Raw genomic sequence first — 228,409 nt, 5'->3', positions numbered from 1 at the left:
TCCACCGTGGCGCAACAGTTTTCCTGTCTGGTCTTGATCGCCGCGGGTCTCGAACTTCACAATCTCCACATCGAGTTCGGGAGCAGCCGCGATCAGCCGCCGGGCGATCTCTTCAGTTTGGGCAAGAGCCATTGTACTCTTGCGTGTCCCGATCCGCATTGAAACTGTCGCCACTTCCACTCCGTTCGACACCCGCGCGAGAGGATCGCAGCCGGCAGTTGCCCAGAGATTATGTCCAGTGCAGACCCGAATGCAAACTGACGTCTCGCAGTGCACGCAAAAAACTGACCTCTCCTTGCCTGAAGTGTCCCGAAAAACCTTTACGCGCCCATGAGTTCGCTGGCTAAATACAAAGGGAGAGCGGGAACGAGATCGATGGGTAGCGGTGTTTCGATCGGCAACGGTGATACGGAACTGGCACCGCATCCATTGCGGGCCGTCATTCTGGGCGAAGTTCATGCCAGGCCGTTTACTCCGATTTCCGTTCCCTGCCGAATTATTCACTTTGCCTTTGAAACGTCGGGCACTCGCGCCCAGCAGGATCGAGCGAATCTTGTAAAACTCTGCCTGGAGCGTGGATTGAATCCGCCCTCGGCGACAGAGAAGCATCATCGCGCTCCGTTCGGCACGACAACGCTACGCTGGGAGCAGCATTCGGAGTTTACGACATATACATGGGAAATTCCGGGACCTGGCCTGGCTCCGTTTCATCCCGACGCATCGTCCGTTACCTGTGCGATGCAAGCTCTACCCCAGCCCGGTCTCCTGCTTGTCGCGATTGATCTTCACCTGCTTGCCGACGATCCTGACCAAACCGCTCCGGAAAAGCTGTTTGACAAAAGTAGTCTCGCGGTCGCTGAAAACTCCGATGGCATGGCCTTGTATGCCACTGATTTTCAGATCAGCGAATCCGGCTTTGTTCGAATTCTTGTGGCGGACCGGGGAATGCCTGCGGAACGTGCTGGCGCGCTGGTTCAGAGGCTAATCGAGATCGAAACGTATCGTACTCTTGCCTTGCTTGGTCTTCCCGAAGCACAGAAGCTGGCACCGTCGATCAGCGCCAGCGAAAAGCGGCTTGTTGCGGTGACAGCCCAGATGCAACAGTCCAGCGACCTCGACAGCAACCACAAGCTCCTCGAGGAGCTCACAGCGCTCGCTGCGGAGGTCGAGGCCGGCGCCGCGGCCAGTGTCTTCCGTTTCGGCGCAACACGCGCCTACGAAGAAATCGTCGAACAACGGCTCCAGACGATCGGTGAGCGCAAGGTTGGAGGATGGCCGACATGGTCCTCATTTCTGACCCGTCGTATGAAACCGGCGCTGAGGACCTGCGTCACAATTGAGCAGCGACAGTCCAACCTTTCGTTAAAACTAGCACGCGCTGCCAACCTCCTCCGGACTCGCGTGGACGTAGAGCTTGAACAGCAAAATCAGTCCCTGTTGCGGTCCATGAACGCTCGCACGCGGCTTCAGCTTCGTCTGCAATCGACCGTCGAAGGCTTATCGGTCGCAGCTATCACCTACTACGTCGTGGGGCTCTTCGGGTATGTCGTGAAGGCGGCCCATGACAGCGGCACGATGCATATCGAACCGAGCATTATCACAGCCGCCTTCGTTCCCGTCGCGGCACTAACGATCTGGTGGATTATCGGCCATGTCCGCAGAAAACACATCGCGGAAGAGGATTAGGGAATGCGGAACGTTTTAACCGCCAACGCCACCTGATGCCCCGCTTTGCCATCGCGTCCAGATTTGCGATCGCATGTTCTGCAATCATTTGCCTTACGGTCGGGCTCTTTCACCTGAGCCTGACGACCTCCGGACTGAGCATCACGCACGCGTCTGTCGGCTCGACACCGGTTACAATCTACCGTCCCGAGAAACAGCAAACCGGGCCTGCCGTCGCGATCGCGCACGGGTTCGCCGGGTCCCAGCAACTCATGCAACCATTTGCGGTAACGCTGGCGCGCAATGGTTACACGGCTGTGACCTTCGATTTTCTCGGTCATGGCCGCAATCCAATTCCGATGCGCGGCGACATTACGCAAGGCGAGGCGATCACAACGGCGCTTATGAATGAACTTGCTCAGGTCACGGCCTATGCGGAGCAGTTAACAGGCGTCGATGGACGAGTGGCGGTGCTCGGACATTCGATGGCCTCGGACATTGTGGTGAGATTCGCGCAGGCCCACCCCCATGTGCAGGCCACCGTCGCCGTGTCCGCTTTCGCGCCCGTCGCCACCGCGACTACCCCGCGCAATCTGCTGGTGATCGTCGGTGCCATGGAGCCCGCGATGCTGATCGACGAAGCGATGCGGATCGTGAATCTGGCCGCCGGAGGAAAAGCGGTCGAGCGCACGACGTATGGCCGGTTTGAAGACAGCACGGCTCGGCGTCTTGCGCTGGCCAAAGGCGTCGAACATATCGGCGTTCTCTACAGCCCCGACAGCATGGTGGAAGCTTTAAACTGGATGAATGCCGTGTTCGGGCGCACGCAATCAGATTATATCGATCAGCGCGGTTTCTATCTGGGACTGGTCTTTCTGGGACTTGTTGCCTTGGCATGGCCGCTGTCCAGCCTGCTCCCGATCACGACAGCAATCCCGACCGGCGCGAGCCTCGGCAGGAAACCTCTGCTGATTGCAGCGTTGGCACCGGCGGTTTTGACCCCGCTCATCCTCTGGAAGCTGCCTACCGATTTTCTGCCGATCCTGCTGGGTGACTATCTGGCGCTGCATTTTGCGGCGTATGGACTTCTTACTGCGCTTACGCTGATCTTGCTGCGTCGTTGGCTCGGGTCTGCAAATGAAAGCATCGGCGCTGCGATATCATATCAAGGTATCATCATTGCGGCGGCGGCAGTTGCCTTCTACGAGATTGCGGGCTTCGGCATCCCGACGAACGCGTACGTCTTTTCGTTTATTCCCATACCGGGACGGATTGTGCTGATCGCCGCCATCGCGTGCGGAACGGTTCCCTATTTCATGGCCGACGAGTGGTTGACCCGCGGATACGCCGCAAGCCGCGGGGCGTATCCGCTGACCAAACTCTGTTTTCTGCTCTCCCTGGTGATCGCGATCCTGCTCAATCCGCAGAAGCTGTTCTTTCTCGCGATCATCGCGCCCGTCATCCTGCTGCTTTTTCTGGCTTTCGGATTGATCAGTTGGTGGAGCTATCGTCGAACCAATCACCCATTTGCAGGCGCGCTCGCGAATGCAGCATTTTTTGCCTGGGCGATCGCCGTAACCTTTCCCATGATCGTGCGGTAATCGGCACCGCGACAACGCCATTGCAGATACGACCGTTTCTTGATGTGATCGCAGGACTTTTCTTTTGAGAACAGGCGAGCTGACCATGCTCAGACGCGACCGCCCATCACAAGAACAGGAATCGGTTTGGGATTATCCCCGCCCGCCGAGACTTGAAGTCGTTTCGGCGCGATTGAGGGTGGTTTTCAATCAGACCACGATCGCCGACACTATCAACGGCTACCGGGTTCTCGAAACCAGTCATCCGCCGGTATATTACATTGCGCCCGGTGATGTTGATCAAGCGGCTTTGGTGCAGGTTGAAGGGTCGTCATGGTGCGAGTTTAAGGGCCTGGCGCGATATTGGTCTCTCGACGTCAATGGGCGTAGGTCGGAACGTGCTGCGTGGAGCTATGACACACCCTCAGAAAAGTTCCAAACCATCGCGGGGTATCTTGCCTTCTACGCGTCTCGCGTCGACGAATGCTGGGTAGATGACGAGCGAGTGATCGCGCAGCAAGGCGATTTTTATGGAGGCTGGATTACGTCGCGCATTTCCGGCCCTTTCAAAGGCGGCCCGGGAACGCGCGGATGGTAGCCTCCGGCGAACGGGCGTCACCAGTCTGGGCGCCGCCTGTTGCGCAGGCGCAATCGCGCGATCTGTGTACGGACTGCGGCATATCGAGATCGAGTGAACCCAAGCGCTGCGGCAACGCTTGCCAGTTCATCAAGCCGGATTATCCCGCGCTGGAAACCAAAGTGCATGGCAGGGCGCGGGATCCGCAACGCACCGATGAAGTTTTTTTCGGGCCTTTTCGCCGGATGGTTCGTGCGGCCCTGCAAAATCCGAGCAAAGGCGCGCAATGGACCGGCATCGCAACCCGCATCGGTGAACGCCTGCTTCAAACCTGTGCCGTCGACGCCGTGCTCACAATGGCGCCGGATCCCGAAGACAAATGGAAGCCCGTCCCGGTTCTGGTCACGTCTGCCGAAGGCATGGCGGAATGCCGGGGAATGAGGATGGGATATGCGCCATTGCTGGCATTGCTCGAACCGGCAAAAGCAAAAGGATACACACGGATCGCGCTTATCGGCATTCCGTGTCAGGTCTACGCGCTGCGGTCGATCGAAGAGGAACTAGGCTTTGAGCGCATCTATGTTGTCGGCACGCCATGCTCCGACAATACCACTACAGCCAACTTTCATGATTTTCTGGATCTGCTGTCTGACAAGCCAGAGACGATTACGTATCTCGAATTCCGAGCAGACTACCGGGTCGAGTTGCGGTTCAATGACGGCAAGGTGAGAGAGATTCCATTTTTGCAGCTTCCCATCTCGAAATTGCCGCCCGATTTCTTTCCTATCACATGCCGGACCTGTGTCGACTATACCAACGTTCTCGCCGACATCACGGTGGGCTATATGGGCGGCGAAGGCGAACAATGGCTTCTTGTACGCAACGAGCGTGGAGACGAACTGGTTGAGCTTCTCGGCGATGAGTTGCGCACGTCGCAAACCAGGAGTGCCGGCAAGCGAGCGGGCGCCGTTCGCGGATTTCTCAAGAACGTCGAGCTCGCAGCGGGAGGTCTTCCGCTTCGCGCAATCCCGAACTGGCTACGTCCCGTCGTCAGCTGGCTGATGCCGAAAATCGGTCCGCGCGGCCTGGAGTTCGCCCGCGCCCGAGTCGAGATGAAGGCTGTCGAGACGGTGCTCCATCTGCGCAGGCAACATCCGCGCCGCATGAAGAATATGATTCCGCAGCATGTGTGGGATCTGGTCAAACCCTACGGACTAACTCCCGGAGCCGATGAAACGCCGTAGCGGCCGCGTCGATGGCGAGAGATGCCGAAACACGTTTCCGGCATCTTCCTCAATCCAGATTATTTGTTGGTCCCAGTCGATCCGTTCTCCGGTCCTACACCGGTATCTGACGAGGTCGGCGCAGCACGAAGGTCGGGTGAAGGATTTGCAGGCTGATAAGGCTTGGGCTTGTCTGCCGTGCCGGGCGCCTGGGTCATGCCGGTTGTGCCCACCGGCGTTGTCGCTTGCGCCGTTTCAAAGCTGGATCTGTTTTTGTAACCGGCGGTCAGCAATCCCATCGCAATTAATCCGATCGCTGCGGCACCGACGAGTTCGGGAAGCGCACCAGCAGGCATGGAACCCGAGGCCTTTGAATCATCGCCGGTGAGTGCGTCCGCAGCGATGTCTCTATTCCGTTGTGATCGCAGGAAGTAGAGGAAGCCGCCAGCGGCCACGGCAATAGCAGCGACCAAGGTGAAAAACATCAGCCAGGTTATTGGTTGATCGCCATTCATGTGAGCTCTCCGTTCTCGGCTGGAAAGAACGAAAATGCTGCGCCACGTATATTGTTCCTGCGCCGCAAGTTGTTCCTCTCCGGGCGAACGGGACGCCCACTGCGGCCAAGGCGCACTCACTGCCTCGAAACTATGGGCCGTTATATAAAGATAAGCGAATCTCGATACTTAGCGGACTGACGAGAAAAACCGCAGTCCCAGCATCAGAGCAAAATTCATCTCCCCGCTCCGGACTGCGCCGTCCGCGGGCTCAGATTTTTTTCCGCGTCATGTGATCCACGAGAACCGCGCCATCGTAACAAAGATGCATGGAAAGCACCCCTGCCCAGTCCGTGCAACGTAAGTGCCCCGGTCGATGAGCCCCCTCTCGGCCGGGCGCGCTTGCGCAAGCCAGGCCGCATTGTTTCTGATTGAACCCGACGGACGGTTTGGCGTGACAGGAGACGGAAAAGTTGACCATTCACTCGAAACCTCCAGCCAAAGAGACCAACGCGACGTCGCGAGAAGAAGTGGAAGCCGCTTTCCGCACGATCATCCGCTGGGCGGGTGATGATCCCGGCCGCCCGGGATTGATTGAAACCCCTGCACGGGCGGCAAAGGCTTTCCGGGAATACTTTGCGGGTTACGGCCAGGATCCCATCCAAATTCTGAACAAGACGTTCGACGAAACGGGCGGCTACGAGGAGATGGTGGTGCTCCGCGGCATTTCGTTCGAAAGCCATTGCGAGCATCATCTTGCACCGATCATCGGGCAAGCGTGGGTCGCATACGTTCCGAACGGCCGTGTGGTCGGCCTGTCCAAGCTGGCGCGCGTGGTCGACGCCTATGCCAAGCGTCTTCAAATCCAGGAGAGGATGACCTCCGAAATCGCGGGAGCGGTTCAGGAAGTGCTGCAGCCACAAGGCGTCGGAGTTGTGATCAAGGCGACGCATCATTGCATGACAAGCCGTGGGGTACATAAAGTCGGCTCGGAAATGATCACCAGTTGCATGATCGGCTGCTTTCGCGACAATGCGATTACCCGGCAAGAATTCCTTGCCATGGTGGACAAATGATCGCACACCCTGCCTCGGACAGTGTGCCCTCAGCACTTTTGCGTTTCCACCATGCGTGTGCGAAACGAGCACGCGATAATCTCCCGCACCTGCCTGTATTCGGGAGTCCTGCATCAGCCAGATTGCTCAAGCTAACATCCGCTGCCGATGGGGATGTAAGAGAGATCGAGAATAGAATGGTCGCAATTGAACGATTGCAGAGCGACCCGACAGCTGCTGCGGCGTTGCTCTCAGAGAGTGTTGTTCTTGTCGCGCAAAGCAGAGACGAAGCAGCGTTTGAAGTCATTTTTCGATACTTTGCACCCCGTCTTAAATCATACTTTTTGCGGTTTGGAGCCGACGCGTCGCTGGCGGAGGAAATCACCCAGGAAGCCCTCGTGCTTGTGTGGCGGAACGCAAACCAGTTCGACCCCTTAAAAGCATCGGCATCTACCTGGATTTTCACGATCGCTCGAAACTTGAGTATCGATCGATTCCGCAGGGCCCGCAGGCCGACATTTGATCCGACGGACCCTGCTTTCGTCCAGGAAGGCGAGCCGCCGCCAGATCGCCAATTGGAGCGAGCCGAGACCGAAAAGCGCGTTCGCGAAGTCATGAACTCATTGTCGGTGAATGAGAAGGATGTCTTGATGCTCTCGTTCTATGAAAATTCTTCTCACAGCGAAATTGCTAAACGGCTCGGCCTTCCCATCGGCACTGTTAAATCCCGCATCCGGCTTGCTTTCGGAAAAATTCGCGAAGCACTCGACGCTCAGAAAGGAGGCGTCGAATGACCATACAATATCATATCAGCGACGATCTCTTGCTTGGCTATTCCAGCGGAAATCTGGATGAAGCATCGAGCCTGCTGGTTGCCACTCATTTGGCTCTTTGCCCTCACTGCCGCACGCGCGCCGGTTCTGCGGATTCATTGGGCGGATACATGCTCGACGTCGTCCCAGAAACTGCCGTTTCTCCGTCCATGTTGGATACATTGCTCGCCCGCGTGCGGAGCGATGGCGATCTGCATCAACCGGCGTCGGCATCTCGGTTTTCATCGGACGCCGTCATTCCGGAACCGCTGCGTGGTTACGTTGGCGGCGACCTCAAAGATCTGAAGTGGGTGCGTTTGGCCCCCCGTGTCCAACAGATCATGATCGATACGCCGGATTGTCCATCTCAGGCGCGTCTTTTACGCTTTCAAAGCGGCATGAGCGTGCCTGAGCATGGTCACAGAGGCCGAGAACTGACACTCGTGTTGACCGGAAGTCTGTGCGATCGGGAGACGATCCTGCGCCGCGGCGACATCTCGGAAACGGACGAGCGCACAGAACATCAGCCTTACGCCGGGCCTGATGAAGACTGCGTCTGTCTCGCTGTCACGGACGCCCCGTTGCGCTTCAAAGGTATGCTCGCCCGTTTGTTGCAGCCACTGTTCGGAATTTAGGAACAGGTCATGATCCGATATACGGTTGCCTATATTGTCACGGCAGTAATTTTTCTCGGCATCGATTTTATTTGGTTGAGCCGTACGATGAGCTTCTACAAACAGGAGCTTGGCGGCCTTCTCGCTGAAAAGCCAGATCTGTCAGTCGCGGCGCTTTTCTACACAATTTATGTTGCCGGTATTTTGATGTTTGCAATCGTGCCGGCGGAGCGAAATGGCTCATGGATTTGGGCGCTGCTGCTTGGAGCCGCGTTAGGGCTTGTGGCCTACGCCACATACGACCTTACCAATCTTGCCACGCTGAAGGACTGGTCTGCGAAGGTGGCAATCGCCGATATTGTCTGGGGCACTTTCTTGACTGCTGTATCAGCATTGGCAGGCTATGCGGCCATGTCGCTGATTTCGCGGAACACGTAACGTGTATCGTATCTCTTCGGTTCAACACGTCTGACAATGCAGATTGAGTCCTCCATCTTAGCACCGGAAAGTCGAGAGCCGATGATACACTCAGACAGCACCAAACTCGATGGGTTACTGCTACAAGAGCTTCTGGCAGCGAGCGCGAGTGGGGACCGAATTGCCTTCTCACAATTCTATGACATGACTCGCCGCAAACTGTTTGGGATTGCGCTTTCCGTGACGAAGCGTTCCGATCTTGCAGAAGAGGTGCTTCAGGACGCCTATATCAAAATCTGGCGACGGTCGGGCGACTATGATCCGGCCAAAAGCTCCCCCATCACATGGTCTGTAACCATCGTTCGCAACCAGGCCATTGATGTTGTGAGACGAAGGGACGTTGCTTCCGAATGCGATGGCACCGATATCCTCCACGTGCCGGATGATCAGGAATCGGCCCTCGAAAGTCTCCAGATGTCCGATAATCGCGGGCATGCGCTGATCGCGCTCCGCGGCCTGAATCCGCTCCAACGCAGTCTTATTGTTGCAGCATACGTCCATGGCGAAAGTAGAGAACAGCTTGCTTTGCGATTCGGCAGGCCGGTCAGCACGATAAAGACATGGCTGCGTCGTGCGATATTGCAGGCTCGAACGTCCATGGAAGCGAGCGCCGGAGAACAAACCGCAGCGTAAAACTGTTTATCGGGTTTCTCGGCTTTTCAGCCACCTGCGATTCAAGCTGCCGACATAATCCATGCGGCGGCCGATGCGCCGATTTCGGACGGCTATATCTCGATCGAAGGAGGCTCGATCTCCCCGGAGTTCAATTTATAGATTGCCATCGAACAAACCGTCGGCCAGCGCCGCGATCGATCATTTCGCGGATGAGCACCAGCGCTCAGTCGCATTGATAGCGGCTGCCCATAAGGACGTCGATGGTTGCCCGCGATGCAGCGCCTTGGCAATTTCACAGATCGCGAGAAACGCACTCGAACGCAACTCATCCGTTTCAATTGATTCATGCCCGTTAGCGCTCTGAACGAGCCCGGCTAACCCGTTCAGGATTGAAAGCGCTTCTGGCCCTTCAGCAAGTTCTGCCCGCTTCAGGCTTGAAAGCACCTGTTGCGCTTTGTGCAGTTCATCAGTCACAAAATTCAACCTGTCCGGCGTTGCTGATACGAATCCGCTCACCGCCATAAACATATATCCGATGGGCGCTTGAGGACTGAACGGCCTCGGATGAAGGCAATGATCGCGAGCATAGAGCCAACCCGAAACGCCAGCAAGCAGCGATGCAACGACGAAAGCTCCCCCTTTGCGGGCTTGTTAATCGAAGTTCCGGCGGAGCGATTCTGAGTGCAGCTACTAGAACGATAAAAGAGAGCCCTTGCGCATTCGTAGATCGCCCGCACCGCGCGCGACAGCTCGATCATCTTTTCCCGAGAGAACTGATGCAGCGGAAACCAGGAGGGCTTATGGAGGTGTCGATGGCCTGATCGAGATATCGGGCGGCTGACGATAGCAACGGCAATAGGCAAGTTCTATCTTACTTCATCACAGAACTTCCTCTTATTACGCATGGTTCGGAACCAGCGTTAATGCCGATCCGCTGTTCGTTTTCCCAGACGCATAAACATCTGAAATAAAAAAGGATTTTCAAACGGTCCCTCGTGTTGAATATTTTTACCGTAAATTTTCCCGGGCTCGATTTTTTTAGACTCCCCCTCTTGAAACTTTTTTCGCGTTTTTTTATTTCGATTTTCGTCGGGTGCTCATGAGAGGCCCGACGCGGACGCCAGCGGTCTCTGGTGGGCTGCTTGTAACCACCTTGCTTCTAGGAGGATGTGGCTATGAGGACGTTTGATTTTACCCCGTTTACCCGTTCGGCTATCGGCTTCGACCACCTGTTCGAGCTTCTGAACAGCCAGGCAAGCGAAAGCACCGAAAACTATCCCCCCTATGACATCGTTCGTACCGGTGAAGATACTTTCCGCATCAATCTTGCGGTCGCGGGTTTTGCGCCATCCGACATTAACATCATGGCGCAGCAGAACCTGCTCGTCGTCTCGGGCCGGAAAACCGAGCAGGAGAAGACCGAGTATCTCTACCAAGGGATTTCGGCCCGCGCGTTCGAGCGGCGCTTCAACCTTGCTGACTATGTAGAGGTTGAAAATGCCGCATTTGAGAATGGCCTGCTTCAGTTGAACCTTGCCCGCAAGGTGCCGGAAGCCATGAAGCCGCGCCGGATCGAGATCAATGCGGCAATTCCCCTCAACGAAAAGCGTTTGGGCAGCATCAAGGCCGCCTGACGACATTCGCCGGGAGGTGGCCTGACACCGGCCACCTCTTTATTCGAAAGGAGGGACCAATGATGGATAAAATCAGGGATACTGATTTCGATCTGAATGAAATGCTGCATCCAGCTGATGCATTCGAGCATCCGCTTGAGGTTTTGCATGATCCGGATCTCACGCTGAATGAAAAGCGGGCGATATTGTCGTCTTGGGCCTCGGATGCCTGCGCGCTCGAAGCCGCGCCAGCGCTCCGCACCCTGCCACGCGGTAAGGCCGTGCTGTTCGATGACATTATGGATGCATTGCGATCGCTGGATACGGGTGATGGGCAACCGATTAAAAAATATCAGAAACTTGTTCGTCGTCGCCGGCTACTTGGGCAGTCTCGCAATGAAGGAACTGGCTCATCTATACAGTAAGCAAAGCTGCGCCGACCGGTAAAACCAACAGTCGGCGCCGCCAAACGCACGCCGCCATTTTTCGAAATGCCGTTATGCCGCGCCAGTCAATTCGTGAATGGCGCTTATAATTTGTTCTGGCTGATACGGCTTGGGTAAAAACCTGGCGTCTTTCGGAAGGTCGCCATCATGTATTTTGAAATGTCCTGAAGTCGCAATAATTTTAATCGGTGGCCACCTATCTCTGACGGCGGCAGCCAGCTTCAAACCGCTCATTGAACCCGGCATATCGATATCGGTAAATACCAGCCGAATGTCCGAATTGCGCTCGAGCATCTGAATGGCTTCGTCCGCGTTAGCCGACTCTAAAACGTCGAATCCTGCAATCTGCAGCGACTTGACGATGTCGGCGCGAATGAGTGTTTCATCTTCAACAACAAGAACGCGTATGGGCGACGTGATTAGAGGCATATAGTATTTCCCGACAATCTTGCAGCTACATGGCACCCTCGACAAGGTCTCAACACGCGTATCAAGATTTCGTTCATGACGGATCAATAGGGAACTTGGGATCGATGGGAAACTTGATTGTAAATAACGCTCCTCGCGGCATGTTTTTTGAAATTTTAAGTTCCCCCATCAACTGCCGGACCAGACCGCTGATCACCCGAAACCCGAGACTCTTGCGCGGCTGATTGATATCAAACCCGTCGGGCAACCCTGCCCCTTCGTCGGAAATCTCCACAAGCAAGTTCCCGTCGATCTCTCGCGCGTCTACCCGGATGACGCCAGGGCCATCGACATAGGCGTACTTGACGGCATTGGTGACAAGTTCGTTCACCAGCAAGCCCAGTGGAATGGCCTTATCGGCGGAAATGACAATCGGGTCAGAATACCATTGAAGATTATGTTCAGGCGACGAACTCTGAAGATTTTCGCAAAGATGACCAATAAAATCGGAGAGATCGACAAATCCAACCTTGCTGCCTCGCCACAGATGGTCATGCACTTCCGCGATTGACGCCACGCGCATAGCCGCATTTTCTAAGGCGTGCTTCACGTCCAAGGATTCTGAACTCCGCCCTTGGACGCGTAACAGACCTACAACTGACGTAAGGCTGTTTTTAACGCGATGGCTCATTTCGCGTGTCAGCAAATCAGCGTGATCAAGGGCTTTCTGAAGTTTCGCGTCTGCGTGCTGGCGCTCAATCGCTATGCCGAGCAGTCCGGCAAACCCTGCGAGAAAATCCGCGTCTGCTTCATCGAATTGTCCGGGATCCGCACTGTCAGCTTCGAGAACGCCGAAGGGAGTATCGCCGTCACCTCCCCGTCGGATGAGTACATTGATCGCGCGTCTTATGCCGTGGTCAGCAAGCAGCTGAGGCGTTCGAAAGCGTGTCTCTTTCTGCAAATGGTTTGAGACGACGGATTGCCCAGTCTGGAAGGCAAAGCCAGCAGGCGATTCAATATCGGCGCCGAGCGACACAATATCTACTGTTCCTGACGGCCAGCCCGTGCCGGCACGCACAATCAACCGCTTTTCATCTGGAAGATATTCTAAAACTTTGGCGTATGAACACTGCAGACCACGGGCGCTGAGTTCAGCAGCTTGCTGAAGAATGTGCCGAAAATCTCGTGACTGGAGAGCTGCACTGCCAAATTCTCGCAGGATTGCTTGCTGTCGACGACGATAGGGAAGTTCGTCTTGAATACGGAGAAAATCATCAGTTTCATTCCGCGAGACAGTGCTCGGTTCGGAGGGCATAAAATGTCGATTCTGAGTAGTGTCATTTCACGGGGGGACAAACCGGCTTGCTTCAATAAGCGCCGTACCAACTTATCCGAATGACCGTAATTGAAACGCGAACACCTACGATTGGTTCCCCGGCGGAGACGAGAGCTCTTTTTCCCCGGTTTTCCCTGCACGCAGATCGTAAGTAGCGGAATTGAAGATGCCGAAGCTTTAGAAAATCAAAGCCTACAGTGACAGGGGTGGCCGCTTGGGTCTCATTCCGCGAATGATGCACGCGATGTACGACAGCCTCTCGTCAAGGCTTCTTGCCTGCGCAGAGGTTACTCGCACGTCAAACTCTCGGGTTTAATCCACACGAAATGATTGGCTGGCGATGCAGTTCTGATCGCACCCGTCTCCGCGCCAATTCCCTGCTAACAGGGAATTTTACAGGGAAATTCTCGAAATCAACCCCTCGGGACGCCACCAGGTTCCGAGAAACCCATATGCTCCAGCGACTTCTTGCGGAATTCCCTACCACAGATATCAGGGAAACTCTCCTTGAGAACAGCGATTCTACCTCGCGGATCAGGGAAACGCCGACGTAGCCACAATCGGCCCAAAGCGGCGTTCCCTTGTCCTCCCCCGGCTGGCTATGTCGCGCCAATCCCGCTCCTCACTATCCCAGTGAAAGGCATAGATTCACAGGTAGCGGACGTTCGGATTAGCGCCTTTGCGAGCCGTCATCCCAAATCCGTTATCGCTGATTCTGACGGCCCGGCTGCACCCCCCGTCCTGCAGCCTCGCATTCGCCGTGCTCCCATTCCCACTCGACCTCCCCGTTCATCCAGATACGGTCAGGAAACCGCCAATATCCTCAAGCCGGTCCAAACGTCGTCGACGCGCCGGTTGACGACTGTCAATGCGGTCAGCGGACCCAATGGAGATGCTGCATCCTTGCCTTTGGGGGCGGAGCGGCCGGCTGAGGGAAGCAAACAATGAATATTGAAAAATACACCGAGCGGGCGCGCGGCTTTATCCAGTCGGCGCAGTCGCTTGCCATGCGCGATGGACACCAGCAGTTCTCGCCGTTGCACCTTTTGAAAGTCCTGCTCGATGACAGCGAGGGGCTGGCCGGCGGTCTGATCGATCGCGCCGGGGGCAACTCCCGCGCCATCCTGACGGCCACTGAAGAGGCGCTGAACAAGCTGCCGAAGGTTTCCGGAAATGGCGCCGGGCAGGTCTATCTCGCGCCGGAACTGGCGCGCGCCTTCGATGCCGCCGAGAAGGCCGCCGAAAAGGCTGGCGACAGCTTTGTCACCGTTGAGCGCCTGCTGCTTGGGCTCGCCATGGACAAGAACAGCGAGGCCGGCGCCATCCTGAGCAAGGGCGGCGTGACCGCGCAAAATCTCAACGCCGCGATCGAAGCGCTGCGCAAGGGTCGCACCGCGGATTCCGCGACAGCCGAGAATGCCTATGACGCACTAAAGAAATATGCCCGAGACCTGACCCAGGCCGCGCACGACGGCAAGCTCGATCCGGTGATCGGCCGGGATGAAGAAATCCGCCGCACCATCCAGGTGCTCTCCCGCCGCACCAAGAACAATCCCCTGCTGATCGGCGAGCCTGGCGTCGGCAAGACCGCCATCGTCGAAGGCCTCGCGCTGCGCATCGTCAATGGCGACGTGCCGGAGAGCCTGAAGGATAAGAAGCTGCTGTCGCTCGACATGGGCGCGCTGATTGCCGGGGCGAAATACCGCGGCGAGTTCGAGGAGCGGCTGAAGGCCGTGCTGCAGGAGGTCACTTCCGCAGAGGGTGGCATCATCCTGTTCATCGACGAGATGCACACGCTGATCGGGGCCGGCAAAGCCGATGGCGCGATGGACGCGTCCAACCTGCTGAAGCCCGCGCTGGCGCGCGGCGAGTTGCACTGTATCGGCGCGACCACCCTCGACGAGTACCAGAAGCATGTCGAAAAGGATCCGGCGCTGGCTCGGCGTTTCCAGCCGATCTATGTCGGCGAACCCACGGTCGAGGATACCATCTCGATCCTGCGCGGCCTGAAGGACAAGTACGAGCAGCATCACGGCGTGCGCATCACCGATTCCGCATTGGTGGCCGCGACCACGCTGTCGAACCGCTACATCACCGACCGCTTCCTGCCCGACAAGGCCATCGACCTGATGGACGAGGCCGCGGCGCGGCTAAAGATGCAGGTTGATTCCAAGCCGGAAGAACTCGATCTGCTGGACCGCGAAATTATTCGCCTGAAGATCGAGCAGGAAGCGCTGAAGAAGGAGAGCGATCCGGGCTCGAAGAGCCGGCTACAGGCGCTGGAAAAGGAACTTGCCGATCTCGAGGAGAAGTCTGCCGCACTCACTGCGCGCTGGAGCAAGGAAAAGAATAAGCTATCCGACGCCGCCAAGCTGAAGAGCGAGCTCGACGCCCTGCGCATCGAACTTGCCAACGCGCAGCGCCGCGGTGAATTCCAGCGCGCGGGCGAGCTCGCCTATGGCAGGATTCCCGAACTGGAAAAGAAGCTCGCCTCCATCGAAGAAAACGAGGCCCCGGGCGAAATGATGGAGGAGGCGGTCACCGCCAACCACATCGCGCAAGTGGTGTCGCGTTGGACCGGCGTTCCCGTCGACAAGATGCTGGAAGGCGAAAAGGACAAGCTCCTGAAGATGGAGGAGGCGCTCGGCAAGCGCGTCGTCGGCCAGGCCGAAGCCGTGCGAGCGGTGGCAACCGCCGTGCGACGTTCGCGCGCCGGCCTGCAGGATCCGAACCGGCCGATCGGCTCGTTCATGTTCCTCGGCCCCACCGGTGTCGGCAAGACCGAGCTGACCAAGGCGCTCGCGGAATACCTGTTCAACGACGAGACCGCGATGGTCCGCCTCGACATGTCCGAATACATGGAGAAGCACTCGGTCTCCCGTCTGATCGGCGCGCCGCCGGGCTATGTCGGCTATGACGAGGGCGGTGCGCTCACCGAAGCCGTGCGGCGGCGGCCCTATCAGGTCGTGCTGTTCGACGAGATCGAGAAGGCGCATCCCGATGTGTTCAACGTGCTGCTGCAGGTGCTCGACGACGGCCGCCTGACCGATGGTCAGGGCCGCACCGTCGACTTCCGCAACACGCTGATCATCATGACCTCGAACCTCGGTTCGGAATTCCTGGTGAACCAGCCGGAGGGTGAGGATACCTCAGCCGTGCGCGAACAGGTGATGGGATTGGTGCGGGCGCACTTTCGTCCCGAATTCCTCAATCGCATCGACGAGATCATCCTGTTCCATCGCCTGCAGAAGAGCGAGATGGGCCGGATCGTCGAGATCCAGTTCACGCGGCTGCAAAAGCTGCTCGAAGAGCGCAAGATCGCGCTGACGCTCGATGCCGCCGCACGCGACTGGCTGGCCGACAAGGGCTGGGACCCCGCCTATGGCGCCCGCCCGCTGAAGCGGGTGATCCAGCGCAGCGTGCAGGATCCGCTCGCCGAAATGATCCTGGCCGGCGAAGTCTCCGACGGCGACAAGGTCAAGATCTCGGTCAAGGGCAATGTGCTGACCTTCAACGGCAAGCCCGCCCAGACCGCCGAGATCGCGCAGTTCGAAACGCCAATGCCGAAGCGCAAGTTGAACTGAATTGGTCATGCGTCTTCCTCTCCCTTCTTGGAGAGCGGGGAAAATCGGAGATGCATCGTGAGTATAGCCAGCTACGAAGTGGTTGGTTCGGGCGGTATCTGGCGTCTCAAGCACGACGGTGAACCGATAGGCAGATACCAAAGCAAGGAAGCCGCTTTCGAAGCAGCTGTTACTGCTGTTTCATTGGCCGTTCGGGAAGGATACCAGGTCCAGCTTTCAGTGCCCGGTGCTCGAATCGAACCTTGAAGGGCCCGACTGTCGCGACCTCCATGCTGGCGGAGCCAAGGGAGACGTCTCATCTTCATCGAGTTCACGCTCAAGCTCGCTACGCCGGCGGCGATGAAGTTGACGCGCGACGCTCCACAATCGCGATCAATTCTGAGCGGTTTGTCGTAGGTGACGCAGCGATTCCCAGCAATTATCGATGCGGAATTTGACACCCATCAGCGCGATGATGAATTGGCATGAGACGGTAAGCGCGAGGCGCTCCGGAGCTGCGCATGGCCGACGTCCCGTTGATCAAGACGCTAGTCGTTATCCTTGCCTCCGCCGGCTGCATCAGCTTGGTCGCGCGCGCGGGGCTTCCAGCGGCTGGCGGTTACCTATTGGCTGGCTTGATCATCGGGCCGCACGGGCTAAACCTCATCGTCACGAGCGATGAAACGAGATTCCTAGCGGAACTCGGCATCATTTTTCTTATGTTCATGGTCGGTCTTGAGTTTTCATTATCGGCAATGATTGCCGCACGCCGCGATGTTTTCGTCGCCGGCAGCCTGCAAGTCGGCTTGACCGCTTTGATCGTCGCAGGAATTGCCACGCTGTGGGGCGTTGGGTTACCCACCGCTGTGCTGCTCGGCGGTGCGGTTGCCATGTCGTCGACCGCCATCACGCTCAAGCAATTGGTCGACCAAGGCGACGTCGATAGTCAGCAAGGCCGTCTCGTGCTGGCCATCCTGCTGTTCCAGGACCTTGCGACCCTTCCATTTCTCGTTGTACTCGGCGGCTGGAAGCAGACCGGCGGACCCGATCAGTTGGAAGCGCTCCGTCAGCTTGGAATAGCGGCGGGCGCACTCGGCATCGCCGCTTTCGTCTGCAAGCCGGTTTTTCGCATGTGGCTCACCTGGGTCGCCAGGACAAAGTCGGCAGATCTCTTTCTGCTCACTGTTCTGTTGCTTGCGCTAGGTACGGCATACGCCGGACACTTGGCCGGCCTTTCCGCGCCGATCGGAGCTTTCCTTGCCGGCATGGTAGTGGGCGAAAGCGATTTCCGTCATCAGGTAGAGGATGACATAAGACCCTTCCGCGACGTCCTGCTAGGCGTTTTCTTCGTTACCACCGGCATGGAGGTTGATCCATCCACCCTCACCGCAGCACCCATGGCCGTCTTCGCCTGGATTATTGCGTGCCTGGCGGGAAAGGCCCTTGTCGTGTTTCTGGTCGGCGCGATTATGCGTTGGCCTGCCCCGGTTAATACGCGAGCGGCTCTGATTCTGGCACACGGCGGAGAAAGCGGTTTGCTGCTGCTCACCCTGGCGATGAACGTGGGCGCCATAGAGCCGAACGTTGGGCAGCCTGCTCTTTTGGCGTTGGCCGCAACCATGGCGCTCGGCCCAATACTGATTCTGCGGAGTGCTCGGTTTGCGGAATTCATTAGCGGCGCATCACATCGCGCCAAGGAGAACGCCGAGGAGGCCGCCATCCGCGCGGAAAGTCAAAATCTCGGGGGTCACGTAATCCTGTGCGGTTGCGGACGCGTGGGTCGGCTGGTGTCCCTCGTGCTGGAGGCCGCAAACGTGCCTTACATCGCGGTCGAGTCCGATCTGATACGCTTTCGAAGAGCAAAGCAATCGGGACACAAGGTGGTGTTTGGTGACGCAGGCCGGAAACGGGTCTTGGAAGCCGCTGGCTTCACCCGTGCACGCCTTGTGGTACTAACGTTTGATCGACGCCATGCAGTCGAGCGCATTTTTCACTTTGCCCGTGGGCACGATCCAGCCGTATCCTCGATTGTGAGTGTCGCCGACGATCAGGAAATCATATCGTTTGTGCGGGCCGGAGCCGGCACCGTATTTCCGGAGAATGTCGCGGCGGGCTTGGCGCTGGCCGATCAGGTCCTCCTCGTTTGCGGTTTCTCCCAGGACGCGGCCGCAAATGTCGTTACGACGGTTCGCGCTGAGATCAATCCCGAACTGCGCGGGCGCGTAGGACGTTGAGTCGGTATACGCCAGTCGTGATGCGCTAAAGGCGCTTTCCCGCGGATAGCTGTTGGGGGGCGCTGTATTCTCCTGAGCTTCGTGCCTCGCGCGCAAAGCCAGCCTTGCCATTCGCAAGAACAACATGAAGCTCTGCCCCAACCGCAGCCCCTTCACCAATCGCGGCGCCGACCCGCTTGACTGATCCCGACCTCACGTCGCCGGCGGCGAAAACGCCGCGAACGCTGGTTTCCAGCCGCAGCGGGCGAGTAGCCCCGTTGTTTGAGCCGTGGCCGTCGGAAACGACGTCCGATCCCGTCAGAATGAAGTTCTTTTCGTCGAGCACGATCCCGCTGCCGTTAAGCCAAGTCGTTGCCGGCTCGGCGCCAATGAAAAGAAAGACGTGACGGATAGGCTTCTCGGTCTTTGCGCCGGTCACATTGTTGTGCCAGCTTACGCGTTCGAGTTGCCCTTCCCGGCTGCCGTAGAGCGCAACAACCTCGGTCTGGGTCAGCACCTCAATATTCTCGATACCCGCGATGCGATCGATGAGATAGCGGGACATGCTCTCTTCGAGACTGGGCCCGCGCACCAGCATCCAGATCTTTGCGGCGAAGTTGCGCAGGAACACAGCCGCCTGACCCGCAGAGTTGCCGCCTCCGACCAGAACGATCTCCTCGTTCCGGCACAGCCGCGCCTCGATCGGGGAAGCCCAGTACCAGACGCCGCGTCCTTCGAAATCAGCAAGGTTCGGAACGTTGAGCCGCCGGTAACGGGCACCCGTCGCGACGACCACCGTCGTGGCCTTCACTCGCCGGCGATCCTCCAGTTGAAGCGTGACCGAAGTTTCAGTCGAATCGAGACGCGACACGCTGGCGGGTATCAGCATTCGGGCTCCGAACTTCTGCGCCTGAACATAGGCCCGACCGGTGAGCGCCTGGCCTGAAATGCCGGCCGGGAAGCCGAGATAATTCTCGATGCGCGCGCTTGCGCCAGCCTGACCGCCGAACGCGCGCGCGTCGAGAACGATAACCGACAGGCCTTCCGATGCTGCGTAGACCGCGGTCGAGAGGCCCGCCGGTCCTGCCCCGACGATCGCGACATCATAGGTCTGGTTCGCTTCGTCGACCGGCACCATGCCGAGGGCGGAGGCCAGTTCAGCCTCGCTCGGGTTTTTCAAGACGGTGCCTTTCGGACACACGGCCAGCGGCAGGTCCGCCGGAGCGGGGGCGTATTGCTGAACCAGCCTCGCCGCATCGTCGTCCTTTGCCGGGTCTAGCAATTGGTGCGGATAGGCGTTGCGGGCGAGAAAGCCCTGCAGGCGCACCACATCCGGACTTGACTCGGGGCCGATCAGGACCGGACCACCGCTACCGGCCTCGATCAGCACGACGCGGCGCAAGATGAGCGCATGCATGATCCGTTCGCCGAGTTCAGGCTCCTCGATCATCAAGGCGCGAAGCTTCTCCGGCGGGATCAATAGTGCTTCCACCTCACTGATGGCGTGAACATCGACGAAGGCCGGCTGGCCTGACAACTGTCCGACTTCTGCGACGAACTCGCCGGGCCCCTGCTCCACGATCGGGGCTTTGTGCCCCAGCGGATCGCACCTTACAACGCGCACGGCGCCTTTGATCAGCACATACATTCCGGGAGCGATTTCTCCGGTGGTGAATAGCGCTTCACCAACGGCGTAGCGACGAATTCTCCCAAATCGACGAATGCGATCGATTTCCTGCGGCGTAAGCGTGGGGAAAATCTGCTCGCGGCGGCTATCGATCGTAGACATCTCAGGCCTCGCTTTATCGGCTATGTGGTGATGCATGTTTCTATCGCAGCGGTACAGACGCTTCATGCATGAGGCTGCAGGTCACCCTGCCAGCAGCCGCTCGTTCAGGCGAAGACGGCGATTTCCGCCATACGATCAGTATCCGTGGCACTATGTTGTCGCGCTTGGCATTGGCTCCCATTGACGGTCGTCAGATTCTCCCGAGATTTCTCGTCACACCTTCACGCCCTCAGCATGCTCACGGGTCCATGCCAGTAACCGCTGCAGCGGCATGGCGCCGGATTGGCGGGCGATCTCCCGGCCGTGATGTACCAGCATCAAGGTCGGTATGCTCTGTATACCGTAACGCTGCAGCAGTTCCGGCACCGCATCGCTGTCCACCTTGATCAGCCGTACTTCGGGCTCAAGTTCCGCTGCTGCCCGTTCGAAGACCGGCGCCATCACCCGGCACGGACCACACCATGTGGCCCAGAAGTCAACGAGCAGCGGGATGTCGCTGTGCCCGGCATGCTTGTCGAAGCGAGCGGCATTGTCGAGCGCTGCCGGCTGCCGCTCGTAAAGCGGGCGATGGCACGACCCGCACTTGGCACGATCACGCAATCGCTCGCGCGGCACGCGGTTGACGGAGTCGCAGTGCGGGCAGACGATGTGCAGCGGACTGGTCATGTGGCCTCCCGGCAAGCTCAGTTCCTACAGGATGACCTGCCGGGGCAGCGATCACCTTGACTGGCGTCAACTTATCGAACCCGCGCTGATAAATGTTGTCGCCGCCTTGACGGCATCATTGTCTCAGCACGGCGATGACGCCCAACATCGTCGCCCGCCACTCCGCACGTTCATGCAGCCGATTTAACTCTGCGCCATCTTGACCGCGGTCAATGCCGTCGCGTCCCACAATGTCTATCAAGGCCAATAAGCCACACGGCCGGCGCGATGCGTCGCCCAGGCAGCGCAATTGGTTCAGATCGGCAAGGCAGTATCATGAACAGGTTCCGCCTATCGTGGTCAACCGCGGTCGTTGTTGCAATCATCACTCCTATTCCGTGGACGGATCGCGCCGCGGCACAGGAAATCGCCCTGACCCCCCTTGAAACGAACGAGGTCGCAAGAGGCTACCGCGCCGAAATCATCAAGCTGAAAACTGTCGTCAACGACAAAAACGAGACGATCGGGCGCATCAACGATTTCGTCTTCGGCAAGGACGGCAGCATCTACGCCATTCTCGCTGTCGGCAATCTCACCGGCCTTGGCGGCCACCTGATTGCGGTCCCTTTCCGCAACCTCAGGCTGGACGATCCGTCCGGCTACGTCGTGCTGCCCGGAGCCAGCCGTAGCGTGCTCGAGAAACTGCCGGTTTTTGTCAACAACAATCGATAGCGCCGCACACGTCACGCCTTGTCGCCTTTCCGGTCGCGCACACCGGTCAACCAGTAGACGAGGCCGAGCGCGAGGATCGCGGCTGCCAGCGCCAGAATGTGCAGCGCATCGGTTTCCGTGAGATCGAGGATGATGACCTTGCGGCAGATTGCCAGCAACGCGATCATCACAACCGATCGAATCTGGACCACGATGTTGCGGCCCTCGGCCCCCACCAGGAGCGATTTCTTGAATTCGAGCGCAATGATTACAGTAAGAATCATGCCGAATACGGCCTGAAACGCCGAGTAATCGGATGGGTCAAGACCTCCGGAGAGCACCAGGCCGAACAATATCTTAAGCGTCAGAGTCCACAGCGCGGCCACGACGATCACCGCGATCAACGCGGAGAGGAACAAGACGACGAAGTATTCGAAGCGCTGATAAAGCGACAATATCCTGAATTTTTCCCTCGTCTCGCTAAACTCTTGCTTGATCGACATCAGAGCCTCCGGTGCTTCCTTGCCGGGCGATCGGCGCGGATCAGCAGCGGCCGGCGCGCTTTGCTTGCCGCGTGCCTAATCGGATCCGGAAGATTTCCCGATCCTCCTGGGCGAACGCCGGGAGGTTACCAACGCGGCGCCCGGTTTGAGGGCTCCCGAACCAGAACCCCAAGCCGCCATTGCATGACGTCTGCGTCGCCCCGGTTCCCATTGATGCACCAGACGAACGATCAATACCTTGACGATTGTCAGTGCGCTTCGACCCGGCCCATGAACGACACGCGGCCTGCTGCAAAATTCCGAGACTGAAAATTGAGCGTCGTCAATGCGGGCGGTTTTTCGAAATGCGAGATAGAGGCTGTAATACTCCCATGTCGCTCCCCTCCCCCGGGGGTTCCTCCCCAGACTTGGACCGCCGACGCAAGCCGCGCGGTCCATTTTTTTCGACTGCAGAAGCGCGGAGCGGCAGGACGCAGGCGCACCAATGTCAGTTACCGACGCCGATCCATTCACAGGATGCGTCGCGCATCGCCCACACGTGATGACCATCAACTTACGGGATTGTCGCACGTTACGCGTCTGGCCCTGCAATTAACCCAGAACCGATTTGACAGTCGTCATGGTGTTGTCCTGCCCCTTCGGCTTCGCTGCGTCAGACACATCTTGGATCGCACCATGGAAACCTTGTCCGAGTTGACTAAACTCTCCGACCTCAATCGCATCCTGCTTCATCTTGCCCGCTCCAGGGAATTCCCCGATGGCTCCTCCGGCATGGATATGATTTCATCGCCCCGCTGGATGCCCAAGGCCATATCGATCCGGTGTTGTGGAAGAAGTATCGAGACTATTGCCGCGTTCGCAGATTTTGGGATGGCGAAGAGGACGAGGTCGGCCGCCTCGTCCATAGACCTGACGGCGCCAACCGCGCGCGTTGGGTCTTCGACTACCGTGACGACGAGGATGGCGACGATGAGGCAGGCTACAGATTTGAATCGCATGCCTTCTGGCCGGGTGAATACGTCTCGATAACCGGGCAGGACCGGAAGCTCCACACGTTTCGCGTTGTCACAGTCGATCCGGTCGTGCTGTCCATGGCCTTGATCAAATTGTTTGAAATACAAATCAAGGTATGAAGGCCACCATGATCAAGGACGTGATGGTTCGGCTCGATGGAGGCTCCGGAGACGACGCGCGTTTGGCCGCCGCAACACAGATCGCCGAGATTTTCCAGAGCCATATTACCGGACTGTTCTTCAATGTTGTGCCTGACGAATTCGGTGGCGCCAACGTCAATCAAGCCGCCCGGGCTCCGGACGCCGGAGACGCTGTTGAGACATTGCTGTTTCAGCGGCTGACCCGGTTACATCAGCCGACCAATCTGCGGCGGTTTGACGTGGCCGGCGTTCTCGATATTGCCGAGACCGCGCTACCTGTCGTGCGCACCGCCGATACCTTCGTCGCGCTCCGGCCAAATGATCGGTCGAACGAACCGGAAGAGCTGATTAGAGACCTGCTGTTCGGCACCGGGCGCCATCTGTTTCTGGTTCCCGATGACTGGATAGGTTTCGCGCCCCTGGACAACATTGTCGTGGCGTGGAACGGGAGCCGGGAATCGGCACGCGCGCTCGCCGAATCCCTCCCCTTCCTGCATCAGGCGAGCAAGGTTGGTGTTCTTGTCGTGGAAAGAGAGCACCAGAACAAGAACGACAATCTGAAGGCCAACGATGCCGTTCTGCACCTTCGCCATCACGGCATCAACGCCGTCAAATACCGTGCTGTCGGCGAGGAGGACGAGACGGCCGACGTGCTGATCGCGGAGTGCCGCAGCCTCGGCGCAAGCCTTCTGGTGATGGGCAGCTACGGCCACTCTCAACTGCACGATTTGCTTCCGGGATCGACGACCAGCCGGATACTGCGTCGTTCACCGGTCCCCCTGCTCATCGCGCACTGACTGCGGTTCTCTGGATCCCTTGCCCGGTGATTGACAGTCGTCAAGGCGACGCCGTGCATCGCATCGTAGGCTCGTTCAGTGCTTTCGCACCAGCTCGGGGACTTGTCTCATGGCCGCGATCGATCCAGAAACGCTCATGTGGGCCAGGGCTTGCGAGTTGATTGATCGCGCCGAGCGATTGCACCGGCAGTTCTTCCAGCCGAGGGCTGTGCCGGTCCGCGACCTCTGCTGGGAACCACCAGTCGACGTTATCGAAACCGACTCGGATTTCTTGATCAGTGTCGCGCTCCCCGGAGTCGACAGCAACGCGGTGAAAGTGACTGTCGAGAACGGCACAGTCATGGTGACCGGCTTCCGCCGGACTAACACGCTCCCGCGCAGCAGTCGGATTCATCGGCTGGAGATTCCATACGGAAGATTCGAACGCCGGATCACCTTTCCGGCAAGCAGTCTCGAGCTAGCGCAGGCAGAATTTGCCGACGGCTGCCTGATGCTGAAATTCACCAAACAGCCTTTGACCGAAGAGCAGATCAATGTCTGATGCGGCTGACAATCCGGGCACAGTACCCGATCAAAGCCATCCCCCCATTCCTTCGGATGCGACGATCATCCTGCCGGTTCGAAACACGTTGTTGTTTCCGGGCATGGTACTGCCATTGACGATCGGCCCGCCGGCCTCGATCGCAGCGGCCCAGGAGGCGACCCGAGGCGGCCGCAAGATCGGCCTGTTGTTGCAGGACGATCCCGCCGTCGAACAGCCAGGACCCGAGCATCTGCGCCGCGTCGGCACCATTGCCGAAGTACTGCGCTATGTGACCTCAGGAGAAACTCATTACGTTATTTGCCGGGGGGTGCGGCGCTTCCGGATCGACGAATTTCTCACCGGCTTTCCCTATCTCGTCGCGCGCATCACCGAGATCGGCGTATCTGAAGTGATGACGCCCGACATCGAGGCGCGGGTGCATCTGCTCAAGATGCGTGCACGCGACGCGATCGGGCTGCTGCCAAGCGCACCCGCGGAGATCGGGCCCGCCATCGATAGCCTGGACTCGCCGACGATGCTTGCCGACTTCATTGCCGGAATTATCGATGTTCCGGCCAGCGAAAAGCAGGATTTGCTCGAGACGTTTGACGTCACGCTGCTGCTTGACAAGTTGCTAGGATTGCTCGCTAAGCGGATCCAGGTGCTGCAACTCTCGAAGGAAATCGGCGAACAGACGCAGCAAACCTTATCGTCGCAGCAGCGCGAGCACATCCTTCGCGAACAGCTCCGTCAGATCCAGAAGGAGCTTGGGGACGACGACGTCAAGTCCACTGAGCTGAAGGAACTTGCTGAAAAGATCGATAAAGCCGGCATGCCCAAGGATGCCGAGGAACAGGCCAGGCGCGAACTACGACGGCTTGAGCGCCTGCCGGAAACGGCGGCCGAATACGGGATGGTGCGGAGCTATCTCGACTGGCTCGTCGAACTGCCATGGTCGAAGCTCGATCCGGAGCGCATCGATATCGCCGAGGCGCGGCGCATCCTTGATGAGGATCACTATGGCCTCGAGAAAGTAAAGCGCCGGATTGTCGAGTATCTTGCGGTCCGCAAGCTCAACCCCGATGGCAAGAGCCCGATCCTCTGCTTCGTCGGCCCGCCCGGCGTCGGCAAAACCTCGCTTGGCCAAAGTATCGCGCGCGCGACCGGTCGAAAATTCGTCCGGCTGAGTCTCGGCGGCGTCCACGACGAGAGCGAGATCCGTGGACACCGGCGGACCTACATCGGCGCGCTTCCCGGCAATATCATCCAGTCGATCCACAAGGCCGGCACCCGCAATCCCGTGATGATGCTGGACGAGATGGACAAGCTGGGTGCCGGATTTCACGGCGATCCCGCGGCAGCGTTGCTGGAGGTTCTCGATCCCGAACAAAATGCCACGTTCCGCGACAACTACGTCGCCGTTCCCTTCGATCTCACAAAAGTCTTGTTCATCGGTACCGCAAACGTCATCGATAATATCCCGGTTGCGGTTCGCGACCGGATGGAAATGATCGAGATGCCCGGCTACATCGAGGACGAGAAGCTCGCGATCGCCCGGCGGTATCTGGTCAAGCGACAATTGGCGGCGGCAGGGTTAACCGAGCAGCAATGCCAGACCAGTGACGAGGTCCTGCGCGCCATCATCCGCGATTACACCCGTGAAGCCGGGGTCAGAAATCTCGAACGCCGGATCGGAGCGATTTGCCGCCACGCCGCGATGCGGATCGCCGAGGGCAACGCGACGCGCGTCATCATCACGGTGGCGGACCTTGAGACCATACTGGGCCCGAAGCTCTTCGAGCAGGAGATCGCCATGCGCACCAGCGTGCCGGGCGTTGCGACCGGTCTCGCCTGGACGCCTGCGGGCGGCGACATTCTATTCGTCGAGGCGACCAGCATTCCCGGCCGAGGCAAGCTGATCCTCACCGGCCAGTTGGGCGACGTAATGAAGGAAAGCGCGCAAGCCGCCCTGACGCTGGTCAAGTCGCGCGCCGCCGAATTCGGCATCGACCCAGCCGAATCGCAGAAGTCGGACGTCCATGTCCATGTCCCGGCCGGGGCCATCCCCAAGGACGGTCCGAGCGCAGGAGTTGCGATGTTCCTAGCGCTGACCTCTCTTTTCACCGGGCGCACGATACGCAGCGATACCGCCATGACCGGCGAAATCTCGCTGCGCGGACTGGTGCTTCCGATCGGAGGCGTGAAGGAAAAGGTGCTGGCCGCGATCCAGGCCGGGATCACCACGGTCATGCTTCCGGCGCGCAACCGCAAGGACATCGAGGACATACCAGAAAACGCCCGCGACCGGATTCGTTTCGTCTGGCTTGAGCGCGTCGATGACGCGATTGCGGCCGCACTCAATCCACCGAACTTCAGCGAGCCTGGCCTTTCTCATACGACGCACACGGCCACGACGGAAAAACGCGCAGCGCGATCCGGATAGCCGACGGCGTTAACCACCCGTCTGACGCATTTGATCCGCAAGATTAACCGACGTCAGGGCCGCAGCCGGTAATCTCGTTCCGGCCGACAAGGTCGCACGATTCCGAGGCGGCCCGATTTGCGGCACGCCGGCGTGACCGCCGATCTCGTCCATAAGATGCTCAAAAATATTAGTCTGCCGCTCATGATCTGCAAACGTTTTGACGGGCGTCAATGCGTACCGTCCCGCACGCGCTAAACACAGGCGTCAACCGACTATCCGGCTGCGGAGCATCTCATGGCCAGCACCACCTTTAACAACGCCTCCGACATTCAAACCGATTCTGCGACAGCGACGCTCGCGCAGAACTGGTGGCTGTTCACGCTGCGAGGCCTTTTTGCAATTGTCTTCGGATGTCTCGCACTGGCCTTCCCCGGCCCGACAATGTTGTCGCTGGTGCTGCTGTTCTCCGCCTACATGCTGGTCGACGGAATCGCCGAGATCATCTCTGCCGTGTGGGCGATACATCGAAAGACCCGCTGGGGATTTCTGATCTTTGCAGGCCTGCTCAATATCGCCGTGGGCATCGGTGCTTTTTTCTGGCCGGGCCTTACCGTGCTTGCGTTCGTGTTGCTTGTTGCTTCCTGGGCAATTGTCACAGGCGTGTCGATGACGGCCGCGGCTTTCCGCCTGAACATAGAGCATGGCCGATGGTGGCTGGTGCTGGGCGGGCTGCTGTCGCTCGCGTACGGCGCGCTGCTGATTCTTACGCCCCTGATCGGTGCGATCGTGCTGACCTGGTGGATGGGCGCCTATGCCCTTGCCTTTGGCATCGCGCTGGTCATCTTCTCGTTCCGGCTTCGGTCACGTCAGCATCAGAGCGCTGGCCCCACGCCCGTCGGGACTGCCGCTTGAGGCGGCAGCGAGAACACGCCAGCGCGCGGAATTCATCCGCCTTGGGGAGACGGCGAAGCTGAGCATCCCATCAAGCAAATAATGGCAGCTCAAACGCTCGCCACCGTCGAACTTTCGCCAATGCGGTCTTCCAGAGCTCTCCGGTTCAGGATCTTGATAGTCCGTTTGCCCGCCAGACGAATGACACCCCGCTGCTTGAGATGGGTCAGCGCGCGACAAACCGTTTCGACCGAAACCGCGAGATAATCGGCAATGTCATATCGCGAGACCGGCAGCACAACCTGCCCGCTTGCATTGGATACGCGCGCGTCAATGGAGAGCAGGAAGGAGCCGACCTTCTCCAGCGCGGTGAACCGGCCAATGATCAGAAGCTGGGCCTGTGAGCGGGTGAGAGACTGGAACGCGACATCCCGAAGCTCGCGTGCAAACTCGACATCGCTTTCCGCGACCAATTCAACCCGCCGGCCGGGAAAGCTCGCAAGCACCGTATCGTCGGCTATCGCTTCGATCGTCGCCTCATTCTGACGGTCCGAAACAAAGAAGAAATCCCGCGGCAGCATAAGATCTACGATTTGTCGCCTTCCGTCCGAACGCATGGCGCATCGCCGGACAGCGCCGGTGATGACGTAGTACCAGTGCCCTGCAGGTCCAGGGCTATTTGGTATTTCCTGGCCGCGGTTGCAGGCCATGATCTTGGCAAACGCTTCGAGGCGTTTCAGTGCATGGGGCTGCATCGCAAGCATCCGCCGATAGTAGTCGGCTGGGTGGATTTCCTTTTTCATGGTCGCACCCTTCATTGTTGGCAAGCCGAACCCAGAATGAACTATCGCACCGCAGGAACGTTCGAATGAATTCGGCAAAAGTGCGTATCGTAAAAATACGTAACTCGGCTGCGTGTGTCACAGCGATGCAGCAACGGATGGCCGGAAGATGAAGGTCCAGGAAATTGACTGCAGTCAACGCCGCGAAGGCGCGCCAATTGTAGCGTTGCAGTTGCAAACGCCCCATCCTCTCGACGCGTGAGGCACGAAATGTCATCTGTTCTCGCTGCCGGGACCGCTGCGCCGGATTTCACGTTGCGGGTCACCCCCGATCAAAACCTCACGCTTTCGAACCTTCGAGGAAGGCCCGTAATACTGGCCTTCTACCCGGCCGACTGGAGCCCGGTTTGTGGCGACCAGGTGACGCTGTACAACGAGATCCTTCCGGAGTTCCACAAGCACAAGGCCGAGTTGCTGGGTATCTCCGTCGACGGTGCCTGGTGCCATGCCGCCTTCGCCCGCGACCGCCGCCTGCACTTTCCCTTGCTGGCCGATTTTGAACCCAAAGGTGACGTGGCGCGCAAATACGGCGCCTATCGTGCCCAGGAAGGGGTCTGCGAACGCGCACTGTTCGTGCTCGATCGGCAGGGGATCATTGCGTGGAGTTATTGCTCTCCGATCGCGGTCAATCCCGGCGCCGATGGCATTCTCGACGCCCTTGAAAAACTCACAGATCAGGACACTGGCCATGGCAACCTTGAAAACGCCCATCACGACAAGTGATCATGTTCGCGGACAAGAATCGGCGCCGATCACGTTTGTGGAATACGGCGACTATGAATGCCCCCATTGCGCGCTGGCCCATCCAACCGTCGACCGGGTGCAGCTACATTTCGGCAGGCGCATGCGATTCGTGTTCCGCCACTTCCCATTGACCGAAATTCATCCGCACGCCGGGATAGCCGCCGAAAGCGCGGAATTCGCAGGCGCCATGGGGCTATTCTGGGATATGCACGACGCCTTATTTGCGAACCAGAGCAGTTTGAGTCTGCCAACGATCTTCGTGATCGCCGAACAACTCGGACTATCCGAAATAGCACTGCGGAACGCTCTGGAAACGGGGCAATACAGAAACAAGGTGCGCAGCGATTTCATGGGTGGAATCCGAAGCGGCGTGAACGGTACGCCGACCTTCTTCATCAATGGCGTGCGGCATGACGGCGGTTACGATTATGCCTCCCTGGTGGCAGGAATCCAGATGCGCCTCGCCGCTGACACGAGCGCATAGCGGCGGCGGGCGCGATTGGTGACGATTTGTGATTCAAAAAGTCTTTCATGAAATTGATGATGATCAGTGCCGCATCGAGGCTTCCAGAGTATTCCTGCAACCCTGCTCAAAAGCTCAGGAGAGAGCCATGGTTGCCTTCGCAGGACTTCAGACGCTGTGCCAATCGCATGCTGATGCGTCTCCGTTGCCGCAGAGCCCGAGGCGTATCGCGCGACGCCCTTCAGGCTGGATAATCTGGACCGCGCTTGCGGTCGTCCTTGCCGCCGGTCCGGCATTGCCGCAGGCAGGAGTGCAATTCATCAAGGTCGATCTTTCGATCGTGGCGAAGGGCTATCGGATGAGCAAGCTGATCGGCACCACCGTGATCAACGACAAGAACGAAAAGATCGGCACCCTCGACGATGTGGTCGCGGACAAGGACAAGAAAGAGCTTAGTTTCGCGGTGCTCCAGGTCGGCGGTTTCCTTGGGCTCGGCCGGCATCTTGTCGTCGTACCGTATGACAGCCTTGTCATCGATGAGGCCGGCCAGAAGATCACCCTGCCCGGCGCGTCCAAGGACGAACTGAAGAAGCTCTCGGCATTCAACTATCCGGCGTGATCGCTACCGGTGCTCGGAAATACATCCATGCGCGCGTCACCAGACGATACCTTGGACCGGATGCGCACCCGCGAAGTGACGGGCGTCTTCCACGCACGCAAGGCGCTCGTCGCCGCCGCTGAGGAACTGCTTGTTGCGGGATTCGATCGCGCCGACATCGATGTCAGCGCTCCCGCCGACGAACTGCAACAGCGCTTGAACTACGCGTCGATTCCAGCAGTTGATCTCGCCGATATCCCGATCGCGCCGAGGCGGCCTTTCATCGGCGGCGATGATATGGCCGTCACGATGGCCGTCGTCGGCAGCATTTCCGGGTGCGCTGTTGCGGTGGCAACAGGGTACTTTCTCGTGATGAAAGATGTGAGGCCCCTCGTCATCGGAATTCTATCAATGCTGTGCGGGCTTGTTGTGGCCGGTATCTCGGTGCTCGTGGTACGTCGCCGATTCGACCAGGAGCGGAGGCGGGGACTGGATAAGTTGTCCGAATGGGACGGCATATTGATCTGGATACGGGTCCACTCGCCGGAGAAGGAAACGCTGGCTCAGGAGATCCTGGTGCGGCATGGCGGCGACGCCGTCCACGTCCATGAAATCGAGTTGGTGCGACGAACGGACGATCTTCCGCTCCATTCGCTACGCCCGGATCCATGGCTAGGTGACGAACGGCTGGGACAGCCTTAGCGCGACCTGCTCCAGGATGCCGTCGCTGGCGATCCAGCGCGAACCTTATCGCCTGCCGAGAGCAAGGCGACATCCGCGACTCCCGGCGAACTGAGGTTTATGCGGGCCGCGATAAGCACGGTCAGCACGATCAGCGTCCATAGCACCTCAGGCCGGCGGTCAACCGCGATAAACTTGGGGCGGAAGTTGACCATCGTCATGGCCGCGCGCGCGATCACTCATAAGATCGATCACAATCGGTAACGTCATCGCACCGAGCGCGCAACTTGCACACCAGGAGTCGAGCATGAAATCCGATAGTGAAATCGAGAGCGATGTCCGTGAAGAGTTGAAATGGCATCCCGAACTCGATGCCGAAGACATCGCCGTTTCCGTCAAGAACGGCGTCGTTACGCTGGCGGGCTTCACCCACAGCTATAGCGACCGGCTGGAGGCCGAACTCGCCGTGAAGCGCATCGCCGGCGTTCACGCGGTCGCCAATGATATCGAGGTCCGTCTACCAGCGATCGATCAGCGCCCCGATCCGGACATCGCGAGGGATGCGGTTGCCGCTCTGAAATCGGAACTGCCGATTTCGCACGACAAGATCAAGATCATTGTGAAAGACGGCTGGCTCACTCTGGAGGGGGCGGCGGAGTGGCAATATCAGAAGACCGCTGCCGAGACCGCCATGCGAAAGGTGAAAGGCGTCAAGGGCGTGACCAACGTCATTACGGTCAAGCCCAAGGTCGAACCCACCGACATCCAGCGCAAGATCCAGGAAGCGTTCAAGCGCAACGCCGAGGTGGACGCCAATCGAATCACTGTCGAAGCTAACGGCGGCAAGGTGATCCTGAAGGGTACCGTTCGCTCCTGGATCGAACGCGAGGAAGCAGAGCGCGTCGCGTGGTCGGCGCCGGGCATTACCCACGTCGAAGACCGGATCGTAGTCAGTCCGTAGCACGGCAAGCCGCAGCGTTCGGGAGAGATAGTCTCATCCAAGACAAAGGAGAATCCCATGAGGTTACGATCGCTGGTTCCGTTCCATGAAGGCGGCGCCCTAATGCGGCCGGACTTTGGATTGTTCGGCCTGCACCGGGAGATTGACCGCTTATTCAGCGAATTCGCGCAAGGCATCAGCCCGGGCGGCGTACAGTCCATCATCCCCAGCATCGAGATAACCGAAGGAACATGATCATGGCGAAAGCAATTGGCATCGACCTCGGAACCACCAACTCTTGCGTTGCCGTGATGGAAGGAAGCAAGGCCAAGGTCATTGAAAATGCCGAGGGAGCACGCACAACGCCATCGATGGTCGCCTTCACCGACGATGGCGAAGTGCTGGTCGGGCAGCCGTCCAAGCGCCAGAGCATCACCAATCCGGAAAACACGATCTACGCCATCAAGCGGCTTATCGGACGGCGCTATGACGATCCGATCACCGAAAAAGACAAGGCGATGGTACCGTACCACATCGTGTCCGGCGACAATGGTGACGCCTGGGTCGAGGTCAAGGGCAAGAAATACAGCCCAAGTCAGATCAGCGCCTTTATCCTCACCAAGATGAAGGAGACCGCGGAAGCCAATCTCGGCAGCAAGGTGACGCAGGCCGTGATCACCGTGCCGGCCTATTTCAACGACGCACAGCGCCAGGCGACGAAGGATGCCGGCCGTATCGCCGGACTTGAAGTGCTGCGCATCATCAACGAGCCGACTGCGGCCGCCCTCGCCTACGGGTTGGACAAGAAAGGCAGCGGCAAGATCGCGGTCTACGATCTGGGCGGCGGTACCTTCGACGTCTCCATCCTCGAGATCGGCGACGGTGTGTTCGAGGTCAAGGCGACCAACGGCGACACCTTCCTCGGCGGCGAGGATTTCGACAAGCGGATCATGGATTATCTGGCCGACGAATTTCGCAAGGAACAAGGCATCGACCTGCGCAAGGACCGCTTGGCGCTGCAGCGGCTCAAGGACGCCGCCGAAAAGGCCAAGATAGAACTTTCCAGCGCCACCCAGACCGACGTCAATCTGCCGTTTATTACAGCAGATCAGAACGGCCCGAAGCACCTCAACATCAAGCTGTCGCGCGCGAAGCTGGAAGCACTGGTCGACGACCTGATCCAGCGGACGATCGAACCGTGCAAGGCTGCGCTGAAGGACGCTGGCTTGCAAGCGTCGGATATCAGCGAGGTCGTGCTGGTCGGCGGGCAAACCCGCATGCCGAAGGTCCAGGAGACCGTGCAGAAGCTGTTCGGGCGCGAGCCGCACAAGGGCGTCAACCCCGATGAAGTTGTGGCCATCGGCGCTGCGATCCAGGCCGGTGTGCTGCAAGGCGATGTCAAGGACGTGCTGCTGCTCGACGTCACCCCGCTGTCGCTCGGCCTTGAGACGCTCGGCGGCGTCATGACCAAATTGATCGAGCGCAACACCACCATCCCGACCAGGAAGAGCCAGGTGTTCTCGACGGCAGAAGATAACCAGACCGCAGTCACCATCCGGGTCTTCCAGGGCGAACGGGAGATGGCGGCCGACAACAAGCTGCTTGGCCAGTTCGATCTGGTCGGAATCCCGCCTGCGCCGCGCGGCGTCCCGCAAATCGAAGTCACGTTCGATATCGATGCCAATGGAATCGTCAATGTGTCGGCCAAGGACAGGGCAAGCGGCAAGGAGCAGAGTATCCGGATCCAGGCGTCGGGAGGGCTGACCGAGGCTGACATCCAGAAGATGGTCAAGGAGGCCGAAGCCCACGCCGACGAGGACAAGCGCCGTAAGGAACTGGTCGAGGCGCGCAACCAGACCGATGCGGCGATCTACAGCGCCGAAAAGGCGCTAAATGAATCGGAGTCGAAGATTCCCGCCGACCTCAAGAAGCAGGTCGAGCAGGCGATCGCCGACGCCAAGCAGAGCCTGACGGCGGACAATCCCCAAACCATCCGTCAGGCGGCGGAACGCCTGCAGCAAGCGGCGTCAAAGATCGGCGAAGCCCTTAGCCAAGCAGCCTCGCAGGGATCCGGCGGCGCAGGCGGGCAAGCGAGCGGCAGCAGCAGCTCTTCCGGCGACGACGTCGTCGACGCCGAATTCGAAGAGGTAGATCCACGCGACCGCAGGGCCTCCTGAGCCCCCTGAGACCTCAAGTTGCTCGACGCGGTGAGACGCGGGAGAACGGCATGACGACGAATACAATGGATAAGGACGCCGGCGCGTCAGTCGCCGGCGAAGCCCAAAACAACGACACCGCGTCCGAAATCGCATCGTTGCGCGAGCGGTTGATGCGGGCGCTGGCCGAGACCGAAAATACCAGGCGGCAAGGCGAACGGCGCGCGCAGGACGCCGGGCAATACGCAATCACGAACTTTGCCCGTGAGTTACTGCAGGTTGTCGACAATCTCCGCCGCGCCATCGAGGCCGGCGCGGCGGACCGGAAGGGGAGCGGAATCGACGGGCTGATCGAAGGCGTTACCGCCACCGACCGCATCCTGACTCAGATTCTCAATCGCTTCGGCGTCGAGCAGATCAAGGCCCTCCACCAACCGTTCGATCCCAAGAAGCACGAAGCGGTGATGACGACGGATCAAACAGACCAGCCGCCCGGCAGCGTGTCCCAGGTTTTGGAGACGGGCTACATGCTTCATGACCGTCTGCTGCGGCCGGCGCGTGTGGTTGTGGCCAAGCCCCGGCAACCATCGTCGCAAGCGGAACAACCATGACACCGCATTCGCTTGCCATGACAAAGGCGCAAACAGGAGTGGGCATTGGCCGCAGATCCCTACATAACGCTTGGCGTGAAAAAGGACGCTAAGTCAGACGACATTCAGAAGGCCTATCGCCGCCTGGCGAAGAAGCTGCACCCCGATTTGAACCCCGGCAACAAGACAGCGGAAGATAAGTTCAAGGAAGTTTCGGCCGCCTATGATCTGCTGAGCGATCCGGAAAAGCGCGCGCGCTTTGACCGCGGCGAAATTGACGCTTCGGGAACGGAACGGCCTCACCAGCAATATTATCGCGATTTCGCCGATCAAGGTGGTTGGTCGGCCTACACCAACAACGCCGGCTTTTCCGATTTCGGCGATTATGCCGGCGCCGACGATATTCTCTCCAAAATCTTCGGCCGCGGCGACCGCGCAGGGCGCCCCCGGCGCGGCCAGGACGTGCACTACCATCTCGATCTTGAGTTCGTGGATGCCATCAATGGTGGCAAGCAATCTCTCGTGCTGCCCGATGGCTCCGCGCTTGACGTCAGCATCCCGCCGGGCACGCGGAACGGTCAGGTTCTGCGTTTGAAGGGCAAAGGTCGCTCGGGAGTGGGAGACGGCGCGCCCGGCGACGCACTGATCGAGATCAGCGTGCTGCCGCATCCCTATTTCACCCGCAAGGGAGACGACATCTATCTGGATTTGCCGATCTCCTTGAAGGAGGCGGTGCTGGGCGCCAAAATCAAGGTGCCGACGGCGAGCGGGATGGTCACGGCGGCAGTACCGAAATGGTCGAACAGCGGGCGGATTCTTCGGCTGAAGGGCCGCGGCGTGCCGCGCGCCGACGGCAACAAAGGCGATCAATACGTCACACTGAAGCTGGTCCTTCCGCAAAAGCCAGATTCCGAGCTTGAGAAGTTCGTCACGCAGTGGCAGCCGGTCGCGGACAGTCCACGGCAATCGATGGGAGTGTGACCGTGGAAATCCAGGAATTCATTACCCGATCGCATCTTGACGCCGCGACATTGAACGTCTGGATTGATGAGGAATGGCTGATACCTCTCGCCGGCGGCATCGCTCCTCAATTCTCTGAAGCCGATCTCGCGCGGGCCCGGCTGATCCGGGATCTCAAGCTGGATCTTGGCGTCAACGATGAAGGGATAGCGATTATTCTGCATCTCCTCGACCAACTCCACGGGCTGCGTTCCCTGTTGAGAGATATCCACGCGACCGAAACCGACCGGGCCAAGAACTCCGGTTGAGGATTCCGGCCGGCCGGTGACGTGGGAATATGTCGTGCTCTTCAGTGAAACGCACCGCCGCCGCTGCGACGCGGCCGTCACTGGCAGGAACGGCAGCGACAGGACCACGACCGCGACCATCAGGATTCCGAGTCCCAACTGCTCAAGGATGATTGCCACCTGCAACGGCCTTGACAGACGTCAACGCCCGGCGGGCCCGTCAGTGAGCATGCAGCGCGCGTTCGCTGCGAACCTGATCGGCGGTATAGGCCTTGGCCGACGGATCGAACGCGTGCCATCCGGATTTGCGGTAGAGATCGCAGCGCTCCCCAAGCTTCACCGCGGATTGGTTCATCATGGCTTCTATTCGCGGCACGTCGGTCGGCGATACTCGAGCGGCAACCAAAGTTCCGCCGCGACGCACGCCCTCGACAAACACATGTGCATCTTCCTCGCTGATGCCGGCATTAGTCAGCGCACCAAGCAGCCCGCCAGTTGCGCCGCCGATCGCCATGCTGCCCAACAGCGCCGCAAGCCATCCTGCGCCGACGACCGCGCCGACGCCCGGAAGCACCAGCATGGTGACAAGGCTGGCGGCGGTCGCCGCTGTCGCGCCAATCGCGACCCCGACCGCTGCGCCCTCGAATTTGCCGATGGCCGCAGTATCTTCGCTCGTACCCTGCTTCCGCAGAGTCACCGTGTTGGCGGCATGCCCGGTCCGGTACCAGCTGTCGGAATTATTCGAGACGACGCTGGTTTCGGTAGGCGCTATGCCTGCGGCCTGGAGCCCGATAACAACACTGTTCGCGTCGGCATATGAATCGTAGAGACGACAGATAGTGATCAACATGATGCGTTCTCATGGCGTTAGCCGGGACCGGAGCAGCAAATTGAAATGTTGATTTTCTTCCTCGTCCGGTTCCATTACCTTGACGGGTATCAAGGCCACGTCGAAGATTTCGCCGTGATGTCAGGACAGTCTTTTGCCAATCACGGCGGGCGATTGTCTGCGCATCGCGCAAGGAGGTTACGAATTCGCTGACTCCAGCCGGATCATGAGGATATGATTCGCATGCCCACTCTTGTTTCAATGCTCCAGGATGCCGCGGCTTCGCCGGAGGCGTGGCCCGATGCGCTCAAGGCGCTAATGGAGGCGGCCGGCGTCGCAGGCGCCGCCCTCATTATTTCGAACAAGAACACGGGCACCGTGGAAGATGCCTGTTTTGTCGGCCTGAGCGCCGAATTCAAATCCGATTATATCAAGCACTACGCCGCTCTCGACCCATACTCGCCGTTGCTCGATGGAAGCTGGAAAAAGCTCTCCGAATGCTTTTCGGATCAGGTCTTGCGCAGAAGCGAATGGTACAACGATTTTGTACTGGCATGCGGCGTGCGCGACATTCTTGGCGCGCGGCTTGTCGAGACGCCCGACTATCACTTCATCTTCGGTATTCATCAGCAGATCGGCCGGAGCTTTTCCGCGAGGCTCGATTCCCTCATCGAGTTGGTGACGGATCCCTTGCGGCGAGCAGCCGAGCGCAATGTCGAGCTTTTGCGGCCGACAATTGATGCACGCCAACAATCCGTCACCGAGCCTCTGCCCGATAGCAGCCGGTTTTATTTCCATATCGACAATGGCATGCGGTATGCGGACGAAACAGGATCTCTCCATTCAACGCCGGATCAGGCCGCGGCACATGCGCTTGCGATCGCCCAGGAGCTGGCGCAAGACGGCAGCTGGCATGGATCATCGGTTGTCGTGACGGACGCCCGCGGACGCCTGATTGCGCGCGTGCGAATTGGCCGATGACGCCTGTTGCGCACTGGATTGCGCGATCCAACCGGGACGGCAGCACGAGCTGGTCCGGACACAATCTATCATTTGCTGGAAATCTGATGGGTCCGACCGACGCAAGCGATTTGCACGGCCGCCAGCCACGCTTCCCACATCGTCGGATCGACCGGCGCTCCATCGGCCCATTTCAAGCCCGCCATAATGAGAGCGATCTCCTCGTCCGCCTTGCCAAGCCGCCGCAAAGCCATTTCGAGAAAGATTCGTATCGCGTCGTAGCCCTCAATCAGGGTGATGGAGTCGATCGCGGTCATTTTGGTCACATCTTCGCTCACACCCGCCCGCGCAAACGAACCTTACGAGTGTCGCCTATTAGGGAAATTCTAATCCTGCTCGGCATTGACGGCAGTCAATTGAAGCGGAGTGCTTTGCTCCTACTATTTTCACGTGGACGGACCAAGAAAGCCGCCGATGTCCTCCGCTGCAGGAGCGAACATGAACGAGACAACGACGATTTCGCGGACAGCCCGTGCCGCTCAGGCGACGGACACGGACGTGCTGTTCGCGCCGTACCGACTCGGCCCCTACACCCTGCGGCATCGCATCGTCATGGCGCCGCTGACGCGCTCGCGGGCACGCCAGCCGGGCAACGTGCCGAGCTCCCTTGCCGCCTGCTACTACGCACAGCGCGCATCTGCAGCATTGATCGTGAGCGAAGCGACGCAGGTTTCGATGCAGGGCCAGGGTTACGCCTGGACGCCGGGCATCCACAGCCGTGAACAGGTCGAAGCATGGCAGCGGATCATCCAAGCGGTGCATCAGGCCGACGGATTGATCTTCAATCAGCTTTGGCATGTCGGGCGCATTTCGCACCCGGCCCTGCAGCCCGACAATATGCTCCCGGTCGCCCCCTCCGCCATCATTCCGGAGGGCAAAGCCTTCATCGAGAACGAGCGCGGCGAAGGCGAGCTCGTGCCGTTCGTACGGCCCCGTGCGCTCAACATTGAAGAGATGCCCTACATCGTGGCGCAATATGAACGGGCGGCGATAAACGCCCGGGCCGCCGATTTCGACGGCGTCGAGATCCACGCCGCCAACGGCTATCTGCTCGATCAGTTCATCGAGACCGGCACCAATTGGCGCACCGACACCTATGGCGGTCCGGTCGAGAACCGGACGCGATTATTATTCGAGGTCGCCGAGGCCCTGATACGCATCTGGGGGCCCGATCGCATCGGCGTGCGGTTGTCGCCGATGGGCAAGATGAACGACATCCACGATGACCAACCGGAAGCGACCTTTGGCTATATCGCCGAGCGTCTCAGCGACTACCGCTTTGCCTATCTTCATATCGTCAACCCCGCGATAGAGCAGATGCAAAGCGGAAAAGAGCCAGATCCGCGGGCACTCCGCATGGTCGAGACGATGCGGAAGAAATTCAAGGGAACCCTGATAGTCGCGGGCGGCTTCGAGGCCGACACGGCGGCGCGGTGGCTTCGCGAGGGAAAGGCGGACCTGATCGCTTTCGGCCGCAAGTTCATCGCCAATCCCGATCTGCCCGAGCGGTTGCGCATCGGCTCGCCATTCAATGCCGACGATCCGACGACATATTACGGCGGCGGCGAGAAGGGATACACAGACTATCCGTCTCTGGCACAGGATCGCGGCGAACAACCCAAGGCCTGTGTCGATCAGCGCTGGCGATGAGCCGCGACAGCGGCAGCTCGCGCCAGTGCACCCTCAAACGGCGCTCACTGTACAGGGATTGGAAAGGAGCCGGATCATGGCAAAAGACACCCTTAAAGGACTCAATGTGGCCATCCTGGTCACCGACGGTTTCGAGCAGGTCGAACTCACCGGGCCACGTCAAGCTCTGGACGAAGCCGGCGCCACGACCAGGATCGTATCGCCCAAACATCGACGCGTACGGGCGTGGAATTTCACGGACTGGAGCATGGAGTTGCCGGTCGACGTGGAGCTCGGTCAGGCCAAGCCGGAAGATTTCGACGCGCTGCTGTTGCCGGGCGGCGTCATCAATCCGGACTCGCTCCGCATTCAGCCAGATGCGGTTGCTTTCGTGAAGGCATTCTTCGATGCCGGTAAACCGGTTGCAGCGATCTGCCATGGTCCCTGGACCGTGATCGAGACCGGCTCGGCGCGCGGCCGACGCATGACTTCATGGCCCTCTCTCAAAACCGATCTCAAGAACGCCGGCGCGGACTGGGTGGACCAGGAAGCGGTCGTGGACAAGGGCTTGGTCACGAGCCGCAGCCCCGATGATATCCCGGCATTCAACCGGGAAACGATCAAGCTGTTCAGCGAAGCACGGGGGCGACGTCATGCGGCGTAGTGTCGTCGCCGTTTCGCTCATCGGATATCAGCTGAAAGTATCCAATGCTTGCCGGCGCGGGTTGGAACCATTTCATAAGTGCTTTTGTTCTCCCTGCTGCAGCCGGTACCCGCCCCCCCAATCTGCGGAGATTTTGATGGTGCAAGACGTCGTGGCTGAGCAGAGCGCCAGCCCTATTGCGTTGCCGAAAAAGATCGAGGTGACACTCAGGGTCAACGGCGAAGACCGCCGGCTTTCCTTTGCGCCATGGGTGTCGCTGTTGGACGCGCTCCGCGACCATCTCGACCTCACTGGTACCAAGAAGGGCTGCGACCACGGGCAATGTGGCGCCTGCACCGTGCTAGTCAACGACCGTCGCATCAATTCCTGCATGACGCTTGCGGTAATGCAGGACGGCGCCGAGATCACCACGGTCGAGGGTCTCGTCCATAACGACGCGCTGCACCCGCTGCAGCAGGCCTTCATCGATCATGATGCGTTCCAGTGCGGCTATTGCACGTCCGGGCAGATCTGCTCGGGCGTCGGACTGCTCAAGGAAGGCAAGGCCCACAGCGTCGACGTGATCAAGGAATTGATGAGCGGCAATCTCTGCCGCTGCGGTGCCTATCCCAACATCGTCTTGGCGATCCAGCAAGCCATGGGGACAGACGGAGGCACGCGATGATCCCGTTCCAATATGCGCGCGCAGACAATGTCGCCGACGCGTTGCGATTGGTCGCTGCCCAGCAAGGGGCGAAGTTCATCGCGGGCGGCACCAACTTGCTTGACCTGATGAAGAACAATGTCGAGGCCCCTACTTGGCTGGTCGACATCTCGCGATTGCCGCTGACGACGGTCGAGGAGACCACGAGCGGCGGCCTAAAGATCGGCGCGCTGGTTCCGAATTCCGATCTCGCCTGGCATCCACTGATCGAACAGCGCTATCCCATGATCGGCAGCGCGATCCTAGCCGGCGCCTCGGCGCAACTGCGCAACATGGCGTCGACCGGCGGCAATTTGCTGCAGCGAACGCGCTGCAACTATTTCTATGACACCGCAACGCCCTGCAACAAGCGCCAGCCGGGCTCCGGCTGCTCGGCGATCAAGGGGTTCAACCGCAACCACGCCATCCTCGGCGCGAGCGATGCCTGCATCGCCACCCATCCCTCCGACATGTGCGTGGCGCTGCTCGCACTCGATGCCACGGTACATGTGATGGGACAAAACGGCACGCGCACTATTCCGATGGCGGAGTTCCATCGTTTGCCAGAAGACAAGCCGGAGCAGGACACCAATCTGCAACCGAACGAGATGATCACGGCAATCGAGCTTCCGCCAGCGCCGTTCACGCGGAATTATACCTACATCAAGATCCGCGACCGGATGTCGTACGCCTTCGCGCTTGTCTCCGTCGCCGCCGCACTGGAGCTCGAGGGCGGCGTCATCAAAGAGGCACGGCTTGCGCTAGGCGGCGTCGCACACAAGCCGTGGCGCGACAAGACCGCCGAAGACGCGCTGAAGGAACAGAAGCCGGAACAGGCCAACTTTGTCCGCGTCGCTGACGTGCTGCTGCGTGATGCCAAGCCGCAAAAGGACAACGGCTTCAAGGTCGAACTGGCACGCCGCGTGATTGCCCGCGCGCTGACGCAGGCCGCGCGCGGCACACCGCAAGTGCAATCGGACAAGAATATCCAATGACCCAAACCAGCCCCGCTTCCTCCTATACCGGTCGCCCTATCTCGCGCGTCGACGGCCGCGCCAAGGTCACGGGATCGGCCAAATATGCCGGCGATTTCAACGCTGATAACATGGCTTACGGTTTCGTGGTGGAATCCACTGTCACACGCGGCCGCATCAAGCAGATAGTAGTCAGCGAAGCGCTCCGTGTGCCGGGCGTGCTCGCGGTCATTACACATGAGAACCGGCCCCAAGTCGCTGATAATCCCGAGGCGTGGAAGGACGAGGTGGCGCCGGAGGAAGGCCGGCCGTTCCGGCCGCTCTATGACGACCAGATCTGGTTCAACGGCCAGCCGATCGCACTGGTGCTGGCGGAGGAATGGGAGATCGCGCGCTACGCCGCTTCGCTGATCAGGGTGAACTATGAGGCGCGCTCCTTCGCGACCGATCTGCGGGTGAAGCTGGATGCCGCCACGACGGTAGACAGGCCAGCCAAGCCGCGCGGCGACGCTGCCAAGGCGTTTGCAGCCGCCGAGGTGCGCCACCAGGCCGACTATTATATCCCGACCGAGCACCACAATCCAATCGAGCTATTCGCCACCACGGTGGTGTGGGACGGCGATGGCAAGCTCACGGTGCATGACAAGACGCAGGGCGTGCAGAACGTAGGCAACTTTCTCGCCAGCGCATTCAAGAAGAACAAGGACGATTTCCGCGTCGTCTCACCGTTTGTCGGCGGCGCGTTCGGTTCGGGCCTACGGCCCCAATACCAAGTGGTGCTGGCGGTGATGGGCACGCTGAAGCTTGAGCGCTCGGTGCGGCTGGTCCTGACGCGCCAGCAGATGTATGGGCTTGGCTATCGCCCGCCTACGATTGAGCGATTGGCGCTCGGCGCAAAGAAGGACGGCACGCTGGACGCCGTCACGCATGAGGCGATCGGCGCCACCTCGGAGTTCGAGGATTTTTCGCGCAACGACGCCGGCTGGTCGGCGCAGCTCTATAAATCCCCGAATGCCAGGTACGTGCAACGAATCGTCCATCTCGACCGCCCGACCTCGTGCGACATGCGCGCTCCCGGCGCGGCGACCGGCGTTTACGGGCTGGAAAGCGCGATGGATGAACTCGCGGTGGCGCTAAAGATTGATCCGGTCGAACTGCGCCTGCGCTGCTATTCGGACCGCGACCAAAACGAGGATGTTCCCTTCACTAGCAAGGCTTTGCGTGACTGCTACCGCCAGGCTGCGGAAGCATTCGGCTGGAGCAAGCGCAGTCCGGAACCGCGTTCGATGCGCGACGGCAACAATCTGGTCGGCTGGGGCATGGCGAGCGGCATATGGGAGGCCCTGCAGATGCCGATGGCCGTGCGGATCGTGATGACCGCGAACGGCTACGCCGAAGTGTCCTGCGCGGCTTCCGACATCGGCCCAGGCACTTACACTGTGATGTCACAGGTAGCGGCGGACAGCCTCGGCCTGCCGATCGAGAATGTCACCATAAAGCTCGGCGACTCCACTTTGCCGAAGGCGCCGGTCGAAGGCGGCTCGTGGATGGCCGCCTCCTCCTGCCACGCCGTGCTCGCGACGGCCGACGAGGTGCGCAAGGAACTGCTTGAGGCCGCAAAAAAGATGCCTGATACACCGCTCGCCGGCGTGCCGCCGGAAGATGTCGCGCTTTTTGAAGGCAAGCTGGTCAGCCGCAAGGATGCAGCCCGTGTCGTGTCCGTGGCGGACATCATGCAGCATGGTGGGCTCGAGCGGATCGAGAAGGAGAAGACCAACGAATTCAAGGAAGACGGCAAGTATAGCAAGAACACCCATTCCGCTGTCTTCGTGGAGGTGAAGGTCGACGAGCAGTTAGGCGTCATCAGAGTGACGCGGGTAGTCAGCGCGATCGCGGCCGGTCGGGTGATCAACCCGAAGACCGGGGGTAGCCAGATAATGGGGGCGATCGTCGGTGGCATCGGGATGGCCCTGCAGGAGGAGACCGTCTACGACCACGGCATCGGCCGCATCATCAACGCCAACCTCGCCGAGTACCACGTGCCCGTAAATGCTGACATCAACGACATCCAGGTGATCTTCGTCGATGAGAAGGACACGCTGATCAATCGGCTGGGCATGAAAGGTCTTGGGGAGATCGGCATCGTCGGGGTCGCAGCGGCCGTGGCCAATGCGGTCTATCACGCCACCGGCGTCAGGGTGCGCGACCTGCCTATCACGCTGGACAAGGTCCTGGCCCGGGGTGGCGCGCCCGCAGCGGCGTAACAGACCGATTAGGTTGAGCGGACCTACCTCCCGCTCTCGGAGCGGGTCGCGGCCGCGCTGATGTCGGATGAAGCCCTGTTGCTGCTCGCAGAGCCGCGGCGGAGCCGATCGCGGACTCATGGCCATCATGGTTTTCTGACTCCGATCGGCTGTCATACGTTTTTCCCCGGCGGGGGTCGTGTAGAAATCAGCGCTCGAGGATGGCGAGCAGGACGATGTGCTGGAGAGGGCATCTCCAGCACAGCAAATATCCGCTCACCCCCGCTCTGCAAAGCTCGCGAAGACCAAAAGACGGACAGCCTCGGCGAACTGATGCACGCCCAACCGATCCATCATACGTGCGCGGTGAACCTCGACCGTGCGCACACTGATGCCAAGCTCGAAGGCAATGACCTTGTTTGGCTGCCCGGCCACGAGCGCCTCAAGAACCTGCCGCTCGCGTGGACTGAGCGTATCGATCAGCGCCGCCGCCGCAGCAATTTCATCGGTCCGGCCCTTCGCCGCGCCGGTCTTCAGCGCGGACTCAATCGCCGCTATCAAGGTGTCGTCGCTGTAGGGCTTTTCAATGAAGTCCACAGCTCCCGCCTTCATCGCACGGACTGCGGTCTGCACGTCGCCTTGAGCCGTCACCACAATGACCGGCAAGTCCGGGTTTATCAGCCGAAGGCGAGCATGAACCTCAAAGCCGTCCATCTCCGGCATACGAAGATCCAGCAGGGCGCAGCCCCAGGGTAAGCTGCCCGCGACGTCGAGGAACGCTTTTGGCGTTGCATACGACGCCACCTGGAAACCGACCGCGTCCAGCAGCCGCTCCAACGATCGGCGGATCGCCGGGTCGTCATCAATAACGTAAATGAACCGTTCGGCGGCCATCGGTAGACTCATCGCTCCGGCGGGACGGGCAGCGTCACACGAAAGATTGCTCCGCCGCCGCTATTGGGTTCATACCCCAGCTTTCCGCGATGGGCCTCGACGATCGTGCGGCAGATCGAAAGGCCGAGTCCCATGCCATCGACTTTTGTGGTGTGGAATGGCTCGAAGAGGTGTTCGACAATATCGTCCGGCAGGCCCGAGCCACGATCTGCTACAGCGATCTCAATCGACTCGTCATCGAGACGCGCTGTGACCACTTCCAACTCGCGCCGCTCGCTCTGCGCCATCGCCTCGTGCGCATTGCGTATCAGGTTAACCATGACCTGCTGCAGTTGAATTCGGTTTGCAAACACTGCCTCAGCGCGGGGATCGAAGCTCAGCCGGACCTGCACGCCGTGCGGTCCGGTTCCCGCCGAGGCAAAATGACTGGCTTCACGGATCAGGTCAGGGAGGTTTTCGATCCGCATTTCCGTCTCACCGCGCGTGACGAACTCCCGCAGCCTCCGAATGATCTCGCCGGCGCGGAGCGCCTGATCGGCGGCTTCGCCAAGGACATCGCGTACAGTAGCGACCCTGTGGGGAGCGGGAGACCCGTTGGCCATCATCCGGTGCACAGCGTTGATCGAATTGGTGAACGCGGTTAGCGGTTGGTTCAATTCATGCGCCAACGCGCCGGCCATCTGACCTGCGGCGCTCAGCCGCGATGCATGATGGAGCTCCGCTTGTAACTGCTGCGCGCGGACATCCGCGCGCAGCCGCTCCTCAGCTTCGAGCGTCAGTCGCTCGAGCGCTTCCGCCAATTCCGATGTCCGTTCCGCCACCCGCTGCTCCAACGACTCGTTGAGGCCTCGAAGATCACCCTCGAGCTTTTTCTGATGCCTCAGATCGCGGCCGACGGTCGCCATGTTCGTAGGACGGCCCGTGCGCGGGTCGTCGATGCGGAACCAATCCACCAAAAAGGGGATGATTTCTCCAGTTTTGAAGTGGCGGAGGTTGAGCTCGCCGAGCCAGCGTCCGGTTCCCATCACCATCGGAAGCAACTCGCGATGCGCCCGAGCTCGCTCATCGGGAGCCATGAGATCGAAGATGTTACGCTGCTGCACTTCCTCAGTGCCGGAAAGCCCGAGGAGGTCGAAGGCCGCCTTATTGAGATATTGCGGTGTGCCGTCTAGATCGGCGAAACCAATGAACTCGGACGACCGCTCGATTACGGTCGTCAGACGCCGTTGCTCCGCCTCCGCGCGCCAGCGTTGGATAGCGAGCGTTGCGTGGTTCGCCGCAATTCCGAGAAGGAGCCGGTGCCTCTCGCTCGGAAATTGCGGATTAACGGAACCTGCGACGATCAAGTCGTCGCCGCCAAAGCCCATCGGCGCCGCCGCGATCCGTAACGTTCCCTTCCCGAGTGGGTTGTCGATCGCGGATATCTGCTCGCGCCTTCCGCGCCACGCACCGCGGAGGATGCGTTCAATGTGACCAGACGATCCGACGGATACCGCTTGGCTCGTGCGCATCACGTCGGCCGCAGGTTCGTCGCGCAGCCCCGGCACAGACACGTAAATGACGTCGGCATTGAGCATCGAAAGCAATGCGGCCGCCGCGCTGTCGGCGATCTGCCGCGAATTGTAGTCTTTCCAGATGGCCGGCAGCGTCGAAAGCGCAACGAGATCGCGGATGCAGCGCCTGAGCTCCTGCGGCTGGGAAAGCTCATCGACCCAAGGCATGTCGCCTGATCCAATCCACAACGCAAATCGGAACTTCGGCGACTGTCACTAAGCCGAAGCAAAACGGCAGAAATTCACCTTTGGATTGTCGGCTGGCGATGGACCATCCGCGGTCGCGATGCTTTATGGGTTCGCACCGGTCAGAGTTGCATCCACGTCCTGGGTGGAACCATACACCATCCAAGCCAATTGCCTAGTGTTCGTCCGACGCCGTGGAGCATATCAGGCACCGGACACGTTGCCGGTTGAAGATATCACGACCTTACATTGACTGATTACTTCGCCTGAGTCCCTGGTAGGTGAGGCGATCGCAACATGCCAAAGTGCATCAGTGTCGGAATGAACGTCAGGATCATCGACTGGTCGCCGTCTGCGTGGCGGTCGATGTGAAAGCCGAACCGAGCTCGCGGCCAATTTATCCTGCGCCCAAGCCCGTCGGCCTGGTCCGGGAAATTTCACATCTGCCGCGATCGAAGCGAGCTGGTCGAGCCTGAATCCGGATTGCCTAGCGATCTCGAGCGGACATCACGAATGTATTCCGACGGCGAGAACCAATTCGGGCGACGTTTGACGACCACTTCTCCACCGCGGTCTGGACACCTTCGGCTTCTTCTTCACATGCCATGGTTTCGACGTGGCCATGGAAAGAATAGTGCAGAATCAACACCTTCGTCGGTTAGGCTCCTTGCGGAAGCACAGCACAGCCAAGGTCGCGCAACCGCGGATTTACTATTGTCAGATTTCGCTGGCTGGAATGACGAAAATGGCAATTACGCAAAATTGCTTAATCCGCCTGGCAGTGATCCTCCATTACATTTCCGGCATCGCGCGGCCGCGGCAATGTTCGCGCGTCACGGCCGCTGAGGCAAGCCAATGGCAAAACTCACGGAGCCGCTCGAGGCGGCAACTGAGCAACAAATCGACGCCGTCCTCAAGCGGCTGAGCAATTCCAACGATGTCGGTGCGGACCTGCTGCGGGTCCTCGATATAGCGATCGGCATAACGGGCGCCGACATGGGCACGCTCCAGCGCTTCGACGAGAGAGCCGACTGCCTGACAATTGTTGCCAGCCGCGGATTATCGAGCGAAGCCCTTTCCTTTTTCGGCGCCGTACGCCGCGACACTAACACTTCATGTGCTGCCGCGCTCATGCGGCGCATGCGTGTGTTTGTCGAGAATGTCTCAACGAGTTACCTTTTTGTGGGCACGCGCGAGCTCGATATGCTGCGTGCCTGCGGAATTGCTGCCGCACAGTCCACACCGCTCATCAGCAGCAACGGCCGCCTCTGGGGCGTGTTCACAACGCACTTTCGCGAACCGCGGAAAGAGAGCGAGTTCGACCCTGCTCCGCTGGATCGGCTCGCCGTCCAGGTTGCAGACTGCATGGAGCAAATAGAGGGCCTGATGCCGAACCAGCACTTTCACGGCAAGCAGGTCCCAGAAAAACCTCAACCGGGAGGCTGACATGAATTCAACCGCCGCGCCCATTCCTTTTGGACGATCCATGCTGCGCGAGCACCGGCATGTCTGCGCGTTCTTCAGTTCGGCAGTGGAGGAATACGACGCGCTGCTGCCGTTCATTTGCGACGGCATCAACTGCGGCCAGCGCGCTTTTCATGTCCTTCCTACTCAGCACCGGGAGGATCATCTCAAGCGGTTGCGCAACGCCGGCATCGATGTCGAGAACACGATGAAAAGCCGACAGCTCGAAGTCGCGCTGCCGGAGGATACCTATCTCAAGGCAGGACGCTTCAACCAGGACGCCATGCTCGCCCTCGTCCAGGAAACGTTGAAAGACGGCACAGCACTCGGATTTCCGTTGACGCGAATGATCGCGCACGCCGAAGTGGTGTTGGACGACTGGAAGAGCGGCAATGAATTTGTTGAATACGAGATGCGCCTCAATGAATTTTTGCCAAACTACGACGATCCCGTGATCTGCACTTACGACGCCAATTTGCTGACCGCGCCGTTTGCAGTCGATATTTTGCGAACGCATCCGGTGGTCATCGTCGGTAACATCTTGATCGAGAACTCGTTCTTCACGAGCCCGCAGGACTTTATCCGCGAGGTGCGGTCGCGAACCGGACCAAGCCAATCTTATCGGGCATAGCCGGACGAAGCCGTCAAAACCATGTTTGTCGCAGACCTGCCGGCGCTTCTTGACCATCGTCAATGACAAAAGGGCTCGCCGGATCAACCCTCCTTTGCATTTCTGGCGGCACAAGGAGGCGATGATGATCAAGAACGTGATGGGACGTCTGGACGGCCCGCGAGCCGACGGTACGTGCCTCGTCACCACAGATCGCGAACATCTGGTCGAGCGATCCCGTTTGGGACGGAACTGTACGCAGCGATCAAGCGTTTCCCTCGGATGCTAGAAACCAACAAAGCTCGTTTTCAAGAAGTTGCGGGCGAGGATCTGCGGGGTTTCGTCCGCGTGCGCGGCGCACGCGAGCATAATTTGAAGAGTGTCGATCTCGCCATTCCCCGCGATGCCCTGGTGGTGTTTACGGGCGTTTCCGGCTCGGGCAAATCGTCGCTGGCGTTCGGCACGCTCTATGCGGAGGCGCAGCGGCGGTATCTCGAATCCGTCTCGCCCTATGCGCGGCGGTTGTTTCATCAGATGGCGGTTCCCGAGGTTGACGAAATCGACGGCCTGCCGCCGGCCGTGGCGCTGCAGCAGCAGCGCGGGGCGCCCACCACGCGCTCTTCCGTCGGCAGCGTCACGACGCTTTCCAACCTGCTTCGAATGCTGTACTCGCGCGCCGGCGACTATCCAAGGCACCAGCCGCATCTCGATGCCGAGGCCTTTTCGCCCAACACGCCGGCGGGAGCCTGTCCCCGATGCCATGGACTCGGTCGGGTCTACGAGGTGACCGAACGCTCGATGGTGCCGGATGATTCCAAAAGCATTCGCGAACGCGCGATTGCAGCCTGGCCGCCCGCCTGGCATGGCGGCAACCTGCGCGACATGCTGATTACGCTCGGCTACGACGTCGATCGTCCGTGGCGCGAATTGCCGAAAAAAGCCCGCGACTGGATCTTGTACACCGACGAGCAACCGGTGGTCCCGGTTTACATCGGGTATGACGCAAATGAGGTGCAAAAGGCGATCAGACGCAAGGAGGAGCCCAGTTACCGCGGCAATTTCTCCAGCGCCAGGAGATATGTGCTGAACACCTTTGCCACCACAGAAAGCGCCTCGATCAAGAAGCGGGTATCGCGCTACATGGTGAGTACCGAATGCCCACTCTGCCACGGCAAGCGGCTTGGCCGCGAAGCGCTGTCGGTCAAGTTTGCTGGCTTCGATATCGCCGACATCTCCAGAATTCCGCTGGCCAGGCTCGCCGACCTCTTGCGTCCCCATGCGGAGGCCACTGCTCCTACCCTCACCAGGCTTAAGGCGCAGCATCCGGAAAAGGCGCTGGTGGTGCAGAGAATCGCCGACGACCTCGGCGGCCGGCTCACGGTTCTGCTTGACCTAGGGCTAGGTTATCTTTCCTTGGAGCGGAGTACTCCGACGCTTTCTCCGGGCGAACTGCAGCGCCTGCGACTGGCAACCCAGGTGCGTTCCAATCTGTTTGGCGTCGTCTACGTGCTCGACGAACCCTCCGCCGGACTTCATCCCGCGGACACCGAGGCGCTGTTGGCGGCGCTCGACCGATTGAAAGCCTCTGGCAATTCGCTGTTCGTGGTCGAACATGATATCGATGTGATCCGGCATGCGGATTGGGTTGTCGACGTCGGGCCAGGCGCCGGCGAACTCGGTGGCCACGTGCTCTACAGCGGTCCGCTGCAAGGGTTTGAACAGGTAGAGCAATCGCAAACCCGCCGCTACCTGTTCGGCGACTACACCGGACCAAACCGAACCCCGCGCTCGCCCAAGGGCTGGTTGCGGCTGCGTGGCGTCAGTCGCAACAATCTCCATGAGCTCGATGTCGATTTTCCGTTGGGAGTATTCGCCACCGTGACTGGCGTTTCCGGCTCGGGCAAGTCGAGTCTGGTGAGCCAGGTTCTGGTGGAATTGGTTGCAAAACAGCTCGGCCATCCCACCCCCTCCATCGACGATGAAGGCGACGAACTCGAGCGGACGGTCGTGACCACACTCGGCGGCCGCATCGCGAGCGGAATGGAGGGCGTCAAGCGATTGGTGGTCGTCGACCAGAAGGCGATCGGACGCACACCGCGGTCCAACCTGGCAACGTACACAGGGCTCTTCGATTACGTTCGCAGGATCTTCGCGGCCACCAAGTCGGCGCGCGCCCGTCACTACGACGCCGGACGCTTTTCCTTCAATGTTGCCAAAGGCCGTTGCGAGACCTGCGAGGGCGAAGGCTTTGTTTGCGTCGAATTGCTATTCCTGCCCAGTGTATATGCTCCGTGCCCAAGCTGTCATGGCGCTCGCTACAACGCCAAAACCCTTGAAGTAAAATACCGCGACAAGAATATCGCCGACGTACTGGGAATGACGGTCGACGCCGCCTTCGCGTTCTTTGCGGAAGAGGCGCAGGTGCGCCGGTCCCTCGATGCGCTGCGGCAAGTTGGCCTCGGCTATCTGCGGCTTGGCCAGCCGGCAACGGAGCTTTCCGGCGGCGAGGCCCAGCGCATCAAGCTTGCCACCGAACTGCAGCGGACGCAGCGCGGCCACACGCTCTACATCCTTGACGAACCCACCACCGGACTACACCCGGCTGACGTCGAGAAGCTCATCGCGCAACTCGACGGGTTGGTCGAATCCGGCAATACCGTCATCGTGGTGGAGCATGACATGCGCGTCGCGGCCGGCAGCGACTGGGTCATGGATATTGGCCCTGGTGCAGGTAACGAAGGCGGTCATGTGGTGGGGTTTGGCACGCCCGCCGAGATCGCTGGATTGTCCATCAGCCGCACCGCGCCATACCTGTCACGGTTCAGGGCCCGGCTGGCGATCGACGCGTCAGCGTCCTATCATCTCGCGTCACCTCAGTAAGATTTTTGAACGAAACATCGCCGGCACCAAAGCAGCAGACGTCTCCGTAAACTAAGAAAAGCCCAGCACTGGCGAGCTTCTCATCAGATCTCCCAAAACTTAAACCTGAAAATTGGATGGCTGGCGACGCAGTGCCGATCGCGCCCGTCTCTGCCTATATTCCCTGCTAACAGGGAATTTTACAGGGAAACCGCGGGAATTTGGTCTTGCAGGCCCTACCTAGCGACAAAAATCACCGCTTTTCGGGAGCTTTCAGACCAATTCCCTACGCGGAATAACAGGAAAATATTCGCTCCGATCAGGGAATTCATTCGCTTGAACAGCGAATGGCTCGCAGAAGATTGCATCAGCAATCGTCGACCCACAGAGGTCCACATTAACCCGCTTGGCCGGAATGCACGCAACCCTGCAATGCCCCTTCATTCACAATCCTGAGTTCCTGGTGTCCAACGAAGAGCGCCTACCAATACCACTGCAAGTCTAGCTGCTTTCTTGTCACGAATTTCTTCGCGCGAACAAATTTACTGCTTTGAAACTGCAGACGACCAGATCACTCTGATTAAGTGCTTCAACAAGCGAAATGATAACACCTCGATCCGGCTTCGTACGCGAAACCTTGGCGTGCAGAACAGACACACGAAGCAGCAGACGATCCCCCGGTCGGACAGGCTGAAACCAGCGTATCTCGTCGACGCCGGGAGACGCGTGACTTGCTATAGCCGACAGATAATTTTGGACGAACAGACGCATCATGAGAGACACGGTGTGCCAGCCGCTCGCGATCAGCCCGCCATAACGGCCGTCCTTTGCCTTTACCGGATCGAGATGCATCGTTTGAGGGTCGAAACGCTTTGCGAAGGAGATGATCTCCTGCTCTTCGGCCTCAATGGGGCCGAACTCGTAATTCGCACCGACGATGTAATCTTCGAAATACCGCTCATCGATTGGCGGTAAAAATGCCGAAGCGGTCATCGCATGCTCCCGAAATAAGTGCCCGTTACGACTACCGCCCGAGGGGGACGGTTCCTCCGGTGGTGCCCCGTGAACACGCTATCATCAGATCACGGCCAAGACCGGATCAGTTTGAGAATCCGCTTTGACCAGAATCCGGCAGCGGGTTCCGTTACTGCGAAGATGGCGTATCCAGCGCCTGCGCTCTTTTGGCGGCAGCCTCCACGGATACCGGCGGAGAAGCTGCGTGATCGGTGCCTTGTCCGACTTTCAAATCGCGCAAAGCACGGCGGTCGATTTTCATCAACGTGGTGCGTGGCAGCGTCGATGGATAGATTATCGATTGCGGAACCTTGTATCCGCCAATATTCCGTTTGATTTTGGCTTGAAGCTCTGCAGTGAGATCCTCCGAAGCCTTGTGGCCCGGCTTGAGTACGACGAACGCCCGGGATTCGGTCAGACCGTCCGCACTCTCGTGAGGAATCACCGCAGCTTCATAGACCGCTGGATGGGACGTGATCTCGGCTTCAACTTCGATGGGAGATACCCAAAGGCCTTTCACCTTGAACAGGTCGTTGGCGCGCCCTGAAAACCAGTAGAATCCATCTTCATCGAACCAGAGCTCATCGCCGGTACGCGTCCACCCGCCGTTGAAAGTCGCAAGACTCTGCTTCTGCTTGCGCCAGTAAAACGGGGCTGCCGTCACGCTATGAACATAGGCTTCGCCAGCCGTGTTGGGATTCGTGATCGTCTGACCATCTCGCCCGACAAGCTTGATCGTGACACCGTATGTCGGCCGGCCGAGGCTGCCGCGCTTGAAGTTAGAAGGTGTGTTGCACAGCCACGAATACGTCACTTCCGAGTTCCCGATCGCATCGAGCAACTCAATGCCGAAAATAGCGTGGAAACGCTCGAAAATTTCTGGCGGTATTTTCTCGGATGCAGTCACTGCAAGCTTGATCGAAGAAAAATCGAACGTGCGGCCGTTCGCCTCTACATAGGACAGCAGATTCTTGATTACCGTCGGAACTGTGATCAGGCCGCTCGGCTTTTCTGTTTCGATCAGATTAATGAGATGCTCTGGCGTCGGTGGCTTGCGCGTGAGCACCGCGCGTCCGCCCGTGTACAGCGGAATGAGCAAACCTGGCCAAATCCCGTGCGAGAAGAATTTCTTGGATGTCGCGTGAGTAACGTCTTTCGCGGTCGTCTTCCAGACCGCGGCCTGACGCTCCGGCACAATATGAAAGTCCTGCGCAAGATGCGGAATGCCCTTGGCTGTTCCGGTCGTGCCCCCGGAGTAAAACATATATGCGACGTCGTGCTTGTGAACCTGGACAGGTTCAAACCGGTCGGATGAATCGGCGAGCAAGTTCAGGACATTTTTTCGTGGCGGACCAGCCTGTCCAATTCGCGTCTCAGCATCCCCGGAGTCCTCGGCCGGCCTGATCAGCACCAGACTGAGGCTTGATGGAAGTTCGGCTGCAATCTCGTTGAACTTGGCGAGTTGCTCGCCGTCGATGGCGAGAATGCGAGCACCCGTGTCCTCGATAAAATATCGTAGATTCTGGGCACGGTAAGCGTCGGCCACCGCGACAGGCACGGCGCCGAGGCGCAGGGCACCGAGCCAGATCGATACATATTCAAGGCTGTCGATGCCAAACAGAAGGACCCGCTCGCCCGGACGCAAACCGGACGCATTGAGCGCATTCGCCCCCCGGTTCACGTGACCAAGGAGTTCAGCGTAGGTATAATGAATTCCATCGATGGATAGAGCAATGCTGTCTGCGTTCTGCGCGATATGGCGATCAAGAAGGAGTTCCGTCGGATTGAAAAACTCCACGACATCCGGATCCTTCCATGCGACCCAGGCAGGATCTACCACCGGATGACTCAATTCGCTCATGATCGTACTCTCTTTCGCCAGTCTCAGATGCCGAGGTAAGTCTTGCGGATGTCGTCAGCTCGCTCGAGGTCGGCGACGCTGCCCTCGAACTGGATGCTCCCCTTGCCGAGCACGTGCACCCGGTCGGCAAGCGACGCCACCATGTCGTAATTCTGTTCAACCAGCAGGATCGACGTGCCGCCGGATCGGATCTTCCGCAAAACGTCGGTGACCTGCTCGACAATCAGAGGTGCAAGACCCTGGCTCGGCTCGTCCAGCAGGATGAGATCGGGCCGCCCGACCAGAGAGCGCGCAATCGCGAGCATCTGCTGCTCCCCGCCGGATAGGTGTCCGCCGAAACTACCGGAACGCTTGGCCAGAATTGGGAACAACTCGTTGACGTATTCAAAATCGGCTTTGGGAATTCGCTTGTGGTCCGCGCGTCGGCTAAGCGCGAGATGTTCGCGAACCGTCAGATTGGCGAATATGCCACGATTGTCCGGAACGTAGGCCAATCCCAAACGCGCGATCTTGTAGGTCGGCTGCCGCTCGATCGAACGCCCGCCGATCCTGATCTGCCCCCGGCGCAGGTTGTTGTAGCCGAGGATCGTCCGCAGCAAAGTAGTCTTTCCTGCGCCGTTACGTCCGAGGACGGCGACGCACTGCCCCGGCTTGACCCGAAGATTGACGCCATCGAGCACATCCCGGTCACCATATCCCGCAACGATGTCTGACACATCAAGCATGGGCGCGACCGAGGTAGGCATTCTGAACACGTTCGCTGCGTCTGACATCATCGACGAGGCCCTGCTCGACAACGCGGCCCTGGCTCATGACTGTGATGGTGCCGCACAAGTTGAAAACAATATCGAGATCGTGCTCGATAAGAAGGATCGATAGGGACGCCGGAAACGAGCGGATGATCTCGATCAGAAGCTCCCGATCGGCCGGAGTCGTGCCCGCCGCCGGCTCGTCCAGCAGGATAAGTCGCGGAGACCCCGCAAGCGCGAGAGCAACCTCGAGGCGGCGCGCTTCGCCGAAGGCGAGCTCGGCTGCCTTTCGCCGCAAGAGGTTCTGCAAACTCATCTGCTCGGCAATCCGCTCGATTTCCTGCTTGATGGCGGGCGAGCGGCTACGACCCCACCAGCGCATGACACCGGGCGCATGCGCTTGAGACGCAAGAAAGAGATTCTGCGCCACGTCCAGCGCCGGAAAAACGCGCGTACGCTGGAATGAACGCGCGGCCCCCGCCCGTGCAATGGCGTGGGGGCTGTGCCCTGTGATATCCTTGCCATCGAGAAGCACGCGCCCGCGATCCGGCGATACCCAGCCCGTTACAAGATCCATCAGCGTGCTCTTACCGGCGCCGTTCGGCCCGATGACGGCACGCCTTTCGCCGCGCTCCACCTTTAGATCAACGCCATCGACCGCATCAACGGCACCGTAGGATTTCCCGAGTCCAATCACTTCAAGCACGGTCATGATGACTTCGTCCCCCAGAGCCGCGCGAGGCTGCCGCCTATGCCGCCACGGAAGAATATGACCGTGAACACAAAGAACAGTCCGAAGAGCAGAATGTGCTCACGAAAGACGTTACTCAGCCCGTCCTTCAGAACAACAAAAAGGAAAGAGCCCAATATTGGCCCAAGCAACACTTGCGCACCTCCGATGATCACCATCAGCAGGCCCTCGCCACTCACCAGCCAATTGGAAAATTCGGGATTGACGAGTTGCAGATGCTGCGTGGCAAGTGTTCCTGCAAGCCCCGCAATTGCACCAGAGAGTGCGAACGCCGCCAGCTTATATCGCCAGACGACGTAACCTAGCGACGACATCCGTCTTTCGTTCTCACGGATACCCCGGAGGATAGCACCGAAGGGTGAGATCGAAACACCATGAAGAAGAACGACGACAAGGATCAGGAAAAATCCGGTGAACAGCGAGAATCCTATTGGACTATCAGTATTGATGCCGAGCCAGCGGATATCCGGCCGCGAGATTCCGATGATACCGTCGTCGCCCCCAAACAGCTTTATCTTCACCGAGACGGCATAGAACATTTCACCGAACGCGAGAGTAAGCAGCAGGAAATGCATCCCTGTCGCGCGTGTTGCGACCGCGCCAATCACCAGCGCCACCAGAAGTGCCAGTGCGATGCTGGCCGCCATAGCCGTCGCCGGAGACAAGCCGAGCATGGTGCTGAACACCGCCGTGCCATAAGCGCCGAGTGCATAGAACAACGAGTGTCCAAGCGATACGAGCCCTGTCCAGCCCAATAGAACGTTAAGAGCTAGGGCGAAGATTCCAAAAATCATCGCGTCGGTAACCAGCGTAATCACATGCGGCGTGACCCGTCCGCCGCTTATCAGAAAGTATGCGGTGCCGAGGACCGCAGCGGCGGCAAGCGCTGAAAGCGCGATTCGTGGAACTGAAACGGCGGCGCTCATCGTACGATCACCGGCGTGCTCGAAAGCCCCTGGGGACGCACAATCATGATCGCGGCCAAAAGAACATAGACAGACACCATCGAAAATTCCGGCAGGAATATCGAGGTGACGGTTTCGACAATACCGACGACAAAAGCGCCGATGATGGAACCGCGAACGCTTCCCAGTCCACCGATCAGCACGACGAGCAGTGTCGAGATGAGAATTCCGACTCCCATCCTCGGATGAATGCTCAAAATCGGCGCAGCGACGACGCCCGCAAAACCTGCCAGTCCACAGCCGGCTCCGAAGACCGCGGCGAAAATCTTGTCGATGTCGAATCCCATCGCCGAAACCATATCCCTGTCCGAGATGCCAGCGCGCACCAGCGCACCGACCATGGTCCGGTCGAGCACGACCCACACCAGCAAGCCGACAAGCGCTCCGACAAGAATGATGAAAAGGCGATAAGTCGGATAAACGATACCGATAAACTCGGTCTGGCCCTGCAAAATCTTTGGAAGCGGGATTGTCGAGAATGTGGAGCCGAACAAAAAATCGGTCACGCCGATGGTGACGAACAGCATCCCGAACGTGATCAGCGCCAGATCGAGATGGCTCGATCGGCCACGCGCCACCAATGGTCGAAACACGAGATATTGCAGCAACGCGCCCAGAATACCCGGCACGATAGGCGCGAGAACCAGTGCGACCCAGAACGATCCGGTCGCACCGTAAATCAGCCAGCCAGCGTAAGCCCCGATCGTATAGAAAGCGCCGTGACCGAGGTTAAGCGTATCCATCAGACCGAAGATCACCGTCAGGCCGAGCGCAAGAATGAGCACCAGCATGCTCAGTTGCAAGGCGTTCAGAATTTGCACGATCAGCATGACGGCAACCTCGCGCGCGGCTTACTTCAGGTCACAACCAGGCAGATCGTCACCCAGCGGGGTCTGCGTGATCCGCTTTTCCTTGAATGCGCCGTTCTCCTTGACGAGCTCGACCACGAACACCGCCGGAACGCGCGCATTATGAGAGCTGTTGAAGCTCAAGGTCCCACGCGGCGAGTCGAACTTACTCTCGGTCAGTGTCTTGATGAATGCCTTGCCGTCTGAGAGGTCAGCAGCGCGCTTCGCGGCAGTATCAAGCACCGCCACGGCGTTGTCGTAGCCGAGCACAGAGTTGACGTTCGGATCGCGCCCGAACTTCTCTCGGTAAGCTTTGATGAACGCGACACTGGCAGCATTATCATCACGCGGAGTCCAGATCGTGATATAACGCGCGCCAAGAGCGTCGTCGCCGAGCACCGACCACTGCGCGGTATCGTAGAGCCAGAAGTCACCCCGCAGCGGCAGCGACGTCTTGAGTCCAAATGCAGCATGTTGCTTGACGGACTGCGACGCCTCAGCACCTGCGTACCATGAATAAATGATCTGGGCGTCGGTGCCGCGAATATTGGTCAGATATGATCCCCAGTCCTTGGTGCGCTGAAATGGTGTCCATTCCTGCTTCACGACATTTCCGCCATCCGCCTCAAACGCTTTCTTAAAGCTTTCCATCATGCTGCGGCCGGCGGCGTTGTCCGGCGCGATGGTCGCCGCCCGCTTAACACCTGTCGACGCCCAATACTTTCCTGACGCCGCATGCAGACTGTTCGCGCTGAAGGACGTACGTGCGACATACTCGTTGCAGTATTTTCCGGTGATCTCATCAGCGACTGCAAAAGTGAAGACGAAAGGCTTTTGGTTCTTCTTCGCGACGTCAGTCAGCGCGATCGCAGCACTGGAATTAAAGATTCCGGCCAAAATATCGACGTTATCGGACTGAATCAGCTTGTTCGCCTTCTGCACGGCGAGCGAGACATTCAGTTCATTGTCTTCTTTGATGATCTGAACAGGACGGCCGCCGACCTTGCCACCGCGTTGCGCCAGAGCCAATTCCCAACCCGTCAGAACTTCCTGTGCCTGCACGGCAAAGATTCCCGTGAACGGCAATACCAATCCGATCTTGACAGGCGCTTTCGATTCATCCTGCGCGTGAGTCGCGCCGGCGAAGGCAACAGTAAGCGCGGCGACTGCCGAGATGGCTGATGATTTGAACGACACGGACTTTCCTTTCGATAACAAAAAGAGCGAGGCTCAGGAATTGGCGCGATCATCGCGCGGATGGGGAGGAAGAGCACCGCGCCACTTGATCCAATGGAAGTAGCTGCGGCACGGCTGGCAGTACATCAACGACTCGCCTGCATTGCCTCCAAACATCGACACAACGCGCGTATCGAGGCCTTCGCAAAACGGGCAGGCAATCCCGGAAAAATCGGTATCCTCGTCCGACCGGGCAATGGAGCCGTTCATTCGGGTGCAGCCTCGGAATCTCGAAAGCGAACGACCTCGAACAACTTGGCAGGTAGCGGGCTCTGGCGCAGGCCAGGCCGGGTTTCGCGGGTTGCAACACTGGATTGCATCGGAAGAGAAGCCGAGGGGGCAGCCAGATGGAGAAGTTTTGCGACCTCGTCCGTGAGAGACCGGCGAATTTCCTCAAAGCCGGTCTGTCGAACGCCTTGCGAGTGCAAGACATCGATATCGGACGTGCCGAACCAGCCGATTGCATCAGCATAGCGCGAAATCAATGCATCGATGAACGGCCCGGCATCGCCGGCACCAAAGACGCGCGCCCATCCGCTGGCATACTTGAGATGAAAATAGCTCTCTTCACCTATGCGCTTTGCAATACCTGCGAGCGCACGGTCCGGATGAGAGAGAAAACCGGATGCGAGAAGCCATGTCGCCTGCTCCGCCAGAAACGTGCCCGCAATGAAATCAGGCCAGGATTTCGGCGCTTGATCCAGCAGATGCATCGAGCGGATACCCTCGGCTGTGCGACCACGCTCGAGGAAACTGTACCCAAGGCCGAAGCTGCCGAGATACTGGTATAGTGCGCGGGCGTGCCCGAAGCTCGCGGCCCCAATCGCCAGCAGCGCTGCGTAGTCGGGTATCGACTTCCCATTGTGAGTACTGACAGCGTACCAGTTGCCCAGAACCAGCTTAGTGTCGGCGATTGCGAGGAGATCATCGATCAATAGCCGCCCGAGTTCCGAGTCAGAGTCATGCAAAGGCGCATTCATCTCAAAACTCCTTCACCTTGATGACGCGATTGCGCTCGCTGATTGCGATAAAGCAGTTCGTCGGTGCGAGACAGATTTCCTTCCATTCATGCTGGTCGCAAACGTACCAGGCCTGAACTTCCGCGAGATCGTCATTTGGCGCGCGAACGCTACCGACATGAGTCAGCGCTTCATCGGAATTTCTCCGCGCGAAAACCTCGTAGAGCTGATCCTTGGCTCTCGCGATCGAAAGCGGCTTTGCTGTGTTGCTCATATCTGAAGACCGAACTGTCGCATGAAGGGTTTAGCGGACGCGTCAACTTGATCCCGCGACCATGTCCCGGTCCCACTGTGGTCGATGATCACCTTGCCAATGTTCTCTATGGAGCCGACTGCTCCGCGAATCTGATCCTGCATCAGGGATACGGCGGGGCATGCGAGACACGGAATAGCCATTCGGATGGTCACGTCACGTTCGTCGGATATTTCCACCTGCTGGACCATTCCCATCTTGCGCAGGCTGACGGGAATGTGAGCATCGTTAATCGCTTCGAGACGATCCCAGACTTCGCTTTCGCTTACCAAAGGTCGTCTCCCCAGACTTCGTCCTGAAGCCGGCGGAATGTCTCGGTCTTGATGGGGCCGCCCTTCTTCCACTGGGCAAACTGTTCTTCCCAGGTCACCGTCCGGAAATCCCACTTCCCGGTCTCTTCGTTCAGCAGGATGGGCATCTCGTAATCGAGAACGTATTGACCTTTCTCCCGGTCGAAGTGAGCCGGTATCTTGATCCCTACCCGCTCGCAGAACGGCACGACCTGAGCTAGCCAGCGCTGCCGGAGCGCATCATTGCTCTGCGCCCTCACCTTGTACTGCAGCTGATCCGGGCGCGTTTTCATGTGATCCGGGAGTCCGAACCAAGTTGCGCCGAGCGGAAAATAGAAATCGACCGCATCCTGAATACGCTTCCGCGTCTTCGGCCCCTTGTTCCAGAAATATTCGGTCCACTTTTCTCCATAGGCGACATGAAACTTCTCTTCGAAGTTTACTTTTCTCAACGAGCGAGAATACGGACCGTAAGAGCACGACTCCTCAATATCGAGCGTAGTGGTGTAACCGGCACGATCCCCAATCAACATCGAGATGACGGCAGTGACATAATCATTTACCGGATGCTGCACCAGATAGAATGTCCGGAAGAATTTGGGATCGCGACGGAAGAGCAGCTCCTCGGTGTCGTAGCCAAAATCCTCGAGAAGCCGGTACGTTACCTGAGCGTGGCCGAGTTCATCCTGAACCGCCGACATAATCGATATTTTGGCATCCAACGTCGGAGCGTTCAAAATCGCCGGATAATTAAATCCTAAAGTTGACATCTCGAGATCGGCAGCAATCAACATCGTTTGCTCGAGAACTTCGCGATATCGCGGAGTCATTTCGGAGATGTCTTCGACCTTTCCACCGGCTTGCAGCCTGATCTGCAATGCACGTTCACGCGCTTCGATGCTCTGATTACCATTAAGCTCACGCTCAGCGAGCACCGCACGACCACTAGCTATATGCATCATCCACCCTGCTTCATACGCGATAGCGAATCTGTTCGCAGAGCGAAAATCTAACGCCATCACCGCCATTACATGACACGCGTACTTCTAAGGAAAACAGAGCTCAGGTCAAAAGCACTGAAAACCTTTTTTGGGCAGCGTTGTGAAAAATTAGCCTCTCAGAGGGGATGCGACGTGCGTTATGACGAACAAGTAAAGACTGAAAAATCCCTGTTCGGGGACGCTAACAGTCGGCGTTGCAGAAGAAATAACTTCTGCATGTTCGCCTCACCACACGGACATGCCTGACTTCAATTCACGACAGCCGCTTCGTCCTACAATGCGATAACGAAATACCACATTCAGTACATCGGCAACTAATTGCGAGAGAGCCGTTTTTTATGTGCGACTCTCGGTGAGTGAATTGCATCACTATAGTTTGTCGGCGAGATCAGAATGATCAAAACGATTGTAAGAATTTCTTTCGTTCACGAAAACCCCACCGGAAAATGGCAGGCGACAAGATGTTCTGAATCACCGATGCTTGTCAGGGTGGGACTGACGCTCCGACATTTGTCCTGAGCAACCGGGCAGCGGGTATGAAACCGGCAGCCGGGTGGTGGCGCAAAGGGACTTGGCAAGTCTCCCCGGAGAGTTTTCCGCGAGTGACGCTCACGGCCCCTCTCCATCCGAGGCACTGACCCCAAAAGCGCGCGCGTATAAGGATGAGCCGGCCGCGACCACAGTTCATCGCGCGAGGCGAACTCCACAATCCGGCCGAGATACATCACCGCGACGCGGTTACTGATGTACTCGACCACTGAAAGATCATGGCTGATGAAAAGGAAGGCGACGCCTGATTGCTTTTGAAGATCGACCAGCAGGTTGAGAATTTGCGCCTGAACCGAAACGTCAAGCGCCGAGACCGGCTCGTCAAGGATGATCAGTTTCGGATCAAGTGCTAGAGCCCGCGCAATACCGATCCGCTGACGTTGCCCGCCTGAGAATTGATGCGGATACTTCTCGGCTGCATCCGCAGGTAGCCCGACTTTTCTGAGCAGTTCAGCAACCCGCGTCTGGCGATCCCGCCTGCTGCCGATCCGATGGATGTTGAGCGGCTCAGCGATGAGCGATCCGACAGTCCAGCGCGGATCGAGCGAAGCGAGAGGGTCCTGGAACACCATCTGAACGTCGCGCCGATGTGATCGCAAATTGCTGCGGGAGAGCCGCGTGAGTTCGATCCCGTTTAGACGCACCTTTCCATCATGTGGATCGATCAACCGCGCGATCGTGCGTCCAAGTGTCGACTTTCCGCATCCGGATTCGCCGACCAGACCCAATGTCTCGCCGGGACGAATCGACAGCGAGACGCCGTCGACCGCCTGAACCGTCCCGCGCACGGCCTCGAACCGGACGGCTAGGTGATCGACCGACAGCAGCGGCTCAGTATGCGCTGGAATAATCGGCTGGGGGCTTTGAAACACGGGAATCCTCAATTCTCAGACAGGCCACAGAACCGCCTGCGCCGACCGGGATCAGCGGAGGCGGCGCCAGACGACAAGCCTCAGTCGCGATAGGGCAGCGAGGGGCGAAGCGGCATCCCGCCGGCATGTCTCGCAAAGACGGCACAATTCCGGGTATTTCCGTCAACCGCTCGCGGAATCCGGCGCGCGTCCCGATCCGTGGCCGCGCAGCAATCAAACCCCGAGTGTATGGATGGAGAGGCGCCTCAAGCAGATCATGCGTGGTTCGCTCCTCGACCTTGCGCCCCGCATACATCACAAGGACACGATCGGCATATCCTGCCACGACGCCAAGATCGTGCGTAATAAGAACGACAGCCGTACCGGTTTCTCGCTTCAATTCATCGATCAACTCGAGAATCTGAGCCTGAATAGTGACGTCCAGAGCCGTGGTCGGCTCATCCGCCACAAGAACGGCGGGCGAGCAGGCAAGAGCGATTGCGATCATCGCGCGTTGCCGCATTCCACCGGATAGCCGGTGCGGGTAATCGTCGAAACGCCGCCGCGGGTCAGGTATCCGCACGCGATCGAGCAATCCAATGGCCCGCTTCCGCGCATCAACGGAGGAGACGTCTTCGTGCTCGCGTATGGCCTCAACGATCTGTTCTCCGATCGTTAAAACCGGATTCAGCGCCGTCATCGGCTCCTGAAAAATCATCGCGATGCGGTTTCCCCGCAAACGACGCATCGCCTCGCCCTGAAGACCGAGGATGTCCCGGCCCTCAAGCCGGATTGCCCGTCCCTCAATCCTGCCCGGTGTTGGGATCAGTCCTAAAAGCGCAAGAGCTGTGAGAGATTTGCCGCAACCGGATTCCCCGACGATAGCCAGCGTTTCCCCTCGTGCGAGTTCGAAATCGATTTCACTGACAGCCGTGAGCGGCCTGTCGCTGTGTGAGAACTTGACGCTGAGTCCCTCGACCGAGAGCACTGTTTGACCGGGCATTAGCGCTGCTCCCGCTTGGGATCGACAGCATCGTTCAATCCATCGCCAAGAAGGTTCAGGGCCAACACAGCAACCACGATCGCGATGCCCGGAAAGGTCGCGATATACCAATCGGACCGCAGGACCTCGCGCCCTGCTCCAACCATGCCGCCCCAACTGACGACATTCGGATCGCCAAGTCCGAGAAACGCCAGGCTGGATTCTGTCAGGATCGCTGAGGCAACCATCACAGAAGCCGACACGATAATGGGAGCAAGCGTATTCGGCAGAAGATGCAGAAAGATAATCCGGACATCGGACGCCCCCAGCGCGATGACGGCCTGAACCATATCGCCATTCCGCAATCGCAGTATTTCCGCGCGCACAAGGCGAGCCAGACTCGGCCACGATGTCACGCCGATTGCGCCAACGATGGTCAGAATGGTGGGCTGAAGAATTGCGACAATTGTCAGCGCGAACAGAAATGGCGGGATGGTCTGAAAGAATTCAGTCAGGCGCATCAACGCAGCATCGATCCTGCCGCCATAATACCCGGCAAACGCACCGACCCCGGTGCCGATGATCAGGGATACAGCGGTCGCAACAGCGCCGATCAGCAGCGAAACGCGGGCGCCATGAACAATTCCCGACGCCAGATCACGCCCCAGCATATCGGTGCCAAGTGGAAAGGCCGGATCGGCGCCGGGCCTCAGAAAGGGTTGCCCGACAAAATCCAGCGGATCGCCAGGAAATATCTGGCTCGCGAAAAGAGCCGCTATACCAATGGCGCCAAGTAACAGAATGCCGATGACAGCAGATGGCTGCCGCATGGCGCGATAGAAGAAATTCATCCGCGCGATGCGCGCAGGCGGAATATGCGAAACGATATCGACGAGCGCCATCGTCAAACAAGCTCAATGCGTGGATCGAGAACAGTGTACAAAAAGTCGATCAGGGTGTTGGCGACGACCACGACAACCGAACTGCAGAGCAGAATGCCCAGAAGTAAATTCAGATCACGCTGGAACAATGCTTCAAAGGCCAACCGTCCCAGACCAGGCCAGGAGAAAACCGTCTCGACAAGGATCGCACCGCCAAGAACGGAACCGACCTGCACACCCAGCATGGTGACAACCGGCAACAACGCGTTGCGGAGCACATGGCGGCGGGCAATACGTCCGGGCCGCACGCCCTTCGCGATCGCTGTCCGCACGAAATCCTGTCTTTGCACCTCGATCATCGAAGCGCGCATCAACCGCGCATAGATCGCGAGAAAGAACGATCCGAGGGTTGCCGCGGGCAGGATCAGGTGCAGACCGACATCCTTTATATAGGCTAGCCCCGTGTAGTCCCTTCCAATGCTCGCCATCCCTCCGACAGGCAGCCAGTCCAGCCAGACCGAAAATACCACGACCAGCATGATCCCGGTCCAGAACACAGGCGTCGCATAGAAAACCAGCGCAATTGCAGAAATCAGGGTATCGGCCGGACGACCTGCATTGCGTGCCGCCGCAATACCGAGCGCCGAACCGGCGATCAGCGCGAAACCAATGGACGTTCCCATCAACAGCAGCGTCGCCGGCAATCGCTGCACAATCAACTCCGCAACGGGCATGCCCTGCCGGAACGAAAAGCCGAGATTCAACGAGAGCAGGTTACGCAAATAGACCGCGAATTGAACCGGAAGGGATTGATCGAGGCCGAATTGCTTTCGCAGAGCCGCGAGATATTCGGGCGTCGCCGATCCAGCCTCTCCCGCCAGCACCTGTATCGCGTCACCGGGCGCAAGATGAAGCAGAAAAAAGTTGATGACGGCGATGCCGAACACGACAAGCAGAAGCTGAAACAGCCGCCGCCCCAAAAAACTTGCCGTTGTCGCCGTCATCCGACCACCCGGCGCGTCAGTTCTGCGCCGGCGGCGTATCGAACCAGACGTTCTTCAACGAGCCATAGGATTGGTCCGCTTGCTGCGCACCCGCCCGGAGAGAGGCCGAATACAATGTGAAGAACCGCAATTCCAGCAACGGCAGCGTCGGTACGTCGCGCTGAACAATCTGCTGGAAGCGTTTAAATCCTTCCACCCGTTTTGCCGGATTGCCCTCGATTGCGGCCGCCTGAATCAGACCGTCCACCTCGGCATTGCGATAGCCGGAGCCATTGGTCCACGGCGTCTTGGTCCCCAGCCAGCCCGACCAGTATTCGCGAACAATGCCGATCTGCGGGTCTGGAAACGCGCCGTTCCACGAACTGGAAATATCGAAATCACGATCGGCATAGACACGCTTGATGAAAGCGGCCGTATCCTGCGATCGGATATTGACCTCAATGCCGACCCGCTTGAGCGCCTGCTTCAGGTATTCGCCGGTGCGCTTATAGTCATCCCCATAAGGCAGGAAATCGTGATTGAGCGTGAAACGCACTCCATCTGCGCCGCGTTTAAACCCGGCCTCATCCAGCAAGGCTTCAGCTTTCTTCAGGTCGAACGGGTACTTTGGAACCGTGGCATCGTGAAACGATGTTAGCGTGGATGGCACCGCACTCGCGGCCGGCTTGCCGTAGCCATACCAGACGACCTTCGCGAGAGCGTCCTTATCGACTGCATGGGCAATGGCCTGCCTGACGCGGACATCCTTCAGGTATGTGTTCTCGACATTCAGGTCGAAATAAAGCACCGGTGATAGCCAATCGTAACCGCCGGTCTCGACCTTGATCGCCGGCAGTTTCGCCAGCCGCTCAACATCTCGGAACGGCACAGGATTGAACGCTGCGTACTGCACCTCTCCCTTTTCGATCGCCGCCGCCCGCGCCGCAGCGTCCGGGATCACCTTGAAGACGATCTTGTCGAGATAGGGTTTCTTCGGTTCCCAGTAATCCGGGTTCCGCTCAAGCAGGACGTATTCGCCCTTCTTCCATTCCTTGAAAACAAACGCGCCGGTCCCGACGGGCTTGTTGTTGTAAGGATTGTTCAGAATGTCGGTGCCTTCATAGAGATGTTTTGGAAGGATCGGCGCGCCGACACCGTTGATGACACTCAGGATTGGCAACGACGGTTTCGAAAGACGCAGGATGACGGTCGCCTCATCTGGTGTATCGACATTGGCAACATTCTCGAAGATCGCCCGGTTGCGCGGATGGATCGTCTTCCAGACATTCTCCAGGCTCCACTTCACATCGGCCGAAGAGAACGGCTTTCCGTCATGCCATTTCACGCCCTTGCGAAGATTGAACGTGATGGTGAGACCGTCCGGCGCCACCGTCCAGCTTTGCGCCAGCGATGGCTGCGGCTTCAGGTCGAGATCGTAATAAACAAGGCCGTCGAAGATATTGGCCGCGACATATTGCGTCGGCTGCGCCGTATTGGCCGCCGGCGTTAGCGTCACCGGTTCAGGCTGCACGATGGTCGTCAGCGTACCGCCCTGCTTAGGCGCGTCCCCAGCCGAAGCAGAAACCACCGCTGTTGCAAACATAGCGGTAACAACTGAGATCAGGATAGGCTTTATCTGAATCATGTCCGGAATCCATCACTGCCGGCCATCAGGCCGAGGACCACAAGAATCAATGCAAGATCACTGATAACGTGCATGGCCTAGTTCTGCTTCGGAGGCTCAAACCAGAAATCACGGAAGCTGCCATAGACCTGGTCGCCACGGATCGTCAGCGTCTTCAGATTGGCAGCCTGCACCGTGAAGAACTTGAGTTCGACAAGCGGCAATGTGGGCAAATCGTTCAACACGATCTTCTGGAAATCCTTGAACAGGGCGACCCGTTTGGAGGCATCGGCTTCTCCCTGAACGCGGGAAATAATCTGATCGACTTCGGGACTGCGATAGCCCGACCCATTGGTCCAAGGAATGTTCTTGCCGATGGATGCAGACCAATAGGCACGGGTCACACCGATCTGGGGATCCGAAAAGGCCGCAAACCATGTGATCTGAAGATCGAAGTCGCGATCACCGTAAATCCGCTTGGTGAACGCCGCCGTATCCTGCGTGCGGATCGTCACATCGACGCCGACTCGCTTCAGCGCCTGTTTGATGTATTCGGCCGTACGCTTGTAATCGTCGCCATACGGAATGTAGTCGATGAAGAGCGTGAAGCGCGTCCCGTCCGCTCCCTTCTTGAAGCCAGCATCGTCCAGCAGCGCGTCCGCCGACTTCACATCGAAAGGATCGCTCGCAGCATTCGCATCATGAAACGCCGCGAGTGAGGACGGGACCGGACTCGTGGCCGGCTTTGCAAAGCCGTACCATACCACATTTGAAATCGCCTTGCGATCGATTGCGCGCGCCAGTGCATGGCGGACGCGAGGGTCCTTCAGCGGGCCGCGCTCGACATTGAAGTCGAGAAACAGCCAGGGAGACAGCCATTCATAGCCGCTCGTTTCCACTTTCAGGTTCGGCAGCTTGGCAAGCCGTTCGGCGTCTTTCAAAGGAACCGGGCTGAGCGCGCCGTACTGGATTTCACCCTTCTCAAAGCCGGCGGAACGGGCCGCGGCATCCGGGACAACCTTGTAGATAACCTTGTCGAGATACGGCTTTCCCTTATCCCAGTAATTCGGGTTGCGCTCCAGAACGATGTATTCGCCCTTCTTCCATTCCTTGAAAACGAAGGGACCAGTACCGACCGGCTTGTTGTTGTACGGATTGTTGAGGACGTCAGTGCCCTCGTAGAGATGCTTTGGCAGCACCTGCGCACCGTTGCTGTTGAGCGAGCTGAGAATCGCGAGAGACGGCTCGCTCAGGCGCAGAATAACCGTCACATCGTCCGGAGTATCGACCTGCTTGACCTTCGCAAAGGTCGCCTGGTTACGCGGATGAATTGTCTTCCAGACATTCTCAAGCGTCCATTTGACATCGGCCGCGGTAAACGGCTTGCCATCGTGCCAGAGTACACCTTTGCGCAAATGGAGTGTGATCGACAGGCCATCGGGAGATGTCTCCCATTTTTCAGCTAAAGCGGGCTTCGGCGTGAGGCTGGTGTCATAATCCACGAGGCCGTCGAATATGTTTCCAGTGACCGTTCCCGTCGGAGCAGCCGTGTTCAACGCCGCCGTCAGAATAACCGGCTCAGGTTGTATGATTGCAGTCAATGTCCCGCCCTGCTGGGGTGTTTCAGCATGAGCGATCGGTGAGGAAATCAGCACTGACGAAATAGCGACGGCAGATGCCAGCCGAAGGAATTGAATTCCACAAAAGCCGCGCTTCGCAATTCCAGGACGCTGCATTGCCAACATCGCGTAATGCATTTCATTCCTCACTTGAGTGATCTCCGAAAGATATTTCCAAAGCGATCAGGCATGGTTGCCTGATCCGAAAAACTGTTCCTATATCGGCGCGCGTCGACAAAATGGTCAATTCCAAAGAGATGCGTGTGATGAGAACGATTGAACTTCGAACGCGACACCGTGCAGACAGTTTCTACTTCATCGACTCTACAGAGCGCGGCGTGGCGCACTGAACTGCCAGTCAATCGCCAGCTCGCTTCGCGCCTCACATCTCGGAAATTAGATCATGACAAAAGAAATTCGGTTCAATGCCTTCGCCATGAATTGCGTCGCGCATCAATCTCCGGGGCTCTGGGCCCATCCACGCGATCAATCCAGCGATTACAATCGCTTGTCGTACTGGACTCATCTTGCGCGCACGCTGGAGCGCGGAAGATTTGACGGGCTGTTTCTCGCAGACGTGCTGGGCGTGTATGACGTTTTCGGCGGCAGCCCGGATGCAGCGCTGCGTAACGCGGCACAGGTGCCTGTCAATGATCCGCTGTTGCTTGTCTCGGCGATGGCCGCCGTGACCGAAAACCTCGGCTTCGGCGTCACCTGTACGCTGTCCTATGAGCCGCCCTACCCGTTCGCCCGCCGGATGTCGACGCTGGATCATCTGACCGATGGACGCATCGGCTGGAACGTGGTGACCGGCTATCTCGACAGTGCTGCGCGAGGAATGGGCAAGGATCGTCAAACTGCGCATGACGATCGCTACGACGTGGCCGACGAATATATGCAGGTCGTCTACAAGCTATGGGAAGGCAGCTGGCAGGACGACGCTGTGCTGCGGGATCGCGCCCGCGGCATCTTCACGGACCCCGCGCGGGTACATCGCGTCAAGCACGATGGAGAGAATTACCAGCTCGATGCCATTCATCTCAGCGAGCCATCACCCCAGCGGACGCCGGTCCTCTATCAGGCCGGAACGTCACCGCGCGGCCGTCAATTCGCTGCTCAGCATGCCGAATGCGTATTCATGTCAGGCCCTTCGGCCAAGGTGATCGCGCCGCGAGTGGCAGCCATCCGCAAGCTGGCGGCTGAAACCGGCCGCAATCCCGCAGAGATTCTCATGTTCAGCATGATGACTGTTATCCTCGGACGAACCGAGGAAGAAGCTGCAGCCAAATACGCGGACTATCGCCGCTACATCAACCATGAAGGCGCTCTCACCCTGATGTCCGGCTGGACCGGCGTTGATTTTTCGACCTACGATCTCGACCAGGAAGTCCGGCATGTTCACAATGAAGCCGGGCGGACTGCCATGGATAACATCACACGCGCCGATCCCGATCGGGTGTGGACAGTGCGCGAGGTGGCGGAGCATGTCGGCATTGGCGGCATCGGACCTGTCGTGGTCGGAACTCCCGCAAAGGTGGCCGACGAGATCGAGGCGTGGGTCGAACAGACCGACGTCGACGGATTGAACCTGGCTTTCGCGCTTTCTCCAGAAAGCTTTGAAGATATTGCCGACCTTCTTGTGCCGGAGCTGACGCGCCGAGGACGTTACAAGGATGCTTACCAGCCAGGGACATTGCGGGAAAAGCTGTTTGGTAAGGGCCGCAAGCGCCTCCACGCCCCCCATCCCGCAGTCAGCTATCGATACAGAGCAGCCGAAGCCGCCGAGTAACCAGTCATGGTGCGAGGGCCAGCAAGACGCACTGGCCCCTGCTGATCGGCTATTCCGCAGCCTCGGATGCGACAACGCCGTCTTCGATATCGAATTGCAGAATGTCGTTGAAGCGATTGAAGGCGCCGCACAGCGCAATACGCCAGGTGAGTTCGACAATCTGGGCCTCGGTGAAATGGCTCCGCAGCCGATCGAATAGTTCGTCGCGCGTCCGGTTCCAGTTGTTGGTCACCGCAATCGTGTATTCCACGACGAGTTTGTCGAGATCGTTAAGCTCTGGGTGATCGTGATAGTCCAGCAGGCGAGCAGCTCCGGCCTCGGACACGCCCTGAACCGCCAGCTTGGGTGCATGATGCGATACGCAGTATGTGCACTCGTTCAGCAAAGACACCGACACGAGGGCCAGCTCAAGATGGCGCTTTGATAGAGCCCCCTCTTCCGCCAGATCGACCAGCAGCGACCACATATGCTTGAAAATCGGCAATCGATGCGCCATGGCGCCAGCCTGATTTTCGAATGCACCGTAGGTTGTCATCTTGTCCCACAGCGGATGAAGCTCCCTTGGGAGATCGGCTTTCGTCTTGATGGAAATACGTGACATGACTTCTCCTTGATTCAAATTGCCGATCGGGATCTGCTGGCTGAATTGATGTTGTGGCCGCTCCGCACACGAGGAATGATCTCCTCGGCAAATCGCTGCATTTCAGCTTCGAATGGCTGGAACTGCAGCATGAAGAGTTCGATACCGACGTCGTAAAACTCGCGAATACGCGCCGCGACCGTGTCGTAACTTCCGACCAGACCGGCAGCAGTGCCGCCATTGCTCCCGACGCGCGGTGATTTTTGCATGGTCTGCATCATCACGACCTTGGGGTCGGTGTTAGCTTTCTGGATCTCTCGCATGGGCGCGTCCTTGGCCGCCAGCGCCAATAGCCGCTGATGTGCGACTTCAGCCTCAGAATCGGTCTCACGGGCGACAACAAACGCGGACAATCCGAAGCGCAGCGGCGGCCCGATTTTGGGTCGCGCCGCCACATCCGCGATCAGCGCGGAAACATCCGCCAGCGGCTGACCGTTGATGAACCACACATCGCCATGCTCGGCGACGAGATCGCGTGCGGGTGCGGATTCACCCCCGACATAAATCGCCGGACGGGCGCGATAAAGATCCTTGGGGCGCAACGCGTAGTCGCGCACATCGAAGTGCTCACCCTTGTGGGTAAGACGCTCGCCGCTCACCAATCTGGAAACCACCGATATCCATTCCCGGCCATAGGCGTAACGGTCATCGTGATCCGCAAATCCGATCCCGGCCTTCTCCAGTTCCGGCTTGTTCCATGCATTGACCAGATTGATGCCGAAACGCCCACCGCTGATATTTTCGATCTGCAAGGCCATCTTTGCGAGAACAACGGGATGGAACAGATATGGCTTGATCGCGGTGATGATCTCGATCCGGCTTGTGAGCGCCGCAAGCGCCGCTGCCGACGTCCACGCCTCCAATTGATCAAGATCTTCCTGGTGCGGATTGATCGTATGCTGGGCAATCAGGGTTGAATCGTATCCCAGCGCCTCTGCCTGGAGCACAAGTCTTCTGTTTCGTTCCCACGATGCATCATATGGCTCCTCTGGATCCTGATGCGCTGCGCGTGAGCCATGGACAAGCGCCCACACTCCAAACCGGATCGGCCTAGTCGTCATCGAAATTCTCTTACTGATCTCTTCATCAAGCAGCTGCGCGATTGCAGACTGGCAGATGATCGACCTACTTTCCGGCGACAACTCGAAATGAATTGTCTCCGCATCCGTTTTCGCAGAAATTGCGCAGTTTGATCTTCCAAAGTTTTCGACTGAAGCGGGCCGAACATTTCTTCAACGTCGCAAAGTGCAAATCGAACATCCTTATTTTTGAATTCGAACTCGTTTCGCTCACACCGATGCGCCCGTTGATCTATGGTTTGGTTCATTGAGCGACCACACCGAGCGCAAAGCAGGACAGAAGCAGGATGATTCTTTCGTGAGCAGCGCTGAACAAACGATCGAAACGCAGTTTGTTCGCGCGTCCGCACAACAGAGCAACCCTGTTGCCGCGCCTTCGGCAGAAAGCGCGCAACGCATTCGTCGTCATCGATTGTTGCTGGCGCTATCCTGGATCGCACCACTTGTCTTGCTAGTGACGTGGGAATGGCTTGCGCAAGCGGGCTGGCTTTCGCCCCAGGTGCTTCCCGCGCCAAGCAAAGTCGTCAGAACGGCATTCAAACTTGCGGTCTCTGGGACACTGTTGAACGATCTTGGCGTCAGCATGCTGCGTGCGGCGACCGGCTTTGCGATCGGCGGCGGAATCGGTTTTGCGTTAGGCACGCTGGTCGGCTTCTCGCGCATTGCCGAAGCCCTTATTGACCGCAGCGTTCAGATGATCCGGGCCATCCCCTTCCTCGCCCTGCTACCGTTGGTCATCGTGTGGTTCGGTGTCGGCGAAGGCCAGAAGATTTTTCTGGTCTCTCTCGGCGTCGCTTTCCCGATCTATATCAACACGACGCTTGGCATTCGGCAGGTCGATCCCAAGCTGCTTGAGTTGGGCCGCGTGCAAGGTCTCAGCACCTGGCAGCTCATCCGCCGCATTATCCTTCCCGGCGCATTGCCGTCGATTCTCACCGGCATCCGCTATTCGCTCGCTACGGCTTGGCTGGCTCTTGTGGTCGCCGAAACCATCGGCGCCCAGTCAGGGCTTGGCTTCCTGGCCATGGACGCGCGCGAATTCCTGCGCACCGACGTCATCGTGCTCACCATTGTGATCTACGCGCTGATCGGCGTGGCGGCCGATTCGATTGCAAAGCTTCTGGAACGTCGGCTTCTCGCCTGGCACCCGAACTATGGGAGCGGACGATGACGCTTCATACCCTCTCTCCTGTCGAGCCTGCACCGGCGGTGGTTGTGACCGGCCTGCAGCGCGCCTTTGGCGACCGCATCGTCATCCAAAACCTGAATTTGCGTATCGCTCGCGGCGAGTTCGTGGCGTTGTTGGGCGAAAGCGGATGCGGAAAGACGACGCTGCTGCGCGCATTGGCCGGGCTGGATCCTATTCAAGGCGGTCGCATCGACGCGCCGCGCCGGCCTGCAGTTGTATTTCAGGAACATCGGCTGCTGCCATGGGACACTCTGTGGCGCAATGTTTCACTGGGGCTGGAGGTCAGCGACGCGCGGGAGCGCGCCGCGGCGGCTCTGGTCGAGGTCGGCCTCGGCAACAGGCTTGATGACTGGCCACGCAATCTTTCCGGCGGCCAGGCGCAACGCGTTGCACTCGCCCGCGCCCTTGTTCAGGAACCGGAGCTTCTGCTTCTCGATGAGCCATTCGCCGCGCTCGATGCATTGACGCGCATCCGCATGCACGCGCTCGTTAAGGAGCTGGTATCGCGTCATCAGCCCGGCGTGTTGCTTGTGACCCATGATGTGGACGAGGCGATCGCCCTGGCCGATCGTATTCTCGTGATGCGCGATGGCGCGATTGCCTTCGAGCATCCTGCGGCAGCCTGGGGCGCTGCCGCAGCCACCCGCGCCACCCTGCTCTCGGAACTTGGCGTCAGTGCCGATCTCAAGACCGCTTGAATTCATTCGCGTACTCAACAGGAACACACAATGTCAGATTCATTCCTCACCCAATCGCGCCGCCGCTTTCTGCAATCCTCGCTCGCGGGCATCGGTGCCCTGTCGGGTGGGAGCGCTTTTCTCGGCTCCGATGTTCTGGCAGCTGAAGGGCGCAAAACCGATACGGTTCGTCTGACATGGGGCTTTTTCGGACTCACGCTGATCGCCAAGGAACGCGGCGAACTCGAGAAGACGCTGAACAAGGACGGCATCAAGGTGGAATGGCTCGGTCCGTTCCCCAACCATGCGCCGACCTTGCAGGCCGTCACCGGCGGGAGTGCTGATTTTGGCTTCGGTGGCAGCACGACGCCAGCGCTGGCCGCGATCATCGCCGGCTCGCCGCTGGTGTTCAGCCAGTTCGTACTCTACGAACCGCGCTCCACAGCCATCATTGCCAAGGATTCGTCCGGCATCAACAAGGTGGAAGACCTCGTCGGCAAGTCGGTTGCCGTGAACCGCTCGGGTCTTGGCGAGTTCCTGCTCATTGCCGCTCTGGAAAAGCACAACATCGACCGCTCGAAGGTCAATTTCGTCTACCTCAATCCGCCCGACGCTGCGCCCGCGCTGGCCTCCGGCAAGGTCGATGCATGGTCGATGTGGAGCCCTGGCGTCGATATCGCGCGATTAGAATACAAGGCGCACGATGTCTTTCTTGAAGGCCGCGATCTTCCCTTCCAGATCGACTATTCGTCCTATGTTACGTCGCGCAAGTTTGCCACCGACAATCCGGCCATCGTCCGCGCCGTCAACGCCGCTTTCGTCACGGAGGCTGCATGGGCCAGCCAGAATGTCAGCGAGGCCGAGCACATCGTCCAGAAACGCACCAATTACAGCGATACGATCCGCGACCAGTTCATCCAGCTCAAGCGCAAGTACCAGGTGATTCCGGTGTCCAACAAGAAGTTCGTCGCCGAGCTTCAAAGCGCAGCCGACTGGCTGACGGCCCGGAAGGTATTGCCGGAGTCAATCACCGTCAGCGATCACCTGATCCCGGACCAATTGGCCTCGCTCTGATCGCAGTTCGTACAGTCGCGCTTACCAACGGGTGACCCATCATGAATAAACCTGTTTCCGATATCTCGCTTCGTCTCTCCACGCCGTTGAAATACGGGTCACCGAATCTGCAGAAGCTGTTCGATCATATCGCCGAGGGCTCTTCTGAGCGGGAACGGGACCGCGTGCTTCCCTTCGGGCAGATCGATCTCATTCGTCAGTCCCGGCTTGGCGCTCTCAGAATTCCGGCGGCGCAAGGGGGCGGCGGAAGCTCGATCCGCGAGCTGTTCAAGGTCGTTATCGGCCTGGCCGAAGCCGATGCCAACGTCGCGCACATTCTGCGTAACCATTTCAGCGTTGTCGAACGCCTGATCCGCTCGCCTCGCGACGAACAGAGCCACAAATGGCAAAAAGATGTAGTTGAGGGCGCCATCATTGGTCTTGCGACAACCGAACTCGAAAGTGCCAAGGTTGGCGACACCATCCCGGCAACTGTCATCAGTCCTGATGGCGATGGATACCGGCTGAACGGGACGAAGTACTACAGCACCGGCACCCTGTTCTCGGATTACGTTCTGGTTCGAATTGCCGATACGAAGGGTGCGCTTGCCGCCACCGTCATCCCGGTCAAGCGTGAAGGGATTGAACTGCTGGACGATTGGGACGGCTCCGGGCAACGGCTGACGGGAAGCGGCACGACAAATTTCAAGAACGTGCGCGTCGAGAGCAGCGAAGTGATCTTTGACGCACCGGACGTTGGCTATGGCGTGGCCTATCAGAATACGTTCGCGCAGCTGTTCCTCACCGGGATCAATGCCGGGATCATCGCTGCGACTCTGAAAGACGCGGCTGCGCTGGTTCGCCGTCGCGGCCGCAGCTTCTATTATGCCCCCACCGAGCGTCCGGTGGATGATCCCCTGCTGCAGCAGACTATCGGTCAGATTTCCAGCAATGCGTTTGCAGCGGAAACGATTGTACTTGCAGCGGCGGATGCACTGGATCTTGCAAATGATGCCTGGAGCAATGATCCGTCGAATTCGGAGCCTGCTCTTCAAGCAGCGCTCCTGTCGGCCAAAGCGAAGATCGTGGTGGATGAGCTTGCCATCCGCAGCGGCGGGTTGCTGTTCGATGTCGGCGGCGCTTCAGCGACGAAGCGCTCGGACAATCTGGATCGCCACTGGCGCAACGCACGCACGCTCGCCTCTCACAACCCGGATAGCTACAAGGCGCGTGCCATTGGTGATTACGAAGTCAATGGAACTCCTCTTCCAGCGAAGGGCTTCTTCTAAGACAGATCGGGATCAAGAACCTCACAAGAGATCGATACCGGGAGACTTTGCAGATGAGCTTCGTTCCCACATATCCGCTCTGGATCCTACGCGGCCTCACCGGCAGCCTCGCGATCGCCGCACTTCTTTTTCTCAGCCAAGCGCCCGCAACCGCAGCCGATGTCATCACGTTGCGTGTCGGCGACCAGAAAGGCGGAAACCGGTCACTGCTCGAAATATCCGGGCTCGCAACGGATCTGCCTTACAAGATCGAGTGGTCGGAATTTCCCGCTGCGGCGCCTATCCTAGAGGCGATCAATACCGGCGCGCTCGACGTCGGCTATACCGGTGACCTGTCTTTTCTGACAGTCTACGCGGCGGGCGCTCCGATCAAGGCCATCGGCGGCACGCGCTCGGATGCACGTACGCAAGCGATTGTGGTGCGCAATGATTCTCCGATCAAAACAGCCGTAGATCTCAAGGGCAAGAAGCTCGGAGGGACTCGGGCCGGATGGGGACAGTTCCTGATCGCGGCGACACTTGAGAAGGCAGGCTACAAGATCGAGGACGCCACCTTCTCCGCACTCGGTCCGGTCGACGCCAAGATTGCCCTGCTCGCAGGCTCGATCGACGCGTGGGCGGTCTGGGAGCCATACATATCTTACGCAACCCTGAAGGATAACGCGCGGGTGGTGGCGGATGGCGAAGGCCTTACGCCTACGATCACTTTTGTCGTTGCGTCGGATCAGGCCATTGCGACCAAGCGCGCCGCGGTTTCAGATTTTCTGCAACGGCTAAACAAGGCGCGGCTGTGGTCGCTCGATCATATTCCCGAATACGCCAAAAACACCTCCGAACTGACCAAGCTTCCGGCAGATGTTCTTGCGCGTGCCTACGCTGCGCAACGGAGCAGTCCAATCGTCATCGACGAGAGTATCGTTCGAGAATTCCAGACCGCCGCGGATCGCGCCACTCGTTACGGCATCATTGCCAAGCAGGTTGATGTAAGCAAATCCGTCGATCGTAACTTCACGGCGGCCGCTTCAGGATCGAATTGACGCAAGGAAATTCCCGATGACAGATCGCAAGCTGCATCTGAACGTCAACCTGCTGCACTCCGGCGTTTACGCGTCCGCATGGCGTCTTCCGGATAGCAATCCCGGCGCGTTCTTCGACGTCGGCCATTATGTCCAAGTCGCGCAAATTGCCGAGCGCGGGAAACTTGATGCGATTTTTCTGGCCGATACGCCAGCCGTCACCGATCGGATCGATCTGCGGCCATTTCTTTCAATGGAGCCGACCATCGTGCTGGCAAGTGTTGCTGCGGCCACCACGCATATCGGACTGATCGCAACCGCTTCGACCACATATAATGAGCCGTATAATATCGCACGGCGCTTCGCGACGCTGGATCATGCCAGCGGCGGGCGCGTCGGTTGGAATGCGGTGACCACCGCCGACGCGGCGGCGAGCCGCAACTTCGGCTTGCCGGGCGTACTGGAACACAAGGCTCGTTACGACCGAGCGAAGGAGTTTGCCGAAGTCGTTCACGCGTTGTGGGATAGCTGGGAGGACGATGCCTTTGTCGGCGACAAGGCCACGGCCCGATTTGTCGATACGACCAAAGTTCATCCGATCGCCCATCGCGGCACCTATTATACGGTTGAAGGTCCGCTCAACGTGCCGCGCTCACCGCAGGGCCGTCCGGTGACTGTGCAGGCCGGCGGCTCCAGCGATGGACGTGATCTTGCGGCCGCGCAGGCCGAGGCCGTCTTCACCCTCGCGCAGACCATCGAAGAAGGCGTCGCCTACGCCCGTGACCTTCGCACCCGTGCGGTGGCTTACGGTCGCCCGGCGAACGCAATTGTCATCCTGCCCGGCCTTGCAACTGTGATTGGAAGCACGGAAGCCGAGGCAAAGCGCCGTCAGGATGAGCTATGGGATCTTGTGCCCATCGAATACAGCCTCGCGCGCCTCGCCAACACGCTCCAGATCGCGCCCGAGAAACTCGAACTCGACAAACCCCTGCCCGATCCGCTTCCGCTCCCGGCCAATGCAAACCACACGATGTTTCAGGGCACCGTCAATCTCGCACGCCGGGGAAATCTGACAGTGCGCCAGCTGTTAAAGGCGCTGGGCGGCGGTGTCGGACACCGCATCATTGTCGGGACCCCCGAAGCCATCGCAGACGATATTGAAGCGTGGTTCAAGGCTGGTGCAGCAGATGGTTTCAACCTCATGCCCGACGTGCTGCCGACAGGCCTTGAAGTCTTTGTCGATGAGGTTGTGCCACTCCTGCAGAGACGCGGCCTATTCCGGACGGATTATGAAGGCAAAACCCTGCGCAACCATTTCGCCCTGGAGCGGCCGCCGAGCCGCTTCAGCAAGCCCAAGCCGGAGGCGGTTCCCGCCTAAATGATGCGTCGTAGGATGTGAGAATTCTCCGATTGCACAAACAGCGACCTTTTCGGACACACTACTTAAGCAAAGCAGAAAACAATTTCCGATTGTCCGCACTTCATAGAACTTTGAACTCGCATTCGGGTTTTTTCCGCAATTGCCACATGGCGGCTCTTCCATCCAAATAGAGCAATCTCTGAACGCTGGCTAAAACCGGGCATCGCTTTTGCTCGTGCATCAGACAGCCGACACGCTCATCGCTGAAGGAGACCGCTGTGGCTTTGCAAAGCGCAAACCGCGTTCCGCCGAACATGTTCTGGTTTATTCCCACCCATGGGGATGGCGCTTATTTCGGGTCAAACCGGCAACAGCGGCCACCAGACTTCCGCTACTTCAAGGAAATCGCCACGGCCGTCGATCGCCTCGGCTATGGCGGCGTGCTATTGCCGACCGGCCAGAGCTGCGAAGACTCATGGATCGTCGCCACGGGCCTGGCAACCGTCACAGAACGATTGAAATATCTCGTCGCGCTGCGTCCTGGCGTGACCTCTCCGGCTTTTGCCGCCCGGCAAACCGCCGCACTCGACCGCCTCAGCGAGGGCAGACTGCTGTTGAACGTTGTCGTGGGTGGCGACCCGGTCGAACTCGCCGGTGACGGTGTCTTCATCCCGCATGACGAGCGCTACGCGCAGGCCGACGAATTTCTCCAGATCTGGTCTCGCCTGCTTGGCGGAGAAACTGTCAACTTCGACGGACGTTATTATAAAGTGGAAGGCGGCCGGCTGGATTTCTCACCGGTCCAACTGCCGCGTCCCCCGCTCTACTTCGGTGGCTCGTCGGACGCCGGACAGGACCTTGCCGCTGACCAGGTCGACCTTTATCTGACATGGGGCGAACGCCCTGCCGACGTTGCGGAGAAAATCGAAGCGGTGCGAAAAAAAGCCGCCGCACGGAGCCGCAAAATGCGCTTTGGCTTGCGCATTCACATTATCGTTCGCGAAACCGAAGATGAGGCCTGGGCCGCCGCCAATCGCCTCATCAGCGAAGTCTCTGATGCAGCGATCGACGCCGCACAGAAGCGCTTTGCGGCAATGGATTCCGTGGGCCAGCGCCGCATGGCCGAACTTCATGGCGGGCGCCGCGACAAACTTGTGATCGCCCCCAATCTCTGGGCTGGTGTTGGGCTTGTTCGCAAAGGCGCCGGCACTGCACTGGTCGGTGATCCGAAGACCGTAGCAGCCCGTCTGCGCGAATATCAGGATCTCGGCATCGATACCTTTATCTGCTCCGGCTATCCGCATCTTGAGGAAGCTTACCGCGTGTCCGAGCTTGTATTTCCCGAGCTTGGCATCGAACCGGCGCAGCTGCGCGCACGCAACAACATCATCGGCGAGTTCTCGACCCGGCACGCTGCCGTGTCCTGACGCGCGCTCTCATGGTCTCGACATCGCCCAATTTCACAGAGGCATCTATGCATATCCCATTAAAAGCACGGGCCAAGGCCCGCATTCTTTTCGCCGGCCTTCTGGCCCTGATTGTCACGGCTCATGGCGTTCAGAATGCATTAGCCGAAACTGACCGTCTTCGCATCGCTCAGCAATTCGGCATTGCCTATCTGCCGCTGATTGTCGCGAACGAGAAAGGGTTTGTCGAAGAGGAAGCGCGCAAGCTCGAGATCAAGCCACCGGTCATTGAATGGCTGCGGCTTTCGGGCGCTGCTGCAATGAACGAAGCACTTATTTCCGGCGGACTCGATTTTGCGACCGCTGGAATCACACCCATGATCCTGACATGGGACAAGACGCGCAGCACCGCCAAAATTGTTGGAATCGCAGCCCTTGGCTCGATGGCTAACGTCCTGACAACCAACAACCCGAACATCAAGAGCCTGGCGGACTTCACGCCGCGCGACCGTATCGCCCTTCCCTCCGTCAAGGTCGGGTTTCAGCCGATCCTGCTGCAGATGGCCGCGGACAAGGCCTTCGGCCAGTTCGACAAGCTCGATGATTTGACGGTCAGCATGCCGCATCCTGACGCCACGGCAGCTTTGCTGTCCGGAAAATCGGAGATCACGGCGCACTTCACCTCGCCACCCTTCGTTCAACAGCAACTGGCAACCGGCAAGGTCAAGGCCATCCTGAACAGCTTTGATATTCTGGGGGGGCCGCACACGTTCAATGTGGTCTACGCCACGACCAAATTCGCAACGGAAAATCCGAAGACCGTCGAGGCATTCGTACATGCGCTGGATCGCGCCAATACCTGGATCACGGAAAATCCAAAAGCCGCAGCGGAACTCTATATCAAAGCAGAGAACTCCAAGCTGTCGACAGAGTTCGTCGAAGCCATCATTCGTGATCCCAATGTCCGGTTTACGACGGCCCCGGAAGGCGCGAAGAAATTCGCGGACTTCGAAGCCAAGGTCGGTCTGATCAAGCAGGCCCCCGCGCAATGGCAGGACATGTTCTGGTCCGGCCTCAAAGAAAAGCCGGGAACCTGATGCGCTTGCCAGCAGCGTCCATTAAGTCATGACGGCTCCCCTCCTGCAGGCCAATCGCGTCAGCATCGCATATCCGACGCGTGACGGCCTGCTGACTGCTGTGGAGGATATCTCGTTCTCGCTGACCGCTGGCGAACGGTTGGTCCTGATCGGTCCTTCGGGCTCGGGAAAATCAACATTGCTTCGGGCTATCGGCGGGTTTCTGTCGCCGACAGCCGGCGACATTTTGATCGACGGCTCCGCGATCACGCGTCCCGGTCCCGATCGCATGACGGTATTTCAGGAATTCGACCAGCTTCTGCCCTGGTATTCCGTGCTGGGAAATGTTCGCTATGCCCTGCGGCGCGGCAAACATCTTTCAGACGATGAATCCGGGCGTGTCGCCAGGAATTGGCTGGTGCGGGTCGGTCTCGGCAAATTTCTTGACGCCTACCCGCACACACTATCCGGCGGCATGAAACAACGTGTCGCAATTGCACGCGCCTTTGCCCTGCAGCCGCGCCTCCTGCTGATGGACGAGCCTTTCGCAGCGCTCGACGCTCTGACGCGGCGGCACATGCAGGATGAATTGCTTTCCCTTTGCGAGGAAGCCGGAAGCACCGTTGTTTTCGTCACCCATGGCATTGATGAAGCGATAGTAGTCGGCACGCGCGTTCTGGCGCTCACACCGCATCCCGGTCGGCTCGCGGCCAGCTTCTCAGTGACCTCTAAAAGCCGGGTACGAGGCTCACCAGATTTCGTCGGCCTTGAGCGCGAGATCCAGCACACGATCCTTTCCCCTGCTGAGGCCTTCGCATGAGCAAAGCAGAAGCGCAGTCGCGTGCCGGATCGCTTGCCGAATCCGGCACAGCCCGGCGTCTGATCATTCTGGCCGCGATCGCCATCATTTGGGAGGTTTATGCGCGCTGGCTGGACAATGCCCTGCTGATGCCGTCCATGACGGCAACATTCAAAGCCCTGTTCGAAGCCACACTGTCTGGGGAGCTTCCAGACCGGGCGCTGACGTCGCTTCGCGTCCTGACGACCGGCTATGTCCTTGCAGTCGGTATTGCGATTTTATTTACAGCGCTCGCCATGGCTTCCCGCTGGGGAAGCGATGCACTCGGCCTGCTCACGTCGATGTTCAATCCCCTGCCCGCGATTGCGCTATTGCCTGTTGCGTTGCTTTGGTTTGGAATCGGCGTCCCCAGCCTGCTGTTCGTCACGGTTCACTCCGTGCTCTGGCCGGTCGCTCTCGCTTGCCATAGCGGGTTTCTGTCTGTCTCCCCCACACTTCGCATGGTTGGGCGCAACCTCGGGCTATCGCATTCTCGATTCATGCTCGAAATCCTGATCCCGGCCGCTTTCCCGCAAATTCTATCCGGGCTTCGGATCGGCTGGGCTTTTGCATGGCGCACGCTGATTGCGGCGGAACTCGTCTTCGGTGTCAGCGCGCGCTCGGGTGGCCTCGGCTGGTTTATCTACACAAATCGCGCGCAGCTGGAAACCGACAATGTGTTTGCGGGCCTGTTGGCCGTAATCCTGATCGGGCTCGTGGTCGAAGAATTGATCTTCAAAACAATCAGCCGCCTGACCGTTGAACGGTGGGGACAGCAACTGTCTTGAGGCTTGCTCAGACTTCCCAAAGCGCGCGCGACTTCGGCAGGCTAACATCAGCCCAATGCAAGGCCTCTTCCTTGTCGTCAACCGGAACATATCGCCCGTTCCAATAGACCAGACCCGCGCTTTTGTTCGGCGATATACGCAGATCAAGCACCTGCCCGATCAGCAAGACATGGGAGTGACGCTCCAGAATGTGATCGACCTCGCAATCGAACACAGCCAATGAATCGCTGAGCAACGGTGTTTCGGAGGCTAGCCTGGATAAATTCGCGCCTTGAAAACGCTCAATACCCTTCAGTCCACTGCGGCCTGTAAAACTCTCCGCAACGGAAGCCTGATCGGACGCGAGTACGTTCGCGCCAAAGGCTCCATAACGCTTAATGAGAGATAATGACGAAGATTCCTTATTCAGACTGACAACGACACACGGCGGATCGGCTGCGAAGGATGTGAAAGATGTGACGGTCATCCCAGAAACATCGGAATCACGGCCGGCAGTAATGACGGTTACGCCTCCGGCCAACTGCCGCATCGCGGACTTGAAAACCACCGTGGCGACATCTTCATTCGAACTGACGTTTCGAACCAATGAAACCATTTTCACCTCAGCAGGCTAGGCCTGTTTCGCGTTCGCCTGGAAGCAACATGAGAGAATGATGGTGCTCCGTTCCGGTCGTGTCGAGAGTTGTCGGGAAAAAGCAACGTCAGTGTCGTTCACGTCTAAAAGACGCAAAGTCTATTCTTTAGAAAACGTCCGTAAGGAGCTTTCGTCCTGTGATCTGCAAGAGGACGGCCTGTCCATTATTGCGCGCTGATTTTACTGCGCACCGTCGCCTGTGTGACGAAGCTGTTCGGCGGAACATCTTCCGTCAGCCAGACGTTTCCGCCGATCGTCGATCCGCGCCCGACGATGATTCTCCCGAGAATTGTAGCGCCCGCGTAAATGACGACGTCATCCTCGACAATCGGATGCCTAGAAGCCCCCTTAATCAACGTCCCGTCCTTATCGGTTGGAAAATGACGCGCGCCGAGTGTCACCGCCTGATAGATACGAACTCGGTCGCCAATGACCGCTGTTTCACCAATCACAACACCAGTTCCATGATCGATGAAAAAGCTCGCGCCAATGGCGGCGCCGGGATGAATGTCGATACCTGTTTTTGTGTGCGCTATTTCGGCCACCAATCTCGCCAGCAACTTGGCATCTAGTTCATGAAGAACGTGAGCAAGGCGGTGATGAATGATCGCGGTCATTCCCGGATAGCCGATCAGTATTTCCGGGAAATTCGTCGCTGCCGGATCGCCGATATAGGCTGCGCGAAGATCGTCCACGAGCCTGCCGCGAGTTTGAGGAAGTGTCGATGCGAAAGCGCGCGTGAGCTCTATGGCATCGCGAAAATGCCTATCGGACGGCGTTTCGTCGGTCGTAAACAAGGCACCGCGATGCACCTGCTCAAGAAGCCCGTTGAGAGCAATGTTCAGGGTATTGCCCACGAAATAGTCGATGTTTTCAGCATCAAGGTCAGACTTCCCGTAATGCCGCGGAAACAGCGCCTCGATCAGCCCGTTCAGGATCTTTTCCAGTGCATCGCGCGAAGGCGCGCGGCGAGCCGGTCCGTCATGGCGAATGCTATGGCTGATCTCGCGAGAGACACGCAACTCCGACACGATGGAATCGAGACGCCATCGCGTGTCGATGTTATCGCCTCGCGTCGCGGCAACAGTTCGGCGAGCTTTTCGCAAGGAATCGGCCGTCATGCACATCTTCCAAAACTGATGATCCAATCAGCATGTCGCACTTGTCCGAAATACTGAATTCCAAAGCTACCGGTACGCGGAGATGCATGTTCCCTGGCAACTGGCCTTCATGGAATGAAGTCATCGTAAGGTGCATCCTGGCTGGATACATGCTCGATAGACTGAGATTCGAACGACGTCCAAACCTCCTCATGCAGCGCTTGCGAATGGAGCGGCCTCTCCAATCTTATCCGTTATATTGGAGACACTTCCGCGATAACACCGGAAACGTCTGCTGTGTTGGAGGGCCGGACGACTTGTTGGAGAAAAGCGGACGCGAGATTCATTCTGATATTGAGCCGATTCCTGAAAACTCCTACTCCTGACAGCGACAGACGAAACAGCTTTCGTCTCCGAAAATGGAGTTTCCGATGAACACCGCGATGCAAATGATGCCGATGATGACCAACATGATGGGCGGCATGAACCCGATGATGATGAACGGCATGATGCCCATGATGGGGACGATGATGGGCGCTCCGAGCATGGGAATGCCGATGCCCATGATGATGTGCAAGATGACCTGCACCATGACGCCGAACGGCATGACCTGCGAAATGACCCCAATGGATGCCTCCATGAAGGACATGTTTATGCAGTGCTGCCAGAACATGATGAGCATGATGAATGCCGGCATGCCGATGATGATGAACTGCGGCGGCATGATGATGATGTGTATGATGCCGGCAAAAATGGCGAAGTAAGCCGCCGCCGGATTAAAAGAAGGTCGGCGCCATGCCGGCCTTCTTTATTGGACGCTGCTGTCCTTAGCCGATCGTCTCGACATAGGTCATGACGAGAAACAGAATCGCTTCCTCTGTCGCCAGATTTCGATAGCTGTGCGGTACATCCGCCTCGAATAAAATGGCGTCACCCTCACTCAGCGTTACCGGCCGTCCCGATCCTGGTATGATTTCAACGGTCCCCCGCGCAACCACCAGGTTCTCGCGCGTTCCTGGCGCATGGGCGTCGGCATTCTCACGGTGCAGAGGCGCGAGCCGCAACTCGTAAAATTCCACCTTACGCTCGCTATCGAAGGGGAACAGGGCGCGCGAGGTAAATTGCCCCTGATTTGACGACAGCAGCTTCGCGTTCGCCCGCCGCAGCACAAGGGTGCCACCGGCGTCCTCAGCCGCAATCAGGCTTGCAAACGGCACTCCCAGCGCAACAGCGATCTTCCAGAGCAAGCCGATCGTCGGCACGCTCTTGCCGGTTTCGATCTGCCCGAGCATCGCCCGGCTGACCCCGGATTGCTTGGCAAGCCTTTCGAGAGAATGTCCCTGCCGCACTCTCAGGCGGCGTAGATTGCGGCCAACGATCAAGGGAAGATCGGCCAAGGGATCGATTGGCCCGGAGCCCGCCGTTTCATTCACAAGGCGAGCCCCTGCTCCACTCATGCCACGCCGCTTCCGCCACTGTTCAAGGCAGGCACATGCGGTACGACAAACCATGCCGGCCAGAAAACAAAGAAGGCAATGGGCATGGCGAAGGCCACTAGTGGCGTTTGCCCGTAATGAAAATGGTCGGCAAAAGCATCCGGCGTCGTGGCTGCAAGAGTCTGCGCTATCTTTCGATCACGATATGTCTTGAGGTCGATGACCTCGGCAACTTGGTTCGGCACAGCAGTCTCGTTCGTCAGGATTCGATTGTCGCATCAAGCAGGTATAGAATGCTGACCGAGACGCGGCTTCTTTTCAATGCATCCCGAAAGAAAAGCATGGATGCAACGGCCTGCGCCAACCACACAGCAAAAATGATTGCAAAATCGGCTTGGGCTTAGCGAAATCATCTGGCGGTAACGATATGGGCAACCGCCGCGAGGGCCCTAGCGGAAACGTCACCCGCAAGCCGGCTTTCCAGACCCTCCGCGCTTGAGTGCACTTCAACTGGCTGGAAAACTGTAAACTTGCGCCATCTGTTACGCTGCAGCGTGTCCGATGAGTTCGTCCTGTGCGGCAATGAGCTTTCGTGTTGCGGGGATCAATTCTCGTCCATATTCGACCGCATCGATCAGGGGATCAAAGCCGCGGATCAGGAAGTGACTGACACCAAGCTGGTAGTAATCGCGGAAGACTTCGGCAACCTGCTCGGGAGTTCCGACCAAAGCGGTTGTATTGCTGTTGGCCCCCGTGAGCTTGGCAATTTCCGTCCAGAGCCGCTTGTCGATGCGCGTGCCTTTCTCGGCCAATGACAAGAGCCGACGTGCGCCGGCTGTGGCGTGACCATCGGCTGGCTTACGGTATCCGGTTTGATCCTGCAGCGCCGTCGCCTGCGCCAGGATCGCCCCGGCCTTTTCCCACGCCTTCTCTTCGGTCTCGGCAAGGATTGGACGAACCGAAAGGCTGAAACGGGGCGCTGGCCGGCCATATCTTGCCGCCGCTGCCCGGACACGCGTCGTCACATCCCGAACCTGATCGTAGGACTCGCCCCACAAGGCGAATGTATCCGCATGCCTGGCAGCCGCTTCAATAGCGCCTTCCGAAGCGCCGCCGACAAATACGGGAATCCCGCTCTCGCGGTATGGCTTGACTTGGGAAAAGGCGTTTGTGACTTCGTAAAATTTGCCACGATAATCGAACGGCTTATCGCTGCTCCATTCGAGTTTGAGAATATCTAGAAATTCTATGGTCCGCGCGTAGCGGTGGTTCTTGTCATCCAGCAAGTTGCCGTCCTGGCGGAGTTCGGCGGCGTTGCCGCCGGTAATGACGTGGAGCGAGACCCGGCCACGCCACAATTGATCGATGGTTGCGAGCTGACGCGCCAGCAATGTCGGCGCCGTAAACCCCGGCCGCTGCGCAATCATGACATGAAGCCGCTCTGTCACGGCCAGCACGTGCTGCGCGACCTGAAGCCCATCCGGACTTGTCGAATGAAATGCCAATAGCGCCCTGTCAAACCCGGCATTCTCATGCACCTTTGCGACGGTCTCGATATGGTCTCGGTTGAGAACCGGACCGCTGCGCACGATTGTCTCGGACGAATTGTTGTTCGTGATGAAGCCAATGAATTCGATCGGCATCGCCGTCTCCTTTGAAGATTAGTTGAGAGCGGATAATCCGAGAGCGACCCGCGTACTATCATCCTGAGGTGCATGAATCCGGCCGCATAGAACATCACGGTGATGGCGCTCCAGAGGATTACGCCGCGAAAGACCATGATTTCCGGTGAGTAACAGCGCCTGTTCAACCGTAGCGATTGCGTTACTGGTGACCGCAAGTTTCACCGAACCGGCCGCCAATGGGTCAGCTGTTCGGCGCGCATCGAACTCCTGAGCGAAGCTCCGGATCAGCCGATCATTGGTCGCAAGCTTGATTTCGATGTCCCCTACCGCTTCTTGAACCCTGCTCAGCGTGGAGAGAGGCACACCGAGGCTCGACGGAGAGCGGGTTTTGAGAAACTGCACCAGCCAGTTCCGCGCCGCTTGTGCGATACCATCATAGATCACGCCGATCAGAAGCGGATAAAGGCTTCCAGCCACCAGCTCGGGGCGGCGCCAGTCTTCCGGACGGCGCAGGTCAATGGCATGGTCATGAGGAATGCGGACATCCTCGAAAATGATATCGTGACTGCCGCTCGCTCGCAGTCCCAGATGATCCCAGGTTTCCACGATCTTTGTCCCGGGTAAGCCCGCCTGCACGAGAAACGCACCAACTCTGACGTCATCTTCGTCGGTTCTGGCCCAAACCAAATACCAGTCCAGCACAGTTGAACCTGTCGAATAAATCTTGTGGCCCGTCAGGCGCCATCCGTCTTTATCACGCCTCGCAATTGTCTGCGGTAGCCCGCCGCGCGACGGAGATCCCAACTCGGGCTCGACGCGGAGCGCATTAATCCATCCCTTTCCAGCAAGCGCATCGTCGGTGAGCTTGCCCGCCAGATATTTCGGCCATCCCGGCGTCCGATCGATAATCAGATGCTGGATGAAATGCATCGACAGGATGAGCGCAGCCGAGGGATCGGCTCGTCCAAGACGGCGCAGCACATCCACGGTCTGCTCAACATTAGCGCCTGCCCCGCCCGCGACCCGTGGCACCGTCAGCGCCAGAATGCCCGAAGATGCGATGTCATCCAGCTGCTCACGGGGAATACGGCCAACACGGTCATTGCGGGCCGCATTTGCTTCGAGGCTGGATGTCAGGATGTTTATGCGGTCGAACAGATTTGTCTTGGCATCCATGCGCGCCTCCTTATGCGCTCACCGGCGTGACAGTCACCAGGTCGCGTCGAGGCCCAGCAGGCCAAGGATTTCCTTACGTAGTCCTGCAAGATAGTGATCACCGCGATGCCGCGGATAAGGACGTTCCACGCGGATGTCGGCTTTGATGCGCGCAGGACGTTCGCTGAAGACCAGAACACGATTTGCCAGAAAGACCGCCTCTTCCACATCGTGGGTTACCAGCAGCGCAGTGAAACCGCTTCGCTGCCAAAGCGAGAGAATCTCGGCTTGCATCGAAATGCGTGTCAGTGAGTCGAGCTTTCCCAAAGGCTCATCTAGAATCAGAACCTCCGGCTCATTGACCAAAGCCCGCGCCAGCGAGACGCGCTGTGCCATCCCGCCCGAGAGCTGGTGCGGATAAGCGCCGGCGAAACCGGACAGACCGACGAGATCAATCGCCTCGTCCACACGGCCTCGTTCCTGACGCAATATCCCACGGGCCTCCAGACCAAGCGCGACATTCTTCCAGACGGTCCGCCATGGATACAGAGTTGGATCCTGAAAGACCACGACCCGCGACGGCTCAGGTCCACGGATTTCCTGTCCGTTCTCGCGCAACTCGCCTATGCTGGGCGGATCAAGCCCTGCGATCAGGCGAAGCAGCGTGGACTTCCCGCACCCCGAAGGACCGAGGAGAGCCACAAACTCGCCCGCCTCGGCGCGAAAGCTGACGTGATCCAGAACCGCAAGCGGCTCGCCATCAATATCGAATTGATGGCTGACATCCTTTACTTCAAGAATGGCACCGGCGACTTTGGAGGCGTCTTGCTTGAGCGCAGCAGCTACCATTTCACGACGCCCTTCTGCCATACCAGCAGACGATCACGCACGTTAAAGAGAAGTGTGATGGCTCCCGAGCATAGCAAGGACATCACGACAAGGGCTGCGTACATATTCGCGTAAGCAGCCCACCCCTGAGCCCATTGCAGATACCAGCCGAGCCCAGCCTTGACGCCGACCATTTCTGCAACGACGAGGACGGCAAATGACGCACCGAGCCCCATGAACAGTCCGACAAACACATGCGGGAGCGCGGCCGGAATTGCTACTTTCAAGATCAGGAATGAGGATTTCGCTCCGAGCGTCCGAGCAACATCGTAATAAGCATTGCTGACGCTCGCGACGCCGGACCATGTCAGCACCGTGACGGGAAATCCTGTCGCAAGCGCGATCAGGAACGTGCTCGCACTCCAGCTCGACGGGAAGGTAAAGAATGCAATGGGCAGCCAGGCAGTCGCTGGCAACGGTCCGATAAAGCGCAGCAACGGATGAACCCAGTATCCGATCGACCGGGACCAGCCAATCGATACGCCGGTAAGAAACCCGACGATGGCGCCGATCACATATCCGCTGAGCTGCAGCTTGACAGAGGCAATGACACTCGCAGCCAACTTCGGCAGATCATCGGTATATACCTCAATGATTGCCTGCGGCGGCGGAAAGAAAGGCTGCGGCAGCCACCCCCATTTCGCTGTCGTTACTTCCCAGGCAGTCAAAAAGAGGCCCAAGGCCAGAAGCCAAGGAGCTCTGCGCCGGTAGGCTTCGCCGATACGCCCGACTCTTTTGTTCGCGACGCCAAGGATGACGATGAGTCCTGCCACAACGATCGCGACATGAGCCATGATTTCCGTTCGCACCCAGTCTCCGGTGTCGGGCCATCGTAAAGCCGACAAGCCAAAGGCGAGCCACGAAATCCCTGCAGCGATGCCAACCACGCCCGGACCAAGCTGCGGGAAAGATAACGGCTGGCCTGAAAATGCCGCCCCTTCCTCGGCAGATAGAGGCGCACCAATCGTCTCACGCACTGAAGACATCGGCGTAAATCCGCTCGGCGAATTTCGTGGTATCCGTGCTCGGCTTGAAAACGGATACCAGCTTCAAGTCGTCTGCATAGGCTTTCAGCTCGCGCTTCAGCGACGCACCGGTCGGATGATGGTGGTGCGTATGGTAGCGAATAAGCGCTAGGATATCTTCTTCGGTTGCCGCTTTCGGCGCATATGGCAGGAAAGACTTGGCCGCTACGTCCGGGTTTTGGGCAGTAAACATCGCCGCATCGAGCAGCGCCTGCGTGACCGCCCGCGCAACCAAAGGCTCTTCCCGGATCAGGCTGCCGCGCAATCCGACAATGCAGCAGCTCACATCTTTGTACGGGCCGTCGAGATTGGATCCCACCTCGCGGAACTGGCCATCCTTCAGCCAAAGATAGGCAATCGGATCAGATGCCAGCAAGGCTCGAACCTCACCCTTCTCCGCCGCAAGACGCAGAAGATTGCCGGGATACGGGCGCCAATCCACGTCCGTATTCGGATCGATGCCCGCCTTGGCGAGCTGGATTGAGAAGAAGTTCTTGTCCGGGCCGGCCATGTCGCCAACGGCAACAACCTTTCCTTTAAGATCGTTGACTGTCTTGATGCTGGACCCCACCGGTACGATCGCACGCAGGCATCCGCCATGCGCGCCGGCGGTAATCTTGACGTCAAACCCCTGCTCAAGCGGCTTCAGCCATCGGAGCGCCATGCCAAAACCGGCATCTGATTTCCCCGTCGCGATGGCTTCGAGAAGCTGGTCAGTTGAGCCACTGAAGTTGATGAGCTCGACGTCGAGGTTCTGCTTTTTGAAGAAACCGTGATCGATTCCCACCGGGAGCTGCACCGAACAGACAGCATTAGCATTCCAGGATATCCGCAACTTGCGCGGTGGGCCGCTCAACGCAGGTCCGGCTTCCGATGCGGTCTTGCAGATCGGGAAATCCGAAAAATCGATTGCCGGACCGACGCGTCCCGGAAACGCTTTTGCGCCAATGACGCCGAGAGGCGCCGCAGCCAATGCGGCGGCGCCGCCGCGCAGTATCGTTCGGCGGTCGAGAACAGCAGGCGGCTTCTTTGACGACACAGGATTCTCCTCGCTGAATGCACATCAAACGACAACTTTTCGTTTTCGATGATGAGCGCGAGATCTCAATCGGGTCAATGAAACGAGATTTTCAATGTTGGCGGCAAGCGGACGTTTCCATCTTTTAAACCACGGAAAGCCAGCGAGCCTATTCCATCAAGAAAACTTCTTCTGCAGACAGCCCTTGAAAGATAATGATGCACTAGTTCATTTCGGGCTTGTCGGGAGCTTCCCAAGCGAGCTGGCTAGCAGGGATGCGCTTGCAACGAGCAAAGCGTGCGGAACATGTCCGGGCGCTTTGGTTTCACAATCGCCAGATGACGTTATTCCGGATGAAACACCAGCGTGCGCAGCTCGATGCTCTCTCGTGGCACAGCATCGGCTGATGTTGTCGGATCGACAAAAGCAGTGTGTGGCGCAAAGCGAGCTCGCCCGTCGGTCTTGCTGTCGAAGCACTTGAGCAGCAGGATTTCGTCAACTGTCATTTCCGGAACGTACAGCCAGCGATGCTCGGGGTTGAACTTGACAGAATAGGTCTCGCCGATCCGATGCTGATAGATCAGATCTGTCGGGACAAGCTCATCGAACTTCACCGTGCGCGCGTCACAGACGGCGAGCGGTGAATCGCGCAACGGCCCCCTGATTGGCCGCCACAGATTGATGATCTGCACGCGCCCCTTGAGCAATTCCTCGGCATCATCGGGAATTAAATCGCGCACCCGTTGCGGGCCGGACCTCGCGGTGTGATCCACGTGCACCCGGCCCACCGGTTGACGCACGACACTGATTCCGTCAGCCGATCCGGCAACACGCTTGCGCACAGTGTGGTCAAAAATGAAGACTCGGCTCGCGCCGGTGATATCTTTCAACAGAAGTTCCGCTTCGGGATAGTAGACGCGCTTAACCTCTTCGTCGTCGTAGAAGTCCAACACGGTGCTCTTTTGCCGGACCAGATCGAAGCCCTCCACGTCCAGCGACAGCGCTTCGGCGATCGCCCGGGCGTTGTGAACCGAAAGGGTATGCGGCTCAGGAACAATGTTGGTCTTCGCTTCACCGTTTGGCGGCTCATAGGCATAAGTCCGCGGACGTTCATGGAGAGGCGGCAGATAGTTCAGATCCGCCTTGACGAAGGCCAGCGCTTCAATCTTCTCATTCTGCAGTCCATGCTTCTCTCCGTTTTATTGCTACAGTTTGATCTAGAAAGACTCCTTAAATGGGCGAAGGTCGAGTTCCTGAGTCCAGGCCGATGGATGCTGCCGATGCAGATTCCAGTAGGCATCGGCGATAGCGTCGATGTTCAACAATCCGTCCACGCCCTGCTGAAGCTTGCGCTGGGGTGCCGACGTGTTGAGCCGTTCACCATCTATGCCGCCGTCGATCACCACATGCGCGACGTGAATACCCAACGGTCCAAACTCCCGCGCGAGCGATTGTGCAAGCGAACGCAGGCCTGCCTTGGCGGCGGCAAACGCGGTGAACGGCGGCTTCCCGCGCAGGCTCGCGGTCGCCCCGGTGAACAGGATTGTGCCACGCCCTTGCGGTGTCAGGCGCCGCGCGGCCTCGCGTCCGACAAGAAAGCCGGCAAATGTAGCGACCCGCCACGTCTGCTCGAAGAACTCCGCCGGCATGGTGCGAAAGTCATGACGCGCATTGTTGCCCACGTTAAAGACAACGAGATCAAGCGCTGCCGGATCGCCGGCGACAGCCTGATCGAACAGCGCTATCACATCCGCCTCAACGGATGCATCGGCGACAAAGAACTCGGCGCGGCCGCCCCGATCCGTGATGGCGCGAACGACCTGCGCCAGTTTCGCTTCCGTGCGGCCCGACACCACTACGCGATAACCTTCTGCGGCGAAACGCCGGGCGAGAGCCGCACCAAGACCCTGTTCTGCTCCTACGCCGACAACGATCGCCGTCCGCTGAGATTCTGTCATGTGAAGCCAGTTCAAATTCTGAAGGATGTTCGTCGTCATCAACTTGGCTCGGTGGAGCTGCATCGCCAAGAGATCCCCGAAAATAAGTCGGGTTTGGCTTCATGCGCGCCAACGCTGCAAAATTCTTTCACAGACACGCGCGGATACACTCCATTTATTGCGCCCGGTCAAACGAAGCGAGCGCTACGTCGATGGCAAAACCGCACGGAAACACATTCTCTGTCAGCCAAATATTTTTCTCCATGCTTCACAAAGCAGGCAGGGCGCAGACGAATGCCGTTTAAATCCACCGCAATGGAAGAAAGAACCACCCATGGAACGGAAATCTTTGAAATTCCAACCCGGGCGGAGATCGCTATTTAATGCGGAGACGTCATTCAAACGGCCTGGACCCACACAGATGTCGCCTATTCGCAGCCTCGTGCTTTTTTCAGTGACGGCCATGACGGCTGTCACCCTCAGCGTGCTTCCGCTATCGGCGCAGCAACCGCAACCTACTCGCGTCCGCGGAACGATCGAGAAATTCAATGGCGGCCTGCTCTCTGTCAAATCAAGGGACGGCAATGATGTCCTGATCCAGACAGGCGAGAAGACCGGAGTGATTGGGCTGAAGAAAATCACTCTTGCCGACATCGAGTCCAACGCTTTCGTCGGTGTCGCCGCGGTACCCCAGGCCGATGGAACGCTGAAAGCGGTCTCTATACATATTTTTCCTGAATCCTCGCGGGGCCTCAACGAAGGCTCTCGTCCTTACGACGTCCGTCCCAACAGCTCGATGACGAATGGCGCAGTGGCGAACCGCGTAAAGAACACCGACGGTGACATCCTGACAGTGACCTACAAAGACGGTGAGAAGAAAATCGTAGTGACACCCGACACGGCAATCGTGCGCTTCGAGCCTGGGAGTTTCACGGAATTGATCCAGGGCGCAAAGATCGTCGCGACGGTGCTCGAGCGTCCCGACGGGACCAAGGAGGCGGTCCGGATCAATGTTGGCCGCGACGGGATTACCCCGGCCATGTGAATCAGGAGCAAGATTTTGAAACGCTCAGTGTATCCCGCAATCCTGATTGCTCTCGTCCTCGGCCACGCGGCATTTCTCACCGCGTTTGTCTGGCTGTTTGGGTCGCTTTCCTGAGATAACCGGAGCGGCACACGGCCGCGATGACTGAGGACATCGACGGCCCTGGTTAACGCGCTATTGCGCATCCAGAGTGGCCGCGGCCATCGGAAATTTCAGTAAGTCAATCCGGAGATCAGGCCTTGATCTAAAGCCTGATCCCGATACTCCGATGAAGACCGACGCATTCACGAAATTTCACCGCTTGCCGGCGAGAAAGCGTTCACGCGTCTGCAACACGCCAGACATTTTTCACTGCGAGGGAATCAATCTCCATCAAATTGAGATTGAGATTGAATTTTTTCTCTCTCACACCATGAAAACGGATGATCTGCACACTTCACGAAAGGCGGCTTCCCGTAATATGATTATTATAATCTTATGCTGATCGAGTTGGACTTTCGGCATATTCAACAGCATCGCTATCGTGGATCAGTGAATGAGTACCGTTACCAGTCTTCGCCAGCCTGAAGTAAGATCACTTGACGATGACGTTCTTGTCCATCTTCGAGAGACTTTCTCCGTCCGCGCACCTCACTATGACGCCACGACGACCTTTCCTCACGAAAATTTCGCGGAACTCGGCAAGTTGGGCCTTCTGGCGCTGGTAGTCCCCAGATCGCTTGGCGGCCGCGGCGCCGGTCTGTCCGAGACATCTCGCTTGATCCACGCGGTCGCCGGAGGCGATGCATCGACCGCCCTGTTGCTAGCAATGCATTCGTTGATGCATGCGATCCTTCGTGACCGCAATCCGCCGATCTATGAAACAGTTGCGCGGGCTGCGGTCGAAGGCGGAGGCCTCCTCAATGCGTTACGCGCAGAACCGGAGTTGGGATCGGTCAACCGAGGCGGATCGCTGGCGACGACCGTGACGCCGCTGAAAGATGGTGGTTGGCGCATCAATGGCCGGAAATCCTACGCTACCGGCAGCCCGATCGTGAGTTGGTGGCTGCTCTACGCCCGGACAGACGAGCCAAAGAGCCGAATCGGAAGCTGGTTGCTTCCCGCACGCGCCCAGGGCGTGACATATCGACCGACATGGAATCATCTCGGCATGCGCGCGACCGCGAGCAACGAGACGCATATTGTCGACGTGGATGTCCCGGCGGATCATTTGCTGAACCTGACGGATGCAACCGAAATCGCCGCGCCGCCTGCGATTCTCAACTCATGGAACGGAATCCTGCTTGCCGCGCTCTACGACGGCATAGCAAATGCCGCTCGTGACTGGGCACGGAGGTTCCTGCTCGATCGCAAGCCGAGCAACCTCGGCGCGCCGCTTGCGACCGTGCCGCGCCTGCAATCCGTGCTTGGTGAAATCGAGTCGCTGCTGCTCATCAACCGGACACTGATCCGCGATACAGCGCATGATATCGACACCAACGGCGCAGATGCGTCACCACGGCCAAATCTGGTCAAGCAGATCGTTACTGAAAACGCCATTCGCGTTGTCGATCTGGCGCTATCGATCTCCGGCAACCACGGCCTCGATCGCGCCAATCCGCTTGAGCGCTATCACCGCGACGTGCTCTGCGGCCGCGTTCATGCTCCGCAAGGCGATTCAATTTTTACGTCCGCTGGCCGTGCCAGCCTGGGTGTCTGATACTCTCCGCGTTTGCAGCCGCCGCTGATCTGTCCATATCAAGGATAAACGATGTTTCATTTCGGACGCCATACATGGATAACCGCTGGCGCCCTGGTCGCCGCTGCCCTGCAAGCCACGCCTCTCCGCGCCGACGAGACAACGGTCAAGGGCGGCATTCTGGTCGCCGCGATTTCGCCAACCGAGCCGGTTCAGCTGGCGATCACAACCGACACCGCGGGCCCCACCGTGATCGTGTCCACCAAGATCTTCGACGGCTTGATCGAACTCGGCCCGCAGGGAGAGCCGCTGCCCGGGCTCGCCACGAGTTGGGCAATTGAGCGCGACGGGAAGGAAGTCACGTTCAAGCTGCGCGATGGTGTGAGATGGCATGACGGTCATCCGTTCACATCTGCGGATGTCAAGTTCTCCTTCGATGAGATCTGGAGGAAGATATCTCCGCGCGGCCGCTCCAGCTTCGCCAACGTGGATTCGGTGGAAACGCCTGACCGTCTGACGGCTGTATTCAAGCTGAGCCATCCATCACCGGTGATTTTCAAGGTGCTCAATGCTGGTGAATCCCAGGTTCTGCCAAAACACCTTTACGAAGGCACTGATATAGGTCGTAATCCGTACAATCAAAAACCCATCGGCACAGGCCCTTTCCGGTTCAAGGAATGGGTTCGCGGCGATCGCATCGTCCTGGAAAGCAATCCTGATTACTGGCAGCCGAACCGGCCTTATTTAGACGGCATCGTCTTCCGCATCATCCCCGATATAGCCGCTCGCGCAGCGTCGTTCGAGACCGGCGAAGTCCAATACGCCGCGCTGTCACCGGTGTCGGTAAGCGACCTCGAACGAATCCGAGGCAATCCAAACCTGCATGTCGAATTCGGCGGCTATGAGTGGCTCAGTCCTCGCATCGGCATGGAGTTCAACTTGCGACGTACTGTCCTCCAGAACGTCAAAGTAAGGCGTGCAATCGCACATGCCATTGATCGCGCGGCACTCGCGCGAGTGGTGACCCGGAACACGGCAAAGCCGGCTGTCGGTCTGTTCGCGGCATCCCAGTCGCAGTACTACACTCCGGAAACGCCCTCCTATCCGTTCGATCCGAAGCTTGCAGACAAGCTGCTCGACGATGCCGGCTACCCGCGCCGGGATGACGGAACCCGCTTTGCGTTGAAACTGGACTGGCTGCCCTTCAGCGACGCTTTCATGCGCTATGGTGAGTTTGTCCGTCAGTCGCTGAAAAAGGTCGGCATCGATGTCGAATTGCGCGGACAAGACCTGCCACGTTTCTTCAAGCAGATTTATACCGACAACGACTTTGATCTCTCGATTACCAACATGATGTCGTTCGGTGATCCGCAGATCGGAACCACGCGACTGTTCTGGTCCAAGACCATCATCAAGGGAACGCCCTGGACCAACGCTTCCGGTTACAGCGATCCGGACACTGATCGGTTGATCGAAGCCATCCATCAGGAAGGCGATGCGGACAAACGGACGAAGCTGATCCAGCAGTTCCAGAATCGGGTGCAGTCCGACCTGCCACTACTGATCCTGACCGAGTCCAACATCTTCACGCTGTCTTCGAAACGCCTGCGCGGTCTGAAGACAACGCCGGACGGCTCCTACGAGTCCCTAAAGGATGCCTGGCTCGCACAGCAACGCTAGGTCCGACATGACAGAGATTTCGACAGCGATGGCGGTGTCAGCGACGCTCAACGCAGCGAGCACATCCTCGCCGGACGGCTCCCCAGTGCAGACCAAACCGCAATCCACGATTGCGGCGCGGGCCTCGCAACGCCGGTTGGCGCTGGCCCGCTACGGGGGGCGGCGGGCCTTGCAAACGCTGCCGACCATTGTTCTGATCGTGCTGACGACTTTCATTCTTCTTCGCCTCGCGCCCGGCGACATGGTGCAGGTGTTGGCCGGAGAATCTGGAGGCGGCAATCCGGAATATCTAGAACAATTGCGATCCAGCTTCGGGCTTGATCAGCCCATACCGGTGCAGTTCGCGAAATATGTCTATCAGCTTCTCCACCTGAACCTCGGATACTCCTTCCGTTTTCAGGTGCCAGTCTCCGAACTAATCGGCACACGACTGATCGCCACGCTTATGCTGATGACGCTGGGTCTGATCCTCGCGGTTCTGATCGGTGTCCCCGCAGGCATCATTGCCGCGCGCAGTGCGGGACGGCTTCCGGACAAGATCATCTCGGCACTGTCGCTCGTGATCTATGCCACACCGAATTTCCTGCTCGGAATCGCACTGATCGTGCTGTTCGCCGTTGAGCTGCGATGGTTGCCGATCAGCGGCATGGTCGATCCCTATGGCGTGAACGATCTGGCCGGTTACGTCTGGAGCGTCGCGCGCCATCTGGTGCTTCCCACGTTAACGCTCGGCCTGTTTTACGGCGCGATTTATACGCGCCTCACCCGCAGCGCGATGCTGGAGGTTGGCGATCAGGACTTTGTCCTCACCGCGCGCTCCAAGGGCTTGAGCCAGTCGCGGATCGTCAGACGCCATGTTCTGCGCAACGCGATGCTGCCGCTTCTCACCATGATCGGCATGCAGATGGCGGGGATGGTCGGCGGCTCGGTGCTTATCGAGACGATCTTCGCCTGGCCGGGGATCGGCCGCCTTGCCTTCGAAGCCGTTTTCCAACGCGACTACAACCTGCTCTGCGGCATCGTGCTTTGCAGCTCGATCATGGTCGTCACCATCAACCTTCTGGTCGATCTACTTTACACCGTGCTCGACCCCCGGGTGAATATCCGATGACCGCGCCCCTCTCCATCCGGAAATGGCCGCTGTCGCTCACCATCGGGTTGACTATCCTGCTGGCCGAGATCGCGATCGCGCTTCTCGCCGGTGTATTGCATCCGGGGGATCCGCAGGAACTTGTGGGACAGCCCTATCTTGCGCCCGGCGCGGATGCCGAGTTTCCACTCGGCACCGATCTGCTGGGCCGCGACATTGCCGCCGGCCTTTTATACGGAACGCGCGTCTCGATCATCGTCGGGTTCGCTGCAACCGCAATCGCACTCATCATCGGCGTTCTAGCGGGGCTTGCCTCGGGTTATTTCGGCGGCTGGATCGACCACGCGCTGATGCGGCTCACCGAATTGTTTCAGGCAATCCCGCATTTCCTGTTCGCGATTATTCTGGTGGCGATCCTTGGCGCCACCGTCGAACACACGATTTTCGCCATCGGCGTCACATCCTGGCCCATGGTGGCGCGGCTGGTGCGCGCCGAAACCCTGACGTTGCGCGAACTCGATTTCGTCAAGGCCTCGACTGCAATGGGCGCGGGGCACCTTCGCGTGCTTGCCACACATATCCTGCCGAACGCCCTGCCGCCCGTTGTGACCATCCTTTCGGTACTGTCGGCGATGGCGATTCTCACAGAGGTTGGCCTCGCGTTTCTCGGCCTCGGCGACAACAACCGGATCAGTTGGGGCAGCATGATCGGCGCGGGACGCGAAAGCCTGCGCGAAGCGCCCTATATCAGCCTGATCCCCGGTGCCGCTGTCGTCATCACCGTACTGTCGCTCAGCCTTCTCGGCGATGGGATCGCCAAAGTCATCAATCCGCGAGCGGCACGATGACCCAGCACCCTGATATCGCACTTGCGGTCTCAAACCTGTGCGTTTCGTTCAAAACGGCGCATGGCTGGGCGGATGTGGTACGCGGCATCGATCTGCAGATCCGGCGCGGTGAGACCCTCGCCCTCGTCGGCGAGTCCGGCTCGGGAAAATCCATGACCGCGCTGGCCCTGATGGGATTACAGCCATCGTCGGCGAGATCCTCCGGCAGGATCACGGTCGGCAGTCGATCCGTAACAGGATTAAACGAGCGGCAATGGAATAAATTGCGCGGCAAGCATATCGGGATGATCTTCCAGAACCCAATGAGTTCGCTCAACCCGGTGCTCACCATCGGCGAGCAGTTGGCGGAAACCATCAATCGCCATCAGCGAATCCCTCGCACTGAAGCCAACCGGATCGCGATCGCTTTGCTCGACCGCATGAAGCTGCCCGAAGCGGCATTGCAACTCGGGCGTTTCCCACATGAATTGTCGGGCGGCATGCGGCAGCGTGTGATGATCGCAATCGCAATTGCCAACAGGCCGGACGTGCTGATCGCGGATGAGCCGACCACCGCGCTCGATGCTTCGGTGCAGAAGGACATTCTCGATCTTCTCGACGAAATCCGGAAAGAAAACGGCACGGCAATCATGCTGATCACGCACGATCTCAGCCTTGTCGCCCATCGTGCCGACCGTGTCGCCGTCATGTATGCCGGCAGCCTCGTCGAGGAACAGCCGGCGGATGATCTGATCCGCGCCGCCCGGCATCCCTATGCGAAAGCGCTGATCGGAGCGCGCCCGCTGCGCAGGCCACGCCTCGGTCCACGCCCGCGGCTGACGGATATTCCCGGCCAGGTCCCTTCGCCCGCGGATGTTGCATCGAACGGGTGCAGCTTCGCACCGCGATGCGCGGTGGCCGTCGGTCTCTGCACGCAGCAACGTCCGAACCTCCATCGCTTTGGTCCCGATCAAGCGGCCTCGTGCCACCTAGTTTCCGATAACCCGGCCGTACCGGCGGAGACGGCGGCATGAGTGCGCTGATCGAGATCAGGAACCTGACCGTCGCCTATGACGGAATCCCGACCGTTACCGACGCCAGCCTGGATCTCAATTACGGGGAAGTGCTGGCGATTGTCGGCGAATCCGGCTCGGGAAAGTCGACGCTGGCGCGCGCGCTGCTCGGTATCGCTCCTGTTCAGGACGGCCGCATCACATTCGATGGCCAGCCGCTTCCCGTTCATGCACGTGATCGTTCGTCGGCGACGCGAAGGCGGTTCGGAATGGTGTTCCAGGACAGCGGCAGCGCATTCAATCCGCGCTTCACCATCGGGAAGATTCTAGAGGAGCCGCTGGTACTGGCCGGTATGTCCCGCCGTTCAGTTCGCCGCAAGATCATCTTCTCGCTGTTAAACGACGTCGGACTTGGGCCCGACTATCTGACCCGCTATCCGAATGAATTGTCCGGCGGCCAGCGTCAGCGGGTCGGCATCGTGCGTGCGTTGGCGTGCGATCCGGACGTTCTGATCTGCGATGAAGCGGTATCAGCGCTCGACGTTTCCGTGCAGGCACAGATCCTCAATCTGCTTGTCGATATTCAGGACCGGAGAAAGCTCGCCCTGGTCTTCATCACTCACGATCTGTCCGTGGTGGAATATCTGGCTGATCGTATCGCCGTAATGAAGCAAGGGCGAATTGTCGAGCAGAACCTTGCCGATGTTTTCCTCGATGGGCCTGAGCACCCCTATTCGCAAGCACTTCTTGCCGCGCAATCACCGTTCAAGCTCGATCCGCCGGCAAACGCTCAATCCTTCAACCACGCAATGATGTGAGACGACGATGGCTATGTTCAAACCCCTTCAGGTCGGCCCTTTCACGCTCAAGAACCGTTTCGTACTCGCGCCCCTGGTTCGCGCTCGCTGCGATGATGAGCGGGCGCCGACGCCGCTGGTTGCCGAATATTATGTCCAGCGCGCGTCCGCCGGCTTGCTGATCTCCGAAGGCACGCACATCTCGGACATGAGCGTCACCCGCTCCGGTTCGTCTGCCAACTATCGCGAGAAACAGAAAAAAGCGTGGGCGCAGGTCGTGAACGCCGTTCACGCCGCCGATGGTGTCATCTTCCAGCAACTCTATCATGTCGGACGCAAGGCGATTGCGGCGGTCATGCCGGGAGGAGTCGCGCCGATCGCCCCTTCACCGATCCCCGCCGTCGGCGGCGTGTTGACAGAGGAAGGATTGCAGCCCTTCACACTGCCGCGAAAAATCGAGTTGTCCGAAATCCCGGGACTGATCGACGAATTCCGCAATTCTGCGCAGCACGCGTGGGACGCAGGTTTCGATGGCATCGAGATCCAGGGCGGCAACGGCTTCCTGATTGATCAATTTCTGCGCGACGGTGCCAACAAGCGCACCGACGACTACGGCGGCCCAATTCAGAACCGGGCGCGCTTCCTACTTGAAGTGATCGATGCCGTATCCGGAATCTTCGGCGCAAACCGGGTCGGCGTGCGGCTGTCACCGCATTTCCGCGCCGACGGCTTTGGCGATTCCAATGCCGTCGATACCTTCCATTATGTGGCGGAGGAGTTGAACAAGCGCGGTATCGCTTATCTGCACCTGCTTGAGGGTATTGAGCGGCAAACAGGACCGGCCGTGCCGCTCTACAAGCGGTTGTTTGACCTCAACGCACCCGCCGGCCCGGTCGGCAATGATGCGTATTTCGCGCCGCTTCTCCGCCGCGCTTTCAAGGGACCGCTAATCCTCAACGGCAGCTACACACGCGAGACGGCCTTCAGCACAGTGGCAACTGGCAATGCCGATGCGATTTCGTTCGGCCGACTATACATCGCAAATCCGGATCTGCCGGAACGATTCCGCATCGATGCGCCGCTCAATCAAGTAGATGTCAGCACATTTTATACTGCTGGAGCCAAGGGCTACACGGACTATCCGAGCCTCCCGGACAAAGCAAAAGGCGATGTGGACGGGCAATCATCAACGCTTCCCGTTCCATAATCGCTCATTCCGCGAATTACGCCCTCGCCACGAAAGCACGACATCGTCAGTTCCCCGCTGACGATGAGATCACGCTCTATGGAGACATATGCCCGTATCTAACACTGCCTCAGTTGCCATTAGATTTACGATATCAAAAAGCTCGGTCGTGATGAGTTGCGGTTTCCGCAGTCGCCGTTACTTGCCGACGAATGCCCCTACGCCTCAGCTGTGCCAGGGAGTATTGCGTATGCGAGTGCACGCGTTTGGCTTGCGAAATGTAGGATCGTGATCTTCGATGTAATCGAAATTGACAGTCCCAAACGTCGTCTGCGGCTTCTTCAAGGCCGAGCAAGTCTGTATCTCAAGGAATTCTGTTTTAAAATCACCGCGCGGAAATGCGGTGATCACCTGTTCGCGTTGCTCTGGCGTGTACTCGTCATATCCAACTCCCACGACGTCCACTAAAACCCCTGCGTTCGTGAGAGCGATTTCTGGTCGCATGTATTGTGGGATTCCGGGCGTAGTATGTAACGCAATCGCTTCCCACACCAGATCAGCTTTTGGCTGAGTAATGCCGTGCCCTTTGAGAAATTCGCGAGCCGCGTCAGCACCGTCGACTTCAAATCGCTTTGTCTCAGTGTGGAAATGATCGACAAGGCCGAGATCGTGAAACAGCGCCGCGATATAGAGCAGTTCAGGATCGAATTTTAGCTTCTGGCGAATTCCTTTTATCGCACCGAACGCAAAGACGCGAACTGAATGATTGAACAACATCTCATTTTCGTACTGGCGCACCAGCTCAGCTGCCTCTCGCGCCATCTTACTGTCGGGAATTTTAACACCAGAGATCAAGCTGGTCATTTTTACGCTCCTATCCTTGTATCATCGATGTTTTAGGAGACACCGTTCGCGACGAAGACGCTGCACTTCGTCCTGGTGAATGGTGGCGACTCAGTCAAATCATGCTCGTGCAACTACCGTTAAAGCACGTCGTCTAGCGCGAGCCCCGGGACGTTCAGGTCCGTCAAGCCGCCGTCTCGATCGCAGCTTGCGGCGTATTGCGGAAACTGATCGCCATGCGATTGTAGACATTCATCAAGCTGATCGCGATCGTAAGATCGACGAGTTCGCGCTCCTCGAAGACCGCGCGTGCAGCCTGGTACGCTTCATCCGGGACACCGGTCTCGGCGACACGCGTCACAGTTTCTGCCCATGCGAGGGCGGCGCGCTCGCGCTCGTCAAAGAGATTGCCGCCTTCAGCCCACGCCTGTACCAGCGCCAGCTTCTCAATCTTCTGTCCTTTCTTGAGAAGGTCGCGGGTGTGCATGTCGAGGCAATAGGCGCAGTTATTGATCTGCGAGATTCGCAGATAGACCAGATCGACCAACACAGCGGAAAGGTTGCTCTGCGTGACGTAGCCGTAGACGCCGCCCAACGCCTTCACGCCTGCCGGTGCGATCTGGTTGTAATCGAGACGCTTACTCATTTTCTTTCTCCTTGAAGGTTGGACTATTTGACGGGAGTGGTCAGTTCTTTGTCGTCACTATCGACGACGAACACCGCGAGGAGCTTTGCAGGTTTGGCCCTGCTCGCATTGCGGCTCACGGGATGGCGGGAGCCCGGAGTTTCGTAGAAACTTTCACCGGCACGAAAGACCCTCTTGGGTCCGTCATTCACCTGCGATTCGATTTCTCCCGACAAGACATAGCCAAAGATGAAAGCCGATTTCGCGTGGATGTGCGGAGGCGATGCTCCGCCCGGTGCATAGTCGACGACCACCGCGATCAGCGACTTGCCGGGAATGTTGGGTATCGCCTGTTCAAAGTGCGGCGTGGCCTTTTCGCCGACACCGTGTGCCGCGGCAGGTGTTGCAGTGGCGATAGCGACAGCGGCCGCGCCGATAATGGATCGTATCCTCATGATGGCGATCTCCTTTGCCCCGTACAGATGCCCTTCGCTGGTCTATATAAAAGTACCAAGAAGTGACAAAAATCGTGTACCACTAGATCATGGCCAAGCCGCTGAACCTGAAGCTCGACCGGTCTGCGAGGACGCCGCTGACCGAACAAATCCGCAAAGGCATCACGTCCGCCATCGAGAGCGGCGTGCTCGCGCCGGGAGCGCGTCTTCCATCCTGGCTGGACCTGGCGGCCCAACTTGGTGTCGCCCGGGGCACCGTTCGTTCAGCCTACGAAAAACTGTCCGCAGCTCAACTCATCGTCGCTTCACGCGCGACTGGCACCCATGTTGCGCATCGCCCTTCCATCCCGGCTCGACAGGAAGAAGCCCCCGACCCCGGCTCATTCATGGAGATGTATCAAGAGCTCACTGCTGGGCCGGCGATCTTCCAAATGGGCGTACCGGCGCATGAAACCTTTCCTGCCAAACTATTCGCGAGAATTCGCACGCGGTCGTTTCGCAGGGAAATGAGCGCGCCACCCATGTATCCCGATGCGCGTGGCGAGCTGGAATTGCGGCGCGAGATCGCGGCGTACCTTGCGCTGACGCGCGGGATCGAGTGTACGCCTTCCCAAATCATCATTACGGGCGGCTTCAGCAGCGGCCTCGGATTAGCGCTCCGGGTTTTGGGTCTTGAGCAGAAAAAGGTCTGGATGGAAGATCCAGGTTTCCCCTTCACTCGGCACGGTCTTGAGCTTGCAAAATTGTCGATCGTACCGATTCCGGTTGACGCGGATGGCATCGATGTCAGTTACGGAATAAAACATGCTCCTGACGCGGCGTTGGTTGTCGTAACTCCAGGGCAGCAGGCACCGCTCGGGTCTACATTATCGCTGGCAAGACGTTCACACCTTCTCGACTGGGCTGCCCAGGAAAAGGCATGGGTGATCGAAGATGATTATCTAAGCGAGCTTCAGCTAAAGGGTCGGGCCACGCCAGCGCTTGCCTCTCTGGATCGCGTGGGACGCGTCATTCATATCGGGTCATTCAGTAAGACCCTGACTCCTGCTTTACGGCTGGGCTTTGTCGTTGCACCCGCGTCTCTAGCACCCCGGTTTGCCGAGGTTGCGGCATGCCTCGCGCCACCGCCTGGGCCCTCGGTGCAGCTCGCGACGGCCGAATTCATGCGCGACGGCCATTATATGCGGCATCTTCGACGCACGAAGCGAGTCTATGCAGCGCAAGGCGACGCATTGCTAAAATGCCTCCGCCCACGTGCCAAGGACATTGTGATTGCTGGATTGGCCGTGCTGTTGCGATTGCCGGACGGCGCTCCCGACCTCTCGCTCGCCAGGGAAACGCTGTCGTTCGGATTGTCGCCTACGCCGCTATCGCTCTGGTATGCGTCGGCGGCTTCGGCGCGGCCCGGTCTGTTGCTAGGCATCGCCACATCTCCACAAAGGCGAATCGAGGCGTCCTGCGACCGGCTCTTTGGGATTATTGACCGCCTTACGTGACGAGCGCAGCTGACACTCTTGCGAATGTCCGCAATGGGTCATGAAGTGATCACAACCGATGTCCGTGCCGAGTCCGTTTTGCCCTCGTCAGCGGACACGCATTCGACGGGATGGTACGTCAGTTTCGTGCCACGAACGGTCATAGCTAGGGTAAAGGCGCGAAAGCTCTAACTGACGAAAACAACGCGGGCTTCCAGGGAAACGCGGCGATACAATTCCTCAACGTCGTCATTCACAAGACGAATGCAGCCGGATGCTACGAGGTATCCGACGGTTTTTGGCGAGTTCGTTCCGTGAATGAGAAGACTTGCCGACCCATAAGGAGTGCTCGGGCGCCAATCGGATTTCCAGGACCGCCCGCCATCGGACCGATTGCCGCGGCTTTTGCATCATCGGCATCCGCCTGCGCGCTCGAAGCCGCGCCAGCGCTCCGCACCCTGCCACGCGGTAAGGCCGTGCTGTTCGATGACATTATGGATGCATTGCGATCGCTGGATACGGGTGATGGGCAACCGATTAAAAAATATCAGAAACTTGTTCGTCGTCGCCGGCTACTTGGGCAGTCTCGCAATGAAGCAACTGGCTCATCTATACAGTAAGCAAAGCTGCGCCGACCGGTAAAACCAACAGTCGGCGCCGCCAAACGCACGCCGCCATTTTTCGAAATGCCGTTATGCCGCGCCAGTCAATTCGTGAATGGCGCTTATAATTTGTTCTGGCTGATACGGCTTGGGTAAAAACCTAGCGTCTTTCGGAAGGTCGCCATCATGTATTTTGAAATGTCCTGAAGTCGCAATAATTTTAATCGGTGGCCACCTATCTCTGACGGCGGCAGCCAGCTTCAAACCGCTCATTGAACCCGGCATATCGATATCGGTAAATACAAGCCGAATGTCCGAATTGCGTTCGAGCATCTGAATGGCTTCGTCCGCGTTAGCCGACTCTAAAACGTCGAATCCTGCAATCTGCAGCGACTTGACGATGTCAGCGCGAATGAGTGTTTCATCTTCAACAACAAGAACGCGTATGGGCGACGTGATTAGAGGCATATAGTATTTCCCGACAATCTTGCAGCTACATGGCACCCTCGACAAGGTCTCAACACGCGTATCAAGATTTCGTTCATGGTGGCCGCTTGTGTCTCCGGCAGCTGGACCTGATCATTTCGCGGCAATGCAACTTCGTTACTGCTGTAAGATAACGCTTACGCGGGCCGTCCCGCTGTTGATCATGTGAAGTTCGCATGCGCCGATGGAGCTAATGTCGCTCGGTTCGTTACGCAATAACATTCCATACCGCATCATTACGCGAATCTAGTCCGGCCGGTTGCTCTCGCGCAGACCGCTGTGGAAAGCCGAAATTAGCCTTGACGTTCATAACGGGCACGCCCTAGCTTTTGGCCGTCAAGAGGCGCAGCCGATTTGCCGCCGACAAACGTCTGAAACATCCACGCAGTGCAGACTGCCCGGTGTTGATCGCGCCAGCGAACGTTTCCCATCTGCCGATCACCAAGGAGGGTGTCCGAAATGATGTGTCCGCTCATGCGGCTGTCGTTTTCGTACGCCTAAAGGTGTTCGAGACAGCCGCCTAACAAGGAGGTTGTTCCATGATTGCGCGATTCCCGGGAGGAAAAATCGAGATCCGGCGACGCCACCGCGCGAATTTCGATCAGAACAATGATGTGTCGGATCTCGAGGCTCTGGTTAAATCTCAACGGATCGAACACTGGCCCCTTGAAGCCATCAATGTTGGCAGCCGACGCTTAAGACGGCACTCGGCCCCCAAGCAGCAGGCGCTGAATCGCGCTATCGCCCACTTCCGCGTTCTTGCACCAATAGTCGTCGACCGGGCTGGAAACCTTCTCGCCGGCCGCGGCCGCTTGGTTAGTGCCAGCGAACTGAAGCTGAGGGAAGTACCGGTCATTGTTGTTTCGCACCTGTCAGAAAGTGAAAAGCGCCTTTACGCCATCGCAGATAATCGCCTGCAGGAATTAGCAGCCTGGGACATGGATGAGCTCAAAGTCGAACTCAAGGAGATCAGCATCGCTGATCCTGAGCTGGATCTGAATCTAACAGGCTTCGAAACCCCTGACATCGATCGCATCCTTGGGCTTACCGATGGGCCAGTCGATGAAATCGAAAACGTACCTCCCCTACAGACTCGCGCGGTTTCCGGCGAAGGCCACCTTTGGCTGCTAGGCTCTCACAAGGTATACTGCGGTAGCGCACTCGAAGCCGCGAGCTATGCCGCCCTTATGCACGAAGAGCGCGCTCAGATGGTCCTCACGGACCCTCCCTACAACGTCTCGATCAATGGTCATGTGCGCACCACAGGCACGACGCACCGCGAGTTCGTAGCGGGCTCCGGCGAGATGTCGGAACAGCAGTTTACCGATTTTCTGGGACGCTTTTTGAAGCGCGTTCGCGAGCTTTCCGAGGATGGCGCGATTGTCTACGTCTTCATGGATCATGCTCACTCGCTCGAATTGCAGGCTGCGGCATATCCTATATTCGGCAAACATAAGACCTTGTGCGTTTGGGCCAAAGATGCCGCCGGCATGGGCAGCTTCTATCGCTCGCAGCATGAACTGGTGTTCGTCTTCAAAAACGGCACCGGTCGGCACATCAACAACTTCAATCTTGGAGAAAAGGGCCGTTACCGAACCAACGTTTGGCGCTATCCAGGAGCCAATACCGGCCATGATCGACGTGACGCATTGGAAATGCACCCCACCGTCAAGCCCGTCGCCATGTTCGTTGATGCGATGCTGGACTGCTCTCACCGCGGCGGAATCGTACTCGATTGCTTTGGCGGTAGCGGCGTCACGCTGATCGCCGCAGAACGCACGCAAAGGATCGCTCGCGTCATCGAGCTTGATCCTCTCTATGTCGATCTCATGATTCGTCGCTGGCAGGCTTTCACGGGGAAAGCCGCCATTCACGCCGCAACCGGAATGACGTTCGCTGAGCGAGAAACGCAGTTGAAGGAGGGGCAGTAATGGCGAAACCTCAGAAGTCAAAAGTTGGTTATAGGAATCCACCGAAGCATGGACAGTTCAAGAAGGGCCAATCAGGTAATGCCAAGGGTCGTCCCAGGGGCGCCAAGGGGATCAAGACCTTGCTCGCCAAGGAATTGGGCTCAAGGATCACGATAGGAGCTGACGGGCAGCAGCGGCGGGTGAAGCGCTCTGAGGCATTGATCAAGGGACTGGTAAACGACGCTCTACGTGGCAAGGATCGGCCTCGTGACACTGTTCTCCGCATGGCCGATCAGATTGAGCAGGATGCTCAGGCGAGACAATCGCGAGAACTGTCAGCCGAGGACCAAGCAATTCTTGATCGCTACGTCGAACGCCGCCTTAAGCTCCTCAGGCGGTCGCAACAAGATGATACGGAGTTCTGACTTGTCGCTGTTCGATGATGCTGATGTACTTAAGTCGGCACTGCGCAACGACTTTCTTTCATTCGTTGCCAAGTGCTTCGTTTACCTCAACCCGGGCCAGGTATTTCATTCAAACTGGCATCTTGAAGCTATTAGCCACAAGCTTGATGAGTGCCGAAAGGGACACATCAAGCGGCTGGTAATCTTGTTGCCGCCCCGTCACCTTAAATCAACGATTACTTCGGTCGCGTGGCCTGCATTTGTACTTGGCCATGCTCCTCAAACGAAGTTTATCTGTGCCAGCTACGGCCAGGAGTTGGCCAACAAGCTGTCGAATGACACTCGCAGCATTATGAATGCTGAATGGTACCGAAATCTTTTTCCCGGAACTTGCATAAGCCCTCAAAAAGATACCCAGCACTATTTCGAGACCACCGATCATGGTGGGCGTTTTGCGACGTCTGTTGGTGGCCCCATGACGGGCTTCGGGTGGGACATTCTCATTGTTGATGACCCTCAGAAGCCATCTGACATGGTTCACGAAACCTCTCGTCAGAGAGCACCCGACTGGCTCTTCAACACGGCTTTCTCTCGCTTCAACGATCCCAAGAATGGCATTGCGGTCATCGTCATGCAGCGCCTGGGCGAGGATGACCTCATTGGCGCACTCGAAAACGTACCAGCACAGGTATTCGAGCCGGAGATGCTTGGATTTCAGGCAACGGCCAACCAAGGATCGAGATGAAACGCAATCTGCATCTTGCCGCCATATTGCTTCTTGCAATGTGCGCTGTTCCGCTTCTCACCGTCCCAGCTTCCGCTCGCGGCGGCGCAGCGGCGAACATCATGAGCTCACCAGGGTATCAGCGGGCGCTGGAGGAATCGCGCAAGCGGCAGGCTGAGCCATACGTGAAGAAGCCGGCGGTGTATCCGCGCAAGAAGTGGCGGCATCGCGGGCAGGGTCATTAATACCGGCCGATGCCAGAGCGTCACCAGGCCGCCGCGCGAAAAGTCCGGCAACGGCACGATCTTCTCGCGGTGGGCGACATCATCCGGGCCTGACGGAATTCACGGCATGGAATAGCCCATCCCGACGCCGCCGCCAAAGCGAATGCAGCTATCCGAGCCAGGCATACGCACGAAGCCCGCGCCGAATTCGGAGCAGGACGGCGGGCCCGCTGCTTTTCGTGGCGCCGGTGCATGACTGCGCGTGTGCGTTTTGTTGATGCCCGGCCGCTTCTCCTGTGCCGCGGATGCAGAAGTCATCGTCACGCAAATGGTGATAGCGAGCAGACAGGACATGGCGTAAAACATGGAACATCCTTGCATGGCCCTCAACGCGATCCGCCCACGCCGACGTTGATGCCGCCGCCGAGCCGCACGCAACTTCCGGTGCCTTCCACGCGCACATAGCCGGCACCGTATTCCGCACAGGACGTTGCCGGGCGAGGACGTGCAGCCGGCTTTAGCTTTGAATTGTCGAGACGCGGCTGTTCTGTCTTCAAGTCGAGCTGCTGGGCGAGCGCCGAGGGCGCCGTGACAGCAACAAGCAATACTCCTACCGCGAGACAACCCAAGATGAGGTGACGGGCATGGCGCATCGTCGGGTCCTTCCATCGGAGGATAGTGTCTCGCGTTGACGGTTCGTCAAATCACAACCCCGCGCCCCAGCTTCGCGCGGTCTTTACGATCCAGTCTCTATATGATGTGAGGGGCGTGACGCCGGTAAGGCCGCCGCAGCCTGCGGCGTTGTTGGCGCCGGTCGACCAGCTCACCACGCCGGTGATGACGCTGCGGCCATCCTGATCCTCAAACGCGGGCGCGCCCGAATCTCCGGTGCAGGCACCCATGCCCGCGCTCCTGTTCTGGGTTTGTGGATCGACTAGGCGCACCTGCAACGTACCCGGCTGGCCAGTCACGGCGAGCGGCGCGGCGCGCGCAGTGCCCACGCCGGAATCGCTGCCGGCGACTGTCGATCCGATGCCGACGACGGTGAAGCGCGAGACGGGCGTAAAGGGAATGCGCGGCACACCTACAGGCGCAGCGGACTTGCCGGGCATCGGCGCGGACAAGCGCAGCAGCGCGACATCCGCCGTCGCCCGGTGCGCCGCGGTGGATTGTGCATTGTATTGCGGATGCACCGCGACCTGCTGCGGTGCGATCAGCGTCGGCGGCTTCGATGAATAATCGATCACGCGATTGGCCGTGCCGGGCGCGATGCAATGCGCGGCGGTCAGAATGATGTTCGGCGCAATCATCGTGCCGGTGCAGACGCCGCCGCCGGCTGCGACGACGGTGACGATAGATCGCGCAACATCGCCGCTCGGCGCGGAGCGGCTGCCGGTTATCGCAAATGCTCCAGTTGCGCAAAGACAAAAAAGAAAAGACAGGAAAGTTTGCATAGCTCTGTCGAACGCATAACGCCTCGGCTGTCAACCTCAGAATGACCGCCGATCCCGCCCCCGCGGCTCATGAGGAAATGGTCCATCTGCCACTAGGTCAATAAAGACATCCTTCATTTCAATGATCAATCCTGGCCAGCGCATTTCCAGATAGGTTGCTGTCACAGGGTCGTACAGAAATGGCGCAAAGAACCTCCACGAAACAACAAACGCCAGACTACGATCAAGGTCTGGAGGGAGCGACGATTGAGGGCCTAGAATGTTTGGAACTGATTGAATTCCACGCGTATGTATAAATCTGTTAAATGTCTCATCTGCAACGACATCTCTTAGTTGCTCCAACAACCGGCCGATCCGACCGTGCTTGATAACCTCTCTTTGGTCACCTCCAAGCTTCTCCAGCACCCTGCGCTTACGAGTTTCCGCCCTTCTCTGATCTCGTAGGTCTACCATTGGGGCGCAACGGCTTTTGTGCGCGCACAGAGCTGATAAAGCGGCTCCAGATTATTCGTTCGGAACCTATCGAGCCTTGCCCCACTAGACGCGCTCGTCGTGATCCACGCTCCGTGCGGCAATAACATAAAGGGCAGAATGAAATAGTCCTCAACCCGCCCGCCTCGCCTCATGATCCTCGCGCCCACGACGATGTCGGGTTTCGTCCCAGATCTATAGCCAAACTGCCAGATACGCGGACCCGTGTTTTTTAGTCGGCTAATGAGTATGCTGACTCTGAGCTCTGCGTTTACGATGACATGCTTGTTCCAAGGGAAGACCTCAACTGTTCCCCCTCGGCGGATTATCTCCGCTTTCATTTCGGAGATAATTTGCTTGCGGAGGTCTGCGTTGTATCCAAGGCTCTCCCGGTTCCTGAAGCAGATCAAGTGATACGCCTTAGACAAACTCCCGAAATAGGCCTGATATGTGTGGCAACTGGGCGCTATTTTTGATTCGCTAATTATCTCTGAGCTGAGATGTTCGCGCTGGCACCAAAGTGCCGTTAGGCAATCAAGCATCCAGTTCGTTGTCAGGGGTTGGGCCAGTTGCTCTAGCCGCTCAGTCGCCTTCTTGAATCGATCCTTAGGTACAACGGCCTCGAACGCGTCCTCATAGCGAACCCAATCCTTCTTCGGATTTCGTTGCCATTTTTTACCGATTGGTTTCGACGTCAGGCTATATACAGCAGTCCCGATGTATTTTTCATGCGACAGGACTGCTCGCACTGTATTGTAAGTCCACGGACCTCCTGATGCAGCAGGGATTCCCTCGGTCGTCAATTGTTCTGCGATTTTGCGTACGTCCAATTCCTGATCGAGAAACATTTCGTAGATGCGCTCGATAGTTGCTAACTCGTTTGGCGGACCTGGGATCAAAATAACATGGTCCGATTGAATGCTTTTCCATTGACCTCGGCGAAGCTCACCCTTGAGCGTCCGGTGTTCATCGACGAGCATGCGGCGAAGGCCGTAACCTGGAGGTGCCCCGAGATGAAAGCCTTTCACGGCCAAACGGATCTTCGCAGTTTGCACTTTGACGGACAGTTCTCGACTATATTCTCCAGCCATCGCACGCTTGATGTTCTTCAGGAGTGCGGCGGTCAAACTGCCGTCATTTTCGAACTGTTCAGCGCAGTACTCGACGTTGACCCCTGCTTGCCTGCATAAGTATTCATAATGTGCGCTCTCATCGCTGTCCTGGAAGCGCCCCCAGCGGCTGACATCGTAGACAAGGACAGTCTTGTAGTCTGCTCTTCCGGAACACACATCGGACAGCAGAGCCTGGAGCCCTGCGCGGCCGTCAAGGCGCACTCCGCTTCGTCCGACATCCTCGTAGCTGCGCACAATCGTCAATCCTCTGCGTGCAGCATAAATCAGAATGGCATCGGACTGATTTGCGATCGAATAGGATTGCATGTCAGTTGACATGCGGACGTACTGCGCAGCGCTATTTTCGGGTGAGAGCATGTGCGATCGAAGCAATAAAGAGTGAAAGCCCAGCCAAAAAGCTTGATAGAATTAAGCGCTAGACTGCGGCGTAACTAACTCAACTGGAAACGATCGCGCATCCGAACGAAACCTGTGAACAGACATCCCCGTTGACATTCGTGATGTAGGAATATAAACCTATATTATGAATGGAGGTTTGCCGTGGATTCAGACCGTATAGACATCCGCTTTTGGCCGTTGCGGGTCATGGTGCGCGGGGAACGCGCCGTCGCAGCACTGCGGTGGCCTCTTGCCTTCGCACTCGTGACCCTGGCGCTCGCGCTGGCTGTCGCCGTGGCGTTGCGGCTGTGAGGCCTCGTACATCAGATGTTATGGACTGCGCGCGCATCGCTCCCTGCAGAGACGTGCATTCTTGATCGCGACTTATCGCAACTTATGCGCCCGGGCGTACTCAATTCCGTCGAGGATCAGCTAGTGAACGTCCTCGGCCCTGCCCCAGCGCAGCACTTCACTCACTTGTTAGGCTCGAGATCTTTTTCGCGATCGAAGAAGTGCTGGATTTGCTCCGGCGTGATCTCGGAAGATTCTTTAAGTTTCGCGCCTTGGTCTAGCGCCGTGTCAGCTTCGAGGATGTCACCGTGATCTTTTCATCGCCGCCAGCTTCAGCAGCACGCTTATGAGCCGGGGCCTGCCGAGGCACCGATCGTGGTTATGATTTTCTAGAGGTGCAGCTCCGACGAACGAAATCGGCAGAAAGGTCCGCGCCCGGAAACGCAGTACGTCTCGGACCGTTGAAACAAGCGCGCTGCTCTACGGGATACGACCGAAGCAAACTCCTGCCGTGCGCATGCGCACTTCGAGGCAAGAACGGCGCGGCTCGCAGGGTCCCGTTGCCGTTTCCAGTAATCAGGCAAACATCTATACGGCTGAAGCGTATCGAAAAATGGCAGCAGAACTGCAGCGGCTGATCGATAGGGGGCAGTTTTCTGAGGACGCTGCTAAAAGATAACCGCGCGACAGCGGGGAGCGCAGAATCGTAAGCCTTCGTGACCTAAACAAAAATCTCGGAGCGGCGATGAAGCAAGCCGAAAATTCAAGATGCGATCAATATCGCAAAGAATCCGGCTATCAGGAAAAGTTCCTCACCACTGCGTGCCCGAATGCATTCGCGAGTGCCCTCCCCGCAATAAGGAACCCAAACACGAGTGTTCAGGGGCACGAGGCGGGCATCGACTAACGTTCTGATGTCGTCGAAGCGTCTCCAATTGACACAATTTCAGCCGTCCCCTGACCAGCCACGACGGTGTCACCAACGGCTTTCCCGAGCAAGGCTCGGGCCAGTGGCGACGCATGGGACAGCAGCCCTTTGGTAGGATCAGCTTCGTCTTCTCCCACGATCCGGTGGTCCTGCGTTCGGCCGTCGTCGCGCCTGATCGTGACCGTGGCTCCAAACCTCACGGTCGTAGCGCTGTCCGGCATCTGGACCACCATCGCGGTGCCGCGTCTGTTGTCCCAGTAACGGAGGTCTCGGGATATAGCCGAAAGCGCGTCACGATCACCATCCATCTGCGCCTGGGCCAGCCTGCTTTGAAGTTCGGCGATTGTGCGTTCAATTAAGTCAAGGCCTTCCACCGTCACGTAATTCGGGTGGTCCGATACGATACGGTCGGGAAGTTCATCGACGGTGTCGGACTCTTTGACAAAAGCTCGGCTCATGACCGCTAATTCCGTCGCGGATGTTGCGTTCCCTAATCCACAGATTTCAGCCTTCGCATGGAAAATTCGATCTCGTCGCCGGGGAACTCACGCCAGGTTTCAACCTCCGACATGTAAGCCTGTTTGGGGTATTCATCGAGGAATGCCCTTGCCGTCTGGCGGGCTTTTTCTCGAGGCTGGGTGAACGTCTCCCGGACGTAGCCGTCGTCCCGGCCGGCGACCTGCCCTTTGCTCGGCCATCCGATTCGACAATTCCCGCGGCGTTCTTGGCCCGGGCATCACGATACTCCACATGCGATAGTTCTTAGGTAATCATCTGTTGGCGGATTTGGAGTCCGAGCCCGGAGCGTTGGCATGCCTAGAAAGCTCAAAACTTACCAGACATCGATGGGCTTTTTCGATCTGGCCGTAGCCGCCCCGTCGATGAAAGCAGCATTGGAGGCCTGGGGATCCAAGAACAACTTATTCCACCAAGGTTTTGCGCAAGAGGTGGATGATATCGACGTCGTCGCCGCAACAATGAAAAGGCCCGGCGTAGTGCTGAAGCGCCCTGTTGGATCTGATGGGCCCTTCTTAGAGCAGGCGGAGCTCCCGGCATCGCTTCCAGCCCACAAGCGGGGCTCGCGAAAGCCCCCTTCGACGCCAATTAAGCGCGGGCGCGCTCTGGATGACAAGGCCGCCCGAGAGGCCGCAAAGGAGTACGAACGGGAAGAACGGAAGCGAGATCGGGAACGGGCCAAACTTGAAGCTGAACGTGAGCGCCGCGAGCGAGCCATCTCCAAAGCCGAGGCCCAAAGAGAAAAAGCAAAGCGAGATCATGAGAACCGGCTTCGCGAGATGGAAACCGAGCGCGCGGCGCTTGATCGACGTTTCGAGGCTGAGGAGCTTCGCTGGAAAAGGCAGATGGAGAAGATTCAGAACGAATTGAAACACGCGCGGAAGTGAACGCCAAGCTTGCTAAGCCGCCCTTCGTTTCCGCCCGCCGGTACGCCTCCGTTTTGCGCGCGGTGCGGCACTCTTCTTGCCCTTTAAACTCTGTTTAAGGGCCTCCATTAGGTCGATCACGTTGCCACGATCTTCTTTTTCTTCAGGCACCTCAATCGTCTTCCCAGCCGCCTTACGCTTTACCAAGGCCTTTAAAGCCGCCTCGTATTTGTCCTTGAACTTGCCGGGGTTAAATTTGGAGGCTTTTGTATCAAGGATGTGAGACGCCAGCTTGACCATGTCTTTAGATACCCGCGGATTCGGAATGTCGTCGAAATAGTCTTCCTCATCTCGCAGTTCATACGGATAGCGCAGTGTTGTGCCTAATAGACCTTTTCCCAAAGGCTTTAGCGCAATGATGTGCTCTCGATTGGAAAGGACGACCCGCGCCAGCGCAACTCTTTCTTTCTGCTTCATCGCATCACGGATCACAACAAACGCATCCGCGCCTTCTTTTCCGCTCGGGACGATGTAATATGGTTTGTCCAGATACCGCTCATCGATATCTTCGGCAGGCACAAAGTCGTCAATCTCTATGGTGTGAGTGCTCTCAAGCTTGATCGCGTCGAGCTCATCATCGTCTATCTCGACGTAGCGGCCCTTTGAAAGCTCGTACCCCTTTCCCTTGTGTTCCTTATCAACCACCCGCCCCGTGCGCTCATCGACCATCTGCTGTCTAAGCCGATGGCCGGTCTTGGTGTTGATTTGGTGAAAGTGGGTTTTTTCGGATTGCGTTGAAGCAGGATATAGAGCGATTGGACAAGTTACGAGCGAGAGCTTCAGAGAGCCCTTCCAATAAGCACGCGGCGCCATGCAAATCTCCTAGATAATGCATGGCAACGAGTTTAGTCGTCCCGCGTTCCACATTTGGGATTCATCCTGCGGCCCTCGCCCCTGGCGGCGCCGCCGAAGGATGCCAGTAGGACAAGCTCAACCAGATCGATCGCGTTCCATCCCCCGACCAGCTGTACGACCTCACGCTTCCACAACCACATCTAGGACTATTTACCTGCGCCCTCGCGTGCGCTTGAATGTCCTTCATGAAAATCTCGTTCTTCCGACGCACCAAGTCCCGCTACGCCGACGACAAGGCTGTGGACGACTTCGCCCGAGTCGACGAGACAGGCATTCTGAGGGCTCAGCAGCGCATCGACGAGGCAGCGGCGATCATCGGTAAGGACAGCGCGCCGACGTCCGAAGACGTCGATCGCCTTGGCAAACTGCTTGGTGGTCCGTAATGGGATCGAAGTCGCGGGAATATCTATTCGGCAGTTCCATACGCGCGGCCGCGGAGCGCGCAGTAGAAGCGCGCCTGAAGGCTGATCGGCTCGCCTGTGAGGCCTGGACACTTCGGATGCTGGGCTATCACGGCCCGGCCCAACCCTCCCCGACGCTCGGTGACGCCCTGAACGCGGGCTATCGGTATCTTGAAGTGAAGTGCCTGGGCTGCGAGATGCACAGCACGGTGAACCTGACAATCGTCCGGCAGCCGAAGGAAACTCCCATTCACGAGCTTGAGCGGTGGATGCGCTGCCAGGATTGCTCGAAGGTCCGCGGCTACCCATATAAGCGAAGCCACCTTGTGGCACTCCGTCCCACCAAAATTTCAGCCAGCGACCCGCCGTCGTATGGCTATCCCGGAGAACGCTGATGTGCGGCCGCGCGCGCCTTGCTGACGACTGGTCGGAAATCAAAATCCGGCTGAAGTTCGATTCAGACGCCCCGGCGCCGAACTACGAGTACAACCATAATCTCGCGCCGACGGAGCGCATGATGACCGCGATCCGATCGGAAGACGGGAAGCGGACGCCGCGGATGATGAAGTGGGGACTTATCCCCTCGTGGGCGAAGGATACGAAGCTTCAGTACTCGACGATCAATGCCCGCTCGGAAGAGTTCACGACGAAACCAGCGTTTAAGGACGCATGGAAGCGCGGGCAGCGTTGCCTGTGCGTGATGACCAATTTCTACGAATGGAAGAAACTCGACGAGAAGGGCAGGGAGAAACAGCCCTACGCCATCTTCATGGCCGGCCGAAAGCCGATGGTCATGGCCGGCCTCTGGTCAACCTGGCGCGATCCGCTGAACGGTGAAGAGGTGCTGAGTTGCACGATCCTCACCTGCGGGCCGAATAACGCCATGGCCGAGATCCACAATCGCATGCCCTGCATCTTGGGCGAAAGCGACTGGGCAAAGTGGCTGGGCGAAGAGTCCGCGAGCAACGACGAACTGCTGGCGCTGCTGGCGCCCTGCCCCGACGAATGGCTCGAGATATTCCCGGTCGATAAACAGGTGGGAAATGGCAGGAATAAGGGGCCTGAACTGATCCTACCGGTGACGAGCTAATGATCGTGAGCAAGCATCGGCCTGACGCTGCCTATTTTGCGATTTCGGTTTTTTTTCAGCGCCGCACTTCAGGCACTGATAATCGATCCGGTCCTCGAAGAATGAAAAACCTAGATGAATGGTCTTTATGACCATTGCGCGCGGAGGCTTGTACTTGGGACAAGTAACAGGCGCGCCTACGCCCGGTCGTCGGTTAGCATGCGGCTTCACCGCAATAAAGAGCTCAATGCTCTCAGTCACCGCCACCTACCAGGGCGAGCGGTAATGTTCCAATTTGCGCCTTGCCGGAGAGAACGCGAATCCCTTAATCACCGGCGGCTGTGGCGTTCTTAATCCCTTTAGCTGCCCCTCACATCTACCTTTTTTCGGCGTTGACGCGAATCTCCCAAAGAGGGTTTTGAAACTCATCGGTTACTTCTATGCGCCAGTCCCGGCCCGGTTTCAGCTTGCCATCGAGGTTTTTGATCATCTCGCCGGCGGTACGGGTCGCGTCGACCCAAGCCGCATCCTGGTCCGGCAGGTCCTCCCCCACGTCGTCCCAATAAACACGATCGTGGAATATTAAAATGATAACGAGGCACTGCTCCGTCTCCTTCCTAAAGGAGACAAATCGACTGTGATAAGAAAGTTCAGCTCCGCCGCCGCGATTCTGAACGATAAAGCGACCGCCTCGGAGCGGCTCTACCCTTCGGGAATGATGGGTTTCAATGTTTGGCAATCAGCCGCTGCGCGCTTCGTCCTCAACAACCAAAATAATCAGCAGTAGGGTCCCCTTGCATCTCAGCAGATTTGCCGTGGTGTAATAGCGCCCGGTGTCCTGACGCTCCCGAAACAAATTGACCAACGCAAGCGCAATAGCGAGACAATCAATGCATCGGCTCGTCCACGTACCAGCGGCAATGTGATCGATTGATGGACGTGGTGCGCAAAAGCCTGAAGGGCGCACCTACTTGGAATTCCATTGTTGCTGATTTTGCTGATCATCCTGCTTCGCTAACGCTTGAATGGCCTTACCGGTGATTGGGCAAGGCCATTTCTCTTTGAGAGATCCAAACGCACGACGGCTGCACGGCCCCTCCAGAGAGGGTTGGCTTATACCACCCGGCAAAGATGGCGAAGGGCGCCGAGCAAGCGTGCGGGAAAGTACTTTTGGCAGGGTGCCGTCGAACAATTCTCAGTTGCGGGAACAAAATTTAAGCGCGCTTTTTGTTCCGGCCATGGAACCATATCCTGGAACGAAAGTTTCCGGAATCGGTCAGATTGTAAGTCGGGCCGCGGTGATGTTGCCCACCTCGTCTGCAGCATTTATTCCTACAGAATTGTAATGCTCCACGTTGATCGGTGTCTCTCGCAATGAATGGGCAGTGCCGGAATGAAGGACGATTGCCGTCAGGCACGGATCACCGCATGTTATGTCGCGATCGCATTTACCGGTGACCCATGAGCGAAACGACGATCCCGAGAAATCGCAAGAAACCCTTGGCCATCGCAAGAGGCAACGGCGAGGCCAGAGACCTGATTGACGATGCCGCGGCAATGCGTTCGCGGCAGCTTCTCGCGGCGATGGTGGCATTTCGGGATGGCGACTTCTCGGTGCGCTTACCGAGAGATTGGCCCGGCACGGATGGACGAATAGCCGAGGCTTTCAACCAAACCCTCGCACACCAGGGCCGGATCACTGGAGAGGTGGCGCGGCTAAGCGGGACAGTCGGCAAAGAGGGGCGCCTCAGGCAGCGCATGACCCTGCCGGGTGCGATCGGCGGATGGGCTGAGCAGGCCGACTCTATCAACACCCTCCTGGACGATCTAGTGCGGCCTACCACCGAGGTGGCGCGCACCATTGGGGCCGTGGCAAAGGGTGACCTTGGGCAGTCCATGGAACTGGAGGTAGACGGGCGGCCGCTTAAAGGCGAATTCTTGCGGTCGGCTAATCTCGTCAACACCATGATCGAGCAGCTTTCTGTGTTCACCTCCGAGGTGACACGGGTGGCGCGCGAAGTGGGTACTGAGGGCAAGCTTGGAGGCCAAGCCCAGGTCAAGGGTGTGTCCGGTGTTTGGAAGGAACTCACCGAGTCGGTCAACCACATGGCCGGAAATCTAACCGCACAGGTCCGCAATATTGCCGATGTGACAACCGCCGTCGCGCGAGGCGATCTGTCGCGTAAAATCACGGTCGATGTAAAAGGCGAAATCCTCGCGCTTAAGAACACCATCAACACGATGGTGGATCAGCTCAATGGTTTCGCGGCGGAAGTCACGCGCGTTGCGCGCGAAGTCGGCACCGAGGGCAAACTCGGCGGCCAGGCTGCCGTGCCCGGCGTTGCAGGTACCTGGAAGGACCTCACCGACAATGTCAACTTCATGGCGTCGAATCTCACCGGCCAAGTCCGCAACATCGCCGAAGTCACCACCGCCGTGGCGCGCGGCGATCTGTCCAAAAAGATCACCGCCGACGTGCGGGGCGAAATTCTGGAAGTGAAGAATACCATCAACACGATGGTGGATCAGCTCAATGGCTTTGCGTCCGAAGTCACCCGTGTGGCGCGCGAAGTTGGCACCGAAGGCAAACTCGGCGGTCAGGCTGTGGTGCCCGGCGTCGCCGGCACCTGGAAGGATCTGACCGACAACGTCAACTCGATGGCGTCCAACCTGACCGGCCAGGTCCGCAATATCGCGGATGTGGCAACCGCCGTGGCCAACGGCGATCTGTCGCGCAAGATCACCGTCGATGTGAAGGGCGAGATTCTTGAGCTGAAAATTACTCTCAATACGATGGTCGATCAGCTTAACGCTTTCGCGGGCGAAGTCAGCCGCGTAGCGCGCGAGGTCGGTACCGAAGGCAAGCTTGGCGGACAAGCGGCGGTCGAAGGCGTCGCCGGCACCTGGAAGGACCTCACGGACAACGTCAATTCCATGGCCAACAACCTGACCGGTCAGGTTCGCAACATCGCCGAAGTGGCGACAGCTATCGCCGAAGGTGACCTTTCCTCAAAGATTACCGTCGAAGTGAAGGGCGAAATTCTCGCACTCAAGAACACCATGAACACGATGGTGGATCAGCTCAATAGCTTCGCCGCAGAAGTCACGCGCGTGGCGCGTGAAGTCGGCACCGAAGGCAAACTCGGCGGTCAGGCTGTGGTGCCAGGCGTCGCCGGAACCTGGAAGGACCTCACCGACAGCGTCAACTTCATGGCGTCGAATCTCACCGGTCAAGTCCGCAACATCGCCGAAGTCACCACCGCCGTGGCGCGCGGCGATCTGTCCAAAAAGATCACCGCCGACGTGCGGGGCGAAATTCTGGAAGTGAAGAATACCATCAACACGATGGTGGATCAGCTCAATGGCTTCGCGTCCGAAGTCACCCGTGTGGCGCGCGAAGTGGGTACCGAGGGCAAACTCGGCGGTCAGGCTGTGGTGCCCGGCGTTGCCGGCACCTGGAAGGATCTCACTGACAACGTCAACTCGATGGCCAACAACCTGACAGGTCAGGTCCGCAACATCGCGGAGGTCACCATTGCTGTTGCGAACGGCGACCTTTCAAAAAAGATCACCGCCGACGTCCGCGGCGAGATCCTGGAAGTGAAGGAAACGATCAACACGATGGTCGATCAACTTCGCTCGTTCGCCGCTGAGGTGAGCCGCGTCGCACGCGAAGTCGGCACCGAAGGCAAGCTCGGCGGTCAGGCGCAGGTACCCGGCGTGGCCGGCACCTGGAAGGATCTCACCGACAACGTCAACTCGATGGCCAACAACCTGACAGGTCAGGTTCGCAACATCGCGGACGTTGCCACCGCCATCGCGCGCGGCGATCTGAGCCGCAAGATCACGGTGGACGTGAAAGGCGAGATTCTGCAGCTGAAGGAAACCATGAACACGATGGTTGATCAGCTCTCAGCCTTCGCGTCCGAGGTTACCCGCGTCGCACGCGAAGTGGGCACCGAAGGCAAGCTTGGCGGCCAAGCCGCAGTGCCCGGCGTAGCCGGCACTTGGAAGGATCTCACCGATAACGTCAACTACATGGCCTCAAACCTCACCGGTCAGGTCCGTAACATCGCCGAGGTCACCATTGCGGTCGCCAGCGGCGACCTGTCGAAGAAAATTACGGTCGACGTGCGCGGTGAAATTCTCCAGCTCAAAGAAACCATCAACACGATGGTTGAGCAGCTTCGTTCTTTCGCATCGGAAGTGACACGCGTGGCCCGTGAGGTCGGCACCGAAGGCCGGCTCGGAGGTCAGGCCGCCGTTCCGGGAGTGGCCGGCACCTGGAAGGACCTGACCGACACGGTCAACGGTCTCGCCAACAATCTGACGACCCAGGTGCGCAATATCGCGGAAGTCACTACGGCAGTGGCGCGCGGCGATCTCAACCGCAAGATCACGGTAGATGTGAAGGGCGAGGTTCTGGAACTGAAAAACACCATCAACACGATGGTCGATCAGCTCAACCTGTTCGCCGGCGAGGTCACACGCGTGGCGCGTGAGGTCGGCACAGAAGGCAAGCTCGGAGGTCAGGCCCAAGTCCGCGGCGTGGCCGGTACCTGGAAGGATCTGACCGACAGTGTCAACTTCATGGCCTCCAACCTTACGGACCAGGTTCGCGGCATCGTGAAGGTGGTGACCGCTGTCGCCAACGGCAACCTGAGCCAGCGGCTCACCGTGCAGGCGAAGGGCGAGGTCGCGGCCCTCGGCGAAACCATCAACAATATGACCGACACACTCGCGACGTTTGCAGATCAGGTGACGAACGTGGCGCGCGAGGTCGGCGTGGAAGGAAGATTAGGCGGCCAAGCTAACGTCCCTGGCGCCGCAGGCACATGGAAGGATCTCACCAGCAACGTCAACTTGCTCGCGGCAAATCTGACTACTCAGGTTCGCGCAATTGCCGAGGTCGCCACCGCTGTCACCAAAGGCGATCTCACGCGCACGATTCAGGTCGAGGCTCGCGGCGAAGTCGCCGAGCTGAAAGACAACCTCAACACGATGATCGCCAACCTGCGCGATACGACCGAAAGTAATCGGCAACAAGACTGGCTGAAGACCAACCTTGCCAAATTTACCAACATGCTTCAGGGCCAGCGACAACTCAGCACGGTGGGAGATATCCTGTTGAGCGAGCTGGGTCCGCTGGTCAAAGCCTACCAAGGCACGATCTATCACCTCGACAGCGATGAAGAAAACACCAAGCTCAAGCTGCTTTCGAGCTATGCGCGCGGCGGCGTCCGGCCACGCGAAACCATCGACCTCGGCGAAGGCCTGGTTGGCCAATCCGCAATCGAAAAGAAGACGATCTTGCTGGGAGACGTGTCACCGGATTATCTCACGATCTCGTCCAGCCTTGGCAAGGCTACACGCGTGAGCGTGGTGGTGCTGCCGGTTCTCTTCGAGGGACAGACCAAGGCTGTGATCGAACTGGCAACGCTGCAGCCATTCACCGAAGTCGACCTCGCATTCCTCGAACAACTGACCCTAAGCCTTGGCGCAGTCTTCAACACTATCGAAGCGACCATGCGCACCGAAAGGCTACTGACCCAGTCGCAACAACTGACCGCCGAACTGCAGTCGCGCCAGATCGAGCTGCAGCAGACCAACGAGGAACTGGGGACGAAGGCAAAGCTGCTCGCAGATCAAAATGCCGAGGTCGAGCGAAAGAACGCGGAGGTCGAGCAGGCGCGCTTTGCACTGGAAGAAAAAGCCATCGAACTTGCGCTTACCTCGAAGTACAAGTCCGAATTCCTGGCCAATATGTCTCACGAACTGCGGACACCGCTCAATTCGATCCTGATACTCAGTCAACAGCTTGCTGAGAACGTGCCGGGCAATCTGTCGGACAAGCAGATCGAGTTCTCCCGCAACATTAATTCGTCAGGCTCCGACCTTCTGAACCTGATCAACGACATTCTCGATCTGTCGAAAATCGAATCTGGTACGGTTACCGTCGAAGTTGAGGAAATTCCGTTTGATCGCCTGCGCGACAATATCGAACGCAACTTCCGTCATGTCGCAGAAGCGAAGAGCCTGCCCTTCAAAATTGATTTCGCAGCCGATCTTCCCCGTTTGATAGAAAGCGACGACAAGCGCCTCCAGCAAATTCTCAAGAACCTACTCTCCAACGCCGTGAAATTTACCGCACGCGGGCATGTCCATGTCCGTGCTGAACTCGTGACCCAGGGCTGGAGTACAGACCATCCCGTCCTGAGCAAGGCCGAGAAAGTTGTCTCCTTTTCCGTGGAAGACACAGGTATCGGTATTGCGCCCGACAAGCAGCGACTCATATTTGAAGCTTTCCAGCAGGCAGACGCTGGCACCTCGCGCAGATACGGTGGCACCGGACTTGGCCTCGCGATCAGCCGCGAGCTAGCGACCCTGCTGGGGGGAGAAATTAAGCTCACCAGCATCTACGGCCAGGGAAGCACCTTTACGCTGTTCCTGCCCGTCCAGTTCCCGGGCCGCGACAGCTCCCAAAATGTGGTTGCTGACGGATCCGCGGTCCGCGCGCCGGTTTCCCGCGAACTCATCGTCATGCCGGTCGGGCGGGAAGAGCATATCGACGATGATCGCGACATCATCGAAAGAGATGATACCGTACTGCTCATCATCGAGGACGACCCTCACTACGCTCGCATTCTCCTTGGACTGGCTCACGACAAAGGCTTTAAAGGCATCGTTGCGACCAGAGGCGCGACCGGGCTTTCCCTGGCCCGGCAATTCCGCCCGGCAGCCATTTCTCTCGATATATTTCTGCCAGACATGCTGGGCTGGACGCTGCTCAATCAACTCAAGCTCGACCCGACGACGCGGCACATACCGGTGCAGATCGTTACACTGGACGAGGAACGCCAGCATGGTCTTTCCCATGGCGCATTTTCCTATCTCATCAAGGAGCCTACCACGTCCTCACTGGAGACGGCGCTCGACCGCCTCAAGAACTTCACGGTCACGCGCACAAAGCGCCTCCTGGTGATTGAAGACAACGATATCGAACGGCAGTCCATTGTAGAACTGCTGGGTTATAACGACATCGAGCTTGTAACCGCGGCGAATGGAGAAAAGGCGCTGCAAGCCATGCGGGAGCAGCACTTCGATTGCGTCGTGCTCGATCTGCGACTGCCCGACATGACCGGCTTTGAGCTGCTAAAGAAGCTGCATGCCGATCCAGCGTTGGCAACCGTGCCGATCGTCGTTTTCACCGGCAAGAATTTGACGATTGACGAGCAGCTTGAACTCAAGACGATGGCAAAGAGCGTCGTTCTGAAAGATGTTCAGTCACCGGAGCGCCTGCTCGATGAAACCGCGCTGTTTCTTCATAGGGTGATAACCGACCTGCCGCCAGAGAAACAGGCGATGCTCAGCCGGCTTCACGGGTCGAACGAAATTCTTCAGAAACGCAAAGTGCTCATTGTCGACGACGATGCCCGAAACATCTTCGCACTCACATCCCTGCTCGAAAATCACGACGTGGATGTCGTGAGTACGACCAACGGTAAAACCGCCATTGAGATCGTACAGAAGACTCCCGACATCAGTCTCGTCCTGATGGATATCATGATGCCGGAAATGGACGGCTACGAGACGATTCGCGAGATTCGCAAAATTCCTGACTTTCATACGCTTCCGATACTCGCGCTCACAGCGAAGGCGATGAAAGGCGATCGCGAGAAGTGCCTTGAAGCCGGCGCCAGCGACTACATTTCAAAACCAGTAAATACAGATCAGCTTCTTTCGTTGATGCGTGTATGGCTGCACCGTTGAAGCATGAGCAAACGCAGATGAACCTGCCATCGGCTACCAGCGGTTACGTGGAAGAAGCTCCGCTGACTGAAAGCGATACGACGGCCCGTCCAGCTTCGACGAGCCCGGAGACCAGCGACCTCATCAATATATTGATCGTCGACGACGAACCGAGAAATCTCACGGTCCTGGAAAGCGTATTGGACGCGCCGCGTTATCGGCTTGTTCGAGCGGAGTCCGCCGAGCAGGCTCTTCTGTCGCTGCTGGCCGACGAATTTGCGGTCCTGATTCTCGATGTCCGCCTGCCCGGCCTGACCGGCTTCGAACTGGCCCAGATGATCAGGGAGCGCAAGAAAAACGCCGAGATACCCATCATATTCCTCACGGCCTATTATAATGAAGACCAGCATGTGATCGAAGGCTACGATAGCGGAGCCGTCGACTATCTGCACAAGCCAATCAACCCGGCTATCCTTCGATCAAAAGTTGCGGTGCTGGTCGAGCTTTATCTGAAACAGCGTGAGCTCGAAAACGCGAACCGCGCGCTTATGGCTGAGGTCGCCGAGCGGCGTCTAGCCCAGCAGCAACTTTACGAACTTAACAATACACTAGAGCAAAGGGTGCTGGAGCGCACGGAGGCTCACAAGCGTTCCGAGGAACAAGTTCGCTTGCTGATGAATGAAGTTAACCATCGTTCAAAGAACATCCTCAGCGTCGTGATGGCCGTCGCCCAGCAGACGGTCGCCTCAAACTCTAGTGATTTTCTTCTTCGCTTCTCCAGCCGGATTCAGGCTCTGGCGGTGAACCACGACTTGCTGGTGGTCGGTCAGTGGAAATGCGTCGATGTGTCGGATCTCGTTCGCGGACAACTCGCGCATTTTGCCGAATTGATCGGGCAAAGGATCACGGTTGAAGGCCCCCGGCTTCGCCTGGCGCCTTCAGCTGCTCAGTCTGTTGGTATGGTGGTCCACGAGCTCTCGACAAACGCGGTCAAGCACGGTGCTTTGTCGGTTGACAATGGTCGCGTTGAAATCTCATGGCGCCTTGATGGAGACGACGGCAGGGAGAATTTCACGATGAGCTGGATTGAGAAAGGCGGTCCACCTGTCGCGCGCCCAGCCAATCGTGGCTTTGGCACAACTGTTATCACGAAAATGACTGAGATGAGTCTGGGCGGAAAAGTTGAGCTTAGCTATGCATCAACAGGGCTGATCTGGCGACTTAGTTGTCCAGCGAAAAATGTTCTTGAGGCGACGTAACCGTCCCGACTTATCCTAGCTTCCGATCGTCCACTCTTCAGCGAGCAAGAAGACTGCTTTCCACTTCAGCTTGGATCAGGATCGCATCTCCAAGCGATGACCAACGTTCCATAACGGCTCATTACGCGAAAGTTGCGTAACCACTGAACGCATTCATTGCACGCCAACCAGCCGGAAGTCGTTATCCGGACTCACCAATTTCATTCGCTGCAAGGTGTGAGCTGTTCGGGAAAACGCTGGGCGGAGCCCGGCAATGGAAATCGCAAGATTCGGAAATTTTTTAATTAGTCCAGGCGCATCATAGCTTCAGTATATTCACGAGTGCGCGATGTCGTCGATCCAGCTTAAGCGCGTTTGTAACGGCTTTCTCTGTGCCTGCCATTCCGGAGTTGCACTTCTCGGGGCAAGCCTGCTTCTGTTTATGCTGCACTGAACCATGCAGATCAATCGCAGACTCATCGTTTATGGGTACATGGCCGCGGCAACCATTATCGTCGTGGTCGCGATCAAGATGTTCAGCTAAGCCGCCGGCCTTTTAGCCGGCAATGACCTACGGATTTTTTCGATGCTCATTACCGAAGCGCCGCGCGTTTGAAATTGAAGTCCACTGTCATAAAGGGGGGACGAAACTGACAAGCCGATAGACAGGTTTCGGAGTAACGACCAGTTTGTTTGCCGTGATGTGGGACGACTAATGATCAGTGCGGCATCTTTGTTGGCGAGATGGTCAAACTTCGGCGCCGGCCCACAAGTCGAAGGTCAGAAGATACACTTCCACAGGAATGAGTAACATTCTGATGAGCGCTTGATTGGCGGTCAGATCATTGACAGTGATCGGATCGTCGAAACCTTCGAAACGAAGCGCCCGCGGGAGTGAAGAAATATACGAGCCCTATGCTGCGCGCTCGTTTTGTTACGGTGTCGCCTAAATTTGACTTCGGAGTTGCGGGCTTAGAGGAATACCCAATGTCTTAGTGCAGATTTTCTCTGGCGCTGTATGGCTCGCGCGAAGTCAATTGCCAGCATCACACTTGAGATTTCACTTGCGAAGCCCTGCTGACGCTCAGTACTTCGCAGGATTACAAGCGTGCTCGATCGAACAAAACCCTTTTCGAGAATTCGGCATCCGCGGCTCGTGGGTAGAGTGTACGCTCAGAGCAGGCTAGCCCTTGTGTCGGCTCGGGGGGGCATTACGTTCTTCTCGTTCATCACTCAAAGGGATTTCCCAGGTTGGCTGCGGAGACCGCAAGTAGGCGACAACTAGTTGTCTGGGCATGAGCCAATCTCCTGGGTTTGTCGGAGAAACACCAGACATCCCCATCAATCATCGCTCAACTCGATTGACCGCATGTTGACATGCCGAAGGTGTTAGAGGCATTTTTCACTTATTCCGGAATCCCTGCGCTGCTTAGAGCATTTTCCCATCGCATCAGCACGGAAGGCTGCCTGCGTGGCAAACGGTATTTAACGTTTTGGATCCGAAATTTTGGATCGCCCGCTCGCACCAACTCCGTTGCCCCTCCTAGCCGCGATCAGGTTGCCGGCCTCTACATGTCGGGTCAGTTCATCTCGCGCGGATATTCCGCAGCTCCAACGTTCACCCTGTTGATTCAGGCACACTTGTCGGTATCAGGCGCTTCCATGCCCTTGAAGCCGGATCCGAGTATTGCTAGCCACCCGGCTAAACCTGTTGTGACAAAGCCGAACAACGGCAAAAGATAGCCGGCGGCGAGCTGTGCGCAAGCGAATTGAGCGCGTCCAGACCGGTCAGCGGTCGAGAAACCATCGCTAGAGTCGCAATCGTAGGCGGAATGGCTTCCATTTTATGTGGTAAATCGACGGCGTCACCTCGGCGATCAGAGACATCATTCTGCGTGCCTTTAAGGTGCCCGTGTTTCGAAACCGGCCAGCCGGATGCGTAATAGTACAGTCGTTGGGCCGGATACAATGTGCCCTCGTCCCTTGCTCCATGATCTGGGCGATGAAGCTAACGCGACGCGAGAAACGGTCGAGCCGAGCGATAATGGGTTTAGCGTTTTCGTGTTTGGCCAGGGCGAGCGCTTCGGTTCAATGCGGTTACCGCCTTACCCGGGGCAGGGCCTGCGAGGGTCACGCCGAGGTCTTAAGCCTTTGCGACACCCGTTTTACGACGCTTTCCACTCGATCGAGTCCGCTAGTAAGCGGCCAAAGGCTTCCTGAACGCGTTCAACTTCGGAATCTTCCGGGCATGTGTAGCGACCGGGACGCTCTTCGTCGTCTAGGATCGGCAAGATCGCGTTTTCCAAATCATCCATTTCGGACTCGGCAAATTCGAACTCGTGCTCCGGAAACCTGCTAGACAGTTCCGTTAGCATGCGCTCGCCGATCGCAGTTGCTGTTTCCGGAGTCAGCATGAAAATGAAGGTGCTCAAAAATATCTCCCATCCACTCAGTTACAATTTTGGTTGACGTTTGACTTGTGGTCAAATGCTTGGATCGGATCGTCGAAATCCTCGTAAGAAGCCGGGAAACTCCTAAGCGGGCGTTTCCGTTATTGGCACGCCGCGGACGCCTGACCTTGCCTCTAAGGCACCTCGCTTAGTATCAAACGTGTGTTCGCCATATCCGTGATCGGGGAAGACTGTCATGGCAGGCTGCACTATGCGGGTAGCCGTGGCTCAACGCTTCCTTGCGACGAGCCCCTTCTCTATTTGCCTTGGATACTCTTATTCCACCGGTCTAGGTCCGGCTTAGGTGCGTCTGGCTCGCTAGGGTTTTGTGATTTCTGTCCCGGACGCTCCCACGGCTTGTCGGTGCCTTTTGTTGGGGACGGATCGTTCTTCTGGTCCAAAACGTACGGCTCGCTATGAGAACCGTTCTTATTCGACATTTCTATTTCCTGCGTTGCATGGATTTCTTGGGCGAACGAAGAGGCGCGGGAAGGTTCCCCAGCGCTGGCTGCAACAAATCGGAAGCGTGACCGTGCCCGACTACCGGCTGGCTACGCCCGGCCGGAGTAGGCGTAACCGGAAATGCCCCGCGCCTGTCGGGCTGATTTCTGCTTTCGTTTCGGAACTGGAGTGGACGAGCGACGTTCGAATGGAAAGGGCGGATGTACCCCTCCGGAAATGCCCCCGTCGCTCCTACGTCATCCTGCGGCGGCGGTCCACGCGCCCTCGGGGCTTATCGTCGCTCCTAGCGCCGGGTGCTCGCCGCGTATCACCCCTCCCAAGGAAGTCAGCAATGCCAGATAACAAGGGCAAAGGTATTGTTCGGACAGACAGAGGCGGAGAACAGCCGGCCGACAACAAACGGGCGCAGGCTGACAACAAAACCCTGCCAGGCCACCAGCAACGAGTCATCAAGGAAAAGCCCAAGGTGCGTGTGCCAAGCGAGAACGAGTTGCCAGGCGCACAAGATCGACGAGCGTCGGACCCTTGATCATGTCGTGAAACCGGGCCGATTAATTCTGACATAGCCACGGAAACTTCCGACGTCATCGTCGAGGCACATTCGGATTTGGCCGTCGTATCTTATGATACATAGATACAATCCATACCCCTAAAACGCCGCCTACACGCCTCTCATGTGGGGATCAAGACTGAAACCAACTGCTCTTCCAGAGTAACCATTTCAAGAATGTAACTTGAGAAGTTACAAGCATCCATTCTGGATGGATCAAATCCGCGATCAAGCCCGAAATTAGAGTTCACTTTCTCTGCGGTCTCCGTCTTTTCCGCGAGCCCCATGGACCATCGTTGGAATAATCGCCTATCCACGGCCGATGCTTCTACGATCACGATGTTACGATGGCGCGGATCTCTCGCTATCCTACAGAACAACTCTGATACTGCAGATCGATCTCCTTCAAGAACCTGGCCAAAGTAATCGCGATTAAACATAAGACCGCCCGTTATTCCGCGGTCTTGATTATTGGCTCCCGCGGTCCGCACAATACTGCGAAGTTCGCTTTTATCAGGGCTAGCTGATCTTCTGATCAAGTTTGTACTGTAGTATGCTAGACGAAACAGCATGGTCTGCATGTTCTTTTTAATCTTACAGATAGCTTACAGACAAAAACGATCAAATTGCATCGCTTATGTGGATCGGTTCGCCAAGCACATGAACATCCGGCAGCGCCATCAGAGCTGGCTTGGCAAAGTGATATCCCTGAAACAATGAGATGCCTGCAGCTCTTAAGACCACTAGCTCTTGTTCGTTCTCCACGCCCTCGGCGAGCACCTGAATATCGAGCGTACGGGCAATACCAACTATAGCCGCGACGATTGCTTGCTTGGCGCGGCTAAGATGGATGTCTCGCAGCAATTCCATATCAATCTTTATTAGGTCCGGCTGCCATCGTGCCAAAAGGCCAAGTCCGGAATATCCCGCGCCAAAATCGTCCAGCGCCGTCCAAAAGCCAAATTTGCGATAAGCATCTATGATCCGTTGCACGTGCGCAGGATCTGTCATCCTTTCGTTTTCCGTGAATTCGAACATCAAGTTTTTATGCGGGAAATGAGCTCGCTTAGCTGCGGCGAGAGACTTCTGGATACACGCACTTGGCTCATAGACCGCATTCGGCATAAAATTGATCGATAGTCGCAAATCTCTTCCCGCGAACAATGCACCTGCCGTCTCGATGGCCATGACTCGGGAGGCCTGATCAAACTGGTACCGGATATGCTCATTCACTTGGTTTAGGACCGATAATGCCGACTCTCCATTTACGCCTCGCACGAGCGCTTCATACCCCCAGACACGTTGCGCAGAAAGATCGACAATAGGTTGGAAAGCCATCTTGAACTCAAAAGGGAGCGCCGTATCTTCGCGACACTTGCTGCATGCGGAACCCATTTTCTTCCCCTTTATCCGCGCATTAAATCAGCAGATTAAATTGGATCTGTTGACCGAGCGTTAATGCGCTTCACCGCTATTTTAACAGCGAGACTCGTTAGGTACGAAGACGGCATCAATAATTTGCGAATGCAGGATTGGACCGTCGCCTCCGCGCGCCGTACCCGGATGCGGAGGCGAGAGAACCGTGAACGAACCCTCGATAACGTATAATACAAGCTCTGCGGCTTTTATCGCAGCACGCTAGTATTGGAAAAAGCGAAGCCTGACGCAGAAATCCTTCGGGCGATGCGGGCGGTACCTCCCGCTCCCAAAGCGTCAATTCTTGTCACCAATCCAGCACTTAAGCAGGCATGTGGTCTATCGCCGTACAAACCTAAACTTTTTGTCGCCAGCAGTGATCTGATTCCATTGCGCCATCGTAGAAAGTTCTGCGTGGATCACGCAGCCGCCCCGCTGCCAGTTCACGCAAGTACTTTCCCCGGTCGTCGAGCCCTCACGACCGGGGGATTCATTTTGCTGCCTTTCGGGCAGCAACTCCGCAGCCATATATTGCTCGGGCAAAGGGAGACGACCTTGACTATTCACTCCAAGCCCCCGGCCAACGAAACCGCCGCACCATCTCAGGAAGAAGTCGAGGCCGCGTTCCGTACGATAATCCGTTGGGCAGGCGATGATCCATGTCGACCCGGATTAGTCGAAACGCCGTCAAGAGCGGCGCGGGCGTTTCGTGAATACTTTGTGGGGTATGACCAAGACCCTATTCAAATTCTGAACAAGACGTTCGATGAGACAGGCGGCTACGAGGAGATGGTCGTTCTTCAGGGCATTTCATTCGAAAGTCACTGTGAGCACCATCTTGCGCCGATCGTCGGTCAAAGGCGCTTACAGCATCCTTTTTCAGCTGACGAGATAGCCGCAGGCTCAGTAACCGAAGCGTCCAGCGGAATCTGACTGTTCTGAGAAATTCCTGCGATACGCACACCTCTTTTGAGTTGAGTTAATGATGATTGAACACGCGGAATCCTTGCGTTCAGGGCCCGATGACCGGGGCCACTTTGGCTCGTTTGGTGGACGCTTCGTGCCTGAAACATTGATGCCGCTCGTCCTTCAACTGGAGAGTGTGTACCGCGAGGCGCGCCAGTGCGATCAGTTTCAGACCGAGATGGCTCTCTATCTCAAAAACTATGTCGGTAGACCCAGCCCATTATACTTTGCTGAACGGCTGACGCACCACTGCAAGGGTGCAAAAATCTACTTTAAACGTGACGAGCTGAATCACACCGGTGCCCATAAGGTCAACAACGTGCTCGGTCAGATCCTGATCGCACGGCGCATGGGGAAAAAGCGAATTATTGCTGAAACCGGTGCTGGTATGCATGGCGTGGCAACTGCCACGTTATGCGCTCGTTTCGGGCTCCAATGCGTCATCTACATGGGATCTCTGGACGTTGAGAGACAGCAGACCAACGTCCTCCGAATGAAAATTCTCGGCGCAGACGTCAGACCAGTTGAGACGGGCTCGAGAACTCTGAAAGACGCGATGAATGAAGCATTGCGTGATTGGGTCACTAATGTGGGCGATACCTTCTACTGCATCGGCACCGTGGCAGGGCCTCACCCATATCCTGCGATGGTGCGGGATTTCCAGTGCGTCATCGGAAAAGAGACGCGATTGCAAATGATCGAGGCTGAAGGCCGCCTTCCCGATTCATTGGTAGCATGCATTGGGGGCGGTTCTAATGCGATCGGCTTATTTCATCCATTTCTCGATGAGCCCACGGTTGAAATGTATGGCGTAGAGGCTGCGGGTCGTGGGCTCAAAAGTGGAATGAATGCAGCGTCCATCGCCAGGGGACGGCCCGGCGTTCTTCATGGAAATCGGACCCATCTGCTGATGGATGACGACGGCCAGATCGAGAATGTGCACTCAATCTCGGCCGGTCTTGATTATCCGGGAGTAGGACCCGAACATGCATGGCTCGATGCCATCGGCCGCGTAAAGTACATCTCTGCAACGGACGACGAAGCTGTGTCCGCGCTTTACCTTTGCGCAGAGCTAGAAGGTATTATTCCAGCTCTCGAACCGGCACATGCCTTGGCAAGGGTCACGACCCTCGCTCCGCGAAAACAAAAAGAGCATTTGATGGTCGTCAATTTGTGCGGCCGCGGCGATAAAGACCTTCTGAGCATTGGGGGTATGAAAGCATGAACCACGCGTTCTTCAACCGCCGGCTCCCCGCGATTTCCGCTGTGACGTTTCCCATTGGGCCGCGCAGGATTCTAGCGACCCAAACCAGCCAGAAAGGTGCACTGTGAACGATGAAATACTCATCCTTGTCGTCGAGGACGAAATGCTACTTCAGGCGTTGTTGGAAGAAACCCTGAAAGACGGCGGATACGATGTAACAGTTGTTTCGACCGGCGAAGAAGCGATTAAACTGTTGGACGCGGATGAGCCGAAATATCGGGCTCTGGTCACTGACGTAAATCTTGGCCGAAAGGTCGATGGTTGGGATGTCGCGCGTCGTGCTCGCGAGATCAACGCAGATACTGGAGTAGTCTACATAACCGGACACGGCGCCGCCGATTGGGCTTCGAGGGGCGTGCCAAATAGTATCGTGCTCACGAAGCCCTTCGCCCCAGCGCAGCTCATCACAGCTGTTTCGCAGTTGATAAACACCGGTCGGACCCCAACGTAGTAAGCTCATCAGAGGGGATTAGACCTCGCGCTCAATCGCGCAAAGGACGCGAGCTTATGACGGACCAAATTGGCGATAAACCCTGGACTGATGAAGATCTAGCGCAATTGAAGAATCTCGTCCCTGACGGGTCCCCTATCGAACTGATTGCGATGGCACTCGGACGTACAGAAGATGACATACGAGGAATAGTGGCAAAAGCTTCGCGCTGGTGTCGCATATTCGAGGCCCTGCAAAATCAAAGTCGCATCCATTTACTGGGGCAGGCCAGATGGAGGTACGCTGAGCTCGCTCGCATAGCATCCCTTGCTGCAGGCGGTGCTTCTTTATGGGATAAAAGTCGGGGAGCACCCTTTGCTTAGCCAAATCCGTAATTGGTAAAAAGTACGAGTTAGAGATCCGATCGCTGTACGATGCGACCGACCGGCAGAGCTGAAGCCTCGGCCCTCAATGCGGCTGACAGGCACATTAACCGCCACCGCGTGCACCGGGTTATCACCCACAACGGTCGGCGAATTTACCCCCGTTGAAGACAGAGCAGTGTAGTCGTTGCATTCAATCGCTTCGATGAACACGACGGCATAAGCTGTCGTTCAACAGACCGTTCGGAGGCATGGTTATGCAGTTTTCGATATGGCTGCTTTGGCGACACCGAGTACATCGATCAAGAGCCGATTAGGAAAACGTCGTTTCTTCACAATCGCATAGAAGCGCTCAGTGAGCTTTGGGATCCTGCAGCGCTCTACAAGAATACCAGTTTCAAGTTCGTCACGCACGACAATTGGTGGCACTAACGTGACGCCCTCGCGCTCGCGCGCAAGCAGGCGCAGCATGGCCATGTCATCGACCTCGGCTAGGATAATCGGCCTGATCCCGGCCGTTTCGAGAATCCGATCGAACGCGACGCGGATATCGCTATCGAGACTAGGCAGCAGCAGTGGCTCGGTGCGAAGGTCTTCCGGAAAACGGAACTTGCGTTTTCCCTTTTTTGCGCGGCCGATTAAGCTAACCGGCTGTTCGTTAAGCAGGTGGTTGCGGAGTGACGAGCGTGCGTCCTGCGGCGCCGCGCTGTTCGCCAGAACGACGTCGATGGTGTGAGACTCCAACTGAGCGAGAAGGTCGCGGATGTTGCCCGACCGAACGATCAACTCCACATCGGGACGACCGACCAACGGCCGAAGGAATTCGAGCTGGAAGTTTCGCGACAGCGTCGTGAGCGCCCCGACGCTGAGGACCTGGCGGTTTGCCAACGGGCGACCTTGCAGAGTGCTCAACAGTTCGTCACCCGCTTTAAATACTGTATCGGCATAGTCGAGCGCGATCTGACCGGCCTCGGTCAGGATGAGTTTCTTGCCCACACGCTCGAAGAGCGGATGGCCCATCTGATGTTCCAGTTTCTGAATCTGAACCGACAGCGCCGACTGTGACAGGTTCATATGCTCGGCGGCCCGTGTGAGACTGCCCGCATGCGCGACCGCCCAGAAATAGTGAAGGTGGTTGAAATTAAGGCTTCTCATATCGTTCTATTTAAACGAACGATCTATTCACAACAATGAATTTTCTTCGCACTTGGCGTTCCCATAGACAAGTCCCCGAACCGAAGTGCGGTCGAAGGGGGCTATCTTGCAAACACATCTCTTGCCATTGCTGGCGGCAGTTCCGCTGCTCGTCAGCGCAGCGATTAGCTTCTCAAAGACAGGCCTGAGGCCAAATCACATACCCCTAATGGCCGAAGCCGCCGCACTCCTGGCGCTTGTTGCGGGCATTATTTCAACGGCCGGGCTGATCGTTTTTGGTCCTGGCGTAAGTTCCGTGATTGGCATTTACGGTGTCGGGTTGTCGGTCCGGCTGGACGCCGTCAGCGCCGCGATGGTCTTTCTGGTGACCTTCATTGGCTGGATCGTCATCCGCTACGCAGGGACCTATCTTGACGGCGAGAAACGACAAGGTTCTTTCACCGGCTGGCTCTGCCTCACGCTCGCCTCGGTGATGCTTCTCGTCACCGCGAACAATCTTTTCCAGCTGACCCTGGCCTGGATTGCCACCAGCATGTTTCTGCACCGACTACTGCTGTTTTATCCTGATCGCGCGGCTGGCCAGCGCGCGGCACGCAAAAAGTTTATCACCGCGCGCATAGGAGACATCGCGCTCATTGCCGCCGCTGCTCTGCTAGCAACAGCTTATGGCACGGCCGATATTGGCTCGCTCCTCCAGAACGCCCGTGCGGGCGCAGGTGGAACGCTTGCGGGGGCGGCAGCAAGCCTGCTGGCTCTCACGGCGATTCTCAAGTCTGCCCAGTTTCCAACCCATGGCTGGCTGACCGAGGTTATGGAAACGCCTACGCCAGTGTCGGCGCTACTTCATGCGGGCGTGATCAATGCAGGCGGGTTCCTGCTGATACGCTTCGCGGACGTCATGCTACTCGCGCCCAGCATTCTCGCCATCCTCGTCATGATCGGCGGCTTCACAGCGATTTTCGGCAGCTTGGTCATGCTGACACAACCGGCGGTGAAGACATCGCTCGCATGGTCGACTGTCGCGCAGATGGGCTTCATGATTTTACAGTGCGGGCTGGCGCTCTTTCCCTTGGCGTTGCTGCACATCGTGGCGCACTCGCTCTACAAAGCTCACGCCTTCCTCTCCTCCGGCGGTGCTGTCGAAAGGGTTGCCGCGATCCAAAGGCCAGGACCTGTCGCGATCCCCAGCGCCAGGGCGGTTGGTCGGGCCTTTATGGCTGCGCTCATCATCTACCTCCTCGTAGGGCTCGGTTTCGGGCTGACCCATAAGTCACCACAGGCCATCGCGCTCGGCGCCATTCTGATTTTCGGCGTCGCTTACATGCTGGCACAGGGGTTTGCCGACGCGGCGCCTGAGGCCCTTACCCGGCGCACGGCGGTCTACGCCGTGGCGACCTCCTTAGGTTACTTCGCGCTGCAGACCGCCGCGACCTCGCTAACCGCGGGCATCCTGCCGGCCGCACCAACGCTGGGGGCGCTTCAATGGTTGCTTATCGTGCTCGCGGTCATCAGCTTTGGTCTTGTCGCAATCGTTCAGGCCATGTTCCCGCTCTGGGCCTATCACCCTGCGACCGCCGGCTTGCGCGTGCATCTCTCAAACGGTTTCTACTTAAACGCCGTCTTCGACCGCCTCGTCGGCGGCTGGGCCACGCGCAACACATCCCGATCAATTTCGGAGCTTTAAAAGATGTCTTATCCCCATCTAGCGGCGCTGGCTGGACTTAAACGCATCGAGACCGCAGCGGATCGGGCGGCTCGAGCCATTCCTCCCCTCTGGCCTCTGGCGTCGAGCGTTGCCGTCAATCCGTTTCTCGGGCAGACGGGAGAGACATTGGTAATGGCGGGCGCGCGGCTTGCGCGCGTTGCTGGCGCAGCTGTCACCATGCCAAGGCGCTGGTACGAGGAGAGAATTTGCGCCGGTACGATTTCGGACGAAGATCTGTTCGCGGCCTGGACAAGAGCACCGGCACATCTGAGGCCTGCTAACCTGGCTGCGCTGAAGGCTGCCGCAACTTCGGACTCGCCAAAGCCCGCGGCACTCCCGACGATCGCGAGTCTCGCGGCTGAGGTCTCCGGCATCAATTGGCCCGGCCTGATTGGTGAGCGGTTGGGTACCTGGGCGGCGGGATACTTCGATAAGGGCCAGGCACTCTGGGCTGCGCCGCATGGCAAGAGCGCTTATGCGGCTTGGCAGGCCGTGGCCACCCACGATCTAACACCGGAAATCGCAGGGCTGCCGGGGTTCGCGCGTCATGTATCGGAAGCTCCCGATAGCGCCATCGCCGCTATCGCCCGTGTGACTGATCGGCTTAATCTCGGCGAATCCGCGATAGAAAGCTACTTCCACCAGATGCTTATGACGTTGGGAGGCTGGGCTCAGTATGCGCGCTACCAGCTCTGGCAGGCCGAATTGACTGGCGGGTCGGACGAGGTAGTCACCGACCTCCTTGCGATCAGGTTGATCTGGGAGGAAGCGTTGTTCCTTCGCTATGGTGCGCAAATCTCTGAGAAGTGGGCGAGCGTGCGGGCAGCGCATGCGGTGCCAATTGCAGCAACTACCGACCTCGTTATCGACGCGATCCTGCAAGATGCTGCGGAATCTTCAGCTCAGCGCGAGCTTGCGGAGATGCTTGCGAAGCCGTCTTCAACGACAAACGAAGATCGCCCTTTGGTCCAGGCCGCATTCTGCATAGATGTGCGCTCGGAGGTGTTCCGCCGTGCGCTTGAAAGTGTGAGCCCTCAAATCCAGACACTCGGCTTCGCGGGCTTTTTCGGTCTAGGCATATCGCATCGGCGCTTTGCTTCAGATGTCGAAGAACTGAGGCTACCGGTTCTGCTCAATCCCGGCCTTAGGTCTTGCTCCGGAACGCTTGACACTTTGGCAACTGATCAGTCTGAGAGAATCACGGCCCGAGCGAGGCGCGCTTGGGGACGGTTCAAGCTCGCCGCAGTTTCGTCCTTCGCATTTGTCGAGGCGACAGGTCCGTTCTATATGGGCAAGCTTTTGAGCGATGCATTTGGACTCCATGGCCGGCTAGCACCAAACGATCCCCCGCCCCGGCTCGACCCAGTGCTCGATCTTGAAACCAATACTACAATTGCTGAGACTGTGCTGCGCGCCATGTCATTGACCAAGCGCTTCGCGCCGCTCGTTCTGTTAGCGGGACATGGCGCCAATGTGGTCAACAACCCACATGCTAGCGGATTGCATTGCGGTGCCTGTGGCGGTTACTCGGGGGAAGTGAACGCTCGCATTCTCGCCGCGATTTTGAATGATCCGGCCGTTAGGACAGCGCTGAGGCCAAAGGGAATCGAGATACCAGAAGACACGTTCTTTCTGGCGGCGCTTCACGATACAACGACGGACCAAGTAACCCTTTACGCACAGGACTACCCCGCTGACACCCACCAGAAGGATATTAGACAAGCCAAAGCCTGGCTCGCTGCTGCGGGAAAGCTTGCACGAGGCGAGCGTGCCCTGCGATTACCTCGGGCGAAAAATGAAGGCGCACTCGCACGGCGCGGCCGCGATTGGGCTGAGACCCGCCCCGAATGGGGGCTCGCAGGATGTAAAGCGTTTATCGCCGCGCCTCGGACGCGAACAGCCGGAAAGAATTTCGAAGGACGCGCTTTCCTGCACGACTACGACTGGAAGCAAGACGAAAGCTTCCGTGTTTTGGAATTGATCCTGACGGCGCCGGTCGTCGTGGCAAGTTGGATCAGCCTGCAATATTACGGATCGACAGTTGCACCCGATGTGTTCGGAAGTGGGAATAAGCTCCTTCACAATGTCACAGGTGGTATTGGTGTCGTGGAGGGCAACGGGGGCCTGCTCAGGGCCGGACTGCCTTGGCAATCAGTTCATGACGGCAAATCCTACTCGCATGAACCGCTACGTCTGTCGGTCTGCATCGAGGCGCCTCGCCAAGCGATTAGTGATGTCCTCAGCCACCACGCCGAGGTGCGAGCCTTGTTTGACAATGGCTGGCTCAGCCTTTTCGCCCTCGATGATGCGGGACGCATGGCCTGGCGATACGCGGGTGATCTGCAATGGGCCCAGATGAGCGACGTTAAATTCTCCCAATTCTCTAAACCGTCTGAAACCTCGGCCGAGCTGCAACCAGGCGCTTCGCCGAGCACCTTTATGAAAGGCTGATAGAAATCTCCCGGTAATCACAAGGTTCTGATCAGACGAAACGAAGGGGCGAACTGTCGTGCATGGTGAGCAATGAGCGCCGCTACCGCGACACGGTAGCGATACTAACATCGATGCATGCCAAAGAGCGTGTCATTGGTCCGATTCTGCGAGCAGAGTTAGGACTGATCGTCGCGCCGGCCGCGGGTATCAATACCGATCAATTCGGAACTTTTAGTCGCGACGTTGCAAGATCCGGATCCCAGCTAGAGGCAGCCAGAGCCAAGATCGCCGCCGCCTTCGAATCCGCGCCGACTGCGCGTGTCGCCTTAGCGAGCGAAGGGAGCTTTGGACCTCATCCCAACATTCCTTTTTTGGCTATCGGGCGCGAACTTGTTCTGATGGTCGATCGAGAGAACGGCCTCGAAATGACCGGATACGACGCCAGCCTGAAAACCAACTTTGGCCACATCGTCGCGAGAGACCGCGATTCAGCCTTCGCTTTTGCGCAGCGCATCGGATTTCCCGAACACGGTCTAATCGTCATGGGTTGCCGGGACGAGCAACCCGCTCCTGACCTACTACTCAACAAAGAAATTACTCAAGCAGCCGCGCTTGAAGCCGCGGTCCAAGAAGTCCTGAGGCGCTGCGGCGCTGCGTTTGTCGAAACCGACATGCGAGCGCATCGTAATCCTACCCGCATGGCCGCGATCGCGCGCGCGACCAAAGACTTGGCTCCGTTTCAAAAGTCGATGTCCTAATTGCGACCATCCCGGCTTCGACGTAACAGAGCGGATTCCCGGGCTGCCATGCGCGTGGTGCGGTGAGCCAACGCGCCTGATCGTCGCCGAAGTTTTCGCTTGCGACTCCTGCGGATATAAACAGGAAAGGTCCATCGCAACCGACTCAACCGCAGATCCCGGCCAATGCGATGGCTGCAATCCTTAAAGTCTAATCAGTGCTGGCAACGGGTGAACCAAAAGCCCCTTCATAAAAGACATGCGTTATTCCATAACCGCTCATTACGCGAGCTCAGCGATTTCGGCTTGGCCATGTCCGCCCGCTAATAAAAGCCTTCACCCACGACGCTCTCAATCGCGGATCGCTCCTTCTCGACGCCATCTGGCGCATCCATTCCGTTGAGCACGATGTTCGCACCTACGTCTGCGAAGGCACGCGCATACCCGAGGCCGAAGCCGCTCCTCGAACCTGGACCCGTCACATCATGTGACCAGAGTTTTCTCGTAGCTCCGCAACAGGCGTCGCATCGGCTGTTGCAGATAGTCGTGCACGACCTTGCCCAGCCCCAGGGTGAGATCTGCGCGGATGTGAATAGCGGAAACGATCTCGAGAACCGGCAAATCGGCCACGGGAGCCAGGGCATGAGGTGTCAAGGAGAGAGCCGCGGGTCCGGTCCACGCCCCCTTCAAAACAAGTTGCTCAAGGTGATATTCGACAAGCTCGCAGATGCGCGGACTGCCGTCGACGTGCGGAATAATCTTGAGAAGGAAGTTCGGCTCCTCGAGAGCGGCCTTGACTTGCGCCAGGTCGGCTTCGCGGTGCTTGAATCCCATCGTGCCGGTTGCTACCCGCAACGGACCGTAATCCAGAGTGCCGATGAGGGTGTCGACCTCTGTTTTCAACGTCGGTCGGCCGAGCTTTTTCGGAAAGCCCCAAAGCTCCCGGCCACCGGCGATCGGACCCTCATCGTTTAGGAACATGCAGTGGGTGTAGCTGCCCTTGCGACCGCGGAATGACACCGGGATGACCTGGCCACTTTCGGTGTAGTCGCCAAAGCCACTGGAATCCGGCATGCGGATGAATTCGTACTTGACCAGGGCCTCGCGTTCGTCAAATTCGAGCGGAGCCGGAATAACCGATCGTAGCTTCGTTGGGTCGGTGCGATAGGTGATGATCAGGTATTCACGGTTCACGAAGCGATATGGCCCCGGCGGATATGCCGGATTGGTGAGCGGCATCGCAAACGCCCGTCTCGCGACTTCATCTTCGCGCATTCTATTCTCCTGTGACTAAACAGCTTGATCTACTCGCGACCATCCTGCTCAAGGTCGAACGTGGACACACCGTCCGCACTGGTCGGGCGGGCCAGCACCTCGGGATGGCGAAGGGTGCGTAATGCGTCGTGATAACCGGCGCGCCAATGATCTTGCATCGAGAGGCGGGAAAATTCGTAGTCCTTGGAGTGGCCTTCATAGTCCCGCGCGCGATAAATTAGATGGACGAGGTTGTGCACGTTGTAAGAGGCAGCCGTCCTGAGCGGCTTGACGTCCTCATGCTCGAGCAGATCTTCAGGCAGTCTGCGCAAGAGAGCAGCCAGCTCTCGCTGCAGTCGGTGCAAGCTTTTGAACTGGTCTGTGCTTGCTCGCGTGCGACTCGAGTATTGAATCTCCTTTTGACGCGTAACGACCTCGGCTATATTGCGTGGAATGTTGCCGTGCGCGCTCCAAAGGTCGACCTGAAACACAAGCGTATCCTGACGGGCACCACACTCAATCACCCACTGCAACGGTGTGTTGGATACGAGGCCGCCATCCCAATATTGTTCACCATCGATTTCGACTGCCGGAAAACCCGGCGGCAGCGCCCCACTCGCCAAGATATGCTCCGGTCGAATCGTATGCGTGGCACTGTCGAAATAGACCAGATTTCCGGTCCTCACATTGACTGCGCCTGCGCTGAACCGCGTCCTACCAGAATTAAGACGATCGAAATCGACGAGCCGCTCGAGTGTCGTCTTTAGCGCGCTCGTGTCGTAGAAGCTCGTGGCGGCAGGAGTTCCAGCCGCTTGTAGCCATGGCACCAACGGCCGCGCGGAAAAAAATCCATTTGCGCCAAACACCGCCGCGAAGCTCGCATTCACCTGATTGAGAAAATTGCGCGTGTGATAGCTGTTCATCAAATCGGCGAACGGCTTGCCCGACCAGTGCCAAGGCACGTCCGACGTCACCTGCGTCCAAAACTCGCGAAGCCGGTCAACTCGGGAGGCTGGCGGATTGCCCGCAATAATCGCAGCGTTAATCGCTCCAATCGAAATGCCGGCAATCCAATCCGGATGGATGTCGGCTTCGGCCAACGCCTCGTAGACGCCTCCTTGGTATGCCCCCAGAGCGCCGCCGCCTTGAAGAAGCAAAGCTATGCAGTCGAATGTTGCGAGGTGCCGTTGAAACTGAAAGTTCATGGTTCGCGTGTGCTCTTGGTTCGCGATGCGCAAGCTTGAGTTCAGTCCGGCTCGGGACAAAGCAGCCGCGCGGTTCGCATTAATAAACTATACCGTATAGTTTTATTAACTCCAGATAACTTGCCCTGTCAAGCAAGCATCTTCACATGCTGTGCTTCAGCTGTTTCAGTTGCCACATTCGTCCTGGATTTCGGCAAACCTCGAAGTGAAGTTCATCACACGCGAATTCGTATTTGCTACCAGAGCGCGTCTGTGGGGCTGACGCACTGCGCCAAGAGTGTTTTTCCTGACTTCATAGCCTCCGTTCTAGACTTGCGTCTCGAGGGCCGGCATTGGCGCGTTTTGCGCAAGAGTCGAGTTCGACGAATGGGTGTCATGCGCCGGATCAACCATCTCATGCGTTGGCTGGCCATCACCGTGATCAGGGTGGATCCGGAACCAGGCGACATAGAGCGCCGGTAGGAACAAGAGTGTCAGCAGCGTGCCGACGATGATGCCGCCCATCATCGCGTAGGCCATCGGGCCCCAAAAAATTTCGCGCGCTATCGGAATCAACGCAAGACTTGCTGCGGCGGCGGTCAGGAGAATCGGCCGCATGCGATGCTCGGTCGCCTCCACAACAGCCTCCCAGGCCGGGCGCCCCTCCTTCCTCAGATCCTCAATCTGCACGATGAGGATCACCGAGTTTCGGACCAGGATACCGATCAGCGCCAGCACGCCAAGGATGGCAACGAAACCGAGAGGCGCGCCGCTCGGCAGCATCGCCATAACGACGCCGATTACGGCAAGCGGCGCGACCGCAAACACCAGGAACAAGCGATGGAAGCTCTGCAACTGAATCATCAAGACGGTAGCCATCACGAAGAGCATCAGCGGCACCACCGCCACGATGGGCCCTTGGCTCTTGGCGCTCTCCTCCACGGAGCCTCCGACCTTGACCGAATATCCCGCCGGCAGACCCTTCTCGAACTCCGCTATCTTTGGCGCGAGCTGGTCCATGATCGTCTTCGGCTGGACGTTGTCACGGATGCCCGCCTTCAGCGTAATGGTGGGAATTCTCGCGCGTCGCCATATCGTCGGCTGTTCGAGCTCGTAGCGCAGATTGGCCAGGGCCCCGAGCGGCACCGACTGACCGCCGACCCCAGGCAATTGCAGATCGCGCAGCGTATCGATCGAGGCACGCTCGGCCGCAGTAGCGCGTCCTGTCACATTCACGAGGTAGATGCTGTCGCGAACCTGGGTAATGGGCGTACCTTCGAGCACGGAGCTCAATGCCGTCGCGATGTCTTCCGATGTTACGCCGAGCTGGCGCGCCTTGTCCTGGAGAACGTCGACCTTGACGACACGCGCAGGCTCCATCCAATCAAACACAACGTGGCCGAGATCGGGATTGGTCCGGACGATGCCGGCGAGTTCCTGCGAGATATCCCTGACCTTTGCGATGTCTGGCCCGCTTACGCGGTATTGCACAGGACGTCCCACCGGAGGACCCACTTCGAGCAACTTGACGTAGGTGTCAGTGCCGGGAAACGTCTTCTGCAGATAGTCCTCGAACTGCGCCTTGACCCGGTCGCGCGCCTTGATCCCGCCCTTGGTCACGACGACCTGTTGGCCGAACCAGGTATTCGCCGTCTGCACATCGAATGACAGGAGGAACCGCGGAGCGCCAGTGCCGACATAAGTTGACCAGTGCTCGACTGAGCCATTGCCCTGCAGCTGTTCGCGCTCAAAGCGCGCCATCTGCGCGTTGGTGTCGGCAATCGAGGCGTTCTGCGGCAAACTCCAGTCGATCACCAGCTCGCTGCGGTCAGAGGACGGAAAGAACTGCTGCGGTATGAACTTCATGCCAAACAAGGCGATCAGAAAGGCCGCAACAGTCACCCCGATCGTGGTCCATCGGTGATGCATACAGATGAAAAGCAAACGCGCAAACATTTGCGCCACCCGGCCCTTCTCCTCATGATGACCCTTCATTTTGGCAGGCAGGATGGCGACGCCGAGCAGCGGGGTGAACAGCACCGCGACGATCCACGACACGATCAACGACACCGCAATGACCACGAACAGAGTGAAGGTGAACTCGCCAGCATTGCTGCTGTTTAGTCCGATCGGAATAAAGCCTGCCACGGTCACCAGTGTGCCGGTCAGCATTGGAAAGGCTGTTGACGTATAGACGTGGGTCGCCGCCTTCTCCAGAGGATCGCCGATCTCAAGCCGGGCCACCATCATTTCGACGGCAATCATGGCGTCATCGACCAGAAGTCCCAGCGCGATAATCAGGGCGCCAAGGGAAATGCGCTGCAGCGAGATACCCGCATATGCCATCACGACGAAGGTAATGGCGAGCACCAGCGGGATCGCAATCGCGACCACCAGTCCGGCCCGCAAGCCAAGGCTGAGAAAACTGATTGCGAGCACGATGACCACGGCCTCGAACAGCGCTTGAGTGAAGCCCGAGACGGCCTCCTCGACAATGACTGGCTGATTAGCGGCCTGATGAACGCCGACGCCGATCGGAAGATCGGCGATGATCTTCGACATTTGCTCCTTCAGCGCCTCGCCGAAGTGCAGCAGGTTCGCCCCGGACTTCATGCCGATGGCCAGCGCGATCGCGGGCTCGCCGTTGTACCTGAACAACGTCTTGGCCGGATCAACATAACCGCGCGTGATGGTCGCAACGTCAGTCAGAGGAAAGAAGCGGTCGTTGATGCGCAGATTGACCGCCTTCAGGCTTGCCTCAGAGGTGAACTGACCGTTCACGCGCACGCTGATCCGCTCGGGGCCTTCCTGGAATACACCGGACGGCGCGACCGCGTTCTGTCCCTGCAGGGAGGCCATGATTGAGCGAACGTCGAGACCGAGTGCCGCGATCTTGCGGGTGGAGAATTCGAGATAGATCACCTCATCCTGCGCGCCCAGAATATCCACCTTGCCGACGTCCGGCACGGTCAGAACTTTGGCGCGGATGTTCTCGACCTCTTCGCGCAGCTGACGCTGCGTCAGGCCGTCGCTGGTGAAAGCGTAGATATTGCCGAACACATCGCCGAAACGGTCGTTGAAGCCCGGCCCGATCACGCCTTGCGGGAAGTCGCCCTTGATATCGGCGATCATGTTGCGTACGCGCACCCAGGTCGGCTTGACGTCCGACGCTTTTATCGTGTCCCGCAGATAGACAAAGACGGTGGTCTGGCCCGCGACCGTGACGCTCTTGGTATAGTCGAGCGATTCCAGCTCCTCGAGCTTCTTCTCGATCCTGTCGGTGACCTGGCGCGTCATCTCTTCAGGCGAGGCTCCCGGCCACTGAGCCTGAATCACCATGGTCTTGATGGTGAAGTCAGGATCCTCCTGACGCCCGAGCTGAAGATATGCCCAAAGCCCTGCCGCCATGAAGGCGATCATGAAATACCAGACGAGCGAGCGATGGCCGAGCGCCCAGTCGGAAAGGTTGAACGACTTCATGGCTTCTGATCCTGTTCGATACGGACTTGCTGTCCTTGTTTGAGGCTGTGGATTCCGGCGGTCACGATGCGCGCGCCGGGAGCAAGCCCACCGGTGACGCGGGTACCCGCTTGGTCGGCGGCAAGATCGATTTTGTGCAGCAACACCGTGCTCGTCGGGTGATCGACGACCCAGACGAAATTCGCGCCATCCTGGGCGAGCACCGCTGAGGCGGGGACGCGCAATGTCGGACTTTGCGCTTTGCCGAGCGTCGCCGTAACAGTCGTGCCTAAACGGAAGCTTTCAGGTGGGTTGTTTAGAGCAATGCGGACCCGCCGCAGGCGCGTTGCGGGGTCTGCCTGCGGCGCGATCTCGCGAACCTTGCCTTCGACCTGAACCGCGGGGAGCAGCTGTAAGCCGACCGTGAATGGCAAGCCAATTTCTAGCGGCACCGGGAAATCTTCTCCGATATCGACCACCGCCTCCCTGATGTCGGGCCTCGCGATTGTCACGACATTTTGGCCAGGGGAGACCACCTGTCCGACCTCCGCACCCACCGCGGTGACGACGCCAGCGAAATCCGCTTTGATCTGCGCATAGCCACGTTGCTCGATGGCCTTGGTCAGGTTTGCCTGTGCGTGCGCGACCGATGCCTCGGCACCGGCGCGCGCCTGTTCGGCATTGTCCAGTGTCTGCTTTGTGGTGGCATCGGTTGTGATGAGGGTTCGCTGCCGCTCCTCCGTCGCCGTTGCAGTCGCCAGTTGCGCCTCGGCCTTCGTAAGCTCAGCCTTGGCCGAGCGTACCGCAAGCTCCAGAGCCGTGGCATCGATGACACCGACAGTTTGTCCTTCGCTGACGAGGTCACCAACGGAGACGGGACGCCCGGTCAGACGCCCCAAGACGCGGAACGCGAGATTGGTCTTGTACTGCGGCTCAACAACGCCCACGGCGACGATGCCGTCCGTGCGGCTCGGCTCAAGGACCATCGACAGCACGGGTCGCACCGGCTCGGGCGCCTTCGGGTCCTGCTGACATCCAGCCAACACCAGCGAGCATACAAACGTGGCGGTCGCAATCATGGCGCGCTTGTTCATGATGGATCTCCCTCATATGTCACCGCCTGGCCAATGCTCAGCAGCTTGCCGCCATCGATCACAACGCGATCGCCCGGCTTGAGACCCGCCTTGATGAGCACTTCACCGGCTTCATAACCGCCGATCGTCACCGGCTGGAGCGCAGCCGTTTTGGCCGCCGGATCGACGATCCAAACCGCCGGCTTCGATCCCGTCGCCGCTAATGCATTCGAGGGCAATGCAATCTGCTGCTGGGCTTTTGTTTTGACAGTTCCTACAACGGCGCTTCCAAGCGACATCGCTGCTGGTAAGTCCTCGATGGCAACCTTGACGCGGATGGTCGCACTCTTCCCATCAATCGCAGGAGAGACTTCCCTGACATGCCCGTTCGCCGTCACGGCAGTATCGGATATAAGCGCCAAAGAGATACGGCTGCCGTCAAGATCGCCTAAGAAAAGCGATTCGTAGACGTCGAAGACGGCATCCCGTTCACCGTCCTGCGCCAGCGAGAAAACGGGCTGCGCGGCCTGTACGACCTGGCCAACCTCCAAATTGCGCGCCGTGATCACGCCCGCCGCTTCGGCGCGCAGCGCGGTATAGCCAAGGGCGTCTTTCGACGTTCCAAGCGCAGCCTTTGCTGCTTCAAGCACGCCTTCTGCGGTTCGCAATCCCTCCTGCGCCTGATCGTAGACTGGCCGCGTGGTGAAACCGCTTGCGATCAGCGCCTTCTGCCGTTCGAAGGTGACCTTGGCCACACGCAGCTGGAATTCTGCAGCCAGTAACGCCGCGGTCGCGGCATCGACATCGGCCTGCTGCTCCGCTGGATCGAGCAGAGCCAGGACTTCGCCAGCCCGGACGTGGGCACCGACATCGACATAGCGTGCAAGCACCCGTCCGCTGACCCGGAACGAGAGGTCGGCGCGGAAGCGGGCCTGGACTTCGCCGGTCAGGGTGACCGAGGCTTGTCGGTCGCGCGGCTGCACGATCTCTGTGCGCACGATCGCCGGACGGGTGATGGGAGCAGCGGCATGGTCGTTGCAGCCACTCAGCGCGATTGCGACGAGCGCGACCACAAGGCCACCGGCACCACTCAGCTTGCCTTTGCGCACTGCGCACACAGTCACGACAACCTCCTCAGTTTTCGCGGCAATAACTATACTATACCGTATATTTTCTTTTAATTGCATTTCAGTCCCGGGTGTGTCAAGCGGGATCTACGTGCGCAACTTGATTAGGAGATCGTGATGGCGAAGACCAAAAGCCCGAAACGCGGCAGGCCGCCCAAGGACCTTGCCGGCGACGTTCAGGCGCGGATTCTCGACGCGGCCCAGCAGCTCTTTCTCGAGAAGGGCTTTCGGAGTGCCAGCATCGACGATATCTCCGAGCTGGCCCCCGCGAGCAAACCAACCATCTATGCGCACTTCCCCGGCAAGGAGGCGCTATTCGCGGCTGTGGTTGCCCGAACCATCAACGGATTGACAGATTTCGAGGGGTTCGCGCCGACAGGCCGCACCATCCAGGAAAAACTCACCAATCTCGGCATCGAGATCGTGGAGAGATTTGTCGAGGACACATTGGATCTCACGCGCGCCACGATCGCCGAGGCGCGGCGATTTCCCGAGTTGAGCCGAAATGTTCACGACGCGGCGCGCGACCGCGCAGCTGGGGCGGTTTCGCAGCTCTTGAACGAAGCAACGCAGCGAGCCGTGCGCACGTCAAAGGGACCTTTCAGCGCAAAGCGGAGCGTTGCGACCGCGCAGATGTTTATGGATCTCATACTGCTTCCGATGCTCATGAGATCTCTGATGGGCGAGGAACTCAAGGATCTTAGAAAAGAGCTGCCGACGTTCTTGCACGAACGGGTCAATTTCTTTCTTGCGGCTTGTGCGGCGGACTGGAGGCCGTAAATCAGCCACAGATCCCGCTCGCTATCCTTACGCTGCAGCTTTGGTCGGCGATCAGGTCGATCGACCGACCCCGCGGTACATGATGCAGGGCGCCTGCGCAGAAATCCATCATCTCGTCGAACGCGAGCCGAACGGTACTCGTATTGATCCGCGACGGATTGAGATGCCCGTCCATTGCTTCAAGCAGGCAGCAGGTCAGCGACACCGGACTGGCTAGTCGAACCTCGCCGCTCGCCTGTCCGGCCGCGATGATCGGCCGCACAAGATCGCGGATCGGTCTGCGTAGGAGCGCGCGACCCGCCAATTCTCACGTACCGCTGCAGCCATTAGTTCGTGTAGCTGGCTGTCCCTCGCCAAGCGATGTTCATGAAGCTGCGAGATTATTCTCAAGGTGGCGGCTAAGCGCTGCAGGGCCGAGCCACCGCTGCGAGCCGCTTGGGCTGCGGCTGCGAATACCTCCTCGAACAACTCCGCTACGACCGCCTCTTCCAGAGCCCGCCTTGAGGCAAAGAAGCGGTATACGTTTGCCGGAGACATCGCAGTTTCGCGAGCAATATCGGCGACGGTAGTCTTCCTGTAACCGATCGCTCGGTAAAATTGAATCGCTGCATGAACAATCCGTTGATGGGTGCACGACGATCTCGCATGGAGTATCTGCTCCTGCATCGCTGGCGACCTCAGCGCGGTCGGATCGTCTGCAATTCACATCGGCAGGCTTCGCCGAAGTCACGCAAGGGGTCTATCTCCTCCATGAACTCTGGCAAGTCGACAAACTCGCGGTTCGGTGACAGGTAGGTTTCGATAATCAGGCGGCCTGCCCGCTCGGCGGCTTGAACCACTTCATCGCTGGACAGAATCCTCATCCGCCCGAGGAGCGCATACAGATTGACCAGTTGCGGAATCTCGGATTTGTCGTTGACGAGCGCGTCGGCATAGAGGCGAGAGGCCTCCTCGATGAAGCTTCGATAGAGCCGCTCGCGCTTGGAAATCGATTGGGCATGGTGGCGCTGGCGAAGCTTGCGGCGCCGAGCCACCCAGCCAGTCACGATCGTGGAGATGGCTCCGAAGGCCGAGCCGCCGAACGCGGCGAAAGCAGGGACATAAATCGTGTTCATGCGATCATTCCTCGTCTCTTACGCCGCGGTACCGCAGCGATCCTGTTGTCCTGACCGAAGAATTGGCCGCTTCGTGCTCGAAGACGGCTCTGCAAGCATAGCTCAGGTCTGATTTTCTTTGCCTGAGACAGGCCTCCACATTCGTGGCGTCAGGAATGAAGCTAGCGCATAGCCGGAAGGCATCGGGCGTGCACGCGGCCCTCTGCTCGGAAGTGCCGCTGTTCTCCTGCGCAAAGGCAGTGCCCCCGCCAAACAAAGCCGCCAGTATGACGACTACGAATGTGTACTCCATCATAAGAAACCCCTTCTCCGGCTGAGGCATTGGTTTCGAACGGGAACGCAGGCTCACACTCGGAAGTCCCCGTCCTCAAACAGCTCGAACACGCGTTTCGAATCCTAGCTCTTGACACAGACTGCTGTCCGGGATGTATATGAACTATACGGTGTAGTATCTTTTCGAGGAAGTCAACACTCTTTTGGTCGCTCGCAAAGGAAAATCCGACCGGGGCTTGCGCTCGCATTCATGGAGCTAGTCGTGACTCTGTCTCTCGTGGGCCGCGGCCAACATTCTTGCTGCCACGCATCATGCGTCCTCGCACACACCAATAGACCACCGGTCAGTTTTTCACGGACAGTCACTGGATTTACCTCATGTCGAAGAAGCGATTGTTAGCGATTATCGTCTTGTCCGCCACGCTTGCTGCTACGGGCGCAACAGCTCATGTCACCTATGAACCTTTGGATGTCGCCAATCGAGGCATCGCTGAGCAGGATGATGCCGAGGAGGCAGTGATCCGTCGCTTACTCGAACAATTTCGCGCGATGATACCGCTTAGTCAGGCGGTAGCGATCGCCGAGCATTTACATGGAGGTTCAAAGACCGCGGACGCTAACTTTGAGATATCCGATCCGCCCATATATCGAGTGCGGACGGTAAGAAATGAACGGATTTGGGAAAATGTCATAGACGCGAAGACCGGAAGCGTCACAGCAAGCGAAGTTTCGTCACTGAGGGAACTAAACGGAGAGGATCTGGGCAATATCATTGCCCTGAAGTCAGTTGATCAAGAGCTGTCGGACGCGGTACGCATCGCCGAGAAAACTGCAGGGGGAAGCGCTCTTGCCGCAAATCTGATGAAGCAAGATAGCAAACTCAACATTGTGGTCCTTATCGCCAATGGAGATCGGTTGAAGGAGGTAGTGCTCGAGCCATCCAAAATCAGGAGGGGAAAGTCAGCTCACTATTAGGCGCGGCCAACAGCCGCCAAACCCGCAATCCGGAACAAGGTCGCACGCCCTTCTATCAGTTACATTGTGGACACTCATTCCATAACCGCTCATTACGCGAATCTGACGTTTAGCGTGCTAAGGGACGCGACTACACCGTTGTGCGCAACGCCACATTTGGTGTTGACCTCCATAACGAGCGGAATACCACCTAACGCCCACTTGGCGTGCGCAGGGTCACGAGTTCTTCCGCTGCCGTCGGATGGACAGCCATGGTGGCGTCGAAGTCGGCCTTGGTGGCCTTCATCTTCACGGCGATACCAACGACCTGGATCAGTTCACCCGCCTCTGGCCCCACGATGTGGCAGCCGAGGATGCGATCGGTCGATGCATCCACGATGAGTTTCATCATGACGCGGGACTGACTGCCCGACATCGTGGATTTCAGCGAGCGGAAGTCCGTCTTGTAGATATCGACATGGGTGTACTGCGCACGCGCCTCGGCTTCAGTGAGGCCGACGGTGCCGACCTCCGGCTGCGTAAACACCGCCGTCGGGATATCGGCATGATCAACCCTGACCGGCCGGTTGCCGAATACGGTATCGGCGAAAGCATGCCCCTCGCGGATAGCGACGGGGGTGAGATTGATCCGGTGCGTAACGTCGCCAACCGCATAGATGTTCGGGACGTTGGTCTGCGAAAACTCATTGACAGCGATGCCGCCATTGACCGGATTGAGCGCGACGCCGGCCTTCTCCAGTCCAAGGCCTTTGACATGCGGATGGCGGCCGACAGCGAACATCACCTGATCGGATGCGATGCTCGATCCGTTCGACAGATGTGCAGTGAAAGCTTCGCCGTGCTTTTCGACCTTGGTCACGATACAGCCGGTCAGCACCGTGATGCCGGATTTTTCCATCTCGCTGCGCACATGTTTGCGCACGTCTTCGTCGAAACCACGCAGAATGTTTTCGCCGCGATAGATCACGGTGACGTCGGCGCCGAGCCCGGCGAAAATGCAGGCGAACTCCAGCGCGATGTAACCACCGCCCTGAATGACGATCCGCTTCGGGAACGTCTTGAGGTGAAACACTTCGTTGGACGAGATCACATGCTCGATGCCGGGAATAGCTTCGCCATGGTTGGGCGTGCCGCCGGTGGCGATCAGGACATACTTGGCCTTGACGGTTTCGCCGGTCGAAAGACGCAATGTGTGTGCGTCTTCGAGCGTGGCCCTCGCCTTGACGATCTTCGCACCGGCTTTCTCGACGTTGAACGTATATGCCGCTTCGAGCCGGGCGATTTCCTTGTCCTTGTTGGCAATCAGGGTGGACCAATCGAAGGTCGCCTCCGGAATGGTCCAGCCGAAGCCCGCAGCATCGTCCAGTTCGTGGCGAACGTGGGACGCATAGACTATCAGCTTCTTGGGCACGCAGCCGCGGATCACGCAGGTGCCGCCCATGCGATATTCCTCGGCGACCAGAACGCTTGCACCGTAACCGGCAGCGATACGGGCAGCGCGCACGCCGCCCGACCCGCCGCCAATCACAAACAGGTCAACCCTCGATAGGCTCATGCGACGTTCACCTTGGCGTAAAGGAGTACGTGCCGTTGAGCTATCCACGCATAGCCGTTTGCCCGAACAGAACGGCCTTCGAATCCTCTGTCACGACCGGCCCCCCATTGAGCCACTCACGGCCAACATTCCAGCCTTCGCGAACCTTTGGCATTTTGCTGAGCATCAAAAACCACCGTTTTAGATGCGGAAACTCCTCAAGGTCTTGCCCTTGAAGCTTGTAGGGCTTGATCCATGGCCAACAGGCCATGTCGGCGATAGAGTATTCACCAGCAACGTATTCGCGGTCCGCGAGCCGCGTATCCAGCACCCCATACAAGCGGTTTACTTCCTTGGTGTAACGATCTGCTGCGTAGGGCACTGGACTATTAACGTATTGCCGAAAGTGATGAGCCTGTCCGCACATTGGTCCCAAGCCGGCCATTTGCCACATCAACCACTGAACCACGTCATAACGCGCACGCACTTCTTCCGGCAAAAAGCGATCATGCTTTTCGGCGAGATACAACATGATAGCGCCCGATTCGAAGATCGCGATGGGATCTCCACCACCATGTGGCGCATGATCGACAATGGCCGGCATCCGCCCGTTCGGACTGATTTTGGCATAGTCCGGCTTAAATTGATCGCCAGCTCCGATATTGAGCGGTACTAGGTTGTAAGGCAATTCGAGCTCGTGAAGCAGGATGGTAATCTTGCATCCATTTGGCGTGGGCCAGTAATAAAGGTCGATCATGTTGCTACCTTATCGACGACATCTAATTGCTCGAAAAACAGTCGTTCAAATCGACGATTTCATTTATCCGCAATCGCGCAGAAGCATTTAGCGCGTTGTATTTCTCCTGCAGCAGGCAATAGCATTTCGCATGATACTTGAAGGGCGCCTGTGTGTAGGAAAGGCCAAGAGCTTCGAAGCAAAATTCCGGTCTTCCCTCTTCGAGAGCCTGCTGATTACTTTTGAGATATGGAAGGTAGATATCGGCAGCCAATTGCAGCAGGCCTGTTGTAGCGGCCCCCACATTGCTCAGGTCTATTTGTTCTGGATCTATCCCGGACGAATCTTCCAAAAGCTGCAGATAGGGGAATATCCCAAGCCCGCGATCGCGCATCGCTTTCCATGAAGTCGGATCAGTCGCCAGCGACTGAAGCTGTCCGTAAAGACCGAAATCGGCAAGCGTCGGCGAATTTCCGAAAAGAAAAGTTGAACTGCTCGAAATTCCATCCATCGCTTTCAGCAGCCGATTGAAGCTTTCGAGAATCAAAGGGGCATTACGAGGTGTCGCTCCGACAAGAGGCATCCGCGATTGCTGCCGAGACGAAAAGTGTGCCGCAGCTTCCTGCAAGACCGACTGATGATAATTTCCTCCCAAGAATTCACCGGTGACGACTCGACTCTTGAACGTGGCATTTTCCTGAGTGCCCCACCTGTAAAGGAAAGCCACCTTCACGAACCACTCATCAGCCATGTCTTCAATAAGATCGGACAAAAATGCGGCGCCCAAATCGAGAGGCACCACCGGGCGATCTTTGTGCTCATAATCGAGCAGGTAAGCGATTGTTGTCGACTCGTTGCGAACGGATGCGTCCTCGGGGAAATAGACAGCCGGAACGACTTTGGGCGATAAGTCTCTAAGTAACGCGTTGGAAGCCGCGCAGAGCGGTGGATGTGGAAGATTTTCTGGTATCCAGTCTAGCGTAGCCGGCATCCAATCAAACGGCAGCCGCTTGTATCGCATGAGCGACCGAAGCTTGAGAGCATAAGGTGAACCGATCGACCCAAACAGGCGATATCGCATTGCGGAGCGCGAGATTTCATTTTTCATGGCCAAACGATAGCCAGCTTTACAACCGCGTCCTCATGCACAGGCGACAGAGGCTACGGCGAAAACGCCAATTCGCCATGTCCGTTACGCCGCACTGATTGGCGGCGGGAAGCGAGAACACCAACACACTTTTTGGGACATTCGCTCCACAACCGAGGAGCACTCCATGAATCTCGCAAATATCTTGATAAACCACGCGCGTTTCCAGCCGAACCGCACCGCAATCCTTTTTGAAGACGCCCGGCTGTCGTTTTATGAATTCAATCAAAGGGTCAACCGGCTCGCCAACGCCCTCACCGAGCGTGGTATCAAATTCGGCGACAAGATCGCTTGTGTCGTGCCAAATTGCCTTGAGATGGTGGAATTATATTGGGCAACGGCCAAGATCGGAGCTGTCGCAGTTCCGCTTAGTCCGCTACTGAATGGGAACGCGCTCAGGGGACTCATCAACCACTCAGATTCTGTCTTTGCTTTCCTCTCCCCTCAGGCCGCGGCGGACCTGGATTCCGGCGACGATAGCAGCTCGAAGGTTCCCCTCGCCAACCAGATTATTGTCGGCGGCGAGTACGCATGTCGTACAGCCTTCGACCAGTTTGTAGGGATGGCGGCGTCAAGCGAGCCGGTTCTGGCTCACACCTCTCCATCGACTCCCTTGATGATCGTTTACAGCAGCGGAACGACAGGTGAGCCGAAGGGAATTGTGCTCAGCCACTACGCAAGGTCGATGTATTGCACACTGTATGCTTCCGCATGGCGAATGACGCCAGAAAGCGTATCCCTGCACACGGGATCTCTGGTTTTCAACGGCGCATTCATGACTTTATTGCCGAGCTTCTTCCTCGCCGGAACATATATCCTGCACGAGGCATTCGATCCGGAAGCAATATTAAAGACCATCGAAAGCGAGAAGGTCACTCATATGGTGATGGTGCCTTCGCAGATTCTCGCCCTTTTGGATTGTCCGACCTTTAGTCCTGAGCGCATTGCGTCGCTGGAGGCTCTTATTTCACTCGGCGCTACCCTTCACTTGTCGCACAAGAAGCGATTGCTCGACATCATCGGAAATCGTTTCTACGAGATGTACGGGCTCGCCGAAGGATTCATGACCATTCTCGACAAGACGAAGGCCGCGTCAAAATTGTCGTCGGTGGGCGCGCCGCCACCATTCTTCGATATGCGGATTGTCAATTCTGCGGGAGAAGAAGTGCCACCGAATACCGTCGGGGAAATCGTTGGCCGCGGCCCCATCCTAATGGAGGGTTATTACCGGCGAGATGACCTGACCAGCAAAGCCGTCATCGACGGCTGGCTTCATTCCGGCGATATCGGATACGTCGATGAGGACGGTTTTCTTTATCTGTCCGATAGAAAAAAGGACATGATCAAATCGGGCGGCGTCAGCGTTTATCCGCGTGACATTGAGGAAGTGATCGTGCAACACCCTGCCGTTCAAGAAGCCGCAGTTTTTGGTGTACCACACGAGAAATGGGGCGAAACGCCGATCGCCGCAGTAGTGCTTAATCCGGAACACTCACCCCGAACTGCCATTGAAGAATTGAAGATCTGGATTAACGACAATGTCGGCGCAAAATTTCAACGGATTTCCGACCTCGTCATATACGACGACTTCCCTCGCAACGCGGCAGGAAAAACACTCAAGCGATCCATCCAGGAAATGTACCTGAACAATCCGGTTCGGCCGACTTAAGAACTGGATCGCTCACGTGCCGCGAGCGGTGTCATGAATCAAGAAATTGACCGGGCGTACGCCCGGTCAAACGCCGAAACATTTCGATAAACGAACTGGTGTTTTCGTAACCAGCATCGAAGGCCACAGACGTAACCGGCTGACCGGAATGCAAACGCACGATCGAATCGTGAAGCCTCAATTGCCGCCGCCATTGTGCGAACGTGAGGCCGGTCTCCTTTCGGAATAGCCTTTCGAGAGTCCGTGTACAGCCGCCCGCGATATCGGCCCAGTCCGTTAGCGATCGCTGGTCGGCAGGATTTTTATGCAGCGCAGCACAAATCTTTTTCAACCGCAGATCTCTCGGCTCCGGAAACGAAAACACAAGATCGTTCGCCAACTGAAACTCGAGCACCAGAAGATCGAGGATTTTTGCTTCCCGACTGTTTGCTCCGAACCACTGATTGCCTTCAATCGCACTGCTAAGTAGCTCGCCGAACAGTGGCGATACCAGAATAGGCGACACGGAATGCGGAAGCGCGGGAGCTAACTGACGGGCAATCTGCAGATTCCTGAGCTTTACGTCCGTTGAAGCCGTCACCTCGTGCTGGATACCCTCCGGAATCCAGACCCCCTTTTTTCCGGCAACCAGATAGGCTCGCCCGCCCACCTTTACAGTCACCACGCCAGACGGTGCAGTCATTACTTGACCACGATAGTGCCGATGGACATCAATTTTCCCACCAAGCACGAGCTCCATTCCGAGCCCGTGAATCGGTGCGGGGCCAGCCTCTTCCTCCCACATCGCAATCGTTGCGGCACTGACAGTTGATAGCTGCATGGACATCTGCTCCAGCTGCAAACAATTCGACCGGGTCTCCGCCCCGCTTGAGTCTAAGTAAGGGGCCGACCTCGCGTTTCCGGCATGAAGAGTATTGTGACAACGGTGAGAAGATTGAGCAAGGCAAGATATCCGGAAAAGATGTCCATGCGGTCGATGCTGGCGAGCCAGTTTTGAACATAAGGTGCCGTTCCGCCGAAAATCGCTACCGCTAGAGAATAGGGGATAGCCATACCAGTCGCTCGTATCCGCGTGGGAAAAAGCTCCGCGTAGACCGCAGGAGCAATCGACGTCCAGGCAGCCAGCACAAACATCGAAACTGACATGGCAACTGCCAGCTGCCAGAACTCCCCCTGGATCAATTGAATTAAAGGAAAGGCCAACAATACAGCGAAGCTAGCACCGACAAGAAGGTTGGGTTTGCGGCCGATCTTGTCGGAGAGCATTCCCCAAAGAGGCTGCACAACGATATAAACAACGCAAGCGATCAAGAGAGCCCAAAGAGCGCCGTTGGCAGCCATCTGCTTGAAGTTGATCGAATAGGACGTCGCGCCGGACACCCAAGTATTGTAACTCACGGTCGGCCCCGCCGTCAGACCGATCACTGTCAGAACTGCCGATCTGTTTTCCCAGATAGAGCTCCAGGTCGATTGCTTGACGCCGTGAATTTCATCCTTCTCGGAAGCCTTGAAAACTTCCGGTTCCTTCAAGCCCCTCCTCAGAAAAATTGCGTAAACACCCAGCAAGGCCCCTAAAAGAAAAGGAATGCGCCATCCGTAAGTTTCCATGGCTCCGGCCGGCAGAACGGCGTTCAGTATCAGCGCGACAATGGTGGCTAACAGGGAGCCCATGATAAGCGCAATAAACATCGTGCTGGACCACAGACCGCGCCGATGACTAGGTGCACTCTCAACTAGAAAGGTGAAGGAAGCCCCGATCTCGCCGCCAAGGCCAAAGCCCTGCGAAAGCCGTCCGACGACAAGCAGGATAGGTGCAAGAATTCCAATTGATGCGTAGGTCGGTGCAAGACCGATCACAAGGCATCCGAGTGCCGTAACGGTCATAGAAACCACCATGGCGTGACGACGTCCCTTCCGGTCGGCCAGCCATCCGAAGTAAAGCCCTCCTAGCGGACGCAGTAGAAATCCGACTGCAAAAATAGCGAGGGTCGATAGCAACGCAGCGGTACGATCGCTTGAGCTAAAGAACTGATGAGAGAAGAATGGAGCGAAGATCGCGTATGATGCAAAATCGTACCATTCCAGCGCGTTACCAATTCCCGCTCCAAAAACGACAGAACGTACGTTTGTCGGTTCTGATCGATCCTGTACGCGCAAATGCTCGGCTGTTTCAATTGTCATCGTAGTTCCCCCCAATAGCTTTTTTTTGAGCGTAACAGGGGGCAATGCCGGGGCCTGTTGAATGGCCGACAATCAATATTGAAAAACGGACACTCATGCCTCCGCATCTGCCGGGAGAAACCATCCGCAAATAGGTTTACGCGTCGCCAAAACCAAGAATGAGCGGGACGCTATCCCTGCGGGCTCTCGTATGGACCTCCTGCTGGCAAGAATTGCGCTGCATGCATCCTTTGGCAACTTTGCAGCTACAAAATCGGCAGGAGGTATCTGCTTCAGTGTTCAACTATTGGCATCCCACTGCGGCCCTGCCTCGCAGTGGTTTTATTCTTCGGTCTCTTGCGCACGACTCTGGAAAACGGGAATTCTTCAATGGTTGGTCAGAGAATGTCGACCAATTTGGGAAGGCGACGGTTCGATTCCGACCTCTATAGAGACTCAGCACGTTCAAAAAGCCCGCCATTGGTGGGCCTTTCTTACATAAAAGAAAGGAATACTCTTAATCGCACACTGGCTGGCTGCTTTGGGAGAGATCGAACCACCACATTCCCGAATGCAAAATACCCTTTGATTTATCAAGAGAATTTCGCACTCTTTCGTAAACTCTAGCCCCGGCGAATTATGCACCCAAAAGCTGTTGAGCTGGAAAATGCAACTTTTAACGACCAACGGCGCGTTAGGCATTCAACCGCGAAAATACCAATGCAAGACTTCTCATCGGCGAGAAATCAGGCATGCTTCTCAAAACTTGCCGCTTCGCGGAATTGTCTGAGGCTGCCGCTATGCATGATCCGGCCGCCAAGCGGGCGGCCAATAATCCGCTCGGCCAGTAAAGCGGCATCTATCAGCCCATCAAGATCGATGCCCGTCTTGATACCCATTTCATGGGCCATAAACACCACGTCTTCGGTGCAAATGTTTCCCGCCGCAGTCCCGTGGATATGACCGGCAAACGGACAACCACCGAGCCCTGCGACGGAGCTGTCAAACAGATCGACACCCATCCGTAGCGCGGCATAGAAATTGGCGGGCCCCACGCCCCGTGTATCATGCAGATGCAGGCCGATACGCGCGGTAGGTGCCAGCTCACGAACAGCGCCGACCCGCCGCTCGATCTCGGTCGGCACAGCCCATCCTACCGTATCCGCCAGATAGATCGCCGGCATTGAGCGGCCGTTGCTTCCAAACCGCTCCAGCACCCAGCGAACATTTTCCGTCACCGCTTCAATCGGAATCTCGCCCTGCAGATTACAACCAAAAGCGGTCATGATGTAGACGGAGGAAATCGCGAGACCAGCGCCGTCGTATAACTGGATCCAGTCGTCCTGGCGCCGACGCATCTCATCGGCACCGCAGCCGTTGTTCTGTAAAGCAAAAGCATTCGAAGCGTAAAATAACAGTGTACCATTCAGGTCCACGTTCTCCACGGCCGATGCCTGGCGGAAACCCTTCTCGTTAAGCCACAGCCCCGTATGCTTCACGCCCGGAACCTTCTCGATGGCAGCAAATAATTCGGCCGAATCCACCATCTGCGGTACATGCTTCGGGCTGACAAAAGACGCTACCTGTATTTGCTTTAACCCCGTATGCGATAGCGCATTGACCAGCGCGACCCGGTCCGGCAACGGAAAGATTTTCTTCTCGAACTGAAATCCTTCACGCGGGCCTTCCTCATGGATCTCGATAGCCGAGGGCAAATCGCTCATGCAGCATTCTCCGCGTTGGTCGAGACGACAAACACGACCTGATCGCGCTCCACGGTCGCATCGGCGACGCAATCAATGTGTGTGACACATCCCGCCGTTGGCGATGCGATGGTCAACTCCATTTTCATGGATTCCATCACCGCGAGAACATCTCCGACAGCCACCGTTTGTCCCTTTTCAACATTCACTGAGACGACACGGCCCATCATCGGCGCCCTCACCTGCCCATCATTGGCACCGGCATGTGCTAGCAGCGAACCGGACAGATAAGGATGAACCGAAAAGCCACTGTTCGCAACAGCTGACGCAAAGCCGGCGAATCCATCCGATACAGAAGGCATCACGGTGATGGCAACATCGTCATAAGCGATGGTAACCTGACCGTCGCCGTGGGCATGGAACGTAAAAATTACTTCATGTCCATCGACATTGACGAGCAGCGCGTCAGGGCGGCCCGCGTAACCGAATCTCACATCATGAGATCGCCCCGATGCAGTAAGGTGGATCGCTGGGGCTGCCGACGACTCCGGCACTCCGCTTCCCAACCGCCATGAGGTCAATCCCTCGCGACCACCCCAGATACGGCAGCTTCGACGAGACCATAACCACAGGCCTGCGGCGATATGTGCGTCGAGCGAAAAACGGGATACCTCCGCACCGGAGGCGATCATCGCGTCGATTGTACCGGTATGCACCTCGTTGGCTAAAACGCTGGTGTCCGAAACAATTCGTCGCAGGAACGTCAGATTTGTTGTGACGCCGCTAACCATGCAATCAAGCAGCGCCGCATTGAGGCGTGTGTAAGCTTCGGTCCGAGTCGCTGCTGTTGCGATCAACTTCGCGATCATCGGGTCGTAGTAGGGCGTAATCGCCATACCTTCGGTAATGCCTGCATCGACACGAACTTTATCGGTCAGCCGTAGCTTCCCGATGGTTCCGGTAGAAGGCAGAAATCCGTTATCGGCGTCTTCTGCGTAGAGTCGCGCTTCGATGGCGACGCCGGAAACACTCACATCAGCCTGCGCGACCGGTAACGCACCATCCGCCACCGCGCGGATTTGCAACTCGACAAGATCCAGACCCGTTACGCTCTCTGTGACCGGATGCTCAACCTGGATGCGTGGATTGACCTCGAGGAAGAACGCATCGGCGTCCTTAACGATGAATTCAACAGTCCCGAGTCCGGCATAGCGAACTCTTTCTCCGAGCCGCACCGCATGAGCAAGAATGCTCTCGCGCAAAGCCGGAGCAAGGCTGAGGACCGGTGCTTCTTCGATGACCTTCTGGTGCCGGCGCTGCAGGCTGCATTCGCGATCGAACAGATGAACGACGTTGCCTTGTCCATCGCCCAGAATCTGAACTTCGATGTGACGTGCATTCGGCAGAAACTGCTCGACGATCAGGCTAGGATCGCCAAAGGAGCTTTTGCCTTCGCGCATTGCGGCCTGAATATCCGCATTCACCGTCGCAACATTGGCCACCACGCGCATGCCCTTGCCACCACCTCCGGCCGCGGCCTTGAGCAACAACGGCAGCTTCATTCCGGTGACTGCGCGCTCAATCTCCTTGATCGAAGCACTCGGTCTGTCGGTACCCGGCACGACCGGCACACCGGCAAGTCTAGCGATCTGTTTGGCGGAGGCCTTATTGCCGAACTGGCGCAACACGTCAGGCGACGGGCCGATGAAGGCGACACCTTTCTTCGCAAGCGCCTCGGCGAAGTCGCCGTTTTCAGCGAGAAATCCATAGCCGGGATGAACGGCATCTGCGCCCACGCGCAAGGCCGCCTCAACGATCCGGTCGATAACGAGATAGCTTTCGGTGGCCGGCGCGGCACCTATCTCAATGGATTCACCGATTTCGCGCACATGCAACGCCGTGCGGTCTGCAATCGAATGCACCGTGGCAACCTGGATTCCAAGCTTCCGGCAGGTTCTTGCGATCCGGCAGGCAATCTCTCCGCGATTGGCGACAAGAATTTTCTTGAACATCAGGTTGCCTTACATTCGGAACACGCCGAAGCGCGTCTCTCGGCGCGGCGTCCGGCTTGCTACATCGAGCAGAAGAGTCATGACTTCTCGTGTCTCGCCCGGCTCAATCACGCCATCGACCCAGAGATTGCGCGCGAAGTTGTAAGCGTTTGCGAAGGTCTCGTACTCGTTGCGGATGGGCGCCTTGAAAGCTTCCTCAGCCTCCGCGGTCCATTCCTTTCCGTTTCGCTCGACGATCTGGCGGCGCACCAACGCAAGCGTCGTTGCTGCCTGCTCCGGCCCCATGATGGCGGCCCGACCGTTCGGCCACATGAACATCGCGGTTGGCTTGAACGCGCGGCCGCACATCGCAAGATAGCCAGCGCCGTATGAGCCGCCGATAATGATCGTGTATTTCGGCACCGATGCCGAACTCATGGCGGTGATGAACTTCGCACCCGCCTTCGCAATACCGCCAGCCTCCGCTTCCCGGCCCACCATGAAACCAGAGACGTCCGCAAGAAACAGCAGCGGTATGTCGCGCTGGCAGCACAGATTAATGAAGTGTGTCGCCTTCAGCGCGGACTCAGTGAACAGCACCCCGGCATTTGCCAACACGCCGACCTGATGGCCGTTGATGCGGCCAAATCCCGTAATCAGGGTGTTTCCATACTCTGCCTTAAATTCCTGCAGCTCACCGCCATCAAGAAGGCACTTGAGAATGGCACGGGTATCAGTCGGCTTGCGCGCGTCACGGCTGACGATTTCGTAAATGCGCTCGGCCGGATGCTGCGCAGGCACTGGATCGCGCTGTTTCCACCGCGAAGGCGAAAGCGGCTGGAGTTCAGCAACAATGCTTCGGGTGATCGCCAACGCATGCGCATCGTTTTCCGCAAGATGATCGGTCACGCCGCTGACGCGGCTGTGCATCATGGCTCCGCCGAGAGCTTCTGCGTCGGTCTGTTCACCGGTCGCCGCCTGAACAAGCTGCGGACCGCCGAGATACATGAACCCCTGTCCGCGGACGATGACAACCTCGTCGCATAGCGCCGGAATATAGGCGCCGCCTGCAGTACAGGCTCCAAGAACAACGGCGATCTGCGGAATGCCATCCGCCGACATGCCGACCTGATTGTGGAAGATCGAACCAAACAAGCCTTCGTCAGGGAAGATGTTGGCCTGATCGGGAAGAAACGCACCGCCGGAGTCGACAAGCGTGATGCAGGGCAGCCGGTTCTCCCACGCAAAGCGCTGGGCGCGCACATGCTTGCGGCAGGTCATGCCGAAATAAGTGCCGCCTTTCACCGTCGCGTCATTTGCGATGATCATACAGGGCCGGCCCGAAATGGTGCCCACACCCGTAATCATGCCCGCGCCCGGAGGCACGCCTTCGTATAGCCCCTCGCCCGCGAACTCCGCTAGTTCGAGAAACGGGGAGCCCGGATCGATCAACGCGTCGATACGCTCGCGTGCGAGCAGCTTCCCACGCTCGCGATGCTTTTGCCGCGCGGATTCTGGCCCACCGACACGTGCCGCCTTGCGACGCGCATGGAGATCATCGAGCAGCTTGCGATAAGCTTGACGATTGAGTTCGGCCTCGGAAATTGGCAGCTGCATTTCTGCTGACTGATTAGCCATGATCGCCAGTTCCCTTCAGCGATGGCATTTCGCGCAATGTCAACGACACCTTCTTGGCGCCTGGCTTTTCGAAGAAATTCGCAGCAACCACTGTGACGTCAGCCTTCACCGACAATGCGTTGCGGATGCGCTCCTCGGCAGAGCGCTTCAGCGCGGCATCTCCTGCCGGGTTTGCGGTCTCACCACGCTCGACGATCACCTTGAGATTGTCCTGCGTGGTGTGTCCCTTGAAGTCCGCGACCACGCGCATCACGCGGTTGGTTTCCGGCATTGATGCGATGATGTCCTGAACTGCCGACGGGAACAGATTCACGCCGCGCACGATCAGCATATCGTCGGTGCGACCGAAGCACCGTATGGCAGGCGTGGTGCGCCCGCCCGCCCGACCTTCGTTTGTCACGACCACATGATCGCCGCTGCGGAAACGCAGTACCGGCGAGGCTTCACGTCCAAGCGAGGTGTAAACCAGTTCACCGGTCGCTCCTTCCTTGAAGGGGCGCACTTCACCACTGTCCGGATCGATCAACTCAACAAGGATGTGATCTGGCCCGACCATATACATCCCGTCTTCGCTATTGCTCTCCGCCCAATAGGTGCAACCGAGATCAGTGCCGCCCATCAATTCGCGGCAGGTTGCATTCCAGCGTTGTTCGATAGCTTGTCGAACGGCAGGAATACCGCCACCCGGCTCGCCGCCGACGATCAAGCATTCAACGCCGAGATCGCGCGCTTCAAACCCGGTGAGCTCCTTGGCCATATCAGCGAGAAACAGCAGGAAATTCGGCGTGCCGACAATGCAGCGCGGGCGAAGATCACGGCAGGCGATCAAGAGTCGGTCAAAGCCGCCGTCCGCGCCAACCGGAATGTCACGCGCGCCGAGGTACTGAATCGCTTGAAAGATCGGGATGCCGCCGACGAAACCCTTGCTCATGGAAAAACCGTGCAGCACGAGATCGCCCGGCCGCATGCCGCAGGCAAACAACGCGCGTGCTGTCATTTCCTGCCATGCCAGCACATCGTTTTCCGTCAGGCCAACATAGGAGGGGCTACCGGTGGTGCCCGATGACGCCTGAATCTGCACAACATCCTCGAGCGGCGCAGCCAAGTGCTCACCAAGCGGAGGCACGGCAGCTAGGCTCGCGCGGAGATCCTGTTTGGTGGTGAATGGAATCTGCGCGAGATCCTCAATGTTACGGATGCTCGCAGGATCGATTCCGGCTTCCCGAAAGCGGCGCCGATAAAAGGTCGAGCGCGCATCGAGATAATCGAGCTGCCTGCGCAGGCGCTCTTCTTGCAGGCCACGAATAGCCCCAGCAGGCGCCGTTTCAACACCACTGAATGTGGCGGCTATGCCATGCGAGAGTGCCAGCGGTTTGCGATATCGCATTTCATTGTCCCTTCTTGGCGATCGGCCGCGCGGCAAACGTTGCAGCCCGATAGCTACCCGATGACGTCCAATTAAACAAGCGGTTGACCGTTTTTTTATAGAGGAAGCTTCTGTCCAGGTCCCGCCTCAGCTTTTATTTTTTAAGGAGTCCGATCCCGCGCAGCACGAGTTCACGATAGACCTCGATTAACTGCTCTTGCGAGAGACGACCGCGCGGCTTGTACCAGGTGCAAACACCGGTCAACATCGCAATAATCGCGTAGGTCGTCACCTTCGGGTCCCGGACTTTCCAGACCTTGTCCTTGTTGCCCCACTCCAAAATATCCCGCAGCTTCTTCTCGTAGGTTTCACGAAGCCCTACGATCTCCGCCGAGTGCGACGGCGACAGACTGCGAAGCTCCATATTGCCTATGAACACCTCTTCCCGGCGAGCCGTGTGCCAGCGCAAATGAAACGCGATAAATGCTTCCAGCGCCGCCAGCGGCGTCTCGGGGCCCTCCACCTCTTTCGCCAGTCCGTCGAGCAGTTCGACAAGAACGTCCTTCAGCAGCAAGTAAAGGAAATCCTCCTTATACTTGATATAGTTATACAGGGAGCCAGCCTGGATGCCGACGTCGTCCGCGAGATCCCGCAGCTTCATCGCCTCGAACCCGTGCTGATAGATCCGCTTGATGGCAGCGCGACGGATCGTCTCCTTGGTTTTGACTCCCGTCGAGCCCGTCGTCCTAGCCATCAAGTGATCCTTTCCAGCGCCGATTCTCCGCCCGTCATTATAGCACTCATCGCAAGGTCAATCGCGCCGGCCGAGACTGACCGGCGCGATCTTCTCATTATGGAGCCCGGACGAACCGCGCGTTCTTGGTGTCACTCACCATGACGCTGACGGGGGAGTCCGAGAAATGCTTGGTCGGTGAAAAGCTGAACGGGGCTGTCGCACCGTTCACGGAGAACTTGCGGCCGCTTTCAAGCTGGGCAATGACGCAGTCGCGCGTCAGGTCCTTCTCGCACGAGCGAATCGACTGAATGAGAATGCTGGCGCCGCTATAGGAAGCCATCGTGTAGCGGTTAACCTTCTTCATTTCGTCCGCAGTGAGAAACTTCTTTGCGGCCGCGACGAATGGAGCCGCCTCTGGGTCCGACAGATCGGCCATGTAGTCCGCGGTGTAGTAGCCATCACCCGCGTCGCCAGCCAACTGCTGGACGATCGGAAGATGCGCCGTCCAAACCGTCGAGACGCGCAGGTCCGTCATACCGAGCTTCTTGGCTTCCTTGAAGATCGCCACGTTCTCCGCGATGATTCCACCTGAAACAAGAAAGTCGACTTTTTCATTCTGCACGCGGAGCATTTCCGCCGAGAAATCCTTCTGACCGCGCTTGTAAGGAATCGCGACCACACTCTTGAGGCCGAAATCCTTCATGGCGCGCTCATAGCCGAGCTTGTTGTTCGCGCCGAAATCATCGTCCTGATAAATCAGGCCGAACCGGGCGTCCTTCTTTCCGAGCTTCTGCACGGCGTACTGCACGCCTGCATAGATCGCATTGCCGTAGTCGGTGCCGATAACAAAGACGTTCTTCTTGACCGGATTGTAGGCCTGTTCCGCGGGATTGATCGTGACCAGCGTCAGAACCTTCTGCTCGATGAACATCGGAAGCATCGCGTTCAAATGACTGGTGCCGGATGTCCCGGTGATCGCGAACACGCCGTCTGCAAGCAGCTTCTGTGCGGCCTGGAATGAGCGGGCTGGAACATAACCGTCGTCTTCGGTGAGTGCGACGATCTTGCGGCCGGCCACGCCGCCCGATGCATTGGCTTCAGCAAGCGCAACCTTGGTGCCAAGATAGTGAGCTTCACCCGCGAAGCTCACCGGGCCCGTGAGGGGAAGGATTTCACCGATACGGATTTCCGTCGCGGTCAATCCTGGCTCTGCAGCCTGCGCGGCACCTGCCAGCACTCCGAACGCGACAAGACCCACGATTCTTTTCACTAAACGCATTCTTTGCCTCCCTTGTTGATTGTTTGCTTCAGTATCGAAATGGCCAATTACTCCAGAGACGCTTCGCGTCCCGCCACAGACCCATCAGGCCATCCGGCTGGACGCGCAGCACCACCACGATCACGATGCCGTAAAGCAACCCGCGGACCTCGAGTGCACGGGTCGAGAACACCTCCGTCAGCCCGCTGCCCAGCATATCGAAGAGCCAGCGCGTCACTTCTGGCAGCAACGACATGAAGATCGTGCCGAGGATAGCGCCTGCGATCGAGCCGAGACCGCCAACAATAATCATGGCCAGCGCTTCGATGCTGACGAGCAGCGCGAAACTGTCGACGTTGATATAACGCACCTGATAGGCACCGAGCGCACCAGCCGCGCCGGTGAAAAACGCCGAGATCGCAAATGCCATCAGCTTGTAGGACACCTGATTGATGCCCATCATCTCTGCAGCCGTATCGTGATCGCGGATCGCGGCGAAGGCCCGCCCTACCCGGCTGCGCATGATGTTCATCGCGGCCACCACAAACAGCACGGCCATCACAAGGCTGAAGTAGTAAAAGGCCGCCTTGGTCGCGAGTGGAAAGCCGAAAATCGTGGGCGCAGGCAAGAATAGTCCGGCTGAACCGCGGGTCAGCCAATCCAGATTGAGAATGGTGTGTGTGGCGATGACAGTGAATGCGAGCGTCGTAATCGCGAGATAGAGTCCCTTGAGCCGTAGCGACGGGACGCCGACGAGCAACGAGAGCAACGCTGCGAACAACCCGCCGCAGATCATGCCTGGAACAATCGATAGCGAATAATCTACGGCAACAATGCCTGCAGTGTATGCGCCGATGGCAAGGAAGCCAGCTTGTCCCAGCGAGATCAGTCCGCAGACGCCAGTCAGCAGATTGAGACCCACAACGCCAATGGCCGTGATTAAAATTGTCGTCGCCAGAGTCAAGAAGTACGGACCCGCAACTGCCGGCAGCGCGAGGCACGCCAACAGCAAAATTCCTGTCCAGACCTTAACCGCTGTGGAGTCCGTGAAGGCAACCAGCTCGGGATAGCTTTGCTTGAAATGACCTGCACGCATCATACTCGCTCCACATCGCGGGTTCCGAACAATCCGAACGGACGGATCATCAGAACCACCAGAATGATCACGAAGCCGATGATTTCCTTCAGCCCCCGGCCGATATAGCCCTCGCCAAGATTCTCCAGGATGCCGATGATGAAGCCGCCAATCGCCGAACCGCCGACAGCGTCCAGCCCGCCCAGAATGGTCGCGGGAAACGCCCGCAAGCCGAACGCGGACATATCCGGACCGATTTCATAGATCGTCGAAACCAACAAGCCGGCCAACCCCGCGGTCGCGGCGGCCAGCGCCCAGGCCAGTGCATAGATCCGGCGCACGTCGATCCCCATCAGCAACGCAACGGTTTCATTGTTCGCAGCAGCGCGCATGGCGATGCCGGAACGCGTATAGCGATAGAAGGCGGCGAAGCCTGCCATGATAACGACGAGGAATCCGATCGCGATTGCCTGCGCCAGATAGAGACGGATCGGCCCGAGAACCAGGACGCTGTCGCCGGGCTGCGCAGGAAACTCGAGCGGCGCCGCGCCCCAGATCAGCACCACCAGCGAACGAATGATGATCGCCAGACCGACCGTCATCATCACGATGGAGATGGTTGGCTCGCCGATCATCGGCCGGATCAGAAGCATTTCGACCAGCAGGCCAATCACGATGGAAACGATAATGACAATCGGCACCAGCGTCCAGAAACCGACGCCCGTGTGAATGGCGATGGTGTGCGCAAGATAGGCATTCAACATCATCATCTCGCCGTGGGCGAAATTGATGACGCGGGTTGCCTTGTAGATGATGGCGAAACCAATGGCGACGAGACCATAAACCGCGCCGACGGCAAGTCCGGAACCAAAAAGTGCGAAAAAATAGCTCACGCCTTTGCTCCGTATATCTCGGCGATCTCGCTCGCGAATTTTTGCTCGATTGCCTTGCGACGGACTTTCATAGTCGCCGTCAGTTCGCCATCGTCATGATCGAGCTCTTTCGACAGCAGCGAGAACTTGCGCACCTGAGAAACTCGCGCGAAGCGCGAATTGGCGACATTGACCTCGCCATTGATCAGTTCACGCACGTCAGGAAGCAAGGTCAGGCTTCGATAGGTGGTGAAAGAAAGCCCCCTCTCCTGTGCCCATTTTCCGACGGAATCGTAGTCGATCTGGATCAGCGCTGCCACGAAGTTACGGCCATCGCCAACGACAATCGCTTCGCGGATATGAATACTCTCTTTCAGAGCATGCTCGACTTCAGAAGGTGAGATGTTCTTGCCGCCCGACGTGATGATCAGGTCTTTTTTGCGATCTATAATCTGCACTTCGCCGTCGACGATGCGCGCGATATCACCCGAGGCAAGCCATCCGTCGTTAAGGACCGCGGCAGTCGCCTCCGGCGCGTCGAGATATCCGAGAAATACCGATGGTCCCTTCATCTGCAGTTCGCCGTCTTCTCCAAGGCGATACTGCAGCGAGGGAATGGGCACACCGACGCATCCGAATGCGGTGTGATCCGGCTGCTGCACCAGTGCAACCGCAGCCGTTTCGGTCATCCCGTAGACCTGATAGATCGGTAGGCCGACTGCCCGGAAGAACAACAACGTCTCCGGTGAAACAGAGGCGGCGCCGCAGAAACACACGGCGGCCCGATGCAGACCTGAGAATCTCTGAATGTTCCGAAACATCAGCAAATACAGCAGTTTTCCAACCAGCTTGTCGCGTAGTCCTCTGCGGTATCCGCCCGAGGCGATTTCACGACGCGCAATCGGCACCGCCAGTGCGAGGGCAGCCTGATAAGCCCAGCGATGAAAGGAGTAAGACTCCTTAATCTTGATCGTGATGGTCTGCTGAAGCTTTTCCCAGATGCGCGGCACGCCAAGGAACAGCGTGGGTCCGATCTCGCGCAGGTCCATCGAAACGGTGTCCACCGACTCCGCGAAGTTGACCACCGAGCCACAGCACAGCTGCATCACGGTCGAGAACGAACGCTCCGCGACATGACACAGCGGAAGATAGCAGAGCACCTCAAGGTTTTTTCCTTGGTAGCCGAACGTATCGACCACGCTGCAACCGGCAACCAGCATATTTCGATGAGAGAGCAGCGCCCCCTTCGGGGCACCTGTCGTACCCGACGTATAGACGATAATCGCAGGATCGTCCGGAGAGCGCGCTGCAGCCCTTTCCCGATAGTTAGTGAGAACCACAGCATCGCTCTCAGCCCGACGCTGCCCGCGTTCGATCACTTCGGCGATGCTTACGAGACCATCTTCCTGATAGCCGCGCATACCCTTGTCATCGACGTAGATGATCCACTTCAAGTTTGGCAGACCGCGCTGCCTCCGCGCTTCAAGAACCTTGTCGACCTGCTCCTGGTCTCCACACACTGCGATCCGCGACCCCGAATGATCGAGAATATAGGCGAGTTCCGCCCATGGGCTCGTGGGATACAGTCCTACGCAAATGCCGCCGAGTGACTGCGCCGCCATGTCTGCATACATCCACTCCGGAATCCCCTCACCTGCGATCGCGAGTCGCTCTCCCTCACGGAATCCGAGTTCGGCAAGGCCGAGCGCCAGCAGTTCGACATTGCGCGCATACTCACCCCAGGTAATCCGTTTCCAGATTCCGAAGTCCTTTTCCCGGAACGCGAGCGCATCGGGCTGGAGTTCGCTCCACAGCTTTACCAATTGAGGAATTGGCAGCGAGCCGGTGCGCGCCTGATCGCGGATCGAAGCCGTCATGCTGCGTCGCTCCTCGCGTTTCCGAGATATGCCGCCATCACCCGCGGATCCTGCGATACCTCCGATGGCGCGCCTTCGCCGATCTTCTTGCCGAATTCAAGAACTACGACCTGATCGGAAATATCCATCACGATCCCCATGTCGTGTTCCACCATCAGCACCGTGATATCGAGCTGTTCTTTGATATCCAGAATGAAACGCGCAATATCTTCGGTTTCTTCCTGGTTCATGCCAGAGACCATCTCATCCAGAAGCAGCAGACGCGGATTCATCGCGAGCGCGCGGCCAAGTTCGACCCGCTTCTGTAAGCCATAGGACAACGTCCCGACCGGTAGGTCACGGACGCTTTGAATTTCAAGAAAATCGATAATCTCCTCGACGCGGCGGCGCGCCTCGATCTCCTGCCTGCGTACACCACCCCAATACAGTGCCGCCGTCAGTGGATTGGCTGATAATTGCGAATGCATCCCGACCAGAATGTTGTCCACGACGGATGCATGAGCGAAGACCGCAAGATTCTGGAAGGTACGGCCAAGTCCACGATGAGCCATGCGATGTGCTGGCAGGCCAGTGATCGCCTCGCCCTCGAACCGCACCGTTCCTCGCGTCGGCGGCACAAGGCCGCTGATCATGTTGAAGACCGTGGTCTTACCGGCGCCGTTCGGCCCAATCAGGCTGCAGATCGCACCGCGCTTGACGGAGAATGAGACATCCTGCACCGCATGCACGCCGCCGAACGACTTGCCGAGTTGATTGACTTCCAGAATTGCGTTCACGACAGCCACCGCTTGCGACGTTTGTAATGCTTCACATCCCGCATGCTGCGACGAACGCCCTTGGCACCAAGCCCAAGGTAGAACTCACAGACATCTTCATTGCGCTTGAGTTCTTCCGAGGTGCCGTCGAGCACGACCCGGCCGTTCTCCAGAACGAACGCATTGCGCGAAGCATCAAGCGCCAGGCTTGCATTTTGCTCCACCAGCAGGACGGTGAGACCGCCCTCATTGCTCAGGCGCGTCACTGCTGCGTAGATCGCTTCCGCCATAAGAGGGGCGATGCCCAATGACGGCTCATCAAGCATCAGTAATCGCGGATTGGCCATCAGCGCCCGTCCGATTGCCACCATCTGCTGCTCGCCGCCGGAAAGGTAACCGGAGAGAACCGCGCGGCGCTTCTTAAGTTGCGGGAAGAGCTGATAGATCTCTTCGAGGCGGCGGGCGATGTCGGCACGATTGGTGGTGTGGCCTCCGACCACCAGATTTTCTTCTACCGTCAGCTCGATAAAGAGCTTCCTGCCTTCCGGAACATGCGCGATGCCGAGCCGCACGATATCATCCGGCGCAAGCTTGGTAAGGTCACATCCCTCGAAGCGAATAATGCCATCGCGGATCTTGCCATCCTCAGGATAGAGCACGCCGGAAATGGCCTTCAGCAGCGTGGTCTTGCCTGCGCCGTTCGCACCAAGCAGAGCCGTAATACCGCCCGCGGTCACATTGAGGGACGCATTGCGAACAGCCTCGATGGCGTTGTTGTAGACCACCTGAAGGTTTTCAACCTCAAGCATTTGTTTCCCCAATTCCAGCCTCTTCGAAGGGCCGCGGCAGGAGAGCTATCAGTGCCTTGGAGCAGGCGCAAGAAAAAAACGGTTGTCCGCCCGTTTCATTGCCAAGACGGATTTCGCTTTTCGAGGAATGCCGTCAAGCCTTCACGGGCATCGCCACCCTCCCAAGTCTTGACCAACGCCTCGGCAGCCTCCTTGATTGCAACCTCAATATCTCGCGCACTTCCCCGCCGGAACAACCGCTTGGCCTCGGCGATTGCAGCTGGTGAAGACTTCAATACCGTTCGCAACTCGGCCTCCACGGCGACATCAAGTTCGTCACGCGCGACAACGTGATGCACCAGTCCTATCCCGAGCGCTCTTTGCGCTGCCATCGGATCCCGCCCCGTGAGGAAATGCGCGCGAGCCCCCGCCTCACCAAGACGGCGGACGACGAACGGTGAAATCATGGCAGGAATAATTCCAAGCTTGACCTCGGAGAGCCCGAAAACTGCTTCAGAACAGGCCACCGCGATATCGCAGGCACATACAAGGCCGAAGCCGCCTCCGATTGCCGCACCGTTGATACGGGCGATGACCGGCTTGGGACAGGCATCGATCGCGACCAGCAGCTTTCCGATTCGTTCAGCATCCGCACGGCGCTGCTCGTACGATTGATCGAGTATTCCCCGCATCCAACGCAGATCGCCGCCTGCACTGAAACTCTTTCCCTCGCCAGTCAGCACGACCACACGAACGTGGGACGCGGCCGATAAGGCTTCGATTGCGTCGGTCAGGGCCGCAACTACCTGCGGATTCCACGCGTTGTGAACGGCCGGGCGATTCATGATGATCCGCGCCACGCCGCGCTCGTCAATATCGCAAAGAACGACATCGGCCTTGATATCGGAGGAAGATTTGGCGGTCACAGCGCACCTCATAAACAAACGGTCAACCGTTGCTTTCTTAGACAGGATTTGCTACGGCGTCCAGACTGACATCACAGGCGTCGAAAGGCGCTTCGTGCCCTGCGAACAAGTTCGCCTGCTGTCGACGTCGCTCTTCTCGTTGCCGGCGTACGGGAGTGAACTCCTAACTATCGCAACGGAGAACATGATGCCCCGCGAGTTTTCCACCATTGAGCTGACCCTCGACAGTCAAGTCGCGACGATCTGGTTAAATCGGCCGGAAAACGGCAACGGCATCAATCTTCAAATGATGACGGAATTCAAAACCGTCGTTTTCGACCTCGAGGCCAATCCCGATATCCGCGTCGTCGTACTGCGCGGGCGCGGCCGACATTTCTCCGTCGGCGGCGATATGGCGATGTTCACAGAGGCAGGCGATACGATCGCACGCGCGATCGCGGACGTCATAACCAATTTTCACGATGCCCTGCTCTCGTTACGGCGCTCGGCCGCAACATCCATTGCGGTCGTGCATGGCGCATGCGCCGGAGGCGCGCTGTCACTGGCGCTGGCCTGCGACTTCGTCGTCGCAGACGACAATGCGAAGTTTGCAGCCGCCTACCGCAAGCTGGGCGCCAGCGCTGACGGCGGCATGACGCATGCCCTGACCCGCGTACTCGGACAACGCCGCGCCCTCGAACTCCTGCTGCTAAGCGAAACGTTTACTGCCGCCGACGCCTTCCAGATGGGACTAATCAATCGGTTAGCGTCCTCTGCCGATCTTGAGACGGAAGTCAGCCGTATGGTCGATGTCTTGCGCGGAAATGCTCCGGCTTCCGTACGCGCCCTGAAAGGCCTCGCCTATCAGGCTCCCACGACATCATTCGATCAACAGCTTTCATCCGAGCTCGCAGCCTTCGCGCAATGCGCAGGCACCGCGGATTTCCGTGAAGGTGTAAACGCGTTCACTGAGCGCCGACAGCCTGTTTTCAAGGGAGCATGACATGAGTCCGTTGCAGGATAAGGTTGTATTCATTACCGGTGGCAGCCGCGGTATTGGTCGCGAGATCGCGCTCAAGTTCGCGGCGGACGGCGCGAAGATCGTGATCGCTGCAAAGACGAGCGATCCACACTCGTCCCTTCCCGGCACCATCCATACGGTCGCCGATGAAATCCGCCGCGTCGGCGGAGAAGCTCTCCCTTTGCAGGTGGACGTCCGGGATACTGAAGCCGTCAAAAACGCAATAGAGGCTACGGTTAAAACATTCGGCTGCCTTGATATCCTCGTTAACAACGCGAGCGCGATCAGCCCGACCGGACTTCTCGATACCTCCCCGCAGCGCTATGACCTGCTGCAATCAATCAACACCCGCGGAACCTATCTCTGCTCGCACTATGCGATTCCGCATCTTCGGATGTCAAAGAACCCGCACGTACTCACGCTGTCGCCGCCGATCAGCACGGGTGCAAGATGGTATGGCACTTATGCGGCCTATGCTATTTCCAAGTACGGCATGACCATGTGCACGCTGGGAGTCGCAGAAGAATTCCGGCGAGACGGCATCGCTGCAAACGCGCTTTGGCCGCGAACCATGATTGCAACCGACGCCGTCCGCGTGCATTACGAAGATGACTATCGCCGCAGCCGGCATCCCGCGATCATGGCAGATGCTGCTTATCGGATCGTGACCAAAGACAGTCGCACGTTCTCCGGCCATAGCCTGATCGATGAAGACTTCCTGCGGGACGAAGGAATTTCGGATTTTTCGCACTACGCGATCAATCCGGACACTGAGCTCGCCGCCGATATTCTGATCGACTAACTTCTAGGGACCCTGCATGCAAGCCGTCGGACAATGGATCAATCTTCATGCGCGTCAGCGGCCAACCAAGGTCGCCATTGTCGACGACCGGCGGCGCCTGACCTATGCGGAGCTTGATCAGCAAACAGACGCTCTCGCCGCAGCATTCGCAGCCCGCGGCGTTCGTGCCGGTGACCGCATCGGTATTCTTGCCGGCGCCTCGGTCGAATGGGTGCTGGTATATCTTTCCATCGTCAAGCTCGGCGCGGTTGCGACCGCACTGAACTACCGCGAGACGCCCGATCGTCTGGTCGCGATGATGCAGAGTGTGGGCGTGAGCTTGTTGTTCACCGATGCGGGCTCGCGCGCCGGGGTGTCGGGCTTCCCCGGTCTGCCCGATACGATCGAACTGTCCCGCTCATCGCTGGATGACCTAACAGCCCGGCATCGCGAACCGCATGCCTTCGCGCGCGTACACCCTACGGACGGAAACGTCATTTTGTTTACCGGAGGCACGACCGGCGTCTCCAAGGGCGTGCTGCTGACCCACGCGAACCTGTACTGGAACGTCATCAATGAGGCGCTGTCCACGCGGATGACCGAGTGGGACACCACCCTGCTCGGAACCGCGCTGCATCACTCGGCGGCTTTGAATACCTGGCTGCTACCGCATCTCTATCTCGGCGGCACGGCTGTGATCTTGCGCGAGTTCACTGCAGACGCATGGATCGAGATGATGCAGCGTGAGCACGTTACCAACGGATTCACACCGCCCACCATGGCGCGGCAGGTGGTCAAGCATCCGAATGCCACCAAGGCGGACTGGCGTCATTTCCGCCGCTGGTATTCCGGCGCGGGCATCCTCCCCCGTCACGAGCGCGAAGAAATGGAATCGCTCAATCCGGGTCTCGGCATTTATTACGAGTACGGTTTGACCGAAGCCGGCCCCATCGTCACCGTTCTACAGCCTGAAGACTACGATCTCGCTCCCGGCAGTATCGGCCGTGCGGTGCGCCATTGCGAAATTCGCATGCTGCGGGAAGATCGAACCGACGCGCTGCCGGATACGGTCGGAGAGATCGCGGTCCGTGGCCCCGCAGTGATGAGCGGATATTTCAACCGCCCCGAAGAGACCGCGAAAGTATTCCATGATGACTGGCTTCTAACCGGCGATCTCGGCGTGATGGACCCGAACGGATTCATCACGTTCCATGACCGCTCTAAGGACATGATCAAAACCGGCGGCCTGAACGTCTACTCGCAGGAAGTCGAGCATGTGCTGGCAAAGCATCCTGCGGTCAGGGAAGTCGCCGTCATCGGCACGCAGGACGATCATTGGGGTGAGATGGTTACTGCCGTCATCACTTTACATAACGGCATGTCCGCGGACGAGAACGATCTGATCTCGTTTGCAAGGAAGGAGCTCGGCGGCTACCAGACGCCCAAGCGTATTCTCTTCATGAGTTATGACGAACTGCCGAAAAACTATCTCGGAAAAATTCTCAAGCGCGAACTCCGCACAAAGGTTGATTCATGACTGTCTTGCGTGACATCCCACGCCCCGGCGTAGCTCTCATCACAATCAATCGCCCCGACAAGCTAAATTCCATCGACCCTGCGACGGATCTGTTGCTCCGCGAAGCCTGGGCTTGGGCGGAACAGGCCGACGACGTTCGCTGCATCGTTCTCACCGGAACGAAGAAATCATTCTGCGCAGGTGGCGATATCGCCCAGCTTCTGCCCGATCTGCGCCGCCGCAACGAGATCAATGCCGATGACGGCACGTTCTGCGGACTGACGCGTGTTTATCCCACACGCAAGCCAATTCTCGCGGCGGTCAATGGACTCGCCTTCGGCGGCGGTCTTGAACTAGCGCTGGCATCCGACATCCGCATCGCCAGCGCCAACGCAAAATTCGGACTCCCGGAAGTACAGGTCGGTGTGCTGGCCGGTGCCGGCGGCGCGACCCGCCTCCCTCGCTTCATCGCGCCCGCTGTCGCGGCGGAAATGCTGCTGACCGGTGAAGCGATCGATGCCGACACTGCGCTGCGCGCCGGTCTCATCAGTCGTGTCGTCTTGCCGGAGCAGTTGATGGACATTGCATTCAGGATCGCGACACGTATTGCCGCGAATGCGCCGCTGGCGATTGTCCGAACTCTCGAACTAATCCGTAAATCCCGCTCGCTGAGTCTTGCGGACAGTCTCGATATGGAGCGCGCGAGCCTTCAGTATTTGCTGGCTAGCGCGGATGCGAAGGAAGGCATCGCTGCTTTCTCCGAAAAGCGCATTCCGGCATTTACAGGACACTGACATGCTCGACATCTACGCATTGGACGAGACTACTCGCCAGATCAAGGACAGCGTCGCGGCCTTCGCAAACGAGCGGATCGCGCCGCTGGCCGATGAGGTCGACCGAAAAGATACCTTCCCGCGCCACTTGTGGCCGAACCTCGGCGCACTCGGTGTCCTTGGGATCACTGCTGACGAAACCGATGGCGGCGCAGGTCTGGGCTATCTCACACATGTTGTTGCGTCCGAAGAGATTTCGCGTGCTTCCGGCTCCATCGGGATTTCCTACATCGCCCATTCCAATCTGTGCGTGAACCAGATCCGGCTGAATGCAAATGTCGATCTGCGCAAACGCTATCTGCCGAAGCTGATCTCTGGCGAACATGTCGGTGCGCTTGCGATGAGCGAATCTGGCTCCGGGTCGGATGTGGTCAGCATGAAGCTGCGGGCGGATCGAAAAGGCGATCGCTTCGTCCTCAACGGCAGCAAGATGTGGATCACCAATGGCGATCATGCCGACGTCTATGTGATTTACGCCAAAACCACCCCGGATGGCGGCAAGCGCGGCATTACAGCCTTTGTAGTTGAGCGGGATACACCCGGCTTCACGCGTGCGCAAAAGCTCGACAAACTCGGCATGCGTGGCTCGGGTACATGCGAATTGGTGTTCGAGAATTGCGAAGTACCGGCAGAGAATGTCCTTGGAGCAATCGATGCCGGCGTCCGCGTTTTGATGAAAGGTCTCGACTATGAGCGCATCGTCGCTGCGTCCGCGTCGGTCGGGTTGATGCAGGCGGCGCTCGATATTGCCTTGCCTTACGTTCGCGAACGCAAACAGTTTGGTCAGCCGATCGGAGAATTTCAACTCGTTCAGGGGAAGCTGGCCGAGATGATGACCGCACTCAATGTCTCGCGCGCCTATCTTTATACTGTAGCTGCCGCAGCGGATCGCGGACTGCCGCTCCGCAAGGAAGCCGCCAGCGCCATCATGTTCGCATCGGAAGCCGCAACGCGCGTGGCGCTGGATGCCATCCAATTGCTCGGCGGGAATGGCTACATCAACGAATACGCGACAGGCCGCCTGCTGCGCGACGCGAAGTTGTACGAGATTGGCGCCGGCACAACCGAAATCCGCAAGATGCTGATCGGCCGCGAACTTGTTCAGGCCAGCGAATAGCCGCAAGCTCTCTCATCGCACCGAGGAGAAGACCATGACGTATGAAGACATCATCTATGAAGAGCGTCCCAAAGGCGTCGCCCGAATCACCATCAACCGGCCGGCGAGCTATAATGCCTTCCGTGGCCAGACCGTCGAGGAATTGATCCATGCTTTTCAGCGCGCAGGATGGGACAAGTCGATCGGGGTGATTGTTCTGACCGGCGCGGGCGACAAGGCGTTCTGCACCGGCGGCGATCAGGGGGCGCATGACGGACAGTACGATGGCCGTGGCACTATTGGTCTTCCCATCGACGAATTTCAGAGCGTCATTCGCGATATGCCGAAGCCTGTCATTGCGAGGGTCAACGGCTTTGCCATCGGCGGAGGCAACGTCCTGGCGACAATCTGCGACCTGACAATTGCATCCGACAAGGCACAATTTGGACAAGTCGGCCCGAAGGTCGGCTCCGTTGATCCCGGATTCGGCACCGCTTATCTCGCCCGTGTAGTCGGAGAGAAGAAAGCGCGCGAAATCTGGTATCTGAACCGGCGCTATACCGCGGCGCAGGCGGTCGAAATGGGGCTGGCCAACATCGCCGTCCCACATGACCAACTCGATGCAGAAGTCGATCGCTGGTGCGAGGAATTGCTTGAACGGAGTCCAACCGCTCTTTCTCTCGCCAAACGCTCTTTCAACGCAGACACGGAGTCTATCCGGGGAATCGCCAGCATGGGAATGGCGGCGCTCAGCCTCTACTACGACACGGAAGAGTCGAAAGAAGGCGGACAGGCATTCCGGGAAAAGCGAAAGCCCGATTTCCGCAAGTTCAATCGCTGATCGACCGAAACAGAACAGCGCATCTCCGCAGCACGCAACAGGAATAAGACCATGACGACATCAACCAAGCGCGCTGTATTCCAGTGGGATGATCCGTTCCTGCTTGACGATCAGCTGACCGAAGACGAGCGCATGATCCGCGATACCGCGCGCGCCTATGCGCAGGACAAGCTGCTGCCGCGCGTGACGCAGGCCTATATCGAAGAGAAGACCGACCGCGAAATCTTCAACGAGATGGGCGAACTCGGCCTGATCGGCGTCACGCTGCCGGAAGAGTATGGCTGCGCCAATGCGAGCTATGTCGCTTACGGCCTGATCGCGCGCGAGATCGAGCGGGTCGATTCCGGCTATCGCTCCATGAACAGCGTACAGTCGTCGCTGGTGATGTATCCGATCTATGCTTACGGCGACGAGACCCAGCGCAAGACGTATCTGCCCAAGCTCGCCACCGGCGAATGGGTCGGCTGCTTCGGCCTCACTGAGCCCGATGCCGGCTCCGATCCCGATGGCATGAAGACCCGCGCCGAGAAGGTGGCCGATGGCTATCGCCTGACCGGTTCGAAAATGTGGATCTCCAACGCGCCGATCGCCGACGTGTTCGTGGTGTGGGCGAAGTCCGCCGCACACGACAACAAGGTTCGCGGCTTCATCCTCGAGAAGGGCATGAAGGGTCTCTCGGCACCGAAGGTCGGCGGCAAGCTCTCGCTGCGCGCCTCGATCACCGGTGAAATCGTGATGGACGGCGTTGTCGTTCCCGAAAGCGCGCTGCTGCCGAATGTGTCGGGTCTCGCCGGCCCCTTCGGCTGCCTCAACCGCGCCCGCTACGGCATTTCATGGGGTGCGATGGGCGCTGCAGAAGACTGCTTCCATCGCGCGCGTCAGTACACGCTGGACCGCAAGCAGTTCGGCCGTCCGTTGGCTGCGACGCAGCTGGTGCAGAAGAAGCTTGCCGACATGGAGACCGAGATCACGCTCGGCCTGCAGGGTTCGCTGCGTGTCGGCCGCCTGATGGACGACGGCCGGATGGCGCCGGAAATGATTTCGATCATGAAGCGCAACAACTGCGGCAAGGCGCTCGACATCGCCCGCGTTGCGCGCGACATACACGGCGGCAACGGCATCTCCAGCGAATACCATGTGATGCGCCACGCGCAGAACCTGGAGACCGTGAATACCTACGAGGGCACTCACGACATTCATGCCCTCATTCTCGGCCGCGCCATCACCGGCATTCAGGCGTTCTCGTAAGAGTGACTGTAAGAACCGCATGAACTAGAGTTGCGTTGATCTTTCCCGTCTGTAATCGGCCTGTTGCGACTGCCGGCCTACCACGCAGTGGTTTATTCTCCGGTCTCTTGCGCACGGCTCTGGAAAATGGGAATTCTTCAATGGCTGGCCAGAATGTCGGCCAATTTAGGAAGGTGACGGTTCGATTCCGGTCTCTGTAGAGATTCAGCGCGCTTCAAAAGCCCGCCATTGGCGAGCCTTTCTTACATAAAAGAAAGAAATTCTCTTAATCGCACACTGGATGGCTGACGACGCAGTGCCGATCGCGCCGGTCTCCGGCTGAATTCCCTGCTAACAGCTAATTTTACAGGGAAAATGCCCGAATTTCGGTTCAAGTGACCGAGCCAACAGCAACGTAGGAGTCAAAATCCGCACTTTCTGACGAATTCCCTAGTTCCGATATCAGGGAAAAGCTCTCCACCCATCAGGGAATGGATCGAACGGTATCAGGGAATATAAACGCGTGGCCGGCACAATCGAGCGCTCAACAAGTCCCTAAGCCATGCTCACTCGGCTTCAGGCTCGCCCAGCAGTCTTCCGCTTGATTTGTGAATGAAGTGCAGCCGCGTGCAGGCAGAGCACAAGACTGCCTTGTACACCTGTTCCGCTTCGGGCTGCTCATCCTTGGGCATCCATGTCTGCACGTTCAGACCCGTGTGAGGACACCGGTAAATCAGATTTGCCATCCCGGCATTGTGGTCAAGCGATCCCGCCCCCGATTTGATCTACCTCAAATCCGATCGACACCATCGCCTTGTCTGAATCCAGGATGGGTCAGGCCTCCCGTTTCAGGTGTTCGGCCGCTGATCTGAATCAAGATGGCCTTCGAGCCAACGGCTTAGATTGGCGGTATGTGGCAAGACGTATCAACCGCGCCGACTGAGCAGTATCTCGCGGTTGCTGTCATCGATAAGGAAGTGCACGCAAACATCTTTCCGTGCATCCTGACGGATGACGGCTGGCTGAACGCAGAGACGATGAAACGGCTTGAAGTTACGCCGACGCATTGGCGCAAATGGCCGGCCATGACCTATTTCTGCTGTTGCGGCTGAGGAGCTACAGTCGCGGCCGTCGCCGGATACAGGCCCGGTTCAAGTCACGTCAAAGCCCGAACCTGCACCATGCGCTGGACAAGGCCGCCACCAATTGATCGATGTGTTCGTCGGTGTGCAGCGGCGTGGGTGTGATGCGCAGCCGCTCTGTTCCGCGCGGAACGGTCGGATAGTTGATCGGCTGAATGTAAATGCCGAAGTCATTGAGCAGGTAATCGCTGACGGCCTTGCATGTCTTCGCATCTCCGACAGGAACAGGCACGATATGCGATCCGTTCCGCAGTTGTGGAAGTCCGTGGGCATCCAGCATCCACTTCAGGCGGGCGACGCGGTTCTGGTGCCGCGCCCGTTCCCGGCCCGACGTCTTCAGATGCCGGATGGCGGCCGCCGCGGCCGCGCAAACCGCTGGCGGTAAGGCCGTCGTGAAGATAAATCCCGGCGCATGGGAGCGGACGGCATCGACGAGCGCGGCGGAGCCGGCGATATATCCACCGAGACAGCCAAACGCTTTCGCCAGCGTCCCTTCGATCACATCGATGCGGGCGGACAGCCCCCGCTGTTCGCTGATGCCCCCGCCGCGCGGGCCATACATCCCGACGGCATGAACCTCATCGCAATACGTCATGGCGCCATAGCGCTCGGCCAGATCGCAGATCTCCTCGATGGGAGCGATGTCTCCGTCCATCGAATAGAGGCTTTCGAACACGATGAGCTTCGGCCGTTGCCTGCTCGCCGCCCTCAGAAGCTGTTCGAGATGATCGAGGTCGTTGTGACGGAATATCTGCTTCTCGCAACTCGACTGGTGAATCCCCTCGATCATGGAATTGTGGTTGGACGCATCCGACAGGATCAGACAGCCTGGCAGCAGTTTTCCAATTGTGGAGATTCCCGTCTGATTTGAAACATAGCCCGACGTGAATACGAGAGCCGCCTCTTTGTCGTGCAGGTCGGCCAGTTCCCCTTCAAGCTCGACCAACGGATGATTGGTGCCGCCGATATTGCGGGTGCCTCCGGCTCCGGTGCCCATGCGCCTTGCGGTCTCGACCATCGCTCCGACAACGGAAGCATTCTGGCTCATCCCGAGATAGTCGTTCGAACACCACAGCACGATATTGCGAGGCCCCGTTGCCGCGTGCCAGATGGCATTGGGATATCCGCCGGCAATCCGCTCGATGTCGGCAAACACGCGGTAGCGTTGTTCTTCGTGAAGCCGGTGGAGTGATGCCTTGAAGAGAGCTTCGTAATCGGTCGTCCCGGCCTGCTTGACGACGTCGCAAAATCTCACAGGCGGCTGCGCCTGCGGCTTAATTGCAAACGCTGAATTTGCGAGCGGCATCGTTGAGACCTCTATTGTGCTGAACCACAGGATGCCGCAGCCCGGAGCCTGTCTTCTTGATGCACATCAAGGCCTTTCGAAGCCAATCAGCTCAACCTCCAAAAAGGCTGCTTGCCGCAGCCGATTGTCATGGAGGCTGTCGTATGTCGCGCAACGTGGGTATGGCGGATCGAATGGTCCGCATCGTGGTGGGGCTTGCACTGATCGCGTTCGCGCTTCGCAACGGCCTTCCGATCAAAGGCTGGGACTGGGCCGGGCTGATTGGATTCGTGCCGTTGCTTACGGGACTTTTTGCGACCTGCCCGGCTTACAGCCTGATCGGCTATTCAAGCTGCGAAAAGCGCAGGTAGCCCTCCGGCGACCTCACGGCTAAAACCCGCTGACCCCTTATGCGGGCGGCAGAGGCGGCTCGTCGTCGGAAATCGCGCGCCATCCCGCACCATCGAGATCATCGTACTGCCCGCTCCTGAGCGACCAAAGGAAACCCAGGAGACCGATGAGGCCGAGCGCCAGGGCGAGCGGCACGAGATAGGCGAGAACTTCCATCACGTCACCTCCGGCGCAACGCGGCGCGCGCGCAGCGAGTTCAGCATGACCAGGATCGACGATCCCGACATGGCCGCCGCTGCGACCAACGGCGTTGCGTATCCCGCGATCGCGATCGGAACAGCCAGAACGTTGTAGCCGATCGCCAGCGCCAAATTTTGCTGCATCAGTTGCAGCGCCTTGCGTGAGAAATCGACGGCGGCCAGCACCGGAACAAGATCCTTGCCGAGAAAGATCATGTCTGCAGCCGCCTGGCTGAGATGGGTCGCGCTCACCGGCGACATCGAAACCGATGCTGCCGCAAGCGCCGGTGCATCGTTCAGGCCGTCACCGACCATCATGACCATGCGGCCGCGCCGCTTCAGGTCTTCGATATGAGCAATCTTGTCAGTCGGTGTGAGACCCGCACGCCACGCGCTAACTCCCAAGGCCGTCGCGGCATGCTTTACGGCAGGCTCTCTGTCGCCAGAGAGAATCTCGACCGCCACGCCGCGTTTGACGAGGCTGCGTATCGTGGCCGCTGCATCCGGCCGAAGCTGCTGCCTCACCGCGAACACGTATCGCTCCTGCCCCCTGCTGAAAGCAACCACGGAAATCTCCGGATCGGTGCCCAGAATCTCGTTCGCCAAGCGCTCTGCATTGCAGAACGACGGCCGGCCGAGCCTGAGTTCGACTCCATCGATCAGACCTCTCACGCCCTGCCCCGGTTCTTCCACGATTCCTTCCAGCGGAGACGTCGTTTTCGAGGCGCGAGCGACCGCTGCCGCAACCGGATGATGGCTGGCCAGAGCCAGCCGTCCCGCCAGTTGAAGGACGTCGGCCGGAATGGCCGCCGCATTCACCACGTCGAGTTCAGGCAAGGTCAGCGTGCCCGTCTTGTCGAAGACGACCGTATCGACATCAGCGACGCGCTCAACCGCATCGCCGGAATTGAGCAGAACACCGGCGCGGAACAGCGCACCCGCCACGATCGTTTGCACCGCCGGGATCGCCAGGCCGAGCGCACATGGACAGGTAATGATAAGAACCGCGATCGCGGTGACGATTGCATCGTGCCAGTTGGCGCCGAGCGCAACCCATCCCAGCATTGTGAGCAGCGCCGTCGCGTGCACCACCGGCGCATAAAGCCGTGACGCCCGGTCGGACAGTTGCACATAGCGCGAGCGGGCCTGCAGCGCGTTTTCAAGCAGCCGGGAGATCTCCGACAGGAGCGTTCCTTCCGCTGCCGCCCCGACCCGGACGCGCAACGTGCCTGAAATATTCATTGTCCCGGCATAAACCGCAGTGCCGGCCTCCGCCGCGACATACCGCGTCTCGCCCGTGATGAGGCTCTGGTCGATCTCCGATCGCCCATCGATGACCTTGCCGTCGATGGCGCATCGTTCACCCGGACGCAGAAGCACGATGTCGCCGGGAACGATGGCCGCAACAGGTACTTCCCTGATTTCAGTAGGAGATACGAATTTGGTCGCGGTCTCGGCCTTCAGCGCCGCAAGATTTCCGGCGACGGCTCGCGTGCGGCGGCGCATGTTCTGATCGAGATAACGGCCCGCGAGCAGAAAGGTGAGAAGCATGATGGCCGCATCGAAATACGCATGCTCGGCATGATGGATCGTCTCGACGATCGACATGCCGAGCGCCAGCACCACGCCGATACTGATGGGAACATCCATATTGACGCCGCGCGAGCGAAGCGCGGTATATGCCGAGCGGAAGAACGGCTGCCCGGCATAGGCTGCGGCCGGCAGGGCGATCAGGGCCGACAGCCAATGGAAGAAATCACGCTGCTCCGGAATCATATCGGTGACGTTGCCCGACCACACCGGAATCGACAGCATCATCACATTCATGGTGGCGAAGGCAGCCACCCCAAGGCAGCGCAGCAGAAATCGCGACTGCTCGGCCTCAACCACTTCCGCCCGGACCGGTTCGAACGGATAAGCCTTGTATCCGAGCGCTGCGAGACAATCGACAAACAGCGCCGGATCGAGTTCGCCCTTCTTCCACTCCACCGCCAAACGCCGGTCGGTCAGGTTGACCCGCGCGAGGGTCACGTCCGGGATGGCGGACAGTCCGCGCTCGATCTTCATCATGCAGCCGGCGCAACTGACGCCCTCAACTGCGAGATCGAGATGGGCAAGACCTGAGCCAAGATCCTTGACGTAGTACGAGAAGTCCCGGTTGAGAGCCATGACGTCTCCTCAATCGCTCAGCATGACGTGATTTCGCGACCTGAATACGCGCTTGCCGCCCGCGTCGCCCTCAAGCACGAGATTCCACTGACCGGCGAGAACTTCTTCGGCGCTTCCTTTGTAAATCCCGGTTTCAACTTCCGTCAGGGCAATGGTCCGGTCTGCCCGCTTGTCGGCGGGGCGCTCCAGACGAGCAGAAAAATCCAGCCCGGTCAGCGGCGCGCCCTTGCTGTCGCGCGCCACGATCCGAACGCTGGCGCTATTGGCGGGTCCGCGCGCGACATGCGCCTCGACTCGCCAACGGCGCGTATCCTGCTCGTGCGCGGTCTGAATTTCGCGTTCATAGGCCAGGCTTGCACGATACGCACTGTCCACATCGGTTCCGGACATTGTGTCGATCGCGAACCGCATCATCAGCAAGTTGACCCCGATCACCACCCCGAAGAAAGCGACGAACATGACGAGCACGGCGCGTCCGGTGAGAGGCTTTCCTGCTGTGGTCGAGCTGTTCATAAGACCATCCATTCGCGATTCATGGCGTAACAAAATTGTCCGTCGCGGACGCCGCCTCACCGAGGCCGATATCAGTGACGCGAAATGTCAGCGGCGTTGATTTTGGAAGCTCGCCGGCCGGTTTGGCTGTGACGAGAACACGCAGCTCAGTCGTCTGATCGCGCCCCAGCACGATCGCCGGCCTGTCCGGTGTGATCGAATCCACCCCGACCACATGAGCCACCGCGCCGCTCACGCCCTCGACATCGATCGCGATGGTCCGATCGAAGCCACGCTTGTTCAGCAAGCGCACCGTGTACGCATTGCGGATCGAACCATCGCTCAGCTTGACGGCGATAGGATTGCGATCGTGCAGCACGTTGATGTCGAGCAGCGAGCGCGTCAGAAGCGCGTACAGCATGACACTTCCGACACCGGCGATCAGAGCGGCATAGACAATGGTCCGCGGCCGAATGAGCTTGAATATCTCGGACCTACCCGCGAGTCGACGCTGGATGTTGATATCGTTGTCATAGCCGATCAGGCGGGTCGGCCTGCCGATTTTCGTCATCACGGTATCGCATGCGTCGATGCAAAGACCGCACTGGATGCAACTCAGTTGCGCGCCGTCCCGGATGTCGATTCCGGTCGGGCAAACCGCGACGCACTGCCGGCAATCGATGCAGTCGCCGACCGTCTCGCCATGAGACTGCCGTTCCAGCGCTTTCTTCAGCGAGATCCGCTCCTCGCCCCGGTCGTATTTGTAGGTGACGTTGAGCGCCCATTCGTCGGTCAGGGCCGCCTGAATTCGCGGCCACGGGCACATGTAGACGCAGACCTGCTCGCGCATGAAACCGGCCAGCACATAGGTCGTGAATGTCAGGATGACGATCCAGATATAGGCCAGCGTAGGCGCCTGAAAGGTCACGAGTTCCTTCACAAGCGTGGGAGCATCGTTGAAGTACAGTACCCAGGCGCCGCCGGTCCACCACGCGATCATGATCCAGATCGAATGCTTCAGCACGATTTCGGAACAACCCTGGAGCGTATAGCCCTCGGCGTCCTTTTTCATGCGTTCGCGCCTATCTCCCTCGATGAGGCGCTCGACCGCGTAAAACAGATCGGTCCAGACCGTTTGCGGGCACAGATAGCCGCACCAGATGCGGCCGCCCACCGCGTTCATCAGAAACAGCGTCAGGGCGGCAAGGATCAGAAGACCCGTGAAGTAGTAGACCTCCTGCGGCCACAGCTCGATGAAAAAGAAATAGAAGCGGCTGTTCGGCAAATCCACCAGCACCGCCTGGCTCGGTGCGCCCACGCCACGATTCCAGCGGATGAACGGCAGAAAGTAATAGATGCCGAGGCAAACAGCCATCAGCTTCCATTTGATGCTGCGGAACGTTCCGGCGACGCTTTGCGGATAGACCTTCTTATGAGCCGCATATAGCGGCCCATAGTCATCGACTTCCAGATCGTCAGGTGTTGTGATCTTGTTCATGAACGATTGATCTCGCGCTATCTCTTAAGATAGCCGCGACCGCTCCAACGCTATTGATCCAACTCAAGCCGGAGCCGGATAGTCGCGATGCGGCCGGAGCGCATTATTTTCCGCCGCCAAGCGAATGGACATAGACCGCCAGGGCCTTGATTGTTGCCGGATCGAGGCGGCCAGTCCACGCCGGCATGACGCCAGCCCGGCCGTTGGTGATGGTCTCGATAATGGTCTGCTCGTCCGATCCATAAAGCCAGATCTTGTCGGTGAGATCAGGCGCGCCCTGCTCGATGTTACCCTTGGCATTATCGCCATGACAGGCTGCGCAATTTTCCGCGAAGATTTTTCGTCCCACGCCGCTGTCAAAACCTTTTGACGTGGACAGGCCCGACAGAGACCTCACATAATTTGCAACCGTGACAATCTGATCCTGCTTCAGGATGCCATCCTTGCCAAAGGCAAGCATCGCTCCCTCGTGGGACTTGGCATGGCCGGACCGCACGCCGAACTCGATGGTTTTGCCGATCTGGTCGAGCGATCCGCCCCATAGCCATTCGTCGTCGTTCAGATTCGGGTAGCCTTTTGCCCCCGCCCCACCGCTGCCATGACAAGGCGCACAATTGTCCCCGAACACCGCCTTGCCCCGCGCTCGCGCCAACGCAAGCAGCGCCGAGTCCTTCTCGATGTCCGCCAAAGGCGTGGCGTTGAGAGCGACCATCTTGCCGCCGCGAAGCTTCTCGAGGTTCGCAAGCTCGACGGCGACGTCCGCGCGCGACGAATACCGGATGACACCCGTGGTGTAACTCTGAACCAGCGGCCATGCCGGGTAAACGATCCAATAGGCAACGGCCCATACGATGGTCGCGTAAAATGTGATGATCCACCACCGCGGCAGCGGGGTGTTCAACTCCTTGATCCCGTCCCACTGATGGCCGGTTGTTGCGGTGCCGGTTACGGAATCAATCTCGTCCTTGTGGTCGGTCATAAGCCGTCAGTCCTCTCGCAACGGAAGTCTCGACGCCGCATCGAACATCGCCTTGTTGCGAGGCCACAATGCGTAGACGACGATGGCGAAAAAGATGCCGACGAATATGGGCGTCCACCAGGTCACGACGAAACCCGAGACGGCGTTCTGGACGGTAAGGATCGCTTTCATATCCCGGCTTCCTAGCGAAGGTTTGCTTTTTCGTCGTACAGCTTGAAATCCACAAGCGTCCCAAGCATCTGCAAATAGGCCACAAGCGCATCCATCTCTGTTGGATTCCCCGGCTTGCCGTCGAAATTTCTGGCGATTGCCTTGGGATAACGTTTGACCAGTGCGTCGACGTCACCGTTATCCGGATCGGCCTGAGCCTTGAGATCCGCAGCCGCATTGGCGATCTGATCATCCGAATACGGCACGCCCACCGTGCGGTTGGCACGGAGATGACCGGCAATGGTCCCCGCGTCGATCTCGCTCTCCGAAAGAAATGAATAGCCGGGCATCACCGAGTGCGGGACGATGGCGCGCGGATTCACCAGATGCGTGACGTGCCACTCATCGGAGTACTTTGCACCGACGCGCGCGAGATCCGGACCAGTCCGCTTGGAGCCCCACTGAAACGGATGATCGTACATGCTCTCGGCCGCGAGCGAATAATGCCCGTAGCGTTCGACTTCATCGCGCAGCGGCCGGATCATCTGCGAGTGGCAGAGATAACAACCTTCGCGGACATAGATATTGCGCCCGGTCAGCTCGAGAGGGGTGTATGGCCGCATGCCTTCGACCTTCTCGATCGTGCTTTTCAGGTAGAACAACGGCGTTATCTCAACAAGACCGCCGATCGCGATGACCGCCAGAATGCCGACGATGAGGACGATAGAATTCTTCTCGAAGATTTGGTGACGTTTCCAAAGTGACATGCGCTCGCTCCTCACTCAGCAGGCTGAAGAGCCGGCGTCGGTGCGGTTTCCGAAGCCTCGCCAACACGCACCGTCATCCAGAGATTGTAGGCCATGATCAGCGAACCGATCAGGAACAAGGCGCCGCCCGCAGCCCGGATGATGTAGAACGGGTGCATCGCCTCGACGGTTTCGATGAAAGAATATTCAAGGAAGCCGAGCGACGTATAGGCGCGCCACATCAAACCCTGAAGGATGCCCGACACCCACATCGCAGAGATGTACAAGACGATGCCGATCGTCGCGATCCAGAAGTGCCAGTTGACGAGTTTGAGGCTGTAGAGTCCCTTGCGGTTCCACAGCCAGGGCACGAGGCAGTAAAGCGCGCCGAACGAAACGAACCCGACCCAGCCGAGCGCGCCCGAATGCACGTGGCCGATGGTCCAGTCGGTGTAGTGGCTGAGCGAATTCACGACCTTGATCGACATCAGCGGCCCCTCAAACGTGGCCATGCCGTAGAAGGCAACGGAAACCACGAGCATTCGCAGAACGGGATCCGTTCGCAGCTTGTCCCAGGCGCCGGACAGGGTCATCAGTCCGTTGATCATGCCGCCCCATGACGGCATCCACAGCATGATGGAGAACGTCATGCCGAGTGTCTGCGCCCAATCCGGCAACGCCGTGTAATGCAGGTGATGCGGGCCAGCCCAGATGTAGAGGAAAATGATCGCCCAGAAGTGAATGATCGAAAGGCGGTAGGAATAGACCGGCCGCTCCGCTCGTTTCGGAATGAAATAGTACATGATGGCGAGGAAGCCGGCCGTCAGGAAAAACCCGACCGCGTTGTGGCCATACCACCATTGGAACATCGCATCCTGCACGCCGCCCCAGGCGATGTACGATTTCGAACCGAACCATGAGACCGGCACACCGGGATTGTTGCCGAGATGAAGCACGGCGATCGTGACGATGAAGGCGAGATAGAACCAGTTCGCAACGAAGATGTGCGGCTCCTTGCGCTTGACCAGCGTCGCGACAAAAACCAGCAAGTAGGTGACCCACACGACCGTTAGCAGAAAGTCGGCATACCACTCGGGCTCGGCATACTCCTTTGACTGGGTCACGCCGAGCAGATAGCCGGTCCCGGCGATCAGAATGAAGAAGTTGTATCCGAGCACGACGCACCAGGGAGCCAGATCTCCCGCAAGACGCACGCGGCACGTCTTCTGGACCACGTAGAAAGACGTCGCGATCAGAATATTGCCGCCAAAGGCAAAGATAACCGCCGACGTGTGCAGCGGCCGCAACCTTCCGAAGGTTGTCCATGGCAAATCAAGGTTCAACGCCGGCCAGGCGAGCTGCGAGGCGATGAGCAGCCCGACGGCGAATCCGGCAATGCCCCAGAACACCGCCATGACCGACGCGAACTTGATCGGTCCAAGATTGTAATTCGGCCGGCCGCCGATCTCCTGCGGAGGCAGAGACGCCGGCCTGTCGAAGTAACGATTGATAATCGCGAATGTGGCGATCAGACTCGCCGCGATACTCAGGGTGGCATGAAATGCAAATGCCGCATCTTCGGCTTTCGCCGCTGCAAGCAGGCAGACGAACGCGGACACCGCAAAAAAGGCAGCGAGGCTGCCTTCTCCAAGGGTCATCCACTTGATCTCTTTTGTCCGGTTCATGATCGAATTTCTCGGTGCTTTGTCCGCATCATCAATCATGATTTTGCGGCGAGTGATTTGATCGAGATCAACCCACGCATTCTTGTTTGACCGGGCTAGTTCTTGCCGCCGGCCACGCGCGGCGCGGCGTTGGCGTCGCCTATTGCCCGAAGAGCTTCCAAAGTCTCGGTATTAGGGCAGTACTCTGAGTGGCCGGACTTGTGCTGCAAGAAATCGTTCGTGCATTGCTTCGTCGAGGCGCAACTGGCGCAAACACGATAGAGATCGCCGACCTCCCTGGGATGCTTGTCTTGCAGGAGCTTTTCGGACAGCCCCATTTCTGCGAGCCGCTGCGTCAGCAGCTCTTGAACGTGAACATCGCTCTTCGCCAGCGTTAAAAGATCGGAAACGGATACACCGAAGTCTCTGGCAATCCTTCTGATCTCATCGGGCTCGAGCTCCTGCAATTCGTTGGACCGGCCGAATTGCCACGAGAATTTCTTCGCCCATGAGACGATATGACCAATCATGGGGACAGTTTCGAGACGTCCGGGTCGCCGTTCCATCGAGACCTCCTGCTCTGAATGAAATTCTTCCGCAGGCCGCGGCATCGCAGACCCGCTGCAAATTTTCATATTCGACCGGTTCAGAAAGCCCTTCGCCGAGGCCTCGCGACATCGTTCTTCAGACGCTGAGGCCTGGTCTGAAAGTCCGCCCACATCAGGACGGCGCCGAACGCCACGAACATCACCAGGATGATCGCCGACAGAATTATTGCATTGCTCGGCATAACCGCCCTCCCATTTGGCTGGGCGCAGCGTGCAGCATCGGAGCGAGGGGGTCTTTGATGCGGATCAAATCCGTTCGGTAGTCAGCGCAATTGGTAACGGGGGATAGCATGTGTCTTCATTGGACCCGTGGACTCCCAAGGCTAGCTGGAGCCAGGATTATGGAGAGAACATCGCGAGGCATGCCGGGTTGTTCGATTTCGACCCGGCAAGCCCGATGATTTGGGTCATCTCGTTCATCGCGCCGGTGACAACTGGGCATTCCACTACGACATTTCCGGCGACCACGACGATGAGGTGGGATACCATTTCGCGGAGGAAAAATTCGTACCCGGCGAATACGTCTCCATTGCGGACGAAGGGCACACTCACACTTATCGTTTCGTATCGGTTACTCAACTCTAATGGATTAGTCGTCCGCGCCTGTACACCGCTTTAACGATCTCATGACGTCCTCGCGCGAAACGATGCCGACGAGCCTCTCGGCGTCGATCACGGGAGTGCTTCTGACTCGATGCTCGACCATGAGCTGCAAAACACGCGTCAGCTTTGTTTCCGAGCTGACATAGATGAACGCCGGTTGCATGACATCGGCAACGACTTTGCTCATAAGATCGTCGTAACGCGGCACCATCTGTGCGGGCGTGAAAGCGAAGCATTTCAGAAAATCCAGCTTGGTCACCACCCCAACAGCATGGGCGCCTTCGACAACTGGATAGGCATTGAAATCGTCGCGCTCGAACAGCAGCAGTAATGCTCGCATAGTCAGGTCACGCGTCACCGTCTTCACGGAGCGTGTCATGCAATCGGCAGCCGTTTCCTCAAGAAATTTGTACAAAGAAGCATTCCGGAATTTTGCAACAAGAATGAACAATTAAGGCAGCTTGCGCCACCATCAGACCTTTTGACCGTAAATCCGGAAGACGTGATTTGATCAGGATCAATGGCAAGCGATCCGATGGCTCTCTACAAGATGGACGAGGCCGGGCAGGCAGCCGGGTCCCACCTCTGCCGTTCGGTTGATCGAAATCAACACGGACCACCATGACGTGAGTTAGCGTTTCTCCATTGGGAGAAACCGCATGCATATTTCAGACATTGCCCTCGAGTGTTCACGACGTTGCGCGCAACTTGCCTCGAAATGCACCAACGAGGAGGTCGCTGTTGAACTCAATGTTCTGGCCGTCCGGCTCATGGTCGCGGCCGTCAGAGACGCCGAATTGCTTGTCGACCAAACACAGGCCGGGGACGGACAGCCACCCTTTCCGGCGACGGCCCTTGTCAGCAGTGAACTCAGCGTGGCCTGATCACTCTCTGACATCGGGGCGTCCGGATACGAACATGCTAACGCGGGAGCTATGAACATCTCTTTGTGCACGGTCACGAAGTTTTTAAAGCTTCGACCGGTCTCGTTCTGGCCGCGCTTCGCGGCGAAGCCCCGACCAAGTCAATCGCCTAGACACAGCTCTCGCGGGCCATAAAAAACGCCCTGCGAGCTATTTTTCGGCCCTTCCGTCCGCAGAACCTGGGTTCGGACTTGAGCAATGTCTCCATCTGGGCCAATACTCGGTCAATGGGTTCTTGCCGCGATTTCCTTTCTTGAGGCATGAGACCCGGCCCCGGGATCTAGAGGCGACGGATCTTGACCAGAACCGATGAGGCACCGTCCGAGGGGCCGTTTCGTGATGAACATTTGTGGCTGGGTATCGACGGGTCCGGTATCGGCACTTGGGATCTCGATCTTTCAACCCACAAATTGATCTGGTCCGCTGCGGCACGAAGCCTGCTTGGCGTTTCAGACCACCCTGTGAGCTACGAGTTTTTTCTCTCGCTGCTTGAACCTCAGGATCGCGAGCGCGCCGAACTCGCCGTGAAGCAATCTGTCGAAACCGGATGCAACCTGGATATTCAGTATCGGGTGCGCGGAACGCACGACCGTAGTCACTGGGTTCGCACCCGCGGCAGCGTTGTCAGGGGCCATGACGGCACACCTCGTCATCTGAGCGGAATCATTCTCGATATCGACGATCAAAAGCAGGTCGAAGAGGCATTGAGGACGCGAGAAGGTCATCTTCGGTCCATCCTCGAGACGATTCCCGATGCCATGATCGTCATTGACGGCCGCGGCATCATGCAGTTCTTCAGCAGCGCCGCCGAAAGGCAGTTTGGCTACACCGAACAGGAGGCGATCGGCCAGAACGTCAGTGTGCTGATGCCCAATCCTGACAGACGGCGTCACGACGGATACCTTGCCCGCTACCAGTCAACGGGCGAGCGGCATATCATCGGGATCGGCCGAATCGTAACCGGCCAGCGCAAGGACGGAACAACGTTTCCGATGCATCTCTCCATCGGCGAAATGGAATCCGGCGGACAACCTTACTTCACTGGTTTCGTCCGCGATCTGACCGAGTATCAGCAAACCCAGGCCCGGCTTCAGGAGCTTCAATCCGAGGTCGCCCACGTGTCGCGCCTGAGCGCGATGGGAGAGATGGCATCCGCGCTCGCACACGAACTGAATCAGCCACTGGCAGCCATCAGCAACTACATGAAGGGCTCACGCCGCCTGCTGGCCTCGAGTGACGACCCGAACGCCGCGAAAATCGCCAGCGCCATGGATCGCGCGGCTGAACAAGCTCTTCGTGCAGGGCAGATCATCCGGCGGCTTCGTGATTTCGTGGCGCGCGGCGAATCCGAAAAGCGCGTCGAAAGTCTCTCGAAGCTGATTGAAGAAGCCGGCGCTCTTGGCCTGACGGGCGCGAGGGAACAAGGTATCCTGCTGCGCTTCAATCTGGACCCCGACTGCGATCTGGTGCTCGTCGATCGAGTCCAGATTCAGCAGGTTCTGGTCAATCTGTTTCGGAACGCGCTTGAAGCCATGGCCAACACCAACCGGCGAGAACTTGTGGTGGCAAATGCCAGGGCCGCGGAAGACATGATCGAAGTCGAGGTCTCCGACACGGGACACGGATTCAGTGACGACGTGCGGACAAAGCTGTTTCAAACGTTCTTTACGACCAAGGAAACGGGAATGGGCGTGGGACTTTCGATCAGCCGGACAATCGTAGAGGCACATGGCGGACGCATGTCCGTTGAAAGCAACCCATCAGGCGGCGCGACATTCCGCTTCACGCTGCCGGCCGCCGCATCGAGCGAGAGTCTGGAATAATGCCGCATAAGGGAAATGTGTATGTCATCGACGATGATCCTGCGATGCGGGATTCTCTCGATTTTCTGCTTGGCTCGGCTGGCTTCAGTGTGACGCTTTTCGATAGCGCGCTAAAATTTCTTGAAACCATGCCCAGCCTAGCGTTTGGCTGCGTGGTCTCCGACGTGCGGATGCCCGGCATGGACGGGATCGACCTGCTGCGGCAGCTCAAGAAGGAGCCGAAGACGCTGCCCATCGTCATCATGACGGGACACGGAGATATTCCCCTCGCCGTGGAAGCAATAAAACTCGGTGCGATTGATTTTCTTGAAAAGCCGTTCGAGGACGAGCGGCTTGTCATTATGATCAGCACAGCCCTGAGCCAGGCGGCCGATCAATCGAAAAACGAATCGATTAGCGCGGACATCGCATCGCGAATTGCCTCGCTCAGCCCGCGGGAGAGACAGGTGATGGATGGACTTGTCGCGGGGCTCTCCAACAAGCTGATTGCCCGCGATTACAACATCAGTCCCCGGACCATCGAGGTTTATCGGGCAAACGTCATGACGAAGATGCAGGCCAGCAGCATCTCCGAACTGGTCCGGCTAGCGATGCGTGGCGGGATTCTGAAGGATTGAGGCAGGTCAAGACGGTCTTGCCGCGTATTGCTATGTTGGAGCATGCGCCACTCGCACTTGTCAGGCCCCCTCACGATGGCCTCATCTCTTACAAAATCCAGGATTTGCGTGGTCGATGACGACCTCGACGTCCTCAGCTCGCTCCGATTTCTTCTTGAAACGGAAGGTTTCGATGTCCGGACCTTCAGAAGCGGCGCGGCGATGCTGGACGCCGCGGCCATCGAAGAGTTCGACTGCTTTGTTATCGATTTCAAGATGCCCAACATGACCGGAATCACCATCGCCAACCACCTGCGGGACCGCAAGGTGCCTGCTCCGATTATTCTGATCACAGGGTATCCGGACCAGAATATCTGGGCGAAAGCCACAGTCGCCGGAATTGATGTGGTTCTTCTCAAGCCGGATGCAGAGGAAAATCTGGCCTCCCAGATTCGTGCTGCGGTCCAGCGAAACGGCCGTACCGGCCTCCGGTAAGCTACTTAGGGTACAGCCCTTAAGATATCGAGCGAAATATCCTGCGGTGCATTGTTCCCTGTAGAAACAGCCATCTGCCGCCGAAGGAGATGGTCATGCTCACCCAGTCCAGCGCCAATGCAATCGTCAACAGCCAAGCCGTCATCGGCGTGGGACCGGCCACCGATCAGTTCGGCCTTATCACCGGTCACGCCAACCTCGTTGCTACTGAATTCTTCTACGGGCGTGACGAGGAAATCTACGGAGAAGACGAGCCGGCCGACTACGTTTATCAGGTCGTCCGCGGAGCTGTTCGCAGCTACAAACTGCTTTCCGACGGCCGGCGGCAAATTGGGGCCTTTCATCTTCCGGGCGACGTCTTCGGGCTGGTGTCCGGCAGCGTCCATCGCCTGACCGCAGAGGCCATCGTCGATACGACGGTGCGCCTCGTCAAACGCCGCGGCCTGGAACAGGCGGCAGCTACCGACGTTCACGTCGCCCGCAATCTCTGGACCATGACGGCAAGCGACCTGCGCCACGCCGAAGATCATATGCTTCTGCTCGGCAGAAAGACGGCCCTCGAGCGGGTTGCGACTTTTCTTCTCGAAATGGACCATCGCCTGGCGGTCACCGGCACGATGGCCCTCCCGATGTCCCGGAGGGATATCGCCGACTATCTGGGCTTGACCCTGGAGACGGTGTCTCGCGCACTGTCACAGCTTCATAGCGAGGGCGTGCTCGATTTTTCCGGCGCGCGCCAGATTATCCTGCGCAATCGCCGGAAGCTGAACAACATCGACATGTAGGTACTTCCAAGTGCACTCGAGACGCATCAACCTTGCATTATTGACTTGCCTCCCTTCGTTAGAGAAGGGAGCTTAATATCATCGCAATGCACGCGACTAAGCCCAGCGCGGGAACCCATATCGGCACGCTCACATGAGGATGTGGCGACACGGCGCGCCGATACCGGAGTTTGAGCAGAGCGGTATTGACCAGGGCAAATACCACAAGTGTCGCGAGCGATGTTCCTTCAGCCAGCCATGCGAACGGGACTAATAGCGCAAGCGGAAGCACAGAGGCCACAATCACTGCAGTCGCCGCGACAGGCGTTCCGGTAGCGGGATGAATCCCGGCAAGTATCCGCGGCAACTCCGCATCACGCGCCAATCCATAGATCACACGCGATGCCATGGTCATCTGGGCCAGAATGGTATTCAGTGTCGCAATAATAGCGATGAGACTGATTGTCCGTGGGCTGATCTCTGCTACCGCTCGAAATAGCGCAGCAGTCTCTGCGAAATTGAAAAAGCCCGCGTAAAGCAGGCCTTTCTCACGCAAAAAAAGGATATTCTCCGAAATCCGCATTGGATGGCTGGCGACGCAGTGGAATTCGAACCATTCTCCCGCCGAATTCCCTGCTAACAGGGAATTTTACAGGGAAATAGAGGAATTTTGGAACCCTCATTAGTCAGAAAGTCGAGAAATGCCTGTGCCACAACGATCTTCGTGTGATTCTTCATTGAGCTTAACAGGGAAAGAATTTCGAATATCAGGGAAATTATTCCGCAAAACAAGGAGCACATTCCTTACAAGGCGCGATAACCAGCATCCTGCACTGACCTGACGGATATTTTGGACCAGCGGGATAGAGACTACTGCATTGCTGCGCTCCGATCCAGATGTGTTGCCGGGATTGATGTCTGCGGTGCCGGTGGCGACTTACCCTGGGACAGCAACACTTCGATCTGACGGAGCACCACCACAATCTGCTCCGCGCTGAACCTCTTCTTCGGCATTCCAAAGCTCCTTTCCAAGACATTCTCTCACAATGCTTGGTCTAAAAAAGCCCGGTCAGGTCAGATGCCGCGCGCGCCATATTCGAGTGCGGCGCTCTTGGTGAATCCAAGCACGCCGTGCTTGGCCGCGTGATAGATGCCGCGTTCCGCGCCGCCAACCAGTCCCCCGAGCGACGAGCAGTTGACGATCGCACCGCTATCCTGCTTGCGCATCTGCTGCAACTCGAACTTCATGCAGCTCCATTCGCCGCGCAGGTTGACGCCGATGACGCGATCGTAATCCTCGCGGGTGGTGTCGGCTGTTTCCGCAAGCACGTTCTGGACACCGGCATTGTTGTAGGCGGCATCAAGCCGGCCGAAGGTTTCGACCGACTTTGCCACCATGGCTTCGACCTGTGCATCGTCGGTGACGTCGCAACGAATGGCGATGGCCTTATGGCCCTGGGCGGTCAGTTCGTCAGCCGCGGCACGCGCCGCATCCCCGTTCCAGTCCGCGAGCGCGACGGACTCCCCCGATTCCGCGAAAGCCTTCGCTGTGGCAAGGCCGAGACCGGACGCGGCCCCGGTCACAAGCGCCACCTTGTTCTCAAACGAAATATTCAATGCGTTTCTCCGATGATGATGGGTTGTGTTCCGTCGCCTGCGCGATAACTTCTCCGGCCTCGTCCTTCGTCAGGCCATTGTCCATCGCCTTGTTGAGATGAGGCGTGAGCTGTGCCATCTGGCCATTGGCGATGAGCGAACTGATCGTCACGAGACTGCGATCACGTGGCTTGAGGTCAGGTCGCAACCACAGGTCCTTGAACAGGGGATCGGTGGTGTACTGCACCAGCCCCGGAGAGACGGGGCCGACGGTTTTATCCACGCTCGCCGCGCGATTGGCCTCGGATGCTGCATCGAGCGGAAGAAGTTTCGACGAAGCTTCCGGCAACTGATCGGTGCCGATCTTGCGTTGCGCGAAAATACCCTTAGCCACCACGACCGCGGACATCGCGTTCGACCATCCGGAATAGAACGCCAGATGCGTGATGATTTCCGAGACCTCGCGAGGCGTGACGCCGCTGTCCATGGCGACGTTCATATAATGCGCCATGTCGATCGACTGGTTGCGGGCGATGAGAATGGAGAGCGCGACGATGCTGCGGTCGCGCGCGGACAGTTGCGGACGTTTCCACAGACCATCCACGATGTCCTCCCGCGCATAGCGTCCAAGCGCGGGCGATATCGATTGAATGTCGCTCACGGTCAGGGAGGAAGCTGTTTTCAAAGGATCGGACATGGTTATACCTCCTTGGGCAAAGATCGGCGTAGCCAGTGCAAGTGAAAGAACCGCGGCGACAAATTGTTTCATGGTTGTATCTCCACGGTGTCGGGTGACCCGGGCGACGCACAAGGCGCGGCCGTCACCACAGTTCGCGGTGCAAACCGTCAGATGTTTTTCGTGGAGATGATATAAGCGCGCGCGGGTGTGAGACTATGCCATACAATTCGCATGAGCTTAGAAACAACGCTCATAAATGTAGCCAGCGCGTCGTCTTGTGTCGCGCGGGATTTTCGGTTCCCGCTGTCCTGGCTGCCGCTTATCGCGCTGGCCGGCATTCGAATTCTGAGCGATTCGAATCCTGAGCGACGGGTAGGGCGATTGCTCCCGGATGCGCATCCGTCTGCATCGCGCTGCGTTTTCCGACCTATGGTGGACTCTACGCATGGGAGCTTGAGAAGGATGGACGGGAGGTTCGCGTGCGCACGGAGGGGCAACTTATCTTCAACAGCATCTTTCAGGTGCTCAACGCGGCCGTGGACGGACACGGCGTCGCTCACGTTCCCGAAGACATCGCAGCGCCGTATCTTTCAAGCGGCAAGCTCGTCCGTGTTCTGGACGACTGGTGTCCGCCCTGGGACGGGTGTCATCTCTATTATCCGAGCCGCCGGCAGTCGTCCCCGGCTTTCATTCTCCTCGTGGACGCTTTACGACATCATGAATGATGATCACTCCTAACGAGACGGCCTCCTCATAATGCCTCTCCCTTTGAGAAGACCGCAGGTATCGCCACGAACAACCAAGGCGCTCAGCATCTTCACCTGCGCTGGTCGTTATTCGCCTGCGCGCGATTGGAAGCTACGATCGCGCGACGCGGCGGCGCATAGGAAGGCGTGCCGTAAGTATCAAAGAGCGCTTTGGTCGCCCTATGGTGATGCTCCAAACCGCCCCTGAGCACGCGTTCAATCGGGCCATCCGGATAACCAAGACCGAGCTTGCACGTCAGATCCATGTCAGCCTGGCTTGCGAGCCCCTCATCCAGAAACCGAAGAGCCGCATTGTACTTCGGCAAGACCAGGCGGTTAATAATGCGACCGATCTGATCCGCCGAGATGGCAACCTGAAGTCCGGCACTCTCAAACAGCTTGGTCGCCGCTGCGATCGCCGCCTCGCTGGTGTTGGGTTGTCGCACCACTTCAACCAGGCCAGACGGCAAATCCTGTCCATTCCGGTATCTGGCGAATCCGAGAATGTTCGCCTGGTCGCTATCGTCGATGTTGCTAAGGTGCTCGGCCAGGCATTCGTCGCCGAGCTCGACCAGAATGGCTGCCTTCGTCCGGTCTGGTTTCAAGGCAACACCGCTGTAGATCACGATATCCGCCCCCTGAATGCTCGATGCGCTCGCATGGAAAGCATCGGCATCCGGAAATGACACGCTTTGTCCGTTTTTGATGATCGCATATGACATTGGCTTCAAGCTCCAAACATCGCGTTGCCTTCATAAGTGAAGAAGCCTCGGCCGGATTTCCGCCCTAACAAGCCGGCCGCGACCATTCTCCTGAGCAACGGCGGCGTCGCCGCACGGGGGTCTAGGGTGATGGGATAAAAAGCTTCGCAAAGCCGAATTTGGGTATCGAGTCCGACGAGGTCGATCAGTTCAAGCGGCCCCATCTTGTAGCCGAGTGCGCTCTTGATTGCCCGATCGACATTCTCCGCGTCCGCAACACCAGCTTCGACAGCGCGGATTGCATCATTGTTGAAAGGAACAAGCAACGCGTTGAGAATGAATCCGGGCTTATCCTGGGTTTTTACAGGGATTTGCTTGCAGGCTTCGGTCCATTGCCACGCTGTCTGAAATGTCTCGTCCGAGGTCAGAATGCCCGGAGACATTTCAATCAATTTCATCAACTGAGCCGGCAGGCAAAAATGCATTCCGACAACACGCTCGGGATGGCTCGATCCCGAAGCAATCTCGGTGATCGACAGGGTCGATGTGTTCGACGCGAAGATCGCGTCCTCGGCGCAGACTGCATCCAGTCGCTTCAACAGGTCGCGCTTGGTCGCAAGATCCTCGAACACCGCTTCGATCACAAGATCACACACTGAAAGATCTTCGATCTTCGTGGTGTGGATCATGTCTGAGAGGATTGTGTCGCGCTCCTCCGCCTTCAACTTGCCCCGATCGACCGATTTTCCAAGAAAAGCAGCTGACTGCTTTGCGGCCCGTTCGAGGGTGTCGCTTTTCATATCGTAGGAAATGGTGCGGAAACCGGCACGCGCGGCGACAAGAGCGATACCTGCCCCCATGGTGCCACCTGCGCCGCAGACGCCGACAGTCTTGATCTGCTTTTTCATTTTGTCGCAAAACTCCGTCCGATGAGCTGGCGATGCACTTGATTGGTGCCTTCCCAGATCTGGGTTATTTTTGCATCTCGCATCAGACGTTCGACGCGATAGTCGCGGCAATAGCCGTAACCGCCGTGCATCTGAACAGCTTCGGTGGCCGCACGCATCGCAAGGTCCGACGCCCGCATTTTGGCCATGGATGCTTCGAGACCGAAATCATCCGCGCCCGCCTCGATCAGGTCCGAAAGATAGTCGAGCCAGCAATCGGCCATGGCGAGGTCGGTGGCCAGATCGGCAATCATGAACTGATTGGCCTGGAAATCGACGATCCTGCGGCCGGACTGGCGCCGCTCATTCATGTAGGTCGTCATGTCCTTAAATGCGGCGGTCGCGATCCCCAGAGCATGCGCGGCCACGCTCGGGCGCGACCGGTTCAGCGAGCCCAGCAAAATCCCGAGACCGTCGCCGGGATTCCCGATCAGGTTTGCGCGCGAAACGCGACAACCATTGAATCTCAGCGACGCCGTTGACGATCCACGGTGACCCATCTTGTCCTCGAGCCGCACGACCTCGAAGCCGGGCGTCCCTTTTTCGAGCACCAGAACCGAGATGGATTTCTTTGCTTCCTCGATTCCGGCGTACTTTCCGAATAGCAGAATCCGGTCGGCGACATCGCCGCTGGTGATGAACAATTTCGATCCATCGACAACGATGTCGTTTCCGTCCGGACGGAAATTGGTTTTCATCCCGGTGGCATCGGAGCCCGCCGCTTCTTCCGTAATCGCCAGCGAGGCGAGACCACCCTCTGCGATGCAGGGCAGCAGGCGGGCTTTCTGCTCCTCCGAACCAAACTCGATCAGAGGCTTCATGGCGTGGAAGTTCGTGGCGTAGATAATTCCGGTCGACGCACAAGCTTCCGATATCCGCCTGACCACGGCGAGATAAAGCCGGAACGACATCGGCGCTCCGCCATAAGGCTCCGGAATAAAAATCGTGTTCAGGCCAATCCTGTTGATGGCCTCGACATTCGCCCAGGGAAATTCCCCGGTCTCGTCGATCCGCGCGGCATTCGGCGCGATGACATCCGCGACAAGCCGATCGACCTGATCGAGCAGAAGGCGCTCGTCGGGCTCCCACTTCCTGCGGCGTTCGAGTTGTTCCAAGACCTTCATCAGAGATTGGCTCCCTGTCCGCCGTCGATGTAGATCGTCTCGCCTGTCAGGAACCCGATCCTTTCGGAATACAACGCGCCAACAAGTCGCGCGACCTCATCCGCCGTGCCCGGCCGCCCCATTGGGACCCGCCGCTTCAACCAGCTCCGCACCTTTTCGTTGGCAAGAAAATCCCGATTCAATTCGGTTTCGATATAGCCCGGCGCGATATCGAGCACCCTGATGCCGTCTTTTGCCCATTCGGAGGCAAGACAACGCGTGATCGCGCCGACGGCTGCTTTCGAGGCGCAATAAGACAGGTTCTCGGCGACCGCGAGCTTGTCGAAGAACGATCCGATGTTGACGACCAGACTGTCACCGGCTGTCTTGAGGTGCGGATACGCCTCGCGACACGCGACCAGAACCGACGAGGCATTCAGCCTCATGGCGGCTTCAAACTCGACCAGCGACAATTCCGCGCTTGGCTTTGCTTCATGCGCGCCTGCATTGTTGACCAGCCCGACGATCGGACCGTTTGCAGCGATCTTCGCGATAGCCTGCGCGATCGACCCCTCGTCGGTCATGTCGCAAACAATACCGATCCCCACCGAACACGATCCGCTCCTCGACAAACCGGCGACCTGATAACCACGGCGATTCAGTTCAATGGCTATCGCCTCGCCGATACCCCGACTCGCTCCGGTGATGATGATCTGTCCATTACTCATCTTTGAACATCGCCTTCCGCTTTTCCGAAAACGCGGCCATGCCCTCTTCCGCGTCCGTCGTGCCGAACGCGAGCGTCGACAGGTCGGCTTCGATTTTCAGTCCCTCATGAATGGGAACATCGAGCGCTCGCATGACGGCCTCGCGAGCCAACCCCAGAGCCAGCAAACTGTAGGATGAAAACTCTTTCACGAAACTGACCGCCGCATCGACCGCGCTGCCGTCGACGAGGCGATGAACCAGCCCGATACGCTCGGCTTCCTCGGCTGCCACCGTGCGACCCAGCATGATCATTTCGAGAGCCCGTGCTTCGCCGATAATCCGCGGCAGACGCTGAGTCCCGCCGTAACCGGGGATAAGGCCCAGCTTGATTTCCGGAAGTCCCAGCTTCGCGTTGCGCGTCGCCAGCCGGAATGTGCACGCGAGCGCGAATTCCAGCCCGCCCCCGAATGCAAAACCGTTGATGGCCGCAACGGAAGGAAAAGGAAGCCGCTCAAGTTTCGCGAACGTCGCCTGCCCGAGTTCCGCGCCGCGCTTCTGCGCGATCATCGACCTGCCTCGCAACTCCTTGATATCCGCGCCCGCGCAGAAGGCTTTTTCCCCCGCGCCGGTCACGATAAGAGCGCGGACCGGCCAGTTGGCGACATCATCCAGCGCGTCCGCGATCTCCTTGAGAATCGAGAACGACAGCGCGTTCAACGCCTCCGGCCGATTGAGCCGAAGCAACGCGCAATCATCCAGTTTGGTCAGTTCGACAGACATGAGCTTGCTTTCCTGAAGCCTGAGGGGCCGCCATCATTTTCCGAATTTGCTGGCGTCAGGCTTGCGACGTTCGCCGAAGGAAGCGGACAGTTCGTGGCTTTCGTCGGTGTCGAGATAGGGACGAAGCAGCAGGTCGTGCGACACCCGCGCGAGGCCGGAGACGCCCCCATGCCGTGCATTGAACGCCCCCTTGATCGAGGCCAAGGCAAACGGACCACGGTCGGCGACCTCAAGCGCGAACTTCCGTGTCTCTTCCTTCAACTTGTCGTCCGGCACGACCTTGTTGATGAGACCGATCTCGAGCGCTTCGCGAGCGGAGATCTTTGGGTTGCGGTACCACATCTCCTTGGCCTTCTTCTTGCCGACGAGATCCTCGAGATACCAGGTGCCGTAGCCCGCATCGAACGACCCCATCATCGGGCCGACTTGGCGGAAAACCGCGCTTTCCTTGGCGATGGTGAGATCGCAGACCACCTGCAGCACGTTTCCACCGCCCACCGCAAAGCCGTTGACGCTGGCGATCACCGGCTTCTGAAGACGGTCGATCGATTCATACATTTCGAGCGTCGGAAGAACGCCGGCATAGAGAAGCGTATCTTCCATTCCGTCCTTCCGGCCGCCGATGCAGAAGAACTTGTCGCCCGCCCCGGTAATCACGATGACCCTGGTGCGTGTTTCGCGGCGGATGTTGTTGATGCAATCGCGAATCTCGTGACACATCGTGACGTTGAACTTGTTGCCGTCGTCCGGCCGGTTCAGCGTGATTGTTCCGATCGGACCGTCTTCCTCATAGATGATGGTTTCAAACGTCATGAGCTTTTCCTCGGGTTATGAGATGATTTGAAAGTCTGGCGCGTTCGGCGTCATTCAAACCGAGCATGTCCTGAAGGACAGCGTGGGTGTGTTCACCGAGACGCGGCGGAACGGCGCGGGGTGAATTCGACATGCCATCGACATGAATGCCGGTGCCCACTTGCGGCACTACACGATCACCATCGACGATCTTGTAAAACAGGCCTCTGTCCAACAGCACCTCATCGGCCACGACCTGATCGACACGATTGATCGGGCCCGATGGAATCCCTGCGGAGCAAAACAGCGTTAGCCAGTGAGCGCGAGGCTTCTCGCGCAGGATCCTTCCGATACGGGCGACAATGTTTTGCCTCTGCTGTCTGCGATCCGCATTGGTTCGCAGACCCGGCTCGTCGATAACCTCCGGTTGACCGACCGCCCGCCAGAAACGCTGCCAGAGATTGTCGTTACCAAGCGCAAGCGTGATCGGATCATCCGCGGTTTCAAATGCTTGATAAATCGCGATGACACTGTCTTTTCCGCCCGACCGGGTCGGAACCTCCCCAGACCCCAAATAAGGCATGATGCGGCACGACAGGAACCGCGTCATGGAGTCGACGAGCGCAATGTCGATCACGTGCCCCTCGCCGGTTCGCTGTCGCGAAAACAGCGCCGACACTGCCGCGAAAGCAGCGTCCTGCCCGGCAAGCATATCAGCGGCCGGCGCGCCTATCTTTTGCGGCTCGCCACCGGCGTCGCCGGTGATATCCATAATGCCTGAATAACCCTCAGCGATGAGATCATAACAGGTCCAATCCGCGCGCGCGCCCTTCAGACCGAATCCCGTGATCGAGACGTAGATCAGATCGGACCGGATCGATTGCAAAGATTCCGCATCGACTTTCAGCTTGCGCGCAACGCGCGGCGGCAGATTGACGACGACGACATCAGCCAGACGAACCAACCGATGCAGGATATCCAGACCATCCGGCTGCGAATAATCGAGCGCGATACTCTTCTTGTTGCGGTTGACACTCAGGAACCAAAGCGACTCTCCGTCGAGGAATGGAGGCCCCCATGCACGGGCGTCATCACCGCCGCCGGGACGTTCGATCTTGAGAACCTCCGCTCCCATGTCGGCAAGCAGCATCGTCGCCGACGGCCCCGCGACCGACGTCGTCAGATCTACGACCTTTACACCATCCAGCAGATTGAACCCCCGTGCCAATGACCTCGCCGGCAGAGCGGCGATCGGTTTGGGTTTCGCAGCGGACGGGTCAGGGGATTCCATTGCCATTTCTTCTTGTTTCGTACGCACGGCGTTACATCGCGTCCATGACGACGACCGCTTTCCCACGCACCTTGCCTTGAGCGATCAAATCGAGGGCCACCGGAAGTTCCTTAAACGGGTATTCTTTCATCAGATGCGGCCTGACCGCGCCTGCCCGCCAGAGCCGGAAAATATCGGCCTGCACCTCCTCGACGCGCTTCGGGGTCCGATCGCGGTAGTCACTCCACTGGAGTCCGCAAACGCTGATGTTCTTGAGCAGGAGGTAATTCACTTTAAGGCTCGGAATTTCACCCGCCGCGAAGCCGATGACGACCAGACGGCCACACCACGCCATGGCGCGCAGCGCAGCGCTGAAGAACTCTCCTCCAAGCGGATCAAGCACGATGTCCGCGCCGGCACCGCCTGTTGCCGCATGCACTTGTGCGCGCAGGTCATCCTTTATGTCGGGGCCGGATACGTCGATCACATGGTCGGCGCCGTTCGCCTTCACAAATGTCGCCTCTTCAGGCGTGCGAACCGCCGCGAGGACACGTGCACCAAGCCCTTTCGCAATCTGGACCGCCGCAAGGCCGATGCCTCCCGCAGCGCCGCCCACGAGCACCGTCTCGCCCTTGCGATATTGTCCGCGATCGACCAGGGCGAGATATGCGGTCTGATAGACCAGCCCCATCGCAGCAGCCTGCGGAAATCCAAGCCCGTCTGGCAGCTTGAACGTCTGCTCCGGCGTCACCAGCACGTGCTCCGCGAATGCGCCATGCTCGACGTGGCACAAGACTCTGTCGCCCACAGCGAACTGCGTGACATCCGGACCGACCTTCAACACCACTCCGGCGAGGTCCTTTCCCGGCGTAAAGGGGCGTTTGGGAAGCACCTGATATTTCCCGGAGACGACCAGGACATCCGGAAAGTTGATCCCCGCGGCCCGCATTCCGACGAGAAGTTGACCTTTGCCCGGGACCAGATCGCCGATCTCGTTCAATTGAAGTGAGGACGGATCGCCGTGCTCTACGACTTGATAGGCATGCATCGGAATTCCTTACTCGGCGAGAAGCTTTGCGGTGTCCGCACCAAGGCGCGGCGGCAGATTGGTGGATTTGGAGCGAAAGACTGCGGCGACCGGAAGCGGTAGCGCGGGCAAAGTCTTTCCCGCGATATTCAAATTCCGGTCAAAGACTTTTCTCGCCGCAAAATGCGAATCAGCCACGGCCTCTTTCAGATGCGCGACGATGGAGCAGCAGACATCGTGACCATCAAATTCTGCTCTCCACTCCGCGGCCGACTTTCTCCTGATAATCGCGGCGACGGCTGCAATGGCAGCCTCGGGATCGGCGTCCGGGTTTCGCATCTCTTGCGGAAGCCCGATGATCGAGCAGAAATTGTTCCAGAACTTTTCTTCGATCGGCGCGGCGGCCAGATATCGCCCGTCCCCCGTCGCATAAATCTGATAGCGCGGGCTGCCTCCCGTCACGAGCGCATCGCCGCCGCCGGGCCACATGTCGGCACTGAAGCCATTTCCCATGCCCCAGTAGGCGAACGGCAGAAGATTTTCGCCCATGGCGATATCGAGATAGGAGCCTTCGCCGGTCTGATCGCGATGCCTGAGAGCCAGGAGGATATTCATCACGGCGGGATATGCGCCTCCCGCGATATCGGCGACCAACACCGGGGGCAGCACCGGTGCTCCATCGCTACCCGCGCTCAATCCGAGAATCCCCGCCTCGGCCATGTAGTTCAGATCATGAGCGGCGACGAGTGCCTTTGGCCCGCTCTGCCCCCAACCCGTGATGGCGCAGTAAATCAACCGGCCGTTGATCCGTTTGAGATCGGCGTACCCAAATCCCAGGCGATCCATGACGCCCGGACGAAACTGCTCGATGACAATGTCGGCTTGCTCGATCAAGGGGCGCAAGCGCACAAACGCATCGCCTGCCTTCAGATCAATCGCGATACTTTCCTTGCCGGCGTTGAGAAGCGCAAAGTTGACGCTGTCCTCCCCGATCTTCGGCTCATAGCTGCGCATCTCGTCCCCGCTGCCGGGACGCTCGATCTTGATGACCTGCGCACCGGCTTCCGTCAGCATCAAACCAGCGAGTGGCCCCGGCAGGAGCGTGCTGAAATCGATGACCTTAATATTCTCAAGAGGACGCATGGCTGACTTCGCTATTCTCAAGCCGTCTTTGCGACGATCTCATTTCTGATTGGCACAGGCTGCAAATCCCCGCGCCGGACTTGAAGAATGAGTTCGCGCTTCAGGATCTTTCCGCTCGCGGTCAGGGGAAACTCGTCGACCCGCAGGAAATATTCGGGAACGTCGTATTTGGAGAGCCCCTCGCGTCTTAGATGATCGATCAGTTCCTGGGCCTCGACCGCGCCCGAGACCGCGATGCAAACGCGCTCGCCCAGCCGATCATCCGGCACGGGAAACGCGGCGACGCGGCCGGCATCCTTGTGACGCACCGCGATGTCTTCGATGTGCGAGGGATAGATGTTATGGCCGCCTCGAATGATCAGGTCTTTCAGACGGCCCTCGATGCGCAGATTGCCCTTGTCGTCCATGACGCCGAGATCGCCCGACATGAACCAGCCGTTGCTATTGAAGCTGTTCTCGGTTGCGGCCTGGTTGTTGAAATAACCAAGCATCAGCGCGGCACCTCGCCCGCCGATTTGACCGACCTCACCCGCACGCACTTCCCGGTCGGAATCATTCGGATCGAACAGTCGAACCTCATAGGCTTGGCCACCCCGGCCGCACGACCCCACGATGGTTTCCGTGGCGTCGGACGGATGAGTGTACTGATGGGATGAGTTCTCGGTCATTCCGTAGACGTTTTGCGGCTTAACGCCCTGCTTAACGAATGCCATCGCCACCGATGGCGGTATTGGAGCTCCCGCCATGTAGAAGATCGAGACATTGCTGAGGCTATTGCGACCAAGCCTCTTCTGCTCGGCCAGAATATCCATGGCGTGGGTGGGAACGCCCAAAACATATGTCGCACCGGTCTCTGCAATCCAATCAAGCCGGTTCATCCCCGCCGGTGGATCGTCCGTGACGAAGCGACCGCCGGTTAAAAGCCACTGCGCCACCCCGACCCAGGCGATATGATGGGATATTGGCGACAGCGAAAGCAGCACGGTGTCAGGACCGTGGTTCCAGTCACGAACAAGATCGCGTGCATTTGCAAGCAACGTGTTGTCCGAATGCATCACACATTTCGGAGATCCGGTCGTTCCGGACGTAAATGCGAGGTAAGCGATCTTGTCCGGGTCCGAGCAAGGCGGCGTGGCATTCGCAGCAGCGGCTGGAAATCCCTCCGGCGTATACACGACCTTCAGGCTCGGTATGCGGACCAGCATCGCGTCGAGATCAACCTGCGATCGATCCGCACCCCAGCCCGGCTCCGTCAGGAAGGCCCGCGCGGACAGCGACGACAACAGCTCGACAACCTCCGCGCACGTGTAAGTCTTGTGGAGCGAAGGGTTGCAAGCCAGACCCTCACGCGCGCAGGCCAGAAACATGACAATCGATTCTGCGCGGTTGGACATCCAGATCGAAACCCGATCGCCGCCCACCAGCCCATATTCCCGAAGACTGGCCGCAACGCCATCGACCCATCGCAGAAGCTGCGACCATGACAGCTTGCGCTGGCCATCCTGCAAGGCAATCGCATTGGGTCGCTCTGCAGCGTGCTTGGTCAGCAAGCTGTAAAACGTGTCGGTGCGCCAGGTTCCGCTCTCGTAGTATTGCTTGGCGGTCACCGGATGATGAAGGGTGAGGAACGGTCTCATGAGCCTCTCGCAATGCAGCAAAGTATCTGCGGCGGAATGATCGGATTGGCTCTACAAGAGCAACAGATGTGCCAGCCCGAGCATCATTGGTGGTTTGAGCGAATTAAGCCGGATTCCACCTTCAATGGCTTGGTATGGAAAGTCCTCCGTGTCTTTCGTGGCAACAAATGTCCTTGCGATGACCTTATCCTCATGCTGATGTGTCCTCAAAAAGGACAGAGGAAATGCCTGCAACAACGAACTTCGCAGTGGCCGGAGTCGTCGTGATCGACGCTACAAATCGCCCGGTGATGACCGTCGGCATAGGTAGCGATCCGCGTGTCAAGTCACTGGCCACAGACAAGATGTGGATGGGCGATATCCGCAATCAGCGTCTGACGACCCTAAATTTGGATCGTAAAGTTTTTACAGTTCTGCTCGTTCCCATGGAAGAAGGCGAACTGCTTGTCTTCAGCAACGCTCCTGGAGACGCGCTCCTTAACTTCATCGGGAGCGTGGATTTCGCGTGGGATATTTTTCAGCATCTGCTGACCGATCCGTTTGATGGAATGACGGTCGTGGATAAAAATGCCCACCTCGTCTACGTTTCCCCCATTCATGAAACATTCTTCGGCCTCAAATCCGGAGACGGAATTGGTCGACCGGTCGAGCAAGTCATCGACAATACCCGGCTGCACGAAGTCGTTGCTTCCGGAAAAGCAGAAATCGGCTCCATCCAGCGCATGCGCAGATCTGACCGCGTCGTCTCCCGCATTCCAATTAAGCGCGATGGCCAGATAATCGGCGCCATCGGACGGGTCATGTTCAAAGGACCTCAACAGCTGGAAGCGCTCAGCCTTCGGGTCAAAGCTCTCGAAGGAGAACTTGAGTTCTATAAACGCGAGACCGAAACCTTGCGATCCCGCGACTACGGATTAGAGGCGATCATCGGCGGGAGCAGCGCAGTGCAGCGGCTCCGAGCGCAGATCATCAAGGTCGCTCCACTCGAAATCCCTGTACTTATTCGCGGAGAAAGCGGCACGGGCAAAGAGCTCGTCGCACACGCCCTTCATCACCTCAGCCCGCGCCGCGACCGTTCGATGGTCAACGTGAATGCTGCAGCTCTTCCAGCCAATCTCGTGGAATCTGAACTGTTCGGCTACGAGGCGGGGGCTTTTACAGGAGCCGACAAAAAAGGACGCAAGGGCAAGTTTGAGCAAGCTGAAGGTGGCACGATCTTCCTGGACGAAATCGGCGACACGCCCCTTGAGGTTCAGGCAAAACTCCTTCGCGTCCTGCAGGATCGAATTGTGGAGCGCGTCGGCGGAGATCGTCCCCGAGCCGTCGATTTTCGTCTTGTTTCAGCAACCAACAAGGACTTGCAAGCCTCGGTTGAGAGCGGAGTCTTTCGACTCGATCTGTTCTACCGCATCTCGCCGATTGTCATCGAGCTTCCACCGCTACGCGAGCGAATTGAAGACATACCTTTGCTGGCGACGAAGTTTCTGCATGACATTGCATATCGGCACGCCAGGCCCGTACCGGATATCAGCCCAGCAGCGTTGGCTGAGCTGGCCGAAAGGCCGTGGCCTGGCAACATTCGTCAGCTTCAGCATGAGATTGAACGCGCCTTTGTTTTTTCTGACGGCGTTACCATCGGCGTAGAGGATCTATCCCAAATGCCCGCGCGCTTAGGCGCGGCGGCGCCTCCCACAGCGCCGCGAGATGTTCAATCCCGCGACCTCAAGAACGTCATTGCTGAGCTTCAGAACGAGCAAATAAGGGAAGCTATTTCGGCATGCGGCGGGAACAAGAAGAAAGCCGCTGCTCTCTTGGGAATCTCACGTTCATTTCTGTACAAGAAACTCACCGAAATGGGCGAAATTCACGATGCCTGAAATTGCCGGGCGGACGAGAGAGCATTCCTCGTCCGCCCGATCGACTGTTACTTCTTGATTAGCGGACATTCACTTTCCGAGAGTGGCCGGAAGGCCTGCTCGGCCGGAATGGTCGCGACGACCTTCATGAGATCCCACTCGCTTTTTGACTCTGACGGCTTCTTGGCCTGAAGCAGATACATATCGCGCATCATTCGACCATCTTCGCGAATGCTCCCGTTCTTGGTCATAAAGTCATTGACGGGGATCTTCTTCATCTCAGAGATGACCGGCTTGGCTTCGTCCGTTCCCGCCGCCTTAATCCCCTTTAGATAGTGCATCGCGGCGCTGTAGATCCCGGCCTGGAACATTGTCGGAGGCTTGCCACCGTGACGTTCCGCGAAACGCTTGGCGAAGGCGCGTGTTTCGTCGTTCTGATCCCAGTAATACGCTTCAGTAAAGAGCAAACCCTGGGCGTCTTTAAGTCCGATCGAGTGAATGTCAGTAATCAACACCAGAAGACCGGCCAACTTCTGCCCTCCGGCAACAATACCAAAGTCAGATGCATTCTTGATCGTGTTGATCGTGTCAGCACCAGCATTGGCAAGACCGATCACTTGCGCCTTGGACGACTGAGCCTGGAGCAGGAACGAAGAAAAATCCGGCGAATTCACCGGAGCACGAACGGAACCTACCACTTTTCCGTTGTTCTGCTTCACAATGGCTGCGGTATCGCTTTCAAGCGACTGTCCGAATGCATAGTCAGCCGTGATAAAAAACCATGAGTCGCCACCGCCCTGTTTCATGGTCGCTGTCGCGGTACCTTTCGCCAGCGCATAGGTGTCGTACACCCAATGAATCCCATTGGGTGAGCACGCCTTCCCCGTCAATGCCGTTGATCCGACCGACGTCGCAATCGAAACCTTGTTCTTTTCCTGGGCGATACCCTGGACAGCGAGAGCGACGGCCGAGGTTCCGAGACCGAAAATGGCATCGACCTTTTCAACGTCATACCATCGGCGTGCGATCGCACTTCCGACATCCGCCTTGAGCTGCACGTCAGCGGAAACAACCTCGATCGGCTTTCCGTTGACCTTGCCGCCGAAGTCCTCGACAGCCATCTTGACCGCGACAACATCGCCCGGCCCCTGAATATCGGCATAGGGTCCCGACATATCGTCAAGAACGCCGATCTTGACGACATCATCCGAAATTTGTGCGAAGCCGGAGCCTGGCGCCGCGACAATCCAGATTGCAACCATTGCTGCCGTGACAAGAATTCTCATGCTGTAACCTCCCGTTCGATCCGAACGAAGCCACAGCAAGTTTGATGCCAGTCCTAAAAACCGGAAATCTCTGACGTTTCCAGGCGGCAACCGCCCTTAACTGACCTCGCCAAGGACACGTGTCTTTCCCATCAACACACGAATGCCCGAAGGCCCCGGCTGGCCTGCGGCGGCCGGCCCAGAAACGCGCGTCTCACAGTCATGCTTGCTGCGGCGCACGCACAATTTCCATCAATCTCCGGTCTCACCGACAGCCGTCATTGCCGAGCCAGGATCGGGCGCTCACGCACTCTTCGGCGGGAGCATTGGCACATAGTTTGCTGACTCTTTTTGACCAGCAGTGAGGAAACGACGACTATGAATCAGCCCCGCGGGATGTACTTCGAGGACTTCGAGGTCGGGAAAGTTTTGGTCACCCCGGCCCGAACTGTAACGTCCACCGACATCGTAAACTTCGCCTGCCTGTCCGGCGACTTCAACGAGGTTCACACCAATTTCGAATACTGCCGTAATACTCAGTTTGGTGAACCGATTGCGCATGGCCCGCTCATCTATGCGATCGCGGGTGGCCTGACCTATGCGAGCGGGATCAACGACGGCACGCTTCTGGCGCTTCTTGAAATTGCCAGCTGGCGCATCCTCGCGCCGGTCAAGCACGGCGATATGATCCGCGTCTATGCGACCGTGACTGCAACACGTGCCTCGTCCAAACCTGATCGCGGCTCGGTTACGCTCCAGCGCAGCATCCGGAACCAGAATGACGCGGAGGTGCAGCAAATGACCGCCACGCTTCTGTATCGCCGGCGTCCGCAAGGCGATACCAAAGGCGACTAAGATCATTCAGATCGTTATCGGAGAATTGGCGGCCTGGCAGAACCTGCGCCGCCAACTCTTCCGTCACAGCCAAAAGATTCCCTCGGGCTTTCGAGCTACTCCACCTTGATGCCAGCCTCTCGAATGAGCTTTCCCCAGTCGTCCGTTTCAGACTTGAGAAATTCGCGCAGTTCTTCAGGACCACCTGTCATCATGGTTACGCCACGCTCGGCAACCTTGGATCGCAACTGATCGTCTTCCGTCGCAATACGCAAGGCGTTCGCAAGCCTGGCGATGATCGGCTGCGGCGTTCCCTTCGGAACGAAGAGCGCCTGCCAGAACACGCCCTGCACTCCTGGCAAGGTTTCCGCAACGGGAGGCACGTTCGGCAGAAGCGCCAAGCGCTTGCTCGACGTAACTGCGAGAATACGACCGGCCCCCTGCTCCGAAACGGGAACGGCATCAAGCGGCGTCGCGAAGGTGGCATCGAGCCTGCCGGCCAGAATGTCGACGATAGCAGGTGCTGCACCCTTGTAAGGGATATGCATCAGTTGCACGCCGGCCCGCCGACTGACCATTTCGAGGATCAGATGGTTGACCGCCCCGTTTCCAGAACTGGCGACGTTGAGATGGCGGGGCTTTTCCTTCGCATAGGCCAAGAATTCGGCGAACGACCGGGCGGGCACATCTTTGCTCGTTAAAAGAACGAACGGGGTCTCATATGCGAGCCCGATCGGATCCAGTTCGACCATCGGATTACGCGGCGTAAGCGACGGCTGTAAACTTGGATTGATGGCAAGGCTCGTCGTCCCCATCAACACCGTATAACCATCAGGCGGCGACTGCGCGACAAACGTCGCAGCGAGCGAAGCGGCCGCACCGACCTTGTTTTCAACGACGATCGGCTGGCCAAGTTCGCGGCTCATCCGCTCGCCCAGCATGCGCGTCATCACATCCGTCAATCCACCGGCCGCATATCCCACGATCAACCGGATCGGGCGAACGGGATATTCGGACTGAGCATGTGCGCCGCTGCTTGCGACGCCAATGAACAATGCGACCAGCAAACCAATAGAACCCAGACTTTTTCTTGTTAATCTCACAAACTTCCCCCTTTAAATCGACCTGGCTCTCCGGACGATCTCATGCACATCCCGATCCGCAGAACTCCTCGCAATCAGAGCCCCATTTCTTTCGCGACCACATTACGCAGTATGTCACTGGTACCTCCGCCGATCGGGCCCAGACGCGTATCCCTGAATATGCGCTGCATATCGCCCTGCACGTAGCCGCTGCCAGCGAGAATGGACATTCCGAGATCGGCGACCTTCCACGCATTTTCGGCGGCAACTGTCTTTGCGGTTGCGGTCTCCATCAAGGCGTCGACACCCGCATCCAACATATCAGCGGTGTGAAACGTCATTGCACGCGCCGATTCTGTCAGCATTTGCATCTCGGCAAGCCGATGCGCGATGACCTGATACGCGGTGAGCGACTTTCCGAAAGCCTTGCGTTCCTTTGCAAACGCCTTTGCGATTTCGATCACCTTGAGCGCCTGCCCTCCGCTTGCCGCCGCGAGCACCAAGCGCTCCATGTTGAGTCCTCGCATCAGAATCTTCCAGCCCTCGTTTTCCACGCCCAACAGGTTCGTCGCAGGGACGCGCACCTCATCGAAGAACACTTCATTGATCAACGTAGTGCGGCTGCCCAATGGATCGAGATTGCGAACGTGAATACCGGCTGACTTCGCATCGACAAGGAACATGCTGAGGCCCCGGCGGCCTGCGTCCGGATTGGTCTTTGCACTCACCACCATGAGGTCGGCGACATGGGCATTGGTGATGAAGACTTTCTGGCCGCTGATGATGTAGTGATCGCCATCACGCACCGCGCGGGTACGAATTCCCGCCGCATCCGAACCGCTTGACGGCTCCGTGTAGCAAATCGCCATCTGGATCTTGCCGGCAATGATCTGTGGGATGTAGGCGCGCTTGTGCTCCTCGCTGCCTGCATGACGTAGCGCCGTTCCCCCATAGATGGTGGGCCCTAGATAGGCCGTAGAGAGCCCCTTGTGATGATAGGCAAGCGCCTCAAGCAGGACGGTCAGATCCCTGTGCGAGCAATTGGCGCCACCATACTTCTCCTCGAACGGGAGCGCGAGCCATCCTGCGCGAGCCAGTTCAGTGAACGCTTCACGGGGATAAGCAGAACGCGCTTCGTGATCGTGGATCGCTTCGCCTGGAAACACGCGCTCAAGCAGACGAAGAACATTGTCGCGCATCAGCACCTGATCTTCGGTAAACCCGAATGTTTTATAAGGCACTGCTTTATACCTCCGTCTTTTTCCGATTTATCAATTGCGATCGCGGCCAAGGATCAACGTGCAGTGCGAGGACATGATGCCGCCTTCGCTGTGCACCAGGGCGACATCGTGCTTGTTGACCTGACGATTTGCGCATTCGCCTCGCAATTGACGCACGGATTCGATGACACCGAACAGCCCCCCGGCGGCTCCCGCATGCGCATGTGACAGCATTCCACCATGCGTATTGATGGGAAGGCGCCCGTTAAATGCCGCATCGCCTGCGGCAAACAGCGCCCCACCTTCGCCGCGTTCGCACAGGCCCAGTTCTTCCGCTTCGATGATCGGCACGATGCTGAAACAGTCATAGAGCTCGGCGAAATCGATGTCTTTCGGTCCAAGTCCAGCCATGGTATAGGCACGACGTCCGGATTCAATCGCGCCAAACTCGGTCAAGCTGGGCGCGGCAACCAGATGCTCATGAGTATGGTGCTCACCCACGCCGAGCAGCCACGCCGGGGCCTTCGGCCGATCCCGTGCGAGATCCGGATGCGCGACGACAATCGCGCCGCCGGCGTCTGATATCAGGCAGCAATCGAGCACCCCGAGGGGATCGGAAATTCTCTTCGCATTGAGGACGTCGTCGATCGAAATCGGAGTCCGCATATGGGCATTCGGATGCATCACCGCATGCTGTCTTGACTGCACGGCGACGGCCGCCATCTGTTCCGGGGTCGTTCCGTATTCATGCATGTAGCGATTGGCGACCATTGCATAGAGAGCCGGAATGAACGCGCCGTAGGGCGCTTCAAAATACGGATGGCCGACAGCGGCAAGCGCCGTTACGGCCTCGTCACGTGACAAGCCGGTGGCACGGTTTTCTCCGGCACAAATCAGCACGGCCCGGCATCGGCCGGCGGCGATCGCAGCCGCGGCATGACCGATCATCGCAGCCGGTGACGCGCCGCCCACGATAACGGACGCGCAGAATGTCGGCTTGAGCCCAAGGTATTCCGCCAGAACGGAGCCGAGCATGAAATAGGGCTCGGTGAAAGAATATGCGGTCAACAAACCGTCGATGTCGCCAGGCTTGAGGCCGGCGTCGTCGAGCGCACGTTTCGCCGCCTGCGCATTCAAGCCGAGGCCCGTCATATTTGGAACTTTGCCGATGTCGGATTCGCCTACTCCGACGACGACGGCGCGATTACGAAGACCTTCAGTCATCACGTGCTCCCCGCTGAAATCCGGAACTGAGGGACCGCGCCGTTGTCACGCACCTCAAAAGTAACCTCCACCGCCTGTCCCATGCGGGCCTGCTCCGCATTCGGCCCTACAATATTGGTGAGCATCCTCGGTCCCTCCTCAAGATCAATAAGGGCGACCACATAAGGGACCTTCTCGCGAAATGCCGACGATGGCGCGCGACGGACCGTCGTGACAGCGTGGACAGTCCCCCGGCCGCTTGCCTCCACCCACTGCGTCTGATCGGACCAGCAGGTCGGGCACAAATAGCGGGGAAAGAACCGCTTGAGGCCACACGCGCCGCACTGCTGAAGTACGAGTTTGCCTTCGCGCGCCGCCTGCCAATAAGGCGCGCTATCCGCGTTGATGGCCGGCATGGCGAGTTCGGAACTGCTCACTTGGCTTTCTTTCTGGCGCGCGCCGCTTTGACAAATGTTTCCCGTTCGGATGCAGCCGCAAAGTCAGGCTTCTTCTTGTTTATCAGCCCATCAAGACCCGCCTGAAATGCCTGGCTGGTGAACGCGAGCGATTGGCCGAGATTCTCGAACGCCATCATGTCGTCGAGCGAACTCTCGAACGTCCTGCCCATCAGCCATTTCGCCAATCCCATTGTCTCGATCGGCCCATTCGCGAACGCATGCGCGCGCTTGAGGCATTCCTCGTCAAGACGATCATCCGGCACGACGGCGGAAGCCACACCATTTTCAACGGCTTCCTTGCCGCTCCAGGTCTTGTTTTCGAATATGAACGTGCGTGCGCGCGCCAGTCCGATCAGGCGCGGCAGGTTGTACATCACGCCGATGTCCGGAATGACACCGAGCCGGAAAAATCCCGCCATGAACTGCGCGCTTTCCGCTGCAATGATCGTATCGCCAACAAGAGAAAGTCCGAAGCCGCCGCCAATGGCATAGCCATTGACGCCAACCACGACAGGCTTGCGGAAGCGGATCAGCGCCGTCAGCCATTGTGCCGTTCTGTTGAAGCGGGCATGCGTCGACCACGGATCCATTTCATTCTTCAGCATCGGCAAATCGCCGCCCGCGCAGAACGATTGTCCGCTCCCCGTGAGATAAACGGCACGGCAATCGGCGTCAGTCTCGAGCTCGTGAAACGTCGCGGCAATCGCATCCCGCATAGCCTGAGTCATGGAGTTTCGATTTTCATCGTTCGCCAATCGCACAATGGTGACTGAACCATCGCGGGTCACTTCAACAGGTGCCGTTTCTTCTTTGCCCATGTGACAGGATCTCCAAATTATGATTTGCGCGAGCGAGACGATGTGGCCTTGAACTGCCGCCCACCGTCCACGACCAGATCCGTGCCGTTGACGTACAGCGCCGCCGGAGACACGAGATAGGTCACAGCCGCTGCGATTTCGTCAACGCGCCCGAAACGGGCAACCGGCACTCTGTCGAGCTCAGCTTCGGCCCGATCGGTCTCTTCATGGATCTTCCGTGTGCCAACAGTATCGGCAATAGGCCCCGGCGCGACCGTGTTCGACAGGATATTCTTCGGGCCCCATTCGAGCGCGAGCGTCCGCGTCAATGACTGAATGCCGGCTTTCGCCGCCGCGGCCGGGGCGCATCCTGGCCAGCCGCCCCACGCGTATGCGGTGATAATATTCACGATGCGACCGACATGAGGAGAAGCCGACAGATACGAAAATCCCGCACGACAACAGTTAAACGTGCCGTTCAGATCGATATCGACCACAGTCTTCCAGCCGTTGGGCGAGAGCTCTTCGGTGGGGCAGGCGAAATTTCCAGCGGCATTGTTGATCAGAATATCGATCCCGCCCCAGCGATCGGCTGTCTGCTTCATCGCAGCATCAACGGCATCGTAGTTCCGCACATCCGTTACAATGCCGAGCGCTTCACCCCCTGCGCTCTGCAAACTTTTTGCTGCCGCCATCACGACATCCTGCTTCCGGCTGGCGACAGCGACGCGCGCGCCTAGCCGTGAAAACATTTGCGCGATGCCAAGCCCGATGCCCGTTCCACCCCCGGTGATGAAGGCGGTTCGCCCTGCGAGCATCGCAGGGGCAAAGATTGAAGAATTGATTTCGCTCATCGGTGTCTTGCTGTGGCTGTTGCCCGCGTCGCTATGCAAGGCGCGTACCATGTGATGAAAGCTCAACCGATTTGATTGAACGCCACGCGCGACGGGCATTTATGACCTGCTCACAGACAATGCGCCGGGCGCTCTGTCTGTGATGAGGACAGTGCGCACTGCAACACAGACCGTATCCTACTCTGCCGTTCGATCACGGCGTGGCACACATCTTGCGAGCGGGAGAGATCACGTCCCCGACCTTGGACGGCTTCCATTCGGGTCCATCCACGATCCCCTTTCCATTGACCAAAAGCCAAGGCAGGCAAGCCAATCATGAGCATCGCATCAAAAACCAAACACGGCCCTCTTCAAGGCATCAGGATCGTCGATTTGACGGCCGTGATCATGGGTCCTTATGCGATGCAGGTGATGGCCGATTTCGGGGCCGAAGTGATCAAGATCGAATCGCCCGAGGGCGACATCATGCGTCACGTCGGCAAGAACGGCGACCGCGCTATGGGTCCGATCCACCTGACCCTGAATCGCGGAAAGCGTCACGTTGCACTCGACCTGAAAAAGCCTGAAGCACGCGACGTGCTGGCGAAGATTATCGGAAGCGCAGACGCGTTCGTGCATGCGATGCGGCCGAAGGCCATTGAGCGCCTTGGGCTCGACTATGCGAGCGTGAAAAAGATCAAAGGAGACATCGTATATTGCGGTGCGTATGGCTACACGGCGGATGGCCCCTATGGCGATGAGCCGGCCTATGACGACCTGATCCAGGAACTATGCGGAATCGCCGATATCGCGTCCCAACTGGCCGGCGAACCACGCTTCTTTCCCACGGTCATCGCAGACAAGGTCTGCGGTCTGACGCTTGCATACGCGCTGCTTGCAGCTCTGCTGCACAAGCAGCGGACCGGAGAAGGCCAGCAGATCGAGGTGCCCATGTTTGAAACCATGGTGCAGTTCCTGATGGTCGAACACCTTGGCGATTGCACCTTCGGACGCAATGAGGAGATTGGCTATGCACGCGTGCTATCGCAACTCCGGAAGCCCCACCGCACGACCGATGGATACGTCTGCGCACTTCCCTACAACGACAAGAACTGGCGGGACTTCTTCAGGATAGTCGACCGCGCGGATCTTGCAGCCGATCCTCGCTTCTCGAGCCAAAGCGCGCGGAGCAAGAACTACGAAGTCCTTTACAGCCTGCTCGGCGAGATTCTGGCTACGCAGCCGACGGGGTACTGGCTGGAAAAACTGCGGCCTGCCAGTATTCCGGTTGCGCCCGTGCTGGGTCTCAAGGCCTTGCTTGACGATCCGCATCTCAACGCGGTGAACCTCTTTCAGACCGTCCGTCACCCAAGCGAGGGGCAAATCACCGCAATTCGCTCGCCCATCGCGTTTTCAGCCACGCCGGCCGGAATGGGAAAACCTGCGGGAGTGATCGGCGCGGACACCCTGGATGTGTTGCAGGGGTTTGGATATTCCTCCAGCGACATTGATGCGCTGGTTGCGAAGGGAGCAGTCATGGTCGAATAGACCGCTCCCCTCGCATCTTCAACGGAGCTACGCGCATGAGATCAGTCGAGCTTGGCTCCCGATTTCTCCACGACGGCCTTCCAGCGAGACGACTCATCTTTGGTCACTTTGTCCATCTGAGCTCCGTTCTGCGTCTGCGGCTGGATGCCCAGCGTGGCGAACCGCTCCAGGAGCTTTGGGTCGGCCATAGCCTTGGTTGAAGCGGCATAAATCTGCTCCACCACGGCGTCGGGCGTCGAGGCTGGAACGACGATCCCGTACCATGCTTCGTTTGTGATTTGCGGAAAGCCCTGCTCGGCGACTGTCGGGACATCCGGAAGCTGCTTCATTCGCTCAGGCGACGTAACGGCAAGGAGCTTGATAGCCCCCTTTTTGTGTTGCTCGATCATCGCAGGGATGCCATCGATCAGCGTGTCGACTTCGCCCGAGATAAGCGCCTGAAGGGCCGGCCCATTGCCGCGATAAGGCACATGAATGGAGGTGACTCCGGCTTCGCTCTTGAAGACCTCAGACATCAGGTAACCGGTCGTGCCCACGCCCGGCGAAGCGGTACGAATATTTGTTCGCGTCTTCATAAGCGCAACCAGCTCTTTCAGATTGTTGGCCGGCACGCTTGGATGTACCGCAAACCCGCTCGGCATAAGACCAACGACGGAAACCATCTTGAAGTCCTTGTCGGGATCGAAGCCCTGAGACTTGTACAGCCATCGATTGATCGACAGGATGCCCGGCGTGACCATCAAGATAGTTTGCCCGTCTCCCGCGGCTTGCGCAGCAACGGCCGCGCCGACGTTGCCGCCCGCACCGCCTTTATTTTCGACCACGACCGCTTCCTTGATGACGCCACGCAAGGCCTCACCGTAAGCCCTGCCCAGCAGATCGGTCTGACCGGCTGCCGGAAACGGAATAATGAGGCGAACCGGGCCCTTCGGCCACGTTTCCGCGGATGCGACGCCCGCAAAGAGCGTCAGCCCCAAGCAAGCTGCGATGGCTCGCTTCAACTGAACATTCATTGACTTCCCTCCCTCGGTTTCATTGAGCGAGCGTTGCTTCGGCAAACCCCGCCAAGATAACCCGCAGCAGCAAGTGCCGTGCCATGCAGAAAATTTCTCCTGTCAGGCTGTCACCTTCAACGTCCGGGAGGCCAGCGAGATATCCAGATGGCCAAGGTGTTCGCGCCGACAACACGACTGTCCTCAACGGCGTCAACTTGCTCGCGATTCACTTGCGATGCAGCAAATCCTGTCTCACCGCGCGATTAAAGAGATTAAAGACATGCGCGGCAAGCGATTTGATCGCCAAACCGGGAACATCGCGCAAAGCGAAGCACCGCTGGCGCGACAATCGCCTACGGCATGGAAATTGCTCACTGCCATTGTCAGCACCACGGCAGAGAACAATAACCTGCCTTCCACGACACCGAAAACCGCGAGGGAGTTCTCGTCAGATGAGGCCTTCACCTATCAGTGATGTTGACGTGCTGAGCGGCATGATCTTCACCGGCCTGGGCGTCGGCGTTCTGTACATGTCCACCAGTTACGACTTCGGCAACATCGCTCGTATGGGTCCGGGTTTCTTTCCCTGCATCCTCGGCGCGCTCCTTGCCGTTCTCGGCCTGGCCATAGCCGCACGCGGCTTCATTGCACCACGTGCGAAACTACAAATCGAAAGGCTAAGGCCTATCGTCGCCATCGGAGGGTCTCTGGTGGCGTTCGGCTGGATCATTCCGCGCTTCGGCTTTGCACCGGCTGTGATTGCATCCTGTCTATTGGGAATGGCTGCAATTCAGCGATCCTCTTTCAGGGAAATGATTCTCCTGCCGATTCTGCTATGCGCCTTCTGCTCCATTGTCTTCATATACGGGATCGGGCTGGCGATCCCGCTCGCAAAGTGGTGAACGCGGATGCTTGACAACCTCGCTCTTGGCTTTTCGGTTGCAACCACTCCGGCCAATCTCGCTTTTGCCTTTCTTGGCTGCCTTTTAGGAACGCTCATTGGCGTGCTGCCCGGCATCGGCCCTGTGGCGACCATGGCGATGCTGTTGCCGATCACCTACAGCCTGTCGCCGGTCGCCGCGCTGATCATGCTTGCAGGCATTTACTATGGCTCGCAGTATGGCGGTTCAACCACCGCGATCCTTCTCAATCTCCCGGGTGAATCCAGTTCGGTTGTCACTGCGCTTGATGGTCACGCCATGGCACGCGACGGCCGAGCCGGCATTGCGCTGGCGGTGGCGGCTATCGGCTCCTTCGTCGCTGGTAGCTTTGGAACGCTGGCTCTGGCCGCCTTTGGCCCTGTTCTCGCCGGTGTCGCGCAGAAATTTGGCGCACCGGAATATTTCTCTCTCATGCTGTTCGGACTTGTTTGCGCAACGCTTCTCGCTGCCGGCGATTTCGTCAAAGCGATTGCAATGGTCATCGTCGGCCTGCTGATGGGAATCGTCGGGACTGATGTCAATTCCGGTGCATCACGGCTCACATTCGGCGCGACCAACCTGTCTGAGGGAATCGACTTCGTTATCGTTGCTTTAAGTTTCTTCGGCCTTGCGGAGGTGATCGGAAATCTCGTCCAACACGGCGATCAGCACGGCACTGTGAGCAAGGTGGGGCGGCTTATGCCAAGCGCTGCCGATCTGCGTGAAGCTGCCCCGGCCATGGCGCGGGGCACCATCTTGGGCAGCATCCTCGGCCTTCTGCCCGGCGGCGGTGCCGTGTTGAGTTCGTTCGCTTCCTATATGTTTGAAAAGCGCATCTCCAAAACCCCGGAACGCTTCGGGCGCGGCGCGATCGAAGGAGTTGCCGGACCGGAGTCCGCCAATAATGCCGGCGCACAGACCTCCTTCATCCCCTTGCTCACGCTCGGCATTCCGTCGAACGCCGTCATGGCCCTCATGATGGGAGCGATGATGATTCAGGGTATCGCACCGGGCTCTGCTGTAATGGCAACGAATCCGACGTTGTTCTGGGGAATGGTCGCCAGCATGTGGATCGGCAACCTCATGCTTCTCATCATTAATCTCCCGCTGGTCGGTCTTTGGGTGAAACTGCTGAGCGTACCGTACCGGATTCTCTATCCCTGCATCGTCATGTTCTGCTGTATCGGTCTCTACAGCCTGAATACGAGCTCTTTCGACGTCTATCTCGCCAGCGCCCTGTCGGTGATCGGGTACGTTCTGATAAGACTTGGCTGCGAGGGAGCACCGTTGATTCTTGGATTTATTCTCGGCCCATTGCTGGAAGAAAATCTGCGCAGGTCCCTGGTGTTGTCACAAGGAAGCCCGAGCATCTTCATCGAGCGCCCGATAAGCGCGACGTTTCTCGCCCTCATCCTCGTGATGCTTGCGCTTTTCCTGCTTCCGTCTGCTCGCAAGCAGCGCGAGGAGGCATTCCAAGAATAAGAGTTCCGGCGTCACCGCACCTACGGCGGAATTATGCGCTCCAAGCGCCACCGTTGCTCGCCGAGATCTGCATCGATCGCGGAAGCAAAGCTGGCTTGACCGCTTACAGCCATAGGAAATGCCGTTGATATGAAGTGGCATGGCCAGATTTTTTGAGTTTCTTCCGTTCTGCCGCAAGAAAACTGACCTGCTCCCCAACTTGCCCTCGTTTATAAGGAGAGTCTGTTCTGGTTATGGCCCTGATGGGGGCGTGCTGCGAACTCGGTAGGTGTGAGCCCGTTGAGGCTCGTGTGTGGTCGGTTGGTGTTGTAGTCGATCCTCCAGTCTTCGATGATCCGTCGTGCCTCGTTGAGGTTGGCGAACAGGTGTTCGTTGAGGCACTCGTCGCGCAGGCGACCGTTGAAGCTCTCGACAAAGCCGTTCTGCATCGGTTTGCCCGGTGCAATGTAGTGCCACTCGATTGACCTGACCGGGCTTTTTTAGACCAAGCATTGTGAGAGAATGTCTTGGAAAGGAGCTTTGGAATGCCGAAGAAGAGGTTCAGCGCGGAGCAGATTGTGGTGGTGCTCCGTCAGATCGA

General features: G+C 58.1%; 216 protein-coding genes and 7 pseudogenes (1 of these 223 cut by a window edge). 101 read left to right on the top strand and 122 right to left on the bottom strand.

Annotated elements, in window-relative coordinates:
- Window positions 1-159: the 5' portion of a hydroxymethylbilane synthase gene (gene hemC / locus ACP7AL_RS24730; protein ID WP_425995221.1), read on the bottom strand. Its footprint begins 822 nt before the window's first position; only the first 159 of its 981 coding nucleotides appear in the window; the start codon lies at window positions 157-159; its stop codon lies off the left edge, out of view.
- A gap of 216 nt (window positions 160-375) precedes the next feature.
- Here hemC and ACP7AL_RS24725 point away from each other — a divergent pair, with 216 nt between their 5' ends.
- From ACP7AL_RS24725 to ACP7AL_RS24710, 4 genes are all read left to right on the top strand, one after another.
- Complete coding sequence (locus ACP7AL_RS24725; RefSeq protein WP_425995165.1) at window positions 376-1,686, top strand: DUF3422 family protein; 1,311 nt, start codon at window positions 376-378, stop codon at window positions 1,684-1,686.
- A 35-nt stretch (window positions 1,687-1,721) separates the two neighbouring features.
- Window positions 1,722-3,266, top strand: coding sequence for a dienelactone hydrolase family protein (locus ACP7AL_RS24720; RefSeq protein WP_425995219.1), 1,545 nt, complete (start codon window positions 1,722-1,724; stop codon window positions 3,264-3,266).
- An 85-nt stretch (window positions 3,267-3,351) separates the two neighbouring features.
- Window positions 3,352-3,843, top strand: coding sequence for a DUF427 domain-containing protein (locus ACP7AL_RS24715; RefSeq protein WP_425995163.1), 492 nt, complete (start codon window positions 3,352-3,354; stop codon window positions 3,841-3,843).
- Window positions 3,837-5,066: a Coenzyme F420 hydrogenase/dehydrogenase, beta subunit C-terminal domain gene (locus ACP7AL_RS24710; RefSeq protein ID WP_425995161.1), complete on the top strand. Its 1,230-nt coding sequence runs from the start codon at window positions 3,837-3,839 to the stop codon at window positions 5,064-5,066. Before ACP7AL_RS24715 ends, ACP7AL_RS24710 begins: the two co-directional genes overlap by 7 nt.
- 59 nt (window positions 5,067-5,125) lie before the next feature.
- Here ACP7AL_RS24710 and ACP7AL_RS24705 read toward each other — a convergent pair whose 3' ends face one another.
- Entirely contained in the window at window positions 5,126-5,560 is a 435-nt protein-coding gene (locus ACP7AL_RS24705) for a hypothetical protein (RefSeq protein ID WP_425995159.1), read from the bottom strand.
- 452 nt (window positions 5,561-6,012) lie between these two features.
- Here ACP7AL_RS24705 and folE point away from each other — a divergent pair, with 452 nt between their 5' ends.
- The 5 genes from folE to ACP7AL_RS24680 all read left to right on the top strand — a co-directional run bounded on the left by folE (window position 6,013) and on the right by ACP7AL_RS24680 (window position 9,130).
- Window positions 6,013-6,615: a GTP cyclohydrolase I FolE gene (gene folE / locus ACP7AL_RS24700; RefSeq protein WP_425995157.1), complete on the top strand. Its 603-nt coding sequence runs from the start codon at window positions 6,013-6,015 to the stop codon at window positions 6,613-6,615.
- A gap of 176 nt (window positions 6,616-6,791) precedes the next feature.
- Window positions 6,792-7,388 (top strand): sigma-70 family RNA polymerase sigma factor, encoded by a 597-nt coding sequence (locus tag ACP7AL_RS24695; RefSeq protein ID WP_425995155.1) that lies wholly within the window; start codon window positions 6,792-6,794, stop codon window positions 7,386-7,388.
- On the top strand, window positions 7,385-8,041 hold the full coding sequence (locus ACP7AL_RS24690) for a ChrR family anti-sigma-E factor (RefSeq protein ID WP_425995153.1): 657 nt from the start codon (window positions 7,385-7,387) through the stop codon (window positions 8,039-8,041). The genes ACP7AL_RS24695 and ACP7AL_RS24690 overlap by 4 nt, the downstream gene beginning before the upstream one ends.
- A gap of 9 nt (window positions 8,042-8,050) precedes the next feature.
- A complete protein-coding gene (locus ACP7AL_RS24685) occupies window positions 8,051-8,458 on the top strand; it encodes a DUF2177 family protein (RefSeq protein ID WP_425995151.1) in 408 nt (135 codons plus the stop codon).
- 36 nt (window positions 8,459-8,494) lie between these two features.
- Window positions 8,495-9,130, top strand: coding sequence for a sigma-70 family RNA polymerase sigma factor (locus tag ACP7AL_RS24680; protein ID WP_425995149.1), 636 nt, complete (start codon window positions 8,495-8,497; stop codon window positions 9,128-9,130).
- 180 nt (window positions 9,131-9,310) lie between these two features.
- Here the strand turns inward: ACP7AL_RS24680 and ACP7AL_RS24675 are convergent, their stop codons facing one another.
- Window positions 9,311-9,634 (bottom strand): hypothetical protein, encoded by a 324-nt coding sequence (locus tag ACP7AL_RS24675; RefSeq protein ID WP_425995147.1) that lies wholly within the window; start codon window positions 9,632-9,634, stop codon window positions 9,311-9,313.
- Between the two features lie 653 nt (window positions 9,635-10,287).
- On the opposite strand from ACP7AL_RS24675, the gene ACP7AL_RS24670 reads away from it, so the two are divergent.
- Together ACP7AL_RS24670 and ACP7AL_RS24665 are read left to right on the top strand one after the other, a co-directional pair.
- On the top strand, window positions 10,288-10,746 hold the full coding sequence (locus ACP7AL_RS24670) for an Hsp20 family protein (RefSeq protein ID WP_425995145.1): 459 nt from the start codon (window positions 10,288-10,290) through the stop codon (window positions 10,744-10,746).
- 59 nt (window positions 10,747-10,805) lie between these two features.
- The gene (locus ACP7AL_RS24665; RefSeq protein WP_425995143.1) at window positions 10,806-11,150 is read left to right on the top strand and encodes a hypothetical protein; all 345 of its coding nucleotides are present in this window, start codon (window positions 10,806-10,808) and stop codon (window positions 11,148-11,150) included.
- Window positions 11,151-11,222: 72 nt separating this feature from the next.
- On the opposite strand, the gene ACP7AL_RS24660 is transcribed toward ACP7AL_RS24665, so the two are convergent.
- Together ACP7AL_RS24660 and ACP7AL_RS24655 are read right to left on the bottom strand one after the other, a co-directional pair.
- On the bottom strand, window positions 11,223-11,600 hold the full coding sequence (locus tag ACP7AL_RS24660) for a response regulator (RefSeq protein ID WP_425994979.1): 378 nt from the start codon (window positions 11,598-11,600) through the stop codon (window positions 11,223-11,225).
- Window positions 11,601-11,673: 73 nt separating this feature from the next.
- Complete coding sequence (locus ACP7AL_RS24655; protein ID WP_425995141.1) at window positions 11,674-12,894, bottom strand: sensor histidine kinase; 1,221 nt, start codon at window positions 12,892-12,894, stop codon at window positions 11,674-11,676.
- A gap of 965 nt (window positions 12,895-13,859) precedes the next feature.
- On the opposite strand from ACP7AL_RS24655, the gene clpB reads away from it, so the two are divergent.
- Both clpB and ACP7AL_RS24645 read left to right on the top strand, forming a co-directional pair.
- Window positions 13,860-16,499, top strand: coding sequence for an ATP-dependent chaperone ClpB (gene clpB, locus ACP7AL_RS24650; protein WP_425995139.1), 2,640 nt, complete (start codon window positions 13,860-13,862; stop codon window positions 16,497-16,499).
- A gap of 500 nt (window positions 16,500-16,999) precedes the next feature.
- Window positions 17,000-18,712, top strand: a complete 1,713-nt coding sequence (locus tag ACP7AL_RS24645) for a cation:proton antiporter (protein WP_425995137.1) — start codon at window positions 17,000-17,002, stop codon at window positions 18,710-18,712.
- 25 nt (window positions 18,713-18,737) lie between these two features.
- On the opposite strand, the gene ACP7AL_RS24640 is transcribed toward ACP7AL_RS24645, so the two are convergent.
- Window positions 18,738-20,480 (bottom strand): FAD-dependent oxidoreductase, encoded by a 1,743-nt coding sequence (locus ACP7AL_RS24640; protein WP_425995135.1) that lies wholly within the window; start codon window positions 20,478-20,480, stop codon window positions 18,738-18,740.
- Between the two features lie 213 nt (window positions 20,481-20,693).
- Window positions 20,694-21,146: a thioredoxin TrxC gene (trxC, locus tag ACP7AL_RS24635; protein ID WP_425995133.1), complete on the bottom strand. Its 453-nt coding sequence runs from the start codon at window positions 21,144-21,146 to the stop codon at window positions 20,694-20,696.
- A 315-nt stretch (window positions 21,147-21,461) separates the two neighbouring features.
- Between trxC and ACP7AL_RS24630 the strand changes: the two genes are divergently transcribed.
- Window positions 21,462-21,857 (top strand): PRC-barrel domain-containing protein, encoded by a 396-nt coding sequence (locus ACP7AL_RS24630; RefSeq protein WP_425995131.1) that lies wholly within the window; start codon window positions 21,462-21,464, stop codon window positions 21,855-21,857.
- 11 nt (window positions 21,858-21,868) lie between these two features.
- Here the strand turns inward: ACP7AL_RS24630 and ACP7AL_RS24625 are convergent, their stop codons facing one another.
- The gene (locus tag ACP7AL_RS24625; RefSeq protein ID WP_425995129.1) at window positions 21,869-22,339 is read right to left on the bottom strand and encodes a phosphate-starvation-inducible PsiE family protein; all 471 of its coding nucleotides are present in this window, start codon (window positions 22,337-22,339) and stop codon (window positions 21,869-21,871) included.
- Between the two features lie 591 nt (window positions 22,340-22,930).
- Complete coding sequence (locus ACP7AL_RS24620; protein ID WP_425995127.1) at window positions 22,931-23,071, bottom strand: hypothetical protein; 141 nt, start codon at window positions 23,069-23,071, stop codon at window positions 22,931-22,933.
- A 92-nt stretch (window positions 23,072-23,163) separates the two neighbouring features.
- Between ACP7AL_RS24620 and ACP7AL_RS24615 the strand changes: the two genes are divergently transcribed.
- From ACP7AL_RS24615 to ACP7AL_RS24595, 5 genes are all read left to right on the top strand, one after another.
- Entirely contained in the window at window positions 23,164-23,472 is a 309-nt protein-coding gene (locus tag ACP7AL_RS24615; RefSeq protein ID WP_425995125.1) for a hypothetical protein, read from the top strand.
- Window positions 23,473-23,480: 8 nt separating this feature from the next.
- Window positions 23,481-24,290, top strand: a complete 810-nt coding sequence (locus ACP7AL_RS24610) for a universal stress protein (protein WP_425995123.1) — start codon at window positions 23,481-23,483, stop codon at window positions 24,288-24,290.
- A 109-nt stretch (window positions 24,291-24,399) separates the two neighbouring features.
- Complete coding sequence (locus tag ACP7AL_RS24605) at window positions 24,400-24,831, top strand: Hsp20/alpha crystallin family protein (protein WP_425995121.1); 432 nt, start codon at window positions 24,400-24,402, stop codon at window positions 24,829-24,831.
- Window positions 24,824-27,256: an endopeptidase La gene (gene lon / locus ACP7AL_RS24600; RefSeq protein WP_425995119.1), complete on the top strand. Its 2,433-nt coding sequence runs from the start codon at window positions 24,824-24,826 to the stop codon at window positions 27,254-27,256. Before ACP7AL_RS24605 ends, lon begins: the two co-directional genes overlap by 8 nt.
- A 276-nt stretch (window positions 27,257-27,532) precedes the next feature.
- On the top strand, window positions 27,533-28,150 hold the full coding sequence (locus ACP7AL_RS24595) for an HdeD family acid-resistance protein (protein ID WP_425995117.1): 618 nt from the start codon (window positions 27,533-27,535) through the stop codon (window positions 28,148-28,150).
- A gap of 89 nt (window positions 28,151-28,239) precedes the next feature.
- Here the strand turns inward: ACP7AL_RS24595 and ACP7AL_RS24590 are convergent, their stop codons facing one another.
- A complete protein-coding gene (locus ACP7AL_RS24590) occupies window positions 28,240-28,932 on the bottom strand; it encodes a helix-turn-helix domain-containing protein (RefSeq protein WP_425995115.1) in 693 nt (230 codons plus the stop codon).
- 249 nt (window positions 28,933-29,181) lie between these two features.
- Here ACP7AL_RS24590 and ACP7AL_RS24585 point away from each other — a divergent pair, with 249 nt between their 5' ends.
- From ACP7AL_RS24585 to ACP7AL_RS24540, 10 genes are all read left to right on the top strand, one after another.
- The gene (locus ACP7AL_RS24585; protein WP_006019341.1) at window positions 29,182-29,694 is read left to right on the top strand and encodes a redoxin domain-containing protein; all 513 of its coding nucleotides are present in this window, start codon (window positions 29,182-29,184) and stop codon (window positions 29,692-29,694) included.
- Window positions 29,660-30,199 carry a DsbA family protein gene (locus ACP7AL_RS24580; protein ID WP_425995113.1) on the top strand — a complete coding sequence of 180 codons (540 nt, stop codon included), beginning with the start codon at window positions 29,660-29,662 and terminating at the stop codon, window positions 30,197-30,199. Before ACP7AL_RS24585 ends, ACP7AL_RS24580 begins: the two co-directional genes overlap by 35 nt.
- A 127-nt stretch (window positions 30,200-30,326) precedes the next feature.
- Window positions 30,327-30,797, top strand: coding sequence for a PRC-barrel domain-containing protein (locus ACP7AL_RS24575; protein ID WP_425995111.1), 471 nt, complete (start codon window positions 30,327-30,329; stop codon window positions 30,795-30,797).
- 27 nt (window positions 30,798-30,824) lie between these two features.
- Window positions 30,825-31,478: a hypothetical protein gene (locus tag ACP7AL_RS24570; protein WP_425995109.1), complete on the top strand. Its 654-nt coding sequence runs from the start codon at window positions 30,825-30,827 to the stop codon at window positions 31,476-31,478.
- A gap of 286 nt (window positions 31,479-31,764) precedes the next feature.
- On the top strand, window positions 31,765-32,418 hold the full coding sequence (locus ACP7AL_RS24565; RefSeq protein WP_425995107.1) for a BON domain-containing protein: 654 nt from the start codon (window positions 31,765-31,767) through the stop codon (window positions 32,416-32,418).
- Window positions 32,419-32,475: 57 nt separating this feature from the next.
- Window positions 32,476-32,652, top strand: a complete 177-nt coding sequence (locus ACP7AL_RS24560; protein ID WP_006019336.1) for a hypothetical protein — start codon at window positions 32,476-32,478, stop codon at window positions 32,650-32,652.
- 2 nt (window positions 32,653-32,654) lie between these two features.
- Window positions 32,655-34,574: a molecular chaperone DnaK gene (dnaK, locus tag ACP7AL_RS24555; protein WP_425995105.1), complete on the top strand. Its 1,920-nt coding sequence runs from the start codon at window positions 32,655-32,657 to the stop codon at window positions 34,572-34,574.
- A gap of 65 nt (window positions 34,575-34,639) precedes the next feature.
- A complete protein-coding gene (locus ACP7AL_RS24550) occupies window positions 34,640-35,164 on the top strand; it encodes a nucleotide exchange factor GrpE (RefSeq protein WP_425995103.1) in 525 nt (174 codons plus the stop codon).
- 45 nt (window positions 35,165-35,209) lie between these two features.
- On the top strand, window positions 35,210-36,124 hold the full coding sequence (locus tag ACP7AL_RS24545; RefSeq protein WP_425995102.1) for a DnaJ C-terminal domain-containing protein: 915 nt from the start codon (window positions 35,210-35,212) through the stop codon (window positions 36,122-36,124).
- Between the two features lie 2 nt (window positions 36,125-36,126).
- Complete coding sequence (locus ACP7AL_RS24540) at window positions 36,127-36,411, top strand: chaperone modulator CbpM (protein ID WP_425995101.1); 285 nt, start codon at window positions 36,127-36,129, stop codon at window positions 36,409-36,411.
- Window positions 36,412-36,610: 199 nt separating this feature from the next.
- On the opposite strand, the gene ACP7AL_RS24535 is transcribed toward ACP7AL_RS24540, so the two are convergent.
- Window positions 36,611-37,240: a hypothetical protein gene (locus ACP7AL_RS24535; RefSeq protein WP_425995099.1), complete on the bottom strand. Its 630-nt coding sequence runs from the start codon at window positions 37,238-37,240 to the stop codon at window positions 36,611-36,613.
- Between the two features lie 222 nt (window positions 37,241-37,462).
- Here ACP7AL_RS24535 and ACP7AL_RS24530 point away from each other — a divergent pair, with 222 nt between their 5' ends.
- A complete protein-coding gene (locus tag ACP7AL_RS24530; protein ID WP_425995097.1) occupies window positions 37,463-38,200 on the top strand; it encodes a DUF6894 family protein in 738 nt (245 codons plus the stop codon).
- Window positions 38,201-38,268: 68 nt separating this feature from the next.
- Here the strand turns inward: ACP7AL_RS24530 and ACP7AL_RS24525 are convergent, their stop codons facing one another.
- Entirely contained in the window at window positions 38,269-38,496 is a 228-nt protein-coding gene (locus ACP7AL_RS24525; protein WP_425995095.1) for a hypothetical protein, read from the bottom strand.
- Window positions 38,497-38,677: 181 nt separating this feature from the next.
- Between ACP7AL_RS24525 and ACP7AL_RS24520 the strand changes: the two genes are divergently transcribed.
- The 5 genes from ACP7AL_RS24520 (at window position 38,678) to ACP7AL_RS24500 (ending at window position 44,452) form a co-directional block, all read left to right on the top strand.
- A complete protein-coding gene (locus ACP7AL_RS24520) occupies window positions 38,678-39,889 on the top strand; it encodes an alkene reductase (RefSeq protein WP_425995093.1) in 1,212 nt (403 codons plus the stop codon).
- A 76-nt stretch (window positions 39,890-39,965) separates the two neighbouring features.
- Window positions 39,966-40,532, top strand: coding sequence for a type 1 glutamine amidotransferase domain-containing protein (locus tag ACP7AL_RS24515; RefSeq protein WP_006019327.1), 567 nt, complete (start codon window positions 39,966-39,968; stop codon window positions 40,530-40,532).
- Window positions 40,533-40,668: 136 nt separating this feature from the next.
- Complete coding sequence (locus ACP7AL_RS24510; RefSeq protein WP_425995090.1) at window positions 40,669-41,196, top strand: (2Fe-2S)-binding protein; 528 nt, start codon at window positions 40,669-40,671, stop codon at window positions 41,194-41,196.
- A complete protein-coding gene (locus tag ACP7AL_RS24505; protein ID WP_425995088.1) occupies window positions 41,193-42,209 on the top strand; it encodes an FAD binding domain-containing protein in 1,017 nt (338 codons plus the stop codon). The genes ACP7AL_RS24510 and ACP7AL_RS24505 overlap by 4 nt, the downstream gene beginning before the upstream one ends.
- Complete coding sequence (locus ACP7AL_RS24500; RefSeq protein ID WP_425995086.1) at window positions 42,206-44,452, top strand: xanthine dehydrogenase family protein molybdopterin-binding subunit; 2,247 nt, start codon at window positions 42,206-42,208, stop codon at window positions 44,450-44,452. The genes ACP7AL_RS24505 and ACP7AL_RS24500 overlap by 4 nt, the downstream gene beginning before the upstream one ends.
- Before the next feature lie 255 nt (window positions 44,453-44,707).
- Here ACP7AL_RS24500 and ACP7AL_RS24495 read toward each other — a convergent pair whose 3' ends face one another.
- Complete coding sequence (locus tag ACP7AL_RS24495) at window positions 44,708-45,325, bottom strand: response regulator transcription factor (protein ID WP_425995084.1); 618 nt, start codon at window positions 45,323-45,325, stop codon at window positions 44,708-44,710.
- Window positions 45,326-45,333: 8 nt separating this feature from the next.
- Entirely contained in the window at window positions 45,334-47,046 is a 1,713-nt protein-coding gene (locus tag ACP7AL_RS24490; RefSeq protein ID WP_425995082.1) for an ATP-binding protein, read from the bottom strand.
- 873 nt (window positions 47,047-47,919) lie between these two features.
- On the opposite strand from ACP7AL_RS24490, the gene ACP7AL_RS24485 reads away from it, so the two are divergent.
- The 3 genes from ACP7AL_RS24485 (at window position 47,920) to ACP7AL_RS24475 (ending at window position 52,018) form a co-directional block, all read left to right on the top strand.
- Window positions 47,920-48,510: a GAF domain-containing protein gene (locus ACP7AL_RS24485; RefSeq protein ID WP_425995080.1), complete on the top strand. Its 591-nt coding sequence runs from the start codon at window positions 47,920-47,922 to the stop codon at window positions 48,508-48,510.
- 1 nt (window position 48,511) lies between these two features.
- Complete coding sequence (locus ACP7AL_RS24480) at window positions 48,512-49,159, top strand: MEDS domain-containing protein (protein ID WP_425995078.1); 648 nt, start codon at window positions 48,512-48,514, stop codon at window positions 49,157-49,159.
- Between the two features lie 261 nt (window positions 49,160-49,420).
- Window positions 49,421-52,018: an excinuclease ABC subunit A gene (locus tag ACP7AL_RS24475; protein WP_425995077.1), complete on the top strand. Its 2,598-nt coding sequence runs from the start codon at window positions 49,421-49,423 to the stop codon at window positions 52,016-52,018.
- Window positions 52,019-52,513: 495 nt separating this feature from the next.
- Here the strand turns inward: ACP7AL_RS24475 and ACP7AL_RS24470 are convergent, their stop codons facing one another.
- From ACP7AL_RS24470 to ACP7AL_RS24385, 18 genes are all read right to left on the bottom strand, one after another.
- Window positions 52,514-52,990, bottom strand: coding sequence for a MaoC family dehydratase (locus ACP7AL_RS24470; RefSeq protein WP_425995075.1), 477 nt, complete (start codon window positions 52,988-52,990; stop codon window positions 52,514-52,516).
- A gap of 151 nt (window positions 52,991-53,141) precedes the next feature.
- Window positions 53,142-54,872, bottom strand: coding sequence for an AMP-binding protein (locus ACP7AL_RS24465; RefSeq protein WP_425995073.1), 1,731 nt, complete (start codon window positions 54,870-54,872; stop codon window positions 53,142-53,144).
- 23 nt (window positions 54,873-54,895) lie between these two features.
- A complete protein-coding gene (locus ACP7AL_RS24460; RefSeq protein ID WP_425995071.1) occupies window positions 54,896-55,597 on the bottom strand; it encodes an ABC transporter ATP-binding protein in 702 nt (233 codons plus the stop codon).
- Window positions 55,590-56,333: an ABC transporter ATP-binding protein gene (locus ACP7AL_RS24455; protein WP_425995069.1), complete on the bottom strand. Its 744-nt coding sequence runs from the start codon at window positions 56,331-56,333 to the stop codon at window positions 55,590-55,592. The genes ACP7AL_RS24460 and ACP7AL_RS24455 overlap by 8 nt, the downstream gene beginning before the upstream one ends.
- Window positions 56,330-57,298: a branched-chain amino acid ABC transporter permease gene (locus ACP7AL_RS24450; protein WP_425995067.1), complete on the bottom strand. Its 969-nt coding sequence runs from the start codon at window positions 57,296-57,298 to the stop codon at window positions 56,330-56,332. The genes ACP7AL_RS24455 and ACP7AL_RS24450 overlap by 4 nt, the downstream gene beginning before the upstream one ends.
- On the bottom strand, window positions 57,295-58,167 hold the full coding sequence (locus ACP7AL_RS24445) for a branched-chain amino acid ABC transporter permease (RefSeq protein WP_425995065.1): 873 nt from the start codon (window positions 58,165-58,167) through the stop codon (window positions 57,295-57,297). Before ACP7AL_RS24445 ends, ACP7AL_RS24450 begins: the two co-directional genes overlap by 4 nt.
- A gap of 21 nt (window positions 58,168-58,188) precedes the next feature.
- A complete protein-coding gene (locus tag ACP7AL_RS24440) occupies window positions 58,189-59,382 on the bottom strand; it encodes an ABC transporter substrate-binding protein (RefSeq protein WP_425995063.1) in 1,194 nt (397 codons plus the stop codon).
- Between the two features lie 33 nt (window positions 59,383-59,415).
- Entirely contained in the window at window positions 59,416-59,631 is a 216-nt protein-coding gene (locus tag ACP7AL_RS24435; protein ID WP_425995061.1) for a hypothetical protein, read from the bottom strand.
- Window positions 59,628-60,401: a Phenylacetic acid catabolic protein gene (locus ACP7AL_RS24430; RefSeq protein WP_425995059.1), complete on the bottom strand. Its 774-nt coding sequence runs from the start codon at window positions 60,399-60,401 to the stop codon at window positions 59,628-59,630. Before ACP7AL_RS24430 ends, ACP7AL_RS24435 begins: the two co-directional genes overlap by 4 nt.
- A gap of 1 nt (window position 60,402) precedes the next feature.
- Window positions 60,403-60,654: a phenylacetic acid degradation b gene (locus tag ACP7AL_RS24425; protein WP_425995057.1), complete on the bottom strand. Its 252-nt coding sequence runs from the start codon at window positions 60,652-60,654 to the stop codon at window positions 60,403-60,405.
- Window positions 60,651-60,965, bottom strand: coding sequence for a metal-sulfur cluster assembly factor (locus tag ACP7AL_RS24420; protein WP_425995055.1), 315 nt, complete (start codon window positions 60,963-60,965; stop codon window positions 60,651-60,653). The genes ACP7AL_RS24425 and ACP7AL_RS24420 overlap by 4 nt, the downstream gene beginning before the upstream one ends.
- A complete protein-coding gene (locus ACP7AL_RS24415; protein ID WP_425995053.1) occupies window positions 60,959-62,011 on the bottom strand; it encodes a 1,2-phenylacetyl-CoA epoxidase subunit PaaC in 1,053 nt (350 codons plus the stop codon). Before ACP7AL_RS24415 ends, ACP7AL_RS24420 begins: the two co-directional genes overlap by 7 nt.
- Window positions 62,012-62,409: 398 nt before the next feature.
- The gene (locus ACP7AL_RS24410; protein ID WP_425995051.1) at window positions 62,410-63,405 is read right to left on the bottom strand and encodes an ABC transporter ATP-binding protein; all 996 of its coding nucleotides are present in this window, start codon (window positions 63,403-63,405) and stop codon (window positions 62,410-62,412) included.
- Complete coding sequence (locus ACP7AL_RS24405) at window positions 63,365-64,387, bottom strand: ABC transporter ATP-binding protein (RefSeq protein ID WP_425995049.1); 1,023 nt, start codon at window positions 64,385-64,387, stop codon at window positions 63,365-63,367. Before ACP7AL_RS24405 ends, ACP7AL_RS24410 begins: the two co-directional genes overlap by 41 nt.
- Window positions 64,387-65,217, bottom strand: coding sequence for an ABC transporter permease (locus tag ACP7AL_RS24400; protein WP_425995217.1), 831 nt, complete (start codon window positions 65,215-65,217; stop codon window positions 64,387-64,389). The genes ACP7AL_RS24405 and ACP7AL_RS24400 overlap by 1 nt, the downstream gene beginning before the upstream one ends.
- 53 nt (window positions 65,218-65,270) lie before the next feature.
- Entirely contained in the window at window positions 65,271-66,251 is a 981-nt protein-coding gene (locus tag ACP7AL_RS24395) for an ABC transporter permease (RefSeq protein ID WP_425995047.1), read from the bottom strand.
- A gap of 16 nt (window positions 66,252-66,267) precedes the next feature.
- Window positions 66,268-67,875, bottom strand: a complete 1,608-nt coding sequence (locus ACP7AL_RS24390; RefSeq protein WP_425995045.1) for an ABC transporter substrate-binding protein — start codon at window positions 67,873-67,875, stop codon at window positions 66,268-66,270.
- Between the two features lie 77 nt (window positions 67,876-67,952).
- Window positions 67,953-69,455 carry an ABC transporter substrate-binding protein gene (locus ACP7AL_RS24385; protein WP_425995043.1) on the bottom strand — a complete coding sequence of 501 codons (1,503 nt, stop codon included), beginning with the start codon at window positions 69,453-69,455 and terminating at the stop codon, window positions 67,953-67,955.
- 421 nt (window positions 69,456-69,876) lie between these two features.
- Between ACP7AL_RS24385 and ACP7AL_RS24380 the strand changes: the two genes are divergently transcribed.
- Complete coding sequence (locus tag ACP7AL_RS24380) at window positions 69,877-71,262, top strand: LLM class flavin-dependent oxidoreductase (RefSeq protein WP_425995041.1); 1,386 nt, start codon at window positions 69,877-69,879, stop codon at window positions 71,260-71,262.
- 49 nt (window positions 71,263-71,311) lie between these two features.
- Here ACP7AL_RS24380 and ACP7AL_RS24375 read toward each other — a convergent pair whose 3' ends face one another.
- Window positions 71,312-71,863, bottom strand: a complete 552-nt coding sequence (locus tag ACP7AL_RS24375; RefSeq protein ID WP_425995039.1) for a carboxymuconolactone decarboxylase family protein — start codon at window positions 71,861-71,863, stop codon at window positions 71,312-71,314.
- Between the two features lie 14 nt (window positions 71,864-71,877).
- A complete protein-coding gene (locus ACP7AL_RS24370) occupies window positions 71,878-72,963 on the bottom strand; it encodes an LLM class flavin-dependent oxidoreductase (RefSeq protein ID WP_425995037.1) in 1,086 nt (361 codons plus the stop codon).
- Between the two features lie 415 nt (window positions 72,964-73,378).
- Between ACP7AL_RS24370 and ACP7AL_RS24365 the strand changes: the two genes are divergently transcribed.
- The 10 genes from ACP7AL_RS24365 (at window position 73,379) to ACP7AL_RS24320 (ending at window position 83,673) form a co-directional block, all read left to right on the top strand.
- Window positions 73,379-74,152 carry an ABC transporter permease subunit gene (locus ACP7AL_RS24365; protein ID WP_425995215.1) on the top strand — a complete coding sequence of 258 codons (774 nt, stop codon included), beginning with the start codon at window positions 73,379-73,381 and terminating at the stop codon, window positions 74,150-74,152.
- Window positions 74,149-74,868 carry an ABC transporter ATP-binding protein gene (locus ACP7AL_RS24360; RefSeq protein WP_425995035.1) on the top strand — a complete coding sequence of 240 codons (720 nt, stop codon included), beginning with the start codon at window positions 74,149-74,151 and terminating at the stop codon, window positions 74,866-74,868. The genes ACP7AL_RS24365 and ACP7AL_RS24360 overlap by 4 nt, the downstream gene beginning before the upstream one ends.
- A 30-nt stretch (window positions 74,869-74,898) precedes the next feature.
- Entirely contained in the window at window positions 74,899-75,921 is a 1,023-nt protein-coding gene (locus ACP7AL_RS24355; RefSeq protein ID WP_425995033.1) for an NrtA/SsuA/CpmA family ABC transporter substrate-binding protein, read from the top strand.
- A gap of 41 nt (window positions 75,922-75,962) precedes the next feature.
- Window positions 75,963-77,189, top strand: coding sequence for an acyl-CoA dehydrogenase (locus ACP7AL_RS24350; RefSeq protein ID WP_425995031.1), 1,227 nt, complete (start codon window positions 75,963-75,965; stop codon window positions 77,187-77,189).
- A gap of 53 nt (window positions 77,190-77,242) precedes the next feature.
- Window positions 77,243-78,226 carry an ABC transporter substrate-binding protein gene (locus ACP7AL_RS24345; protein WP_425995029.1) on the top strand — a complete coding sequence of 328 codons (984 nt, stop codon included), beginning with the start codon at window positions 77,243-77,245 and terminating at the stop codon, window positions 78,224-78,226.
- Between the two features lie 16 nt (window positions 78,227-78,242).
- Window positions 78,243-79,583 carry an LLM class flavin-dependent oxidoreductase gene (locus ACP7AL_RS24340; RefSeq protein WP_425995027.1) on the top strand — a complete coding sequence of 447 codons (1,341 nt, stop codon included), beginning with the start codon at window positions 78,243-78,245 and terminating at the stop codon, window positions 79,581-79,583.
- A 296-nt stretch (window positions 79,584-79,879) separates the two neighbouring features.
- Entirely contained in the window at window positions 79,880-80,992 is a 1,113-nt protein-coding gene (gene ssuD, locus ACP7AL_RS24335; protein WP_425995213.1) for an FMNH2-dependent alkanesulfonate monooxygenase, read from the top strand.
- A gap of 47 nt (window positions 80,993-81,039) precedes the next feature.
- Entirely contained in the window at window positions 81,040-82,068 is a 1,029-nt protein-coding gene (locus tag ACP7AL_RS24330; protein WP_425995025.1) for an ABC transporter substrate-binding protein, read from the top strand.
- Between the two features lie 28 nt (window positions 82,069-82,096).
- On the top strand, window positions 82,097-82,867 hold the full coding sequence (locus ACP7AL_RS24325) for an ABC transporter ATP-binding protein (protein WP_425995023.1): 771 nt from the start codon (window positions 82,097-82,099) through the stop codon (window positions 82,865-82,867).
- The gene (locus ACP7AL_RS24320) at window positions 82,864-83,673 is read left to right on the top strand and encodes an ABC transporter permease (RefSeq protein ID WP_425995021.1); all 810 of its coding nucleotides are present in this window, start codon (window positions 82,864-82,866) and stop codon (window positions 83,671-83,673) included. Before ACP7AL_RS24325 ends, ACP7AL_RS24320 begins: the two co-directional genes overlap by 4 nt.
- 7 nt (window positions 83,674-83,680) lie before the next feature.
- Here the strand turns inward: ACP7AL_RS24320 and ACP7AL_RS24315 are convergent, their stop codons facing one another.
- Together ACP7AL_RS24315 and epsC are read right to left on the bottom strand one after the other, a co-directional pair.
- Entirely contained in the window at window positions 83,681-84,268 is a 588-nt protein-coding gene (locus ACP7AL_RS24315; RefSeq protein WP_425995019.1) for a flavin reductase family protein, read from the bottom strand.
- Between the two features lie 203 nt (window positions 84,269-84,471).
- A complete protein-coding gene (gene epsC / locus ACP7AL_RS24310; RefSeq protein WP_425995017.1) occupies window positions 84,472-85,428 on the bottom strand; it encodes a serine O-acetyltransferase EpsC in 957 nt (318 codons plus the stop codon).
- A 410-nt stretch (window positions 85,429-85,838) separates the two neighbouring features.
- Between epsC and ACP7AL_RS24305 the strand changes: the two genes are divergently transcribed.
- Window positions 85,839-86,171, top strand: coding sequence for a hypothetical protein (locus tag ACP7AL_RS24305; protein ID WP_425995015.1), 333 nt, complete (start codon window positions 85,839-85,841; stop codon window positions 86,169-86,171).
- Window positions 86,172-86,234: 63 nt separating this feature from the next.
- On the opposite strand, the gene ACP7AL_RS24300 is transcribed toward ACP7AL_RS24305, so the two are convergent.
- The 9 genes from ACP7AL_RS24300 to ACP7AL_RS24260 all read right to left on the bottom strand — a co-directional run bounded on the left by ACP7AL_RS24300 (window position 86,235) and on the right by ACP7AL_RS24260 (window position 94,512).
- A complete protein-coding gene (locus ACP7AL_RS24300; protein ID WP_425995013.1) occupies window positions 86,235-86,864 on the bottom strand; it encodes a helix-turn-helix domain-containing protein in 630 nt (209 codons plus the stop codon).
- Window positions 86,861-87,088: a hypothetical protein gene (locus ACP7AL_RS24295; protein ID WP_425995011.1), complete on the bottom strand. Its 228-nt coding sequence runs from the start codon at window positions 87,086-87,088 to the stop codon at window positions 86,861-86,863. Before ACP7AL_RS24295 ends, ACP7AL_RS24300 begins: the two co-directional genes overlap by 4 nt.
- A gap of 297 nt (window positions 87,089-87,385) precedes the next feature.
- Window positions 87,386-88,486: an LLM class flavin-dependent oxidoreductase gene (locus tag ACP7AL_RS24290; protein WP_425995009.1), complete on the bottom strand. Its 1,101-nt coding sequence runs from the start codon at window positions 88,484-88,486 to the stop codon at window positions 87,386-87,388.
- 18 nt (window positions 88,487-88,504) lie between these two features.
- Window positions 88,505-89,644, bottom strand: a complete 1,140-nt coding sequence (locus tag ACP7AL_RS24285) for an acyl-CoA dehydrogenase family protein (RefSeq protein ID WP_425995008.1) — start codon at window positions 89,642-89,644, stop codon at window positions 88,505-88,507.
- A 33-nt stretch (window positions 89,645-89,677) separates the two neighbouring features.
- The gene (locus ACP7AL_RS24280; protein WP_425995211.1) at window positions 89,678-90,472 is read right to left on the bottom strand and encodes an ABC transporter ATP-binding protein; all 795 of its coding nucleotides are present in this window, start codon (window positions 90,470-90,472) and stop codon (window positions 89,678-89,680) included.
- A complete protein-coding gene (locus ACP7AL_RS24275; RefSeq protein ID WP_425995006.1) occupies window positions 90,466-91,497 on the bottom strand; it encodes an ABC transporter permease in 1,032 nt (343 codons plus the stop codon). The genes ACP7AL_RS24280 and ACP7AL_RS24275 overlap by 7 nt, the downstream gene beginning before the upstream one ends.
- On the bottom strand, window positions 91,481-92,575 hold the full coding sequence (locus ACP7AL_RS24270) for an ABC transporter substrate-binding protein (protein WP_425995004.1): 1,095 nt from the start codon (window positions 92,573-92,575) through the stop codon (window positions 91,481-91,483). The genes ACP7AL_RS24275 and ACP7AL_RS24270 overlap by 17 nt, the downstream gene beginning before the upstream one ends.
- A gap of 323 nt (window positions 92,576-92,898) precedes the next feature.
- Window positions 92,899-93,735: a CmcJ/NvfI family oxidoreductase gene (locus tag ACP7AL_RS24265; RefSeq protein WP_425995209.1), complete on the bottom strand. Its 837-nt coding sequence runs from the start codon at window positions 93,733-93,735 to the stop codon at window positions 92,899-92,901.
- Between the two features lie 36 nt (window positions 93,736-93,771).
- Window positions 93,772-94,512, bottom strand: a complete 741-nt coding sequence (locus tag ACP7AL_RS24260) for an SDR family NAD(P)-dependent oxidoreductase (RefSeq protein ID WP_425995207.1) — start codon at window positions 94,510-94,512, stop codon at window positions 93,772-93,774.
- A gap of 313 nt (window positions 94,513-94,825) precedes the next feature.
- Here ACP7AL_RS24260 and ACP7AL_RS24255 point away from each other — a divergent pair, with 313 nt between their 5' ends.
- From ACP7AL_RS24255 to ACP7AL_RS24220, 8 genes are all read left to right on the top strand, one after another.
- Entirely contained in the window at window positions 94,826-95,536 is a 711-nt protein-coding gene (locus ACP7AL_RS24255) for a hypothetical protein (protein ID WP_425995002.1), read from the top strand.
- Window positions 95,537-96,071: 535 nt separating this feature from the next.
- The gene (locus tag ACP7AL_RS24250) at window positions 96,072-97,235 is read left to right on the top strand and encodes an acyl-CoA dehydrogenase family protein (protein WP_425995000.1); all 1,164 of its coding nucleotides are present in this window, start codon (window positions 96,072-96,074) and stop codon (window positions 97,233-97,235) included.
- Window positions 97,236-97,286: 51 nt separating this feature from the next.
- Entirely contained in the window at window positions 97,287-98,894 is a 1,608-nt protein-coding gene (locus tag ACP7AL_RS24245; protein ID WP_425994998.1) for an ABC transporter substrate-binding protein, read from the top strand.
- A 7-nt stretch (window positions 98,895-98,901) separates the two neighbouring features.
- Window positions 98,902-100,005: an ABC transporter permease gene (locus tag ACP7AL_RS24240; RefSeq protein ID WP_425994996.1), complete on the top strand. Its 1,104-nt coding sequence runs from the start codon at window positions 98,902-98,904 to the stop codon at window positions 100,003-100,005.
- On the top strand, window positions 100,002-100,832 hold the full coding sequence (locus tag ACP7AL_RS24235) for an ABC transporter permease (protein ID WP_425994994.1): 831 nt from the start codon (window positions 100,002-100,004) through the stop codon (window positions 100,830-100,832). The genes ACP7AL_RS24240 and ACP7AL_RS24235 overlap by 4 nt, the downstream gene beginning before the upstream one ends.
- Window positions 100,829-101,845, top strand: a complete 1,017-nt coding sequence (locus ACP7AL_RS24230) for an ABC transporter ATP-binding protein (protein ID WP_425994992.1) — start codon at window positions 100,829-100,831, stop codon at window positions 101,843-101,845. The genes ACP7AL_RS24235 and ACP7AL_RS24230 overlap by 4 nt, the downstream gene beginning before the upstream one ends.
- Window positions 101,842-102,642 carry an ABC transporter ATP-binding protein gene (locus ACP7AL_RS24225; RefSeq protein WP_425994990.1) on the top strand — a complete coding sequence of 267 codons (801 nt, stop codon included), beginning with the start codon at window positions 101,842-101,844 and terminating at the stop codon, window positions 102,640-102,642. The genes ACP7AL_RS24230 and ACP7AL_RS24225 overlap by 4 nt, the downstream gene beginning before the upstream one ends.
- A 7-nt stretch (window positions 102,643-102,649) precedes the next feature.
- Window positions 102,650-103,828 (top strand): alkene reductase, encoded by a 1,179-nt coding sequence (locus tag ACP7AL_RS24220; RefSeq protein WP_425994988.1) that lies wholly within the window; start codon window positions 102,650-102,652, stop codon window positions 103,826-103,828.
- 204 nt (window positions 103,829-104,032) lie between these two features.
- Here the strand turns inward: ACP7AL_RS24220 and ACP7AL_RS24215 are convergent, their stop codons facing one another.
- The 3 genes from ACP7AL_RS24215 to ACP7AL_RS24205 all read right to left on the bottom strand — a co-directional run bounded on the left by ACP7AL_RS24215 (window position 104,033) and on the right by ACP7AL_RS24205 (window position 105,730).
- Window positions 104,033-104,671, bottom strand: coding sequence for an HD domain-containing protein (locus ACP7AL_RS24215; protein ID WP_425994986.1), 639 nt, complete (start codon window positions 104,669-104,671; stop codon window positions 104,033-104,035).
- 163 nt (window positions 104,672-104,834) lie between these two features.
- Window positions 104,835-105,296 carry a carboxymuconolactone decarboxylase family protein gene (locus ACP7AL_RS24210; protein ID WP_425994984.1) on the bottom strand — a complete coding sequence of 154 codons (462 nt, stop codon included), beginning with the start codon at window positions 105,294-105,296 and terminating at the stop codon, window positions 104,835-104,837.
- Between the two features lie 23 nt (window positions 105,297-105,319).
- On the bottom strand, window positions 105,320-105,730 hold the full coding sequence (locus ACP7AL_RS24205) for a cupin domain-containing protein (protein WP_425994982.1): 411 nt from the start codon (window positions 105,728-105,730) through the stop codon (window positions 105,320-105,322).
- Window positions 105,731-105,819: 89 nt separating this feature from the next.
- On the opposite strand from ACP7AL_RS24205, the gene ACP7AL_RS24200 reads away from it, so the two are divergent.
- Window positions 105,820-107,226: a PLP-dependent aminotransferase family protein gene (locus ACP7AL_RS24200; protein WP_425994981.1), complete on the top strand. Its 1,407-nt coding sequence runs from the start codon at window positions 105,820-105,822 to the stop codon at window positions 107,224-107,226.
- Between the two features lie 167 nt (window positions 107,227-107,393).
- Here the strand turns inward: ACP7AL_RS24200 and ACP7AL_RS24195 are convergent, their stop codons facing one another.
- The gene (locus ACP7AL_RS24195; protein ID WP_425995205.1) at window positions 107,394-107,525 is read right to left on the bottom strand and encodes a L,D-transpeptidase; all 132 of its coding nucleotides are present in this window, start codon (window positions 107,523-107,525) and stop codon (window positions 107,394-107,396) included.
- Between the two features lie 372 nt (window positions 107,526-107,897).
- Window positions 107,898-108,275, bottom strand: coding sequence for a response regulator (locus ACP7AL_RS24190; RefSeq protein ID WP_425994979.1), 378 nt, complete (start codon window positions 108,273-108,275; stop codon window positions 107,898-107,900).
- Between the two features lie 557 nt (window positions 108,276-108,832).
- Between ACP7AL_RS24190 and ACP7AL_RS24185 the strand changes: the two genes are divergently transcribed.
- The 4 genes from ACP7AL_RS24185 to ACP7AL_RS24170 all read left to right on the top strand — a co-directional run bounded on the left by ACP7AL_RS24185 (window position 108,833) and on the right by ACP7AL_RS24170 (window position 111,576).
- Window positions 108,833-110,224, top strand: a complete 1,392-nt coding sequence (locus ACP7AL_RS24185; protein WP_425994977.1) for a DNA modification methylase — start codon at window positions 108,833-108,835, stop codon at window positions 110,222-110,224.
- Window positions 110,224-110,628, top strand: coding sequence for a DUF5681 domain-containing protein (locus ACP7AL_RS24180; RefSeq protein ID WP_425994975.1), 405 nt, complete (start codon window positions 110,224-110,226; stop codon window positions 110,626-110,628). The genes ACP7AL_RS24185 and ACP7AL_RS24180 overlap by 1 nt, the downstream gene beginning before the upstream one ends.
- A 1-nt stretch (window position 110,629) precedes the next feature.
- On the top strand, window positions 110,630-111,352 hold the full coding sequence (locus ACP7AL_RS24175; protein WP_425994973.1) for a hypothetical protein: 723 nt from the start codon (window positions 110,630-110,632) through the stop codon (window positions 111,350-111,352).
- A gap of 101 nt (window positions 111,353-111,453) precedes the next feature.
- A complete protein-coding gene (locus ACP7AL_RS24170; RefSeq protein ID WP_347335787.1) occupies window positions 111,454-111,576 on the top strand; it encodes a hypothetical protein in 123 nt (40 codons plus the stop codon).
- 99 nt (window positions 111,577-111,675) lie between these two features.
- Here ACP7AL_RS24170 and ACP7AL_RS24165 read toward each other — a convergent pair whose 3' ends face one another.
- The 4 genes from ACP7AL_RS24165 to ACP7AL_RS24150 all read right to left on the bottom strand — a co-directional run bounded on the left by ACP7AL_RS24165 (window position 111,676) and on the right by ACP7AL_RS24150 (window position 114,970).
- Window positions 111,676-111,921 (bottom strand): hypothetical protein, encoded by a 246-nt coding sequence (locus tag ACP7AL_RS24165; RefSeq protein WP_425994971.1) that lies wholly within the window; start codon window positions 111,919-111,921, stop codon window positions 111,676-111,678.
- A 20-nt stretch (window positions 111,922-111,941) separates the two neighbouring features.
- Window positions 111,942-112,208, bottom strand: a complete 267-nt coding sequence (locus ACP7AL_RS24160; RefSeq protein WP_425994970.1) for a hypothetical protein — start codon at window positions 112,206-112,208, stop codon at window positions 111,942-111,944.
- A 51-nt stretch (window positions 112,209-112,259) separates the two neighbouring features.
- Entirely contained in the window at window positions 112,260-113,009 is a 750-nt protein-coding gene (locus ACP7AL_RS24155) for a S1 family peptidase (protein ID WP_425994968.1), read from the bottom strand.
- 446 nt (window positions 113,010-113,455) lie between these two features.
- A complete protein-coding gene (locus ACP7AL_RS24150; RefSeq protein ID WP_425994966.1) occupies window positions 113,456-114,970 on the bottom strand; it encodes a recombinase family protein in 1,515 nt (504 codons plus the stop codon).
- Between the two features lie 183 nt (window positions 114,971-115,153).
- Between ACP7AL_RS24150 and ACP7AL_RS24145 the strand changes: the two genes are divergently transcribed.
- Window positions 115,154-115,303: a hypothetical protein gene (locus ACP7AL_RS24145; protein WP_425994964.1), complete on the top strand. Its 150-nt coding sequence runs from the start codon at window positions 115,154-115,156 to the stop codon at window positions 115,301-115,303.
- An 882-nt stretch (window positions 115,304-116,185) separates the two neighbouring features.
- Here the strand turns inward: ACP7AL_RS24145 and greA are convergent.
- Together greA and ACP7AL_RS24135 are read right to left on the bottom strand one after the other, a co-directional pair.
- Window positions 116,186-116,668 (bottom strand): transcription elongation factor GreA, encoded by a 483-nt coding sequence (gene greA / locus ACP7AL_RS24140; RefSeq protein WP_425994962.1) that lies wholly within the window; start codon window positions 116,666-116,668, stop codon window positions 116,186-116,188.
- 32 nt (window positions 116,669-116,700) lie between these two features.
- Window positions 116,701-116,947: pseudogene (locus ACP7AL_RS24135) on the bottom strand (hypothetical protein).
- Between the two features lie 75 nt (window positions 116,948-117,022).
- Here ACP7AL_RS24135 and ACP7AL_RS24130 point away from each other — a divergent pair.
- On the top strand, window positions 117,023-117,613 hold the full coding sequence (locus tag ACP7AL_RS24130; protein ID WP_425994960.1) for a cell envelope biogenesis protein TolA: 591 nt from the start codon (window positions 117,023-117,025) through the stop codon (window positions 117,611-117,613).
- Window positions 117,614-117,625: 12 nt separating this feature from the next.
- Here the strand turns inward: ACP7AL_RS24130 and ACP7AL_RS24125 are convergent, their stop codons facing one another.
- A complete protein-coding gene (locus ACP7AL_RS24125) occupies window positions 117,626-118,465 on the bottom strand; it encodes a Ku protein (RefSeq protein ID WP_425994958.1) in 840 nt (279 codons plus the stop codon).
- 227 nt (window positions 118,466-118,692) lie between these two features.
- On the opposite strand from ACP7AL_RS24125, the gene ACP7AL_RS24120 reads away from it, so the two are divergent.
- From ACP7AL_RS24120 to ACP7AL_RS24110, 3 genes are read left to right on the top strand one after another with little or no spacing between them, the layout of a single operon-like run.
- On the top strand, window positions 118,693-118,890 hold the full coding sequence (locus tag ACP7AL_RS24120; protein WP_425994956.1) for a hypothetical protein: 198 nt from the start codon (window positions 118,693-118,695) through the stop codon (window positions 118,888-118,890).
- Window positions 118,890-119,303 (top strand): hypothetical protein, encoded by a 414-nt coding sequence (locus ACP7AL_RS24115; protein WP_425994954.1) that lies wholly within the window; start codon window positions 118,890-118,892, stop codon window positions 119,301-119,303. The genes ACP7AL_RS24120 and ACP7AL_RS24115 overlap by 1 nt, the downstream gene beginning before the upstream one ends.
- Window positions 119,303-119,998: an SOS response-associated peptidase gene (locus tag ACP7AL_RS24110; protein WP_425994952.1), complete on the top strand. Its 696-nt coding sequence runs from the start codon at window positions 119,303-119,305 to the stop codon at window positions 119,996-119,998. The genes ACP7AL_RS24115 and ACP7AL_RS24110 overlap by 1 nt, the downstream gene beginning before the upstream one ends.
- A 355-nt stretch (window positions 119,999-120,353) precedes the next feature.
- On the opposite strand, the gene ACP7AL_RS24105 is transcribed toward ACP7AL_RS24110, so the two are convergent.
- Window positions 120,354-120,716, bottom strand: coding sequence for a DUF6894 family protein (locus ACP7AL_RS24105; RefSeq protein WP_425994950.1), 363 nt, complete (start codon window positions 120,714-120,716; stop codon window positions 120,354-120,356).
- Window positions 120,717-121,534: 818 nt separating this feature from the next.
- Between ACP7AL_RS24105 and ACP7AL_RS24100 the strand changes: the two genes are divergently transcribed.
- Entirely contained in the window at window positions 121,535-127,747 is a 6,213-nt protein-coding gene (locus tag ACP7AL_RS24100) for a HAMP domain-containing protein (RefSeq protein ID WP_425995203.1), read from the top strand.
- The gene (locus tag ACP7AL_RS24095; protein ID WP_425994948.1) at window positions 127,732-128,985 is read left to right on the top strand and encodes a response regulator; all 1,254 of its coding nucleotides are present in this window, start codon (window positions 127,732-127,734) and stop codon (window positions 128,983-128,985) included. The genes ACP7AL_RS24100 and ACP7AL_RS24095 overlap by 16 nt, the downstream gene beginning before the upstream one ends.
- A 2,144-nt stretch (window positions 128,986-131,129) precedes the next feature.
- Here the strand turns inward: ACP7AL_RS24095 and ACP7AL_RS24090 are convergent.
- A complete protein-coding gene (locus tag ACP7AL_RS24090; protein WP_425994946.1) occupies window positions 131,130-131,396 on the bottom strand; it encodes a hypothetical protein in 267 nt (88 codons plus the stop codon).
- Window positions 131,397-132,207: 811 nt separating this feature from the next.
- On the opposite strand from ACP7AL_RS24090, the gene ACP7AL_RS24085 reads away from it, so the two are divergent.
- Window positions 132,208-132,405 (top strand): hypothetical protein, encoded by a 198-nt coding sequence (locus ACP7AL_RS24085; RefSeq protein ID WP_059369826.1) that lies wholly within the window; start codon window positions 132,208-132,210, stop codon window positions 132,403-132,405.
- Between the two features lie 143 nt (window positions 132,406-132,548).
- Here ACP7AL_RS24085 and ACP7AL_RS24080 read toward each other — a convergent pair whose 3' ends face one another.
- The gene (locus ACP7AL_RS24080; RefSeq protein ID WP_425995201.1) at window positions 132,549-132,998 is read right to left on the bottom strand and encodes a BLUF domain-containing protein; all 450 of its coding nucleotides are present in this window, start codon (window positions 132,996-132,998) and stop codon (window positions 132,549-132,551) included.
- 49 nt (window positions 132,999-133,047) lie between these two features.
- Window positions 133,048-133,821, bottom strand: coding sequence for an EAL domain-containing protein (locus ACP7AL_RS24075; RefSeq protein WP_062329203.1), 774 nt, complete (start codon window positions 133,819-133,821; stop codon window positions 133,048-133,050).
- A 576-nt stretch (window positions 133,822-134,397) separates the two neighbouring features.
- Between ACP7AL_RS24075 and ACP7AL_RS24070 the strand changes: the two are divergent.
- From ACP7AL_RS24070 to ACP7AL_RS24060, 3 genes and pseudogenes are all read left to right on the top strand, one after another.
- Window positions 134,398-134,700 (top strand): annotated as a pseudogene (locus tag ACP7AL_RS24070) (GTP cyclohydrolase I); the annotation flags it as partial.
- Between the two features lie 124 nt (window positions 134,701-134,824).
- A complete protein-coding gene (trpB, locus tag ACP7AL_RS24065; RefSeq protein ID WP_425994943.1) occupies window positions 134,825-136,033 on the top strand; it encodes a tryptophan synthase subunit beta in 1,209 nt (402 codons plus the stop codon).
- A 103-nt stretch (window positions 136,034-136,136) separates the two neighbouring features.
- Window positions 136,137-136,523: a response regulator gene (locus tag ACP7AL_RS24060; protein WP_425994941.1), complete on the top strand. Its 387-nt coding sequence runs from the start codon at window positions 136,137-136,139 to the stop codon at window positions 136,521-136,523.
- A 617-nt stretch (window positions 136,524-137,140) separates the two neighbouring features.
- Here the strand turns inward: ACP7AL_RS24060 and ACP7AL_RS24055 are convergent.
- Window positions 137,141-138,040 carry a LysR family transcriptional regulator gene (locus tag ACP7AL_RS24055; protein WP_062329190.1) on the bottom strand — a complete coding sequence of 300 codons (900 nt, stop codon included), beginning with the start codon at window positions 138,038-138,040 and terminating at the stop codon, window positions 137,141-137,143.
- Window positions 138,041-138,146: 106 nt separating this feature from the next.
- Here ACP7AL_RS24055 and ACP7AL_RS24050 point away from each other — a divergent pair, with 106 nt between their 5' ends.
- The 3 genes and pseudogenes from ACP7AL_RS24050 (at window position 138,147) to ACP7AL_RS24040 (ending at window position 143,123) form a co-directional block, all read left to right on the top strand.
- The gene (locus tag ACP7AL_RS24050) at window positions 138,147-139,724 is read left to right on the top strand and encodes a proton-conducting transporter membrane subunit (protein WP_425994939.1); all 1,578 of its coding nucleotides are present in this window, start codon (window positions 138,147-138,149) and stop codon (window positions 139,722-139,724) included.
- A 3-nt stretch (window positions 139,725-139,727) separates the two neighbouring features.
- Window positions 139,728-142,196 carry a YbcC family protein gene (locus ACP7AL_RS24045; RefSeq protein ID WP_425994937.1) on the top strand — a complete coding sequence of 823 codons (2,469 nt, stop codon included), beginning with the start codon at window positions 139,728-139,730 and terminating at the stop codon, window positions 142,194-142,196.
- Between the two features lie 62 nt (window positions 142,197-142,258).
- Window positions 142,259-143,123: pseudogene (locus ACP7AL_RS24040) on the top strand (DUF6671 family protein).
- Window positions 143,124-143,262: 139 nt separating this feature from the next.
- Here ACP7AL_RS24040 and ACP7AL_RS24035 read toward each other — a convergent pair.
- The 6 genes and pseudogenes from ACP7AL_RS24035 to ACP7AL_RS24010 all read right to left on the bottom strand — a co-directional run.
- A pseudogene (locus ACP7AL_RS24035) lies at window positions 143,263-143,397 on the bottom strand (3-hydroxybutyrate dehydrogenase); the annotation flags it as partial.
- A gap of 1 nt (window position 143,398) precedes the next feature.
- Window positions 143,399-144,190 (bottom strand): acetoacetate decarboxylase, encoded by a 792-nt coding sequence (locus ACP7AL_RS24030; RefSeq protein WP_425994935.1) that lies wholly within the window; start codon window positions 144,188-144,190, stop codon window positions 143,399-143,401.
- Between the two features lie 29 nt (window positions 144,191-144,219).
- On the bottom strand, window positions 144,220-145,374 hold the full coding sequence (locus ACP7AL_RS24025; RefSeq protein WP_425994933.1) for a DUF3734 domain-containing protein: 1,155 nt from the start codon (window positions 145,372-145,374) through the stop codon (window positions 144,220-144,222).
- 306 nt (window positions 145,375-145,680) lie between these two features.
- Entirely contained in the window at window positions 145,681-148,833 is a 3,153-nt protein-coding gene (locus ACP7AL_RS24020; RefSeq protein ID WP_425994931.1) for an efflux RND transporter permease subunit, read from the bottom strand.
- Entirely contained in the window at window positions 148,830-149,906 is a 1,077-nt protein-coding gene (locus ACP7AL_RS24015; protein WP_425994929.1) for an efflux RND transporter periplasmic adaptor subunit, read from the bottom strand. Before ACP7AL_RS24015 ends, ACP7AL_RS24020 begins: the two co-directional genes overlap by 4 nt.
- On the bottom strand, window positions 149,903-151,009 hold the full coding sequence (locus tag ACP7AL_RS24010) for an efflux RND transporter periplasmic adaptor subunit (RefSeq protein WP_425994927.1): 1,107 nt from the start codon (window positions 151,007-151,009) through the stop codon (window positions 149,903-149,905). Before ACP7AL_RS24010 ends, ACP7AL_RS24015 begins: the two co-directional genes overlap by 4 nt.
- A 120-nt stretch (window positions 151,010-151,129) precedes the next feature.
- Between ACP7AL_RS24010 and ACP7AL_RS24005 the strand changes: the two genes are divergently transcribed.
- Window positions 151,130-151,792: a TetR/AcrR family transcriptional regulator gene (locus ACP7AL_RS24005; protein ID WP_425994925.1), complete on the top strand. Its 663-nt coding sequence runs from the start codon at window positions 151,130-151,132 to the stop codon at window positions 151,790-151,792.
- A gap of 213 nt (window positions 151,793-152,005) precedes the next feature.
- Here ACP7AL_RS24005 and ACP7AL_RS24000 read toward each other — a convergent pair whose 3' ends face one another.
- Complete coding sequence (locus ACP7AL_RS24000; protein WP_425994923.1) at window positions 152,006-152,458, bottom strand: TetR/AcrR family transcriptional regulator; 453 nt, start codon at window positions 152,456-152,458, stop codon at window positions 152,006-152,008.
- Between the two features lie 11 nt (window positions 152,459-152,469).
- On the bottom strand, window positions 152,470-152,907 hold the full coding sequence (locus ACP7AL_RS23995) for a hypothetical protein (protein ID WP_425994921.1): 438 nt from the start codon (window positions 152,905-152,907) through the stop codon (window positions 152,470-152,472).
- A 651-nt stretch (window positions 152,908-153,558) separates the two neighbouring features.
- Here ACP7AL_RS23995 and ACP7AL_RS23990 point away from each other — a divergent pair.
- Entirely contained in the window at window positions 153,559-154,155 is a 597-nt protein-coding gene (locus ACP7AL_RS23990) for a PepSY domain-containing protein (protein WP_425994919.1), read from the top strand.
- Window positions 154,156-154,345: 190 nt separating this feature from the next.
- Here ACP7AL_RS23990 and gor read toward each other — a convergent pair whose 3' ends face one another.
- From gor to ACP7AL_RS23975, 3 genes are read right to left on the bottom strand one after another with little or no spacing between them, the layout of a single operon-like run.
- Window positions 154,346-155,710, bottom strand: coding sequence for a glutathione-disulfide reductase (gor, locus tag ACP7AL_RS23985; RefSeq protein ID WP_425994917.1), 1,365 nt, complete (start codon window positions 155,708-155,710; stop codon window positions 154,346-154,348).
- A 40-nt stretch (window positions 155,711-155,750) separates the two neighbouring features.
- Window positions 155,751-156,446, bottom strand: coding sequence for a glutathione S-transferase N-terminal domain-containing protein (locus ACP7AL_RS23980; protein WP_425994915.1), 696 nt, complete (start codon window positions 156,444-156,446; stop codon window positions 155,751-155,753).
- Between the two features lie 22 nt (window positions 156,447-156,468).
- Complete coding sequence (locus ACP7AL_RS23975) at window positions 156,469-157,533, bottom strand: glutathione S-transferase family protein (protein ID WP_425994913.1); 1,065 nt, start codon at window positions 157,531-157,533, stop codon at window positions 156,469-156,471.
- Between the two features lie 166 nt (window positions 157,534-157,699).
- Here ACP7AL_RS23975 and ACP7AL_RS23970 point away from each other — a divergent pair, with 166 nt between their 5' ends.
- Complete coding sequence (locus ACP7AL_RS23970; RefSeq protein ID WP_425994911.1) at window positions 157,700-159,241, top strand: class I adenylate-forming enzyme family protein; 1,542 nt, start codon at window positions 157,700-157,702, stop codon at window positions 159,239-159,241.
- A 31-nt stretch (window positions 159,242-159,272) separates the two neighbouring features.
- Here ACP7AL_RS23970 and ACP7AL_RS23965 read toward each other — a convergent pair whose 3' ends face one another.
- From ACP7AL_RS23965 to ACP7AL_RS23900, 14 genes are all read right to left on the bottom strand, one after another.
- Window positions 159,273-160,061 (bottom strand): AraC family transcriptional regulator, encoded by a 789-nt coding sequence (locus tag ACP7AL_RS23965; RefSeq protein WP_425994909.1) that lies wholly within the window; start codon window positions 160,059-160,061, stop codon window positions 159,273-159,275.
- A 53-nt stretch (window positions 160,062-160,114) separates the two neighbouring features.
- Complete coding sequence (locus ACP7AL_RS23960; protein ID WP_425994907.1) at window positions 160,115-161,422, bottom strand: MFS transporter; 1,308 nt, start codon at window positions 161,420-161,422, stop codon at window positions 160,115-160,117.
- 725 nt (window positions 161,423-162,147) lie between these two features.
- Complete coding sequence (locus tag ACP7AL_RS23955) at window positions 162,148-163,125, bottom strand: hydroxymethylglutaryl-CoA lyase (RefSeq protein ID WP_425994905.1); 978 nt, start codon at window positions 163,123-163,125, stop codon at window positions 162,148-162,150.
- A complete protein-coding gene (locus ACP7AL_RS23950; protein ID WP_425994903.1) occupies window positions 163,122-165,116 on the bottom strand; it encodes a biotin carboxylase N-terminal domain-containing protein in 1,995 nt (664 codons plus the stop codon). The genes ACP7AL_RS23955 and ACP7AL_RS23950 overlap by 4 nt, the downstream gene beginning before the upstream one ends.
- Window positions 165,117-165,125: 9 nt before the next feature.
- Window positions 165,126-166,733 (bottom strand): acyl-CoA carboxylase subunit beta, encoded by a 1,608-nt coding sequence (locus ACP7AL_RS23945; RefSeq protein WP_425994901.1) that lies wholly within the window; start codon window positions 166,731-166,733, stop codon window positions 165,126-165,128.
- Window positions 166,726-168,120 carry a phenylacetate--CoA ligase family protein gene (locus ACP7AL_RS23940; RefSeq protein ID WP_425994899.1) on the bottom strand — a complete coding sequence of 465 codons (1,395 nt, stop codon included), beginning with the start codon at window positions 168,118-168,120 and terminating at the stop codon, window positions 166,726-166,728. The genes ACP7AL_RS23945 and ACP7AL_RS23940 overlap by 8 nt, the downstream gene beginning before the upstream one ends.
- 133 nt (window positions 168,121-168,253) lie before the next feature.
- On the bottom strand, window positions 168,254-168,853 hold the full coding sequence (locus ACP7AL_RS23935) for a TetR/AcrR family transcriptional regulator (protein WP_425994897.1): 600 nt from the start codon (window positions 168,851-168,853) through the stop codon (window positions 168,254-168,256).
- 97 nt (window positions 168,854-168,950) lie between these two features.
- Entirely contained in the window at window positions 168,951-170,114 is a 1,164-nt protein-coding gene (locus ACP7AL_RS23930) for an ABC transporter substrate-binding protein (protein ID WP_425994895.1), read from the bottom strand.
- A gap of 28 nt (window positions 170,115-170,142) precedes the next feature.
- A complete protein-coding gene (locus ACP7AL_RS23925) occupies window positions 170,143-171,192 on the bottom strand; it encodes a branched-chain amino acid ABC transporter permease (RefSeq protein ID WP_425994893.1) in 1,050 nt (349 codons plus the stop codon).
- Window positions 171,189-172,061, bottom strand: coding sequence for a branched-chain amino acid ABC transporter permease (locus tag ACP7AL_RS23920; protein ID WP_425994891.1), 873 nt, complete (start codon window positions 172,059-172,061; stop codon window positions 171,189-171,191). The genes ACP7AL_RS23925 and ACP7AL_RS23920 overlap by 4 nt, the downstream gene beginning before the upstream one ends.
- Complete coding sequence (locus ACP7AL_RS23915; protein WP_425994889.1) at window positions 172,058-173,917, bottom strand: AMP-dependent synthetase/ligase; 1,860 nt, start codon at window positions 173,915-173,917, stop codon at window positions 172,058-172,060. The genes ACP7AL_RS23920 and ACP7AL_RS23915 overlap by 4 nt, the downstream gene beginning before the upstream one ends.
- Window positions 173,914-174,693, bottom strand: coding sequence for an ABC transporter ATP-binding protein (locus ACP7AL_RS23910; protein ID WP_425994887.1), 780 nt, complete (start codon window positions 174,691-174,693; stop codon window positions 173,914-173,916). Before ACP7AL_RS23910 ends, ACP7AL_RS23915 begins: the two co-directional genes overlap by 4 nt.
- Complete coding sequence (locus ACP7AL_RS23905; RefSeq protein ID WP_425994885.1) at window positions 174,690-175,481, bottom strand: ABC transporter ATP-binding protein; 792 nt, start codon at window positions 175,479-175,481, stop codon at window positions 174,690-174,692. Before ACP7AL_RS23905 ends, ACP7AL_RS23910 begins: the two co-directional genes overlap by 4 nt.
- Before the next feature lie 95 nt (window positions 175,482-175,576).
- Window positions 175,577-176,386 carry an enoyl-CoA hydratase-related protein gene (locus ACP7AL_RS23900; RefSeq protein ID WP_425994883.1) on the bottom strand — a complete coding sequence of 270 codons (810 nt, stop codon included), beginning with the start codon at window positions 176,384-176,386 and terminating at the stop codon, window positions 175,577-175,579.
- Between ACP7AL_RS23900 and ACP7AL_RS23895 the strand changes: the two genes are divergently transcribed.
- From ACP7AL_RS23895 to ACP7AL_RS23865, 7 genes are read left to right on the top strand one after another with little or no spacing between them, the layout of a single operon-like run.
- Window positions 176,376-177,368 carry an enoyl-CoA hydratase/isomerase family protein gene (locus ACP7AL_RS23895; RefSeq protein WP_425994881.1) on the top strand — a complete coding sequence of 331 codons (993 nt, stop codon included), beginning with the start codon at window positions 176,376-176,378 and terminating at the stop codon, window positions 177,366-177,368. The genes ACP7AL_RS23900 and ACP7AL_RS23895 overlap by 11 nt on opposite strands.
- Before the next feature lies 1 nt (window position 177,369).
- Window positions 177,370-178,188 (top strand): SDR family oxidoreductase, encoded by an 819-nt coding sequence (locus ACP7AL_RS23890; protein ID WP_425994879.1) that lies wholly within the window; start codon window positions 177,370-177,372, stop codon window positions 178,186-178,188.
- 16 nt (window positions 178,189-178,204) lie between these two features.
- The gene (locus ACP7AL_RS23885) at window positions 178,205-179,704 is read left to right on the top strand and encodes a class I adenylate-forming enzyme family protein (protein WP_425994877.1); all 1,500 of its coding nucleotides are present in this window, start codon (window positions 178,205-178,207) and stop codon (window positions 179,702-179,704) included.
- Complete coding sequence (locus tag ACP7AL_RS23880; RefSeq protein ID WP_425994875.1) at window positions 179,701-180,477, top strand: enoyl-CoA hydratase/isomerase family protein; 777 nt, start codon at window positions 179,701-179,703, stop codon at window positions 180,475-180,477. The genes ACP7AL_RS23885 and ACP7AL_RS23880 overlap by 4 nt, the downstream gene beginning before the upstream one ends.
- A gap of 1 nt (window position 180,478) precedes the next feature.
- The gene (locus tag ACP7AL_RS23875) at window positions 180,479-181,633 is read left to right on the top strand and encodes an isovaleryl-CoA dehydrogenase (RefSeq protein ID WP_425994873.1); all 1,155 of its coding nucleotides are present in this window, start codon (window positions 180,479-180,481) and stop codon (window positions 181,631-181,633) included.
- Between the two features lie 34 nt (window positions 181,634-181,667).
- Complete coding sequence (badI, locus tag ACP7AL_RS23870; protein WP_425994871.1) at window positions 181,668-182,453, top strand: 2-ketocyclohexanecarboxyl-CoA hydrolase; 786 nt, start codon at window positions 181,668-181,670, stop codon at window positions 182,451-182,453.
- A gap of 51 nt (window positions 182,454-182,504) precedes the next feature.
- Complete coding sequence (locus ACP7AL_RS23865; RefSeq protein ID WP_425994869.1) at window positions 182,505-183,701, top strand: acyl-CoA dehydrogenase; 1,197 nt, start codon at window positions 182,505-182,507, stop codon at window positions 183,699-183,701.
- Between the two features lie 1,140 nt (window positions 183,702-184,841).
- On the opposite strand, the gene hemA is transcribed toward ACP7AL_RS23865, so the two are convergent.
- Window positions 184,842-186,128: a 5-aminolevulinate synthase gene (gene hemA / locus ACP7AL_RS23860; protein WP_425994867.1), complete on the bottom strand. Its 1,287-nt coding sequence runs from the start codon at window positions 186,126-186,128 to the stop codon at window positions 184,842-184,844.
- Between the two features lie 143 nt (window positions 186,129-186,271).
- Here hemA and ACP7AL_RS23855 point away from each other — a divergent pair, with 143 nt between their 5' ends.
- Window positions 186,272-186,478 carry a YgaP family membrane protein gene (locus ACP7AL_RS23855; RefSeq protein ID WP_024576617.1) on the top strand — a complete coding sequence of 69 codons (207 nt, stop codon included), beginning with the start codon at window positions 186,272-186,274 and terminating at the stop codon, window positions 186,476-186,478.
- A 37-nt stretch (window positions 186,479-186,515) separates the two neighbouring features.
- Here the strand turns inward: ACP7AL_RS23855 and ccoS are convergent, their stop codons facing one another.
- The 10 genes from ccoS to ACP7AL_RS23805 form a co-directional block, all read right to left on the bottom strand.
- A complete protein-coding gene (gene ccoS, locus ACP7AL_RS23850) occupies window positions 186,516-186,674 on the bottom strand; it encodes a cbb3-type cytochrome oxidase assembly protein CcoS (protein ID WP_425995199.1) in 159 nt (52 codons plus the stop codon).
- Window positions 186,674-188,866 (bottom strand): cation-translocating P-type ATPase, encoded by a 2,193-nt coding sequence (locus ACP7AL_RS23845; protein WP_425994864.1) that lies wholly within the window; start codon window positions 188,864-188,866, stop codon window positions 186,674-186,676. The genes ccoS and ACP7AL_RS23845 overlap by 1 nt, the downstream gene beginning before the upstream one ends.
- A gap of 9 nt (window positions 188,867-188,875) precedes the next feature.
- Window positions 188,876-189,379 (bottom strand): FixH family protein, encoded by a 504-nt coding sequence (locus ACP7AL_RS23840; protein ID WP_425994862.1) that lies wholly within the window; start codon window positions 189,377-189,379, stop codon window positions 188,876-188,878.
- A 19-nt stretch (window positions 189,380-189,398) separates the two neighbouring features.
- A complete protein-coding gene (gene ccoG / locus ACP7AL_RS23835; protein ID WP_425994860.1) occupies window positions 189,399-190,856 on the bottom strand; it encodes a cytochrome c oxidase accessory protein CcoG in 1,458 nt (485 codons plus the stop codon).
- A 103-nt stretch (window positions 190,857-190,959) separates the two neighbouring features.
- A complete protein-coding gene (gene ccoP / locus ACP7AL_RS23830) occupies window positions 190,960-191,835 on the bottom strand; it encodes a cytochrome-c oxidase, cbb3-type subunit III (RefSeq protein ID WP_425994858.1) in 876 nt (291 codons plus the stop codon).
- A gap of 6 nt (window positions 191,836-191,841) precedes the next feature.
- Window positions 191,842-192,006 carry a cbb3-type cytochrome c oxidase subunit 3 gene (locus tag ACP7AL_RS23825; protein WP_024576623.1) on the bottom strand — a complete coding sequence of 55 codons (165 nt, stop codon included), beginning with the start codon at window positions 192,004-192,006 and terminating at the stop codon, window positions 191,842-191,844.
- 11 nt (window positions 192,007-192,017) lie between these two features.
- Window positions 192,018-192,752, bottom strand: a complete 735-nt coding sequence (gene ccoO, locus ACP7AL_RS23820; RefSeq protein WP_425994856.1) for a cytochrome-c oxidase, cbb3-type subunit II — start codon at window positions 192,750-192,752, stop codon at window positions 192,018-192,020.
- Between the two features lie 11 nt (window positions 192,753-192,763).
- Window positions 192,764-194,389 carry a cytochrome-c oxidase, cbb3-type subunit I gene (gene ccoN, locus ACP7AL_RS23815; protein WP_425995197.1) on the bottom strand — a complete coding sequence of 542 codons (1,626 nt, stop codon included), beginning with the start codon at window positions 194,387-194,389 and terminating at the stop codon, window positions 192,764-192,766.
- A gap of 122 nt (window positions 194,390-194,511) precedes the next feature.
- A complete protein-coding gene (locus ACP7AL_RS23810) occupies window positions 194,512-194,961 on the bottom strand; it encodes a DUF6455 family protein (RefSeq protein WP_425994854.1) in 450 nt (149 codons plus the stop codon).
- 80 nt (window positions 194,962-195,041) lie between these two features.
- Complete coding sequence (locus ACP7AL_RS23805) at window positions 195,042-195,185, bottom strand: hypothetical protein (protein ID WP_425994852.1); 144 nt, start codon at window positions 195,183-195,185, stop codon at window positions 195,042-195,044.
- A gap of 220 nt (window positions 195,186-195,405) precedes the next feature.
- Between ACP7AL_RS23805 and ACP7AL_RS23800 the strand changes: the two genes are divergently transcribed.
- A complete protein-coding gene (locus tag ACP7AL_RS23800) occupies window positions 195,406-195,588 on the top strand; it encodes a hypothetical protein (protein WP_425994850.1) in 183 nt (60 codons plus the stop codon).
- Window positions 195,589-195,592: 4 nt separating this feature from the next.
- On the opposite strand, the gene ACP7AL_RS23795 is transcribed toward ACP7AL_RS23800, so the two are convergent.
- Window positions 195,593-196,021, bottom strand: coding sequence for an HPP family protein (locus tag ACP7AL_RS23795; RefSeq protein ID WP_425995195.1), 429 nt, complete (start codon window positions 196,019-196,021; stop codon window positions 195,593-195,595).
- 244 nt (window positions 196,022-196,265) lie between these two features.
- Between ACP7AL_RS23795 and ACP7AL_RS23790 the strand changes: the two genes are divergently transcribed.
- From ACP7AL_RS23790 to ACP7AL_RS23770, 5 genes are all read left to right on the top strand, one after another.
- Complete coding sequence (locus tag ACP7AL_RS23790; RefSeq protein ID WP_425994848.1) at window positions 196,266-196,490, top strand: hypothetical protein; 225 nt, start codon at window positions 196,266-196,268, stop codon at window positions 196,488-196,490.
- Window positions 196,491-196,822: 332 nt separating this feature from the next.
- Window positions 196,823-198,352 (top strand): sensor protein FixL, encoded by a 1,530-nt coding sequence (fixL, locus tag ACP7AL_RS23785; RefSeq protein ID WP_425995193.1) that lies wholly within the window; start codon window positions 196,823-196,825, stop codon window positions 198,350-198,352.
- Window positions 198,352-198,969, top strand: coding sequence for a response regulator FixJ (fixJ, locus tag ACP7AL_RS23780; protein WP_425994846.1), 618 nt, complete (start codon window positions 198,352-198,354; stop codon window positions 198,967-198,969). The genes fixL and fixJ overlap by 1 nt, the downstream gene beginning before the upstream one ends.
- 75 nt (window positions 198,970-199,044) lie before the next feature.
- Window positions 199,045-199,443 carry a response regulator gene (locus ACP7AL_RS23775; protein WP_425994844.1) on the top strand — a complete coding sequence of 133 codons (399 nt, stop codon included), beginning with the start codon at window positions 199,045-199,047 and terminating at the stop codon, window positions 199,441-199,443.
- 95 nt (window positions 199,444-199,538) lie between these two features.
- Entirely contained in the window at window positions 199,539-200,228 is a 690-nt protein-coding gene (locus tag ACP7AL_RS23770) for a helix-turn-helix domain-containing protein (RefSeq protein WP_425994842.1), read from the top strand.
- A 58-nt stretch (window positions 200,229-200,286) separates the two neighbouring features.
- Here the strand turns inward: ACP7AL_RS23770 and ACP7AL_RS23765 are convergent, their stop codons facing one another.
- The 4 genes and pseudogenes from ACP7AL_RS23765 to ACP7AL_RS23750 all read right to left on the bottom strand — a co-directional run bounded on the left by ACP7AL_RS23765 (window position 200,287) and on the right by ACP7AL_RS23750 (window position 202,572).
- Complete coding sequence (locus ACP7AL_RS23765; protein ID WP_425994840.1) at window positions 200,287-200,790, bottom strand: amino acid permease; 504 nt, start codon at window positions 200,788-200,790, stop codon at window positions 200,287-200,289.
- 287 nt (window positions 200,791-201,077) lie between these two features.
- Entirely contained in the window at window positions 201,078-201,221 is a 144-nt protein-coding gene (locus ACP7AL_RS23760; protein WP_425994838.1) for a hypothetical protein, read from the bottom strand.
- 63 nt (window positions 201,222-201,284) lie between these two features.
- Window positions 201,285-201,824: pseudogene (locus ACP7AL_RS23755) on the bottom strand (SDR family NAD(P)-dependent oxidoreductase); the annotation flags it as partial.
- Window positions 201,808-202,572, bottom strand: a complete 765-nt coding sequence (locus ACP7AL_RS23750; RefSeq protein ID WP_425995191.1) for a carboxymuconolactone decarboxylase family protein — start codon at window positions 202,570-202,572, stop codon at window positions 201,808-201,810. The pseudogene ACP7AL_RS23755 and the gene ACP7AL_RS23750, both read right to left, overlap by 17 nt.
- 314 nt (window positions 202,573-202,886) lie before the next feature.
- On the opposite strand from ACP7AL_RS23750, the pseudogene ACP7AL_RS23745 reads away from it, so the two are divergent.
- Window positions 202,887-203,207 (top strand): annotated as a pseudogene (locus ACP7AL_RS23745) (LysR substrate-binding domain-containing protein); the annotation flags it as partial.
- Between the two features lie 92 nt (window positions 203,208-203,299).
- Here ACP7AL_RS23745 and ACP7AL_RS23740 read toward each other — a convergent pair.
- From ACP7AL_RS23740 to ACP7AL_RS23695, 10 genes are read right to left on the bottom strand one after another with little or no spacing between them, the layout of a single operon-like run.
- On the bottom strand, window positions 203,300-203,950 hold the full coding sequence (locus ACP7AL_RS23740; RefSeq protein WP_425994836.1) for a 3-hydroxyacyl-CoA dehydrogenase family protein: 651 nt from the start codon (window positions 203,948-203,950) through the stop codon (window positions 203,300-203,302).
- A 5-nt stretch (window positions 203,951-203,955) separates the two neighbouring features.
- On the bottom strand, window positions 203,956-204,948 hold the full coding sequence (locus ACP7AL_RS23735; protein ID WP_425994834.1) for a 3-hydroxyacyl-CoA dehydrogenase family protein: 993 nt from the start codon (window positions 204,946-204,948) through the stop codon (window positions 203,956-203,958).
- Window positions 204,834-206,000: an acyl-CoA dehydrogenase family protein gene (locus ACP7AL_RS23730; protein ID WP_425994832.1), complete on the bottom strand. Its 1,167-nt coding sequence runs from the start codon at window positions 205,998-206,000 to the stop codon at window positions 204,834-204,836. The genes ACP7AL_RS23735 and ACP7AL_RS23730 overlap by 115 nt, the downstream gene beginning before the upstream one ends.
- Entirely contained in the window at window positions 206,000-206,707 is a 708-nt protein-coding gene (locus ACP7AL_RS23725; protein WP_425994830.1) for an SDR family NAD(P)-dependent oxidoreductase, read from the bottom strand. The genes ACP7AL_RS23730 and ACP7AL_RS23725 overlap by 1 nt, the downstream gene beginning before the upstream one ends.
- Complete coding sequence (locus tag ACP7AL_RS23720; RefSeq protein ID WP_425994828.1) at window positions 206,700-207,467, bottom strand: enoyl-CoA hydratase/isomerase family protein; 768 nt, start codon at window positions 207,465-207,467, stop codon at window positions 206,700-206,702. The genes ACP7AL_RS23725 and ACP7AL_RS23720 overlap by 8 nt, the downstream gene beginning before the upstream one ends.
- Window positions 207,468-207,500: 33 nt before the next feature.
- Entirely contained in the window at window positions 207,501-208,280 is a 780-nt protein-coding gene (locus ACP7AL_RS23715) for an enoyl-CoA hydratase-related protein (RefSeq protein ID WP_425994826.1), read from the bottom strand.
- Window positions 208,270-209,550 (bottom strand): CaiB/BaiF CoA transferase family protein, encoded by a 1,281-nt coding sequence (locus ACP7AL_RS23710; protein WP_425994824.1) that lies wholly within the window; start codon window positions 209,548-209,550, stop codon window positions 208,270-208,272. Before ACP7AL_RS23710 ends, ACP7AL_RS23715 begins: the two co-directional genes overlap by 11 nt.
- A gap of 31 nt (window positions 209,551-209,581) precedes the next feature.
- The gene (locus tag ACP7AL_RS23705; protein WP_425994822.1) at window positions 209,582-210,577 is read right to left on the bottom strand and encodes an NADPH:quinone oxidoreductase family protein; all 996 of its coding nucleotides are present in this window, start codon (window positions 210,575-210,577) and stop codon (window positions 209,582-209,584) included.
- 9 nt (window positions 210,578-210,586) lie between these two features.
- Complete coding sequence (locus ACP7AL_RS23700; RefSeq protein ID WP_425994820.1) at window positions 210,587-211,699, bottom strand: CaiB/BaiF CoA transferase family protein; 1,113 nt, start codon at window positions 211,697-211,699, stop codon at window positions 210,587-210,589.
- Between the two features lie 17 nt (window positions 211,700-211,716).
- The gene (locus tag ACP7AL_RS23695; protein WP_425994818.1) at window positions 211,717-213,336 is read right to left on the bottom strand and encodes a class I adenylate-forming enzyme family protein; all 1,620 of its coding nucleotides are present in this window, start codon (window positions 213,334-213,336) and stop codon (window positions 211,717-211,719) included.
- Between the two features lie 224 nt (window positions 213,337-213,560).
- On the opposite strand from ACP7AL_RS23695, the gene ACP7AL_RS23690 reads away from it, so the two are divergent.
- Window positions 213,561-215,213, top strand: a complete 1,653-nt coding sequence (locus tag ACP7AL_RS23690) for a sigma-54 interaction domain-containing protein (protein ID WP_425994816.1) — start codon at window positions 213,561-213,563, stop codon at window positions 215,211-215,213.
- Window positions 215,214-215,260: 47 nt separating this feature from the next.
- Here the strand turns inward: ACP7AL_RS23690 and ACP7AL_RS23685 are convergent, their stop codons facing one another.
- Entirely contained in the window at window positions 215,261-216,478 is a 1,218-nt protein-coding gene (locus ACP7AL_RS23685; protein ID WP_425995189.1) for an ABC transporter substrate-binding protein, read from the bottom strand.
- Window positions 216,479-216,835: 357 nt separating this feature from the next.
- Between ACP7AL_RS23685 and ACP7AL_RS23680 the strand changes: the two genes are divergently transcribed.
- Window positions 216,836-217,312 (top strand): MaoC/PaaZ C-terminal domain-containing protein, encoded by a 477-nt coding sequence (locus ACP7AL_RS23680; RefSeq protein WP_425994814.1) that lies wholly within the window; start codon window positions 216,836-216,838, stop codon window positions 217,310-217,312.
- A gap of 95 nt (window positions 217,313-217,407) precedes the next feature.
- Here the strand turns inward: ACP7AL_RS23680 and ACP7AL_RS23675 are convergent, their stop codons facing one another.
- From ACP7AL_RS23675 to ACP7AL_RS23650, 6 genes are all read right to left on the bottom strand, one after another.
- Entirely contained in the window at window positions 217,408-218,358 is a 951-nt protein-coding gene (locus ACP7AL_RS23675; protein ID WP_425994812.1) for a Bug family tripartite tricarboxylate transporter substrate binding protein, read from the bottom strand.
- A 110-nt stretch (window positions 218,359-218,468) separates the two neighbouring features.
- Window positions 218,469-219,614, bottom strand: coding sequence for an acyl-CoA dehydrogenase family protein (locus ACP7AL_RS23670; RefSeq protein WP_425994810.1), 1,146 nt, complete (start codon window positions 219,612-219,614; stop codon window positions 218,469-218,471).
- Between the two features lie 30 nt (window positions 219,615-219,644).
- On the bottom strand, window positions 219,645-220,817 hold the full coding sequence (locus ACP7AL_RS23665) for a thiolase C-terminal domain-containing protein (RefSeq protein ID WP_425994808.1): 1,173 nt from the start codon (window positions 220,815-220,817) through the stop codon (window positions 219,645-219,647).
- Complete coding sequence (locus tag ACP7AL_RS23660) at window positions 220,817-221,233, bottom strand: Zn-ribbon domain-containing OB-fold protein (protein WP_425994806.1); 417 nt, start codon at window positions 221,231-221,233, stop codon at window positions 220,817-220,819. Before ACP7AL_RS23660 ends, ACP7AL_RS23665 begins: the two co-directional genes overlap by 1 nt.
- Window positions 221,230-222,072: an enoyl-CoA hydratase/isomerase family protein gene (locus tag ACP7AL_RS23655; protein ID WP_425994804.1), complete on the bottom strand. Its 843-nt coding sequence runs from the start codon at window positions 222,070-222,072 to the stop codon at window positions 221,230-221,232. Before ACP7AL_RS23655 ends, ACP7AL_RS23660 begins: the two co-directional genes overlap by 4 nt.
- 17 nt (window positions 222,073-222,089) lie before the next feature.
- On the bottom strand, window positions 222,090-222,905 hold the full coding sequence (locus ACP7AL_RS23650; RefSeq protein ID WP_425994802.1) for an SDR family oxidoreductase: 816 nt from the start codon (window positions 222,903-222,905) through the stop codon (window positions 222,090-222,092).
- Between the two features lie 315 nt (window positions 222,906-223,220).
- Here ACP7AL_RS23650 and ACP7AL_RS23645 point away from each other — a divergent pair, with 315 nt between their 5' ends.
- Window positions 223,221-224,432: a CaiB/BaiF CoA transferase family protein gene (locus ACP7AL_RS23645; protein ID WP_425994800.1), complete on the top strand. Its 1,212-nt coding sequence runs from the start codon at window positions 223,221-223,223 to the stop codon at window positions 224,430-224,432.
- Window positions 224,433-224,473: 41 nt separating this feature from the next.
- Here the strand turns inward: ACP7AL_RS23645 and ACP7AL_RS23640 are convergent, their stop codons facing one another.
- Window positions 224,474-225,490: a Bug family tripartite tricarboxylate transporter substrate binding protein gene (locus tag ACP7AL_RS23640; protein ID WP_425994798.1), complete on the bottom strand. Its 1,017-nt coding sequence runs from the start codon at window positions 225,488-225,490 to the stop codon at window positions 224,474-224,476.
- 172 nt (window positions 225,491-225,662) lie between these two features.
- On the opposite strand from ACP7AL_RS23640, the gene ACP7AL_RS23635 reads away from it, so the two are divergent.
- From ACP7AL_RS23635 to ACP7AL_RS23625, 3 genes are read left to right on the top strand one after another with little or no spacing between them, the layout of a single operon-like run.
- A complete protein-coding gene (locus tag ACP7AL_RS23635) occupies window positions 225,663-225,902 on the top strand; it encodes a hypothetical protein (protein WP_425994796.1) in 240 nt (79 codons plus the stop codon).
- A gap of 19 nt (window positions 225,903-225,921) precedes the next feature.
- Window positions 225,922-226,329 carry a tripartite tricarboxylate transporter TctB family protein gene (locus ACP7AL_RS23630; protein WP_425994794.1) on the top strand — a complete coding sequence of 136 codons (408 nt, stop codon included), beginning with the start codon at window positions 225,922-225,924 and terminating at the stop codon, window positions 226,327-226,329.
- 6 nt (window positions 226,330-226,335) lie between these two features.
- A complete protein-coding gene (locus tag ACP7AL_RS23625) occupies window positions 226,336-227,829 on the top strand; it encodes a tripartite tricarboxylate transporter permease (protein WP_425994792.1) in 1,494 nt (497 codons plus the stop codon).
- Between the two features lie 209 nt (window positions 227,830-228,038).
- On the opposite strand, the pseudogene ACP7AL_RS23620 reads toward ACP7AL_RS23625, so the two are convergent.
- Window positions 228,039-228,290: pseudogene (locus ACP7AL_RS23620) on the bottom strand (integrase core domain-containing protein); the annotation flags it as partial.
- Between the last annotated feature and the right edge of the window lie 119 nt (window positions 228,291-228,409).

Source organism: Afipia sp. DC4300-2b1 (genome assembly GCF_049895725.1).
Lineage (GTDB): Bacteria > Pseudomonadota > Alphaproteobacteria > Rhizobiales > Xanthobacteraceae > Afipia > Afipia broomeae.
The sequence above is the reverse complement of the archived record's forward strand: the minus strand, read 5'-3'. Positions and strand labels throughout refer to the sequence as shown.

Bases quoted from the DNA above. Each gene is read 5' to 3' on its own strand.
- ACP7AL_RS24725 (WP_425995165.1), top strand. From the start codon at position 376: ATGGGTAGCGGTGTTTCGATCGGCAACGGTGATACGGAACTGGCACCG.
- ACP7AL_RS24720 (WP_425995219.1), top strand. From the start codon at position 1,722: ATGCCCCGCTTTGCCATCGCGTCCAGATTTGCGATCGCATGTTCTGCA.
- ACP7AL_RS24715 (WP_425995163.1), top strand. From the start codon at position 3,352: ATGCTCAGACGCGACCGCCCATCACAAGAACAGGAATCGGTTTGGGAT.
- ACP7AL_RS24710 (WP_425995161.1), top strand. From the start codon at position 3,837: ATGGTAGCCTCCGGCGAACGGGCGTCACCAGTCTGGGCGCCGCCTGTT.
- ACP7AL_RS24705 (WP_425995159.1), bottom strand. From the start codon at position 5,560: ATGAATGGCGATCAACCAATAACCTGGCTGATGTTTTTCACCTTGGTC.
- ACP7AL_RS24695 (WP_425995155.1), top strand. From the start codon at position 6,792: ATGGTCGCAATTGAACGATTGCAGAGCGACCCGACAGCTGCTGCGGCG.
- ACP7AL_RS24690 (WP_425995153.1), top strand. From the start codon at position 7,385: ATGACCATACAATATCATATCAGCGACGATCTCTTGCTTGGCTATTCC.
- ACP7AL_RS24685 (WP_425995151.1), top strand. From the start codon at position 8,051: ATGATCCGATATACGGTTGCCTATATTGTCACGGCAGTAATTTTTCTC.
- ACP7AL_RS24680 (WP_425995149.1), top strand. From the start codon at position 8,495: ATGCAGATTGAGTCCTCCATCTTAGCACCGGAAAGTCGAGAGCCGATG.
- ACP7AL_RS24675 (WP_425995147.1), bottom strand. From the start codon at position 9,634: ATGGCGGTGAGCGGATTCGTATCAGCAACGCCGGACAGGTTGAATTTT.
- ACP7AL_RS24670 (WP_425995145.1), top strand. From the start codon at position 10,288: ATGAGGACGTTTGATTTTACCCCGTTTACCCGTTCGGCTATCGGCTTC.
- ACP7AL_RS24665 (WP_425995143.1), top strand. From the start codon at position 10,806: ATGATGGATAAAATCAGGGATACTGATTTCGATCTGAATGAAATGCTG.
- ACP7AL_RS24660 (WP_425994979.1), bottom strand. From the start codon at position 11,600: ATGCCTCTAATCACGTCGCCCATACGCGTTCTTGTTGTTGAAGATGAA.
- ACP7AL_RS24655 (WP_425995141.1), bottom strand. From the start codon at position 12,894: ATGCCCTCCGAACCGAGCACTGTCTCGCGGAATGAAACTGATGATTTT.
- clpB (WP_425995139.1), top strand. From the start codon at position 13,860: ATGAATATTGAAAAATACACCGAGCGGGCGCGCGGCTTTATCCAGTCG.
- ACP7AL_RS24645 (WP_425995137.1), top strand. From the start codon at position 17,000: ATGGCCGACGTCCCGTTGATCAAGACGCTAGTCGTTATCCTTGCCTCC.
- ACP7AL_RS24640 (WP_425995135.1), bottom strand. From the start codon at position 20,480: ATGTCTACGATCGATAGCCGCCGCGAGCAGATTTTCCCCACGCTTACG.
- trxC (WP_425995133.1), bottom strand. From the start codon at position 21,146: ATGACCAGTCCGCTGCACATCGTCTGCCCGCACTGCGACTCCGTCAAC.
- ACP7AL_RS24630 (WP_425995131.1), top strand. From the start codon at position 21,462: ATGAACAGGTTCCGCCTATCGTGGTCAACCGCGGTCGTTGTTGCAATC.
- ACP7AL_RS24625 (WP_425995129.1), bottom strand. From the start codon at position 22,339: ATGTCGATCAAGCAAGAGTTTAGCGAGACGAGGGAAAAATTCAGGATA.
- ACP7AL_RS24620 (WP_425995127.1), bottom strand. From the start codon at position 23,071: ATGAAGCAGGATGCGATTGAGGTCGGAGAGTTTAGTCAACTCGGACAA.
- ACP7AL_RS24610 (WP_425995123.1), top strand. From the start codon at position 23,481: ATGATCAAGGACGTGATGGTTCGGCTCGATGGAGGCTCCGGAGACGAC.
- ACP7AL_RS24605 (WP_425995121.1), top strand. From the start codon at position 24,400: ATGGCCGCGATCGATCCAGAAACGCTCATGTGGGCCAGGGCTTGCGAG.
- lon (WP_425995119.1), top strand. From the start codon at position 24,824: ATGTCTGATGCGGCTGACAATCCGGGCACAGTACCCGATCAAAGCCAT.
- ACP7AL_RS24595 (WP_425995117.1), top strand. From the start codon at position 27,533: ATGGCCAGCACCACCTTTAACAACGCCTCCGACATTCAAACCGATTCT.
- ACP7AL_RS24590 (WP_425995115.1), bottom strand. From the start codon at position 28,932: ATGAAAAAGGAAATCCACCCAGCCGACTACTATCGGCGGATGCTTGCG.
- ACP7AL_RS24585 (WP_006019341.1), top strand. From the start codon at position 29,182: ATGTCATCTGTTCTCGCTGCCGGGACCGCTGCGCCGGATTTCACGTTG.
- ACP7AL_RS24580 (WP_425995113.1), top strand. From the start codon at position 29,660: ATGGCAACCTTGAAAACGCCCATCACGACAAGTGATCATGTTCGCGGA.
- ACP7AL_RS24575 (WP_425995111.1), top strand. From the start codon at position 30,327: ATGGTTGCCTTCGCAGGACTTCAGACGCTGTGCCAATCGCATGCTGAT.
- ACP7AL_RS24570 (WP_425995109.1), top strand. From the start codon at position 30,825: ATGCGCGCGTCACCAGACGATACCTTGGACCGGATGCGCACCCGCGAA.
- ACP7AL_RS24565 (WP_425995107.1), top strand. From the start codon at position 31,765: ATGAAATCCGATAGTGAAATCGAGAGCGATGTCCGTGAAGAGTTGAAA.
- ACP7AL_RS24560 (WP_006019336.1), top strand. From the start codon at position 32,476: ATGAGGTTACGATCGCTGGTTCCGTTCCATGAAGGCGGCGCCCTAATG.
- dnaK (WP_425995105.1), top strand. From the start codon at position 32,655: ATGGCGAAAGCAATTGGCATCGACCTCGGAACCACCAACTCTTGCGTT.
- ACP7AL_RS24550 (WP_425995103.1), top strand. From the start codon at position 34,640: ATGGATAAGGACGCCGGCGCGTCAGTCGCCGGCGAAGCCCAAAACAAC.
- ACP7AL_RS24535 (WP_425995099.1), bottom strand. From the start codon at position 37,240: ATGTTGATCACTATCTGTCGTCTCTACGATTCATATGCCGACGCGAAC.
- ACP7AL_RS24530 (WP_425995097.1), top strand. From the start codon at position 37,463: ATGCCCACTCTTGTTTCAATGCTCCAGGATGCCGCGGCTTCGCCGGAG.
- ACP7AL_RS24525 (WP_425995095.1), bottom strand. From the start codon at position 38,496: ATGACCGCGATCGACTCCATCACCCTGATTGAGGGCTACGACGCGATA.
- ACP7AL_RS24520 (WP_425995093.1), top strand. From the start codon at position 38,678: ATGAACGAGACAACGACGATTTCGCGGACAGCCCGTGCCGCTCAGGCG.
- ACP7AL_RS24515 (WP_006019327.1), top strand. From the start codon at position 39,966: ATGGCAAAAGACACCCTTAAAGGACTCAATGTGGCCATCCTGGTCACC.
- ACP7AL_RS24510 (WP_425995090.1), top strand. From the start codon at position 40,669: ATGGTGCAAGACGTCGTGGCTGAGCAGAGCGCCAGCCCTATTGCGTTG.
- ACP7AL_RS24505 (WP_425995088.1), top strand. From the start codon at position 41,193: ATGATCCCGTTCCAATATGCGCGCGCAGACAATGTCGCCGACGCGTTG.
- ACP7AL_RS24500 (WP_425995086.1), top strand. From the start codon at position 42,206: ATGACCCAAACCAGCCCCGCTTCCTCCTATACCGGTCGCCCTATCTCG.
- ACP7AL_RS24495 (WP_425995084.1), bottom strand. From the start codon at position 45,325: ATGGCCGCCGAACGGTTCATTTACGTTATTGATGACGACCCGGCGATC.
- ACP7AL_RS24490 (WP_425995082.1), bottom strand. From the start codon at position 47,046: ATGCCTTGGGTCGATGAGCTTTCCCAGCCGCAGGAGCTCAGGCGCTGC.
- ACP7AL_RS24485 (WP_425995080.1), top strand. From the start codon at position 47,920: ATGGCAAAACTCACGGAGCCGCTCGAGGCGGCAACTGAGCAACAAATC.
- ACP7AL_RS24480 (WP_425995078.1), top strand. From the start codon at position 48,512: ATGAATTCAACCGCCGCGCCCATTCCTTTTGGACGATCCATGCTGCGC.
- ACP7AL_RS24475 (WP_425995077.1), top strand. From the start codon at position 49,421: ATGCTAGAAACCAACAAAGCTCGTTTTCAAGAAGTTGCGGGCGAGGAT.
- ACP7AL_RS24470 (WP_425995075.1), bottom strand. From the start codon at position 52,990: ATGACCGCTTCGGCATTTTTACCGCCAATCGATGAGCGGTATTTCGAA.
- ACP7AL_RS24465 (WP_425995073.1), bottom strand. From the start codon at position 54,872: ATGAGCGAATTGAGTCATCCGGTGGTAGATCCTGCCTGGGTCGCATGG.
- ACP7AL_RS24460 (WP_425995071.1), bottom strand. From the start codon at position 55,597: ATGCTTGATGTGTCAGACATCGTTGCGGGATATGGTGACCGGGATGTG.
- ACP7AL_RS24455 (WP_425995069.1), bottom strand. From the start codon at position 56,333: ATGACCGTGCTTGAAGTGATTGGACTCGGGAAATCCTACGGTGCCGTT.
- ACP7AL_RS24450 (WP_425995067.1), bottom strand. From the start codon at position 57,298: ATGAGCGCCGCCGTTTCAGTTCCACGAATCGCGCTTTCAGCGCTTGCC.
- ACP7AL_RS24445 (WP_425995065.1), bottom strand. From the start codon at position 58,167: ATGCTGATCGTGCAAATTCTGAACGCCTTGCAACTGAGCATGCTGGTG.
- ACP7AL_RS24435 (WP_425995061.1), bottom strand. From the start codon at position 59,631: ATGAACGGCTCCATTGCCCGGTCGGACGAGGATACCGATTTTTCCGGG.
- ACP7AL_RS24430 (WP_425995059.1), bottom strand. From the start codon at position 60,401: ATGAATGCGCCTTTGCATGACTCTGACTCGGAACTCGGGCGGCTATTG.
- ACP7AL_RS24425 (WP_425995057.1), bottom strand. From the start codon at position 60,654: ATGAGCAACACAGCAAAGCCGCTTTCGATCGCGAGAGCCAAGGATCAG.
- ACP7AL_RS24415 (WP_425995053.1), bottom strand. From the start codon at position 62,011: ATGGCGGTGATGGCGTTAGATTTTCGCTCTGCGAACAGATTCGCTATC.
- ACP7AL_RS24405 (WP_425995049.1), bottom strand. From the start codon at position 64,387: ATGCCCGGTCAAACAGTGCTCTCGGTCGAGGGACTCAGCGTCAAGTTC.
- ACP7AL_RS24400 (WP_425995217.1), bottom strand. From the start codon at position 65,217: ATGAATTTCTTCTATCGCGCCATGCGGCAGCCATCTGCTGTCATCGGC.
- ACP7AL_RS24395 (WP_425995047.1), bottom strand. From the start codon at position 66,251: ATGACGGCGACAACGGCAAGTTTTTTGGGGCGGCGGCTGTTTCAGCTT.
- ACP7AL_RS24390 (WP_425995045.1), bottom strand. From the start codon at position 67,875: ATGATTCAGATAAAGCCTATCCTGATCTCAGTTGTTACCGCTATGTTT.
- ACP7AL_RS24380 (WP_425995041.1), top strand. From the start codon at position 69,877: ATGACAAAAGAAATTCGGTTCAATGCCTTCGCCATGAATTGCGTCGCG.
- ACP7AL_RS24375 (WP_425995039.1), bottom strand. From the start codon at position 71,863: ATGTCACGTATTTCCATCAAGACGAAAGCCGATCTCCCAAGGGAGCTT.
- ACP7AL_RS24370 (WP_425995037.1), bottom strand. From the start codon at position 72,963: ATGACGACTAGGCCGATCCGGTTTGGAGTGTGGGCGCTTGTCCATGGC.
- ACP7AL_RS24360 (WP_425995035.1), top strand. From the start codon at position 74,149: ATGACGCTTCATACCCTCTCTCCTGTCGAGCCTGCACCGGCGGTGGTT.
- ACP7AL_RS24355 (WP_425995033.1), top strand. From the start codon at position 74,899: ATGTCAGATTCATTCCTCACCCAATCGCGCCGCCGCTTTCTGCAATCC.
- ACP7AL_RS24350 (WP_425995031.1), top strand. From the start codon at position 75,963: ATGAATAAACCTGTTTCCGATATCTCGCTTCGTCTCTCCACGCCGTTG.
- ACP7AL_RS24345 (WP_425995029.1), top strand. From the start codon at position 77,243: ATGAGCTTCGTTCCCACATATCCGCTCTGGATCCTACGCGGCCTCACC.
- ACP7AL_RS24340 (WP_425995027.1), top strand. From the start codon at position 78,243: ATGACAGATCGCAAGCTGCATCTGAACGTCAACCTGCTGCACTCCGGC.
- ssuD (WP_425995213.1), top strand. From the start codon at position 79,880: ATGTTCTGGTTTATTCCCACCCATGGGGATGGCGCTTATTTCGGGTCA.
- ACP7AL_RS24330 (WP_425995025.1), top strand. From the start codon at position 81,040: ATGCATATCCCATTAAAAGCACGGGCCAAGGCCCGCATTCTTTTCGCC.
- ACP7AL_RS24325 (WP_425995023.1), top strand. From the start codon at position 82,097: ATGACGGCTCCCCTCCTGCAGGCCAATCGCGTCAGCATCGCATATCCG.
- ACP7AL_RS24320 (WP_425995021.1), top strand. From the start codon at position 82,864: ATGAGCAAAGCAGAAGCGCAGTCGCGTGCCGGATCGCTTGCCGAATCC.
- ACP7AL_RS24315 (WP_425995019.1), bottom strand. From the start codon at position 84,268: ATGGTTTCATTGGTTCGAAACGTCAGTTCGAATGAAGATGTCGCCACG.
- epsC (WP_425995017.1), bottom strand. From the start codon at position 85,428: ATGACGGCCGATTCCTTGCGAAAAGCTCGCCGAACTGTTGCCGCGACG.
- ACP7AL_RS24305 (WP_425995015.1), top strand. From the start codon at position 85,839: ATGAACACCGCGATGCAAATGATGCCGATGATGACCAACATGATGGGC.
- ACP7AL_RS24300 (WP_425995013.1), bottom strand. From the start codon at position 86,864: ATGAGTGGAGCAGGGGCTCGCCTTGTGAATGAAACGGCGGGCTCCGGG.
- ACP7AL_RS24290 (WP_425995009.1), bottom strand. From the start codon at position 88,486: ATGCCGATCGAATTCATTGGCTTCATCACGAACAACAATTCGTCCGAG.
- ACP7AL_RS24285 (WP_425995008.1), bottom strand. From the start codon at position 89,644: ATGGATGCCAAGACAAATCTGTTCGACCGCATAAACATCCTGACATCC.
- ACP7AL_RS24280 (WP_425995211.1), bottom strand. From the start codon at position 90,472: ATGGTAGCTGCTGCGCTCAAGCAAGACGCCTCCAAAGTCGCCGGTGCC.
- ACP7AL_RS24275 (WP_425995006.1), bottom strand. From the start codon at position 91,497: ATGTCTTCAGTGCGTGAGACGATTGGTGCGCCTCTATCTGCCGAGGAA.
- ACP7AL_RS24260 (WP_425995207.1), bottom strand. From the start codon at position 94,512: ATGACAGAATCTCAGCGGACGGCGATCGTTGTCGGCGTAGGAGCAGAA.
- ACP7AL_RS24255 (WP_425995002.1), top strand. From the start codon at position 94,826: ATGGAACGGAAATCTTTGAAATTCCAACCCGGGCGGAGATCGCTATTT.
- ACP7AL_RS24250 (WP_425995000.1), top strand. From the start codon at position 96,072: ATGAGTACCGTTACCAGTCTTCGCCAGCCTGAAGTAAGATCACTTGAC.
- ACP7AL_RS24245 (WP_425994998.1), top strand. From the start codon at position 97,287: ATGTTTCATTTCGGACGCCATACATGGATAACCGCTGGCGCCCTGGTC.
- ACP7AL_RS24240 (WP_425994996.1), top strand. From the start codon at position 98,902: ATGACAGAGATTTCGACAGCGATGGCGGTGTCAGCGACGCTCAACGCA.
- ACP7AL_RS24235 (WP_425994994.1), top strand. From the start codon at position 100,002: ATGACCGCGCCCCTCTCCATCCGGAAATGGCCGCTGTCGCTCACCATC.
- ACP7AL_RS24230 (WP_425994992.1), top strand. From the start codon at position 100,829: ATGACCCAGCACCCTGATATCGCACTTGCGGTCTCAAACCTGTGCGTT.
- ACP7AL_RS24225 (WP_425994990.1), top strand. From the start codon at position 101,842: ATGAGTGCGCTGATCGAGATCAGGAACCTGACCGTCGCCTATGACGGA.
- ACP7AL_RS24220 (WP_425994988.1), top strand. From the start codon at position 102,650: ATGGCTATGTTCAAACCCCTTCAGGTCGGCCCTTTCACGCTCAAGAAC.
- ACP7AL_RS24215 (WP_425994986.1), bottom strand. From the start codon at position 104,671: ATGACCAGCTTGATCTCTGGTGTTAAAATTCCCGACAGTAAGATGGCG.
- ACP7AL_RS24210 (WP_425994984.1), bottom strand. From the start codon at position 105,296: ATGAGTAAGCGTCTCGATTACAACCAGATCGCACCGGCAGGCGTGAAG.
- ACP7AL_RS24205 (WP_425994982.1), bottom strand. From the start codon at position 105,730: ATGAGGATACGATCCATTATCGGCGCGGCCGCTGTCGCTATCGCCACT.
- ACP7AL_RS24200 (WP_425994981.1), top strand. From the start codon at position 105,820: ATGGCCAAGCCGCTGAACCTGAAGCTCGACCGGTCTGCGAGGACGCCG.
- ACP7AL_RS24190 (WP_425994979.1), bottom strand. From the start codon at position 108,275: ATGCCTCTAATCACGTCGCCCATACGCGTTCTTGTTGTTGAAGATGAA.
- ACP7AL_RS24185 (WP_425994977.1), top strand. From the start codon at position 108,833: ATGATTGCGCGATTCCCGGGAGGAAAAATCGAGATCCGGCGACGCCAC.
- ACP7AL_RS24180 (WP_425994975.1), top strand. From the start codon at position 110,224: ATGGCGAAACCTCAGAAGTCAAAAGTTGGTTATAGGAATCCACCGAAG.
- ACP7AL_RS24170 (WP_347335787.1), top strand. From the start codon at position 111,454: ATGAGCTCACCAGGGTATCAGCGGGCGCTGGAGGAATCGCGCAAGCGG.
- ACP7AL_RS24165 (WP_425994971.1), bottom strand. From the start codon at position 111,921: ATGTTTTACGCCATGTCCTGTCTGCTCGCTATCACCATTTGCGTGACG.
- ACP7AL_RS24160 (WP_425994970.1), bottom strand. From the start codon at position 112,208: ATGCGCCATGCCCGTCACCTCATCTTGGGTTGTCTCGCGGTAGGAGTA.
- ACP7AL_RS24155 (WP_425994968.1), bottom strand. From the start codon at position 113,009: ATGCAAACTTTCCTGTCTTTTCTTTTTTGTCTTTGCGCAACTGGAGCA.
- ACP7AL_RS24150 (WP_425994966.1), bottom strand. From the start codon at position 114,970: ATGCTCTCACCCGAAAATAGCGCTGCGCAGTACGTCCGCATGTCAACT.
- greA (WP_425994962.1), bottom strand. From the start codon at position 116,668: ATGAGCCGAGCTTTTGTCAAAGAGTCCGACACCGTCGATGAACTTCCC.
- ACP7AL_RS24130 (WP_425994960.1), top strand. From the start codon at position 117,023: ATGCCTAGAAAGCTCAAAACTTACCAGACATCGATGGGCTTTTTCGAT.
- ACP7AL_RS24125 (WP_425994958.1), bottom strand. From the start codon at position 118,465: ATGGCGCCGCGTGCTTATTGGAAGGGCTCTCTGAAGCTCTCGCTCGTA.
- ACP7AL_RS24120 (WP_425994956.1), top strand. From the start codon at position 118,693: ATGAAAATCTCGTTCTTCCGACGCACCAAGTCCCGCTACGCCGACGAC.
- ACP7AL_RS24115 (WP_425994954.1), top strand. From the start codon at position 118,890: ATGGGATCGAAGTCGCGGGAATATCTATTCGGCAGTTCCATACGCGCG.
- ACP7AL_RS24110 (WP_425994952.1), top strand. From the start codon at position 119,303: ATGTGCGGCCGCGCGCGCCTTGCTGACGACTGGTCGGAAATCAAAATC.
- ACP7AL_RS24100 (WP_425995203.1), top strand. From the start codon at position 121,535: ATGCGTTCGCGGCAGCTTCTCGCGGCGATGGTGGCATTTCGGGATGGC.
- ACP7AL_RS24095 (WP_425994948.1), top strand. From the start codon at position 127,732: ATGGCTGCACCGTTGAAGCATGAGCAAACGCAGATGAACCTGCCATCG.
- ACP7AL_RS24085 (WP_059369826.1), top strand. From the start codon at position 132,208: ATGCCAGATAACAAGGGCAAAGGTATTGTTCGGACAGACAGAGGCGGA.
- ACP7AL_RS24080 (WP_425995201.1), bottom strand. From the start codon at position 132,998: ATGCTGTTTCGTCTAGCATACTACAGTACAAACTTGATCAGAAGATCA.
- ACP7AL_RS24075 (WP_062329203.1), bottom strand. From the start codon at position 133,821: ATGGGTTCCGCATGCAGCAAGTGTCGCGAAGATACGGCGCTCCCTTTT.
- trpB (WP_425994943.1), top strand. From the start codon at position 134,825: ATGATGATTGAACACGCGGAATCCTTGCGTTCAGGGCCCGATGACCGG.
- ACP7AL_RS24055 (WP_062329190.1), bottom strand. From the start codon at position 138,040: ATGAGAAGCCTTAATTTCAACCACCTTCACTATTTCTGGGCGGTCGCG.
- ACP7AL_RS24045 (WP_425994937.1), top strand. From the start codon at position 139,728: ATGTCTTATCCCCATCTAGCGGCGCTGGCTGGACTTAAACGCATCGAG.
- ACP7AL_RS24030 (WP_425994935.1), bottom strand. From the start codon at position 144,190: ATGCGCGAAGATGAAGTCGCGAGACGGGCGTTTGCGATGCCGCTCACC.
- ACP7AL_RS24025 (WP_425994933.1), bottom strand. From the start codon at position 145,374: ATGAACTTTCAGTTTCAACGGCACCTCGCAACATTCGACTGCATAGCT.
- ACP7AL_RS24020 (WP_425994931.1), bottom strand. From the start codon at position 148,833: ATGAAGTCGTTCAACCTTTCCGACTGGGCGCTCGGCCATCGCTCGCTC.
- ACP7AL_RS24015 (WP_425994929.1), bottom strand. From the start codon at position 149,906: ATGAACAAGCGCGCCATGATTGCGACCGCCACGTTTGTATGCTCGCTG.
- ACP7AL_RS24005 (WP_425994925.1), top strand. From the start codon at position 151,130: ATGGCGAAGACCAAAAGCCCGAAACGCGGCAGGCCGCCCAAGGACCTT.
- ACP7AL_RS24000 (WP_425994923.1), bottom strand. From the start codon at position 152,458: ATGCAGGAGCAGATACTCCATGCGAGATCGTCGTGCACCCATCAACGG.
- ACP7AL_RS23995 (WP_425994921.1), bottom strand. From the start codon at position 152,907: ATGAACACGATTTATGTCCCTGCTTTCGCCGCGTTCGGCGGCTCGGCC.
- ACP7AL_RS23990 (WP_425994919.1), top strand. From the start codon at position 153,559: ATGTCGAAGAAGCGATTGTTAGCGATTATCGTCTTGTCCGCCACGCTT.
- gor (WP_425994917.1), bottom strand. From the start codon at position 155,710: ATGAGCCTATCGAGGGTTGACCTGTTTGTGATTGGCGGCGGGTCGGGC.
- ACP7AL_RS23980 (WP_425994915.1), bottom strand. From the start codon at position 156,446: ATGATCGACCTTTATTACTGGCCCACGCCAAATGGATGCAAGATTACC.
- ACP7AL_RS23975 (WP_425994913.1), bottom strand. From the start codon at position 157,533: ATGAAAAATGAAATCTCGCGCTCCGCAATGCGATATCGCCTGTTTGGG.
- ACP7AL_RS23970 (WP_425994911.1), top strand. From the start codon at position 157,700: ATGAATCTCGCAAATATCTTGATAAACCACGCGCGTTTCCAGCCGAAC.
- ACP7AL_RS23965 (WP_425994909.1), bottom strand. From the start codon at position 160,061: ATGCAGCTATCAACTGTCAGTGCCGCAACGATTGCGATGTGGGAGGAA.
- ACP7AL_RS23960 (WP_425994907.1), bottom strand. From the start codon at position 161,422: ATGACAATTGAAACAGCCGAGCATTTGCGCGTACAGGATCGATCAGAA.
- ACP7AL_RS23955 (WP_425994905.1), bottom strand. From the start codon at position 163,125: ATGAGCGATTTGCCCTCGGCTATCGAGATCCATGAGGAAGGCCCGCGT.
- ACP7AL_RS23950 (WP_425994903.1), bottom strand. From the start codon at position 165,116: ATGTTCAAGAAAATTCTTGTCGCCAATCGCGGAGAGATTGCCTGCCGG.
- ACP7AL_RS23945 (WP_425994901.1), bottom strand. From the start codon at position 166,733: ATGGCTAATCAGTCAGCAGAAATGCAGCTGCCAATTTCCGAGGCCGAA.
- ACP7AL_RS23940 (WP_425994899.1), bottom strand. From the start codon at position 168,120: ATGCGATATCGCAAACCGCTGGCACTCTCGCATGGCATAGCCGCCACA.
- ACP7AL_RS23935 (WP_425994897.1), bottom strand. From the start codon at position 168,853: ATGGCTAGGACGACGGGCTCGACGGGAGTCAAAACCAAGGAGACGATC.
- ACP7AL_RS23930 (WP_425994895.1), bottom strand. From the start codon at position 170,114: ATGCGTTTAGTGAAAAGAATCGTGGGTCTTGTCGCGTTCGGAGTGCTG.
- ACP7AL_RS23925 (WP_425994893.1), bottom strand. From the start codon at position 171,192: ATGATGCGTGCAGGTCATTTCAAGCAAAGCTATCCCGAGCTGGTTGCC.
- ACP7AL_RS23915 (WP_425994889.1), bottom strand. From the start codon at position 173,917: ATGACGGCTTCGATCCGCGATCAGGCGCGCACCGGCTCGCTGCCAATT.
- ACP7AL_RS23905 (WP_425994885.1), bottom strand. From the start codon at position 175,481: ATGCTTGAGGTTGAAAACCTTCAGGTGGTCTACAACAACGCCATCGAG.
- ACP7AL_RS23890 (WP_425994879.1), top strand. From the start codon at position 177,370: ATGAGTCCGTTGCAGGATAAGGTTGTATTCATTACCGGTGGCAGCCGC.
- ACP7AL_RS23885 (WP_425994877.1), top strand. From the start codon at position 178,205: ATGCAAGCCGTCGGACAATGGATCAATCTTCATGCGCGTCAGCGGCCA.
- ACP7AL_RS23880 (WP_425994875.1), top strand. From the start codon at position 179,701: ATGACTGTCTTGCGTGACATCCCACGCCCCGGCGTAGCTCTCATCACA.
- ACP7AL_RS23875 (WP_425994873.1), top strand. From the start codon at position 180,479: ATGCTCGACATCTACGCATTGGACGAGACTACTCGCCAGATCAAGGAC.
- badI (WP_425994871.1), top strand. From the start codon at position 181,668: ATGACGTATGAAGACATCATCTATGAAGAGCGTCCCAAAGGCGTCGCC.
- ACP7AL_RS23865 (WP_425994869.1), top strand. From the start codon at position 182,505: ATGACGACATCAACCAAGCGCGCTGTATTCCAGTGGGATGATCCGTTC.
- hemA (WP_425994867.1), bottom strand. From the start codon at position 186,128: ATGCCGCTCGCAAATTCAGCGTTTGCAATTAAGCCGCAGGCGCAGCCG.
- ACP7AL_RS23855 (WP_024576617.1), top strand. From the start codon at position 186,272: ATGTCGCGCAACGTGGGTATGGCGGATCGAATGGTCCGCATCGTGGTG.
- ccoS (WP_425995199.1), bottom strand. From the start codon at position 186,674: ATGGAAGTTCTCGCCTATCTCGTGCCGCTCGCCCTGGCGCTCGGCCTC.
- ACP7AL_RS23845 (WP_425994864.1), bottom strand. From the start codon at position 188,866: ATGGCTCTCAACCGGGACTTCTCGTACTACGTCAAGGATCTTGGCTCA.
- ACP7AL_RS23840 (WP_425994862.1), bottom strand. From the start codon at position 189,379: ATGAACAGCTCGACCACAGCAGGAAAGCCTCTCACCGGACGCGCCGTG.
- ccoG (WP_425994860.1), bottom strand. From the start codon at position 190,856: ATGAACAAGATCACAACACCTGACGATCTGGAAGTCGATGACTATGGG.
- ccoP (WP_425994858.1), bottom strand. From the start codon at position 191,835: ATGACCGACCACAAGGACGAGATTGATTCCGTAACCGGCACCGCAACA.
- ACP7AL_RS23825 (WP_024576623.1), bottom strand. From the start codon at position 192,006: ATGAAAGCGATCCTTACCGTCCAGAACGCCGTCTCGGGTTTCGTCGTG.
- ccoO (WP_425994856.1), bottom strand. From the start codon at position 192,752: ATGTCACTTTGGAAACGTCACCAAATCTTCGAGAAGAATTCTATCGTC.
- ccoN (WP_425995197.1), bottom strand. From the start codon at position 194,389: ATGACCCTTGGAGAAGGCAGCCTCGCTGCCTTTTTTGCGGTGTCCGCG.
- ACP7AL_RS23810 (WP_425994854.1), bottom strand. From the start codon at position 194,961: ATGGAACGGCGACCCGGACGTCTCGAAACTGTCCCCATGATTGGTCAT.
- ACP7AL_RS23805 (WP_425994852.1), bottom strand. From the start codon at position 195,185: ATGCCGAGCAATGCAATAATTCTGTCGGCGATCATCCTGGTGATGTTC.
- ACP7AL_RS23790 (WP_425994848.1), top strand. From the start codon at position 196,266: ATGCATATTTCAGACATTGCCCTCGAGTGTTCACGACGTTGCGCGCAA.
- fixJ (WP_425994846.1), top strand. From the start codon at position 198,352: ATGCCGCATAAGGGAAATGTGTATGTCATCGACGATGATCCTGCGATG.
- ACP7AL_RS23775 (WP_425994844.1), top strand. From the start codon at position 199,045: ATGGCCTCATCTCTTACAAAATCCAGGATTTGCGTGGTCGATGACGAC.
- ACP7AL_RS23770 (WP_425994842.1), top strand. From the start codon at position 199,539: ATGCTCACCCAGTCCAGCGCCAATGCAATCGTCAACAGCCAAGCCGTC.
- ACP7AL_RS23765 (WP_425994840.1), bottom strand. From the start codon at position 200,790: ATGCGGATTTCGGAGAATATCCTTTTTTTGCGTGAGAAAGGCCTGCTT.
- ACP7AL_RS23760 (WP_425994838.1), bottom strand. From the start codon at position 201,221: ATGCCGAAGAAGAGGTTCAGCGCGGAGCAGATTGTGGTGGTGCTCCGT.
- ACP7AL_RS23750 (WP_425995191.1), bottom strand. From the start codon at position 202,572: ATGAAACAATTTGTCGCCGCGGTTCTTTCACTTGCACTGGCTACGCCG.
- ACP7AL_RS23740 (WP_425994836.1), bottom strand. From the start codon at position 203,950: ATGTCATATGCGATCATCAAAAACGGACAAAGCGTGTCATTTCCGGAT.
- ACP7AL_RS23730 (WP_425994832.1), bottom strand. From the start codon at position 206,000: ATGAAGGTCTTGGAACAACTCGAACGCCGCAGGAAGTGGGAGCCCGAC.
- ACP7AL_RS23725 (WP_425994830.1), bottom strand. From the start codon at position 206,707: ATGAGTAATGGACAGATCATCATCACCGGAGCGAGTCGGGGTATCGGC.
- ACP7AL_RS23720 (WP_425994828.1), bottom strand. From the start codon at position 207,467: ATGTCTGTCGAACTGACCAAACTGGATGATTGCGCGTTGCTTCGGCTC.
- ACP7AL_RS23715 (WP_425994826.1), bottom strand. From the start codon at position 208,280: ATGACGTTTGAAACCATCATCTATGAGGAAGACGGTCCGATCGGAACA.
- ACP7AL_RS23710 (WP_425994824.1), bottom strand. From the start codon at position 209,550: ATGGAATCCCCTGACCCGTCCGCTGCGAAACCCAAACCGATCGCCGCT.
- ACP7AL_RS23705 (WP_425994822.1), bottom strand. From the start codon at position 210,577: ATGCATGCCTATCAAGTCGTAGAGCACGGCGATCCGTCCTCACTTCAA.
- ACP7AL_RS23700 (WP_425994820.1), bottom strand. From the start codon at position 211,699: ATGCGTCCTCTTGAGAATATTAAGGTCATCGATTTCAGCACGCTCCTG.
- ACP7AL_RS23695 (WP_425994818.1), bottom strand. From the start codon at position 213,336: ATGAGACCGTTCCTCACCCTTCATCATCCGGTGACCGCCAAGCAATAC.
- ACP7AL_RS23690 (WP_425994816.1), top strand. From the start codon at position 213,561: ATGCCTGCAACAACGAACTTCGCAGTGGCCGGAGTCGTCGTGATCGAC.
- ACP7AL_RS23685 (WP_425995189.1), bottom strand. From the start codon at position 216,478: ATGAGAATTCTTGTCACGGCAGCAATGGTTGCAATCTGGATTGTCGCG.
- ACP7AL_RS23680 (WP_425994814.1), top strand. From the start codon at position 216,836: ATGAATCAGCCCCGCGGGATGTACTTCGAGGACTTCGAGGTCGGGAAA.
- ACP7AL_RS23665 (WP_425994808.1), bottom strand. From the start codon at position 220,817: ATGACTGAAGGTCTTCGTAATCGCGCCGTCGTCGTCGGAGTAGGCGAA.
- ACP7AL_RS23655 (WP_425994804.1), bottom strand. From the start codon at position 222,072: ATGGGCAAAGAAGAAACGGCACCTGTTGAAGTGACCCGCGATGGTTCA.
- ACP7AL_RS23650 (WP_425994802.1), bottom strand. From the start codon at position 222,905: ATGAGCGAAATCAATTCTTCAATCTTTGCCCCTGCGATGCTCGCAGGG.
- ACP7AL_RS23645 (WP_425994800.1), top strand. From the start codon at position 223,221: ATGAGCATCGCATCAAAAACCAAACACGGCCCTCTTCAAGGCATCAGG.
- ACP7AL_RS23635 (WP_425994796.1), top strand. From the start codon at position 225,663: ATGCAGCAAATCCTGTCTCACCGCGCGATTAAAGAGATTAAAGACATG.
- ACP7AL_RS23630 (WP_425994794.1), top strand. From the start codon at position 225,922: ATGATCTTCACCGGCCTGGGCGTCGGCGTTCTGTACATGTCCACCAGT.
- ACP7AL_RS23625 (WP_425994792.1), top strand. From the start codon at position 226,336: ATGCTTGACAACCTCGCTCTTGGCTTTTCGGTTGCAACCACTCCGGCC.